Below are 228,331 nucleotides of genomic sequence, written 5' to 3'. Positions count from 1 at the left end.
CCGGCGCTGGCCTCCTGCACCCGTGCCTCCGAGCGCCTGGACGCCGAGTCCAACGCCGTGCCCGAGGTCGACCTCTCCGACATCGCCGAGGTGCCCGAGATCGCCGCGCTGGTCCCGGCCGCGATCCGCGAGCGCGGCGAGCTCGTCAACGGCGCGGCGCTGAACTATGCCCCGGGCGAGTTCGTGGGCTCCTCGGGCGAGGCGATCGGCTACGACATGGACATCCTCGCCGGGATCGGCAAGGTGCTGGGGCTCGGGACCCGTACCGAAGCCGCGGTGTTCGCGCAGATCATCCCCGCCGTCGGCTCCACCTATGACGTCGGGATCTCGAGCTTCACCGTCAACGAGGAGCGGCTCGAGGCGGTCAGCATGGTCTCCTACTTCCAGGCGGGCATCTCCTACGCCGTCAAGGCCGGGAACCCCTTTGGCATCGACCCGGACGACCTCTGCGGCAAGCGCGTCGCCCTCCAGGTGGGCACCTACCAGGAGGAGCTGTCCATCGAACGCTCCCAGGAGTGCCGGGACGAAGGCGCGGCGGCGTATGACCTGCTCGCCTACGCCTCCAACTCCGATGCGGCGACGAACGTCGCCGGCGGCAAGGGCGACATCCTGATGGCCGACTCCCCGGTGACCGCCTACGCCATCGCCCGCTCCCGCGGGACCCTCGAGGAGATCGGCGAGATCGAGGAATCGGCGCTGAACGGCATCGTCGTCGCCAAGGACCAGCCCGAGCTGGCCGAGGCCCTGCGCGCCGCCGTGCAGCACCTCATCGACTCCGGCCACATGGAGCGCATCCTCGCTGCATGGGGCAATGAAGCAGGCCTGATCCCGACCGCGGAAGTGAACCCCCAGCCGTGACCATCACCCCGAACCCCGCCCCGTCCCCGTCGGCCCCGCCGCCCGCCACGGAGCGCTTCACACCGATCCGCGCCAAGGCCGCCCCGCGCCCCGGCACCTGGGTCTCCGCCGTCATCGCGGCGCTGCTGGTCCTGGGCCTGATCTGGTTCCTGGTGACCAATCCGGTGCTCGAGTGGGGCACCGTGGCCACCTATCTACTGGACGTCAAGGTGATCCAGGGCGTCGGCTGGACGCTGCTGCTGACGGTGCTGTCGATGGTGCTGGGCACCGTCGTGGCGCTGACCGCGGCGATCATGCGTCGCAGCGACAACCCGGTGCTGCGCGGCGTGAGCTGGGCGTACATCTTCATCTTCCGCGGCATCCCGGTGTACACCCAGCTGGTGTTCTGGGGCCTGTTCACGGTGATCGTGCCCAAGATCGTGATCGGTGTGCCGTTCGGGCCCGAGCTGCTGAGCTTCTCCACCCGCGACCTGCTCACCGCCTTCTGGGCGGCTGTGATCGGTCTGGGCCTGAACGAGGGGGCCTATCTCGCCGAGATCATCCGCTCCGGACTGAACTCCGTGGACAAGGGTCAGACGGAGGCGTCCAAGGCGCTCGGCATGAGCAACGGGAAGATCCTGCGCCGCATCATCGTCCCGCAGGCGATGCGCGTGATCGTGCCGCCGCTCGGGAACGAGACGATCGGCATGCTCAAGACCACCTCGCTGGTGCTCGCCGTGCCCTTCACGCTCGACCTCACCTTCGCCACCAACGGCATCGCCAACAAGCTGTTCACCCCGATCCCGCTGCTGATCGTCGCGGCCCTGTGGTACCTCGCGATCACCAGCGTGCTGATGGTGGGCCAGCACTTCCTCGAGAAGCACTTCGGTCGCGGCTTCGACGACCGCACCCCGGCCACCGGCCGCGGCAGGCGCTCCCGCCAGGCGGCGGTCAACAGCGCCGGCACCACCCCGCAGAACCCGCTCCCGGAGGTGGAGCTGTGATGAGCCAGAACCCCCAGAACCCCGCGCCTGGCCGCGCTCGCGCGGCCCGCACCGTGATCCAGCTCGATGGCGTCCACAAATCCTTCGGTGACCTGCACGTGCTGAAGGACTGCGAGCTCACGGTGCGCTCCGGCGAGGTGGCCGTGCTGGTGGGCCCTTCCGGTTCCGGCAAGTCCACCCTGCTGCGCTGCATCAACCAGCTCGAGGAGCCCAGCGCCGGGCGCGTCCTGATCGACGACGTCGTGCAGGGCTATGCCCCCGATCCCCTGCCCGACGGCCGCTGGCAGAAGCTCACCTCCGCCCAGATCGCTGCGCAGCGCTCCCGCATCGGCATGGTCTTCCAGCGCTTCCACCTGTTCCCGCACCTCACGGCGCTCGGCAACGTGATGGAAGCGCCGGTGCAGGTGCGCGGTCTGCCCAAGGCCGCGGCGGAGAAGAAGGCTCGGGCGCTGCTGGACCGGGTGGGCCTCGCCGATCGCGCGGACCACTACCCCTCCGAGCTCTCCGGCGGGCAGCAGCAGCGCGTCGCGATCGCCCGGGCGCTCGCCATGGATCCCGAGCTGATGCTCTTCGACGAGCCCACCAGCGCCCTGGACCCGGAGCTGGTCTCCGAGGTGCTCACCGTCCTCAAGGATCTCGCGGCCGACGGGATGACCATGGTCGTGGTGACCCACGAGATGGGCTTCGCCCGCGAGGTCGCCGACCAGGTGGTGTTCATGGACGAGGGTCGCATCCTCGAGCGCGGCACCCCCGAGCAGGTCATCGACCACCCCGAGTCCGAACGGCTGCAGGGCTTCCTGGCCTCGGTGCTCTGAGCGCCCGCCTGGCCAGCCGGCCCAGCCCCGCCCCGCCTGCCCTGCCCCGCCTGTCCTGCCCCGTCGGCCCAGCCCGCCGCTCCCCGTGGGCCACCGCTTCTCTGTCTCGGGCGAGGTCGTGAACGCGCCACAGCCGTTCAACCCTCACCACAGACTGAGTTCCGGTGGCAGGCCCGCCACCGACGCAACGCAGGGTGCCCCCTGCGTAGGGGACACCCTGCACGGGCAATGGCCAGCGTCCGGCCGCTGGAGACGGTCGCTGCTGATCAGGGTGCCGGGATCTCGAACTCGCCGCGGAACTCGGGGACGGTGGCGTCCTCACCGAGGATCTTCATCTCCGGTCGGAGGTAGGCACCCTTGAGGGTGTCCCCGGTGGTCTCGACGTAGATCGGGATGTAACCGGTGCCCTCGCCATCGCTGCGGGGGGTGCCGTCGAAGTACTCGAATCCGGCCGCGATCAGCTCGTCGTCGGCGGTGCTGGCGTAGTTGACCTCTTCACCGCCGTCGTCGAGGAAGAAGTCCTGCTGGCTGATGACCCCGCCGAACTGGTCTCCTGCTGTCACCTTCACCTCGAGGTAGATCATCTCTCCGTCAGGATTGTCGCTGGCCAAGTAGTACTCGGTGTCGTTGCCGCGCACCGCGGAGGCGATGGTGATCACGTCGCCGGTCTCCTCGTCAGTGAACTCGGTGCCGATCTCCACCACGGTGCCTGCGGCGACGCCTGCTGCCTCATCCCCCTCGGAGGAGTCGTCCCCCGCGGCGGCCGCGTCGTCACCGCCGTCCTCGGTGCTCTCAGCGGTGTCCTCGGCATCGGCGTCATCCGCAGCTTCCTCCGTGGCGTCGTCTTCCTCCACGTCGGTCTCCGCGTCCTGATCTGCCTCCTGCTCGGTGACCTCGGCGGGCTGCTGCTCGGCGGGAGCCTCGTCCGTGCCGCCGCAGGCGGTGAGTGCCAGCATGGTGGCGGCGGCCAGAGCGGCGCCGCGGGCAATGATCGTGCGGGACATGGAGTCCTCCTCCGGTGGGCAGGGTGCGGCGGAGGCCGTCCTCTGCGGTGAAGGAGCTGCACGGTCGCGCGGCTCCTGGATCTCGGCGCGGGAACGGTGTTCTGTTCCTCGGCCTGTGATGATGCGTCGAGCCTAGGAACGAAGTGCGGCTCGCGCCATGGGGAGGAGTACCCGTGCAGAGCTACCCCATCAGAGGTCCCCATCGTCGAGCGGTGCCCGCCGCGTGCCCCTCGCTCCGCCGACCGGTGCCACCACTGATCTGTCTTAGGCGAGGGCTTGAGCTCTCTACCGCCGCTCGTATCTCACCAGAGACAGAGTTCTGGTGGCGCTCGACCTGCGAGAGGCGCTGGAGTTGTGGGAGGCGCTCGACCTGCGGGTGCCGCTCGACCTGCGGGAGGCGCTCGACGTGCTGCTGGCGAGCTCAGCGAAGTGCCAGCCGCTCGACTTTGCGTCGGCCGAAGACGCCGACCTCATCGATGGCTCGGAGAATGTCCTGCTGGGTCCTGTCCCAGTCGTGCCACACCTGCGCGTAGCTCAGTCGAAGGACCTGCAGCCCGTGCCGGATCGCCCGCAGATCGCGGCGCCGGTCCCGGCGGAAAGCGTCCTCGCCGTCGTGGAACTCCCGACCATCGATCTCCAGGAAGAGGCCGCCGACGTAAGCATCCAGCAGGCCCACCCCGTCCACGAACACCTGCTGTTCGACATGGAACCGCCGCCGCCGCAACCAGCGCACCACCCTCGTCTCGGACCCCGAGTCACTGGCCGTGGACAGAGTCCCGATCCGGGAGCGGATAGCGTCAGGGGAGCGGTCGAGCAGCTGCTGCACCGCCGCAGGGGACAGGAGACGACGCTCCATCGCCGACTCGAGCAGGATCGCGGCGGTCTCCCCGCTGCAACAGCGGAGAGCATGCTCGAGGGCGAGCGGCACGGAGGCGACAGCATCCGGTTCCGGCCAGGATCTGACACGGGGGAGATGGGCGATCATCCCGTCGGGGACGGCACGCCCATCGCCATAACGGTAGACGTGCAGCAGCTCTGCTTCGGGGGAGGCGTCATGCGGCGTCCACAGACCTTGCATCCTGGCAGCATCCACGCAGGTGACGCGGTAGCCGGCGACGAGCGCGCGGACCACTGCGGGGGAGGCGGAGGGCAGAGTGATCCACCCCCGCGCCACGCGCTGCAGCTCACCTCGTTCGAGTGCGGCACGCATCGTCCATGGCGTATGGCCGAAGGCTGCGAGTTCGCTGCGCCGGGCGACGCCGAGCTGTCTCGCGCCGAGGTGAAGCGTGCCCCGGCGCCGACGGTTCGGGCGGAAGGGGATCCCTGCGCTCGCCGGCAGGATCAGTCGACTCGGTCCGTACATGTCCTGAGTCTCGGAGAAGACGGGACGCAGCAAGGGGCGACCGTCGTCGCTGTGGACGACGTGGAGGTGGGGAGGAACGGTCGCGGAACTCAGAGCCCGCCAGGTGGGGCACGGCCCGTCAGGAGCGGTGAGGGCCCGCTGGACGACGGCAGGTGCCACCAGAAATCTGTCTGTGGTGAGGAGTGAACGGTGGAGAGCCGTTCAACGCTCACCACAGGCGAAGTTGTGGTGGACCGGAGCCGAGCCGCCTTGCCGGCTCACCACTCCAGGATCTGCCAGCGCTTCTTCTTCGCCACGGCGTACAGGCCCAGGTCCGGGGCGACCGCGGCGGGGGTGCCCACCAGCTCGAGCCAGGCGGCGTCGGCGTGGGAGTCGCCGTAGCCGTAGGAGGTGGAGAGGTCTGCGCCGTGCAGGTCGGCGTACTTGCGCAGCCAGTTCGCGCGCGCCTCGTCGACCAGCGGGGGAGTGGCCAGGTAGCCGGTCATCACGCCGGAGGCGTCCTCGTCCATGTGGGTGGCGATGACCTCGTCGAACAGGTCCGCGAGCGGCTCGACCAGCACGTCCAGCGCACCGGAGACCAGCAGCGTGCGGTGTCCGGCGGCGCGGTGACGCTCGATGGTCTCGAGCGCCTCGGGGAGGATCGAGGCCCGGATCCGGCGTCCGGCCTCGCCCTGCATCAGGGTGCGCAGATCCTCGCTGCGGTAGCCCTTGTAGCGGCGGTTGACCAGGCGGATCAGCTCCGAGCGGTCGCGCTTGTCGGCACGCAGGTAGCCGGGGATGGCCGTCAGCAGTCCGCCGATCTCCGCGGGCCAGGTGCGGCGCGGCTTGGTCGCCCGGACCACCGCGAAGTACTGCTGGACGATGTTCGTGGAGAGCACGGTGCCGTCGAGGTCGAACACGGCCAGCGTGTTCTCCGTGCGCTTCAGCTCGGGGACGGGCCGGGAGGCGCGCTTCTTCTGCGCGGACTTCGCGCGGGAGTAGGCCTTGGTGAGATCCGTGACCGCGGGGAGATGCTGCTGCTGGAAGTAGTCCTTCCAGACGAGCCCCGTGATGTCGAAGTCATGGGTGGCCAGGAACTCCGGTGAGAGCTCTTCGCGCAGCGCCCGCGTGTTGGCATCGTCGAAGACCATCTCGGTCTTCGTGTAGTGCCGGTACAGCTCGATGTACTTGCGCAGCATGGTCAGCCCGGAGGTGGCCTTGTGCAGGCTGGCGGTCCATTCCCGGGTGCGCTTGGTCGCCGGGAGATAGGCCACCGCGGCGGAGCCGAGCTTCGCCGAGAGCTCCTTGGCGCGGAACCGCTGCTCGACCATCTCGACGGCAGGGAAGGACCATTCGGGCACCGGGATCGGGCGGCCCTTGTCATCCTCGAGCGGGTACTTCAGGAAGTACTCGCGCACCGCGGTGACCATCTCGTGGAAGGGCAACGGGTTCGAGGCACCGGAGACCACCTGGAAGTAGGCGTCGTCGCCGCGCCGGGAGACGTCCTGCGTGGCGAGCGCGACGATCACGTTGACGACGTGGTCCACGGGGATGACGTCGAGGATCGAGTCGGCCAGGCCCGGGAACTCCGGCAGCACGCCGCGCCCGTAGGCCATGATCAGCGGGTCGGCGACCTTGTAGCCGTCGATCCAGCCCGGGTAGGGCTTCTTCATCGCGGACTCGATGATGGAGGGGCGCACGAAGGAGACGCGGTGGCCGTTCCCGGCCCAGAGCTCCTCGGCGACCTGCTCGGCCATCGCCTTGGTGAAGGTGTAGATGTCGGTCCAGCCGACGGACTGGGCGCGGGTGCGGCCGAAGTCGATCAGGCGCTCGTTGACCCACTCGCGGCGCGACTCCTCGGAGGCGGCGGCGACTGCGGTGGGGCCCATCCGGCCGTGACGACCCTTCGCCGCGCTGATCTGGGAGCGCAGCGTCTCGGGGCGGCGGGATTCCGCATCGACCCGGGCGCGGGCCTGCATCGCGGCCTCGTACTCGGCGCGCCAGTCGACGTCGGCCTTGAGCGAGCCCTCCTGGCGCAGACCCTTCGCGATGCCGCCGACGTAGGCGGTGGAGACATGGATGACGTGCGGGTCCTGGCCCGAGGCCAGCAGTGCCTCGTACAGGTTCCGGGCGCCGCCGACGTTGGTGCGGAAGGCGTCGTCGATCGGCGGGTCGAAGGAGACCGACGAGGCCGAGTGGATCACGGTGTCGAAGGGCTCGGTGAGCGCGGGCATGTCGGTGAGGTCACCCTCGAGCACGCCGACGCGCGCGTCGAAGATCTCCTTCAGCCGGGCCCTGCCGTCGACCGGCGCCTCCGCGGTGCCTTCGGCGGTGAGCAGCTCGGCCCAGGAGGAGAAGACGGGCTTGCGCAGCAGCTGTTCGAGCCGCTTGCGACCGGTGACGGAGCCCTTGGGGCGCACGACCGCGGTGATGTGCGTATCCGGCGTGGTCTCCAGCAGTGAGCGGAGCACAGCCTGACCCAGGAAGCCGGTGACCCCGGTCAGCAGGATCCGACGCCCTCCGCTGGTGGTGCCGCCGGGAGCGGTCTGAGCGACGGGGGCGGTGGTGTGCGTCATGGGATCCTCTGTGGACGGGTACGGCGGGGCGCGGGACACGGGTTCCGAGGCCACTCGGGTCGCGCGCGGGGGCCCTGCAGTGCTCCCACCAGGGAGCTTCTCCGCGCTGGTCAGGGCCTCGCTAGTGTATCGTAGCCGCCATGCATAGGGCCCTGATCACTGGCGGCACTGCAGGCATCGGGGCCGCGTTCGCCACAGCGTTCGCGGGTCGGGGGACAGCTCTCGTGCTGGTCGCGCGAGACCCCGATCGCCTCGCCGAGACCGCCGCGCAGCTGCGTCGCGAGTACGGCGTCGAGGTCGAGACGATGGTCGCCGACCTCTCCGACCGCGACGCCCAGCAGCGCGTCGCCGACCGCCTCGAGGCGACCACCGACCCGGTCGACGTGCTCATCAACAATGCGGGCTTCTCCGTGAAGGCCGGCCTGCTCGAGGACGACCTCTCCCAGCATGACCTCGGCTTCGAGGTGATGATCCGCGCGGTGCTCAAGCTGGGTGGCGCTGCGGGGCGGGCGATGAGCGCCCGCGGCCGGGGCTGGATCATCAACGTCGGCTCCGTCTCCGCGCTGGTCACCCAGAACAACTACTCCGCCATCAAGGCGTGGGTGGGCAATTACTCGGAATCTCTCGGCGTGCAGCTCAGCGGCGCCGGCGTGCAGGTCACGGCGCTGATGCCGGGCTGGGTGCGCACGGAGTTCCATACTCGGGCCGGGATCAAGGGCTCCTCGATCCCCGGGGTGCTCTGGCTCGACGCCGACCGCCTGGTCGAGGAGTGCCTGCGTGATGTCGCCCGCGGGAAGCCGGTCTCGATCCCCTCGAAGCGCTGGAAGGTGATCGCGGCGGTGCTGCGCGTGACTCCGCGTGGACTGGTGGCCCGGCTGAGCGCCCTGCTCAGCCACCGTCGTACCCGGGAGAAGTGATCGCGTGACCTCCGAGGACACCCCGCAGCCCGCCGATCCCGCCGACGGCACCGATCCTGCCGACGGCAGAGCCCCTGCTGAGGACGCGACCTCCGCCGATGTGACGGGCCCCGGGGAGGGTTCGCTGCCCGCCGACGAGACCAGCCCCGCCGCGGCGGAGCCGACCCCTGCGCCCTCGCCGGCCCGCGCGAAGCGGACGCGGAAGTCCCTCTCCGCCCGCTCCCGCGGGGAGGGCTGGGAGAAGCCGCAGGGAGAGCTGGCCAAGTACCGCTCGCAGGCGCGGGCCGCACTGCGCTTCGTGGCGCAGCGCGGGTTCTTCGGCGCGGTGGTCGGCTCGAACCTCACCACCTCGAAGGTGGTCCACCGCCGGGTGAAGACCGTGCGCGGGCCGTTCGTGCTGGTCGCCAACCATTCCAGCCATATCGACGCCCCGATGCTGGCGCGCGGCCTGCCGTGGGCGCAGGCACGCTTCCTGTCCACCGGCGTCGCCGCGGACTACTTCTTCACCGTCTGGTACCGCCGGCTCTTCGTCCGGATCATCTTCAACGCCTTCCCGGTGGACCGCGGCGGCTCCCGCAAGCACGCCGGCACCTCGCGCAAGCTGCTGCGCGCCGGCGTGCCGATCCTGGTGTTCCCCGAGGGGACCCGCCAGCTGGACGGGAAGATGGCCGATTTCAAGCCCGGCGCCGCGGCGCTCGCGATCGGGGTCGGCGTGCCCGTCGTGCCGGCTGCGATCATCGGCGCCCACGAGGCGATGCCCAAGGGGCGCAGCTGGCCGAAGCCGGGCCGGCCCCCGGTGGCCGTGGTCTTCGGCGAGCCGATGATCTCCCACGAGGACGAATCCGCGGTGGACTTCTCCGCGCGGATCCGGGCCCGGGTGAAGGACCTGTACGACGAGCATCACGACGAGGTCCTGGGCAGTGCTGTCCGGGACGAGGAGGACACCGCATGAGTGACCGGCTGAGCGCACGTGAGGTCAAGCGGCACAAGTGGTGGGGGTGGGGTCTGGACGACGTCACCTTCCGTTACGACAACAAGCCTGCCTTCGCCCCGCTGGCGAAGAACAAGGTCGGTGTCGACCTGGCGGCCAAGAGCACGCCCGTCGACCCCGTCCTGTCGGACTTCGAGGTGCCCGCGAGCCGGCTGCCCGCGCCCGTGCGCTCGCTGCTGACCGGCGTGGTCGGCGAGGAGAGCGTGCTGGAGGACGACGAGCACCGCGTCGTGCACTCCTTCGGCCGCTCCCTGCCGGACCTCTTCCGCGTGCGCCAGGGCGACTTCGCCCGCCTGGTCGACGCCGTGGTCTACCCCGCCTCCGAGGAGGAGGTCGCTGCAGTGCTGCGGATAGTGCTCGAGCAGGACCTGGTGCTGATCCCCTACGGCGGCGGCTCCAGCATCTCCGGCTCCGTCACCCCCGACATCGCCGAGCAGCGCCCGGTGATCTCCCTGAACCTCGGCCGCATGCGTGAGGTGCTCGAGATCGACGACACCGCGGGCCTGGCCCGGGTCGAGGCCGGCGTCTACGGCCCGGACCTCGAGGAGCAGCTGAACGCCGAGGGCTGGACCGTCGGCCATTTCCCGGACTCCTTCACCTACTCGACCCTCGGCGGCTGGGCCGCGACCCGCTCCTCAGGCATGCAGTCGGACAAGTACGGCGACATCGAGGACATCGTGCGCGGACTGCGCATGGTCCACCCCGACGGCATCGCGGTCACCAAGGCGATACCGGGCCGGGACTCCGGTCCCAGCGTGCACGAGATGATCCTGGGCAGCGAGGGCCGGCTCGGCGTGATCACCGAAGCCACCGTCCAGGTCCATCGCCTGGCCCCGGTGCGCCAGGTCATCGCCTATATGTATCCCGACTGGGAGCACGGCATCCGCGGCATGCACGCGATCGCCCGGTCCACCGACGTGACGCCCACGTTCACCCGACTCTCCGACGGCCCCGAGACCGAGTTCAGCCTCTCCATGGTCAAGGAGCCCAGCTCCACCAAGGGGAAGGTCGCCGCGAAGGTGCAGGACGGGCTGTTCGCCTACCTCCGCTCCCAGGGCTGGGACACCAGGAACGAGATGTCGATCTCCTACGTCTGCTTCGAGGGCTCCAAGACGGCCGTCGAGCAGCAGAAGTCGATCGTCAAGAAGATCGTGAAGAGCAACGGGGGCATCACCCTCGGCGCAGGTCCCGGCGCGATCTACGACCAGAAGAAGTTCGACACCCCCTACCTGCGCGACTTCCTGATGAACTACCAGGTCTTCGGGGACGTCTGCGACACCGGGGCGACCTGGTCGAACCTCAACGAGGTCCATGCGAAGGCCTACGAGGCGTTCTACGCGGTGCAGGAGGAGCAGGGCCTGCCGGGCTTCATGTTCTGCCACATGTCGCACAGCTACCACGCGGGGGCCTGCCTCTACTTCACCTTCGCCTTCCCCTACTCCTCCGACGAGGAGGCGCTCGGGCAGTACTACGCCGCCAAGAGCGCCGTGCAGCAGACCTTCGTGGATCTCGGATCGACGGTCAGCCACCACCACGCGGTGGGCACCGAGCACCAGCCGTGGATCACCGAGGACATCGGCGAGGTCGGCGCGCGCATGGTCAAAGGCTTGTTCGCCGATAACGATCCCGGCCGGAACCTGAACCCCGGCAAGGTCACCACCCCCTGACAGGAGCGTCGATGAACCGGCTGTGGGTGCTCCGGCACGGGGAGTCCACTGCGAACGTGGAGGGGCTGATCGTGTCGGCCCCTGGGCCGCGCGCGCTCTCCGAGGTGGGTCTGACGCCGCGCGGTCGTACCCAGGCCCGCGAGGCCGCCCGAGCCGGCGCCGCGCAGGGCCTGGGTCCGGAGACGGTGGTGCTCACGAGCGACTTCGCGCGCGCCCTCCAGACCGCCGAGGAGTTCGCCGCCGGGCTCGGCGCCGCCGCACCCCGGATCGATCAGCGCCTGCGCGAGCGCAGCTTCGGCCAGCACGACGAGGGCCCGGCCAGCGCCTATGAGCGGGTGTGGGGCATCGACCGCGAGCGCGGCACCCATCAGGACGAGGTCGAGCAGGTCGACGCGGTCGCAGCGCGGGTGCTCGAGGCGCTGCGCGAGGCCGACGAGCTCGCCCGCAGCGCGCCCGTGGTGCTGGTCGCCCACGGCGACGTGCTGCAGATCGCGCTCACGCTCGCAGCCGGGGCAGATCCCCATGACCACCGCGAACAGCCGCACCTCGGCAATGCCGAGCTGCGACTGCTCGGGCCCGTCAGAGACGTGCCCTCCACAGACGCACCCACCGAAGAGAGAGTCCGATCATGACCCTGCAGTTCCCCGGTGGAGTGGCCCTCACGGTGCGCGGTGACCTGCGCTCGGTGTGGACTGCTCTGGAGCAGTTCTTCCTCCGCCGCGGCTGGAGCGTCCACGAGCGCGGCCCGGGCCGGATCGACGTCGAGCGGGGCAGCCGACGCCGAAGCGTCTTCCTCGGCGCCTTCGCCGGTGCGAAGTTCCATCTCTCCGCGCCGATCGAGCTGCGGGAGGGGCCCGGCGTCACCGAGATCCGCTACCTCTGGGGCGAGTCGGCGGGCCGTGCACTCGGCGGGGCCTCAGGGAGGGCGCGTGCCGCCCGAGTGCACCTGGAGACGGCCGGAGCTCTCGAGCAGCAGTTCGGGTCCGATGGGAGGCTCGTGGAGGCGCGGAGGCTCTGACCCTGGGAGCTCTGACCGGCCCGTCGGTGCCGGCCGTCGGTGCCGGGCCGTTGGTGCTGAGTCCCGAAGGAGGCATCGGTCCGGCCTGTCCGGGGGCACAGAGCCCCTGTGACGGCCTCGGGGCCGATCGCGACCGCCCCGAGAAGTGCAGGCCCCTTCGCCATTGAAGGAGCCTGTATTCGACCATAGCCGTCCGGAGTGAGGAACAGATCACATCCCGGTCACGGTTCCTGGGGGTCGGCTGGGGACCGGGGCTCCGGAGCCATCGGGCCGTGATTCCTCGCCGCGAGTCCCCCGTCGTGGCTCACGGAAGGTGCCGAGACGCCTCTACGATGGTTCCAGCGTCTTTCGAGACGGCCCGCGAATCCCCAGCGACAGGACGAAGAATCCCATGGCACTGCGCATCGCCGTCTTCGGCGAGAACCGGCACGAGAAGGTCGACCACACGGTGCAGGCGATCTACCCCGACGGAATGCACACCGTGATCGCGGAGGGTCTGCGCACCCTGCTCGCGGCCGACGGCATCGAGGCCGAGGTGCGGATCGCGCTGCTCGACGACATCGAGGAGTCCCTCTCCGAGGAGGCGCTCGCCGAGACCGACGTCCTCACCTGGTGGGGCCATATGGCGCACGAGGATGTGCCCGATGAGATCTCGGAGCGGGTGGTGCGCCGCGTCCACGAGGGCATGGGCCTGATCCCGCTGCACTCCGCTCACTACTCCAAGCCGTTCAAGGCGCTGATGGGGACCACCTGCAACCTGCTGTGGCGCAATGAGGGGGAGGAGGAGCGGGTGTGGACCGTCAACGGCTCCCACCCGATCGCCCGCGGGGTGCCCCATCCGATCGTCATCCCCGCGCAGGAGATGTACGGCGAGATGTTCGACATCCCGGCTCCTGACGAGCTGGTCTTCGTCTCCTCCTTCGCCGGGGGAGAGGTGTTCCGCTCCGGTGCCGCCTTCCGCCGCGGCAAGGGGAAGGTCTTCTTCTTCAGCCCCGGCGACCAGGAGTACCCGGTCTACCACCAGGCCGAGATCCAGCGCGTGCTGGCCAACGCCGTGGTCTGGGCCCGACCCGAGGAGCGCGAGTCCGCGCCGGTGAAGATCGCCAATGCCCCGCGCGACTGGTTCCGCGGCGGCGAGGTCTCGCGTGCCATTTGAGCACTCTGTGGGCGCCCAGCCCGCTCTCCACTCAGCCCGCACGCTGACCGACACCTCCGCGGCCCCGGTGCCGTCCGTCGAGCGCACCGGCTTCCCGCCCCTGCCCGCGGACCGTCCCGCCCGCGTGGTGGTCGTCGGCGCCGGCGGGATGGGCAGCTGGTGGGCGCGGGAGATCGTCGCCAGCGGGGTGGCTGAGCTGGTGGGCGTCGCCGATCTGGTCGAGGGCGCGCCGCAGCGGGTGATCGAGCAGTCCGGGGTCGCTGACCCCGCGAGCGTCGCCGCCGGGACCGACGGGGTCGACCTCGCCCTCGAGGTGGGCGCCGACCTGCTGGTGAATCCGACCGTGCCGCTCGCGCACCATCCGGTGACCGTGAAGGCGCTGCACGCGGGGATCCCGGTGCTCGGCGAGAAGCCGGTCACCGAGACCCTTTCGGAGGCGCTGAGCCTGGTCGCGCACACCGAGCTGACCGGGGTGCCGTTCATGGTCTCCCAGTCGAGGCGGTTCTTCCGCCAGGTGCGGCAGCTGCGCAGCTTCGTCGCCGCCCAGGGGCCGACGGTGATGACCAGCGCGTTCTTCTCGCTGTTCGTCGAGCACGACGGGTTCCGCCGTACCCAGGACCATCCGTTGCTGCGCGATATGGGCATCCACGCCTTCGACACCGCCCGGTACCTCACCGGCGCCGACCCGGTGGCGGTCACCGCCCGCGGGGCCCGGCCGGACTGGAGCGTCTACTCGCACGACGCGAGCGTGAGCGCGACCTTCGAGATGTCCGACGGGTCGCTGTTCGCGTATCACGGCACCTGGAATGCTCGCGGCCTGCCGACCTGGTGGAACAGCGAATGGCGGATCGCCGCCCAGCACGGCTCCGCCACCTGGGACGGCACCTCGGCCCCGGTGCTCGGCACCGAGGACGAGCAGACCACCGCCCGCCTGCAGGCGGAGGTCGCCGCAGAGGACGCCCCGGAGCCCGATCAGATCGCGGCGTCGCTGGTGGAGTTCGTCAGCGCCCTGCGCGAGGGCCGCACCCCGATGTGCGAGGTGCACGAGAACCTGCTGAGCTTCGCGATGGTCGAGGCGGCAGTGGCCTCCGTGGAGAGCGGGCAGCGGATCGAGATCGACACTCTGCTCGAACAGGCCCGGGTGGAGGCGATCGCCGCGGAGACCGATCCCGCAGCCCGCGAGCTGATGAAGTCCTGGACCTCGGTGCGCGAGGTGCTCACCGCGTGAGCATCACCGTCACGAGGCTGGACCCGAACGGTGCCGATCACGAGGCCCTCGTCGACTTCATGACGCGGAACGAGTTCCCGTTCCATGTGCGTTCGCACCCGCGTGCCGAGGACATCGAGGCCCTGATCAGCAAAGGCGCCTACCGGGACGAGGACAACGACTCGTTCTGGATCGATCACGGCGAGCTGGGCCGCATCGGTTTCCTGCGCCTGGAGGATCTGAGCGATGAGGACCCGCTGTTCGACCTCCGCCTGGATGCACCGTTCCGCGGCCGCGGCCTCGGTGTCCAGGTCCTCCGAGCCGTGGCGGACCACGTCTTCGCCTCCATGCCGAACGTGAACCGCTTCGAGGGGCAGACCCGTGAGGACAACATCGCGATGCGCAGGACCTTCCTGCGCTGCGGCTGGGTCAAGGAGGCGCACTACCGGGAGGGCTGGCCGGTGGACGGCGGCGCACCGCTCGCCACGGTCGCCTACAGCATCCTGCGCCGGGACTGGGAGAGTGGGGAGACGACCACGTTCGTCTGGGACGATCTCGCCCTCTAGACGCCTGCGGTGACCCGCACGCCGGCGCGGTCCAGGTGAGGCAGGGCCTGGTGCAGCCGCTCCTCGATCTGGTCCGCAAGCAGGCGGGAGCGGCCGACGCTGAGGCCCGGGTCGACGTCCACAGTGACCTCCGCCTCGAGGCGATGCCCGATCCAGCGGGCTCTGGCATCGTGCACGGCGAGCACACCGGGCACTGCGGCAGCTGCCTCGATCGTGTCCAGGGTGCCGGGCTCGACACCGTCCATCAGGCGGTGGATCACCGTGCGCATCGAGCTGATCAGCACGAGCACCACCATCACGGTGATGACCAGGCCGATGATCGGGTCGATCCAGGCCAGGCCCAGCCAGGCTCCGATCACGCCGATCACCACGGCGAGCGAGGTGAGCGCATCGGTGCGCGCGTGCTGTCCCTCGGCGATCAGCGCGGCTGAGCCGATCTTCCGGCCCGCGCGGATCCGATACCTCGCGACCAGCTCGTTCCCGGCCGCACCGATGACGGCGGCGGCGAGCACCCAGCCCAGATGGGTCATATCCCGAGCAGAGGTGAGCGCCCGCAGGGACTCCCAGACGATCAGCGCTGCTGACAGAGCGATCACCGCCCCGATCAGAAGCCCCACCAGGTCCTCAGCACGCCGGAAGCCATGGCTGTAGCGGCGGGTGGGGGCGCGCAGGCCCAGACGGAAGGCGATGATCAGCGGGATCGTGGTGGCCAGATGGCCGAGGTTGTGAACGGTATCGGCGAGCAGCGCGACCGAGCCGCTGAGTGCGACGATGGCGATCTGCAGCAGCGCGGTCGCTCCCATGCCGGCGAGGCTCACCCAGGCCGCTCGGATCCCGATCGCGCTGGACTCCTCGGCGGTGCGGATCGCGTCGCCGTGATCGTGGCTGTGAGGGGTCAGGGCATGGCGCAGGCGTGCCCAGAGGCTGGTGCCAGCGTGGTCGTGGTCGTGGTCGTGGTCGTGGTGGTCGTGGTGGTCGTGGTCGGCGTGGTGGTGGTGGTCGTGATCGGGGGCGTGCTGCGGCGTTGGGTGCGCGCCGTGCGAGTGATCGGAGGCGGGGGGCGGAGACACGCTGTCAATCTATCTGCGTAGACATGCGGATAGCAACATCTGCGTACGATGGAGACATGCATCCCGCGCCCGTCCATCCGGTCCCCGACGACGAGCATGCTCAGATCGCCGCCCAGACCTTCCGGATGCTCGCCGACCCCACCCGGGTCAAGATCCTCTGGGCACTCTTCCAGCAGGAGTCCAGCGTCAATGCGCTCGCCGAGGCGATCGGGGCGACACCCGCCGCGGTGAGCCAGCATCTGTCCAAGCTGCGACTGGCCGGTCTCGTGCAGAGCCGCAAGGAGGGCACCTTCGCCTTCTATCGCGCCTCGGACGCCCATGTGCGCCGACTCCTCACGGAGACGCTCTCGCACGCCGAGCACGTCACCGGAGCGGCGGCGGGGGATGACCCTCACGGCTACTGAGCGGTGAGTGTCGGTGGGAGGCCGGATGCCGTGGGGACATCGCACCGGGCGTCCCTAAGCGTGCACCCGGCGCCTGCGCCGGTATCGCACACGGCAGGGACGAAGAAGCCCCCCGCCGCACCTTTCGGTGCCGCGAGGGGCTGACTTCTGCAGTGCGCCCGGAGGGATTCGAACCCCCAACCTTCTGATCCGTAGTCAGATGCTCTATCCGTTAAGCTACGGGCGCCCGTTGGCTGGACCAACCTGAACTACTTTAGCGGGCCGCGCAGATCGACGCCAATCCGGGAGCCATGACCCTGCTCACACGGCTCCCGGACGGCTCACCGAGGTGAGGTCACCAGCTCGGATTCTGCGGAGGCTGCTGCCCCTGGTCGGGATGGTCCCAGGGCTGACCGCCCTGGTTCGGCTGGTTCTGCCCGGGCTGGCCCTGCCCGGACTGGCTCCACTGCTGCTGCTGCGGGGCCGGGGGAGGGGACGCCTGACCCCAGGGCTGGTCACCCTGCGGGCCGCCGGGCTGCGTCGGGGCCGGGGACGCCTGTCCCCACGGCTGTCCACCCTGCTGACCGCTCTGCGGCGCCACCGGGGGCATCGCGCCGGCCGCGGCGCCCGGGGCTGCTGCCCCATAGCCGGCAGGCATGCCGGAGCCACCAGCGCCGCCGCCCTTGTTCCTGCGCGCCCGGAGCACGAAGAAGATGACCGCCGCCAGCAGCAGCAGGAGGAGGAACCCGAGCACGAGCGCGACGATGACGACGATCACCCAGGGGAACCCGCCGGCGTCGGCCCGGATGTCGATTCCCGCCGCCAGCTCGTTCAGATCGGTGAAGGTGACGGAGTTGCCGTCGACCTGGCCGCCCTGGGACGCGAGAACCTCGCCCGGGAAGGTGAAGGTCATCCGGAAGTCGATCTCGAGGCCCTCCATCTCGGGAGAGTTCAGGTCCTGTCCCACGCTCTCGCTGCCATCGATCACCAGATGGTATTCACCGTCGGCCTCGGTGAGGGAGAAGCCATCCTCGAAGTTGTCACTGGTCATGACGCCCGTGATGAGGCATCCGAGCTGACCGTTCTCCTCATAGGGCTCGACGCTCGGGGCCATCTCCCCTACTGCGGTCATCTCTTCCTCGAAAGCGGTGCACATCTCCTTGGCGGAGCTGTAGAGCCCTTCGGCGAACTCCTCGTCCATCGCGAAGTCATAGGAGACGTTGATCGTGTCGGCGTCCTGGATGTCGAAGTCCGCGTGGAACTTCCCGCACCCGGCGAGCACCATGAGGAACGGCAGGAGGAGGACGGCGACGATCCTGCGCCGTATCGAGATGCTGCTGGTCATGGTGCCCCCATCGGGTGGTTCGCTGGATTCGAGCACGGCGTCGGCGGCAGTGGTCGTTGCGATCAGGGTACCTGGGCAGGGGCATCTGCGCGGTGGGGAGAACTCCCCATCGCGCCGCTCATCCGGTGACTACTTCCAGAACATCAGCATGCCGCCGCCCACCATCAGCACGCCGAAGCCCGCCGCGAGGTTCCAGTCGCCGATCGGCAGCGGGAGCAGACCCGACGAGATGTAGTAGGTGACCAGGTAGAGCAGGCCCAGGACCAGGAGCACCACGGCGGTGGGAGCGAGCCAGCTGGGGTTCTGCGTCGCCGCAGCGACCCTGCGGCCGGTGCTGCGGGAGCTCTCCGCGGCGGCTGCCTTCTTCACCGAGGTGGAACGGGTGGAGTCCTTGGCCTTCTGGCTGACCTCGCCGCCCTTGACCGTGGACGGATCCTTGCCGGCGGAGCCCTTCGATCCCTTGGCGGCCTTCGAGACCGGATCCTTCGCGGAGCGTCGTGAGGGTGCCGCATCCTTCGCCGTGGTGACCTTGGCAGCAGAGTCCTTCGCGCTCGTCTCCGTCGTCTCGTCGGCGGAGGCGGTGAGATCCTCCGCGGCGGCCGCGGGGGACGTCGACGCGGCCTCGGCCTTCGAGTTCGACGCCGTCTGAGCGGACGACTTCTTCCTGCTCCTGGCCATGTGACAGTGCTCCCTCGGGGCGGCGATGTTCGCGGGCGTGCCGCGCAGGTCCACAGGTGTGAACCTTGGCCTAGGGTAATGCTCGTCGGGCGAGGGTGCGAGGTGAGGAGGGGCGATGGACGCAGACGGTGTGGACCCTGTCTCCGAGCGACCCTCGGAGCGCCTGTCAGAGCGCCCGTCGGAGCGCCCGTCACAGGGGCGCTCCAGGCGCCCCTTGGGCGGTTCCCGCGGCCGCATCGGCGTGGCCGTGGTCATGGTGCTGTGCGGGGTCCTGTTCGCCACCACCGCCCGGCTCTCCAGCGGCGGGTCCATCCGTGACGAGAGCAGTGACGTGGTCGGGGTGCTCCAGGAGCGCGGCCGCGATATCGAGCAGATCACGCAGGAGAACGCCGAGAAGCGGGCCGAGATCGAACAGCTGCGTGGCCGCAGCGCCGGTGCGGAGACCGTCGAGCGCACCGCGCAGATAGCTGACGCCGTCGGCCTCAGCGAGGTCAGCGGCCCCGGCCTCCAGATCACCCTCACGGACGCGCCGAGCAGCGCGCTGGGCTCGATCCCGGGCACCGAACCCAACGACCTCGTGGTCCATCAGCAGGACCTCGAGTCCTACATCAACGCCCTCTGGGCAGGCGGGGCAGAGGCGATGATGCTGCAGGACCAGCGGGTGATCAACGGCAGCGCCTTCCGCTGCGCGGGCAACACCCTCCTGCTCGAGGGCAGGGTGTACTCCCCACCCTTCGTGATCACCGTGATCGGCCCGGTGGACGAGATGGCCGCCGCGCTCGAGCAGGCCCCGGGCGTCCAGGTGTACCGCGAATGGGTGGAGCACGTGGGCCTGGGCGAGAAGGTCGAGGACCTCGAGACCACCACCCTGCCCGCCTTCCAGGGCTCTTTGACCGTCGATGCGACGGTGATCCGATGACCCCCTCCCCTCGGCGTCGTCGCGGCGGAGGCCTCGTCGGCGTCCTCGGCGAGCTGCTGCTCACGCTCGGCGTGCTGCTGCTGCTGTTCCTGGTCTGGCAGCTGTGGTGGACGGATGTGGTCGCCGATCGCGAGCAGGCCGGCATCATCGACGGCCTCGAGCAGGAGTGGGGCGAGGTCGACGCCGAGCAGATCGCGCCCCGTCAGGACGGGCCTCCGCCGGCGGTCCAGACCCCCGCGGACACCATGGTGTGGGGCAAGATGCACGTTCCCGACTTCGACCGCCCGGCGTTCCCGCTCGCTGAGGGCGTGAGCCTCGAGGAGGTGCTGAACGTCAAGGGTGCCGGGCACTATCCGGAGACCGCCCTGCCGGGCGAGGTGGGCAACTTCTCGGTGGCCGGGCATCGCAACACCTACGGCCGGGTCTTCGAGGACATCGCCCGGCTCGAACCCGGCAACGCGATCGTGGTCGAGACCGGTGACGCCTTCTACGTGTACGAGGTGACCGAGTCGCTGATCGTGCAGCCGCAGGACATCGAGGTGATCGCGCCGGCCCCCGGACAGCCCGGCGTCGAGCCCACCCAGCAGATGCTCACGCTGACCGCCTGCCATCCGATGTACTCCGCGCGGGAGCGGTACATCGTCCATGCGGAGTTCGCGTACTGGACCGACCGGGCCGACGGGATCCCCGAGGCCCTCGCGACCGCGGCGGGGGGAGCCGACGATGGGGCGTCCGACGGTCGGGCGTCCGACGGTGGGGCAGCGCCCGGCGGCGTGCCCGCGACGTCTGAGGAGGAGAGCTGATGTACGGCTGGCTGTTCCGTCACCTGCCCGGGCCGCTGTGGGCGAGGATCCTGCTCACCGTGGTGCTGCTGGCGGCGCTCATCGTGGCGCTGTTCGGCTGGGTGTTCCCGGCGATCGCGCCCTCTCTGCCCTTCAACGACGGGCTGGTCGGCGCGCTGCAGCTCGGAGAGCGCGCGGCCTCGCCCGCGTCCTGAGCCGTGCTTTGGGCACGGGCACGGGAGCTGTGGGCTGGCGCTCTGGGCTGGGACGAGAGCGGCTCAGCCCGCGGTCATCAGGGGCTCGAGGCCCGCGGAGCGCTCGACGGCGTCGATCCCGTCGCAGAGCTCGAGGAAACGGCCGAGCATCAGGTGCCCGTTCTCGGTGAGCACCGACTCCGGATGGAACTGCACCCCGTGCAGGGGCAGCTCCCGGTGGGCCAGACCCATCACCATGCCGTCGGCCGTGCGGGCCGTGACCTCGAGCGTGGAGGGGATCGTCTCCGGCACCACGGTGAGGGAGTGATAGCGGGTCGCTGTCATCGGCGAGGGGACCCCGGCGAAGACGCTGGTGCCCTGATGGGTGAGCTCGCTGGTGCGTCCGTGCATGAGCTGCGGGGAGTGATCCACCGTGGCACCGAAGAACTGCCCGAGAGCCTGATGGCCCAGGCACACCCCGAGCATCGGCACCGTCTGTGCGGCGCAGGCGCCGATCACCTCGAGCGAGCGCCCGGCGGTGGTGGGGGTGCCGGGACCGGGGGAGACGAGCACCCCGTCGAACCCGCCCAGGTCCACTGAGCTGTCGGCGGTCTGCGGCACCTCGTCATTGCGCGTCACGACCGTCTCGGCGCCCATCTGCTCGAGGTAGCCCACGATGGTGTAGACGAAGCTGTCGTAGTTGTCGACCACCAGGATCCGGGCGGTGCGGGGCATGGCGCCGGTGGGAGAGGCGGTGCTCGTATCCGCTGCGTTCTGCTCAGCCGTTCCCATTGCTGTTCCCCTTGCCGTTCCCATTGCCGTTGCCACCGCCGTTGCCCTGTCCGTTGCCGTTGTTGCCCTGGGCGCTGTCGTCGCCGGGATCCTCGGTGGGCTCCTCCGTGGGCGTCGTGCTCGGGGCCTCCGAGGGGGCCTCGGTGGGCTCCTCCGTGGGCTCCTCCGTGGGCGGCGTGGTCGGGTCCGGGGTCGGCTCGGGACCGGAGGAGACCACGACCTTGATCTGCGCCCCGCGAGCGGCCTGTTCGTTCGCGCCGGGCTCGGTGCGGATCACCTGGCCCTCCGGCACGGTCGCGGAGAACTCGGTGGCCGGCTCGGTGCCGAAGCCGGCTTCGGCAAGCGTCGCCTGCGCCTCCGCGAGTGTGCGTCCGGCGACGTTCGGGACGGTCACCGGCCCGGGCGCCGCAGCGATCACGAGGTCCACGCTCGAGCCGTAGGGCACCAGGCCGCTGCCCGCGGCGGGGGTCTGCGAGAGCACGGTACCGGGATCCGCCTCCGCATCCTCTCGCTCCGAGGGCTCGGGCACCACGAAGCCGCGTGCCTCGAGAGTTTCCTTGGCCCGGTCGAACTGCGTGCCCTCGACGTCGGGCATCTCGACGTTGCCGGAGGCGAGCCGCACCTCCACCGCGGAGCCCCTCTCGACGGTGGCGCCGCTCAGAGGGCGGGTGCTGGAGACCGTGCCCTGCTCCTGCGGGACGTCCTCCGTCTCTCCCTCGGTCATCGTCAGGCCCACGGCCTCGAGCGCCTCCCGTGCAGCGTCACGGGTCATTCCCTCGAGCCCGTCGGGCACCTGCACCGGCTCGGGCCCGGCAGAGACCGTCACCGCGACCGTGGCACCGGCCTCGACCTCCTCGCCCTCGGCCGGTGTGGTCTCGATGACCAGCCCGGCCTCGACGTCCTGCGACTCCACCTGGGTGAACTCGGGCTCGAGCCCGACCTCGCGCAGGATGGTGCTCGCGTCCTCCTCGGTCTGGCCGACCACCCCGGGGACCGCGACCAGCTCCGGGCCGCGTTCGCCGAAGGGGTCGAAGATCGCGATCGCGGCACCTACCAGCGCCAGCACGGCCACGATCACCAGGATGATCAGCCACCAGGGCTTCTTATGGTCCTCCTGCTCCTCGACCTCGTCGGCCGTGCGGAGCGCGAGCGGGGCGGTGGCGGGGCTCGGCGCGGAGCCACTGCTCCAGTTCTGGGCCTGCATCGTGGCGGTGGCGCCGACTCCGGCGGCACCCGCCCCGGCGGCACCCAGTCCGGCGGCGCCCAGTCGGGCGGCACCGATCGCGGGCAGCGCCTCGGTGGCGTCATCGAGGGGGCTCAGCACGGTGGTGACCTCGCCGTCGCCACCGCGCGGCACCGCGCCGCCGACCAGGGCCGGGGTACGGCCCGCGACCACGGTGGCGATATCACGGGAGAAGGCGACCGCGCTGGGGTAGCGCTCCTCACGGTCCTTGGCCAGACCCGTGAGGATCACCGCGTCCAGCGCGGGCGTGATCACCGGGTTGTAGGCAGACGGGGCCAGCGGCTCCTCGCGCACGTGCTGGTAGGCGATCGAGACCGGGGTGTCGCCGGTGAAGGGCGGGCGGCCGGTCATCATCTCGAACATCACGCAGGCGGCGGAGTAGATGTCGGAGCGGGCATCGACCAGCTGGCCTCGCGCCTGCTCGGGGGAGAGGTACTGGGCGGTGCCCATCACGGCCTGGGTCGCGGTCATCGCGCTGGTCGCATCCGCGATCGCTCGCGCGATCCCGAAGTCCATGACCTTCACCGCTCCGGCCTCGTTGATCATGATGTTGCCGGGCTTGATGTCCCGGTGCACGATCCCGGCGCGGTGCGAGTACTCCAGCGCGCTCAGCAGAGCGGCCATGATCTCGCCGGCCTGATGGGCATCCATCGGCTGCTCGGGCTTGATGTGCTCGCGCAGGGTGTCGCCGTGCACGTACTCCATCACGATGTAGGGGATGGTGACCTCGGCCCCGGTGATGGTGGTCTGCTGCTCCTCGCCGGTGTCGTAGACGGCGACGATGGAGGGGTGGTTCAGCGAGGCGGCGCTGTGGGCCTCCCGGCGGAACCGTTCCTGGAAGTTCGCGTCACGGGCCAGGTCGGAGCGCAGCACCTTGACGGCCACCGTGCGGTGCAGGCGGGTGTCCTCCGCGAGGAACACCTCGGCCATGCCCCCGGTTCCCAGGATCTTGCCCAGGCGGTATCTGCCGCCCAGGACCACGTTCACTTCGCTCACTCCACACCCGTCCTCGTGCCGTGGTCGACACCGACCGATTCGACCATGGTAGTAGCTGACGTGGTCTCACCAGCCACGAGGTGAGGCATATCCACTCCGGCCCAGACCTCGAGGCTGACCCCGGTCCCGCTCCCGATGCTGGTGCCGCTGTCGGCGGAGATGAAGGGGAGCATGCCCAGTCCGCCCAGGACGGCGGCGATGATCGCGACGATCACGAGGAGCAGCAGCACCAGTCCGGGCAGCGACATGCCGACCACCTTGCGCCCGGTGGTGGAGGTGCCATGGACCGTCCGTGAGGAAGCCGCGGTGTCCACGTCGTCGAAGGCACCGGCCCCGAAGGCCCGGTCCGGGCCGTTCCCTCCCGTGCCGTGCGTGCTGTTCATGCCGTCGGACCCGGTGCCGTGCGGTCCCGGACCGTTCGATCCCCGGCCGTTCGATCCCGGACTGTTCGATCTCTGGCCCGCGCCGGCTGCGGACTGCGGGGACCGCTCGGTCGCTGCCGGCTTCCGCGAGGAGCGGGGAGCGGGCGCCGGTGACGCGGCCGAGCGGGCGGAGATGGCGGATCGCCGCGGGGCGGAGCCGGCCGACGCGGCGGACAGCGCGGAAGGTCCGGAGGCGGCGGAGCGGTGACGGATCCCGCGGCCGCGACCGGAGAGCGGCAACGGCATCGCCGCGGTGCGGGTCCCGGTGGGAGAGGTCCCGTGGCGGGGGCTGTCGGCAGCCGGCGAGCTCGTGGCCGGCGAGCCGTTGGGCGGTGAACCCGCAGACGCGCTGTCGCGGTCGGCGCCACCACCGGTGGTGCCGCTGCCTCCGCGTCGGACCCGGTTCTCCCCGGTCCAGTCGTGGTCCTCGACCCGGGTCACCGGGATCGCGCCGGTGGTGAAGCGCGGCTCGACCCCGCGCTGGATCGCCTCGAGGATGCGCGCGACCGCCGCCGCCGAGCGGGGGCGGTTCGCGGGAGCCTTGGCCAGCATCATCAGCACCAGGCGCCGCAGATCGGCGGCGATCATCTCGGGCAGCTCCGGCGGCTGCTGCTTGACCTGCGCCATCGCGATCTCAACCTGGCTGGACCCGGTGAAGGGGCGGCGGCCCACCAGCATCTCGTAGCCCACGATGCCCAGCGCGTAGATGTCGGAGAGCGACGTGGCCTGCTTGCCCATCGCCTGCTCGGGGGAGAGGTACTGGGCGGTGCCCATCACCAGCCCGGTCTTCGTCAGCCGCCCCTGTTCCTTGCTGCGGGCGATGCCGAAGTCGGTGATCTTCATGGACCAGTCGTTCTTCTCGTCCACCAGGATGTTCTCGGGCTTCACATCCCGATGCACGACGCCCTTGGAGTGGGCGGCGTCCAGTGCGCGGGCGAGCTCGATGAGCAGCGTGAGGACGCGCTTCTCCGGCAGCCCGCCGGGGTTCTCCTCGATGAGGTCCGACAGCGGCCTGCCGGGGCAGAGCTCCATCACGATATAGGCGCGGCCGTCGAGCTCGCCGTAGTCGTAGAGCGCGGCGATGCCGTCATGCGAGAGCGCGGCGGTGTGGCGGGCCTCGGCGCGGAAGCGCTTGAGGAAGCCCTCGTCCCCCGCATACTCCTCGCGCAGGACCTTGATCGCGACCTCGCGGTCGAGCTCCTGGTCGCGCCCCTTCCAGACCTGTCCCATCCCGCCGGTGGCGATCAGCGAGATCAGTTCGTAGCGTCCTTCGAGCACGAGCCCTGGTGTGGTCCTCATGGCTGGATCACCGCCTCCATCACGTCCTTGGCGATCGGCGCCGCAGTGCGCGAGCCGTATCCGCCCTCCTCGACCAGGACCGCCACGGCGATCTTCTGGTCTCCCTGCTGTCCATATCCCACGTACCAGGAGTGGGGGGCACGATCCTCGCCCCACTCCGCGGTGCCGGTCTTGCCGCCGACCTCGACGCCGTCGATCGCGGCGGCCGAGCCGGTGCCGTCCTCGACCACCCCCACCATCATCTGCCGCATCTGCGCGGCATTCGCGGCAGTGAGGGGCTGGCCGAGCTCCTTGGGGCTGAGCTCGGCGACGGTGGAGAGGTCGCTCGTGCGCACCGACTGCACCAGCTGCGGTTCCATCACCACGCCGTCGTTCGCGAAGGCCCCCGCGACCATCGCCATCTGCAGCGGTGTCACCCGGGTCTCGTACTGCCCGATCGAGGTGGTGGCCAGCTGTGCCGCATCCAGCTCGTCCCCGATCGTCGACGGGGTGACCGACAGCGGGATCTCGAGCCGCTGCCCGAAGCCGAAGTCCGCGGCGGTCGCGCGCAGCTGCTCCTCGCCGACCTCCTGCCCGAGCATCGCGAACGAGGTGTTGCAGGACTGGCGCAGCGCGTCGGCCAGGGTGGAGACGTCGTCCGGGCCGCAGGGCTCGGTGCCCCCGGAGGCACGGTTGTTCATCACTGCCGAGGAGTTCGGCAGCTGATAGGTGCCGGGGCCGGGGATCTCGGTCTCGGCCGTGTACTGGCCGGACTCGAGCGCCGCGGCGGCCACCACCAGCTTGAACGCGGAGCCCGGCGGGTAGAGGTCACCCCCGATGGCGCGGTTGGTCAGCGGCCGCTCGGGATCCTCGTTCAGCTCGGTCCAGGCGCGGCTCACCGCAGCGGTGTCGTGCGAGGCGAGCAGGTTGGGATCGAAGGTCGGGGCGGAGACCATCGCGAGCACCGCACCGGTCTCCGGGTCCAGCGCCACCACCGCGCCGCGACGTCCGTCCAGGGCGTCCCAGGCGGCCTCCTGGGCCGCGGCGTCGACGGTGAGCTCGACGCTCGCCCCCTGGCCCTGCCGGCCCGAGAGGATCGCGGAGATGCGGTGGTAGAACAGTGCGTCGGCCTCTCCCGAGAGGGTGTCGTTCAGCGAGCGTTCGATGCCGGTGAAGCCGTAGACCACCGAGTAGTAGCCGGTCACCGGGGCATAGATCTGGCCAGGGTCGTAGCCGCGGAGGTAGCCGTAGGTGTCCCCGGATTCGCGGGAGCTCGCGATCGCGGTGCCGTCGACCACGATCGGACCGCGATGCTGCCCGTACTCGTTGTACAGGGTGCGGTCGTTCTGGCCGTGGGCGTTCAGGCGCCCCTGGGCGACCACCTGGAAATAGGTGGTGGAGGTGAACAGCAGGATGAACAGCACCCCGGTCACCAGCCAGACATGGCGCAGCGGCTTGTTCATGCGCTCACCTCCTGACCTGCGCGCGGCGATGTGGGCGCGGTGGCGCCCGCGATCTGCCGGGCGGCGGGCCGACGGGCGGCGTCGGACAGCCGCACCAGGATCCCGGCGATGATCCAGTTGCACACCAGCGAGCTGCCGCCGGCGGCGAGGAACGGCAGGGTCAGGCCGGTCAGCGGGATCACCCGGGTCACACCGCCGACGACCACGAACACCTGCAGGGCCATCACGAAGCCGAGCCCGCCGGCCAGCAGGGTGCCGAAGCCGTCGGAGATGCCGACGGCGGCGCGGATCGCGCGCTGCACCAGCAGCAGGTAGAGCAGCAGCAGGGCGAAGGCCCCGACCATGCCGAGCTCCTCCGCGAAGGAGGCGAAGATGAAGTCGGACTCCGCATGGGGCACCACATCCGGGCGGCCCTCCCCGAGCCCGGCACCGGTGATCCCGCCGTTGGCGAGACCGAAAAGTCCCTGGCTGATCTGCTCGCAGGAGGAGTAGTTCGCGCTCGAGAGGGGGTCCAGCCAGCAGGTGATGCGGGTGCGCACATGCCCCATCTGGGTGGCGGCGAAGATCGCCGGGGGCAGGAACATCACCGCCCCGATCACCAGCCAGCTGAGCCGGTCCGTGGCGACATACAGCATGACCACGAACAGCCCGAAGAACATCAGCGAGGTGCCCAGGTCCGTCTGGAACACCAGCACCGCCATCGCGAAGCCCCAGGCGACCAGGATCGGACCGAAGTCGGACCAGCGGGGGAGCTGGATGCCCAGCACCTTCGGTCCCGCGAGTGCGAGGGTGTCGCGGCGGGAGACGAGGTATCCGGCGAAGAAGATCGCGAAGGCGATCTTCGCGAGCTCCGCGGGCTGAAAGCTGTAGCCCGCGATCGAGATCCAGATCTTCGAGCCGTTGCGGGCCGAGCCGATCACCGGGGCCAGCGGCAGCAGCAGCAGCACGCCGCCGACCACGGCACTGATCCAGGTATAGCGGCGCAGACGACGGTGATCCCGCAGCAGCACCAGCAGGGTGATGCACAGCGCCGCGCCGAGCACCGCCCACAGCATCTGCCGGTCCGCGCTGCCCGAGCTGCGGATCCCATAGATCTGGTTCGCCGCGTGGATGCTCTCGATCATCGCGATGCCCAGCAGGTTCAGCAGCACCACGATCGGCAGGATCACGGGGTCGGCGTAGGGCGCCCGCCACATCACGGCGATCTGCAGGGCGAGCGCGAGCACGGCGGCGCCGATCCCGAACGGGACGAGGTTCTCGGGCAGCGCGTCATAGCGGCCGAGGCCCACCAGCGCGTAGGCACCCACTCCGATGACCACCGCGGAGAGCAGCAGCAGACTCTGGGTGAGGCGCCGCGGACGTGCGGTGTACGAGACGATCGTGGCCACTACGTCTCCTCGCCCTCATCGGGCGGCGGGATCGTGCGGTCGGAACGGGAGGGCAGGGGCTCCATGTCCTCGGCGGCGTCCTCCTCGAGGCCACCAGCATCCGAGGCGCCACCGGCATCCGAGGGAGCAGGGGAGATGGCGGGAGGGGGCTGGTTCGCGGTGGCGGCCTGCTCGAGGCGATCGATGATCTGGTCCGCGGAGGGGCGGTCGGAGGCGTTGATCGTGAGCTGGACCTGCTGCCGGGTCACCTCGGGCAGGTCCTCGAGCTCGATGTCGGTGACCTCGACGGGATCGGACAGCGAGATCGGCCCCAGGTCCTGCGAGATCCCCTGGTAGAGAACCACGTGGGTACCATCGGTGCCGACATAGAACTGCCGCTGCGACCAGGCGTAGCCCGCCCAGAGCAGCCCGCCCAGCAGGGCGATCAGCAGCATCAGGGCCACCAGCGCCGGCCAGGGGCTGCGGCGCGGCGGCTCCTCCGTGGAGAAGTCCTCGTCCTCGTAGGGGACCTCGGGCTCCTCCCGGGTCAGGGCCGCGGCCTTCGCGGCGGGCCCGGAGGCCGCCGTCGGGGCGTGGCGGTTGCGGGCTGCGGAGCCCACGATCTGCGGGCTGGTGGAGGGGGCCTCGACGCCGCGGGGGAGGGCGTCCAGATCCACCACGTCGGCGATGATGCAGGTGATGTTGTCAGGGCCGCCGCCCTTCAGCGCCAGCTGGATCAGCTCCTCGGCGCACTCCCCGGGATCCTCGATCTCCTTGAGGGTCGCGTCGATCGTGCCCAGCGAGACCAATCCGGACAGACCGTCGGAGCAGAGCATCCAGCGGTCGCCCGGATGGGCGGGACGCAGCGAGAGGTCGAGCTCGGGGTCGGCATCCACATCGCCGAGGACCCGCATCAGCACCGACCGCTGCGGATGGCGCTCGGCCTCGTCCTCGGTCAGGCGGCCCTCGTCGAGCAGCCGCTGCACGAAGGTGTGGTCCTTGGTGATCTGGGTGGTCTCGTCCCCGCGCAGCAGGTAGGCGCGGGAATCGCCGATGTGGGCGAGGGCGAACTTGCCCTCCGCGCGGAGCAGGGCGGTGATCGTGGTGCCCAGACCCCGCAGCTGGGGCTCGTCGCGGGCGCGCCGCAGGATCTCCTGGTTGGCCGCGAGCACGCTCTCCTCGAGGGTGGCCACGATGTCGGAGGCAGGGGTCTCGGAGTCCAGCTGGGCGAGCCGGCCGATCGCGACGGACGAGGCGACGTCGCCGCCGGCGTGGCCGCCCATCCCGTCGGCCACCACCAGCAGGTGGCTGCCCGCATAGCCGGAGTCCTGGTTGTTGGACCGCACGAGGCCTACGTCGGAGCGGGCGGCGTACCGCAGGGCGATGCTCATCGCGGACCTCGTCTCAGTTCGATCTCGGTGCGGCCGATCCGCACCTGGGCCCCGGGCCGGAAGGGCACGGCGCCCTCGATCCGGCGACCGGACACCAGGGTGCCGTTGGTGGAGCCCAGATCCTCCACCATCCACTCGCCCTCGCGCTGGAACACGCGGGCGTGGCGGTTGGAGGCGTAGTCGTCATCCACCACCAGGGTGCATTCAGGAGCGCGGCCGATGAGGATCGGGGTGGATCCCAACGTCAGCGAGGTGCCGCGCAGCGGGCCGGCGGTGACGACCATCGCGGCCTGGGTGACCTCGGGGTCCGTGCGCAGCTGGGGAGGACTGCCGGCCTCGGCGGCCGCTCCGCCGATCGGCCCGGAGGCGGGGCGCTGCTCGCGGCGCGGATCCCGGCTCGAGCGGGTGACCACGGTGGTGCCGAAGAGGTCGTTGCGCAGCACCAGCACCACCACGATCACGAAGATCCACAGCGCGAGCACGAAGCCCAGACGCAGGGCGACCAGTGTCAGTTCACTCATAGGGCGTTCACCAGCTGACCGGGCCAGCGGCGGGGAGCAGCACGGTCAGGCGGGTGCGGCCGATCTTCAGCAGCGAGCGGTCATGGAGCGCGACGGGCGTGCGGATCCGCTCGCCGTCGACGAAGGTGCCGTTGGTGGAGCCGAGGTCGGTGGCGATCAGGGTGGAATCCGCCTCCGCACGCAGCTCGAGGTGATGGCGGGAGACCCCGGTGTCCTCGAGGATGATGTCCGCGTCGCCGCCGCGACCGATCACCGTGACCGGGCCGGTCAGCAGGTACTGCTGCCCATCGATCTCGATGATCGGGCTGCCGCCGGCCCCCGCCTGCGCGGCGCCGGTGGCCGGGGCCACGCTGCCGCGCTCGGTGCGGGACTCGGTCTCGAACCGGCCGGTGCGCACCTCGTCGTCGCGGGCGAGCTCGATCGAGACCGCGCCGACGAACATATAGCGCTGCTTGTCGGCATGTTCGGTGAGCACCCGCTGCAGCTCGTCCAGCAGGGTGTCCTGCCAGGAGTCGAAGCGGTCGTAGTCCTGGGAGTGCAGGTAGATCGTGTAGACGTTGGGAGCGAGGGTCCGGGTGCGGTCGAGCACCTGGATCTGGTCATCGCACTCGCGCTTGAGCCCCTGCGCCAGGTCGAGCGGCTTGAGCTGACCGCGGCCGGGCGAGAAGACGCTCGTCACGCCGCGGTCGAGGCCGCGCTCGATCCGATCCAAGATCCCCACGATGGTCCTTCGCTGTCGCTGTGTCCGCTGATGCGCGAGCGCCGATCGACGAGGTCGGTCGATGAGGCTGCTCGCCACCAGATCGTATCGCGAGAGCAGGTCCCTGCCGGGACCGCCGGGCGCGGGAGCGGCGAGGAAATCGTGCAGGGCTCGTGAAGAGGCAGGGCCCGGGAGGGGAGGGGGCAGCGATGCCGTCCCCTCCCCAGCCGCTCCGGCGGTCGTGTCCGGCAACCCTGCTGGCCGGCCCGGCTCAGTACACGAGCACGCGACGGCCCTTGGCGAACCAGGAGCTTCTCCAGAGCATGTCCGACGCCCCGACGGAGATCCGGCAGCAGCCGTGGGAGGCCGGGTAGGTGGGGATCGAGGTCGATCCGTGGATCGCCCAGCCGCGGTCGTAGTAGCCGGGACGGTAGAGGTTCCCCAGCGGGCCGTTCTGCCAACCCCTGCTGTACAGGCTGTACATCGAGAAGCTCCCGCGCGGGGTGGTCGCCGTCTTCCATCGACCTCCCGAGTAGTAGCGCTCGCCGCTGCCGGTGGAGGTGTTCAGGATGTAGGCCAGGGCGCCGCCGGTGGTGGCGATGATGATCTGCTTCCTCAGATCGACCTCGAATCCGATGCCGCTGGTGATCCGGCGTGAAGGCTGCGTGCCGGCGTCGAGCGCCCGGTACGTCTTCGGGCCCACGACCCCGTCCCGACCCAAGCCCGCCGCCTTCTGGAGCGCGAACACCGCCTGCTGGGTCAGGTGGCCGAAGCTGCCATCGGCCGTTCCGCACCAGTACTTCAGAGCAGTCAGCCTCCGCTGCAGCGAGCTGACAGCCGACCCCCGGCTGCCTCTGCGGAGCGTGGGCGGGGCTGCGGTCGCGGCGCCGGAGCCCAGTGCCAGACCAGCGCCCAGCGTGCCCACCCCGAGCAGCAGGGCGCGGCGTGACGGTGCAACGATGGGCAGAAGTGCTCGATCGGTGCGATCGGTGCGATCGGTGCGATCGGTGTGATCAGGTCTCCGGGTGATCTCCAGATACGTCATTCGTCCCCCTCGTGCAGGTGCCGGTATTCAGGTGCCGGCGGTTCAGGGAGCCGTGGGTCCGGGACGCTCGTCGGCAAGCGGTCAAACCCATGATGCGCCGGTCAAGGGGAGGTAAACAAGGGTTAAAACGTGCAGTTCCAGCAGTTCCCGTCGAGTAGTCGACGGTACTCCTGGTCATGTAGGCAAAACGGACATATCACGATATGGCATCGGTGACTGCGAGACCTTCCGGACAGTCGTCGGGCGGTGGTCCCGGGGCGGTGGCGCCCGGTCGGCTCGGGTCGGATGTGCCATATTTGAGCGCGTGGAGACCGAGACCCCGCCCGAGATCCCCGTCGACATCGACTTCGCGCATGCGCTGGGGGTGTCCGACGCCGCGCACACCCTGCAGCTCCAGGGCGATGACACACAGGTCTGGGACCTCGCGAGCGTCTCCAAGCCGCTCGCCGCGCTGGGGGCCCTGATCGCTGTGGATCGCGGCCTCGTCGACCTCGACGAGCCCGCCGGTCCGGAGGGCGCGACCGTGCGTCATCTGCTCGCCCACACCGCTGGCTACGCCTTCGACGGCGAGGAGACCGTCGGCGCGGTCGGTGCCCGCCGCATCTACTCCAACACGGGCTTCGAGGTGCTCGCCGCGCACCTCGAGGAGGCCACCGGCTACGACTACGCCGACTGGATGGAGCAGACCGTCATCGCAGGACTCGACCTCACCGACCTCGAGGTCACCGGTTCGCCGGCCGCCGGCTACCGCGGGTCGATCCGCGATCTGCTGGCCGTGGGCCGGGAGCAGCTGGCCCCCACCCTGATCCCCGAGGACCTCTGGCGTGAGGCGACGACTGTCCAGTTCCCGGGGCTCGCGGGGATCCTCCCCGGCTACGGGCGGCAGAAGCCCAACGACTGGGGACTGGGCGTCGAGATCCGCGGCGGGAAGAATCCGCACTGGACCGGCACGCGCTCCTCCCCGGAGACCTTCGGGCACTTCGGCCAGTCCGGCTCCTTCCTCTGGGTGGACCCGGCCGCGGGCCTCACCGCCGCCTTCCTCGGCGAGCAGCGGTTCGGGCCCGAGCACGTGCGGGTCTGGCCGGGCCTCACCGACCAGATCCTCGAGCGCTGGGGCGACGGGGGCGGGACGGCGCGATGAGCGCTCTGGACCTGCTCGACGACTTCGGCTTCGAGGCCGCGGCGATCGTGCTCGGTCGGGAAGGGGAGCGGGAGCGGCGCGGCGATGTCCAGCTGCTGCGCCCCTGGCGCTCGGTCACCAAGACGCTCACCGGCTGCGGTGCTGCCCTGGCACTGCAGGAGGGGTATGTGGATCTCGAGGACCCGGCAGGCCCACCCGGCGCGACGCTGCGCCATCTGCTCGCTCACGCCTCGGGCTACTTCTACGAGTCCGAGAGCACGCTGCAAGCCCCCGGCCTGCGCCGTCACTACTCCAACTTCGGCATCGACGAGGCCGCCCGGCACGTCGAGCGGGCGCTCGGCCGGGACTACGGCGGCTGGATCCAGGAGCGCATCGTCGAGCCGCTCGGCATGGACTCCCTGCAATGGAGCGGCTCGGCGTCCGTCGGCGCCCAGGGCTCCCTCGCCGACCTCGCGCTCTTCGCGGGTGAGCTGCTCCAGCCCACTCTGCTCGAGCCGCGCTGGTTCGCCGAGTTCACCGGCGTGCAGTTCCCCGAGCTGGTGGGCATCATGCCCGGCTTCGGGAAGCAGAGCCCGAACCCCTTCGGACTCGGACTCGAGGTGCGCGGCACGAAGTCTCCCCACTGGACCGGCACCCGCAACAGCGAGAGCACCGTGGGCCATTTCGGCATGCGCGGCACCGCCTTCTGGGTGGATCCAGTGGCGGAGCTCGCGCTGGTGGTCGGCACCTCCCACGACTTCTGCGACGCGCACCGCGAGGTGATGCCGAAGCTGGCCGATGCGGTGCTCGAGGAGTTCGCCGGCTGAGCAGTCCTGCGTGGCACGGTCCTGGTCGGCCCGGCCCGAGCCGGGCCGGGCCGGCCGAACTCGGGCGCGCGCGGGCCGGCCGAACGCGGGCCGCGCCGCGCCGGGCGGGCTGCGTGCACTTCTGCTCTCGAGAGGACCGGTGTGCCGCAGGGCATCGGTCCTCACGGCAGCAAAACGGTGCGGGTGCGGGTGCGGGTGCGGATGCCGGTGCAGGTACGGGCCGGCGTGCGCTCAGGTGTTGTGGACCAGCGGCCCGGCCGGATCGCGCCAGCCCGCGAGCACCTCGAGCATCCGCACCAGACGCGCCGTGGCCTGCACATCGTGGACCCGCAGGATGCGTGCCCCGTGGCCGACGGTCCACGCCGCGGCCGCGAGCGAGCCCTCCAGACGGTCCTCCTTGGGCAGGCCGAGCGACTCGCCCACGAAGTCCTTGCGGGACAGCGCCGCCAGCAGCGGCAGCCCGAGTGAGGAGTACTGCTCGAAGGCTCGCAGCATCTCGAGGGTCTGCAGGGTGTTCTTGTTCAGGTCCGGTCCGGGGTCCAGCACGATCCGCTCCCGCGGGATCCCCGCCTCGAGAGCCCGCTGCAGGCGAGAGGTGAGGAAGTCCCGCACCTCGGAGACCACGTCGTCGTACTGCGGCTGGGGGAGGGGCTGGCGGGGCCGCGCTGTCGAATGGGTGATCACCAGCGATGCCCCGGTCTCGGCGACCGTGCTCGCCATCAGCGGATCCGAGAGTCCGGTGGTGTCGTTGATGAGGTCGGCCCCGGCCTCGATCGCGGCTCTGGCCACTGCGGCGTGGAAGGTGTCCACCGAGAGCAGCACGTGCGCGGGCAGCGCGCTGCGCAGTGCGTCGATCACCGGAACGACCCGCTCGATCTCCTCCTGGACCGGCACCGGCTCCCCGGGAGCGAACTTCACCCCGCCCACGTCGATCAGATCCGCTCCGGCGCGGGCGGCCTCGAGCCCGGCGGCCACCGCAGCCTCCAGCGCCCAGGTGCGGCCCTCGTCGAAGAAGGAATCGCGGGTGCGGTTCACGATGCCCATCACCAGCACTCGCCGGGCCGTGTCCGGCAGCGGCCGGGGTGCCGGGGGTCGAGCTGTCGCGGGACGGGAAGTCGGGGGACGGTATGTCGGCGGCCGGGGTGTCGGCGGCCGGGGCGTCGGGTGCCGGGGCGCCGCGGGGAGCCGTGCATGGGCGGTCGGCGGAGCATCCAGCAGTACTTCGGGGGCGGGCGATACAGTGGAATCAACCATGGGAGCGCGGCGTGTCGCGCTCTCGTCCGATGTGTTGTTCATGGTCCGTTCCTCCGCAGTTCAGGCCAGGTCCCCGCGTCTTTGAGCGGTGCCCGGCCTGCACTACGTTATGGGTGGACACGGAAGTGCACAATCCGGCTGCGTCGTCCTTCGCATGCCGGGACTTTGACCTGATGGAGGACTCACGAGATGAAGATCGTCGTCGCCGGTGGAGATGGATTCTGCGGTTGGCCCACTGCCCTGTACCTCTCGCAGAAGGGCCACGACGTCACCATCGTGGACAACCTGGTGCGCCGCGAGATCGACGAGGAGCTGGGCTCCAACTCGGTCACCCCGATCCTCGAGCTCGAGGAGCGGGTGGCGGTCTGGAAGGAGGTCTCCGGCAAGGACATCGCCGTGAGGATCGCCGACCTCACCGACTACGACGCGGTGGCGTCGATCTTCCAGGAGATCCAGCCGGAGTCCTTCGTGCACTTCGCCGAGCACCGCAGCGCGCCGTACTCGATGATCGACCGCGAGCACGCCATCGAGAACCATCGCAACAACGTCGAGGGCACCCTGAACGTGCTCTGGGCGATCAAGGACTTCGCCCCCGACTGCCATCTCGTCAAGCTCGGCACCATGGGCGAGTACGGCCAGCCGAACATCGACATCGAAGAGGGATGGATCGAGATCGAGCACAAGGGCCGCAAGGACCGCCTGCCGTTCCCCAAGGCCCCCGGCTCCTTCTACCACCTCACCAAGGTGCACGACAGCGACAACATCATGTTCGCCTGCCGCATCTGGGGCATCCGCGCCACCGACCTCAACCAGGGCGTCGTCTACGGCCTGGAGACCGATGAGACCCGTCTGGATCCGCGCCTGGTCAACCGCTTCGACTACGACGCCGTGTTCGGCACTGCGCTGAACCGCTTCATCGTCCAGGCGGCGATCGGCCACGACCTCACCGTCTACGGCAACGGCTCCCAGACCCGTGGCTACCTGGACATCCAGGACACCGTGCGCTGCATCGAGATCGCCTGCGAGAACCCCGCGGACGTCGGCGAGTTCCGCGTCTACAACCAGTTCACCGAGCAGTTCTCCGTCAAGGAGCTGGCCGAGAAGGTGCAGAAGGTCGCGGCCGCCCTCGGCAACGAGGTCGAGCTCGCGACCACCGAGAACCCGCGTGTGGAGAAGTACGACCACTACTACAACGCGGTCAACACCAACCTGCTCTCGCTGGGTCTGGAGCCGCATCTGCTGACCGACGAGCACCTCACCGAGGTCCTCAAGGTCGCGATGAACAACACGGACCGGGTCAAGCGCGAGCTGGTCATGCCCACCGTGACCTGGAAGTGACCGCCACCCCGTGAAGATCGCGATCGTCACGGAGACCTTCCTGCCGTCGGTCGACGGCGTGGTGACCAGGCTCCGCCACGCCGTCGAACGGATGACCGAGCTCGGCCACGAGGTCATGGTCGTCGCGCCGGATCTCGGGGTCACCGAGTACCGCGGAGCGCGGGTGGTGGGGGTCAAGCCCGTGACCCTGCCGTTCTACAAGCACCGCCGGTTCACGCTGCCGAATCCCACCGTGGACGGCATCATCCGGGGATTCCACCCGGACGTGGTCCACGCCGCCCAGCCGTTGCTGCTGGCCTCCTCGGGGGCCTTCGCCGCTCACCGGCAGCGGATTCCCCTGGTCGCGAGCTATCACACGCATATCCCGCGCTACCTCGACCTCTACCGGGCCTACCGCTGGGGGAAGCGTCCCGTGTGGTGGCAGATCCGGCGCAACCACGCGCTCGCGGACATCAACATCGCCACCTCGGAGACGATGCGCGCCGAGCTCGAGACCCAGGGGATCGCGAACCTGCACGTGGTGCGCCGCGGGGTGGACACGCAGGCCTTCCATCCCCGTTTCGCTTCGGCGGAGATGCGGGAGCGTCTCACCCAGGGGCATCCGGAGAAGAAGCTCCTGGTGTTCGTGGGTCGGCTCGCCGCGGAGAAGGAGATCCACACGCTGCGGCCGATGATGGAGCGGCGCGAGGACGTGGCGCTCGCGATCGTCGGGGACGGCCCGTACCGGCGCGAGCTCGAGCAGCTCTTCGCCGGCACCTCGACGCTGTTCCCCGGGTTCATGGAGGGGGAGGAGCTCGCGAGCGCCTTCGCGAGCGCCGACGGGTTCGTCTTCCCCTCCGTGACCGAGACCCTGGGCCTGGTGATCCTCGAGGGGATGGCCTCCGGGCTCCCGGTGGTCGCCGCGCGTTCGGGGCCGACGATGGAGCAGGTCACCGACGGGCTGGACGGACTGCTGTTCGACTCCGGGGACGAGGCGAGCCTGGATGCGGCGCTGACCCGCCTCGGAGACGGCGAGCTGCGCGGACGCATCCGTGGGGCCGCCCGTGCCGAGGCGGAGAAGTACTCGTGGGAGAACGCCTCGGACGACCTGCTGCGCTATTACGAGATGGCGATCGAGAAGCACGGCACGGGGATCACTCCCTGACCACCGGCGCCCGGGGGATCGCCTCGATCAGCTGACGCGTGTAGGCGGAGGTGGGCGAGGCGAAGACCTCCGCGGCCGGGCCCTGGTCCACGACCCGGCCACGCTGCAGGACCGTCATCGAATCGGAGATCTGCCGCACCAGGCTCAGGTCGTGGGAGATGAACACCATCGTCAGCGCCGGATCCTCAGCGCGCAGCGCGAAGAGCAGATCGATGATCCGCGCCTGCACGGTGACGTCGAGCGCGGAGGTCGGCTCATCCAGCACCAGCGTGGACGGGGAGAGGATCAGCGCGCGGGCGATGGCGACGCGCTGGCGCTGCCCGCCGGAGAGCCGGCTGATGTACCTCGCCGCGGCCTCCTCGGAGATCCCGACCTGCCGCAGCAGCGCCTGGGCGCGGGAGCGCGCCTCCGCCCTCGCGGTCCCGCCGATGCGCAGCGGTTCCGCGACCAGGTCGACCACGCGGCGGCGCGGATCGAGCGCGGCCAGCGGATTCTGGTAGACGAGCTGGAGCGCGGACGGGTCGGGGTTGACGACGGCGGGAGTGCGCGGCCGCGGCGTTCCCGAGACCTCGACGGTGCCGGCGCCGAAAGCCGTCAGCCCGGCGATGATCCGGGCGAGGGTGGTCTTCCCGGACCCCGATTCTCCGACCAGCGCATGGATCTCACCGCGCCGCACCGTGACATCGACGTCCTCGAGCACCCGGTGGGCGCCGTCGAACGACTTCGACAGCGCGGTGACCTGCACTGCGGTCCCGGTCCCGGCGGTCTCCCGCCGGGTCTGCAGCGCGGCCTGCGTCGCCGCGTACTTCTGCGGGGTCATCGCCGGGACATCGCGGAACAGCTGCAGCGTGTACGGGGCGGCGGGGCGCGCGACCACGTCCGTGGAGGCGCCCTGCTCGACGACGCGGCCATGCTGCAGCACGACGACCCGGTCGCTGCGTTCTGCGGCAAGGGAGAGATCATGGGTGATCAGCAGGACCGACAGGGACAGGCCCTCTCGCAGCTCCTCGAGGAGGTCCAGCACCCGCTTCTGCACCGTGACGTCGAGTGCGGAGGTGGGCTCATCGGCGATCAGCACGCTCGGATTCCCCGCGAGGGCGCCGGCGATCAGGACGCGCTGGAGCTGTCCGCCGGAGAGCTCATGCGGATACGCCGCGAGCTTCCGCTCCGCATCGGCGATGTGCACGGTCTCCAGCAGCTCCCGGGCGATCCGTCGTGCCTCCCGCTCAGGGACGTTGCGGGCCTGACGCACCGACTCGGCGACATGCCCTCCGACCGTCTGCAGCGGATCCAGCGAGCCCAGCGGATCCTGCGGCACGTAGCCCAGGATGCTGCCCCGCACCGCCTGCCAGCCGCGCTCGCCGAGGCGGGAGACGTCCTGGCCGAGCAGGTGGACGCCGCCGGTCAGCCAGCGAGCGTTGTCCGCGAGCAGGCCGCTGATCGCGGAGGCGATCGTGGTCTTGCCCGATCCGGATTCACCGACCAGCGCGGTGGTGCTGCCGGTGGGGACCTCGAAGGATGCCTCGATGACCGTGGGGACGATCCGTCCGCCGCTCGAGTAGCCGATGCTGAGGGCATCCACCGCGATCGCGGGCGGCGCCGTGGTCGTGGTGGGCACGCCGGGGGTGGCCCCAGCAACGGTGGCTCCAGCTGCGGTGGCCCCAGCAGTGTCGGCCCCAGCAGTGTCGGCCCCAGGGGTGGTGGGGAGGGTGAGGGTGAGATCGTCGGTGGTCATGCGGTGGTCCTCCGGAGTCTTCCCAGGACACCCTGCAGATGGGATGCCGCGAGCACGGTGATGACGATGACCGCTCCGGGAGCGAGGAGCAGCCAGGGGGCGGAGAGCAGGTACTGACGGCCCTCGGCGACCAGGAGTCCCCACTCGGGGTGCGGAGGCACCGCGCCGAAGCCCAGGAAGCTCAGCGAGGAGATCCAGACGATCGAGCCGCCGAACTGCAGCGGTATCAGCGAGGCGACCGGGCCGACCGCGTTGGGGAGGATGTGGTGGATCAGGGTGCGCGGGCGCGAGGAGCCCTGATGCTGCGCCGCCTCGACATAGGAGGAGGTCCGCACGGTGAGCACCTCGGCGCGAGTCACCCGGGCGAAGCTCGCGATCGAGGAGATGCCCACGGCGATCGCGGCGTTGATCGCCCCGAAGCCCAGGGCCACGATGATCACCATCGACAGCAGCAGGCCCGGCACGGACAGCAGCACATCGATCAGGCGGCTGACCACCGCATCGACCCAGCCGCCCAGGTAGCCCGAGACGATGCCGAGGGCGAGACCGCCCGCAAGACCCACCGCGACGGCGACGGCGGAGGCGCTGAGCGAGGTCCGCGCCCCGTGGACGATCCGGGTGTAGACGTCGCGGCCGAGGTAGTCCGTGCCCAGCCAGTGGGTGAGCGAGGGGCCCTCCAGCGCCTGCGCGGTCGCGGTGCCGAGCGGGTCGCCGGGGGCGAGCAGAGCGGGCGCGAGGACCGCGATGACCAGCAGCGCCAGCAGCAGCATCGCGGCGATGTCCACGATGCCGAGGGAGGCCGAGCCGTGCGAGGCCAGGCCCCTGGGGGCGCGGGGCGGTGTACGACGGCTCGCGGGTGTCGCCGGGGAGAGGATGCTCGTCACGGGGTCACGCTCCTTCGGTCAGGGCGGGCTGGGCGGAGCGAGAGGCCGGGGCGCCGGCTCCCAGACGTGACTCGGTGATGCTGATCCGGGGATCGATCACCGGATACAGCAGGTCCGTGGCGAGGTTGACCAGCGAGTACAGCGAGGAGACCAGCAGCACCACGGCGAGCACGATCGGTCCGTCCTGCGAGCGGACCGCCTGTTCGGTGACATAGCCGAGCCCTGCGCGGTGGAAGACCGACTCCACGATCACGGAGCCGGCGAGGAGATCCGCGATCGTCAGGGCCAGCAGGGTCAGCGCGGGGATCGACCCGTTGCGGACGACATGGCGGGCGGCGATCGCACGATGGGACAGGCCCCGTGAGCGGAGCACCCGGACGAAGGGCCTCCCGTTCGCCTCGGTCAGACCCTGGATGAGCACCTGGGTGATCGAGGGGCTGGCGGCGATGCCGAGGGTCAGCGCGGGCAGGAGCAGGCTGGTCAGGCTCTCCGTGTCCAGGGAGGAGACCCAGCCGAGCTGGTAGGAGAAGATCTGCAGCAGCAGCAGGCCGATCAGGAAGCTGGGCGTGGCCAGGGACAGCGTCGGCACCAGACGGGCGAGGCTGCGCACCGGCCCCCAGGGCGCGAAGACCGCGAGCAGCCCCACCCCGGTGGCGATCACCGCGGCGACGACCAGCGCCGCGAGCGCGAGCAGCAGGGTCGAACCGAGACCCTGCAGCAGCATGTCGCTCACGGCGCGCCCGGTCCCCAGCGAGTAGCCGAGATCGCCCTGGAGCAGCCGCCCGACCGTGATGAGGAACTGCAGCAGCGCGGGCTGATCGAGGTTGTAGTACTCGAGGATCGCCTTCGCCTGGCCGGGCGGGACCGGGTTCTGCGGGTTGTCGAGGCGATTGGCGACCGGATCGCCCGGCAGGGCGAACAGCACCCAGTAGGTGAGCAGGTAGGTGATGGCCACGACCAGCACGGCCTGGAGGATCCGGGTGACGAGATAACGGGAGCGCATGGTGGGGGTTCTCCTCACGGGGTCACGGGCGGTCGAGCCACGTGGTGTAGAACAGCGGTCTCGCCTCGGCGCTCCAGGAGAAGTCCTGCACATCGCTCTGCGCGGCGAAGATCTGGGAGTCCTTGAGCAGGGGGAGGACGTAGGCGTTCTCGATGACATGGTGCTGCAGCTCCGCCAGCAGCGCGGACCGCTCGGCGGGATCCGTCGCGACGGCCTGCGCGGCGAGCAGCTCATCGAGGATCGGATCGGCGCCGTCGAGGGAGAAGGTGTCGGTGCCCTCAGACCCCCACTGGGTGCGCAGCGTCGCCCAGGTCGCCGGGTAGGGCCAGCCGGAGCGGACCGTGGCGACGTCGGGGGCGGCGTATGCCTCCGAGACCTGGGAGTAGTCCGCATCACGCAGCGTCAGCTCGATGCCGAGCTCCTTGAGCTGGGACTGGACCAGCTGGTACAGCGGCTTGGCGGTCGAGTCGTAGACATCGATGACGGTGATCAGCGACAGGCGCTCGCCATCCCGGCTGCGATAGCCCTCGCTGTCGACGTCCGCATAGCCGGCGTCATCGAGCAGGGCGGCAGCTCCGGCGGGGTCGTGGGCGAGCTGGGTGCTGAGGTCGACGAAGCCGAAGGCGTCCTCGGTGACCACGCTCCGGGCGACCGCCCAGTTCTCGGTGTAGAGGTCGCTGACCAGGGAGGCGCGATCGATGCCGATCTGGAGCGCCTGGCGCACGCGCACGTCCTGCAGCGCGGGGATCGAGACCCGCAGCTGCCAATGGTTGGTCGCGCCGATGCCCTGCGCAGAGAGGACCTGGAAGGACGGGTCCTCGGCGAGCTGGAGCTCGTCGGCGGGCTGGATGTAGCGGATCAGATCGGCCTGTCCTGAGCGGAGGGTGCCCAGCCGGGTGGTGTCGTCGGTGACGGCGTGGACCTCGATGCGCTCCAGGCGCGCCTCGCCCTGATGCGCGAGGCTCGGCGGGGCCCAGTCGTAGCCCTGCCGCCGCACGAACACGATCTTCTCGCCGTACTTCTCGCTCTCGACGACGAACGGGCCGCTGCCGATGATCCCGGTGATCTGCTGCTGGCTCTCCAGCGGTGCATCGATCGTGGCATCTGCGACGAGCACGGCGGCCCATCCCGAGAGCACGTCGAGGAACTCGGCGTAGGGCTCGAGCAGGGTCACGGCGACGGTGCTGCCCGCGGTGCTGATCGCGTCGAGCCGCGGCCACTGGATCGAGGGCTGGATGCCCTTGGCCTCATCGCCGTCGGCCTGCCACTGGAGGTTCCGGGCCACGCTCGCGACATCCAGCGACGTGCCGTCGGAATAGGTCACGCCCTCACGGATGGTGAAGGTGTAGGTGAGTCCGTCCGAGGAGATCTCCCAGCTCTCGGCGATGTAGGGCTGCAGCTCGCCGGTGGCCGGGTCCTTCCAGATCAGGCGGTCGGCGATGTTCTCGAGGTAGGCGGAGTCCTGCCAGGTGCCGGCGCCCTGCGGCTGGGTGGAGCGGCTCGCCTCGGCGTCGAGGTACACGAGGGTCCCACCGCTCACCGGGCTGCCGGGGGCGTCGCCGGCGGCGGAGCCGCCGGCGGTGCCGCCCGAGGCGGAAGTGTCGGCCCCGCCACGGCTGGCCAGGCCCCAGGCGGAGGCCGCACCGACCACGGCGACCGCGGCGATCCCGCCGCCGATCATGCGCCGTCGACGGATCCTGCCGTCCTCGGAGCTGGCCCGGGCGAGGGCCTCCTCGAGCCGCTGGGAGGCGGGGTCCTGCGCGGCGGGGTGGTTCTTGTCGCTCATCGGTGGGCTCCTGGTGCGGTGAGGTCACGGGGCGTGGCAGAGGGAGCGGGAGTCGTCGGTGCGACGTCCCCGAACTGCTCGGCGCTCTCTTCGACTCCGAGCTCATAGGCGCCGATCAGTCGGCGTCGCTGCTTCATCGGGTTGTGGGAGGCGACGGTGCGGGCATGTCGCCAGAAGCGGTCGAAGCCGTGCCGCGTGGACACCTGCGAGGCACCGCCGACCTCGAAGAGGTCGGTGGTCAGCGCGAGCACCCGGTCGACGATCTCGCCCTGGATCCGGTAGACGTCGCGCTTGCCCTCACGGAAGTCCGCCTCCGTGGCGAGGCCTTCCTGATGCAGGCCGATGATCTGATCCCAGCGCTCGGCGACGGCCAGGACCAGGGTGCGGGCGGCGAAGGCCCCTGAGGAGGCGGAGCCGATGGTGTCCTGGACGAGGGGGTCCTCGCGGACCTCGGTGGCTCCCAGGCGACCGAACAGCCGGCGCCGCCCCTGGACATAGGTCACGGACTCGCTCACGGCGGCCTGACCGATCCCAGCGATCACCGCGAGCAGGACCAGCTGGAACAGCCCCTGCCGCAGCTGGCCCTCGACAGTGGATCGGTCGGTGCCGCGCACGTGTGCAGGGTTGACCAGGGCGCTGGTGAAATGCGTGGTGCCGGTGCCGGTGAGCTGCTGGCCGAATCCGTCCCAGTCGTCCTCGGAGACGACTCCCGGCTGGTCGGTGGAGACCGTCGCCAGCACGAGGTCACCGTCCTCATTGGTGGCGAGCAGATCGATCCAGTCCGCGTAGATGCTCCCGGTCGTGTAGTACTTGGTGCCGCTGAGCACCAGCCGGTCACCCTCGCGGGTGAGAGTGGTGGCGATGTCGAGCGTCTCGGACTTCTCCGACTGGGCGTTGCCGATGAAGTCCCCGGCGACGGCGCGGGCGAACCAGAGCTCGCGCTCCCCGGGCTCCGCGAACAGCGCCACCTCCTCCAGCAGCACGAAGTGCCCGCGGAAGAGGTGGGCCAGGTGGGAGTCCGCGGCGGCGAGGTCGGTGAGGTGCTCGAAGGTCTCGCGCAGCGACCACCCGAACCCGCCGTGCGCCACCGGCACCCGGACCCGGCCGAAACCGAGCTGGAGCAGCTGAGCGAGCAGCGCGCGGGGCAGGACGTGCTCGGCCTCGCGCTGCCGCACCTGCTGAGAGGCCTCCGCGAGCAGCACGTCCCAGGCTGCGGCGTCCCAGGCCGTCGCGTCCCGGTCCGTCGCGTCGCTGGACGCGGAGCTGCCGGCTGCGGCGTGGGAGACCGAGGCGCCGCCGGACACCGAGGCGCCGCCGGACACCGAGGCATCTCCGGACACCGAGGCATCGAAGGACTCCTCGATCGGTCGCGCAGCGGGGGCTGCCTCGTGAAGGGTCTCAGTCATCGGTGGGGCACCTTTCAGGCGGGGGTCGGCGACCTGGTCCGGCGCGAGCCGCGGGTGAGCGCAGCACACGCGGTGAGGGGCGGGGGCGGTGTGCGGGTGCCCTCCGAGGAGGACGCCGCCGAGCATAAGTAGCGCTTGGCTCGCACCAAAGATTTATGACGCGGCACGACGCAGATCGCGAAGATGACGTCGCGAGAACGAGATCGCGAGCATGACGCCGCGAGAACGGAACTGCGAGATCCCGCCTGCCAGCACGGCGTCGCGAGACCGATGTCGGCATGCGGGAAGGATCGACACTGCTGCCGCGTCCCGCGCATGATCGGGGGATGACGAGCACCGCCCCCATGCCCCAGCCCCTTCCCGTGCCGCTCGAGAACCAGCGGGTTCGGCTCGAGCCGCTCGGCGAGCAGCACGTCGACGGGCTGCGCGAGGTGGTGACCGACGGGGAGATCTGGAGGATCCCCTACGCGCCCCACGTCCCCTCACCGGAACGGGTCGCGGAGGCCGTCGCCGCGCAGTGCGCCTCCGATGCGGCCGGGACGACGGCCTCCTGGGCGGTGATCGACCGGGCGAGCGAGCGGGTGGTCGGCCACACCACCTTCTTGAACATCTCCCTGCGGGACCGGCGCCTGGAGATCGGCACCACCTACCTGGCGGGCTCGACCCACGGCACCGGGATCAACGCCGCAGTGAAGCTGGCCCTGCTCACGCACGCCTTCGAGGAGCTCGGCTGCCTGGGCGTCGAGTTCCGGGTCCATCACCTCAACACCACCTCGCGCCGCGCTGTCGAGCGGCTCGGCGCCCAGCAGGACGGGATCCTGCGCGCCCACCGGATCATGCCCGATGGCACCCTGCGCCATACGGTCGTCTACTCGATCCTGGCCTGGGAGTGGAGCGGCGTGAAGGCCTCCCTGGAGCACCGCCTGCGCGGCTGAGCGCTCCGGCCCCCCCTCACGGGGCATGGGCGAGGCCCGGCCCCGCGTGCGGCGGAACCGGGCCTCGGTGAGTCGGCGTGCGAGCCGACGGTGGGATCAGCGGTAGGTGACGAACCCGGTGGGGTTGCCCCACAGGCCGCGCTCGACGACCTGCTGCTTCGAGCCGGAGGCGTCGATGATCTGGCCGTCGCCGGCGTAGATCGCGACGTGGCCGGGCCACACGACGAGGTCGCCGGGCTGCGCCTCCGACTGGGAGATGCTGCGGCCCTGGGCGGCGATCTGGCTGCTGGTGCGCGGCACGTCGATGCCGGCGGCCTCGTAGGCGTGGTTCACCAGGCCCGAGCAGTCCATGCCGCTGAGCGAGCTGCCACCCCAGGAGTAGGGGGTGCCGACGGCGGAGCGGGCGGCGTCGACGATCGCGCTGCCGGTCCCGGAGGTGACGGAGGCCGGGACCGCGGTCGCGCCGGCGGACGGAGCGCCCCCGGAGGAGGCCTCGAAGGAGGGGGCACCGCCGAGTGCGCCGTGGGTCTCGGGGCCCACCACGCCGTCGACCTGGAGGCCGTTGGCGGCCTGGAAGTCCTGGACCGCGGCGTCGGTCATGGAGCCGAAGAAGCCGGTCTCGGGCAGCTCTGCGCCCTGAGCGTTCAGCGCGGACTGCAGCTCCTCGACGGCCTCGCCGGAATCGCCCTGGCGCAGCTTCTGGGACGCGCTGCCGGAGTGCGAGTCGGAGTCGGAGGCGACGGGAGCGGAATGGGTGGTGCTGGGGCCCTCGTCGGCGCCGGCGAGAGCGGTGTCGTTCGCCATCGCGGAAGTGCCGCCGGCGAAGGCGGTGCCGACCAGGATGGTGCCGAGCACGGCGCTGCCGCAGAGAGTGCGCGCCGCACGGTGGGTGCCGGTGAGCGGGGTGACAGCGCGGCCGGCTGCGCGGTGCGTGTTCAGGTGAGTCATGGGGTGCTGATCCTTCTCGCGTACTGCTGGTGGTCTGGTGCATTCCTCGACGCGGCTCTCGGGAGGAGCGGTGAGGTCCTGTGGGAGCGGGCCCACAGCCGGGGCGTCCGAGGAATGCGAGATCAACGCTAGGAGCGGCTCCCGCGCACGTGAAGAGACTTGAACCAGCCGAAGAGAAGCATTTGTCGGCCCATGGTCTGCGGGACGGCCCAGATGGCCTCGACCTGGTGTGGCTTGACTCTGCGGGTGACCTGCGGCGCACGTGCGGAGCATGTGCGAAGGAAGCGATATTCGCAGCAGGAGCGGGCGCCGATGTGGTGGGATGCCCCGATGAGCCCCGCCCAGAACAGTCCTGCCCAGCACAGCCCTGCCCAGAACAGCCCGGTGCAGATCAGCCCTGTCGACCCCGCCGACCGCGAGGCGCTGCTCGCCTGGAACGCCGTGCTGGGGGAGGGATTCAACGCCGGCCGTGAGGCGGCGTGGTGGGCGAGCGAGGAGACGATCCTCGCGCGCTTCTCTGACCCGAAGCCCCAGCGGCTCTCCGTGCTCCTGGTGGCGCGACGCGACGGGGAGCTGGTCGGAGCGGCGGGCGCCGACGTCGACCCCGCGGATCCCGCCGAGGTCGAGATCTCTGTGCTCCCGGCGCATCGCCGCCAGGGCATCGGCACAGCGCTCGCCGCCGCCGTGCGCGGCGCGCTGACCGGCCACGCCGCGGTGATCCAGGCAGAGACCTACAGCGAGGAGGGCGTCGCCTTCGCCCGCGCGCAGGGGCTGCGTGTCGCGAACCAGGAGCACCGCCTGCTGCTCGATCTGCCGCTGGACCGTGCGCTGCTGCAGGCCGAGGCGCGCCCTGCGCCCGGGATCGAGGTGCGCACCTGGCAGGGGGCCTGCCCCGAGGAGTGCCTCGAGGACTGGGCGCGTCTCACCACACAGATGGAGGCCGACGTGCCGATGGGCGACCTCACCCGCCCGGCCTCCCGCGCCGATGTCAGCGAGATCCGCCGCAACGAGCAGCGCATGCACGCTCAGGGCTGGACGCTCGTGCGCGGTCTCGCCCACGACGGTGGAGTCGCCGTCGGATACACCGAGATCTTCGTGAACCGTCACGACCCCGAGATCCTCACCCAGGACGACACCCTGGTGGACCGGGCGCATCGCGGCCGGGGCATCGGGCGCGCCCTGAAGCTCGCGAACCTCGAGAACCTCGCTGCCGTGCCCGAGGCGAAGTCCTCACGCTGGATCCAGACCTATACGGCGCTCGACAACGCCCCGATGCTCGCGCTGAACCGGGCGCTCGGCTTCCGGGAGGCGGACGTGCTGAGCATCCTGGAGGGCGAGCTCGGCTGACGGCCGCCGCGCGCCCCTGCGCCTGCTGCATGCGACTGCTCGGTGTGACCGATCCCGCAGAGAATCTTCTGCTCGCGCGCCTTGGACCGCGACTATGACGGCTTATGACGAGATTCTGGCGTCGGTACCGCGTCGGCGTTCATGATCGGCGACATGACCAGTACCGCCACCACCCCTGATCTGCGCCCGGGCCACGGGCCCGACGCCGACGCGCCTCCTGCGCGGGGACGGCCGCACGGCGTGCGCCTGGACGCCATCGCCCGCACCTTCGACTCCCCGCAAGGGCGTCATGAGGTGCTGCGCGAGATCGACGTGGAGCTCGGCTCCGGCGAGATCGTCGCGGTCGTCGGCCCCTCGGGCTGCGGGAAGTCCACCCTGCTGCGCCTGATCGCGGGCCTGGACCGGCCCAGCACCGGCGTGATCCGGATCGGGGGCACGGCGCTGACCGGCACCGATCCGCGCACCGCGGTCGCCTTCCAGGAGCCGCGCCTGCTGCCGTGGCGCACCCTCGAGAAGAACGTGGCCCTGGGCCTGCCCCGCGGCACCGGGAAGCGCGAGGGCCGTGAGCGGGTGCGCGAGCTGCTGGCCCTGGTGGGCCTCGAGCACGCCGCCGGCCAGCGGCCCCGCGAGGTCTCCGGCGGCATGGCCCAGCGCGCCTCGCTCGCCCGGGCCCTGGCCCGCAGCCCCGCGGTGCTCCTGCTGGATGAGCCTTTCGGTGCGCTCGACGCCCTGACCCGCCTGCGCATGCAGGACCTGCTGCTGGACATCCACGCCGCCGAGCCCACCACGATCTTCGTGGTCACCCACGACGTCGAGGAGGCGCTGTACCTCGCCGACCGGGTGCTGCTGCTGCGCTCCCTGCGTGAGGACCCCACCTCCGGCTCGATCGCCCGCGTCGTCAAGGTGCCCGGGGCGCGGCCCCGCGACCGCGCCGACCACGCGCTCGCCGAGCTCCGCGTGGAGCTGCTCGAGGGCCTCGGCGTCCACGCCCACCCCCGAACCCCCACCCCCGTGCCCGCCACAGCACCCGCCCCTGCTCGACCCACGACCATCACGGAGAACCTCTCATGACCCACCGCATCAGCCGCCGCACCGCCACCGCCCTCGGACTCTCGGCCGTGGCCGGGATGGGCCTGGCCGCCTGCGTACCCGGGGAGGGCTCCGAGAACGCCGCAGCCGGCGCCGCCGGCTCCGGCGGCGAGGGCGGTGCGGGGGAGTGGAGCACCGACGCCCTCACGATCGACTGGGCGACCTACAACCCCCTCAGCCTCGTGATCCGCGACCAGCAGCTGATCGAGACCGCGCTCGGCGACTCCGTGGCCGTGGAGTGGGTGCAGTCGGCCGGCTCCAACAAGGCCAACGAGTTCCTGCGCTCGGGCTCCGCGGATGTTGCGTCCACCGCCGGCTCGGCCGCGCTGCTGGCGCGCGCCAACAACTCCCCGATCAAGGTCATCGGCATCTACTCCCAGCCCGAGTGGGCCGCGCTCGTGGTCGGCAAGGACAGCGACATCACCGCCCCGGCCGATCTCGCCGGCCGCGCCGTCGCCGCGACCCCCGGCACCGATCCCTACTTCTTCCTCGTGCAGACCCTCGCCGAGGCCGGGCTGAGCATCGACGACGTGGAGCTCCAGCCGCTCCAGCACGCCGATGGCCGCTCCGCCCTCGAGGGCGGCAGCGTCGAGGCCTGGTCGGGCCTGGATCCGATCATGGCCGCCGCCGAGGTGGAGTCCGGTGCCCAGCTGGTCTACCGCAATGTCGACTTCAACACCTACGGCTTCCTCAACGCCACCGAGGACTTCATCGACAACCATGCCGACGTCGCCCAGGTGGTCGTCGACGCCTACGAGCAGGCCCGCACCTGGGCACTGGCCAACCTCGAAGCCACCGCACAGCTGCTGGCCGACGCCGCCGGCATCGACCTCGCGGTCGCCACCACCGTGATCACCGAGCGCTCGAACCTCGACGTCTCCGGCGTGCCCGGTGAGGACCAGCTCGCCGTCCTCGAAGCGATCTCCCCGATGCTCTCCGACTCCGGGGACGTCCAGGGCGGGGCCGACGCGGTCGAGAAGGCTCGCGGCTCGATCCTCCACGCCGACTTCGCGACCGCCGCGGTGGAGAAGCAGACGGCGGAGAAGCAGTGAGCATCCCGACCCACATCCCCCTGCCCACCTCGACGGGACCGGCGACCCCGGCCCCCGCTGCGGTCGGCGAACGCGCTGCGGCCGGCGCCCCTGCGGAGGGCCGCACCGCCTTCTGGGACCGCCCCGGCGTGCGCCTCGCCGCCGGCGCCGTGCTGCCGCTGCTGATCCTCGCCGCCTGGCAGCTCACCACCGCCGCCGGGCTGGTGCCCGCCTACCGCCTGCCCGGCCCGCTGACCGTGCTGCAGGCCGGGGTCGAGCTGATCGAGCGCGGCGAGCTGGGCCTGCACATCGCGATCTCGGTGCAGCGCGTGCTGCTGGGCTTCGCGATCGGCTCCCTGGTGGGCCTCGCCGTCGCCGCGATCGTGGGCCTGTCCCGCGCGGGCGATGCCCTGCTGAACCCGACCCTCGCGGCACTGCGCGCCGTGCCCTCGCTGGCCTGGGTGCCGCTGCTGATCCTGTGGCTGCAGATCGGTGAGGAATCCAAGGTCACGCTGATCGCGATCGGTGCCTTCTTCCCGGTGTTCACCACCGTCGCCGCGGCGCTGCGCCACATCGACCCGCATCTGGTGGAGGCCGGGCGCTGCTTCGGCCTGCGCGGCTGGTCCCTGTTCCGCACCGTCCAGCTGCCGGCCGTGGTGCCCTCGGTGGTCTCCGGGCTGCGCCTCGCGCTGGCCCAGGCCTGGCTGTTCCTGGTCGCCGCCGAGCTGATCGCCTCCTCGATGGGCCTGGGATTCATCCTCAACGACTCCCAGCAGACGGGCCGCGTGGACCGGATCCTGCTGGCGATCGTGCTGCTGGCCCTGCTGGGCAGCCTCACCAACGCCCTGCTGGGCCTCGCCGAGAAGAAGCTGCTGAAGAGGTGGACATGAGCATCACAGAGACCGCCGCTGATCCCCTCGCAGGGACCACCGCCGGCTCTCCCGCCGAGACCCGGCTGGTGGAGACCCGCAGCTTCCCGCCGAACCCCGCGCTCGAGGGGACGTGGAACGTCGATGCGAGCATCTACGCGACGGCGTCGGCCGATCCGACCACCTTCTGGGAGGCCGCCGCGCATCGACTCGACTGGGCAGAACCCTGGCACACCGCTCTGGAGTGGGAGCCGCCGACGGCCGCCCCGGCCGCAGACTCCGGCACCGAGGAGCTCAGCGTCCCCGCGGCCCGCTGGTTCGTGGGCGGCCGGCTCAACGTCGCCGAGAACTGCGTGGACCGCCACGTCCGCGCCGGCAACGGCACCAAGGTCGCCCTGCACTTCGAGGGCGAGCCCGGCGACCGCGAGACCGTCACCTACGAGAACCTCCAACGCCGCGTCTCCCAGGCCGCGAACGCCCTGACGGACCTGGGCATCGCGCCCGGGGACCGCGTGGTCGTCTATCTCCCGGTGCTCGTGGAGACCGTCGTGATCGCGCTGGCCTGCGCCCGGATCGGCGCCGTGCACTCGCTCGTCTTCGGCGGGTTCAGCGCCGAGGCGGTGCGCTTCCGCCTGCAGGACACGGGGGCGAAGCTCCTGGTCACCTCCGACGGACAGTTCCGGCGTGGCAGCGCGGTCGAGGTGAAGTCCCAGGCCGACGCCGCCGCCCGCGACCTGCCCGAGCTCGAGCACATGCTGGTCGTGCGCCGCACCGGCCAGGACATCGCATGGACCACGGGCCGCGACGTCTGGTGGCACGAGAGCGTCGGCACTGCGAGCGAGGTGCACGAGGCGCAGAGCTTCGATGCCGAGCATCCGCTGTTCATCATCTACACCTCCGGCACCACCGGGAAGCCCAAGGGCCTGGTCCACACGGCGGGCGGCTATCTCGCCCACACCTCCTGGGCGCACTGGGCGCACTTCGACGCGAAGCCGGACGACGTCCACTGGTGCACCGCCGACCTCGCCTGGGTCACCGCCCACACCTACGAGATCTACGGCCCGCTCTCCAACGGCCTCACCCAGGTGATCTACGAGGGCACTCCCGGCGAACCCCACCGGGAGCGGCACCTGGAAATCATCGAGCGCTACGGCGTCACCGTCTACTACACCGCCCCCACCCTGATCCGCACCTTCATGAGCTGGTTCGGAGAGGAGCTGCCGGCCGGGCACGACCTCTCCTCGCTGCGCCTGCTGGGCACCGTCGGCGAGGCAATCAACCCCGAGGCCTGGGTGTGGTTCCAACGCACCTTCGGCCGCGGCGAGCTGCCGATCATCGACACCTGGTGGCAGTCCGAGACGGGCGCCGCGATGCTCGTGCCGCTGCCCGGGGTGACCACGCTGAAGCCCGGCTCCGCGACCGTGCCGCTGCCCGGCATCGACATGGCCGTCGTCGACGCGGAGGGCGATGAGCAGCCCGCGGGAGTGGCCGGCACGCTGGTGGCCCGTCGGCCCTGGCCCGGAATGGCCCGCACCGTGTGGGGCGACCCCGAACGGTACCGCGACTCCTACTGGGCCGACTACGCGGGCCGCGGCGAGCACGGCGGCTATTACGTCGCCGGGGACTCCGCCACGGTCGATGCCGACGGATGCTTCTGGATCCTCGGCCGCCTCGACGACGTCGTGAACATCTCCGGGCACCGCCTCTCGACCATCGAGATCGAATCCGCGCTGGTCGCGGACCGCACCGTGCAGGAGGTCGGCGCCACCGGGGTCCAGGATCCGCTCACCGGGCAGGCCGTCGCGGTGTTCGTGATCCCGGCGGGGGGCGCAGCGCTCGACGTGGCGGCCCTGGACGTGCCCGCCCTGCGGGCCCGCGTCGCCGCCGAGATCGGCCCGATCGCCAAACCCCGCTTCGTGATCGAGGTGCCCGACCTGCCCCGCACCCGCTCCGGCAAGATCATGCGCCGCCTGCTCGCCCAGCTCGTCCACGCCGAGCGGGACCGCCGCGCGGGCCGCCCGCCGGCGCCGCTGGGGGACATCACCTCGCTGCAGAACCCGGAGGCCGTCGACGCGGTCGCCGAAGTGCTCGCCGCACTGCCGGCGGATGATCCCACCGTCGCCCCGCTCTCCTGACCTGACCTCGACAGACTCCACCTGCTCCGACCCTGGAGGAACTCATGACCACCACCGTCCCCGCCTCGACCTTCGAAACGCCGCTGAAGTTCGCGTACTGGGTGCCGAACGTGTCCGGCGGCCTCGTCGTCTCCACCATCGAGCAGCGCACCGACTGGCAGCTGCCCTACAACACGCGCCTCGCCCAGATCGCCGAGAACTCCGGCTTCGAGTACGCGCTGACCCAGACCCGCTACGCCGCCAGCTACGGCGCGGACAAGCAGCACGAGGCCTCCGCCTTCTCCATGGCACTGCTCGGTGCGACCGAACGGCTGAAGGTCATCGCCGCCTTCCACCCCGGCATGTGGCACCCCGGTGTGCTCGCCAAGTGGCTGATCACGGCGGATCACCTCTCCGGTGGCCGCGCCGCGGTGAACATCGTCTCCGGCTGGCTCAAGGACGAGTTCACGAAGTTCGGCCTGCCCTGGCTCGAGCACGACGAGCGCTATGTGCGCACCGAGGAGTTCATCTCCGCTCTGCGCGGGTTGCTCACCGAGAACGGGTACTCCCAGAACGGGAAGTACTACTCGATCGACGACTTCACCCTGAACCCGGGACCCGTCGACGTGCCCGGCCGCCCGCACCCCGAGATCTTCTTCGGCGGCAATTCCACCGCCGCCCAGGCCACCGCAGGTCGCGTCGCCGACTGGTACTTCTCCAACGGCCGCACCCTCGAGGGCTACGAGGAGAACGTCGCCGGGGTCCTCGCCTCCGCGCAGCAGGCCGGCCGGGCCCCGAAGTTCGGGCTGAACGGCTTCGTCATCTCCCGCGAGTCCCGGAAGGAGGCGGAGGAGACCCTGCGTGAGATCGTCGCCAAGGCCCACCGCCCCGCCGTCGAGGGCTTCCGCCAGTCCGTCCAGGAGGCCGGCGCCTCCACCAAGGACGGCAAGGGCATGTGGGCCGACTCCTCCTTCGAAGATCTCGTCCAGTACAACGACGGCTTCAAGACCCGCCTCATCGGCACCCCCGAGGAGATCGCGGACCGCATCATCGAGTTCAAGAAGGTGGGCGTGAACCTCCTGCTCACCTGCTACCTCCACTTCACCGAGGAGGTCGCGGCCTTCGGCCGGGACGTGCTGCCGATCGTGCGCGAGAAGGAGAAGGACCTCGCCCGCGCCCGCGGCACCGAGCTGAACACCGACCTGCTGCCCGTCGTCCCCGGCGTCTCCGCCGAGGACGCCGCGACGGCCGCGTTCGACACCCTCCCGGCCGACCACCCGGCCAAGGCCGGAGTCGCCGCATGAGCACCCGAACTGAGACCACCCAGGCTGAGAGCGCCCAGGGTGAGAGCACCCAGTCTGAGACCACCCAGGCTGAGAAGAACGCGCAGTCCACGTCGGCCGCGGCGGCGCCGAGCCCCGAGCGCGCATTCGGGTTCCGCACCCGCGCCCTCCATGCGGGCGGCACCCCCGATGCCCAGCACGGCGCGCGCGCCGTCCCGATCTACCAGACCACGTCGTTCGTCTTCGACGATGCGGCCGACGCCTCGAACCTGTTCGCGCTGCAGAAGTACGGCAACATCTACTCCCGCATCGGCAATCCCACCGTCGCCGCCTTCGAGGAGCGCATCGCCTCGCTCGAGGGCGGGATCGGCGCGGTCGCGACCGCGTCGGGGATGAGCGCGGAGTTCATCACCTTCGCCGCGCTGGTGGGCGTCGGCGACCACGTCGTCGCCTCCGCGCAGCTCTACGGCGGCACCGTCACCCAGCTCGATGTGACCCTGCGCCGCTTCGGCGTGGAGACCACCTTCGTGCCCTCCTCCGACCCGGAGGACTACCGCGCCGCGTTCCGGCCGGAGACGAAGGTGCTCTACGTCGAGATCATCGGCAACCCCTCCGGCGAGATCGCCGACCTCGAGGGTCTTGCCGCCCTCGCCCACGAGCACGGCGTGCCCCTGGTGGTCGACGCGACCCTCGCCACCCCCTACCTGGTGCGCCCGCTCGAGCACGGCGCGGACATCGTCATCCACTCGGCCACCAAGTTCCTCGGCGGGCACGGCACCACCCTCGGCGGCGTGGTCGTCGAATCCGGCCGCTTCGACTGGGGCAACGGGAACTTCCCGCAGATGACCGAGCCCGTCGAGTCCTACGGAGGGATCCGCTGGTGGGACAACTTCGGCGAGTACGGCTTCCTCACCAAGCTCCGCTCCGAGCAGCTGCGCGACATCGGCCCGTCCCTGCCCGCGCAGTCCGCCTTCCAGCTCCTGCAGGGCGTCGAGACGCTCCCGCAGCGCATCGACGCCCACCTCGCCGGGGCCGGCGCCGTCGCGCGCTGGCTCGAGGAGGATCCCCGGATCTCGTACGTGACCTGGGCGGGGCTCGAATCCCATCCCCATCACGCCCGGGCGAAGAAGTATCTGCCCCTGGGCCCCGGATCCGTCTTCGCCTTCGGCGTGCGGCCGACAGGGGAGTTCTCCACCGACGAGGAGGAGGCCGCGGCAGGCCGTGCGACCGGCGAGCAGGTCATCGCGAACCTGCAGCTCGCCTCGCACCTGGCGAACATCGGCGACGCGCGCACGCTCGTCATCCACCCCGCCTCGACCACCCACCGCCAGCTCTCCCCGGAGCAGCTCGCCGCAGGCGGCGTCAAGGCAGACCTGATCCGGATCTCGGTGGGCCTCGAGGACATCGAGGACATCCTGTGGGACCTCGATCAGGCGATCACCACGGCGACAGGAGTGCAGCGATGACCGGCACCACAGTGCAGACCCCCTCCGCACGCACCTGGCAGGGGCCATCGGCCCCGGACCGGCTCGCGATCCTGCGCCGTGCGCGGAGCATCGCGATCGTCGGCGCCTCGGCGAATGCGGCGCGGGCCAGCTACTTCGTGGCGACCTACCTGCTCTCGAGCTCGCCGTATCAGGTGTACTTCGTGAACCCCCGGGCCACCACGATCCTCGGCCAGCCGGCCTACGCCTCGCTCGCGGACCTCCCGGTGGTGCCGGACCTCGTGGACGTCTTCCGCAAGGATGCCGACCTGCCGGGCGTCGCGCAGGAGGCGGTCGAGGTCGGCGCGAAGGCGCTGTGGTTGCAGCTCGGCTCCTGGAACGAGGAGGCCGCCGCGATCGCGGAGGCCGGCGGACTGGACGTGGTGATGGACCGCTGCGTGAAGATCGAGCACGCCCGCTTCCACGGCGGCCTGCATCTGGCCGGTTTCAACACCGGCGAGATCAGTTCTCGCAAGCAGCGTCTCAGCGGGCGCGGCTGAACGTAGGATCACCCTTCAGGCGCGGGTCGGAGCTATCTCCGGCCCGCGTTCTGCTGCCCGGAGACTGCTCCGGGCTCGGTGCTCAGCCCTCGAGGCTCTGCCCTTGAACTTCAGCCCTCGACGCGGATCCCCAGATGGCTCGCGAAGACCGGCGCGAGGGTCGTGACCTGCTGTGCATCGAGGGTGGCGCCGGCCATCCCCTCGAGGTTGCCGATCGCTCCGATCTCGAGTCCGCGCAGGTCGACATCTTTCAGCGTGGCGTGGGCGAGTGCGAGGCTGCCGACGCGGCTGTTCACGAAGGCCACGCGGGTGGCCTTCGCGCCGGAGAGATCCAGCTCCTCGATCGTGCAGTCCTCGAAGAGCACATCCTCGAGGACGCTCGAGCGCAGGTTGATCCAGTCGAACTTGCTGCCGGAGATCCGGGTGGAGCGGATCCCTGCGTCATAGATGTCGAGCGCCCCGATCCGGGAACCGCTCAGCTCGACGTCCCGCCAGGTGGAGCGGGTCGCGTCCAGGACCGGGGCGTTCAGCCGCTCGATCCTTGTCTCGATGAGGCGGGCGTTCTGCAGGATCGTGGTGTGGGCGGTGACGCCGACGAGCTCGCATTCGGAGAATGTCGCCCCGGAGAGATCGCAGCCGGTGAGATCGGCGTTCTCGAGAGAGAGGCCCTCGTGGTGCTCATGCGCGGCGAGGTCCCCGGCAGCGGCCCGCTCGAGGCCCGGCAGGAGCAGACGGCTCAGCACAGGTTTCTTGGTGGCGGTCGACCGGCGCACGGGGCTCCTCGGGAAGTCTCTGGTGGGGCTGGACGAGCCTACGGGGTCCGGCGGACGGTCGACGGAGTCCGACGGACGGCGGCGGTGCGCGAGGGACGGCGGCGGTGCGCGAGACGGGTGGAGACTCGTCGGCAGGGGACGCTCCGGCAGGATTCGAACCTGCGACCGACTCCTTATGGGGGAGCTGCTCTACCGGGCTGAGCTACGGAGCGGGATGCCGACGGGGCCGACGAGTCCCAGCCTGGGGGAGGCCGGAGCGGATGTCGAGCCTGCTGTCATGTGCCGACGCAGATCGTCGCGCGGCGTCGTCGGAGGCCATAGGGCTGGGTGTATGGGACCGGGGATGGAGTCGCGGAGCTGTGAAACGTCGCGCTGCGCAGTGCGGGCCGAGCAGTGTCGAGCGCTGCGGTGTCGAACCCTGTGGTGTCGAGCCGAAGGCTCCTCCACAGATGGGGCTTATGCACATTCTTCAAAGGGGTGTTGCAGATATTTCCATGCTGTGCTTTCGGGGTTTCTTCGAGAAACTGCGAGAACGACACCTGCCCATGTCCCGAGCCGTCACTGCCTGCTCTTTCGCTTGATTAGGGCGCGACGGTACCTCCACACGGCGAGTTATCCACATTTTTAATCGAGCCCTTTCTTTGTCGTGTCCATTCCGGAATGATGGGGGTATGTCTTCTATCGTGCAGGGAATCGGCGAAGGACCTGGTGATCCTCACCAGGCACTCGTCGACGCCGTGCACGCCGGGGGTTCGTCGGAGCTTGCCTCCGTCCTCGGAGATCAGGCCTTCGTGCTGCGGGAAGTGACGTTGATGCCGCGGAAGCTGTTCACGCCAGGCGATGCAGAAAGCGTCGCTTTCACGGAGGTCGTCGGCCGGATCCACGAGTTGCGCAGCGCCCTGGACGCGCTCGAGGCACGGGCCGTGGTCGCCCTGGCCGACTCCCTCACCCTGCAGAAGCAGGCAGAGGTGCGTGCTCGCGCAGCCCAGGAGTCGAACCAGGCCCCTCCGACGAAGAAGCTCCTGCGGGAGGCCGCACGCGAGGCGGCACGGGAAGTGTCGATGAAGATCGGCAAGTCCCCTGCCTCCGCCGCGCACTCCCTGGCATCCCAGCGCCGCCTGGTCGCAGACATGCCCGAGATGCTCACCGCGCTGGCTGGCGCCCAGGTCACCAGCACTGTCGCTCACGGAACGGCACGCTCCTTCGCGCCGCTGTCCCGCACTCAGCGCGCGGAGGCGGACCACCTGCTCGGCCAGCGCCTGCCCGACCTCGAGGGAGCCGGCTCCGAGGCCTGGGATGACGCCGCAGCGGCCGCGATCGCTCAGGCAGACCCCCACGGCCAGAAGCGCCGCCACCAGCGCGCGATGCAGGAGCGTCACGTCACTGTCCGCCGCGCCGAGCACGGGATGGCCACGGTCTCCGCCCGCGTCTCCGGCCTTGACGGCGCGAAGATCCGCAAACGCCTCTCCCTCGAGGCGGAGCGACTGCGGGCCACCGGTGACCGGCGCGGCCACCAGGCGATCCAGGCGGACTCCTTCGTGGACACACTGCTCGGCCGGGAGGAGGGCATGGAGCCCGTCACCCTCGACATCGGCATCATGATCACCGAGCGAGCGCTCATCCACCCCGCCGCCGGGGACCTCGCACAGATCGAGGGATACGGCACCGCCCCGGCCGAGGCGCTGCGTGAGGAGCTGCGCGGCCCTTTGGGGCTCGCCCTCACCAAAGAGACGGAAGAGGCGATGGGCCCCGACGGTCCTGCGCTGCGCGCCGTGATGAGACGCCTGTACACCCACCCCCGCACCGGAGAGCTGGTCGCCGTCGAGTCCCGTGCCCGAGCATTCCCGGCGGCGCTGGCGAAGTTCATCCGCTGGCGGGACCGGATCTGCCGCGGGCCCTACTGCAATGCCGCGATCCGGCAGAGCGATCACGTCTGTCCCCATGCCTCAGGCGGGGCGACCAGCCTGGACAACGGGCAGGGCCTCTGCGCGCTCTGCAACGACAAGGAACAGCAGACCCGCAGCGTTCATCGAACAGGGGACACGGCGGTGGACGGCCACGCCGTGGAATGGGTCAGCCGCACCGGGACCCGCCGCGTGAGTCGCCCGCCGGCCCTCACCACGCCCGAGCCGCGGCCGGAACGGGAAGAATCCCCGCGTGCGGTGACGCAGCCCGCCCGGACAACGCAGCCCGCCCTGCCCGCCCGCACAGCTCGAACCGCCCAGCGCACCCGGACCGCCCAGCGCACCTGGACCGCCCAGCGCACCCGCCCTGCCCGAGCCGTACGGCTCGCCCGGTCTTCTCAGCCCACAGGTGCGGCACGAGCCACCCGGTCGATCGCCCGGGCAGCGCTGTCAGGGAACCGGAGGCGACCCACCGTGAGGAGCCGAGGGAGGAAGGGACGGCCGCCCGCACCGCATTCGCCCGGTAACTCCCCGTAACCGACACAGAATCGCCATGAACAGTAAAAACATCGATGCCAGACTCTCGGCATGGCCTCGTCCTCTCCCCTTCCCGCACGTCTCATCAGCCTGTTCGGTGGTGCAGCAGTGCTGGCGTACGCGATCTTCGCCGCCCTCCAGATCCAGGTGCTGAACCCGCTCGCCACGGTGCCCGGCAGCACTCTGCAGGAGATCCATGCCGCCGTCGGACAGACCGCCGACACCATGGGCTGGGGGCTGATGATCGTGATCCTGCTGATCGGCCCGCTGCTCGCCGTGGTCGTGGCAATCTTCACGGTGCGGGGTCGGCTCAGCGCTGGGACTGCCCTGATGATCATGCTCGCGCTGCTCGCCCTCGGTACGCCCGCCTACTTCATGGCGTCATTCCCGGCCGGGATGACCCTCGCCGACACCTTCGGGGTCGGCGGCGCGGACCATGCCCCCTGGGCAGAGATCCTGCACGCCATCAGCCTGCTCGCGGTGGTGGCGTTCGCTCTCGTGGGGATCCCGCGGGCTGTACGGGCTGCATGGACGCCTGCGACCTGAGCCGCCGGATGCCGCGGCACGTGCCGCGCAGCCAGAACGGGCGCAGGACCGCTCACGGAAGGCCGAACTGCCTCCGCGGCGTCCCGTCCCCGCCCGTCGCGCCCTTCCCAGAGCTCAGGCCTGTGCCGCAGCCGCGGCCGCGCTGGGCAGCACCGCCGCGATCCGGTCCAGGATCTCGGGGGTGTGGGCGGTGGAGAGGAACCAGGCCTCGAAGGCCGAGGGCGGCAGGTAGATCCCGCCCTCCAGCATCGCGTGGAAGAAACGGGTGAACGCCGCAGTGTCCTGCGCCTTCGCGTCCTCGTAGGTGCGCACGGGCTCCTCCCGGAAGAACACCGAGAACAGCGTGCCCGCGCTCTGGATCACGTGCGGGACCCCGGCCGTGGTGAAGGCGTCGGCCACCATCTGCTGCAGGGCGCGTGAGGCGCTGCCGAGCGTCTCGTAGGCCGCGTCGTCCAGGCCGGCGAGGGTCGCCAGGCCCGCGGCGGTCGCGAGCGGGTTCCCGGACAGGGTGCCCGCCTGGTAGACGGGCCCCGCCGGGGCGAGCAGCCCCATCAGGTCCCTGCGGCCGCCGAAGGCGCCCACCGGCAGGCCGCCGCCGATCACCTTGCCGAAGGTCATCAGGTCCGGCGCCCACGCATCCTCCGCGCCGCTGGGACCGTCGACGCCGTAGTAGCCCTGGGCGCTCGCGCGGAATCCGGTGAGCACCTCGTCGCTGATCAGCAGCGCACCCGAGGCATGCGCAGTCTCGGACAGGAAGCGGTTGAAGCCGATCCCGTTCTCCTCGCGCGGCGGGACCACGCCCATGTTCGCGGGCGCCGCCTCGGTGATCACCGCAGCGATCTCGGTGCCGCGCTCGGCGAACAGCGCGGAGACGGCGTCACGGTCTCCGAAGGGCAGCACGACGGTGTCCCGGGCGGTCGCTGCCGTGACTCCGGCGGAGCCCGGCATGGCGAAGGTCGCGACGCCGCTGCCGGCCTCGGCGAGCAGTGCATCCACGTGCCCGTGATAGCAGCCGGCGAACTTCACGATCACGTCCCGGCCGGTCGCGGCGCGGGCCACCCGCAGCGCGCTCATCGTCGCCTCGGTGCCGGAGTTGACCAGGCGCAGCTGCTCGACGGGTCCGATCCGGCGCACGACCTCCTCGGCGAGGGAGACCTCGCCGGGCTGCGGGGCACCGAAGGACAGGCCGCGGCCGGCCGCCTCGCGCACCGCCTCGACCACCTGCTCATTCGCATGCCCGAGGATCATCGGTCCCCAGGAGCCGACCAGGTCCACGTATTCGTTCCCGTCGGCATCGTGCAGCAGCGCGCCCTTGGCCTCGGTGAGGAATGGGGGCGTGCCGCCCACGGAGCCGAAGGCCCGCACCGGCGAGTTCACTCCCGAGGGGATCACCTGCTGGGCGCGGGAGAAGAGGTCGGTGGAGCGGGTCTGGTCGTTCGCGGAGGTCATCGGGGTCTCCTGGAGATCGTCGGTGCGGGCTGGTGCTGAGGCTGAGGCTGAGGCTGAGGCTGAGGCTGAGGTGCGCGGTGCGGCGGGGGCGCAGCGCGGGGGACGTACCGGGTCAGAGGAATTCGCGCAGATGAGCGGGCAGGCCGTCGCGGTACCAGCCGGCGACCTCGCTCGCGTAGTAGGTCAGCACGGTGCTGGCGCCGGCGCGGCGGAAGGCCAGCAGCGACTCGAGGATCATGCGGTCGCGGTCGATCCAGCCGTTCGCAGAGGCCGCCTCGATCATCGCGTACTCACCGGAGACCTGATAGGCGCCCACGGGCACCGGTGAGGCGGCGGCGACGTCCCGGAGCACGTCGAGGTAGGGCAGGCCGGGCTTGACCATGACCAGGTCCGCGCCCTCGGCGACATCGAGCGCGAGCTCGCGCAGGGCCTCGCGGCCGTTCGCCGGATCCTGCTGGTAGCTGCGGCGGTCGCCCTGCAGGGAGGAGTCCACCGCCTCCCGGAAGGGCCCATAGAACGCAGACGCATATTTCGCGGTGTAGGCGTAGACCGCGGTGTCGAGGTGGCCGGCGCCGTCCAGCGCGTCGCGGATCGCGGCGATCTGGCCGTCCATCATCCCGGAGGGCCCCAGGAGGTGCGCGCCGGCCTCGGACTGGGTGAGGGCCATCTCGCGGTAGCGCATAAGGGTGGCGTCGTTGTCGACCCGTCCCGCGGCATCCAGCACGCCGCAATGGCCGTGATCGGTGAACTCGTCCAGGCACAGGTCGGCCATGATCACGGTGGAGTCGCCGAGCTCAGAGCGCAGGCGGGCCAGCGCCAGGTTGAGGATCCCCTCGGGATCGGTCGCGCCGGACCCGATGGCGTCCTTGTGCTCGGGCACGCCGAACAGCATCACGCCGCCCACCCCGCGCTCGGCCGCCTCGTGCGCGGCGCGGACCAGGGAGTCCATCGTGTGCTGGACGACGCCGGGCATCGAGCTCACCGGGCGGTTCTCGGCCGCGCCCTCGCGCACGAACATCGGCAGCACCAGATCGGCGGGCCGCAGGGTGTGCTCACGCACCAGGGAGCGCATCGCGCTGCTCGTGCGCAGGCGGCGGGGCCGGTCGAGCGGGGCAGGGAAGCTGGTGCCGGACAGGGAGGGGAGAGTCATCGGGGCTCCTTCGGAAGTGGGGGAGAGGACTCGGAGGGAGTGGGGCCAGCAGCCGATGGTCCGGCGGCCGACGGGTCGGCGGCCGACGGGCCGGCAGCCGACGGGCCAGCGGCCGACGGGTCGGCAGCCGACAGACCGCCGGCGAGCACCTGCTGCACCGCGGCGGCGAGGGCCTCGTCCGTCGGCTCCTCCGCCTGCTGCGCGAGCGGCAGCCCTGCGGCGCGCATCGCAGCGGAGGTGGGATCGCCGATCGAGACGATCGGGGTCGAAGGATGCACGCCCAGCGCCGCGGCGTGGCGGGCGATCATCGGGCTGGTCAGCACTATCGCACCGTAGCGCCCGGTCGCCAGCCCCACCGCGACCTCGACGGGAGGCTCGAGCCGCTGCGGACGGTAGGCAGTCACCTGATGCACCCGGTAGCCCTTCGCCCGCAGCCCCTCGGGGACGGTGGGGGAGGCGGCGGCGGAGGCGGGGAAGAGCACCGTGGACGCCGCCGCGGCGGGAGGCATCTGTGCGACCAGCGCCGCGCCAGAACCGCCCGCGACCAGGGTGGTCGTGATCCCGAGGGAATCCAGCGCCGCTGCGGTGCCGGTGCCGACGGCGATCACCTCGGTGCCCGGCGGCACCACCACCGCGCCGAGCGCCTCGGCCGCGGTGCGGGAGGTGATCACCAGATGGGAGTAGGCGCCGCGGGCGAGCCACTCCCGCACCCCGATGAGCTCCGCTGCCGTGGCGTGCTCGAGGCGGAGCAGCGGCTGATGCTCAGCGGGGATCCCGCGCTCCCGCAGCCGGGCGAGCAGCGTCGCTCCGCGCCCGGCCGGTCGGGCGACCAGCACGGGACGGGGAGCGTCGCGCGGGGACATCAGGCCTTGGCCTCCGCGAGGATCGCCCCGGCACCGCGCTCGAGGAGGTCGGCTGCGAGCTCGGCCCCGAGCTCCGCCGGCACCGAGTCGGCGCCGGAGAGCTGATCCTGGTCGAGGTCCAGCACGACCCGAGCCTCGCCCTCGACCACGTGGCTGCCGTCGGGACGGATCGCGAGCCCGCGCAGCCGCAGCACGTGGCTCCGGGCCGGACCGTCGCCGTCCTCGCCGCTGTCGGCGAGCTCGAGCTCCGCATAGGCGGCGACCGGCGCGGAGCAGCCTGCCTCGAGCGTGCGCAGCAGCGCCCGCTCGGCGGTGACCGCGGCGCGGGTGGCCGGGTCGTCGACCGCGTCCAGCCGTCCGGCGAACCAGGGACCGGCCGAGAGCGCGGCGGTGGTCGCCTCGACGGCGAGTGCGCCCTGCGCGGGGGCAGGCAGCATCACGGAGGGGTCCAGCAGCTCGCTGATCGCCGCCTCGCGTCCTACTCGTCGCAGACCAGAGGCCGCGAGCACCACCGCATCGAGGTCCGCGTCCTCGCCGAGCGCCCTGGCCAGGCGGGTCTCGACGTTGCCGCGGATCCCGAGCACCTCGAGGTCCGGCCGGGCCCGCAGCAGCTGGGCGGCGCGGCGCGGGGAGCCCGTGCCGACCTTCGCCCCTGCCGGCAGCTCGGCGAGGGTGAGCCCGTCACGGGCGCAGAGTGCGTCTCGCGGGTCCTCCCGGGCCGGGTAGCAGGCCAGGGTGATCTCCTCGAGCGGTGCGGTGGGGAGGTCCTTGCAGGAGTGGACCACCACGTCGACCGTCTCGTCCAGCAGCGCCTGGCGGACGGCGGTGACGAACACGCCGGTGCCACCGATCTGTGCGAGCGGGCTGATGCGGTCACGATCTCCGCGGGTGCTCACGTGCACCAGCTCGACGGCGTGCTCGGTGCCCGCCACCAGCGCCTCGCCCACCTGCCCCGACTGGGTCAGGGCGAGATCGGAGGCACGGGTGCCGATCCTCAGGGAGGGGCCTGCCGAGGCTCCGGCAGTCCCGAGGGCGTCGAGGGCTCCGGCTGTTCCGCTGCTGGGCGTCACGATGCTGCTCCTGCCGATGCCGCCTCCGCGCGTGCCCGCTCCACGTCCTGCGCAGAGTCGATGGCGCTGGTCGTCGGGCGGCACAGACGGCCGACGCAGCAGTTCGCCCCGCAGACGTCCGGCGTGCCACCGAAATCGGTGACGATCCGGCGCGGGAACTGCGCATCCAGACGCTCCTGGACCAGATCGGCCAGCGCGGCGATGAACCGGGGGTCCTCGCCCGAGGTCGCGACGCGGCGGAAGTCGAGCCCCTTCTCCGCGGCGGTCTCCTTCGCCTCGGTGTCCAGGTCCCAGACCACCTCGACATGATCGGTGACGAAGCCGATCGGGACCACGATCACGGCATCGGCCGCCTCCTCGGCGGCGAGCTGCTCGATCACGTCGTTGACGTCGGGCTCGAGCCACGGGATATGGGGCGCTCCGGAGCGGGACTGGTACACCAGCTGCCACTGCGGGAGCTCAGGGACGTCGTCGTGCAGCTGCTCCATCACCCAGCGGCAGGCGGCGAGATGCTGCTCGACGTACCAGCCGCCGGAGCCCTCGACCCGAGTCTCCTCAGGACCGGAGGCCTCGGCCATCGAGTTCGGCACGGAGTGGGTGGAGAACAGCACTGCGATCCGATCGGCGTCGTGGCCCGCCGCGGTGAGGCTCGCCAGAGCGCTCCCCACCCCGTCGACCACGGGCTCGAGGAAGCCCGGATGGTTGAAGTAGACGCGCACCTTGTCGATGCTGACCTCTCCGACCAGACCGGTCTCCTCGAGCACCATCCCGAAGTCCTCCCGGTACTGCCGGCAGGAGGAGTAGGACGAGTAGGCGCTGGTCACCAGGCCGAGGGCATGGCGGTGGCCGTCCGCATGCAGGGCCCGCACGGCCTCCGCGTTGTAGGGGGCCCAGTTGCGGTTGCCGAAGTAGATCGGCAGGTCGATCCCGCGGCCCGCGAGCTCCTGCTCCAGAGCGACGATCATCGCCTCGTTCTGCGCGGTGATGGGGCTCCGGCCGCCGAGCGCGCGGTAGTGGCCGGCGACCTCCTCGAGACGCTCGTCGGGGATCCCGCGTCCTCGGGTGACATTGCGCAGAAACGGGATCACGTCGTCCTGGCCGTCAGGGCCGCCGAACGAGGAGAACAGGATCGCGTCGAAGGGCTTCTGCTCGGCGCGCCGGGCATGGGTGGCGGAGTCGAGCGCGGCGGGACGCGGGCTGGGCATCGACGGGGTGGACATCGACGGGGTGGGCATCGACATAGCGGAGTCGGTCATGGAGAGTCCTCGGTGGTGGAGTGGTGTCAGGCGAGCAGCGCGGCGAGGTCCTCGAGGGAATCGAGGCGTCGGCCGGCGTGGAAGGGCAGCTCGTCGCGCACGTGCAGGCGCGCATCGGAGTAGCGCAGGTGGCGCATCATGTCGACGAGATCGTGCAGGTCATCAGCCTCGAAGGACAGCAACCACTCGTAGTCGCCGAGGGCGAAGGCGGCGACGGTGTTGGCGTTGACCTGCGGGTAGTCGCGGCCCAGCAGCCCGTGCTCGCGCAGCATGCGGTTGCGCTCGTCGTCCGCCAGCAGATACCAGTCGTAGCTGCGCACGAAGGGGTAGACCGTGATCCACTGCTTGCGCTCGAAACCGGGGACCATGAACGAGGGTGCATGCCCCTTGGCGAACTCGGCCATGCGGTGCACGCCCACGCCTGCCCATTCGCGGTGCAGCCAGGTGCCGGCCAGGGAGCGCTCGAACTCGCGCAGCGCCGTCTGCAGATCGGCGGGGTCGTCGGCGGCCAGCCACAGCATCAGATCCGCCTCGGCGCGGAAGCCGGAGACGTCGTAGAAGCCGAGGATCTCCACGCCGCTCTCGGAGGTGGACTCGATGAGCTGGGTGACCTCCGCGAGGGACGCCTGGATCTGCGCGGTGGTCAGCTCGCCGTCCTCGGTCAGACCCGAGAGCCGACGGAACACGGTGTAGCTGGTGTAGCGGGTGGTCTGCGCGATGTCCTCGACGGACTGCGCTTCCTGAGCGGGGGAATCGGTCATGAGGGGGTTCCTTCCGAGAGAGCGGTGTCTTCTGCGAGCGACTGTTCGGCGCGGACGATCGCGTCGATGCCGGTGCCGGCTCTCCAGGAGCCGAGCAGTTCGAGGGAGGGCTGCTCGGCGAGCAGCTCGGTGAGGGTATCGAGGGCGGCGCGGTGGCCGGGCTGCGGCTGCCTCATGGCACGGTCCCAGTCGATCACCTCTGAGGCCAGCAGCTGCGCCGGGGACAGCGGGACGCCCAGGATGCGGGAGGCGTCGGCCAGGGCGAGGTCGACGATCTCGTCCCGAGCGGGCAGCTGCTCTCCCGGGCGGCCATAGGACAGGCGCAGCAGATGCGGGCTCCGCGCTGTCGGGAGGGCCTCGCGCAGCGCCTGCTGCACGTGCTCCCATTTGGCGCTCCCGTGAGTCAGGGCTTTTCCGCGGATCCCGGCGGTGCCCGGGGCGACCAGCGCGCCGGTGCCCGAGGGGAAGGCGTCGAGCGCCGGAGCGTCCAGCACCAGCGCCACCAGGCGCAGAGCAGCCGACGGGGCCTGCGGGATCGCCTGAGCGATCTCGGGCACCGCCTCCTGCAGCAGTTCCCGGGCAGTATCCGGAGGGCAGGCGAGGACCAGACGGTCCGCGGTGAGCTCCTCCTGGCGAGAGGTGCGGACCGTCCAGCCGGCCCTGTCCCGGCCTGGAGCCCCGTCCCGGTCCACCGCGACGACCTCGACCCCGGTGCGGAGGATGCCACCCGCGGCGAGGAACTGCGCCTGCAGCGTCTGCGGCAGGAGCGCCATGGTGGGGGACAGGGCGTGCACGCGGGTGCCGGCACTCTGAGCGCTCCCGGCGCTGCGTCCCCGGATCCGTCGCACCGCGACGAGAAGAGATCCGTGCTCGGCCAGGCCCCGGCTCAGCGCGGGGGAGGCGGCGGCGAACTCGAGGGTCGCGGGATCCGCGGAATGCACCCCTCCCACCACCGGCGCGACCAGGCGCTCGAGCACCTTCCGACCGAGCCGCCTGCCCACCACCTCGGCGACGGTGGCCCCGGGACGGGTGCCGACGCGTGCGGGCAGGAACCGCTCGAGGCTCGCCCGCAGCGCCCCGGCGGTGCCGAGCACCGCGCGGGCATCGGCCGCGAGGGGGCGGCCGGGGATCCCCAGCAGGCTGCCGCCGGGGGCGCGGTGTACGCCCGCGGAGGAGACCACCCGGCTGCCCAGGCCTTCGCGCGGGGCGACGACCTGTTCTTCCAGGCCGAGCTCGGTGACCAGCGCATCGACCGCTCCGGCACCGATCGAGTAGGCCTCGGCGCCGATGTTCACCGACAGCCCCCCGGCACCCGGCAACGAGGCCTGAGCGATCGCGCCGCCGACGCTCCCGGTCGCCTCGAGCAGCACCACCCGGTGCCCCGCGCGCAGATGGCGCCGAGCGGCGAGCAGCCCGGACAGGCCGCCGCCGATGACGAGGGTGCGAGTGCTCATGCCGCGGGGGCATCCAGCACGAGGGAGTCCTGCTCGTGGAGGAAGCGCACCAGATCGGTGAGGACCTGGGGGTCAGCATCCGGTGGGACGCCGTGGCCGAGGTTCACCACGTGGCCGGCCGCACCGGCCGCGGCCGCGAGCACCCCGCGGGCCTCCTCGAAACGTGCCTGCTCGGAGGTGAACAGCACGGCCGGGTCGATGTTGCCCTGGAGCGGGGTGCCCTCCGGCAGCATCTCGAGAGCCTGATCCAGCCGCAGCCGGTGGTCCACGCCCATCACGGTCGCCCCGGCCGCATGCATCTGGGGCAGCAGGTGCGAGGCACCGACCCCGAAGTGGATGCGCGGCACCGGCAGGTCGGTGACGTGGGCGAGAGCTGCCGCAGAGTGCTGCTGCACGTGGGTGAGGTACTGCTCGGAGCTCAGCGCGCCGACCCAGGAGTCGAACAGCTGCACCGCGGAGGCGCCGGCCAGCACCTGGGCGCGCAGGAAGCGGCCCGAGAGCTCCGCGACCCAGGCCGCCAGGCGTGCCCATACCTCGGGCTGGGAGCGCATCAGCGCCCGGGTGCGCAGATGGTCACGGCTGGGACCGCCCTCGACCATGTAGCTGGCCACCGTGAAGGGGGCGCCTGCGAAGCCGATCAGGGGAGTGGTGCCGAGCTCCGCGACAGTCAGCCGCACGGCCTCGCGGATCGGCTCGAGCGCTGCATCGTAGTCATCGCCGAGCTCGGGCAGCGCGTCGACGTCGGCCTCGGTGCGGATCGGGTGATCGAAGACAGGGCCCACGCCGGGCCTGATCTCGACGCCGAGCCCCGCCTGACGGGCGGGCACCACGATGTCGGAGAAGAAGATCCCGGCATCCACCTGGTGGCGGCGCACGGGCTGCACGGTGATCTCCGCCGCCATCTCCGGGAGCACGCACGAGTCGAGCATCGTGGTGCCTTCGCGCAGGGAGCGGTACTCCGGCAGCGAACGGCCGGCCTGTCGCATGAACCACACGCTCGGGGTGGCGCTCCTCACGCCTCGCAGCTCGCCGAGCAGTGAGGCGTCGGCCACCCCGCCCTCCGCAGCGGAGCGCTGCAGGGGGTGCTCCGCGGGCAGGACGGAAAGTTCTCCGGGAGGGGTCGTGGAGGCGATCGCGGGGGTGGTGGCGAGGCCGGGGCCTGGGGCGATCCCGGTATCTGACAGGTGTCGCGATCGATCTGACGCACTGTCGCCAAAAAGCTGCTCTGACGTGGGGTTCTTGTTCATGGCGACACCATTGTGCACAGGTTCCATGACGGAGTTCCCAGGGATCGGAACACCGCTTCCGGAGATGCCTAGACTGGCGATCATGCTCGCAGCCCTCCGCGCTTCCCACGAGCACCTCGACCTCGGGGTGCTCGACGCTCTGACCCGTGGCGCGGACACCCTCCCGGCCGTGATCCAGGAGCTCCAGCGCGAGCGCGCCGCCATCACCGGCGAGGCCCCGGTGGTCGCCGGGGAAGTGGTGGTCAGCACCTGCAACCGGCTCGAGGTCTATCTCGACACCGAGCGCTTCCACGAGGGCGTGGACCTCGTCCTGGACGCGGTGGTCCGCACCAGCGGGATGGACCGCGAAGTGGTCTCCCTCTGCTTCGACGCGGCGATGGACGCCCCCGTGCCCGAGCACCTCTACGAGGTCACCTCCGGGCTGCGCTCCCTGGTGCTCGGTGAGGCGGAGATCGGCGGGCAGGTGCGGCAGTCCTACGAAGCCGCCCGCCGCGCGGGCCGCACCACCTCGATGCTCCACGACCTCTTCCAGCACGGCTTCCGCTGCGCGAAGGCCGTGGCCACCCAGGCGCCGGTGGGCGCCGCGGGCCGCAGCGGAGCAGCCGTCGCCGTGGACCGGGCCGAGATCGAGCTGGGCGGCTTCGCCGGCCGCAGCGTCCTGATCGTCGGCACCGGCGCCTATGCCCGGCTGGGGCTCGCCGAGCTGGTGCGCCGCGGGGTGCAGGACGTGCGGGTGTTCTCCCCCTCGGGACGGGCCTCCGGCTTCGCCGAACGGCACGGCGTCGAGACCGTGGACGAGACGCAGCTCGAAGGCGCGATCCGGGAGGCCGATCTGGTGCTGGCCTGCTCCGGCCGCGGCACCTCCCTGTTCCCCGAGCTGTTCCTCAGCGCCGAGCGCACCGTGGTGCTCGACCTCGCCCTGCACTCCGATCTGCACCCCCTGGTGAGGCACCTCAAAGGGGTGACGGTGCTCGGGCTCGCCGACCTCCGGCTCGACACCGAGGCCCAGACCGACCCCGCACTGCTCATCGCCCGCACCATCGTCGCCGAGAACGTCGAGGCCTTCCGCGCCCAGCAGGAGGTGCGCCGGATCGATCCCGCGATGGCCGCGCTGCGACGCGAGGTGTTCGACGCGGCCGACGGGGAGATCGACCGGCTGCGCCGGGACGTCTCCGGCGAGACCGCGGACCAGCTCGAGAGGTCCGTGCACCGGATCCTCTCCAAGGTCATGCACCAGCCCGCCGAACGTGCCCGCCATCTGGCGGAGACCGGCTTCGCGGATGCCTATGTCGAGGCGTTCCACACCATCTTCGGGATCGACATCTCCGCGGGCGGGAGCTCGACCGGGGGCGCGGGCCTCGACGCGTCGGGGGCCGACGGCGGTGGCTCCGAGCTGGAGCCCGTGCCGGCCGGCTGGATGCGGGTGGACCGCACTCTGCCGCCGTTCTCGACGGCGCCGACGGGAAGCGGGGAGGGATCCGGCGCCGAGGTCCCGACCGAGCTCTCCTCGGCGACGATCGCGCGCGTCGCGCTGCGCGACGGGGAGTGCCCGGTGGGCTTCGGGCCGGCGGCGACCGGCCGGATCAGCTCCGAGGACTGATCAGTCCGGGGTCGGGGCTGCTCCTGGGCGCGTCGCCGGGGCCATCTCCTGCGAGGCGAGGGCACGGAGACGGCGATGGTCGAGGATCTCCGTCCAACGGCGCCCCGAGTCGATGACGCCGTCCTTGCGCAGCCCGCTCATCACCCGTGAGACCGAGGCGGTGGTGGATCCGGTGATGCTGGCGAGATCGGCGCGGGAGAGCGGGATCTCGATGAGGGTGCCCGTCGCCCCGGGTTCCCCGAACTTCTCGGCCAGCCACAGGAGCACCGCCGCGACCCGCTCCGCGACCGTCGCCGTGGACTGCTTCGTCACCGACGACCTGGCCAGCGCCAGCTGGATCGAGACGGCATGGAGCACGCGCAGGGCGACCCGTGGCTGCTGCGTCAGGATCTCGCGGAACTCCCTGGTCCCGATCTGCAGCGCGCAGACGTTCGTCAGCGCCTGGACCGTCTCGGTGTGCTGTGACCGCCCCAGGATCTCCAGGTCGCCGAACAGGTCGCCGGGCGCGAGGAAATCGACGACCACGTCCTGCCCGTCTGCCGTGGAGCGGAACGCCTTCGCCCGACCCGACGCGAGGATGTACAGGTGATCTGCGCGGTCCCCCGCCCGATAGAGGGGGGCGTCCTCGTCCCAGGTGTGCGCGATCATCTCCGCGTTGACAGCGGTGAGCTGATCCGCGGTGAGGTCGCGGAACAGGTCGACGCCCTGCAGCACCTGCAGCCGCACGTCCTTCGAGCAGGCATGGGGGCGAGCGGCGAGCGAAAGCAGCGGGATGCGGCGACGTCCCGTCGGGGCGTCGGGCGGGGACGGTCGAGTGCCGAGCTCTGGTGCCGTGTTCACGGTGGGGCCTCCACACCGCATGAGACCAGAGACGGCCGGAAGAATACAGTGCGGCCCACCGGAGCCCCGCACCCTCGTGCTGTGCGATCACCGAGGGCGGTGCGGGAAATTGCTCCAGGACATGGACGGAATGCAGATTCTCTGTGCCGAAACTGCGCTATCCGAACAACCTTGACACTTCCTGGGAATAGTGGGTACTTTTCCTCACACCCGGTGACCTGCACCAGAGCAGGTTGCGTCCACAAAGATCGGTGGGCCAGGCGTGAGCGTGAAGAATCATCGTCCGCAGGACCAGGCATCCACGTCGGAGATCGCGATTTCCAAGGGATGGGTGCAGGGCATCGCGCTGGTGCTCATCTTCGGATTCTTCGTGATGGGCGTTCTCGCGTACCGGACCTATACCCACTCGATGCCGCTGCCCCAGCAGGTGGTCAGCGAGGACGGGGACGTGGTCTATACGCACGAGGAGATCACCCGCGGCCAGAACGTGTTCCTGACCAGGGGCATCCAGCAGTACGGCTCGATCCTCGGCCATGGGGCCTACCTCGGACCCGACTACACGGCCGAGTACCTTCGCCTGAGCAGTGAGCACATCCATCAGCAGCTCGAGCAGCAGGGCGTGCAGGAGCCCGCGGCCGCCACTGCGGAGATGCAGCGCACCAACCGGTACGACGAGGAGTCGGGCGTCCTGGTGCTGACGGACGAGCAGATCAGCGCCTTCGAGGAGCTCAAGGCGTACTACGGGGATTTCTTCGGCGAACCGTCCACCGCCCACGGGCTGATCCCGAACGCGATCACCGATCCGCAGGACATCCATGACCTCACCGCCTTCTACGCCTGGACGGCGTGGGCGAGCGCCGCGGAGCGACCCGGTCTGGACTACTCGTACACCAACAACTGGCCGGCCGAGCCCCGCGTCAACAACCATCCCACGGCGGACATCCTGGTGTGGTCGGCGATCTCCCTGGTCGCGCTGCTGGCAGGCCTCGGCATCCTGTTCGCCGTCTACGGCCGCTGGAGCAGCAACCTGGGCTGGAAGGGCAACGACACCGCGCGCCTGAAGTTCCTCCAGCCCGGTGAAGTGGGGATCACGAAGGCTCAGCGTTCCACTGCCTGGTTCTTCCTCGTGGTCGCCCTGCTGTTCCTCATCCAGGCCACCGTGGGCGCGTCCGTCGAGCACTATCGGGTCGAGATCCAGGGCTTCTTCGGCTTCGACCTCGCGCAGATCTTCCCGTTCAACCTCGCCCGGACGTGGCACGTGCAGCTCTCTCTGCTGTGGACGGCCGCCACCTTCCTGGCCGCCGCGATCTTCCTCGCCCCGATCATCGCGGGCAGGGAGCCGCGTGGTCAGCACCTGCTGTCCTACGGCCTGCTGGGCGCCCTCGCGCTCGTCGTGGTCGGCATGTTCGGCGGCACCGCCATCAGCATCTACGGCCCGGACTGGGCAGCGGATTCGGCGTTCTTCTCCCAGCAGTGGGAGTACTTGGATCTGCCCCGCGCCTTCCAGGTGCTCCTGGTGATCGGGCTGTTCCTGTGGTTCCTGATCATCATCCGCGCGATCCGTTCGCGGCTGCGGACCGAGTCGAAGTTCAACATGCCGTGGCTGTTCGCCTACGCGGCGCTCGCGATCCCCGCCTTCTACGCGGTGGGCCTCCTGGCGACGAACGAGACGCACCTGACGGTGGCCGAGTTCTGGCGGTTCTGGGTGGTGCACCTGTGGGTCGAGGACTTCCTCGAGCTGTTCACCACGGTGATGGTGGCCTACCTCTTCGTGATGCTGGGCGTGGTGCGCCGCAAGATCGCCATCCAGATCATCCTGCTCGACGTCATCCTCTACTCCTCGGGCGGGGTCATCGGCACCATGCACCACCTGTACTTCTCCGGGACCCCGGTCGAGCACATGGCGCTCGGCGCGGTCTTCTCCGCCCTGGAGGTGATCCCGCTGACGTTCCTGACGGTCGAGGCCTGGACGTTCCTGCAGCTCGGATCGCGCCAGGAGTCCCGCTCCAGCGCGCCCTTCCCGCACCGGTGGGCGGTCATGTTCCTGGTCGCCGTCGGCTTCTGGAACTTCCTCGGCGCGGGCGTCTTCGGCTTCCTGGTGAACCTGCCCGTGGTGTCCTACTACCAGATCGGCACCTCCCTGACCGCGAACCATGCGCACGGCTCCATGATGGGCGTGTACGGGATGCTGGCCGTCGGCCTGGCGCTGTTCGCGCTGCGCTACATCATCCCGCCGGAGAAGTGGCCCGATCGCCTGGCCAAGCTCTCCTTCTGGTCGCTCAACATCGGGCTCGCGTGGATGATGTTCGCGACCCTGCTGCCGCTGGGCGTGCTGCAGCTGTGGGCCTCCGTCAACGAGGGGTACTTCGAGGCCCGTACGCTGGGCTACCTCACCCAGCCGGGCAACGTGGCCCTGGAGTGGATGCGCATGCCCGGCGATGTGCTGTTCCTGGTCGGAGGTGTCCTCCCCTTCGTGTACATCACCTGGCTCGGGGTGCGCTACGGCGTGAAGGCGACGGTCACGCGGATGGAGCCGGAGACACTGTTCGTCGAGGAGCACCCGGAAGCTCGCGAGGACCGCACGGGCCGCGCCGAGGCACCGGCCACGGCCGCCGTGACCGCCACGGACGCCCTGCCGCCCAGCAGGTACGCCTCCGACCGCCGCCGACCGAACGAGGAGGGGCCCGCATCATGAGCGCCATCGAGCCCGCCGCGTGGCTCTCCGCCGGCTATGCCGTGGCCCTGCTGCTGATCGCCTACGGCATCGACCTGCTGGCCAAGCGCGCCCATGTCGCGAATGACGATCAGCAGACCCGCGGCTTCGTGTATCACGACGATCACGATGCCTGGCTGTGTCCCGAGGACCAGTGGCTGTGGCCCCAGTCGTTCGATCCCGAGAACCGCGTGATGCGCTATCGCGGCAGCCCTGCGGTCTGCAACTCCTGCCCGGTCAAGGACAGCTGCACCTCGTCGGACGATGGTCGTGAGCTGGGGCAGACGGTCGATGCGTGGCCGTCCTCGGAATCCGCCCGATTCCATCGCGGGATCGCGTGCGCCGTGACCGTGCTCGCCGTGTCGTGGCCGGTGGTCGCCTCCTTCACGGTCGAGCACTGGGCCGGTCAAGTGATGCTGCTGGCCACCGCCCTCGTGATCGCGATCGCCGGGCTGCCGCTGTGGTCGCATCTGCGCCGCACCCCCGTGGACCCCGACGGCGTGCTGTTCAAGTCGCTGGACGAGAACCTGGACGATCGGGCCCTGGCGTTCGAGAACCTCGAGCGCCGCCGCACCAGCTACGCCTCTGATCGACGGACCGCCATGGACTCTCCGGTGCCGCTGCTCCTCGGGCGGACCCGCTACGCCTCCGACCGAAGGGACGCCGACGAGAATGCCTAGCCAGATGCTCATCGCGATCGTGGTGATCGCCCTCCTGCTCGTGCTGGTCATCGTCTCGCTGAAGGTGGTGCGCGAGTACGAGCGGCTGGTCGTCTTCCGCCTCGGCCGTCTGCGCGGCCCGCTCGGCCCGGGCCTCGTGCTCATGCTGCCGTTCCTGGACCGCTCGGTGCGGGTGGATCAGCGCGTGGTCACGTTGACCATCCCGCCGCAGGAGGTCATCACGCGCGACAACGTCACCGCCCGTGTGAACGCCGTGGTGATGTTCAGGGTGGCCGACCCGGTGCGCTCGGTGATGGAGGTGGAGAACCACGCGGTCGCCACCTCCCAGTTCGCCCAGACCACCCTCCGCTCCGTGGTGGGTCGCGCGGACCTGGACACGCTCCTGGCCCACCGCGCGGACCTCAACGAGGACCTCCAGCAATCCATCGCCCGCCAGGCCGTGCCATGGGGCGTGGACGTCTCGGTGGTGGAGATCAAGGATGTGGAGATCCCGGAGATGATGCAGCGGGCGATGGCCCGCCAGGCGGAGGCCGAGCGTGAGCGACGGGCCAAGGTGATCAGCGCCCATGGCGAGCTCGAGGCGTCGGAGGAGCTGCGCGACGCGGCGAAGACCCTCAGCGAGGCCCCCGCCGCGCTGCAGCTGCGCTACCTGCAGACCCTGCTCGAGCTGGGGGCTGACCAGAACTCCACCGTGGTCTTCCCGCTGCCGATGGACATCGTCGGGCCCCTGATGGGTGCGCTGGACAACTTCTCCTCTCGCGACGATGCTCGTCGTGAGCCGACAGCGACCCCGGCCCCGGCCGAACAGCACGGACTGGCCGTTGTCGACGACCGCGCAGAAGGGCGATCAGGATGAACGACATCGAACCCGACGGTGGACCGAGCGCTGAAACCGCCACCGCAGCTGGAACCGGAGCCGTCTCCGCCACCGGCCCCGAGGCCGTCCATGACGATGCTGCTGCACCCCCCGGCCGTCGCGTGCGCCTCGTGCCCACCCCGCCAGGCTTCTGGTGGGTGCTGCTGGGAGCCATCGTGACGCTGCTCGGCCCGTTCTTCGGCATCCTCATCGGCAGCACCATCGGCAGCCACGACACCGCCGGCCGGATGGATCCGCTGTACTGGGGATTCTTCCTCGGTGGCCTCGTCGGAGTTCTGGGCCTGCTGGCGGGTGCCTTCGGCGTCATGAGGCTGATGCGCCGCTCACGGTCGAGCACCAGGCAGGAGGGCCCGTGAGCATGTCCCGCACGCAGCCGGCGGCCGTCGCCGAGCCCTGCGCCGCCGAACCCTGTCCGGCCGCCGCCGAATCCTGTCCGGCCGTCGCCGAACCCAGGCCGGATGGTCCCGCACCGGCTCCCGGCAGCAGCGGTTTCCGATCGGACCGGGCCGCAGACCGAGTGATGCGCCGTGCCCTCCGGATCCCGGACATCGACCTGAGGTCCGGCGGGGCCGCACACCAGGCCTTCCGGATCTCCGTCATCATCTCGGCCCTGCGCTGTGTCATCACCTACGTGCTGATCCCGGTGCTGGTACCGATCTTGAGCCTTGCCGGCTGGGTCGCCGCTCCGGTCGGGATCGTGCTGTGCGCGATCGCCGCGGTGAACGGCGTGATCAGCGTGCGCCGTTTCTGGCGCGCCGATCACCCGCACCGATGGACCTACACCGCCTTCATCGGGGTCGTGTTCACGATCCTGACCATCTCCGTGATCACAGAACTGAGCCGATGGGGAGTCCTGCCGTGAGCACCGCACACAACTCGAGAACCGTTCCCTCCAGAACCGACGCAGCCCATGACGAGACCCTGCGCAGCACTCCACCGACCACCGAGGGGTGGACCCCCGAGGACAGAGCGCCGAGCGCGGCCGAGAACAACTTCATGAGCTTCGCCCTGTTCAGCGTCCTCATCCTCTTCGGGATCGGCTGCTTCGTCCTCCTCTGAGAGCACGCACCCGTCGTGGTGAACAGAGCCTGGACGCGCGACGATCGACGGTCGCGTCGACGCCGGGGTGACCCGTCCGATCGGGGCCGAGGACCGATCAGCCCCGGCGTCTGAACAGCCCGCGCCAGCCGCGGCGCGCGGAGGCGTCCGCACGGCGGCGCTCCTGGTCGGGCCCGTGCTCGTCCTCGGGCCCGGAGTGGTCCTCGGGCTCCGCGTCCTGCGTCGACGCCGGCTCGTGCGCGTCCTCGGGCTCGAGCCTCAAGCCGTCCTCGTCGACCCAGACATCGGTCCAGCCGATGTCGGACTCATCGCGAGGGCTGTACTCGCGACGCGGGCCCAGCACCTCTCGGACGTCCTCGAGGTCGATCTCGGCAGGGGCCCGGACCTCTTCGCCGCGATGCGGCACCGGGCAGGTCCAGAAGTACGGACATCCGGGACAGCCGGCGGTCTCCTCGTCGGGAGCCGCCTCGCGCTGCATCTGGACGCCGTCCATCTGCTGCAGCATGCGCAGGCGCGACTCGAACGGATTGATCTCCATGGCCTGCTCAGCGTACTGCGCCGAGCGGCAGCGGCGCCGCACGGCCAGGCCGGCCCGGCGTAGGATCGAGGGTGAGGCGCCGCCCACCGCGTCACCTCACCGCGCCGTTCCCAGGAGACCCCGATGAGCACCCCGCAGCAGCGCGTCCACGACGCCACCCGCCGTCTGCTCGATCTGCTCGAGCACGGGGAATCCCTCACCCCGGAAGCGATCGAGCTGCGCGCCGAGCTCGCGGAGGCCACCGCTGAAGCCGGCCATCTGGACGATGCGTACTACCAGGTCGAGGAGCTGCTCAAGGACGCCCAGCGCCACCACGGTCCCGACCACGAGGCCGTCACCCGGTCACGGGCAGCGGTCGAGGCGGTCCGGGAGATCGGGATGCGCGCAGTCGGCATGGGCGACTCCGCCGCCCAGGGCTGACCGGCCCTCCGCCTCACCAGCTGAAGCCCGCCTCGCGGAGCCGCACGTCGACCTCGTCCTGCATCGACGCGGCATAGGTGCTGGTGATGTGGTCGGCATCCAGGGACACCATCACGTTCCCGATCACCGGCGTGCATTCATCCTCAGGACACACCAGGTCGTTGACCTCGAGGGGGAAGACCCTTTCGCCCTGTTGGGTGAGCACGGGGGCATCGGGCCGCCCGGCGGTCAGGGCCTCGGGGATCGGGGGTGCGCAGGCGGGGGAATCCTCTCCCCGCTCGCGGACGCAGTCGGCCTGGTTCAGCGGCAGTCTGGGCAGGTCCCGCACCGCGATCACGTCCGTCCCGGCGGCGGTGAGCTCCGGGAGCGTGACCTCCAGGCCGGGCGCGACCACCTCTGTGCGCTCCGGGGTCAGGAAGGTGGAGTTCAGGACGACCGCATCAGGAGCGACCCGGTCGATGTAGGTATGCGCCTTGGCGCTCCAGGCGTCGCACTCGGGGGAGACCTGCGCGTCCGGGGCGTAGAGGCAGCCGCCCTTCCACAGCGTGATCAGGGTCCAGCCGTTCTCCTTGGCGAGCGGGATGAGGGAGCCGGTGAACTGCTCCATCCGTGAGTTGCCGACGCTGATCAGCACCTTGCCGTCCGGAGCGCCGGGGACGACGCCGCAGTCCTTGGGCAGCGGCTCGATGTCCGCCTGGGGAGCCAGTTCGCCGGTGCAGCCCTCTTCGCCCTTGGCCCAGTCCTTCGGGAGCAGGGCCTCAGAGGGCAGCGGTGCGGCATCGGGGTCGGCATCGGGGTGCACGGTGAAGTCGGGGTTCAGCACCCGGGCCCCGGGATTGTCGGCCACGGCGCGGGCCTGTGCGTCGCGCTGGTCGGCCAGCAGGTGCTGCTGGGCGGCGATCACGGGCGTGAGCGCCAGGGCCAGGCAGGTCAGCGCCACGGCGCCGGCACGCCAGGGCTTGGCGCTCGCCCATGGCCAGCGTCGCACGGGGGTGTCGACCAGCCGGGTCAGCAGCCAGGCCAGGAGAAGGGAGAGCAGGATCAGCACCAGGCCGTCGAGCAGCCCGGCCCGTTCCTTGCCCGTCGTCGCGAGGTAGAGGATCAGCAGCGGCCAGTGGACGAGGTAGAGCCCGTAGGAGATGTCCCCGAGCACCACCGCGGGACGGATCGAGAGCACACGGTCCACGCTCAGCGGATGCCCGGTGGTGCCGGCGGCGAGCACCAGCGCGGCCGCGGCGAGCGGCCAGGCGGCGATCCAGCCCGGGAAGGCACCCTGGACGTCGATGAGCAGGCCGCAGGAGACCAGGCCGATGATCCCCGTCCAGGCCATGATCACGCGCACCGGCAGGGGGAGCGAGGAGGGGGAGCGGGCGCCCGCGCGGGTCGCGCGACGGCGTCCACGGCGCGGCACGCGTCGGGAGCGCTGCTCGGCCCGCTGCTCCCACCAGGGCAGGGCGAGGCCCAGCAGGGAGCCGGCCGCGAACTCCCACAGCCGGGTGAAGGTGTCGAAGTAGGCGATCTCCTGCTGGGTCGAGGTCGAGATCACCGACCAGGCGAAGGAGGCCACCAGCACCGCCCCGAAGAGGACCGCGAGCACGCCGCGGACGCGCAGGCGCAGCAGGCGGGCCAGGAGCACGGCGGCGGCGATCAGCAGCGGCCAGGCGAGGAACACCTGCCCCTGGATCGAGAGGGACCAGAAGTGCTGGAAAGCCGAGGGCCCGGCTTCCTCCGCGGCGTAGTAGTCCACGCCCCGGGCGATGAACACCCAGTTCACGACGTGCAGGAGGGAGCCGATCGCGTCGGTGAACGCGGTCATCCAGCGATCCGGCGGCAGCACCAGGCGCACCCCGGCGAGGGTCGCGAGGACCACCACGGCCGTGGGCGGCAGGAGCCGCTTGAAGGTGCGCCCCCAGTACGCGAGCGGCGCCGTCGGACGACCAGCGTCCACGCGCCGCAGGAAGGTCCCCACCAGCAGAAAGGAGGAGAGGAAGAGGAAGACGTCGACGCCGCCGGAGACCCGGTCGAACCAGACGTGGTAGAGGACCACGAGGCCGATCGCGAGCCCACGCAGGCCGTGGAGCTCGGGGCGGAAGCGACCCGCGCCGGTGGTGGCGGGGCTCGGGGACGCGGAGGCGGCGGCGGGCGCGTCGACGGAGGAGGGTGCGGAGGTCACGGGTCGGGGCGCTCCGTCAGCCGCGCAGGAACGCGGCGCACGCCTGCTGCAGCAGCAGCGGGTCGGCGGTCGCGCACATCTCTCGCGCGGAGTGCATCGAGAGCAGCGTGATGCCCACGTCGATCGTGGTCATCCCCAGCCGGGTCGCGGTGATCGGGCCGATCGTCGAGCCGCACGGCATCGCGTTGTTCGAGACGAAGTGCTGGTAGGGCACCCCGGCGCGCGCGCAGGCCGCGGCGAAGGCGGCGATCCCGACCGCGTCGGTCGCGTAGCGCTGCTGGGCGTTGATCTTGAGCATCGGCCCCCCGCCCAGCTGCGGGCGGGTCACGGGATCGTGGCGCTCGGGATAGTTCGGGTGGGCGGCGTGGCCGGCGTCGGCCGAGAGCACCATCGAGGACGCCAGCACCTGGCGGCGGCTCGACTCGTCCCCGCCGAGCGCCGCGTGCATCCGCACCAGCACATCCTCGAGGAACGGACCGGCGGCACCGGAGCGGGAGGCCGAGCCGACCTCCTCGTGGTCGTTGGCGACCATCAGCGCGATCGGTGCGGGCTCTGCGGCTGCGGGGCGGGCGTCCCTGCCGCCATGGACCGTGATCAGCGCCTGGAGCTCGGCGTGGACGGAGCTGAGGTTGTCCAGCCGTGCGGAGGCCAGGAACTCCTCGTGTGCGCCGAACAGCGCGGGCGCCTGGGCATCCACGGTGAGCACGTCGAAGCCGACGATGTCCTCGGCGAGGAGCGGGTGCGTCGGCTCCCCGTCGGCGACCAGGTGTCCGGTGTCGTCGAGTGGTTCGGCGTGCGCGGCGAGCAGCACCCGCACGTCCACGTCGCCGATCCCCAGGATCGGCTGCATGTGCCGCTGGGGATCGAGCTGGAGACCGTCCTTGTTCACGGCCCTGTCCAGGTGCACCGCAAGCTGCGGCACCCGCAGCACCGGCGGGGTGGAGACCAGGGCGCGGCGACCATCGCGCAGCGTGAGCAGCCCGGCCAGGCGCAGCTCCCGGTCCAGCCAGGAGTTCAGCAGCGGGCCGCCGTAGACCTCGACCCCCACCTGGGTGAGGTTCTCGCGGCCCAGCTCGGGATTCGGCTTGAGCTTCAGGGCGGGGGAGTCGGTGTGGGAGCCGACGATCCGCCACGGCGTGGTCTCATCAGCCTGCTCCGGGGTGACCCAGGCGATCAGCGAGCCGTCGCGGATCACGTAGCGCGACTCGGCGACGTCCGCAGCCGACCAGTGCTCGGATTCCTGCAGCGGGGAGAAGCCCGCCGCGCGCAGCCGACGGGCGGCCTCCTGCACGGTGTGGAAGGAGGTGGGGGAGGCGGAGACGAACTCGCCCAGGTCGAGCGTCGTGGCCCGGGCGCGGGAGGAGGGTGCGGCGGCGGAGTAACGAGTCACGGGTTCATTGAACCATCGGTGCCCCGGCAGGGGAGCATGCGCAGCAGCTTCGCCTCGCCCACCTGCAGCACGACCTCTGCGGAGCCCGTCTCGGAGATCTCGTTGAGTCCGGTGTAGGTGGCGGTGCGGCCGTGGATCTCCTGCGGGCCGAAGTCCAGGGCGTACTCGACGTTCAGCTCTTCGGCGGCATCGCAGACCTCGGGGTCGGTGCCGGCCTCGTCGAGTTCGGCGTTCAGCAGATGCACGTCGGGCTCCGCCTGGAAGCTCATGTACGTGTTGAGCACCTGCCGATCGGAGATGGCGTAGGCCAGGGAGCTGCCGTTCCAGGCGTTGGTCGCGATCACCGCGTCCTCGGGGACGACCTCGGGGAGCCGCTCGAGCAGCTCGCGCTCGTCGTCGCTGAGCAGCGCGCCGGACTGCCAGTCCGGCACGAAGTAGCTGCGGTTGACCTGCGAGGCGGGGGAGAGCACGCCCAGTGCCAGGACGAGCACCGCGGCGAGCGCGGCGACCAGGTGCCCGGGCGTCCCGGCGAACCGCGGGAAGCGGCGCCCGGCGAGGCGCTGGAGGCTCTCGATGCCGAGGGCGAGCACAGGGATCGCGGCGACGGCGATGATCGCGGTGACCCGGTTGTTGTCCGTGTACCAGTTCCCGAGCAGGAGGTAGCGGAGATCGCCGACGGGGGTGCTGCGCGTGAGCACGGAGAACACCGCGGCCACGAGCCAGGGCGCCAGCAGCCAGCGAGATCGCGACAGCAGCAGCACGGAGGCGGCGCAGGCCAGCATCACCAGGCCCAGCGGGAGGAAGGTGGGGGTGGCGTTGGGAGAGATGCTGATCGCCTGACCGATCGCCTCCTTCAGCGAGGAGTTCGGCTTCCACACCGCCGAGGACTCGACGGGCCGGAAGCGGATCCACACTGCGGCGGAGCCGACCAGTGCCACGACGGTGAGCAGCGTGAGCGGCCACAGCCGAGGACGGTCGAGCGCCGGCGACTTCCGCGAGACGAAGCGGTCGCCTGCCCGGGCCAAGGTCCCCCAGACCAGGATCGGCAGGCCCAGCACCATGCCCACGAAGACGCCCTGGGGGTGGGCGAGCGCGACGGTGCCGCAGACCACCGGCAGCAGCACGGCCAGCTGCGGGACGGTCAGCTGCTGCGGCGAGCGGGGGACCAACCCGGCGAGGTGGCTGATCAGGACCACGACCATCGGCATGAAGGCCATCGCGAGGAAGTAGGGCAGCACGATGCCCCAGTGCATCAGGGTCAGCGGGAAGGCGCCGGTGACGCCCGCGAGGATGCCCGCGGCCATCCAGCCGACAGGACCCGCGGTGGTGCAGGTGCGCATCAGGGTCATGAGCCCCACCGGCCACAGCACGACAGCGACCAGCAGCATCACCACATTGGAGGCGAGGATGATGTCCTGGCCGGAGACCTGGGTGACGAGGCTGACCGCCTGGTGCCAGATTGCCGGGTAGTAGACCTCGGTGCCCGGCATCGCGGTCATCCCCCCGACGACCCAGGCGGAGCCGTCTCCGGCGCGCAGAATATGACGGACGGCATTGAGGTGGTAGATGTTGTCGTAGGTCTGGCTGAGGGCGTGGATCCCGCCCATCATCGGCAGCACGCGCGCCAGCAGGACGCCGCCGCCGATGGTCAGGCCGATGAGGCTCGCCGCGGCGCGGCCACGGCGGGTCTCCAGGAATCGTGGTGCGGGCAGCCCGGAGCCCCGGGGATCGTGCCCGGAGGAGGAGTCGATCCTGGTCGCTGCGGCGAGCGCCTGACGGCGTCTGATCGGCCACAGGGCACCGCCCAGCAGCAGCCCGAGCACGAGCGGCGAGGCGACCGTCCAGGGAATGCCGAGCAGATGGCCGACCTCCGCGGCGATCGTGATCATCAGCAGCGAGGCCGGCGCGACGGCGGCGACCGCGGTCAGCGGCCGCAGCCGCAGCGCGAGCACCGTCGGCAGGCCGGGAGCACCGAGGATCAGCAGCGCCGCTCCCAGAGTGGCGATGATCCTCAGGACGTCCACGTGGGGTGCACCTGCTTCCTACTCGAGCGGGCACGAACGCCCCGGGGTCGGGCACATGCTAGTCGGCGCACCTGCCGCCGACCCCCGGGCCGGCCGACGCGCGGCCGGTGCAGGTTCCGCCCCCGGCTCAGATCATCGCGGCCGCGAGCTCCCGAGTCGCCGCGGGTGCCAGCGACTCCTCCACGAAGAGCCTGGTCAGGTGATTGTCGTCCATGTAGACGTAGGTGTCTCCGAGCACTGGCGAGCAGCGCCCGTCGGGGCAGATCTGCGGTGTGAGATCGAGCAGCGTCACCGACGCCTCCGGGGTGCTGAGCACGGCCAGCGGAGCGGCGGGGTTCTCGGGAGCGAGCTTGTCCTCGACGTCGGCGCCGCAGGCGGCGTCGGCGTCGGCCGGGGTGCCGCCGCGATCGATCACGGCCTCGGCGCACTGGTACTGGTCCTGTCCCCAGCGCGGGGTGTCGCGGACGGCGATCACGTCGATGCCGCGGTCCAGGAGCGTCTGCAGCGCGCCGGCGGTGCCCTCGGGGAGGATCTCCTCGGTGCCGTCGTCGAAGGTCTGGGTCACGGTGGTGAGCACCACCTCGGGCTCGACGGCGTCGAGGTACTCCAGCACGTACTCGTCATAGCCCGCGCAGTAGGGCCAGCGCTCGGTGCCCGCGAGGAAGCCGCAGCCGTCCATGGAGAGGTTCACGACCTGCGCGTCCCGCCCGGTGGCGGTGGGCAGCACGGCGGGGATGAACTGGCGGGAGTGCGAGCTGCCGACCACCACGATGGTCTCGCTCGCGGTCGCGTCGCCCGGCAGCAGCTGCTGACAGCGCACATGGGGGAAAGTGCGCTCAGGCTCCCAGCGGCCGCTGCAGCTCTCGGGGAGCGTGGGCCACTGCTGCCCGAGCTGCCAGCCGTAGGGCTGCACATCCGGCGGGGTCACGGTGGCGACCTCGTCGGTCGCGAGGCTCGGCCCCTCGGCCACCGGCGGCTGCGGCTGCTCGCGGTGCAGGACCATCCACCATCCCCCGGCTGCACCCGCGACCAGCGCGAAGCTCAGGGCGATCGCGGTCAGCGCGCGCCAGGGCTTCGCCTCGAGCCAGCGGGAGCGACGCACCGGCGCATCCACCGCCCGGGTCACCAGCCAGGCCAGCAGCAGGGAGCCGACCAGCACCACCAGGCCGTCCAGGAGCCCGGCGCGCTCCTGCCCGCTGTGGTGCAGCCAGATCACCAGGATCGGCCAGTGCACGAGGTACAGCGCGTAGGAGATGTCGCCGATGAAGGCCGCCGGGCGGGTGGACAGCACTGCATCCACACCCCAGCGGCGACCCGAGTATCCGGCGACCACCACGGCACCCGCGGCGGCCAGCGGCCAGATCGCGATCCAGCCCGGGAACATCGAGGAGACGTCCAGCAGGATCCCGCAGGCCAGCAGCCCGGCAATGCCCGCCCAACCGGTCAGCGCACGCAGGGTCCGATGGCGAGGTGCCTGCCCATCCTCCGGCCGACGGGCCCCGGTGAGCCGATCCAGCACCGGCAGGGCGAGGGCCAGCAGGGACCCGGCGGCGAACTCCCACATCCTGGCCGCGGTGTCGAAGTAGGCGATCTCCTGCTGACTCCGGGTCGAGATGATCGACCAGGTCAGGGATGCGGCGCCGATCAGCGCGATGATCGCGATCAGCGGTCTGCGGACCGGCTTCCCGGCCCGAGCCCGCCGCGCCACCAGCAGGAACAGCAGAGGCCAGACCACGAAGGCCTGCCCCTGCACGCTGAGGGACCAGAAATGCTGCAGGGGTGAGGCGGCGCCGGCGTCGCGGGCGTGGTAGTCCACCTGCAGCAGCACCAGCAGCAGGTTCTGCAGATACGCCGCGGAGGCCACCGCCTCCTGCATGATCGTCTGCCACATCGAGGCGGGGAGGAACGCCGCGGTCGCCACGAGGACCAGCAGGATCGTCACCGCCGAGGGGGGCAGCAGCCGCTTGAAGGTGTGCAGCCAGTAGCGGGGCACGCCCAGCGGGCGGCCGTTCTCCAGCCGGCGTATGAAGGTGCCGGTGAGGAAGAAGGCCGAGAGGAACAGGAAGACGTCCACCCCGCCGGAGACCCGGCCGAGCCAGATGTGGTAGATCGCGACCAGTCCCAGCGCGACTGCGCGCAGGCCGTGCAGCTCGCGCCGGAAGGCGGGCCGGGAGTCGGGGAGAGCAGTGGGTGCACCGGGAAACGTGGGCGTGGACTCCGCGTCCTCGGCGGGGCCGACGGGGGAGTGCTGCGAGCTGCGGGAGCGGCCCGCCTCGCCGCGTGGCCGCCAGGTCCCGGAGACCGAGTCGCTCGTGGACCAGGCGTCCTCAGCCTCCCGCTCGGCCTGCAGCTCGGCCGGGCCCTGCAGCCAGTCCCCGAGGGAGGAGGTCACCGAGGGCAGCGGGCCCGCGGTCCAGGCCGAGAGATCCGAACGGGGCGGCGACGCGGCAGCATGTGCGGGTGCGGGTGCGGGTGCGGGTGCGGGTGCGGGTGCGGGTGCGGGTGCGGGCGCGCGGTCCGGCTCGACGGCCGGATCCTGGGTCCAGACGTCAAGGGGTGCCGCCCCCGGTGCCTCCTCGTCGTGCGCGGGCTGCTCCCAGGCGCTGGCTCCGGAACTCTGCGGTGCCTGCTCCTCCTCGTCGTGCGCGGGGGTGGGCGACCCCTCGTGGGGAGGGTGCCGCGGATCGTTGGGCGAGCTGATCGCGATCCCCTTCCGCACGGCCGATGGCCACGACTGCCGCGGACGGGCGGCTTCCCGATCCCGGCGCTGCGGTGGATCCTAGTGGATCCGGCCGGAAGCGATCGCGGTTCATTTCGATCGCGACATAGCTCTCTGCGCCTCAGCTCCGCACGGGTCAGCTCTTGGAATCGGCGCGCGGTACCAGCCGCACGATCACCACCACCGCGGTCGCCGCCAGCATCAGAGCGCCGATGACATCGGCCGTCCAGGCGACGGGGGTCAGCCATCCCCCGTCGGTCGCCGCCCCGCTCAGCATCTGGAACACGAAGATGCGTACCAGCACGGCTGCGAGCACCCGCGTGACCCAGTAGGCGATGAACCCTGCCCAGAGGACCCTCCGCGTCCGTCCGGCGGTGAGGGCGAGCAGCAGACCCATGGCGAGGACGAGCAGAGCGGCCAGCAGCCCCTTGGTCACGGTGAGCAGTGAGAACAGAATCTGCAGGGCCTCCCAGTCGAGAGCTATCCAGCTGGAGATCACGTTCTGGATCGGCACTGACGCAGCCAGGAGCAGCGCAGTGATCAACAGCGCCACGGCGACCGGCACCGGGCCCACCGGGATCCGGAGCGTGCGCTCGGCCCGCGGTGGGCGCTTGAGCAGCAGCAGCGCGAGCACGCCGATGATGACGGTGAGCAGGATCGTGCCGCCGCTGGTGAGCCCGGCACCGATCGACGTGCGCAGGCCGTATCCGACAGCGCTCTCATCGCCCACCCCGATCAGCCGCAGCAGCAGGGCCAGCAGCTGGCCCGCCGGTGCCAGCAACGCCGACAGCGCCAGCAGACCCAGCATGAGCAGCGGCAGGCGGGAGACGCGCCGTGCGTCGACGCGGGTGATGCCGGAGGCGGCGAGCAGCCAGAGCACCGAGGCACCGAAAGCCAGAGAGACCGGGACCAGGACCAGGTAAGAACCCTGGACCACGTATTGCATCCACTCGAGCTGGCTCTGCAGGAGCTGGAGCAGCAGCTCGATCATGCCGGTGAGGACCACTGTTCCAGCGAGCACGGTGACGGCGAGCGCAGGCCTGCGCAGGGGCGCCTCGGCGCGGGCCCCGACGGGCTGGGCCGACGGCGTGGGAGTGGACGGAGCTGGAGTCGGCGGGGTCATCGCAGATGTCCTGGAGGGGAGGTGGGAAGGCAGGGTACGGCTGATCCTAGGGCGGTGGCGATGCGGGGAGCGGCACATTGCGGAGGTTCTGCCAGAGCCGGGAGCCGCAGATGGTCGTGGGATCATGAGGCGGTGACCGCTCCCAGCACCGACCCGACCGCCGCACCGATTCCCGCCGCGTCGACCCCTGCCGCGTCGACCCCCGCCACGCCGACTCTCGCCGCACCAGCGCCCGACGACTGCGGATTCGAGATCACGGCTCGTCACGGGGAGAAGGCGCGCGCCGGGGTGCTCACCACCCCGCATGGACAGATCCGGACCCCGGCCTTCATCCCCGTGGGCACCAAGGCCACGGTCAAAGCGGTGCTGCCGGAGTCGATGAGCGACCTCGGTGCGCAGGCGCTGCTCGCCAACGCCTATCACCTCTACCTCCAGCCCGGCCACGATCTGGTCGACGAGGCCGGTGGCCTGGGCGCGTTCATGAACTGGCCCGGCCCCAGCTACACCGATTCCGGCGGCTTCCAGGTGATGAGCCTCGGCGCCGGGTTCAAGAAGGTGCTCTCGAGCGAGTTCTCCGGCGGCGAGAAGGCGCGCACCTCCTCGGGCGAGGATGACGACGTCGCCGAGGGCAAGGACCGCCTGGCTCACGTCGATGACGACGGTGTCACGTTCCGCTCCTTCATCAACGGCGACGAGCACCGCTTCACCCCCGAGATCTCGATGCAGATCCAGCACGGGCTGGGCGCGGACATCATGTTCGCCTTCGACGAGCTGACCACCCTGATGAACTCCCGGGGCTACCAGGAGCGGGCGCTCGAGCGCACCCGGCTGTGGGCGATCCGCTGCCTCGCCGAGCACGCCCGCCTCACCGCCGAGCGCACCCACCGCCCCTACCAGCAGCTGTGGGGCGTGATCCAGGGCGCCCAGTACGAGGACCTGCGCCGCCAGGCCTCCCGCGACCTCGGGGCGATGGACGTGGAAGGCTGGTCCTTCGACGGCTTCGGCATCGGCGGGGCGCTCGAGAAGGAGAACCTGGGCACGATCGTCGGCTGGGTCACCGACGAGCTGCCCGAGGCGAAGCCGCGCCACCTGCTGGGCATCAGCGAGGTCGACGACCTCTTCGTCGCGATCGCCGCCGGCGCCGACACCTTCGACTGCGTCTCCCCGTCGCGGGTGGCACGCAACAGCGCGGTCTACACCGCCACCGGCCGGGTGAACCTCACCGGTGCGAAGTACCGCCGCCGGTTCGCCCCGATCGATGAGGGCTGCGACTGCTACACCTGCACCCACTACACCGCGGCCTATGTCCATCACCTGTTCCGGGCCAAGGAGATGCTCTCCTCGACTCTGTGCACGATCCACAACGAACGCTTCGTGGTGCGCCTGGTGGACCGGATCCGAGACTCCCTCCGCTCCGGTGACTTCGATGCCCTGCGGGAGGAGACGACCGGCGCGTACTACGGCTCTCCGCGGTGAGCGGGCCGACGGTGAGCGGGCGATGAGCGCGCAGTCGCCCTGGGCTCCGCAGCCCGACGCCGAGGGTCCGGCGGAGCAGGGCCCGACCGCGGACAGCGTGGCAGGGGAGTCCGGCCCGCTGCTGGCTGACGGCACAGGGACGGGCGCAGGGGCAGGTGCAGGGACCGACGAGGACGCGGGTGTCGACACCACGACAGCCCTCGGGGTCGCGGTGGTGCTGCTCGCCGTGGCGGGGATCTGCGCGCTGCTCGGGGAGCACTTCCTGCTCGGCGCGCTGCGCCTGGCAGCGGGCATCCTCGCCGGACTGGGAGCCGGAGCGGCCCTGCTCGCCCTGGTCGGGACCCACCTCCGTTCCCGCCCGCGGGCCTTGCTCGCCAGCGGCACGGCTCTGGGCCTGGCGCTCGCACTCACTGTGCCGGCTGTGCTCGCCACCCGCCTGGAGCCGCTCTCGGAGCAGTCCCTCGTCACGGTGACCCTCGACGCCCTCGACGACGGCGACACCGTGCACTCCCTGCCGGAGCCCGGCACGCCCGTGCTCGTGCGCCGAGCGGACGGCGGCGCCCAGCTGCTGGACGAGAACCGAGCCCGCAGCGTCGAGGCGCTCCCGGACGACGTGCTCTCCCTCTCCGCCGACGGCACCCGGCTGATCCGCGCCACCGGGACGGCCACCGAGGTGCTCCTGCTCGACCCCACCGCTTCCGCCCCGGACGGAGACTTCCCCGCACAGACCTTCGAGGGCACCCCGCTCGCCCTGACCGGCGACCTCCTCGTGCTGCGCCACTGCACGGACGGGCTCTGCCGGCTCAGCGGCTACGACCTCAGCGACCCCGAGGCTGCCCTGTGGACCCTCCTCGATGCCGAACAGACCCGTGGTGCCGATCCGTTCGGCGTGGAGATGCCCGCCCAGGCAGACGCCCACCCCGGCCTGCTGGACGCCGCGCGCGCCACGGGGGTGCTCCCGGCGGTGCCGCTGCGCTTCGATCCCGCTCAGGGCTGGGTCCAGCTCGACCCCGCCACCGGCTTCCCCGTCGGCCGCATCCTGGCGGGCCCCGAGGACGACTGCCGCATCGCTGCGACCGGGCCGTCACCGCATCCGCAGGACCCGCTGCGGGAGGTCCCGCTGGTGCTCACCGTCTGCTCCGGCGAGGAGGGCGCGCTCACCGCGACCGCCCACCAGGACGGCGCGGTGCTGTGGGAGTCGGCGGCGTCCCCCGCCGGCGACTGGTCGGTGCGGATCGACCAGGGCAGGGTGCTGGCCACCGGCATCGAGGCGGGGGCCGAGACCGTCGGCGAGATCGTCGCCTCCGAGCAGCGGGCGCCATGGACCGCACCCGGTGCCGACGGCGTGGCACAGGCCGAAGCGTTCACCGCCCGGATCGGGATCGACGGCCGGGCGATGGTCGTCGCGAACGCGTCGGGGCAGCTGGTGGCCTATGAGACCGCGACCGGGGCGAACACCTGGACCCTGCCGCTCTCGTCCCCGGATGCCGCGGTGCGCGGGCGCCTCGTCGCAGGCACCGCTGTGGTGCTGGACCCGGTGGTACGGAGATCACCGCTGGACCCGCGCGGAGCGCAGCGGCTGCGGGTGATCGATGCGACGAGCGGCGAGATCACCGTCGAGGCGACTGTGGCGGAGGAGGTGAGCAGCGTGCATCCCGTCGGCGGCGGGAGGGCGCTGGTCACCGTGGACGGGAAGAGCCTGCTGCTCGAGCCCTCCGCATGACTGCCCTCAGGCGGAGAGCTTCTTCGTCGCGGTGCGGTGGACGGAGAACTGTGGACGGAGAACTGTCGACGAAGAAGGAGCCGTCTGAGGACGCGAGACGCCCCGGACCTCAGAGGTCCGGGGCGTCGGTCAGTCGCGGGTCGGGCGTGGTCAGGCGTTCTGCGTCGCCCAGCGGCGGGACATCAGAGCGCCGACGATCAGGACGGCGAAGACGATCAGCACGCGGATGATCTCGGCGATCAGGTACACGATGGACATCAGGCCGATCGTGGAGAGGTCGGTCGCGCTGGCGAGGATCGCGAGGAGGATCCCGTACAGGATCCAGTAGGTGATCACGGAGACGACCACGGTGGCGATGATGATGATCGCGCCGGTCCTCCCGCGGCCGGAGGCCTGGACGATCACCATCACGGCCAGGACCAGCAGAGCCAGGGTGGCCAGGCCGTTCACCAGCATGACCAGGATGCCGAGGAGGCCACCCGCCCCGACGAGCCCTTCCGAGCCGGCGGCTCCGCCGGCGAACTGGACGGCGAAGACGATCACATTGCCGATCAGGCGCACCGCGATCACGGCAAGGGTCGCGTAGAACATCCACTGGACCAGCTTCGCGACCTTCGACGCCGGACCGGTGGAGCCAGCAGGACCGGAGGCTCCCGCCGCTCCGGGGTAGCCGGCACCCTGGTAGGCGCCCGGTGCGGCGGCGGGGGAGGGCTGTCCCCACTGCGGCTGCGAGGGAGAGCCCGCCGGTGAGCCGAACTGCGGTGCGCTCTGCGGGGAGGGCTGTCCCCATTGCGGCTGGGCGGGGGGAGCCTGCTCGGGCGCCCCCCACTGCGGCTGCTGCGGCGGCTGCGGTGCGGGCGGCGGGTTCTGCTCGCCCTGCCCCCACTGGGGCTGCTGCCCCTGCTGTCCGTGGTCCGGTCCGTACCCCTGAGTCATGCGTCTCCCTCGATGGTGCATCGTCGCGACGTCACGGCGACGCCCCTCCCAGGCTATCGGTCGCCGCAGCGAGGGAGGAGGCGAAGAGGTGACAGGGAGGTCGCAGAGTGGTTGCGATCTCAGGCAGGCACGGGCGCGAGGCGGAACCGGAAGCTCTCCTGGCGAGCGGAGAGCACGTACCGGGGCAGCGGCTCCGGACCGCAGGCCGCCGAGCCGACCCCGTGCAGCGCCGCCGAGAGCGTCACCCAGGTGCGGCCGTCGGGACGCAGCGCCCCGTCGTGCGCCCGAGCGTCGAGCTCGGCCGTGGACCAGGGACGCACCGCGAGCCCGAGCCCCTCCGGGGCGTGCAGCTCGAGCCCCTGCGGGCCGCCGCTCAGGGTCGCGCGGACCACTCCGGCCCGGTTCCCGTTCTCCTGCGGGAACACATAGGGCACCTGCAGCTCTGCGACAGAGGAGGACCAGTGGCCGAAGGTGGTGCCGCCGCCCGTGTCCGGATAGGACTCGTGCGGGCCGAAGCCCTCGTACTCCACCTGGTCGGGAGCCGACGGCAGGGCGAAGGTCCAGCCGATCCGCGGCAGCGGCAGATCCTCCGGCCAGAAGGCCGACGGGGTGACGGTCACGTCCACGTCGAGGCCGTCCGCATCGCCGCGCCAGCGCTCGGTGACGTCGGCTCCGAGGGCCGAGCCGTCCAGTCCGATCCGGCTGCGCACCACCAGGGTGACGCCATCGCTCGGATCCGGTGCGATGTGGACCAGGCGGCGTCGGGCGACATCGAGGCCGATCCGCTTCCATCGGGCCTCGAGCGGGGCGCGGGTGCGGGCACGCTCGTTGTCCACCGGGGCGCGATACAGATCCGCCCCCGCCTGCTCGATCCCCAGCTCGCCGAGCCCGACCAGGCGGCCCAGGTCATCGAAGCGGGCCGGGCCGAGGGTCCAGGAGCCGTCCTCGCCCTGCTGCGGGGCCAGTGGCGTCCGCGCCGACGGTGCGTGTGCGGCCTGGAGACGCTCGGCGTCCACGTGATCCGCGGCGACGATCAGGTGTCCGGCCGGCACCGGACCCTGCGCCTCACGCGTGGTGAGTCGCACCGTGGTGCTCGCTCCGGCGTGCGCCGGCAGGGGCACCTCGGTGCTCTCACCCGGGGCGATCTGCGGCAGCTCGAGCTCCTGCCAGGTCGCCTGGGCATCCAGGGACACCTCGGCGCGCAGGCCGGAGAGGTCCGAGAAGGCATGGCGGTTGGTGATCCGCACGACGCCGGGGCTCACGGCGAGGCCGACGGGGGAGTAGTGGTGCTTGGCATCGAGCAGGGCCGGGGAGGGAGTGCGATCGGGAAGCACCAGCCCGTCGGCCACGAAGTTGCCGTCGTGCAGGCGCTCACCGAAGTCGCCGCCGTAGCCGAAGATCTCGTTGCCCTCGGCGTCCGTGGTCTTCAGGCCGTGGTCGATCCACTCCCAGATGAATCCGCCGTGCAGCGCCGGATAGCGCTCGGTGAGCTCCATGTATTCCTTGAGGGAGCCCGCGCCGTTGCCCATCGCATGGGCGTACTCGATCCACAGGAACGGCTTCGACAGCGCCGGCGGCTCCGCGAAATGACCGTCCGGAACGTCCAGCGCGAAGCCGCGCAGCATCGAGGTGAGCTTGTCCTGGTACTCGGCGGACAGCTCCCGCTTCCCGATCTGCTCGGACTCCTCGACTGTGGAGTACATCAGCGAGAACACGTCCACGTACTCCGCGGCGTAGTCCTGCTCGTAGATCACCGGACGGGTGGCATCGGTCTCCCGCACGGCGGCGACCATCGCCTCGGTCACCGGACCGCTGGCGGCCTCGTTGCCGATCGACCACATGATGATCGAGGCGTGGTTGCGGTCGCGCCGCACGAACCGCTCCGAACGCTCCACGAGGGACTCCTCGAACAGCGGATTCTGCGCCGGGCCCTCGGCCGCTCCGGTGCCGTCCTCGCCCCAGGTGGAATCGGCGTGGAAGCCGTGGGTCTCGAAATCGCCCTCGCAGATGACATACAGCCCTGCCTCATCGCACACCTCGAGGAAGCGCTGGTGGGGCGGGTAATGGGAGGTGCGCACGGCGTTGAGGTTGTGCTGCTTCATCAGCGCGACGTCGAGATCCTGGTTCTCCAGCTGCTGGGCGCGGCCGACGATCGGATCCGCCTCGTGGCGGTTCACGCCGCGGAACACGATCCGCTCGCCGTTGATCCGGAAGATCTCCCCGTCCACCTCGACGCGGCGGAAGCCCAGGCGCAGTGAGACCGTCTCGGTCGGAGTGTGCACGGTGACGTCGTACAGATGCGGGTCCTCGGCGGACCACGGCCGCACCTCGCCCACGGTGAGGGGGTCCACGCCGGTGGCGGCGCAGTGACGGAGCGCGGGGACCTCGAGGGTCGCCACCACCTCGGCGCCCTCCGCATCGAAGGCGGTCGCGCTCAGGGTGCCCCGGCCCGTCTCCGGGTCGAAGTCCGCGACGGTGACCAGATCATGGATCCCGCCGACGGGGCGCAGCAGCAGGTCCACGCTGCGGAAGATGCCGGAGGCCCACCACATGTCCTGGTCCTCGACATAGGTGTTCACCGACCACTGCACCACCCGCACCTCGAGGAGATGCTCGTGGTGCTCGCCCTGCTCAGCGGGGGAGGCGAGGGCGTCGGTGACGTCGAACTCCTGGGTGAGGCGGGAGCCGGCGGTCACGCCGATCTCGACCCCGTCGATCCAGACCTTCGCCGCGGAGTCCACACCCTGGAAGCGCAGGAGCACACGCGCACCGGCGGCCAGCTGCTCGGCCCAGTCGGCGGGGATCGTGAGAGTGCGGGAGTAGTGCCCGGTGGGGTTCTCGTCGGGCACATACGGGAGGTCCCGCGGGATCGGGTAGATGACGTTGGTGTACTGCGGGGCGCCGTGACCCTGCAGCTGCCACAGACCCGGCACCTCGATCTCGGTGGGCTCTCCGAGGTCGGAGCCGTCCGCCCGGGAGCCGTAGCGGAACTCCCAGGTCCCGTCGAGGCTCAGCTCCGGGGCATCGGTGTGCAGATGGGCGCGGCCGCGCAGCCGGTTCCGGCCGGCGGGCAGATCCTCCCACCAGCGGTCGGCGCGGGCGGGGCTGTCGGCGCGGGCTGAGTGGGCTGAGTGGGCGGTGGAAGGCAGCGGGGTGCTCATCGGTGAGGCGTCTCCTGGACTCGAGGCCGGTCAGAGGGACTGCAGACCGGGTTCGTGAACGTTCACGGCACAGTGTATCCGGATCTCTCGCGACGTGCGGGACGGGCGTCCTTCTTCCCGCCGGCCCAGAGCGTCGCGACCGGAAGGCTCGACGGCTGCGGTCACCGGTCCGACTTCGTTGTCAATCCGTGAGCCGTGCGCCCCGAAGCCGGTGCTCGGCTGGAGTACTGTCCGATTCAGCGACGCTCTCGCCGGGGCATGGAGTGCCTGGCGCAGAGCCCGCCGTCATCGTTCGTTCAAAGGAGAACTCATGCGACGCAGGAACTTCCTCTACCTCACGAGCGGCACGCTCGCCGCCGTCGGCCTCGTCGCCTGCGGTGGATCCGACGGTTCTGGCGGCGGTGACGGCGGCGGCGACTCCGTGGAGGTGTTCACCTGGTGGGCAGCGGGCTCGGAGAAGGCCGGGCTCGACGCGCTCGTGGAGGTGTTCGTCGAGCAGCATCCCGACATCGAGTTCGTCAACGGTGCGGTCGCCGGCGGCGCGGGCTCCGCGGCCAAGGACATGCTGCAGTCCCGCCTGCAGGCCGGGGATCCGCCGGACACCTTCCAGGCCCATGCGGGCGCGGAGCTCAACGACTACATCGACGCCGGCCAGATCGTCGACGTCTCGGACATCTACGACGAGCTGGGCCTGCGCGAAGCCTTCCCGGAGTCCCTCCTCGAACGCCTCACCGCCGACGGCGCGATCTACTCGGTGCCCTCGAACATCCACCGCTCGAACGTGGTGTGGGGCTCCGCTGCCGTGCTCACCGACGCCGGGATCGACCCCGCCACCCCGCCGGCCTCGGTGGACGAGTTCCTCGAGCAGCTGGACACCCTCGCCGCCGCCGGGGTGACGCCGCTGTCGGTGGGCGCCGCCTGGACCCAGGTGAACCTGCTCGAGGCGATCCTCATGGCCGATCTGGGCGCCGCCGGCTACAACGGGCTGTTCGACGGCTCCACCGGCTGGGACTCGGCGGAGGTCACCACCGCCCTGACGCACTTCGAGACCATGATCGGGCACACCAACACCGACCGTGACGGCCTGGACTGGCCCGACGCCACCCAGCAGCTGATCGACGGCACCGCCGCCTACAACGTGATGGGCGACTGGGCGGTCGCCGCCTTCGACGAGGCGGGCCTCGCCCCGCAGGAGGGCTACGTCTACTTCGAGCTGCCGGGAGCCGACAAGATCTTCGGCTTCCTCGCCGACTCCTTCACCCTGCCCGAGGGGGCGCCCAACCCCGAGGGCACCAAGGCCTGGCTGGACACCATCTCCTCGCCCGACGGGCAGCTGGCCTTCAACCTCGCGAAGGGCTCGATCCCGGCCCGCACCGACGTCGACACCGCCGAGTTCCCGGAGTACCAGCAGACCGCGGTCACCTCCTTCGCGGAGGACGAGATCTGCTCGTCGATCGCCCATGGCGCGGCGACCTCCGTCGGTTGGCTGAACGCGATCTCGGATGCGACCAGCCAGTTCACTGCCGGGGCCACCGATCTGGCCGCGTACCAGCAGGCCCTGACGGATATCGCCGCCGAGAACCAGGCCTGATCTCCGCCGCACCGCCGGCGCCGCGCTCCTCCGCGGTGCCGGCGGTGCTCCCCGTCTCCTCCTCTGCAGAGGTCTTCGTGTCTGGAAAGCTGCGCCGATTCGGCCCGCCCCTCCTTCTCATCTCCCCGTCGCTGATCCTCGTCGGTGTGTTCATCTACGGCCTGATGGGCCAGAACCTGTGGATGTCCATGACGGACAACCACTCCGCCGCACAGGCCAATGGTCGTGAGCCGATCAGCGTCGTGGGTCTGGAGAACTACATCGGTCTGTTCGCCACCGAGGCGTTCCGCCACTCCATGGCGAACCTGCTGCTGTTCACCGCCGCCTTCCTGATCGGCGCGATGGTGATGGGCTTCCTCTGGGCCTGGCTGCTGGAGCGGCCGCTGCCCGGGGGACGCTTCTTCCAGACCGTCTACCTGTTCCCGATGGCGATCTCCTTCGTCGCCTCCGGTGTGGTGTGGCGCTGGCTGCTGAACTCGAACCAGGGGGACAGCGCTTCGGGCCTGAACCGTCTGTTCCAGATGGTGGGCCTGGACTTCCTGCAGAACCCCTGGTGGAACAACATCACCTTCGGCATCCTCGCGATCGCCCTGCCCGCCGTCTGGCAGCTCTCCGGCTATGTGATGGCACTTTTCCTGGCCGGCTTCCGCGGCGTGCCCGATGAGCTCCGGGAGGCCGCGCGGATGGATGGGGCGACCGAGCTCCAGATGTACCGGCTCGTGATCTTCCCGCAGCTGACCCCGGTCGTGATGAGCGCCCTGGTGATCATCGCGCACATGTCGCTGAAGTCCTTCGACCTGATCATGTCCATCTCGAAGCCGGCGAACTACCAGACCAAGGTGCCGGCCGTGGACATGTTCCTGTTCAAGTCCAGCTACGACTACGCCAACTCCGCCGCGGTGGGCACGATCCTGCTCGCCGTGGTGGCCGTGCTGATCGTGCCCTACCTGATCCACCAGTACCGGGAGTCCCGCCGATGACCGCCGCCGCGCACCTCTCCGCCCCCTCCGGGACTCCCGGCCCCGGTGCGGGGGACGACGCCGCCCCCACCGGGGGCGGACCGCGCCGGCCCTCGAAATACACCGTCGCCCGCACCCTGCGCTACCTGCTGCTGCTGATCGGGCTCCTGTTCGTGATGATCCCGGTGTATGTCCTGTTCATCACCAGCTTCAAGGGCGTGGGCGATGCGACCCCGGCCCGCGCCTGGCTGCTGCCCGCCGGCTGGACCCTGGACAACTGGAAGGCGGCCTGGGACCAGCTCGCCCCGTCGATCGGGCGCTCGGTGGCGATGGTGGTCCCCTCCACGATCATCTCCGCGGGCCTGGGCTGCCTGAACGGCTTCGTGCTCTCGCGCTGGCGGTTCCCCGGGGCGGACATCGTCTTCACCCTGATCCTGTTCGGGATGTTCCTGCCCTACCAGGCGGTGATGATCCCGCTGCTCGAGCTGATGCTCGCCGTCCAGGTCCCCTACGGGATCCCCTCGCTGATCGTGCTCCACGTGGTGTTCGGCATCCCCATCTGCACCCTGATCTTCCGCAACTACTTCGAGACCGTGCCCGAGGAGCTCATGGAGGCCTCGAAGGTCGACGGTGCGGGCATGCTGCGCACCTTCTGGTCGGTGGCGCTGCCGATCGCGGTGCCCGGCTTCGCCGTGGTGCTGATCTGGCAGTTCACCAACGCCTGGAACGACTTCCTGTTCGCGGTGTTCTTCTCGAGCGCGGCCAACGGACCCGTCACCCTGGCGCTGAACAACCTCGCCAACGGTGCGCTGCTGACCAACTACGGCGTCTCGATGGCCGGCGCGCTGCTGGCCTCCCTGCCCACCCTGCTCGTCTACATCCTGCTCTCGCGCTATTTCCTCGCCGGGCTCATGTCCGGCTCCGTGAAGGGGTGAGCGTTGTCGGTGCGGCGGGGACCCACGGGACGCCCGCGCGGGCGACGCTAGACTCTCCCCTCGTGACCACGACTGAGCCGAACCGGTGGACCGACCGCCACAGCGACGCCGTGTCCGCGCGCAAAGAGGCCTACGAGCAGCTGCGCCGGGCCAGCACCTGGCGGCTGCTCGCGGCCACCAAGGCGCCTGCCGTCCTGGCGATCCTGCAGTCCACCTTCCCTGCTGGGGACCGTCGGCTCCCGCGCAGCGAGCTGATCGCCCGCGTCGGCGCGCACCTCGCCCTGCTCCACGACGAGCCTGACGACGAGAGCCCGGAGACGGCGGAGCTGGAGGACCTCGCGGTCGAGAGCCGCGGCGGTCGCACCGCTGCGGAGTACGTGGACGGCTGGGTGCGCGAGGGCTATCTGACCCGCCGCGATGATCCGCAGCGCACCGAGACCACCTTCGAGCCGTCCCCGGCGACGATCGATGCGATCCAGTTCATCGCCTCTCTCGAGGAGCACCGGCCCACGACCACCGAGTCGCGCCTGCAGCTGGTGGTCCAGCAGTTCGAGCGCCTCGCGCAGGAGACCGAGACCGACCGGGACGTGCGCCTCGCGGATCTCCAGCGCCGCCGTGAGCGGATCGAGGCCGAGATCCGGGACCTCGCCGAGGGCGAGCTGATGCTGCCGAGCCCCGAGGCTTCGGGGGACCGGCTGCGCGACATCCTGCAGATCGCTGCGGAGCTCTCCGGCGACTTCCTCCAGTACCGGGAGGATCTGCGCGCCGTCGATCTGCGGCTGCGGGAGCAGATCCTCTCCCCGGAGGGCTCGCGCGGCGAGATCCTCGAGCAGCTCCTGGCGGGCGACGACCTGCTCGGCCAGTCCTCCGTGGGACGCACCTTCACCGCCTTCTTCCGGATGCTCAACGATCCGGTCCAGACCCGCACCGCCCAGGAGCTGGTGGATCGGCTGCTCGAGCGCGACTTCTCCCGCTCGCTGGCGCGCGACGAGCGCGAGCGGCTCGCCAACGTGTTCAGCGACCTCTACGACCCCGCGCAGGAGGTGCTGGACGTCAAGACGGAGCTGTACCGCTCCCTCGCCCGATTCGTGCGCTCGCAGGACTTCCGTCAGCACCGGGTGATGCTCGAGGCGCTCCAGGAGGCGCAGGGGATCGCACTCGCGCAGAAGGACGAGGTGCCCACCCGCGCCCCCTTCCTGCTCGAGCTGGACCTCTCGCGGGTGCTGATGACCTCCGTGTCCCAGCACCGGCTCAAGGACCCCACCGACCCCGGCGCTCCCGCCGAGGCCGAGGTGCACGACGCCACCTCCCTCAGCGTCGAGGTGCTCGCCGACCTCGTGCGCACCCACGACATCGACATCGTGGGTCTCACCGGCGACATCAACGAGGTGCGCGGCGTCAGCGGCCAGGCATCGATCGGCGACATCCTGCGTGCCAAGCCCGCCGATCAGGGGCTCGCCAGCGTGATCGGCCTGATGTTCCTGGCCACCCAGCATGCGCAGGAGCGAGAGGGCTCCACCGAGATCGTCAGCTGGCGCGAGCTGGACGGTAACGACTACGCAGCGAAGGTGCCCGCGTTCTACTTCCTGGGTGACGTCCCGGTCGAGTGACCCGGGCGGGCGTCCCGGCGAGCGGTGATCAGGTCTCGTCGAGCTCCGTGAGGCGGGTGCGGGACCGTTCCCGCAGCTCTTCCAGGTCCGTGCCGAACTCCGCCATCCGGCAGCCGCGTCCATGCGGTGCCACCGCGATGCCCTCGGACGTCCAATAGGGGAGGGCCCGGGCCAGCAGAGGATGGTCACCGGAGGCGCTGGTGACCCGCCACCAGGGCACCCCGGAGCCCCACGTGCGCATGATGCGACCCACCAGGCGGGGGCCGACGCCGACGATCGCGCCGACCTCGCCGTAGGCCGCGACCTGCCCGACCGGGATCGACTCGACCACGCGCAGCACCCGCTCGACGGTGATGTCATCCATGCGGGTGCGCGGGGGACCGGTGGACATGGACGTCAGTCTGGCACGGGCGCCACGATCGACAGCGGCCCGGGACCTCGAGAAGAGGTGCCCGGGCCGCTGTCGGTGGGCTGAGGCTGCACGCGGCAGGCTCAGTGCTCGCGGTGCTCAGCCGCGGTGCGTGCCATCCTCCGCAGGGCCATCCTGCAGCGGGCCGTCGATCGGGTCGCCGTGCTCCGGTGCCTTCGGCGGCAGCTCACCGTTCTGCTCCTGCAGCCCCTGCTGCTGCTGGAAGAACGGGTCCTGCTCGTCCCCGTGCTGCTGCGGGGCAGCCCCCTGCTCCTGGTGCTCCGTGCGAGACATCTCGGAGTGCTGGGCGACGCGGTCGTCGGTGGAGGGGCGGCCGAAACCGCCATCGGAAGCCGGCTGGCGGCCATCATGGCCGACTGTGTGGGCTCCGGAGGAAGTGCCGGCACCTGCCGCAGTGCCCGCCGCGGCAGCTGTGCCTGCCCCTGCAGCGGCACCGGTGCCGGGTCCGGACTGGGTCCGGTGATCGGCGTCGGTCCGGTTCTCGCGCACCGCGGCATCGTCCGTGGTCGATGCCGCACCCGGCGTGCGATCCGGCGCATCGCCGGTCAGCGGCTCCTCATGAGCGGGCCGAGCAGCACGGCGACCATGGCCCTTATCGCGGGTGTCGGTGTCCTCGCCCGCAGCGCTGTCCTCGCGGCCAGCGGCTCCCGCACCGGCAGCACCGGCCCCGACGACGCCTGCTCCCGCAGCGCCCTCTGCTGCGTCTCCGGAACCGTGGCGGTCATGGCGGTCATGACTGTCGTGACTGTCGTGACTGTCGTGACTGTCGTGACTGTCGTGACTTTCGTGGCCGTCTCGCCCGGTGCGAGACTCGCGGGGCGCGTCGTCGGCGGTGTCGGGATCAAGACGGTCCGCTTCGGCGCGGCGCTCCTGCACGGTGCTGCGCTGCTGATCGACCTCGGCGCGCTCGCGCTCCACCTCCGCACGGCGGCGTTCGGCGGCCAGCTGCTCCTGCTCGGCCTCCTTGGACTTGCGCTCGGCCTCCAGCCGTGCGCGGTCGGCCTCGAGCTCGGTCTCGCGCACCTCCAGGTCGCGCTCCTGGACCGCCTGCTCCTGCGTCGAGGCCTCTTCCCGCAGCTGCGCGGCGCGTCGGCGGTCCTCCTCCTGCTGCTTCGCCTTGCGCCGCTTCGAGGCCATCACTCCCACCGCGATCAGCACGATCACGAGAATGATCGCCAGCACGACGATCCCGATGATGACGGGCGTGGACAGTTCCATGGTCGGCTCCTTGCGGTCGATTCCTCCGCACGGATGCACGGAGGTCTTCCAGCGTGTACCCCGATTGCACCAGATATGGGCCCGCAGTGGGTGCATTTCCCGCCGACTGCCCGCGGCGGGAGGTGCGGAGTCGACGAATCCCGCCCCGGTAAGGTAGGTGGTCGTGAGCAGCTCCGTACCCCGCCCCGATGCCGACGACCTCTCCCAGGCCGACGGTGGCAGCCCTTCCGCACCCGGCACCGCCCTGGTGGATGACTCCCGACGGGTCCTCGTGCACCTGCTGCAGGGGCCCTTCCTGGACGGTCGGCGGGATCCCGCCCGCTATGCCCAGCTGCTGCGGGACCGCGCCGCGATCGAGGCGCGGCTGGCGGACCTCTTCCTCGAGCTGATCGTGGACGACGACGCCCAGGTCGCCTTCGTGCGTCAGAGCGAGGAGGATCCCGACGCACCCAAGCTGCTGCGCCGCCTGACCGGCATGAATCGCCTGGACTCGGTGCTTCTGCTGGTGCTGCGCCAGATGCTGCTGACCCAGTCCTCGCGGGGGCAGCGCACCGTCGTCTCCGAGGCGGAGCTGCAGCAGGCGCTGGCCGCCTACCGCCGCACCACCTCCACCGACGAGGCGGGCTTCGCGAAGGAGGTCCGGGCTTCGATCGCGAAGGTTCAGCGCACGGGTCTGCTGGACGAGCAGGGGGACGACTACGAGGTCTCCCCGGTGCTGCGCCTGATGATCGGTCCCGACACCGCGCGGGAGTTCATCGCCCTGTACCGCGAGGCAGGGGTGAGCGGCCTCGAGGATCCTCAGGACGTCGCCGAGGACGAGGCCGCCGACGACGGGGCCTGACCCTTCGGTCGGTGGGCCTGTCGGGCGAGTCGCGGCGAGGGCCCGTGCAGCCCGCGCCGCGGAGCCGTCCGGCCCGGCGGCGGAGGGGAGCCCTTCGGGGGGCGCTCGGAACGGTGAGCGTGACCTGCGTCCCATAGGGAGGGCTGCTCACGCCTGAGCGGAGGGCAGGGCGGCGCCCGAGAATTGCGCACCGCCGATCTTGCGCAATATGGTGAGGCTTCCCTAACCATCGATATCCGGTGGTCCCACCTCGAGAGGCCCCTTCTGTGAAGCTCTCACGCCGTGCACTCGTCGCACTGTCCCTGCTGGCCGTCCCGACCCTCGCCTCCTGCTCCGGGGAGACGGGTGGCGCGCTCTCGAACGCCTCCGACGGCGGCGGTTCCACCGACGCGGCCGACGGCGCCTTCCCCGTGACGATCTCGCACCTCTACGGCGAGACGGAGATCTCGGCCGTCCCGCAGCGCATCGTGACCGTCTCCTGGGTCAACGCCGACAGCCTGCTCGCCCTGGACATCGTGCCTGTCGGCATGCCGCTGGTGGAGTGGGGCGGGAACGACAGCTCCTCCACCGACTGGATCGATGCGAAGCTCGAGGAGCTCGGGGCCGGCTGGGACAGCGGGAGCGCCCCCACCATGTACTCCGAGGCGGACGGCGTGAACCTCGACGAGATGGCCGCCCTCACCCCCGACCTGATCGTCGCCGCCTACTCCGGGCTCACCCAGGAGGACTACGACCAGCTCACGAAGATCGCGCCCACCATCGGCCCCCTCGCCGCGAACTACACCGCCGCCTGGGAGGACGTGCTGACCGCAGTCGGCCAGGCCACCGGGCGCAGCGCGGACGCCGAGTCGGTCATCTCCCGGCTCCAGGGAGAGCTCGCGGCGGTCGGCGAGGAGAATCCTGCCGTCGCGGAGTCCACCTTCATCGCCGGCACGCTCGGCCTGGCGGACAACACGATCAGCCTGTACACCGGTGGGGACACCCGCCCGCGGTTCTTCACCGCGCTGGGCATGACCCAGGCAGAGGTGATCACCGAGAACACCGAGGACGAGAACGAGTTCTTCATGGAGTGGTCCGCGGAACGCGCCGACGAGCTCGTCTCCGACATCTTCTACACCTGGGCCTCCGCCGGGGACACCGTCCAGTCCTTCCAGGACAACGACCTGTTCGCACAGATCCCTGCAGTCTCCGGCGGCGGGCTGGTGCTCAGCGCGGACGACCACCTGACCCTCTCGGTCTCCGCCGCGAGCGCGCTCAGCCTGCCCTGGGCGATCGAGAACTTCGTGCCCTCGGTGATCGAGGCCGCCGAGGCGTCGACGAACTGATCAGGACGAGAACAGCAGCGGAGCCGGTCCCCGTGGACACTGCGCCGAGGGCCCTGAGGGTGCGCAGCATGCACCGGGCGGGACCGCACCGTGCCACCGTGCTCGCGCTGGGGGGCGGGCTCCTGGCCCTGCTGCTCGCGGTCGCGCTCTCCCTCGCGGTCGGTGCCCGCACGGTGGCCCCCGCCGTCGTCTGGCAGTCGCTGACGGCCTACGACGGCAGCCTGGCGGACCACGTCGTGGTCCATTCCCGCCTGCAGCGCACCGTCGCCGGGATCGCGGTCGGGGCGGCGCTCGCCGTGGCGGGTGCCGCGATGCAGGGCATGACCCGCAACCCGCTCGCGGATCCCGGCATCCTGGGCCTGAACGCCGGGGCCTCCGCGGCCGTGGTGCTCGGGATCTACATCGCCTCGATCTCCCAGGTCACCGAGTTCATGGTGCTCGCCTTCGTCGGTGCCGGGGTGGGCACGGTGCTGGTGTACTCGATCGCCTCGATCGGCCGGGACGGGGCGACCCCGGTCAAGCTCGCCCTCGCCGGTGCCGCGCTCACCGCCGGCCTGGCCTCCCTGGTCAACGCGCTCGTGCTGCTGGACCAGGCGTCCCTGGACCGGATGCGCTTCTGGCAGGTCGGGACCCTGGGGGCGCGCAGCCTCGGCGACGTCGCGACCGTCGGCGGCTTCATGCTGCTCGGCGCCGTCATCGTGGTGCTCGCGACGAGCACCCTGAACGCGCTCGCCCTGGGAGACGAGGCCGCGATCGGACTGGGCGTCCCCGTGCGCCGAGCCCGCCTCGCCCTCGGCGTCGCGATCATCCTGCTGTGCGGAGGCGCCGTGGCGCTCGCCGGGCCGATCGGATTCCTCGGCCTCGTGGTCCCGCACGCCGCCCGTCTCGCCGTCGGCGGTGACTACCGACGGATCGTCCCGCTGTGCCTGCTCGCCGGACCTGTCCTGATCCTGGTGGCCGACGTCGTGGGCCGGGTGATCGCCCCGCCCGCCGAAGTGCAGGTCGGGGTCATGACCGCCCTGATCGGCGTGCCCGTGTTCGTGGTCCTCATCCGCACCCGTCGGCAGGTGGGGTTGTGAACGCGCCCCGCGGCCGGCGCCGCCTGCTCGGACCCCTGGCGATCGCCGTGGTGCTGGCCGGCCTCGTGGTGGTCCGCGTGCTGGTGGGGACCCCCTTCATCTTCGCCGACCAGGCGCTGCGGGTGATCCTGGGGGAGGAGATCCCCGGGATCTCCTTCATCGTGCGGGAGAACCGCCTGCCCACGGCTGTGGTCGCACTGCTCGCGGGCGTCGCCTTCGGTCTCTCCGGCACCGTCTTCCAGACCATGCTGCGCAATCCGCTGGCCAGCCCCGACGTGATCGGGGTGACGCTCGGCGCCTCGGCCGGAGCGGTGATCGCCCTGTCCTTCTTCCAGGCCCAGGGCACCGCCCTGTTCTGGTTCGCGCTGCTGGGCGGGCTCGCGACCTCGGTGCTGATCCTGCTGGTCTCCGGAGCGGCTCGTCCCGGCGGCTCGGGTGCTGTCGACAACCGCTTCGTGCTGGTGGGCATCGGGGTCGCCGCGGCGCTCAGCGCCCTGATCTCCTACCTGATGACCCGCATCTCCTCCCAGACCGCGGGAGACGTCATGCACTGGATGGTCGGCTCGCTCTCCACCTCCACCTGGGACCGGGTCGTGGTGCTCGCCCTCGCGCTGGCGGTGCTGATCCCCGCCCTGGTGCTGCTGGTCTCCCGGCTGCAGATCCTGCAGCTGGGCGACGAGACCGCCACCGGGCTGGGCCTCGCCGTCCCCCGCACCCGGATCGCACTGATCATGGTCGCGGTGACCCTCTGCGCCCTGACCGTCGCGGTCACCGGGCCGCTGTCCTTCGTCGCCTTCCTCGCCGGGCCTCTGGCGCGGATGATCACGGGCCGCCCGAGCTTCCCGATGGCCGCCGCGGTGGGCGCGACGATCGTGCTGCTCGCAGACATCATCGGTCAGAACGCCTTCGGCAGCGTCGAGCTCCCGGCCGGCGTGATCTCGGGAGCACTCGGCGCCCCGTTCCTGCTGTGGCTGCTGACCCGAACCCCGAACACCGGACACGGAAGGTGATCGCGTCGTGATGGCCCAGATCCACGCACAGAACCTGACCCTCGCCTATCACCGTCGTGACATCGTGCACGATCTCAGCCTCGCTCTGCCCGAAGGGAGGGTGACGATCATCGTCGGCGCCAACGGGTGCGGGAAGTCCACGCTGCTGCGCGGCATGTCCCGCCTGCTGCCCCCGCGGGCGGGCAGTGTGATGCTCGACGGCAAGGATCTCCATGCCCTGCGCGGCAAGGAGCTCGCCCGCCGGCTCGGCCTGCTGCCCCAGAGCCCCATCGCGCCCGACGGTGTGACCGTGCGCGAGCTGGTCTCCCGGGGCCGCTATCCCCATCAGGGCCTGTTCCCCCAGTGGAGCGAGGCCGACGAGGACGCGGTGCGCAGCGCCCTGGCCGTCACCCGCACCGACGAACTCCAGGACAGGCTCCTCGAGGAGCTCTCGGGCGGGCAGCGCCAGCGGGCGTGGATCGCGATGGCGCTCGCCCAGCAGACGGAGGTGCTGCTGTTGGACGAGCCCACCACCTTCCTGGACGTGACCCACCAGCTCGAGGTGCTCGACGTGGTCCGCGACCTCAACCACGACCGCGGCACCACCGTCGGCATCGTGCTGCACGATCTGCATCTCGCCGCCCGCTACGCCGACCACCTGGTGGCCGTGAGGAACGGGGAGATCTACGCGGAGGGCACCCCGGGGGAGGTCATCACCGAGCGGATGGTGCGGGAGGTGTTCGCCCTCGAGGCCCGCATCATCCCCGACCCCGTCACCGGCACCCCCATGGTGCTGCCGCTGGGCCGCGGCAAGGACGCCCCCGGCGTGACCGGCGAGGTCGCCGCGGCGGGCGCGACCGCAGCAGACCCGAATCACCAGAGCACCCAGAACCACCAGAGCACCTCGCCCCAGGGCGACGGCGCAGACCACGACGAGCAGGAGAATCCGATGCAGACCATCACCGAGGACCGTCTGGTGCTCGCCGCCGAGCACAGCAGCATGCTCGCCTTCGAGCTGACCGTCGCCGCCCGCCGCGAACTGGGCCCCAGCCTGGTGCGCCTCACCTTCACCGGGGTGGATCTCGCCCACTTCGGAACCAACTCGCACCCGCTGGACCTGCGGATCAAGCTGATCATCCCCGGTCCCGCCGCGAGCGCGGATCATTTCGCCTCGGTGCGCCCCGGTGCCCTGCTGGACCCCGAGACCCACGCCGACTGGTATCGCCGCTGGTTGCAGATCGACGCGGAGGATCGTGGCTGGATGCGCACCTACACCGTGCGGGACCAGCGCGCCGCCGGCCATCCCGGGAACCTCTCCGGACTGCCGGAGATCGACGTCGACTTCGTCCTCCACCTCGAGCCCGAGCCGATCCCCGGCAGCGGAGTGGCCGCCCGCTGGGCGAAGGACGCCGCCGTGGGCGACACCATCTCCCTGCTCGGCCCGAACCGGGCTCTGGTGGGTCCGGACTACGGCGGCATCGAGTTCCGGCCCGGCACCGCACGCACCATCTTGCTGGTGGGGGACGAGACCGCAGTGCCCGCGATCGGTTCGATCCTCGAGGCGCTGCCCGCTTCGATCAGCGGCCACGCGCTGCTCGAGGTCCCCGACCACCGCGACCAGCAGCAGCTGCTGACCCGCTCCGGGGTGCAGGTCACCTGGCTGGCGCGCGGGGACCGACCGCACGGTGAACTGCTGGACGCCGCGGTGCGGGACCTGATGAGCGAGAACGCCCAGGCTTTCCGTGATGCCGAGGCCTACGGACCCGCGGCGGTGCAGGACGGGGGCTCGGAGCGGGAGGAGCCTGCGGAGCTCGAGGACGTCGACATCGACGACACCATCCTGTGGGAGACCACCACCGGCCACGGCGCGTTCTACGCGTGGCTGGCCGGTGAGGCGGGCGTCATCAAGACCCTCCGCCGCCATCTCGTCTCCGAGCTCGGACTGAACCGCAAGCAGGTCTCCTTCATGGGCTACTGGCGCCAGGGCCGTCCTGAGAACTGAGGCGGGCGGGGGAAGGCCCCGACCCCGTCCCCTGGGCCCGACCCCGTCCCACTGGGAGCGTCCCTGAGCGCCGCCCGCCGACGCCCTGGAGCGGGAGCATGTGGAAGGCGCCCGGACTCGGTACCCTGACCGGGTGCCTTCGACGACTGAGACCGTGACCCCGCAGCAGCAGGACGGACTGGACCTGCCCGGCGTCCCGACCGAGCCCGCGCCCGGCGGGACGGCCACCGATCCCGACCATCCCCATCCGGGGCAGTGGCGGCTGGTGGCTGTGCAGGTCTCCAACTGGGGGACCTTCCACGGCACCCATGATCTGAAGATCTCCCCCAAGGGCTACTTCCTCACCGGCGGTCCCGGCACCGGGAAGTCGACCCTGCTGGATGCGATCAGCGCGCTGCTCACCCCGCCCCGCACCCTGCAGTTCAACGCCGCGGCCTCGGACGCCGGGCCGCAGCGCTCGAAGTACCGCCGCACCGTGGCCAGCTATGTGCGCGGCGCCTGGGCGATGCACTACGACCAGGCCACCGGGGAGTTCAGCCAGGAAGTGCTGCGGGAGAAGACCACCCTGTCGGTGCTCACGCTGCGCTACAGCGACGGCCAGGGCGGCACCGTCCAGCTCTCACGCCTGCTCCTGCTGCACGCCGGGCACTCCGCGGACTCCGACGTCAAGAGCCTCTACATCATCGCGCGGACCCCGCTGGACGTCACCGACCTGCGCCAGTTCGTCTCCACCCAGATCGAGGGCAAGGCCCTTGAGGCCGCGCACCCGGGTACCCAGACCTTCCGCCAGTTCCGCGAGTACCGCGCGGCGTTCAGCCAGCTGCTGGGGATCCCGGACGAGAAGGCGCTGGGGCTGCTGCACAAGATCCAGTCCGCCAAGGAGCTCGGAGACGTCAACGGGCTGCTGCGCGACTACATGCTCGATGCGCCGCGCACCTTCGACCTCGCGGATCAGGCGCTCGCGAACTTCCACAACCTCTCCGAGGTGTACGAGGCGCTGGTGACCGCCCGCGAGCAGCGGGATCTGCTGCGCGGCCTGCGCGGGAACCACGAGGACTGGACCGCGATGCGCTCCCGGGGCGGAGAGCTGGTGGATCGCCGCGCCGATATCGACGTCTTCGCGGCCCAGCATCTGGTGCGCCTGCTCGGGGACGAGACCGACCGGCTCCAGCTCGAGCGCGACCGGCTCGCCGCGCAGCAGCGCCGCCTCGGCCAGGACGTGACCGAGGCCCGCTCCGATCTCGCCCAGCTCAAGGAGCAGCGCAAGCGCGCCGGCGGCGGGGAGATCGACGACTGGAAGCAGCAGATCGCGGGCCTCGAGGTCGAACGCGAGCGGCGGCGCGAGCGGGGCACCGAGTTCGCCTCCCAGCTGGCGACCGTCGAGCTGCGCACCCCGGCGGGCGAGGACATGTTCCTGGCCCTGCAGCGTGAGGTCCTGGCGCTGCGGGAGAGTCTCGAGACGGAGGAGAAGGGCGCCGACGCGGCCCGCTGGGAGGCCGAGGCGGCCGTCCGCGAGCTCGGTCAGACCCTCGCCCGCACCCGAGAGGAGCTCACCTCCCTGACCTCCCGCGCCTCGAACCTCCACTCCGAGGATGTGGCCCTGCGCGACCACATCGCCGCCGAGGTGGGCATCTCGCCCGCGGAGCTGCCCTTCGCCGCCGAGCTGCTGCAGGTGCGCACCGGAGAGGAGGAGTGGACCGCCGCGGCCGAGCAGGCGCTGCGCGGACTGGCCCGCTCCATCCTGGTCCCGGACCGGGTGTACCGAGAGGTCGCCGCGGTCATCGACCGCACGAGGCTGCGCCGTCGGATCTCCTACAACCGGGTCAACACCGACCTGCGCCGCCCGGCGAAGACCATCGACGAGCGCTCCCTCGCCGCGAAGCTCGACGTCAAGGACGGCGAGTTCCATGTGTGGCTGTCCCAGGAGATCGCCTCCCGCATGGACTACACCTGCGCGGAGAACCTCGAGGAGTTCACCCGCCTGAACCGGGCGGTGCTGCGCTCGGGACAGATCAAGCATTCCTCCACCCGGCACGAGAAGAACGCCGACCGGCAGATCAACGACCGCTCCCAGTGGGTGCTCGGCTTCGACAACCGGGCCAAGCGGGCGGTGTTCGAGTCCGAGCGCACCCGGGCCGAGCAGGCGCTCTTCGAGGCCCAGGCCCGGCGCAAGGATGTCGAGGGTGAGCGGGAGCGGCGCCAGGAGCGCCTCTACGCGCTCCAGCTGATCAGCGCCGTCACCTGGGACGACATCGATGCGGCGTCGGTGGCCCGCCGGGTGGCGAACCTGCGTGACATGGTGCGTGCCGCGGAGGACGGCTCCTCCGCGCTCACTGAGCTGGCCCAGCAGATCGACGAGGTCGAGCGGTCCATCGCGGACAGCGATGAGGAGCTGCTGGAGGTCGTGCGCAGCGCCGGCAAGCTCGCCGAGCAGGCGGAACGGGCCGATGAGCGCCTTGCCGAGGCGCGCGAGCGGGTCGCCGGGTCCGCGCTCGACCCCGAGGTTGAGCAGGAGCTGGCCGAGCGCTTCGCCGCGATCGCCCCCACCCTGGTGCTGTCCACGATCGACCAGGTCACCAAGGACGCCTCCGCGACCCTGGATGCGGAGCTGATGGACCTCACCCGTCGCACCTCCCGCGCCGAGGAGGACATGCGCACCGCCATGCGCGAGTTCTCCCGCCGCTGGCCCGCCCGGGCCGGCGACACGGCGCCCACGCTCGAGGGGGCCGACGACTACCTCGAGATCCTGCAGCGGATCGAGGAGGAGAAGCTGCCCGAGGTCGAGGACCGCTTCTTCGAGTTCTTCACCGGCAACACGCTCGGTGACGTGCAGGCCCTGGCCACGGCGATCGCCAGGGAACCGGCGGAGATCCGCAAACGCCTGCAGCGGATCAACGCCCTGCTCGCGCAGGTGGAGTTCCACTCCGGCCGCTACCTGCAGCTGTCGATGCGCCCCGTGCACCTGGCGGCGCTGGACGAGTTCAAGCGTGCGCTCGAGGAGGCGGTGGCCGGCTCCGCGCTGCACGACATCTCCCGTGATCGCGAGCTGGCCGAGGAGCGCTTCCTCTCGCTGCGGCACCTGATGGACATGATCGGCTCGGCCCGCACTCGCGACGATCAGGTCTCCCGGGTGATCCTCGATGTGCGCCGCCACGTGCACTTCCACGCCGAGGAGGTCGACGCCGAGGGCACGGTGGTCCACGCCCACGAATCCGGCGGCCCGCTCTCGGGTGGCCAGAACGAGCGCCTGGCGACCTTCTGCCTGGCCGCGGCTCTGCGCTACCAGCTGGCAGGGACCGGACAGGAGGCGCCGCGCTACGCCCCGATCATCATCGACGAGGCCTTCTCCAAGGGCGCCGGCAAGTTCATCACCGCGGCGATGGAGTCCTTCCGTCACTTCGGATTCCAGGTGATCCTCGCGAACCCGGGCAAGAACCCGCAGGCTTTGGCCCCGTTCATCGGCGGTGTGGGCGTGGTGTCGATCCGGCAGGACCGCTACTCCTCCGTGGCTCCGGTGGATTTCGTGCCCGTCGCGGAGTGAGGGAAGGGGCGGCGAGCGCGGGAGGAGACGGAAGAGCCGAAGGAGCCGGATGAGCCGGATGAGCCGGATCAGGTCTCTTTACCATCCAGCCGTCCTCAGGGTGCATGGGGAGTTCTCCCCATCGGCAGCGGCGCCCGGGATCGGTACCCTGATCGCCAACCGTTCCAGTCCAGCGGTGCAGCGGCATGTCGTCGCCGAGGCGGTACGACAGGGAAGGGGGCGTTGATGTCAGCACTCCCGGCGCACCCCTCCGACTCGATTCCCGGCCAGGATGAGACCCACGGACGGATCCGCGAGCTGCTCAGCGTGATCACCACGGCAGTGCTCGAGCAGCAGCCGGGCCTGATCGCCTTCGGGGATCACCGCCCCCAGCGCGACCGCTCCTCCGGGGACTCCTGGCATGGGCTGCAGACCCTCTGCCACGTCAGCGCTCTGCTGGCCAGCTCGGGCCTGCCGGAGGACTCCCTCGATGCCACCACCGTGCTGCTGGACGCCGCCGACGCGATCGCCGTATCCCGCGGCATGATCCGCCGCTCCGAGCAGCAGGGCTCCGGGATCACCGGACGCACCTGGATCGGCGCGACCGGGGACGTGCTCGAGGTGATCGTCGGGGTGCGGGTCGCCGTGCGGGCGATCAGCGCACCCTTCCTGCCCGGCTCCCTGTCTCCGATGGCCACCACCAGCCCGGCCTCGGCACTCAGCCCGCTGACCCCGCCTCCGCGCCTGGTGCGCTGATCCGCTCGAGCGCCGCCAGTGGGATCGGCAGCCAGTCGGGTCGGTTCCGGGCCTCGTACAGCGCCTCGTAGACGGCTTTGTCCGCTTCGAAAGCTGCCAGCAGCACCCCCGAGGCGGGATCCGCGTCGGCCCAGCCCGCGGCCTGCGCATAGCCCTCGAGATAGGCGGTGCGGGCGGCGGCCGCCCATGCTGAGGCATCCGTCCCGGACTCGGCACGCACCGCGCCCGTCACGTAGTCGAAGCTGCGCAGCATTCCTGCCACATCCCGCAGCGGGGAATCGGGAAGGCTGCGCTGGGCCAGCGGACGCAGCGGTTCGCCCTCGAAATCCACCAGCACCCAGCCGCGGTCGGGCACGAGCAGCACCTGGCCCAGGTGGAGGTCTCCGTGGATGCGCTGCAGCGCGGGCCACGGCACCTCGGCGGCGGCGGCCAGCAGGTTCTCGATCCGTTCCTGGTGGACGGCCACCTGGGGGACCTCGGCGGCGATAGAGGACAGCCGCGTCCGCATCTGCTCGATGGTCTGCTGGACCCGGCCCGCGTCGGCGGCAGCGGTGCCGAGCGAGTCGGCGAGATCGCGGTGCACCTCTGCCACGGTGGCGCCCAGCTGGCGGGCGGCCTCCCGGAAGTCCTCTCCCGCGGCCGCCAGGCGCAGCGCCACCCGCCAGGCATCCTCCACCCCGGGCAGGAACTCCTGGGCGAACAGGGAGTGGGTGCGGATCCCCGCCACCGCCACCGTCGCGGAGCCCACCATCGCCGGCACCCGTCGGCTGCCCGCAGCGGTCAGCGCGCCCTGCAGCACCACGTCGGGGTTCTGCCCGTCCTGGAGGACCCTGAACAGCTTGAGGATCAGTGGCGAGGCGCCCTCCGTCTCGACGATCAGCGAGGTGTTGGACTGCTCGCCGGAGAGCACCCGGCTGCGCATCGCGCGGCCCAGAGGGAGCGGTGCGTCGGGGGCGGTGCGATGGGAGGCGAGGCTCAGCGAGGGCCCGAGCGCACCCTCGCCGGAGACCAGGGTCGCAATGATCGCCGCGCGACCGTCGGCATCCCGGGCGGCGTCATCCACCCGCAGCGGCCCGCCGGGCACCGCGAGCACCCCCACCTCGGATCCCTCCTCCTGTGCCCCGGTCGGCGCCCCGGGCCGGCGCAGCACCAGCGGGACCTGATAGAGGGCCTCGGCGTCGCGGGGCAGGGAGACCGCGACCGCGGTCAGCACCACCACATGGTCCGGCGCCACGCGCAGCGGCGCCCAGCCACGGATCGTGACCTGGGGGACACCGGCACCCTTGTGCGCGTACCAGCGCTGGGAGGGCATCCATGCCGCCAGCTGCTCGGTGAGCTGCTCGAGCACCTCCTCCAGCGGAGGCAGCGCGGAGACGTCGAGCGGGGGCGACGCGTCGAGCAGGGGCGACGCATCCAGCGGTGGAGAGGCGTCGGGCAGGGGGGAGTCGGCAGTCTGCGCGCCGGCTCCCGAGCCGACCGGGGATGCCTCGGCATCCGATGCAGGGGAGGCTGTGGGGTGCGTCTCATCCATGCGCTCACTCTACGGTCGCGGGCCCGCGGCCGCGCGGGATCTGCGCGGGATCGCCGGGTTCCCGGCGGGCGTTGTTACCCTGGGCCGGTGCCTGAGCCGTCGTCGCGTCGCCCCTCCCGCGCGCATCCGGGAATCCTGGTCGCGCGCGTCTCCGCGCTGTGCGCCGCCGGGATGCTCGCACTGTCGACGGCGCTGCCGGCAGCAGCGCTGGGGGAGGACGGTCCGTTCCCCTTCCCGGCGGAGACCACCACGCTGGACATGGTCCCCGGTGCGGCGACTCGGATCCCGTTGGTCGCGCTGATCGAGGATGGTCTCGAGTCCGAGGTCTCCCTCGGTTCGGCGCGCCTGGCCGTGCATCAGGAGGCCGATGAGGGGATGCGCGCCCAGATGTCCCTGGGGGAGGACTCCCGGAGCATCGTGATCGCGGGGGAGGGGACCTGGTCCCTGCTCGGTGAGGACCTGGTGTTCCAACCGCAGACCGGGGTCGACGCCCCGACCACCCCGATCGCGCTGACCATCGGCGGCCTCCACGGCAGCCGCTCGCTCCCGGTGGTGCTCACCCCGGAGGCGCTCGCGCTCGAGGAGGTCGAGGCGCACGGCTCGGCGGGGGTGCCGATCCGGATCGATATCGAAGGGTCCGTCCCGGCCGACGGATCGGTGCGGCTCGAGCTGGCCGAACTCCCTGCCGGATCCACGGTGCTGTCCGACGGCAGCCGGGCCACCGTGCCCGACCAGGGCGTCTGGCAGCTCTCGGCCGACGGCGACGCGCTGACCCATACCCCCGCCGGGATCGGCCTCGGCCGTCAGCTCGATCCCATCAGGTTCGTCGTCGAAGATGAGGAAGGGGCGGCGGACCGGGCGGGGCAGGTGACGCTCACCGTGCCGATCATCTCCGACCTGGACTGGTCCGCCCCCTACGGCGAGGACATCCTGTTCGTGGTGGGCGAGGGGCAGCAGTTCGTGGACCCGGAGACCCTGCGCCTGCAACCGCTCGGGGACCCCACATCGTACGGAGCCTCGGCGGATGGTACGCAGGTGGTGGTGCCGGGGGAGGGCACCTGGGTGCTGGACCGCAACGCCGCCACGGTGCGCTTCTCACCGGAGAGCGCGGAGGTGCGCGCGACCGCGCCGATGGGGATCACCGGCGGTGACGGCGAAGGCGCCACCGCCGCGACCGCCCTGCTCAGCACCGCCTATCCGATCCTGATGTCGCGCTCCGAGGCCGGGGTGCCGGGAGAGCCGATCAGGTTCGATCTCGGCAGCGGGATCCGGGACGTCCGCTCCGACTCCCTCCGGTTCGACCCCGCGCTGGCCCCCGAGCAGGCCCAGCTCTCGGCAGACGGCACCACCCTCACCCTCCCCGGTCAGGGGACCTGGCAGATCGACCTCGCCGCGGGCACCGTGCTGATGACTCCCGAGGAGGGTTTCACCGGGGCGGCGACTCCGGTGGATGTCACCGCCCGCGGCGTCTACGCCGACAACCCCGTCGGCGCCACCCTCGCCGCGGTCTTCTCCCCGGTCATCGCGACTCTGCGAGATGACGAGGCGCGCACCGCTCCGCAGGCTCCGATCACCGTCGATGTGCTGGGCAACGACACCGCGGGCAGCAGCGCGCAGCCCCTGGTGCCGGAGTCGGTCCGGATCAGCTCGCTGGCCGCCACGAACCTCTCTCAGCTCGAGGACGGGCGCGGCACGCGCCTGCTGGTCCCGGGCGAGGGCGAGTACACCGTCGCGGGCAATGGTGCGGTGACCTTCGCGCCCGAGGAGGGGTTCACCGGCCGCACCACGGTGATCACCTACCACGTGGTCGACAGCGCCGGGATCCCGGTGCGGGCGAATCTGGTGGTCGACGTGGATCCGGATCTCACCGCGGCGGCGGCGGCAGGGTCGGAGGTCAGCGGAATCAACAGTCTGCTGATCGGCCTGATGCCGTCCTCCCCGAGCACTGCGGCCGTGTTCGGCACCGTCGTGATGCTGCTGATCTTCGGGGGTGGGGTCAGCCTGTGGATCGGTCTGCGCATGGAGGCCGACCGCCGCGCCTGGGAGGACTGAATCCCTGGGAGGGCTGAGCCACTAGGAGGGCTGAGCCACTGGGCGGGCTGAGCCCCGGGCGGGCGGCGTGCGAGCTCGCCGCTCAGCAGCCCTCGGGCATCTCCACCGGCTGCTCGAGCGCTGTCGCGGCCACGGACTCGTCCTCGAGACCGGTGAAGCCGTCTCCGATCAGCAGATCCACCGCGGTGCCTTCACGGGCGTCGTCCAGACGCAGCTGGGATCCCTGGACCTGGACCCGCAGTGACTGCGCCGCGAGGTATCCCTCCGGGCCGTGGACGATCGTGGCGGGGCCGCTCGCCTTGCGCGTGTTGCCGGCCTCCTCGAGCGTGAAGCCGCGCGCGGCGAGATCTTCCGAGACCTCTCCGGCCAGCCCACCGCGGGTGGTCCCGTTCAGCACGGTCACGGTGACCTCGGCCGGCGGCAGCGGAACGGCTCCGGGCTCGGGACAGGTGAGGGCGATGGGATCCGGACCGAAGGACTTCGGAGCGATCACCCCCGGCTCCGCGACCGGTTCCCGCAGCTCGCCGACGGCATAGACCCCGATCCCGATCAGCACCACGGCGAGGATCGAGAAGATCGTCAGCTGGGTCGCGCGGATCCTCCGGGTGCGGCGGAGGCGCTGGTCCCGGCGACGGACGTCATCGGCGGACCGTCCGTACGGGTGGGCGTCGTGGTGGGAGGAACTCATCTCAGTCCAGAGGGCGGTAGCGGATGCCGAAGGCGTCCAGACGGGGCAGATGCGCACGCAGCCGGTCCTCGAACTCCTCCCAGCTCTGCTCCGGGGAGCCCCAGGCGCGCTCGGCGAGGGCGCACAGGCGCGGGAAGGCCATGTACTGGAAGCTCTCGGCATCGGGCAGGTACTCGGACCAGAGCTGGGCCTGGATGCCGAGCAGCAGCGCGCGCTTCTCGTCCGGGAGCTTGGCCGGCTCGAGCTGCGCGGTGTAGACGTCCTTGAGCGTGTTCGGGCGGCCCTGCGCCACGGGCTCGTCCTTCGGATCAGCCTGGTAGTAGTTCAGGTAGGTCTGATCGTGGGTGGCGATGATGGTCTGGAATCCGCGGTCCACCGAGGTCCTGACTCCGGCACCGTCGCGCCAGTTCATGATGATGGTGTCGTCGGGCAGGTGGGTCTCGAGCACCTCATCCCAGGCGATCACCCGCTTGCCCTGCTCGCGCAGCACCTCGGAGGCGAACTGGGTGAAGCGGCCCTGGATCTCGGAGAACCGGGTCAGGCCCCATTCGTTGAGCCGGGCGCGGGCGGCCGGGGAGCGCTCCCACTCCACTCGCGGGCACTCATCGCCGCCGATGTGCACGTAGGGGGCGGGGAAGAGCGCGGCGACCTGGGTCAGCACATCCCGCAGGAAGTCGAAGACGGTGTCGGAGACCCCGAGCACGTGATCGGAGATGCCCCACACCTCGCGCACCCCGACCTGCTGCTCGGGGAAGTTCCCGAGCTCGGGATAGGCGGCGATCGCGGCCTGCATGTGCCCCGGCAGATCCACCTCGGGGACGATCATGATGCCGCGACGTCGTGCGTAGTCGACCAGGCCCGTCAGCTCGTCCTGGGTGTAATGGCCGCCGTGACGGGTGCCGTCGAAGGTCCAGGTCTCCTCGGGGGTCTCCATCGATCCGATCAGGGTCTGCTCCCGCCAGCTCCCGACCTCGGTGAGGCGAGGGTAGCCCTTGATCTCGACGCGCCATCCCTGGTCGTCGGTGAGGTGGAGGTGCAGCACGTTCAGGCGGTGCAGCGCCATCGCGTCGATGAACGTCTCGATCTCCTCCACCGGGAGGAAATGGCGGGCCACGTCGAGGTGGAGGCCCCGCCAGGCGAACCTCGGGCGATCGGAGATCGTCACGCAGGGGATCTCTCCGCCCGCGCCCGTCACGATCTGCGCGAAGGTGTTGCGGCCGTCGGCCAGCGCGGCTTCGCTGCCGGCGCTGAGCGAGGCGCCGGCCGGGGAGATCGACAGCGCGTACTCCGTGGGCGGCAGGGAGTCGTTCAGGCCGACGGACAGCCCCTCCCAGGGATCGTTCGTCGTCCACACGCCCTCGGACCACACGACGGACTGGGGCAGGGGGACGAGGGCGATGGGGTCGGGCATGGGTTCTCCTGGAACGACGACGGCGATCGTGATCTGCACCAGTTTGCCACGGAGACCTGGCTCACGGAGCCACCCCGCAGATGCGCAGGGGCCCGGTCGGCGATGCCGACCGGGCCCCTCACGTCGCCCTGCTCCTTCCCGTGGACGCTCTCGCGTCGAGCAGGCCGGCGTGGCCTTATATCCGTCTGCTGCCGACCGAGCGGACGCTCAGCGGTAGGTGACGAACACGTGCGGTGCGTTCCAGATGGAGCGCTCGACGACCTGCTGGCGTGAGCCGGAGGCGTCGATGATCTTCCCGTTGCCCACATAGATGCCCATGTGGCCGTAGTCATTGCCGGTGAAGGCGACGAGGTCGCCGGGCTTCGCCTGGGACTGGGAGATGATCCGGCCGCCGAAGGTGTAGCCCTTCGCGGTCTTGCGCGGCAGGTTCACCCCGGCCTGGTTGTAGGCGTGGTACACCAGCCCTGAGCAGTCGAAGCCGCTGGCCGGCGAGGAGCCGCCCCACGTGTACCGGGTCCCGATCTGGGCCCGGGCCGCATTGATCACGGCCTGGCCGTTGATCGAGGTGCCGCTCGCGGGACCGCGGTCCTCGTCGCGGCTGCCGGCGTTGTCGGAGATGCGGACATTGCTGTCCAGCGCGCCCCAGGTCTTCGGCCCGACCACGCCGTCCACGCCGATCCCGGCGGCGGACTGCAGCGAGCGCACCGCCGAGCTGGTGGCGGATCCGAAGACCCCGTCGGCCTTGATGGACGCGCCGGCGGAGCGGAGCTGGTTCTGCAGGGTGGTCACGGACGCGCCGCGGTCACCGGAGCGGAGCTTGGGCTGCGAGCTGCCGGTGGCCGGCGTCGACGGCGCGGCGGCCGCAGCACCGGTCAAGGAGCTCCAGGTCAAAGAGCCGACGACCCCGTCCACACCGATCCCGGCACCGGACTGCTGGCTCTTGACGGCACGCAGGGTGGCGGCGCCGAAGACACCGTCGACCGTGATCGAGGCACCGTGGGAGTTCAGCTGTTGCTGGAGGTAGCTCACCGCCGACCCGCGGGCACCGAGGCGCAGCTTCACCGAGGTGTACTGGGACTGGGAGGCGGGGGCGATGCTCGGGACGGCACCGCGCAGGGTCCCGAAAGCAGGAGCGGCAGGTGCCTGGGCGGTGGCCGAGGCTCCACCGGCGAGTGCGGCGGTGGCGGAGACGGCGCCGATCATGGCAGCACCTCCGACGCCCCGACCCACCGGGGCTGCGAGGCCTCGGTAGTCGATCACGGCACGGCCGGCGGCCCGGTGCGTGCCTCGTGGAACTGTGCGGAACATCGCAGGCGATCACTTTCTCCGTCGCCCTGCAGAGGGTCTGTGCGGCGACGTGGACGGCGCGCGCGCGAGGCCTGCACCCGTCACCCAGGGAAGTGGAGGAAGCGACCGGGCCGGTGACGGGAAGGCGGCAGCCCGGTGAGCGCCACCCGACCAGGGCGGCACCGCCCGCCACTGTATGTGCAGGTCATGCCTGCCCCACGGGGGAGTTTGCCTGCCATCATCAACGTTTTTGCCAAGATTTTGCTAAAAACCATAAAATTGCCCCGTGTTCCCGCCGGGAATGGATGTTTCCCTGTGGTAGTTACACGACTGTTATTCATCGAAGGGGGCGCGCCGACTCATGATTTCGGGAGCGATCCGGGTGTGAGACGGCTGGTCAGCGCCACATTGGTTTGTCAGGAATGTCCGTTTAGGAATGCAAGTGCGTGAAGGGGAGACCATCGCGGGAATGCTCGAGATGACAATGCTCGAGATGACAGATGGCAATGCTCGAGATGACCCCGGGCGGTGACGACGAGAAGGGCCGGGAGATCTTCCGATCTCACGGCCCTTCTCTCCGGTCGGGGTGACAGGATTTGAACCTGCGACCTCCTCGTCCCGAACGAGGCGCGCTACCAAGCTGCGCCACACCCCGGAGGTGCTGCACCGAAGTGGAGCACCGAGGAGAAACTTTAGCAGGCCCCGAGCGTGCTCACTTCCCCGAAGCGGGCTTCGGGGCACGCAACGTGAGCAAGGTCGCCTCCGGGGGCGTCAGGAACCGGTAGTCCGAATAGGGGCTCGCGCCCATGCCGGCGCTCACGTGCAGCGGTACGCCCTGCCACGTGGACAGGCCGCGCGCCTGCTGACGCGGAAGATCGCAGTTGGTCACGAGCGCCCCGATGCCCGGCAGCCGCAGCTGCCCGCCGTGGGTGTGCCCGGCCAGGATCAGGTCGGCACCGTCGGCCACGAAGGAGTCCAGCACCCTGCGGTAGGGAGCGTGCGCGACGCCCAGGCGGAGCACGTTGCCGTGCGCGGGCGGGGGCACAGCGGCCGGAGCTGGCATCTCATCGCGCTCGAGGTGCGGGTCATCGACCCCCACCAGACGGATCTCGAGCCCACCGAGCTCGATGCTCGCACGGCTGTTGGTGAGGTCCTTCCACCCGTGCTCGGAGAGCCTCCGCGCCAGCTCCCCGGTGGGCAGCGTCAGCTCCTTGGGCGCGGTCATGCCCTCGGGGCGCGGATCCGGCAGCAGGTACCGCGCGGGATTCTTCGGGCTGGGCTCGAACATGTCGTTGGAGCCCATCACGAAGGCCCCGGGCCGTCGCAGCAGCGGCTCGAGCGCCTCGGCCAGCGCGGGCACCGCGGCCGCGGAGGCGATGTTGTCCCCGGTGTCGATCACCAGGTGCGGCCGCAGCATCCCCAGGTGCTCGAGGAATTCCAGCTTGTGCTTCTGCTCGGGCAGCAGGTGGATGTCGCTGATGTGCAGCACCCTGATGGTGCGGGTGCCAGGGGGGAGGATCCGCAGCTCGATCTCGCGCAGCGTGTACCGGTGGATCTCGATGTGACGAGCCCAGATATGCGCCGCTGCGCCGGCGCCCAGGCCCAGCGCCCCGAGCGCTCCGACGGTCCAGCCGGCGGCGGGAGGCAGCCGCATCTCAGCCCTCACCGGAGGACTGGCGGATGACGACGGTCTCGTTCTCCGGCAGCTTCGTGCCGGCGGCGGGATCGCTCCCGATCACATACCACTGGCCGACGTCGGAGCTGGGTTCGTTGCGCACCTCGACCGTGTAGCCCGCGGACTCCATCGTGGCCTGCGCCTGGCTGAGCACCATGCCCGAGACATCGGGCACCACGCCCTCCTGGACCACGTCGGCAGTGGGCGCGGCGGGGGGCTTCGGTGCGGCCGGGAACGGCTCGCTGGGCAGCCCCTGGTGCACCCGGTCCATGTACTCCTGCCAGGTGGGCAGGGAGACGGTGTTGCCCCAGACGCTGCCGCTGCGGAGCATCTGGCCGTCAACGTCGAAGCCGCCGGGACGGATGTTCGCCTGAGGATGGCCGAACCAGACCGCCGTGGACATCTGGCGGGTGAAGCCGACGTACCAGGTGTGGAACTGGTCGCCCGAGGTGCCGGTCTTGCCGCCGGCGGGATGTCCCTCGATGATCTTGCCCTTGCCGGTGGCCTTCGGGTCCTCGAGGTCCTGCTGGAGGGTCCATGCCATCGCGTCGGCGACCTCCTTCTCGACCGCCTGGTGGCATTCGGCGCCGGAGATCTCCATCGGATCGCCGTTGCGGTCGGTGACCTCGGTGATCGACTGCGGCCTGCAGTAGGTGCCGCCCGAGGCGTAGGTCGCGTAGGCGCTGGCCATGTCCAGGGCGGAGATCCGCAGCTCGCCGAGGACCAGCACCGCCGGGGCCAGCTCGGTGCCGTACATGTCCTCGATCGGCATCTCCCAGGTGGTGGCGTCATACGGGTTGAAGGTCGCCGGGACCGCCCCGATGTTGCGTGCGGTGTTCGCGATGTTGCACAGATCCAGCTGGCCGGCCATGTCCGTGTAGCTGGTGTTGATCGAGAACTTGGTCGAGTTCAGGACCGTCTCCATCGGCGCGATCCTCACCGAGACCGCGTTATCGGGGTTCCAGCCCTTGCTCTCGCGCCAGGCCCCCCCATTGAGGCATTTCGCGGGGGCGTAGGTGATCGGCTCACGGACGGTGCTGACCTTGTCGTAGATCGACCGGTCGCTCTCGAGCCACTCCTGCAGCACGAAGGGCTTGAAGGTCGAGCCGACGGGGAAGCCGCTGCCGCCGCCGAGCGCCTGCGGGACGTTGTAGTTGATCGCGGTCTCTCCCGGCCCCACTTCCTGATAGGGGTTGAAGGAGCGGTTCTCCGCCATCGTGAGGATCTTCCCGGTGCCCGGCTCGACGGTCACGATCGAGTGGCCGAAGCCGTGCTGGGCGTCGGCGGGGACCTTGCGCTGCAGGATCTCGGTGGCCGCCGCCTGGGTGCTCGGATCCAGAGTGGTGCGGATCGTGAGCCCGCCGCCGTAGAGCAGCTTGCGCCGCTCCTCGTAGGTGGGGGCGAAGGTCGGGTCGTTCAGCAGCGACCGGGTCACGTAGTCGCAGAAGAAGCCGCTGGTGCCCGCGTCGGCGCAGCCTGCCCGCACGTTCTGGATCTTCAGCATCTCGGCGACCGGCTGGGCGGTGTACTGCTCGTACTCCGCCTCGGTGATGTACCCCTCGCGGCGCATGTCGCCCAGCACCTCGTTGCGACGCTTCTCGCCGGCTTCGGGGTGGGCGACAGGGTCGTACTGGTTGGGACCGTTGGTGATGCCTGCCAGCAGGGCGGCCTCGCCCGGGTTGAGGTCCTTCGCATTCTTCGAGAAGTAGTGCCGGGAGCCGGTCTCGACCCCGTACTGGGAGGGCCCGAACTGCGCCACGTTCAGGTACGCGTTGAGGATCTGCTCCTTGGACCACTCCTTCTCGAGCGACAGCGCGAGCTTCGCCTCACGAAGCTTGCGGCCGTAGGTCGTGGCAGTGGCGGATTCGATGTCCTCCTGGTCACCCCGCTGGACCGCGTCCATCAGCAGCGCGTTCTTCACGTACTGCTGGGTGAGGGTCGAGCCGCCCTGGGTGGCGCCGCCGGCCGCGTTCGAGGCGAAGGCGCGGAACATGCCCTTGGGATCCACGCCGCCGTGCTCGAAGAAGCGGCGGTCCTCGACGGCGACCACCGCATGCTGCATGTGCGGCGAGATCTCCTCAAGCGGCACCATGATGCGGTTCTCGGTGTAGAAGGTGGCCAGCAGCGACCCGTCGGCCGCTTCGATGCGGCTGGCCTCGTTCAGCGGTGCGACCTCGAGCTCGGCCGGGTAAGACTCGAACAGATCCACCCCGTCCTTGGCGACGGCCGAACCGGCGGAGACCGCCGGCAGGAAGAAGGCGGCCAGCAGCACGCCGGCCAGCGCGGAGACGGCGAGCATCCCCAGCAGCAGGTAGACGGTCTGCAGCAGAGCAACGGGAAGTGAGCGTCCGGACGCGGACGCAGGCGTGGTGCGGGGCATGGTCACACAGTACGGGGCGGCCCGGGTCGGGGGCCATGAGGCATGCCACGCCTGCGGGATCTTCACGAACCTGATGCACTCCCGAGATCTTGCAGGAGGGCGGCGGGACAGCCGTGGGGGTGGTGAGCTCCATGCGGCGGGAGCGGCCTCAGCTCCTATATCACGACCTGGATCTGGAGGTGCGGAGCAGTCCAGGTTTTGCCATGTGGCGGCGGTCTCCATACAGTTGGGCACATGTACGGATCAACGTCGATTCGGGACCTGGGAAGGGGACGAGGATGACTATTGCGGCAACGCCGATCACGGAAGACTCAAGTTGGGCGACGCGAGGTGCCTGCGTGAGCATGGATCCGGACGGGTTCTTCGTGCAGGGTGCCGAGCAGCATGCGGTCAAGACCGCCTGTGGCGCGTGCCCGGTGCGCACCGAGTGTCTGGCCGACGCTCTGGACAATCGTGTCGACTTCGGGGTGTGGGGCGGGATGACGGAACGGGAGCGTCGGCGCATGCTGCGCCGCCATCCCGATGTGCGCGACTGGTCGGAGGCGCTGCGCCGGGCCGAACGGCAGGCCGTCGGCAGCTGAGGGAGCTGCGGTGGCTGCGGGAGCGGCGGGAGCTGCGGCAGCGTCACCGGGCGCTGCCGATCTCCGGGTGCTGCCGGCCGCCAGGTGCTGCCGCGTCCCCCGGACCCCCTGCGGGACCGAGGACTCTCCTCGCCACGGCGCCGTCACCGGTAGGCTCGCGCCATGAGCACTTACACCCGCTGGGAGTACCTGACCGTCCCGCTGCTGATCCACGCGACCAAGCAGATCCTCGACAACTACGGCGAGGAGGGGTGGGAGCTGGTCCAGGTCGTGCCCGGTCCGAACCCGGAGAACCTGGTCGCCTACCTCAAGCGTCCGCTGGGCGAGGGCTGAACCGGTGATGGTCGCCTCGGGCCGCAGCGCCCGCATCCGCGCCCGGCTCGATGAGCTCGGGCTCTCGCTGCCATCGGTCGCCGCACCGGTCGCCGCCTATGTGCCGGCCGTGGCGAGCGGTCACCACGTGCACACCTCCGGGCAGCTGCCCTTCGTCGACGGAGCCCTGCCGCTGACCGGCAAGGTCGGCGCCGAGGTCACTGTGGAGCAGGCCTCCGAGCTCGCCGCCACCTGCTGCCTCAACGCCCTGGCGGCGATCGAGGCGCTCGTGGAGGACCTGGACCGGGTGGTGCGCGTGGTCAAGCTGACCGGCTATGTCGCCTCGGACCCGTCCTTCACCGCCCAGCCCGCTGTGATCAACGGGGCGAGCACCCTGCTCGGCGAGGTCTTCGGAGAGGCCGGCCAGCATGCCCGCGCCGCCGTCGGCGTCGCGGTGCTCCCGATGGACGCACCGGTCGAGCTCGACCTGCTGGTGGAGCTCGACGGTCCGGCTCGTCCGGGCGCGTGAGCACCGCGCCATGAGCGAGCACGACCCGCAGCGGGACCCCTCGGCCCCCGCGGTCGAGCTGATCACCATCCGGGCCGACAACCCGGGGCCGATGACTCTCACCGGCACCAACAGCCACCTGGTGCGCGACGGGGATCAGGTCTGGATCGTCGATCCCGGGCCCAAGGATCCCGAGCACCTCGCCGAGCTCCTGCTGAGCTGCGGGGGCGCGCGCCCCCAGGGCGTGCTGGTGACCCATCGGCATCAGGACCACACCGCCGGCGCCGCCACCCTGGCCCGGCAGCTGGCCGCGCGCAGCGGACGCGAGGTGCCGCTGTGGGCCGCCGATCAGTCCGCGGTGCCCGGCTCGCGCCCGCTGCCCTCCACCCTCGAGAGCGATCAGGGGACCGTGGGGCACGTGATCCACCTGCCCGGCCACACCTCCGACTCCGTCGGCGTGCTGGTCGATGGCGGTCGGCTGCTCAGCGGCGACACCCTGCTGGGCGGCTCCTCGACGGTGATCATCCCGGAGGACGGAGGGTCGCTCACCGACTATCTCCAGTCGCTCGCGATCCTGCGCGCGATGACGATGGACGGGCGGATCGGCTCGATCCACCCCGGTCATGGCCCCTCCTACGACTCGCCGCTGGACGTGCTCGAGGCGCTGGAGCAGGCGATCGCCCACCGTCGTGAGCGCATCGAACAGGTGCGCCGGGCTCGGACCGCGGGCGTGCTGACCATGGACCGGCTGCTGCGGGTGGTCTACGGCGCGGAGCTTCCCACGCAGCTGCAGGACGCGGCCCGCTGGAACCTCCGCGCCGCGCTCGACCACCTCGCCGAAGGGCACTGAGCACCCCGACACGCGGGCCGCGCCCCGACCCGCGGGCCGCGCCGTGCCTCGCGGGCTGCGCCCCGACCCGAGGGCCGCGCCCTGCCACGTGGGCCGCGCCGTGACACACGGGCCCGGAACGCCGAGACCACCGATCCCTTCCATATCGGGAAGGAATCGGTGGTCTCGATGCGCGTGTCGCGCCTCAGCGCGGGACGCTCAGCAGGCGGGCCTCAGCGGGCGCGGCGGCGCAGTCGCTCGACGTCGGCGATCAGGACCGCGCGGGCCTCGAGGCGGATCCAGCCGCGAGAGGCGAAGTCCGCAAGGGCCTTGTTGACCGTCTCGCGGGAGGCGCCGACCAGCTGGGCGAGCTCCTCCTGGGTGAGGCCGTGGGCGACCATCACGCCGTCGTCCGTCTGGCGACCGAAGCGCTGGGCGAGGTCGAGGACGTTCTTGGCGACGCGGCCGGGGACGTCTGCGAAGACCAGGTCGGCGAGCGACTCGTTGGTCTTGCGCAGGCGACGTGCCAGCGAGGCGAGCAGGTGGCGGGCGACGTCCGGACGCTGGGCGAGGACCCGGTAGAGGTCCTGCTGCGAGAGCGAGAAGAGGGTCGACTCGGCGACCACGGTGGCAGTCGCGTTGCGCGGCGCCGGGTCGAAGAGGGACAGCTCGCCGAGCGTCTCGCCCGGGCCGAGCACGGCGAGCAGGTTCTCGCGGCCATCGCCCGAGGCGTGGCCGACCTTCACCTTGCCCGAGCCGATGATGAACAGACGGTCGCCCGGATCTCCCTCACGGAAGATGATGGCGCTGCGGTGGTAGTCCTCCTGCTTCATCGACGCCAGCACGGCCTGCTTGCCGTCCTCGTCGAGCGCAGCGAACAACGGTGATGACCGTACGATGTTCTCGTCCACGGAACCTCCTGAGTGTGGGGCCCCGATTTCCGGGACCGTGCTGTGAGACGCCTGTGGCGGACGCCACGAAGACCGGTGGCGACTGTCACATGATGGTCAAACACTATCGTGCTCGCGGCGCAGAGGCCCGCCACCCGCCCGAGGAGGTGCTGTTCAGATGTCGAGGCCGGTTCTTCACACGGACGACGGAGAAGGTGCCGCAGCCGCTGCTGCCGTGGCTGACGGGGCGCGGGTCGCGGCCGCCCTCGAGGAGCTCTATCCCGAGGCCCGCACCGAGCTCGACCACCGGAACGCACTGGAACTGCTGGTCGCGACGGTGCTCTCGGCACAGACCACCGACGTCCGCGTCAACGAGGTGACCCCGGAGCTGTTCACACGCTGGCCCGATGCGAAGGCGCTCGCCGGAGCTGACGAGGCCGCGCTCACCGAGGTGGTGCGTCCGCTCGGAATGGGTGCGACACGGGCGCGTCGCCTGATCGGCCTGGGCCGGGGGCTTCTTGAGCGGCATGACGGCGAGGTCCCCGACGGCCAGGCCGCGCTCGAGCAGCTGCCCGGAGTGGGTCGCAAGACCGCCCACGTGGTACGAGGTGCCTGGTTCGGCCACTCGCTCCTGGCCGTCGACACTCATGTGGGCCGGCTCGCCCGGCGCCTGGGATGGTCGACGCACAACGACCCGCGCGGGGTCGAGAAGGACCTCGTGGCCCACCTCGAGGCCGATGGCGTCGGCGAGCATGACGACGCCGGCAACCTGACCCGTCTCGGACTTCGCCTGATCCTCCACGGCCGCCGGGTCTGCACCGCACGGGCACCCCGCTGCGGGGACTGCGCCCTCCTCGAGCTCTGTCCCCGGGTGGGGGTCGCATGAGCGCCACGCCCCGGCCCACCCTCCGCCTTCCGGGCGATGCCGAGTTCCTCGCTCCGCTCGCGGCGCGTGCCGCGGCGGGCGACGTGCTGGTCACCCGCGACCCGGACCCGCGGGACCCGGACGTCCGCGGGCGGGCCGTGCGCCGCAGCGCCGTGCTGATCCACATCGCCGGCACCGGGCTCGACGATGCTCGAGTGGTGCTCGAGGAGCGCGGGCATGCACTGCGCTCGCAGCCCGGACAGTTCTCCCTCCCCGGCGGCGGACGTGATCCGGGGGACCGCGATGACGTCCACACCGCGCTGCGGGAGGCACAGGAGGAGACCGGGCTGGATCCCGTCGACGCGCACGTGCTCGGCGCCTTCGCCCCGATCCCGATGCCCTGGCGGATCCAGCGCGTCACCCCGGTGCTGAGCTGGTCGCGGTCGGTGCCGACGCTGGGCGTGCAGGATCCGATCGAGGTCGAGCGACTGGTCTGGGCGCCGCTGACCGGCCCGGGGTCGCTGACCGATCCGGCGCACCGGCTCCGCGGACTGCTGGGCGGGCAGAGGGTGGGGCCGGCCTTCGATCTCCCCGGCGATGCTTTCGTCTGGGGGTTCACCGCGATGATCCTGGAGAAGGTGCTCACCGGGCTCGGACTCGACCCGGTGCCCGCGACCGCTCCGACCCGAGAGATCCCCCCGGAGAGGCGGCGCTGACCCCCGGTTCGGTGGCCGTCGTCACCTCGCGAGAATCCGCTCGCCAACCGCGGGTCCGGGCGCGATAGACTCGAGTGTTGCCGGACGGTCTCCGGCAACCCCTCGGGGTGCAGCAGGAGCGGCCGGCACGGACGCTCCGCACGCCCCGGACACCAGTACCGGCAGACCGATGAGCAGCAGACAAGGAATGGGATCCACGTGCCACGCGGCAAGGTGAAGTTCTACGACGCCGAGAAGGGGTTCGGCTTCATCCTCGATGACGAGGATGGTCAGAGCGTGTACGTGCACGCCTCGAACCTGCCCGAAGGGGTCAGCGCCCTCCGGCCCGGTGCCCGGGTCGACTTCGACATGGTCGATGGTCGGCGAGGTCCGCAGGTGCTCTCCCTGCAGCTGCTCGAACCGGCTCCGTCGGTCAGCCGAGCCCGGCGCCAGAAGCCCGAGGACATGGCGGGGATGGTCGAGGACCTGATCCGGTTGCTCGACGACGCCTCCAACGGGCTGCGTCAGGGCCGCTACCCCGATCGGGGGCACTCCCAGAAGATCGCCACCGTCCTCCGTGCCGTTGCCGACAACTTCGAGGCTTGAGACATGACGTCACCGACCACCGCCCCCCGCCGCGCCCGCACCGCGCGGCCGAAGCTGGACACGATCGCGTCCGCTGCCATCGAGCTCGCCAGGGAGGCGCTGCTCGAGGTCACCGAGCCGGGCCAGGTCGGTGAGCACCTGCGGGTCGAGGCGAGCGGGGAGCGGCTGGTCACGCACGTCTTCGAGTGCACCATGCCTGGTTACCGCGGCTGGTCCTGGGTGGCCGTGCTGACCCGAGCCTCCCGCGCCAAGGTCGCGACCGTCGCTGAGACCGCGCTCCTGCCCGGGGAGGATTCGATCCTGGCACCGGACTGGGAGCCCTGGTCCGAGCGGCTGAAGCCCTCCGATGTGGGTGCGGACGACCTGCTTCCGTACCGCGATGACGACGAGCGGCTCGAACAGGGCTATGAGGCCACCGGGGACGAGGACGCCGATCGCGTCGCGCAGTGGGAGCTCGGCCTGGGCCGTGCCCGGGTGCTCTCCGCGGAGGGTCGCAGCGACGCCGCCGAGCGCTGGCTCGAAGGAGACTTCGGCCCGCGCGAGACCTCCGGTCGTGGCCGGCGCGGCACCGTCTCGGCCAACTGCACCAGCTGCGGCTTCCTCTCGAAGCTCTCCGGCTCGCTCCGCGGCGAGTTCGGCGTCTGCACCAACGAGTGGTCCCCGGCAGATGGCCGGGTCGTGCACCTCAACTTCGGCTGCGGCGCGCATTCCGAGACCGGCCAGCAGGAAGAGGACCGGGAGATCCCCCGCAGCAGCGGGGTGATCGTCGACGAGCTCGACGTCGACTTCCAGCGCGACGCACCGGCTGATCGGGCCGCTGCGGCAGACGTCGCGACGGAGGGTCGTCCCGTGGCGACCACTCCGGCCCGCGACGACGTCGCACTCGAGGCTCGCGATGACGTCACACTCGTCACTGCCGCCACGGCCGGTGAGGTGCCTGAGGCCACTGAGGCCGACGAGTCCGCCGGGGTCGGCGAGATGCCGGAGACCGACGAGGCGGGTTCTTCCGAGGACCCGGCCCCCACCGGCGAGCCGAGGCTCGCAGAGCAGCCCTCGTCCGCGGGGGAGCTGCCGGGGACCGGTGAGGAACCCGCTGACGACGCCTCCGCGACCGGGCAGCTCGCGTTCGAGTCGCTGAATGACGAGATCCCCGAGGCGGACTCGCCCGAAGACTGACCAGGGCCCCGGCTCTTCCTCGCCAGTCATGAGCGCTTCTGTTCCTTTCGTGGAACGGGAGCGCTCTTGCCTGTTCGGCCACCGGAGAATGTGGGCGGCCACCGGATTGCGGGCGGTCACCGAGAGATGTGGGCGGTGGCCGGGGGGACACGGGCGGATCGGGCGGGGCCCGGGTGGTCGCCGGGTCAGCCGGGACGGTCAGCGCAGAACGGTCAGCGCAGGGAGACGGCGATCCGGGCCAGGAGGGCCTCGATCGCGAGCAGCGGCGGTACGTTCCCGCTGATGCGTTCGCGCGCCCCCTGCACCGCCTCGAGCAGGCCCAGCGTGATCTGCCCGGAGACCTGAGCGGCAGTCCGCTCGATCTCGGGAGCCACATCGATGTTGACCAGCTCGGAGCCTGTGCCCAGCTGACGGCTCAGCACATCGCGGAGCACGGAGTGGGCATCGAGCAGATATCGATCGAGCACGTCGCGGACCAGACGGGTCTGTCGACGCTTGGCATCCTCCTCGAGCTGCCGGACCTGCGAGCGCAGCGACGGCGGCACCTTGCCGTCCTCGATTCCGGCCGAGCGCAGGAAGCGCTGCTTCTCTTCGACGGCGACGAGGTCCGCATGCTCCTTCGCCTCGGCGGTGGCGCGGTCCACCAGCGCCTGGGCGGCGAGCACCGCCTGCCCGGCCCCGCGCAGGGAGAGCAGGGTGCGCGCGGATTCCTCGCGGGCGGCCAGCGCGCCCTGCTGCGTGGCATAGCGCAGCGCCAGCCCGATGTGCCCCTGGGCGGCGCGCGCGGCACGCACCGCGAGGTCCTCATCGACGCCGTCGCGGCGTTGCAGCAGCTCGGCGACCACGGCCGAGGACGGCACCGAGAGCGTCACCAGGCGGCAGCGGGAACGGATGGTGGGGGCGAGATCCTCGGCGGAGGGCGCGCACAGCATCCACACGGTCGACGGCGGGGGTTCCTCGATGGACTTCAGCAGCACGTTGAAGGTGCCGGCGGTCATGCGATCGGCATCCTCCACGATCACCACCCTGTGGCGACCGGTGGCCGGGGAGCGCTGGGCGGTCATCACCAGCGCGCGCACCTCCTCCTTCGCGATCGAGAGCTTGTCGGTCGCGACCACGGTGACGTCCGGATGGGTGCCGGCGAGGGTGGTGCGGCAGGCGCGGCATCGGCCGCAGCCGCTGGCCTGCTCGCACTGCAGGGTGGCGGCGAAGGCCCGCGCGGCGGTGGAACGACCCGAGCCCGGAGGTCCGGTCACCAGCCAGGCCTGCGCGAGGGACCCCTCGGGGGAGGCGGCGCGGCGGAACTGGGAGACGGCGGCCTCCTGCCCCACCACATCGGCCCACACCCCATCGGCCGGGACGGAAGAGCTCCTGCCGCCGACGGCACCGGTGCCCCCAGAATCGGCGCCCGCTGCACCAGGACCATCCGCCCCGGGGGTGCCGAGCCGGGTCGCGGTCACTGCTCGTCCCGGTGCCGGGTGGGTGGGGCCGGCTCGAAGGTGGGATCGAACAGGCTCAGCACCTCGGCGACGGCCGTGAGCACGCGCGCATGGACCTCGTCGCGGGGGAGGTTCCCGTCGATCACCGCGTACCGGTCCGGATCCGCAGCGGCGAGATCGAGGAACTCCCGACGCACCGATTCATGGAAGGCCAGACCCGCCACCTCGAGCCGGTCCAGGGTGGTCGAGTCACGGCGCTCGTCAAGGGTCTGGGTCGGCACATCCAGCAGGATCGTGCGGTGGGGGAGGAGGCCGTCCACCGCCCAGAGCGAGAGCGAGGTGATCTCCTCGGCATCCAGATCCCGCCCGGCACCCTGATAGGCGACCGAGGAGTCGAGATAGCGGTCGCTGAGCACCAGCCCACCGCGCGCCAGATGCGGGCGCACCACGGTGGAGATGTGGTGGGCGCGGTCCGCGGCGTAGAGCAGCGCTTCCGCCCGGGGCTCGACGTGCTCGCCGTGCAGCAGCAGCTCACGGATGCTCTCGCCGAGCGGGGTGCCGCCCGGCTCCCGGGTGGTGAGGATGAGGTCTTCGGCGACCGAGCGCTCGGTGACCAGGTGGTCCCGCAGCATCTGCATCTGGGTGGACTTCCCGGCGCCGTCACCGCCTTCGAAGGAGATGAACACCCCGCGCCGCGGCGGGTGCGGTGAGGGGATGCGCAGTCCGCGCGCCGATTCCAGGATGCTCATGCGGTCACCTCGCCGGGGTAGACCACGCCGAGCTCCGCCCTCATCGCGTCCATCGTGGACATCACGCTGAGGGTGTCCCCCCAGCTCATCAGCGGGGACTCGAGCTCGCCGGCGGTGATGCGGCGGGCCGCCTCGGCGATCTCGTACGCCATGCCGTCTCCGCGCGCGCCGGGATGCTCGAAGGTCGCGGTGCGCCCGTCGTGGAGGGACACGGTCAGGGTGCCGGGGGCGAAGAACGGGCCGGACAACCGGGCCGACCCCGCGGTGCCGCTGACCACAGCCTCGGTCGGGGTGCGGGACAGCAGCGTCGCGGACAGGCGGGCGCGGCCGCTGCGCCGGCCCTGGGCGAGGAGCGCGACATAGGCGTCGACCGCGGTCTCCTCGGAGAGGTGTCCGCGCACGGCGAGGTCGGAGAGGTCGCCGAGCACCATCTGCGCGATGGAGACCGGGTACACGCCGAGATCCAGCAGCGCTCCGCCACCGAGCTCAGGGGCGAACATGCGATGCGCGGGATCGGCGGGGAAGGACTGGCCGTGATCCGCGGTGACCTCGACGATCTCCCCCAGCAGGCCGGAAGCGATCACCTGGCGGAGCACGTCATACTGCGGCAGGAAGCGCGCCCACATCGCCTCCATCGCGAACACGCCGCGCTCGCGGGCGAGGTCCAGCAGATCGTGGGCCTGGCCCACGTTCAGGGTGAAGGCCTTCTCGACCAGCACCGGGATCCCGGCGTCGAGCACCGGCCGGGTCAGCGCATGGTGCTGGGCATGGGGGGAGGCGATGTAGACCGCATCCAGGCCGCCCGCGGCGAGCATCTCCTCCACGGAGTCGAAGGCCCGCTCGATGCCGTGCTCCTGCGCGAACTCCTCGGCGCGCTGCGCGGAGCGGGAGACGACGGAGACCACCCGGGAGGCGGTGGCACGGTGCGCGGTGGCCGTGAACTGGCCGGCGATATGCCCCGGAGAGATCACACCCCAGCGCAGACCCGGCGCGGTGGCCGGGTCGAGGACGGTGGTGGGCGGCAGCGTCAGCGAGGGGGCTGCCGCAGGCTCGTCGGGTGCGTCGGTCTCGGTCATGGGTCCAATCTATCGGTCGGGCTGACACCCGGTCCGCTATCGGCGAATCCACAGGTGATGGGATATGTGGAGGGAACGCCGTCGGTGCTCGATCGGTACCTGAACCCCTCCCGGATGCTCCTACACTGGTGACATAGAGCACAAAGGGTGCTCCCGTCCGAACGAAGGGGTTTCGACATGTTCAACAGCACTTCCCGTCCTCTCGCCTCCCGGCGCACGGTCCTCGCCGCCGGCGGCGTGACGACGGCGGCCGCGGCACTGGCCGCCTGCTCCGGCGGGTCCTCCGATGGTGGTGGCGGCGGTGGCGATGCGCCCGCCGCGGATTTCGAGGAGCGGGGCCCGATCACGCTTGCGAAGGGCAAGGACACCACGGGCAAGCTCGCCGAGTTCCTGGAGACCTGGAACTCCGAGCACCCCGATGAAGAGGTGACGCTCATCGAGCTGCCCGAGTCCTCCGACGAGCAGCGTCGCCAGATGATCAACAACGCGCAGGCGAAGTCCGATGCGTACACCGTGCTCGGACTGGACGTGGTCTGGACCGCCGAGTTCGCGGCGAACCAGTGGGTTGTCGAGCTGCCGCAGGACAAGTTCCCTCTCGATGACCTGATCCCCGCCACGGTGACGACCGCCACCTACTTCGACAAGCTCTACGGGGTCCCCTTCATCACGAACGCGGAGCTGCTGTTCTCCCGCACCGACCTGCTCGAGCAGGCGGGGCTCGACGGCCCTCCCGAGACCTTCGAGGAGATGTACGCGGCGATCGAGACGCTCCAGAAGGAGGATCCGGATCTGCTCGGCTTCGGCTCGCAGTACTCCAAGTACGAGGGGCTGACCGTCCAGGCGGCCGGACTCGTGGCGTCGGCGGGTGGCGAGCTCTTCGACGCCGAGGGCAAGCCCCACGCCGATTCGGCGGAGGCGCTCACCGGGATCCAGACCGTCCGTGACGGTTTCGACAAGGGCTTCATCCCCCAGGAGGCACTGACCTACAAGGAGGAGGAGTCCCGCGCGGCCTACCAGGACGGCCGCCTCGCCTTCCTGCAGAACTGGCCGTACGTCTGGGCGCTGGGCCAGGCAGAGGACGGCTCCTCGTCGGTCAACGGGAAGATGGTGGCCAGCCTGGTGCCCGGGTTCGACGGGCCCGGCAGCTCGACGCTCGGCGGGCTGAACCTCGGGGTGAGCGCCTTCGCGAAGAACAAGGGCACCGCCGTCGACTTCATCTCCTTCATGGTCGATGCCGTCCAGCAGAAGGAATGGGGTCTCGCGACCGCGCAGGCTCCGGCGAACGTCGGCGTCTACGAGGATGCGGACATGCTCGAGGCGTTCCCGTTCCTGCCGCAGCTGAAGGAGGCGATCGACAACGGGGCCAGCCGTCCCGCCGTCGTCCAGTACGGCGAGGTGACCCAGGCGATCCAGGAGGCGGTCTACGCCTGCTTCTCCGGTGAGACGGATGCCGAGCCGGCGATGAAGGATCTGCAGACCAAGCTGACCGAGCTCACGGCGCAATGACTTCCACCGCCGCTCGCTCCGCGACGATCGGCGGCAGGCGTGGGAAGAGAATCGGCGGCGACCACGGCAGGATGGCGTACCTCCTCCTGCTCCCCACGCTGGTCCTGCTCGCGCTCGTCGTCGGCTTCCCGCTGGTGCTGTCTGCCTGGCAGTCCCTGATGCAGTCGGGCCAGGGGATCGACCCGGCCACCGGACTGATCATCAAGGGCGACACGTTCGTCGGACTGGACAACTACATCGACGCGGTCACCGGCACGGGCGCCGGGGCAGGGTTCTGGAACGCGTTCTGGAACACCACCCTGTTCACCGTCGTCGGTGTGAGCATCGAGACCGTGCTCGGCGTCGCGATGGCGCTGATCATGGCCAAGGCGATGCGCGCGACCGGGCTGGTGCGCGCCTCGATCCTGATCCCGTGGGCGATCCCCACGGTGGTCTCGGCCCTGATGTGGCAGCTGATCTTCGATGCGAACGGCATCGCGAACCGGCTGCTCGACTACCAGGTGCTGTGGACCACCGAGGGCTGGCAGGCCAAGGCCGCGGTGCTCATCGCCGACATCTGGAAGACGGCCCCGTACATCGGTCTGCTCACCCTTGCCGGGCTGCAGACCATCGACAAGCAGGTCTACGAGGCGGCGACCGTCGACGGCGCGAATCGCTGGCAGACCTTCTGGAGGATCACCCTCCCGCTGGTGCGCCCGGTGCTCGTGGTGGCGGTGCTGTTCCGGCTCCTCGACGCGATGCGCATGTTCGACCTGCCGTACGTGCTGCTGGGGACCCTGGACTCTGGCCAGACCCTCTCCATGCTCGCCACCGACGCCGCCGCCAAGACGAACTTCGGTGCCGCCTCCGCGTACTCGATGGTGCTGTTCGCCTACATCTGCCTGGTGGCGTTCCTGTTCATCAAACTGCTCGGGGCCGACGTCATCGGTGATCAGAACCGTCCGCCGAGGAAGAGGCGAGTCCCGCGCCGCCTGCGCACGACCTCCGAAGGGAGCATGCCATGAGCACCGCCACCACCACCGAGGTCGTCTCCCGCACGGGCGAGGTGCTGAAGCCCAAGAAACACAAGGGCCGGATCCTCGGCTCCGTCGTCATCGCGCTGGGCATCGCGTTCATCCTGGTGTACTGCCTCGCGCCGTTCTACTGGATGATCGTCTCCGCGCTGCGCCGGCCCAGCGAGGGCCGCTCGACGGAGCTGATCCCGAGCCCGATCAGCGTCGAGAACTTCATCGCGGTCTTCGACCCGTCGAACCACTTCGCCCGCGCTCTGCTGAACTCGCTGATCGTCGCCGGCAGCACCACACTGCTGGTCCTCGTGCTGGGCGTGTTCGGCGCCTACGCGCTGGCCCGGCTCGATTTCCGCGGCAAGGTGCTGGTCATGTTCCTCATCGTGGCGACCTCGATGTTCCCGGTCGTCACGCTCGTGGTCCCGCTGTTGAAGCTGTTCAGCGGCGGTTTCGTGTGGTTCCCTTTCAACTGGATCAACACCTACCAGGCGATGATCCTGCCGACGATCTCGTTCGCGCTGCCACTGGCGGTGTGGAACCTCAACGCGTTCTTCCGGCAGCTGCCGGTCGAGCTCGAGCAGGCGGCGATGATCGATGGGACCACCCGCTTCGGGGCGTTCCGCAGGGTCATCCTGCCGCTGGCCGCGCCCGGGGTGTTCACCACGGCGATCATCACCTTCATCGCGGCGTGGAACGAGTTCCTCATCGCGCTGACGATGGTGAACGCGCCGCTGATGCAGACCGCGAACGTCGCGATCTCGAAGTTCACCGGCATCTCGCAATTCGACACCCCGTACGGCACGAAGATGGCCGCCGGCGTGATCGTGACGGTGCCGCTGATCATCATGGTGCTGATCTTCCAGCGCCGCATCATCGGCGGTCTCGCCGCCGGATCGGTCAAGTGACCGGGAGTCGCCGAGAGGCACGGGGATCCGTGGTGATCCGCTGAGCAGCGGACGACGACAGACGGGGCGGGGCGACATCGGTCGCCCCGCCCCGTCCGTGGTTCTGCGGGCTACCCCTTCACGGAGCCTGCTGTCATGCCGCGCACCAGGAAGCGCTGGAGGCCGAAGAAGACCAGCATCGGGATCACCATCGAGACGAAGGCGCCGGCGGTCAGGAGCTCGGTGCCCTGACCCTGGGTGCCCAGCATCTGCTGCAGGCTCACGATGACCGTCTTGTTCTCCCCGCCGCCCAGGAACAGCTTGGCGATGAGCAGGTCGTTCCACACCCACAGGAACTGCAGGGTGGCGAAGGCGGCGATCGCCGGTGAGGACATCGGTGCGACCAGGCGCCAGAACGTCTGGAAGTGCGAGGCCCCGTCGATCTTGGCGCTCTCCACCACGGAGTGGGGGAGAGTCGCCATGTAGTTGCGCAGGATGTACACCGCCAGCGGCATGCCGAAGCCGGTGTGCAGCATCCACACCGCCACGAACTGGCCGTTGATCCCCAGCCCTCGCGGGCCCAGCAGGTCCAGCATCGGCTGGAAGGCCACCTGGATCGGGACCACCATCAGGGCGACGATCACGATGAACAGGACATCCTTGGCGGGGAACTTGATGAACGTGAACGCGTACGCCGCGAAGGCCGCGAACATGATCGGCAGCACCGTGGCGGGAACAGCGACCACGATGGAGTTGATCAGCGAGCCGGAGATGGACGGGTCGCCGAGCACCTGGGCGTAGTTGTCCAGTGTCCAGCCGCCCTCCCACAGGCTCGTCCACCATCCGGTGGAGGCCGCAGCTTCTCGCGAGCGGAAGCTCGTCACGAGCAACCCGATCGTGGGGACGGTCCACAGGATGGCCAGGAGCGGCATCGCAATGGTGGCAAAGATGGAGCGTCTGCGCCCGTCTTTCATCGTCATGCTCATCGGTTCGCCTCCTGGTCCCTGAAGCTCTTGACCTGGTAGATCAGGATCGGTATCACCAGGATGAGCAGCACGACCACGATGGCCGAGGCCTGCCCGGCCTGCTGGTCGGTGAACAGCTTCCGGAAGAAGAGGTTCGCGATCACGTCGGAGTTGTACAGGCCGTTGGTGGTGACGTAGATCAGATCGAAGACCTTCAGCACCAGGATCAGCACCGTGATCAGCACGGCGAGGAGCGTGGCCCGTACCTGCGGGAACACGATCTGCCAGAAGATCCGCACTTCGGTGGCGCCGTCCATGCGCCCGGCCTCGATGGTGTCCTCAGGGACACCCTTGATGGCCGAGCTGATCAGCACCATCGCGAAGCCCGTCTGCAGCCAGATCAGGATCACCATCAGCGCGAGCGAGTTCAGCCGTGCGGCGTCGATCTGGTACCAGGGCTGGGGGTCGCCGCCGAGCGTGGTGACGATCGCGTTGAGCAGGCCGGTCTGGGTCTCACCCGGGGAGTTGTAGGCGTACACCAATCCCCAGATCGTCGCCGCACCCACGAAGCTGATCGCCATCGGGAGGAAGATCATCGACTTCGCCGCGTTCTCCCCGGCGGGGGAGAGCTTGTCGGCGAGCACCGCGACCGCGAGGCCGAAGGCCACGCTGAGGACGGGGACGATGAGGATCCACAGGAGGTTGTTCAGCAGGGTGGACCAGAAGTGTCCGGTGCTGAAGATCGCCGTGTAGTTGTCCAGCCCCACCCAGGCGGTCGAGTTGTCGTTCGCGAACGAATAGACGATGGTCTGGACCGTGGGATAGAGCAGGAAGAGTGCGATCAGGCTGAACCCCGGCAGCAGAAAGGCGTAGGGGATGAGCCCTTCGGCGAATCTGGTCGGGAAGCCCTCGATGCACAGGTTCAGGAAGTAGAAGAACAGCACCGAGCCGCCGATGCCGACCACGAGGCCGAGGATCCCGATGAGGATCCCGGAGTTCGCGAACATGCCCGGGTAGTACGCGAACGCGAGGAACGCGTTGCACACGAACCAGGCCGTCACCGCCATGCCGACCGCGCCGACGATCACCCGCACGGGGCGAGCCGGGGAGCCCTTGTGCTTGTTGAGCTCCAGCGGGGCTGCACCGTCGGACCCCTGCCGGGTGGGGGTCGTCGTCGTCACTTCGGCCACCCGGCCTCGATCTCGTCGCAGACCTCCTGGGAGGTCTTCGCGCCCTGCAGCCACTCGACCATGCCCTTCCAGAAGGAACCGGCGCCCACGGCGGTCGGCATCAGGTCGGAGCCGTCGTACCGGAACACCGCCGCTCCCGCGGCGATCTCGGCGACCTGCCGGGTGATCGAATCGGAGTACTGCTCCGGGTCGAAGGTGCGGTGAGGACTGAGCCAGCCACCGGCCTCGGCCCACTCGGCGCCGAAGGCGTCCGAGGTGAGGAACTCCATCACCTTCACGGTGTCGTCGTTCAGGGTGAACAGGGTGGCGAGGTCGCCGCCGCCGAGGATCGGCTGGCCGTCGAACCCGCCCTCCCAGGTGGGCATCGCGTAGACGCCGACCTCCTCGTCCATGTTCGCCACGACATCCTCGGGGAAGAAGCCGGTGACGAAGTTGCCCTGGCGCACGAGCATCGCCTGCGGCGGCTCACCGAACAGCGGCAGGGGTGCTTCGGAGAACGGCGTGTTGATGATTGCGTTCGTACCGCCCAGCACATTGCCCTCGCCCTTGAGCAGCTCGCCGACGATGTCGAAGACCTCCACCACTTCGGGCGCGTTGAACGGAAGACGGTGCTTGGTCCAGTCGTCATAGACGACGGGGCCGTGGACGCGGAGCATGAACTCCTCGATCCAGTCGGTCCCGACCCAGCCGGTCGCCTGGTCGGAGCCCCAGCCATCGGACCACGGCGCGATGCCGTCGGCCTTCATCTGGTCCGTGATCTCGTAGAGCTCCTGCATCGTGGCAGGTTCGGTGGCGTAGCCGCCCTCCTCGTACGCCTTCTTCGGGTACCAGATGAGGGACTTGCATGCCATCCGCATCGGTGCTCCGTAGACGCGGCCCTGCAACCGGGCGGAATCGAGGAAGCCGGGGATCAGTGTCGAGTTCAGCTGGTCGTAGTCCAGGAAGACATCGATCGGGGTGAGCATCCCCTTGCCGGCGAGATCGAACATGCCGCCGGGCTGCGGGAACAGAGCGATGTCCGGGGCATCTCCGGCGCCGGCGCGCTGCTGGATGGTGTTGGTGAAATCCGAATCGGGCGTGTACTGGATGGTGATGCCGGAATCCGCCTCGAAGGCTTCGAGGGAGGCGAGGAACGCTTCCTGCTCCTGACCACCGAACGCACCGAGGATGCTCACCGAGCCGGGGCCGGGGGTATCGCCGGGCGTGTACTTCTCGCCGCCGCCACCCCCGCTGCCACCGCTCTGGTCCGGATTCTGCAGGCATCCGGTCATGCCCAGCGCCGCGGTGGCCGCGGCTCCAGCCATGATCGTGCGCCGGCTGTGACGTCGAGTCATGATCACTCCTTTGTGAGTCGACAATGTAGTGCTGGTCACACTCTAGGCGTGTTCTGCCCAGCGACCTGCATCGACGGGCGCTCACGCCGGTGGGGATGCCGTGTTGTGAGCAGAAAAGCGATTCCCCGTCCAGCGGGGCCCGGAGCTGTTCCGCCCGTCCAGCCCCGGACGAAGGAGAGGGCACGGACCACGTGGTCCGTGCCCTCTGATCGCGCGGCCCGTCAGGAGCCGAGCATCGTCACTTGTCCGCGGTGGTGCTCTTCGTCGCGGTCGCGGCCTTGGTCGTCTTCGCCGCCGCAGTCTTCGCGGGAGCCTTCTTCTTCGCGGGGGCGCGCTTGGCGGCCGGCTTCTTGGCCGGCCCCTTGGCACGCTTCTCCGCGAGCTTCTCGATCGCGATCGTCTCCGTGATCTCCTCGACCTTCTCGGTCGCACGGAGGGAGACGTTCGTGGTGCCGTCGGTGATGTACGGACCGAAGCGCCCGTCCTTGATCACGATCGGCTTCTCGCTGGTGGGATCGACCCCGAGCTCCTTCATCGGGGGCTTCGCAGCGGCCCGGCCCCGAGTCTTGGGCTGGGCGTAGATCTTCTCCGCCTCCTCCAGGGTGATCGAGAAGATCTGATCCTCGGTCTCCAGGGAGCGGGAGTCAATGCCCTTCTTCAGATACGGGCCGTAACGGCCGTTCTGGGAGGTGATCTCGGTGCCGTCCTCGGTGGTCCCGACCACGCGCGGCAGGCTCAGCAGCTTCAGCGCCTCCTCGAGGGAGACCGTGGAGAGGTCCATCGACTGCAGCAGCGAGCCGGTGCGGGGCTTGGGCTGCTTCGACTTCGGGACCTTCTTGCCGCCGGTCTCCTCGGGATCGGGCAGGATCTCGGTGACATAGGGGCCGTAGCGGCCGTCCTTGGCGACGATCTCGTTCCCGGTCGCGGGGTCGGTGCCGAGCACGCGACCGTCGTCCTTCGCGCGCTCGAGCATCTCCTTGGCGACCTCGACGGTCAGCTCGTCCGGGGCGACCTCGTCGGAGACGTTCGCACGGCGCGGATCCGCACCGTCGATCAGCTCGCCGGCCTCGTCCCGGGCGGCCTGCTCGACGTAGGCGCCGTAGCGCCCCACGCGCAGGGTGATGCCCTCACCGATCTCGATGCTGTTGATCGCGCGGGCGTCGATCTCGCCGAGGTTGTCGACCATGGACTTCAGCCCGAGCGGTCCGGCCGACCCGTCGGAGAGATAGAAGTTCTTCAGGTACTCCGAGCGTCCGAGCTCACCCTGGGCCATGCGGTCCAGCTGCTGCTCCATCTGGGCGGTGAAGTCGTAGTCGATGAACGGCCCGAAGTGCTCCTCGAGCAGCCGCACCACGGCGAAGGCGGTCCAGCTGGGGACCAGAGCGGTGCCGCGCCGCAGCACATAGCCGCGGTCCTGGACGGTCGCGACGGTCGAGGCGTAGGTCGAGGGACGGCCGATGCCGCGCTCCTCGAGCGCCCTCACCAGCGACGCCTCCGTGTAGCGCGGCGGAGGGGTCGTGGAGTGGCCGTCGGGAGTGAGCGCGTGGGTGTCGAGCTGCTGCCCCTCCTCCATCTGCGGCAGGCGCTTGTCAGAGCCCTTGTCGGAGTCCTCGTCCTTGTAGCGGCTGGCGTCGCGACCCTCCTCATAGGCGGCGAGGAAGCCGCGGAAGGTGATCACGGTGCCGGCGGCACGGAAGGTCGCAGTGCGGCCGCCCTGCTCGAGCAGCAGCTCGACGGTGGAGGTGGTGCCCTTGGCGTCGGCCATCTGGGAGGCGATCGTGCGCTTCCAGATCAGCTCGTAGAGGCGGAACTCATCACCCGCGAGCTGCCCGGCCACCTCGGCGGGGGTGCGGAAGTGATCGCCCGCGGGACGGATCGCCTCATGCGCCTCCTGCGCGGCCTGAGACTTGTTCTGGTAGAGACGCGGCTTGTCCGGCACGTACTGGGAGCCGTAGAGCTCGGCCGCCTGAGCCCGGGAGGCGCGGATCGCCTCACCCGAGAGCGTGACCGAGTCCGTACGCATGTAGGTGATGTAGCCGTTCTCGTACAGCGATTGGGCGACCCGCATCGCCTGACGAGCGCCGAGGCGGAGCTTGCGCGAGGCCTCCTGCTGCAGCGACGAGGTGGTGAACGGAGCGGCCGGGCGGCGCGTGTACGGCTTGGACTCGAGCGCCGCGACGGTGGCGGGGGCGCCGCCCAGCACCTCGACGAGAGCCTGGGTGGACTCCTCGGTCAGGATGGTGGCGCTCTTCGCCCGCGGCTTCAGGGTGCCGTCGTCGGCGAAGTCGGCGCCGGTGGCGATGCGTGCCCCGTCGACCGTCTGGATCTTCGCGGTGAACTGCGTGGACTCGGCGCCGAAGGTGCCGGTCACATCCCAGTAGTCGGCGGCGACGAAGGCCATCCGCTCGCGCTCTCGCTCGACCACCAGACGAGTCGCGACGGACTGCACACGACCCGCGGACAGCGACGGCTTGATCTTCCGCCACAGCACCGGCGAGAGCTCGAAGCCCACCAGCCGGTCCAGGATGCGACGGGTCTCCTGCGCGTCGACGAGGTCCGTGTCGAGCTCGCGGGTGTTGTCCAGGGCCGCCCGGATCGCGTCCTTGGTGATCTCGTGGAACACCATCCGCTTCACCGGCAGGGACTTCTTGGGCTTGAGGGTCTCCAGCAGGTGCCAGGCGATCGCCTCGCCCTCGCGGTCCTCATCCGTGGCGAGGTAGAGGGTGTCGGCGTCCTTGAGGGCCTTCTTCAGCTCCGCGACGGTCTTCTTCTTGTCGGGGCTGACGATGTAGTAGGGGTCGAAGCCGTTCTCCACATCGACGCCGAACTTCCCGTAGGGACCCTTCTTCATCTCGGCGGGCAGATCGCGCGGCACCGGGATGTCGCGAATATGCCCCACCGAAGCCTGGACGATGTAGTCGTCCCCGAGATAGCGCGCGATGGTGCGAGCCTTCGCGGGGGACTCCACGATCACCAGATGTCGTCCGCCAGTCACGTTGATATGTCCTTCCTCGCCGCGTCACGTCGCGGCCCGTCCGCCGTGGCTGAATGCCGTGGTCCGGGATCAACCGGACGCATCCACTGCGCTCGGCGATTGCTCACGGTACACGCTCGCTCATGCGTCCCCGGTGTGAGATCGGCGTGCGCAGCACCAGCACCAGGGCCATCCAGGCGCCGGTGCCGCCACCGATCAGCGCGGCGGTCGCACGGAAGGCGGCCAGCTGCTGGGGGACGTCATGGAGCTCCAGCGGGCGGGGGAGGGACAGCAGGCCGGCCGCTCCCATCCCGAGGCCGACGAGACCTCCCAGACCGAGCAGCGCCGCGATCGTCACGGTCCCCGCGCCGTGACGAGGGAGCCGTGAGAGACCGGTCAGGTCGGTGTCGCGCCGACGTCGGCCCCGGCCGGGACGGGCAGCGGCTCGGGCACGGCGGTGGCGGGTGTGGAGCCCATCGGCCGCGAGGATCAGGAACGTCCAGGCGGCTGCGATCGTGATCGCCCCGATCACGTCGCTGGGGCGGTGCCAGCCCACGACCAGGGTGCCGAGGCCGGCGGCGAGGGTCCACAGGGCGCCGAGGGGGGCGAGCGCCACCCGCGCCCGCCCGCCGGCCAGCACCAGCGCGATCATCGCGGTGGCCGCGAGGGTGGTGTGACCCGAGGGGAAGGAATTGGGGGTGATGTCGATGCCCGGGCCGAGCGCCTGGCGGGTGACCAGGACGTGCTTGATCACCTGGGTGGTGAGGTTCGCGCCGAGCACCAGGACGGTGAGCGGGATCAGCAGCCTCAGCTGCCGACGCACCACCACCAGCACCGCCGCCAGCGCGAGCAGCACCGCGACCACCGGCACGCTCACCGACTGGACCGCGAGCTCGGCGTACTGCGAGAGCGGACCCTCATGCGCCTTCGCGCCGGAGAGGATCAGCTGATCCAGGCGCTGCCCGCTCGCGGTGCCCACCGCGCCGCGGGCGAGGCCCACGATCGCGGCTGTGCAGAGTGCGGCGGCCAGCAGCGAGAGCAGCGGGCGGGTGAGGCCGCCGACCCGGACGGTGCCCCGGGAGCCGCTCACAGGGTCACCATCTGGGTGATCAGCAGCTCACGGACCGCGGGGAGCACCCGGGCCCGGGCCTCGTCCTCGTCGGCATCGGTGAGCGCGCAGACCGCGCCCAGCACCTGCCCGAGGGTCAGGGTCCCGTCCAGTGCGCCGACGGTCGCGGCGAGCAGCTGATCGGCCCGCACCATCCGCGCGAAACCCGCTCCCTGGACCAGCTCGATCAGCATCGGGTCCCACTCCCCGGGGATCAGATGGCGGCGCTCGATCAGATCGTCGGCCCGCACCGGACGGGAGCCGGACAGCGCCTCGTCGTCGAGCTCCTCGAGGACCGCGAGGCTGCGCAGCGAGGCGGAGAGGTGGGAGGCCAGGGAACCGCTGCCGGTGCCCGGTGCCAGCTCCGTGCGCAGCACCCCGGGTCGCGCCATTGCGCTCTCCGGGCGCCGCAGCAGCAGATAGCCGAAGCCGATCGCCTCCACGTCCCGGGAGGCGAAGTCGTCCAGCCAGGCCTCGGTCAGGGCCGGCCAGCGCTCGTCACGGCTGGTGACGCCGCCGTCGCGCACCCAGGTCTCCGCGTACTGAGCAGGATCCTCCTGCTCGCGCTGCAGCACCCAGGCGTCCACGCCGTCGGCGGTGGCAGGCTGCATCCACGCCCGCGGATGGGTGTCCCAGTCCTCACCGCCCCGGATCTCCCAGTTGCCGAGCATCACGGCGCTGCCGCCCGGAGCGAGATGGGCGGGCAGCTCCCACAGCAACTCGGCGAGCAGCGTGTCCCCGGCGCGGCCGCCGTCGCGGTAGGTCCAGGTGGTGTCACCGGCAGCCGCGGCGCGCGGGGTGATGACGAAGGGGGGATTGGACAGGATCAGATCGAAGGTCTCGCCGTGCACGGGTTCCAGCAGGGAGCCCTGTCGCAGCTCGAGCTCGATGCCGTTCAGCGCGGCGTTGAAGGCGGCGAAGCCCAGCGCCCGCTCGGACAGGTCCGTGGCGATCACGTGCTCGGCGTGGCGCGAGGCGTGCAGCGCCTGGATCCCGCCGCCGCAGCCGAGATCCAGCACCCGGCGGGCGGGTTCGCGCGGGGTGATCCTCGCCAGCGTCAGGGAGGCTCCGCCGACCCCGAGCACATGCTCCGGGCCGAGCGGGGCACCGGTGGCGAGCTCCGAGCGGTCCGAGGCGATCCACCAGTCGATCTCCCCGACGTCATCGCTCGCCGAGTACGGGGCGAGGTCCACCAGAGCGTGCAGCGCAGCGCCGGGGCCGTCGCCGGTGGGGCGTGCTGCACCCCCCGGACCGTCGGGTCCGGCCGCACCGAGCAGGCCCAGTCGCAGCGCCCCGTCCACGCCGAGCGAGGGCAGGACGGCCTGCACCTGCGCGCGGGGCAGCACTGCGCCGAGGGTGAACAGGCGCAGCAGCACGGCCGCCGGATCCGTCAAGGGCTCGAGCATCCGGCGGGCCGGGACGGCGTTCTCGCGGCGCAGCGCGGCAGAAGCGACCGGCCCCAGCAGCTCGTCGAGGCGAGCGCTCGAGTAGCCGGCGACGACGAGGTCCGCGCGCAGGGCCGCGATCTCCGCGGTCAGCAGACGCGGGGGCAGGGTCGGCGAGTCGGTGGGCATGGCTACGATTGTGCATCAGCCACCTGGGGTCCGATCGGAGAGCAGGTGTGGGAGATGCGCACACTCTGTGCGCGTCCGCGAGGGAGAGACGGGGAGGGCCGGGCGGATGCGAGCAGGGGCAGCCGACGACCTCCTCGCCGACCTCACCGCGCCGCTGATCCGTCGCAGCTGCCTCACCCACATCGAGCGCCGGCCTGCGCGGGCCGGTCGCCGCGGCAGCTTCCCGGAGTGGATCGATCCGCGCCTTGTCCAGCACCTCTCCTCGCGAGGCATCACCGCCCCCTGGATCCATCAGGAGCAGGCCGCGCAGCTCGCCCACGACGGCCAGGACGTGGTGCTCGCCACGGCCACCGCCTCGGGCAAGTCGCTCGCCTACCTGCTGCCCGTGCTCACCGCGATCGGGGCCCGCGAGCACGACTATGCCGCTCCCCGCGCCACCACCCTGTACCTCTCTCCCACCAAGGCGCTGGCCGCGGATCAGCTCACCAACATCACCGCGATGGCCGACGGTGCCGGGATCCGCGACGCCCGGGTCGCGGTCTACGACGGCGACACCCCCTCCGAACAGCGCCGATGGGTGCGCCGCCACGGCACCGTGGTGCTCACCAACCCCGACATGCTGCACTTCGGGATACTGCCCGGGCATGAGCAGTGGGCGCACTTCTTCCGGGCGCTGCGCTATGTGGTGATCGACGAGTGCCACAGCTATCGCGGAGTCTTCGGCAGCCATGTCGCGATGGTGATCAGACGGCTGCGTCGGATCGCCGCCCACTACCGCGCCGATCCCACCTTCATCCTCGCCTCCGCCACCACCGCGAACCCCGAGCTCTCCGCCACGAGGCTGATCGGACGGGACGTGGAGGCGGTCACCGAGGACGGCTCCCCCCGCGCCGGCCTGACGATCGGGCTGTGGGAGCCGGGCATGCGGACCCGGGTCGACGGCCGCGGGGACGTGGCACGGTGGCAGGACGGCGAGGGCGCGCAGGTCGACGCACACCGGGCCGACGAGGCCGACGACGTCGACGGGGGCGCCGAGGGCGCTGCGGGCATCTCGGGCGCTGCGGCCGACGAGGCCGACGAGGGCGCTGCGGGGAAGCGGCGGGAGGACCCGCTGCGCCGCTCGGCGACCAGCGAGGCCGGCGCGATCCTCGCCGACCTCGTCGAACGGGATGTGCAGACCCTCGTCTTCGCTCGCTCGCGGCGCGGCGCAGAACTCGTCTCCAGCGGCGCCCAGCGCCTGCTCACGCAGAAGGCCGAGCACACCGCCGCACCCGGTCTCGCGGACCGCGCCTCACGGATCGCCGCCTACCGGGGCGGGTATCTGGCGCGCGAGCGACGTCAGCTCGAGGATTCCCTGCGATCGGGGGAGCTGAAGGCGCTGGCCTCGACCAATGCGCTCGAGCTGGGGATCGACATCGCGGGCCTGGACGCGGTGGTGGTCGCCGGCTGGCCCGGGACCCGGGCCTCCCTGTGGCAGCAGTTCGGGCGCGCAGGGCGGCGCCACGACGCCGACGGCGGTGCGCTGGCGCTGTTCGTCGCGCGGGAGGATCCGCTGGACACCTATGTGGTCCACCATCCCGAGACGATCTTCGGGGCGGAGGTCGAAGCGTCCGTGTTCGATCCGGCGAACCCCTATGTGATGACCCCGCATCTGTGCGCCGCCGCCTCCGAGCTCGCGATCCGTGACGGCGAGGAGGAGATCTTCGGGCCGACGGCGCGGGACCTGCTGATGACCCTCGCCGCCCGGGGAGTGCTGCGTTCGCGGGCCACCGGCTGGTACTGGACGCTGAGCGAGTCCGCGCACCAGCTCACCGACCTGCGCGGCAGCGGCGGCGAGCCGGTGCGGATCGTCGAGCAGGCCAGCGGCGTGCTGCTGGGCACCGTGGATGCGGCGAGCGCGCACACCCAGGTCCATGACGGCGCGGTGTATCTCCACCAGGGCCGCAGCTATGTGGTGGACCGCCTGGACGTGGAGCAGGCCGCGGCCTTCGTGCACCGGGAGGATCCGCTGCACACCACCCACCCGCAGTCCGCCTCGAGCCTGCGGATCCGCCAGATCGATCGTGAGGTCGACTGGGCGGACGGGGTGCGGCTGTGCTTCGGCACCGTGGATGTCACCGACCAGGTCACCGGCTATCAGGTGCGGGATGTGTTCACCCAGGCTGTGCTCGCGCAGCGCCCGCTGGACCTCCCGCCGCGCACCCTGACCACGAAAGCGGTGTGGTGGGTGATCCCGCAGGCGTTGACCGACGCCGCTGAGATTCCCGGGGAGGAGCTGCCGGGCGCCCTGCATGCTGCCGAGCATGCCGCGATCTCGATGCTGCCGCTCCTGGCCACCTGCGATCGCTGGGATATCGGCGGGCTGTCCACGGCGCTGCACGAGGACACCGAGGCTCCCACGATCTTCGTCTACGACGGCGCCCCCGGCGGGGCCGGCTTCGCCGAGCGTGGGGCCGACGACGCCGCCGCCTGGGTGCGCGCCACCGCAGACATGATCGGTGAATGCGGCTGCGAGGCGGGCTGCCCCGCCTGCGTGGTCTCCCCGAAATGCGGCAACGGCAACGAGCCGCTGTCCAAACCCCAGGCCGTACGGCTGCTGGAACTGCTGCGGGAGCTGGACGGCGACGCCGGATCCGGGTCGTGACGACGCACTGTCCGCACCGTGACCGAACCGTGATGCGACGCTGCGGTGCGATTCCCCGGCGCGGCCCCAGAATCAGCATGTTCTCCGGCGCTCGGAGAGGGGAGCGGCCTCAGGTCGCCAGGGGTGAGGGAGCCAAGGATGAGCAGTGCGCTCGCGGATCGACCGGTCGTGGGAAGGCCGCAGGGGAGTGCCGGCCCGCAGCAGCGGCTGCGTGCCCTGATCTCGCCTCCCCGGATCTCTGCGCTGGATGTGGCACGGGGTCTCGCGATCCTCGGGATGATCGGCGCGCATGTGGGGAACATCCCGGAGTTCTCTCCGGGCGATCCGCTGAGCTACCTCTCTGTGGTGCACGGGAATTCGGCCCTGCTGTTCGCGGTGCTGGCGGGAGTCTCGATCGCGCTGATGACGGGCCGGACCCGGCTGCCCGCACCGGAGGAGCTGCCGCGGCTGCGTCTTGCGCTCCTCGGCCGCGGGGCGGTGATCTTCGTGATCGGGCTGGTGCTGGAGATGCTCGGTACAGGAGTCGCGGTGATACTCACCTTCTACGGGGTCATGTACATCGCAGCGATGCCTGTGCTGCGGCTGCGTGCGAGCAGGCTGCTGCTGCTCGCGCTCCCGATCGCGCTGGTGGGGCCGGTCCTGGTCACCGCCGTCGAGGTGCTTTCGCTCGGGGGATATGGGAGCGGGGCGATGCTGGTGCTGACCGGCATCTATCGGTTCACGGCCTGGGCGCCCCTGATGCTGGTGGGCATGGCGCTGGGACGGCTGTCGCTGGAGCGCCGCCGGGTCGGGGCCATCGTGGCGGGGATCGGGGCGGCGCTCGCCGTCCTCGGCACCGGCGCAGGGCTGCTGTTCGCGATGCTGCTCGGCGCCCTGGCTCCGGGCGCCACGGGGAGCGGCTCCTCCTGGGAGGAGGGGGCGGCCTCCGGCAGCTCGGGGGAGGACTCGTCGTGGGCGGCAGCGGACGAGGAGTCCTGGGACGGCGACGTGGCCACGGTCCCGGGGGAGGAGATCGATCTGACCGGTCTGGTCTGCTACCCGCCCTACCCCGGTGATCCGACCGTCTACTGCGAGCCGCCCGATTACGCGGACACCTGGCTGGAGGAGGAGTCCTCGTGGTCCGAGGATCCCGGCGGTGAGGGATGGAGCTCCTATCCCCAGTACCTGATCGACATGGATCCCGGGGTGATGCTGCTCGAGTCGGTGTTCTCGCTCTCTCCCCATTCCGGCTCCACCGTGGAGATCTTCCGCTCCGGTGGGATCGCGCTGTGCCTGATCGGGACCCTGCTGCTGCTCGCACGGCCGCTGCGATGGGTGCTGCTGCCGCTGTCCGCCCTGGGGGCGATGCCGCTGACCGCCTATTCGGTCCATGTGCTCGCTCTCTTCGCGATGGTCGGGCCCGGCGGATGGGTGTCCAGCAACCCGGTGTGGGCGCTGATGAGCCTGGCCCTGATCCTGGCGTGCCTGGCGTGGGCTGCCTTCTGCGGTCGCGGTCCGCTGGAACGGGTGACGGCCCGGGCCGCACGCCGCGCCGCTCCACCGCTGAGGGACCAGGCGGCCTGAGCAGAAGCGAGCGGTGAGGGGTGAGCAGCTGATCAGCGGCACCCTCGCCGCTTCTCATCGCACCGTCACGGCAGGTCCGCCGGCCCGGGCCCGGCTCGGGCGCGGGAGATCGCCACCGGCAGCGGCGAGGCTTCCACCTGTACCGCGACCAGCACGTCCCAGTCACGCTGCTCGCAGGCGACCAGCAGTGCCCCGTTCCGATCGGCGGCCTCCGCGGCCACCTCGCAGGGCTGGCCGTGGGCGGCGGCGACGGCATCGGCGCCGGCGAGGGCGGCGAGATCCGCGGCGGTCTCGGCACGGGACTGGGCGATCACCCCGCTGCCCAGCAACGAGAGGCCCCCGACCACCGCGGTGGCGGCACCGGTCCAGGCCAGCACCGACGCCGCACCGGTGCTCATGGTGCTCTCCCCGACAGCAGGTGGGGTTCGAGCCGGGCCTCGGCATCGGCGCTCAGCTCCCAGCTCGCCCCGGACAGGGCTCCGGCGGGGGCGTGCAGGGTGCGCCTGACCTCCACTCGCACCCACTCGCCGCCACCAGCGATCTCGACCGTCGTGCCGTCGCCGCCGATCCGCTGGGCGACGGCGGTGGCTGCGGCCGGATCCTCGCCGCGGGCCATCTCCCGGGCAGCACCGCGTGCCGCGCTCTCGAGCCGCACCTGGGTGCCCAGCCCGGCTCCGGTCAGCAGCACGACGAGCACCATGACGACGACCACAGGGAGCACGATCGCGGTCTCCGCGGTGGCGGACCCCCGGTCGTCCCGCAGACGGGACGACCGGGCGGACCGCGGCATCATGACCCCTTGGACAGAGCTGAGGTGATGATCCCCATCAGCAGTTCGCGCACCTCCCCGGACGCCAGCAGGGCGACCAGGACGGCGGCGAAGCCGCAGGCGGCGAGCACCGTGATCGCGTATTCCGCGGTCGAGGCGCCGGACTCGTCCCGCATCACGCGGTCGAGGGTGCGGCGCAGCCGCTCCTTGGTGAGGGACATGTGGTTCTCCTTCGGTTCGGGGACGGTGTTCGCCGCCCCGGGGTCGGCAGCCGCAGCTGCCGGTCACCGGCTCCGGGAGGGGCCGGTGCACCGGGAGGATCCCGGTGGTCATGTCCTCACGCTCCACCGAGGGTGAGGGAGAAGGCGCCGCCGAGCAGGGACACCACGGTGGGGATGATGCCGAGCGCCACGAAGGCGGGAAGCAGGGTCAGGCCGGTGGGCAGCACGAGGCGGACTGCGAGTTGAGCGGCGAGCACCTCGGCATCACGGGCTCGACCACGCCGGGCATCGCGGGCCGCGGAGCGGAGCACTCGAGCGAGGTCCGCTCCGGCGCCTTCGGAGAGGGCGGCGGACTGCTCGAGCGCGCTCCATGTCGGTGGCAGGCCCCGGGTCGCGTGGGAGGCGGGGACACCGGCGGTGAGGGCGGTGGCGAGCTTGGTCAGAGCGGTCGCGTCGGGGTCCTCCCCGAGGGAGTCTCCGACAGCGGCGACGGCGAGAGCCAGCGGCAGTCCGGACTCGAGCGCTCCGGCGATCAGCTCGAGCCCGACGGAGGGGTCCACTCGGTGCCCCCGGGGAGGGTCTGCTCTCCGGATCAGCTGGTGCATCCACCACCAGCCTAGAGCGGTGAGCAACAGCCCGGTCAGGCCCAGCAGGTTTCCCGCCGGGGAGGCCAGCAGCAGTCGCAGCGGTTCCCCGCCCAGCAGCATTCCGAGCCCGAGCCCGGCCAAGGGGAGCACCAGCAGGATCCGGGCGGTGGACCGCGGGCCGGCGAAGGCGCTGCGGCGAGCCTGTGCGGCGTCATGAAGGTCCCGCAGCGCGTCCGCGAGGCTCTGCAGCATCCCGGCCGTGGGCGCACCGGTCCGTGCACAAACTGCGAGGGCTGCCCCGAGGGCATTGACCATGTCGGACCGCCGCAGGCGCGCCCCGGCGGCGCGGCGCGGGTCCGCACCGGAGGCGGCGGCGCGGGAGAGGTCCTGCAGGTCTCCCTCGGGCAAGGTGCGGGCCAGGGCCGACCAGGCCTGGCGGACGCCTGAGCCGGAGCTGATGATCGTGGCCAGCTGCTCCACCAGACGCGCCATCTCGAGCGGTCCCGCAGCGGTCTGGCGCGGTCCTCGCAGCGGCGGGACGGTGGTGATGGTGAGCGCTGGCGGGGAGAGCACCCAGCACAGTGCGAGGGCGAGGGCGAGGGCGAGCGTCGCGATGATCATGCCGACCTCCTGTGAGGGGTCCGCGATCTCCGCGAAGCAGGTCTCGCCACGTCTGCCGAACGAGCGGCGGGTATGCGCCCGGCGGTGCGGACCCGTTCGGCGAGAGCCTCCGCAGCCGGTCCCTCCTCGAGGCGTCCGGCACGGGCCCGCAGCGCGGTCGAGGTGCGCAGCATCCCGTCCTCGCCGCGATACAGGAGAGCGATCTCCTCGAGCACCCGCACTCCGTCTCGGCGCGCAAGCTGGACCACCACCTCCAGGGCGCTGGCGACCTGCGCGGCCAGTGCTCCACGGTCGAGTCCGCCGAGCGCGCCCAATGCCTCGAGTCGAGCGGGGACATCTGCAGCGGTGTTGGCGTGAACGGTGCCGCAGCCGCCCTCATGCCCGGTGTTCAATGCCTGCAGGAGCTCGCGGATCTCGCCGCCACGGCACTCTCCGAGGACCACCCGATCCGGTCGCATCCGCAGGCTCTGTCGGACCAGGGCGGTGAGGTCCACTGCGCCGGCCCCTTCGCTGTTCGCATGCCGGGACTGCAGGTGCACCACATGGGGATGGTCCACGGCGAGTTCGAGCACGTCTTCGACGATCACGATCCGCTCTTCTGACGACACCTCGCGCAGCATCGCAGCCAGCAGCGTCGACTTCCCGGTCCCGGTCCCGCCGGTGATCAGGAACGGCACTCGCGCTGCGATGATCGCCTGCAGCACCTCACGGGAGGCGGGACCGATCGCACCGAACCGCTCCAGATCCTCGAGGTCGAGGCGGGCGGACGAGGGCAGGCGCAGCGACAGGATTGCCCCTCCCGGAGACAGCGGCGGCAGCACTGCATGGAAGCGGATGCCGGAAGGCAGATGCGCATCGGCCCACGGCACCGCGTCATCGAGGCGTCGTCCGCCCGCGGTGGCGAGCCGTACCGCGAGGTCACGGGCTTGTCCCGGACCCAGGTGCACCGAGGCCAGGTGCAGCCCCTCGGCATCATCGACCCAGACTGTCCCGTCGTCGTTGACCAGCAGGTCTGTCACCCCGGGAGCGACCAGGGCCTGGAGCGGGCCGAGACCGTCCACGTGGTCACGGAGCCGCGAGGTGAGCTCAAGGGTTGCTGCCGCACCGAGCACCCGCCCTTGACGGCGGAGCACACGGACGATGCGCGGCACATCCACCACGCCGGGGGATCGCACCAGGTCCTCCCGCACCAGCTCCAGCAGCGGTGAGATGTCCTCGTCGAGAGCAGGGGAAGCGGGGGCGCTCATGAGTGGACCTCGGCGCTCAGCGCGGCGGCCAGATTCCGCGCGGCGCGGTCAGCACCCCGCCGGCGCACGTCCAGCAGCGGCACGGTGCCACGGGAGCTGTCATGGAAGGTCGCGGCGAGAGGGAGGGCGAGATCCTCGCAGACCTCCCGACCGTGGAGAGCGCCGCTGCGGCGCACCACCACCTGGGCGAGACCCTCAGGCAGCTGCCAAGCGCGCAGACGCCGTGCCGCTGAGCGCACTGCATGGTCGGTGGCGGGAACGATCACCAGCAGGCGATCGAGATGCTCCGCGGCCGTCGGGACCATCTCCGAGCTCAGATCCACCACCACGGTCCCACCCAGCGGTGACAGGGCGGACAGCACCCGGGAGACCGCGGATCGGTCCGGTCCCAGCCCTTCCTGGGCGACCAGCAGGTGCACCTCGTCCACCGCGGGCAGGCCTTCGCGCAGCGCCTCCCCGTCGTCCGGGCCCAGACCGGTGGTCTCCGCCCAGCTGATCCCTGCGGTCGCCGGGGCCTCGACCAGCAGATCCAGCCCGCCGCCCAGCGGATCGGCATCGATCAGAGTCACCGGTCCGTGGGATCGGAACGCAGCGGCGAGCCGCGCCGCGAAGCTCGAGGCACCGGCCCCGCCGCTGCCACCGACCACCCCGAGCAGCAGCGACGCGGTGCGGGGGCGGGCAAGTTCGGCCAGACAGGAGAGCAGCTCCTCGGAGCTGCCCGGCAGCGCGATCACGGCACGTGCGCCGGCCTCGAGCGCGAGCGGCCACACCGCAGCCGGGACCTCGCTCTCGGCGGTCACCACCAGCAGCGGCGACCGAGCCCTGCCGATCACGTCGGCACCCTTCCCGAGAGCGTCGGCGTCGGCCACCACGCAGGCGATCGCCCCACCGTCGATCACCTCCGACAGCTCGGCCCCGATCGCCATCGCGTGGTCCCGCACCAGCTCGCGCAGCGGCCCTTCCGAGCCCATCCAGCACACCCGCGGACGGGTGCCTGGACCAGGAGCTGCGGCAGCGCTCGGGGGCCCCGGGAACCGTGCGCTCCGGCGCCGCGGCGACGTGTCGGAAGGACTGTCCGGCTCCGTCGGGATCGCCGCGCCCGGCAGGCCCGGGATCGGGGCATCGAGTGCGGCGGTGAGGGACGCTGTGCTGGTCATGCGGCCATGCTGGCCGTAATCGGGAACACCGGACAGACCGAGCCGGGGATGGTGGACAACCCCGTTATGTGGAGGAACGGTCCGCGGGACCCGAGTCCTTGCGCACCCGTCGACAGGCGCGTAGTGTGATCTTCACAACGACGAATACCGGCATCGGAACCCACGTACGACTGGTCCCCGCAACGGACCGGCTGTGAGGCGTCGAAAGCGCCACCGCAGCTAGATCACGTGTACGCCTGATCCCGATGCAAACGGCTCGTCCGGAGCGGCGCCGCGAGAGATCGCGGCGCCGCTCCATTCTTTTCTTCAGCCTTTTCTGCGCAGCGCCCGCTGCTGCGTGCCGCGTCCGCAGAATGCGAGCACCTGGATTCCGCGAGCTGCGTGCACGCCGGCCCCGAGCTCCGCGCTCTCAGACTGTGCGACCGCGCATGACGCGATGCCCACACCCAGAACGCCACCACCACGCCCGGGCGACACGACGCCCGGGCGTCGGCTCAGAAGTTCAGATCCACCACCACGGGCGCGTGATCCGAGGCGCCCTTGCCCTTGCGCTCCTCGCGGTCGATGAAGGAGCCGGTCACCGCGGACTGCACGGCCGGGGAGCCGAGCACGAAGTCGATGCGCATGCCCTCCTTCTTCGGGAAGCGCAGCGCCTGGTAGTCCCAGTAGGTGTAGACGCCGGGGCCCGGATGGTCTGCGCGCATCACATCGGCGTAGCCGGCGTCGACCACGGCCTGGAACGCGGCGCGCTCGGGCTCGGTCACGTGGGTCTTGCCCTCGAAGAAGTCCATGTCCCAGACATCCTCATCGAGCGGGGCGACGTTGAAATCGCCCACCAGCACGGCTCGGGCCGAAGGGTTCTCGGTGAGCTCCCGGGCACCCTCGGCACGCAGCGCGTCGAACCAGCGCAGCTTGTAGGCGTAGTGGGGGTGGCCGAGCTCGCGGCCGTTGGGCACGTACAGCGACCAGATCCTGAGCCCGTCACCCACCACACCGCTCAGCGCACGAGCCTCGACCACTCCGGTCTCGTCCTCCGGGAAGCTGGGCACGAGAGGCAGTTCGGTGCGCACATCGGTCAGGCCGACGCGGGAGATCAGCGCCACCCCGTTCCACTGGTTCAAGCCGTGTGCGGCGACCTCATAGCCCGCCTCCTCCAGGGCGGTCAGGTCCAGCTGCTCAGGCTTGGCCTTGATCTCCTGCAGGGCGAGCACGTCGACGTCGTGCCGCTCGAGGAAGGCGAGCACCCGATCCATCCGGGCCCGCAGCGAATTGATGTTCCAGGTGGCGATGCGCATGGCAGCGATCCTACGGGGGACCGGAGCTGTCCGCAGTCCCGCCCGGACAGTCGTAAACTCACCTCATGGCGCGCGCACTCGTCACCGGATCCACCTCCGGATTAGGACTCGAATTCGCCTGGCAGCTGGCCGGGACCGGGCATGATCTCGTGCTGGTCTCCCGCGACCGGGACCGGCTCGGCGCCGTCGCCGAGCAGATTCGGGACGTCCACAAGGTCCCCGTCGAGGTGCTCGCCGCAGACCTCTCGGACCGTGAGCAGCTCGAGCGCGTCGCACTCCGTCTCACCGATCCCGTCGAACGGGTGGACCTGCTGGTCAACAACGCCGGATACGGGCTGCGCGGAGGTTTCCTCGAAGTCGGCGTCGATGACCATGAGAAGCAGATGGACACCCTGATGAGGGCCGTGCTGGTGCTCTCCCACGCCGCGGCCCGCACGATGGTGCAGCGCCGCAAGGGCGCGATCCTCAACGTCAGCTCGCTGGCCGGCTACACCACCGCCGGCCCCTATGCCGCCTCCAAGAGCTGGGTCACCGTGTTCACCGAATCGCTCGCGATGGAGCTCAAGGGCACCGGCGTGACGGCGACCGCGCTGCTGCCCGGATTCGTGCAGACCGAGTTCCATGAACGTGCCTCGATGAGCATGGACGGGCTGCCACGGATCACCTGGCTGAAGGCTCCCTATGTGGTCGAGCAGGCGCTCAAGGACACGGTCAAGGGCAACGTGCTGTCGATCCCGTCGGTGAAGTACCGCACCGCCAGCGAGTTCTCCCGGATCGCACCGCGCCCGCTGATCCGTGCCCTCACCTCCCCGGACTGGTACCGCCGGATGCAGTCCCGCTCCGTGCAGCGCTCCCGCCGGAAGGCCTCTCGACGAAACCTCCACGCCCCCTGGCAGCGCGAGGACGAGGAATAGCCCGTCGCAGTCCGCAGGCCCGTCGTCCCTCGCCGGCCCCTGGGACCGGCCGACGCCTTCGTGGGCCGCCGGACGCCGTCGCCGCTCGGTCGATTACCCTGGCCGCATGTCCGGCACCAGCACCGATTCCGCCCAGTCCCTCCCGATCGAGCAGGCCCGCGAGCGCCTGCGCGTCCTCATCCGCGACCTCGCCGTGGTGCGCGGTCACGTGATCCTCTCCTCGGGCGCCGAGGCGGATCACTACGTCGACCTGCGCCGCATCACGCTCCACCACGAGGCCTCCCCGCTGGTGGGACGGGTGATGCTGGACCTGCTGCGTCGCGAGGGCCTGGTGCCCGGGATCGACGCTGTGGGTGGGCTGACTCTGGGCGCCGATCCGGTGGCGACCTCGATCCTGCACGCCTCCGCAGCCGACGAGAGCCTGGACCCGCTGGACGCCTTCGTGGTGCGCAAGGCCAACAAGGCGCACGGTCTGCAGCGTCGCATCGAAGGTCCTGACGTCACCGGCCGGCGCGTGGTCGCGGTCGAGGACACCTCCACCACCGGCGGCAGCGTGCTGACGGCCTGCGAGGCACTCACCGACGCCGGCGCAGAGATCGCAGCCGTCGCCGTGATCGTCCACCGCTCGGACGACTCCCGCAAGGCAGTCGAAGCCGCCGGATACCGCTACCTCGCGGCGTACGACATCTCCGAGCTGGAGATCTGAGAAGACCCAGACACGCTGGACGCCACGCGGAGCAGTCAGACGGTGCCGCGATGTCTGTTCTCCTGCCGCTCGTTCCTCGCAGCACGTCGATCAGACGGAATCCACCGCGAAGGTGTCGCAGGACTGCACCGTTCCCTGCTCATAGCCCGTCGTGAACCAGGCCTGGCGCTGCTCGGAGGAGCCGTGGGTCCAGGACTCCGGTCGCACCTGACCGCCCGCGACCTCGCCCTGGATGTGGTCATCGCCCACGGCGCTGGCTGCCGAGAGCGCCGACGAGATGTCCTCGCCGGTGAGCGGGGACAGCATCGCGTTCCCGTTGTCATCCACGGTGTTCGCGGCATGGTGCGCCCACACCCCGGCGTAGCAGTCGGCCTGCAGCTCGAGCCGGACGGCATCGGACTGCGGCCCGGTCTGCGAGCGGTCTGCGCCCTGCATCGAGCCCGAGAGGTACTGGATGTGGTGGCCGTACTCATGCGCGACCACGTACATCTTCGCGAGCTGCCCGCCGTCGGCCCCGTACTGGCTCGACAGGGAGTCGAAGAACGTGGTGTCGACATAGATCGTGGCGTCGGCCGGGCAGTAGAAGGGGCCGACATCCGCTGTGGCGCCGCCGCAGCCCGTCTGGACCGAATCGGTGAACACCAGGCCCTGGGGCTCGGAGAACCGGATGCCCGCCTCGGGCCCCAGCTGTGACCACAGCGAGTCGCCGGACTCGATCGTTGCCTGCACCAGGCAGTCGTCCTGCTCATTCGCATCGGCGCCGGTCAGGCAGTGATCCAGGGAGCCGCCCTCGGCGACCGGGCCCTGTCCCTGCGAGGAGGTGGAGCCACCCAGCAGGTCGAGCGGGTTGCCGCCCACCAGCGCGTAGATGATCACGACAACCAGCAGCAGACAGCCGCCTCCGCCGCCGAGCTTGAGCCCCCGGCCCCCGCGCCCACCGCCTCCGCGGGGCCGGAAGCCGCCTCCGCCACCAGCGGCGGAGACATTATCGGAACGGATCTCCGCATTCGGGTTGAAGGTCATGGGCACAGAGTAGACCTGAACGTGTCGTGTGATCAGGTGGAACAGTGACAGTGAAGGTCCTGGGGACGTGACCGGCTGGTCGCTCTGGCAGCATCCGCCACCGCATAGCATGGAACACGGACCGCACCGCGCCCCGAACATCGCCGGGCACGTCCACCCATCAGCACCCGCGTCGCGAGGAGACCCGCATGAACATCGTCGACTGGGCGGTCGAGACCATGAACAGCCTCGGCGCCTTCGGTGTCTTCCTGCTGATCTTCGCCGAGAACCTGTTTCCCCCGATCCCCTCCGAGGTGATCCTCCCGTTGGCCGGCGTCGCCGCAGCAGGGCCGGAGAACTCCTACTGGGTGATGCTGCTGGCCTCCATCGCCGGTTCCGTGGTCGGTGCCTGGCTGCTCTACGGCATCGGGCGTGCGCTGGGCCCCGAGCGCCTGCGGAAGATTGTCATCTGGCTGCCTCTGGTGCACGTCGAGGACTACGACAAGTCCGTCCAGTTCATGGACAAGCACGGACACAAGGCGATCTTCTTCGGCCGCTTCGTTCCCGGGGTGCGCTCCCTGATCTCCATCCCGGCGGGCCTGTACGCGATGCCGATCGGGATCTTCACCCTGCTCACCGCCGCGGGCAGCGCGATCTGGAACACGATCTTCCTGACCATCGGCTTCTTCATGGGCAGCAACTGGACCGTGATCGAGCCGTACACGGACATCTTCTCCAACGTGGTCTACGCACTCATCGCGCTGGTCATCCTCTGGTTCGTGGTCAAGCTGATCCTGCGGGAGAAGAAGCGTCGCGAGCTGGGGCTGCCGGATCCCGATGAGAAGTACCAGGACGCCGGTGTGCGGGAGCCGTCCCCGGAGAACTCGCAGGCGGGCGCGCGGGAGGACCGGCGCGAGCGGACCGAGGGCCGGTGACAGGCACCGACGGGATTCACGGCGCCGACGGGAGGGACGGAGTCGGCGCGGCTGACGACGCCGACGTGGCTGTCGGCACCGGACCAGCTGGAGCACGAGAGGTCGGCGTCGGGCCGCATTCCCGCCCCTGGCCCGAGGGCGCGCACCTCGATCCCGAGCTGCTCGAGCACGGGGACCGTCGCAACGTCGAGGACCGCTTCCGCTACTGGCGCCGCGAGGCGATCATCGCCGAGCTCGACTCTCTCCGCCACGAGCTGCACGTCGCGATCGAGAACCTCGAGCACGACGCGAACATCGGTTCCGTGGTCCGCACCGCCAACGCCTTCGCCGTCGGCGCCTTCCACATCGTCGGCAGGCGCCGCTGGAACCGTCGTGGCGCAATGGTCACCGACCGCTACCAGCACGAGATCCACCATCCCGACGCGCAGCACCTCATCGCCTGGGCCCGCGCCGAAGGACGCCCGCTCGTCGCGATCGACCTGGTCGAGGGCGCGCTGCCGATCGAGCTCACCCCGCTGCCACGCAATGCAGTGCTGGTGGTCGGTCAGGAAGGGCCCGGCGTGAGCGCCGAAATCCTCGAGGCGGCCCAGCTCGTGGTGGGCATCAGCCAGTTCGGTTCGACCCGTTCCATCAACGTCGCCGCGGCCGCGGCGATCGCGATGCACAGCTGGATCCTGCAGCACGCCGAGATCCCCGCAGGGCCCCTGCGCTGATCCCGACCGGGCCGTGCGCCCCGGCCAGCGGTACTCCGGGCCGAGACCTCCGCACACCGCGCGGCTCGCCGCCCCCGAGTCCATGAGCGGGACCTCCACCCTCATCTCCAGGCCCCTCGTCCCGCCGTCGAGCCGCCGTCGAGGTCCTCGTACCGCCGTCCAGGTTCTCGGCCAGGCGTGCCAGCCGTCGCCGTCGAACTCCCGCGTGCTGTGGTCGCCCAACTGCTCGACGCTCTCGATCCTGGCGAGCATCGCTCACACCGATCCGCAGCTCCTGGCCGAGCACGTGCACCGGTGCGGATCAGCGCGCCGTGATCCTCCTCGAGATCCGCCCGGTCCGACGGTGCACGGCAGCACCGGCCCGGTGAACTGTCCACGGGGACCTGCGGACAGGAAGCGTCCCGGCCGCTGTGGAACAATGAGGGCGATAGAACGGCCCTGTGCGGGCTCGCCCCGCCGGTCGTCTCCCACCCCGTCAGCGAAGGAGAGTGCCCCATGGCAGTCGCAACCCCGGATCAGTACGCAGAGATGATCGATCGCGCGAAGGCAGGCAAGTTCGCCTACCCCGCCGTCAACGTCTCGAGCTCGCAGACCGCGATCGCAGCCCTGCAGGGCTTCACCGAGGCGAACACCGATGGCATCATCCAGGTGTCCTTCGGCGGCGCGGAGTACCTCTCCGGCTCCACCGTCAAGGACCGCGTCGCCGGCTCGATCGCGCTCGCCGAGTTCGTGCACGCGGTCGCCAAGAACTACCCGATCAACGTCGCGCTGCACACCGACCACTGCGCCAAGGAGGTTCTGCCCACCTGGGTCGAGCCCCTGATCGAGTGGGACCTCGAGAACCGCGTGAAGAAGGGTCTGAACCCGCTCTTCCAGTCGCACATGTGGGACGGCTCGGCCGTGCCGGTCGACGAGAACCTCGAGATCGCCGAGCGTCTGCTCGAGAAGTCCGTCGAGGCCAAGAAGATCCTCGAGATCGAGGTCGGCGTCGTCGGCGGCGAGGAGGACGGCGTGGTCGCCGATGTCTCCAACGACAAGCTCTTCTCCACCCCCGAGGACGGCCTGAAGACCGCTGCCAAGCTCGGCCTGGGCGAGCGTGGCCGCTACCTGACCGCGCTCACCTTCGGCAACGTGCACGGCGTGTACAAGCCGGGCAACGTCAAGCTGACCCCGTCGATCCTGCTGGACATCCAGAAAGCCGTCGGCGCGGAGTACGGCAAGGACATGCCGTTCGACCTCGTCATGCACGGCGGCTCGGGCTCCTCCCTCGAGGAGATCCGCACCGCGGTCGACAACGGCGTCATCAAGATGAACATCGACACCGACACCCAGTACGCCTTCACCCGCCCCGTGGTCTCGCACATGTTCGAGAACTACGACGGCGTCCTGAAGATCGACGGCGAGGTCGGCAGCAAGAAGGCCTACGACCCCCGCGCCTGGGGCAAGAAGGCCGAAGCCGGACTGGCCGCACGCCTGGTCGAGGCGGCGGAAAACCTCCGCTCCGCGGGCACGCACCAGGCCTGATCGGCGTACTGCGAGGGACGAGCGGCAGACGATCAGGCGGTTGAAAAGGCCTGATCGACAGATTGAGCTGAGCTGATCTGCTCAGAACTCAGCGGGACCCCGGAGCTTCGGCTCCGGGGTCCCGTTCTGCATCTGCATCTGCATCTGCCAGCGCTGGCGTGCCCGGGTCATGTCGGGTACGGGCTCTGGGTGATGTGCACTGGTCATATAGCCAGTGCGTGCTCTCTGGCGCCAGTACTCGGCGTGATGCGTGATGCGTGATGCGTGATGCGATGCGGGGCGTGGCGTGGGCTGGGTGCTTGAGCTGGGGTGCGGCTCCCGGACCCCGCGCGCAAGGGGCAGAGTGGGGCGCACGCCGCGGGAATCAGCCCCAGGTCACCAGCGGTTGCCCTGGGCGCGGCCCATGACCCGCTTCAGCGCGGGCAGGACGTCGGCCAGGAAGATGCCCGCGATGATCACACCGGCGAGCATGAACAGCATCGAGCTGCCTCCGCCGACCGGGTAGGGGAGCGAGAGGAAGCCCAGCAGCACGGCGACGCCGGTCAGCACGCACCAGAACACCTTGGTGCGCTTGCTCGCGGCGACATAGGCGTCGGGGCGGAAGCGCAGGGCGTTGACGAAGGCCCAGAGCTCGATCGCCAGCAGGGCGATGGCGAGCACGAGGAAAATCCACATCTGGATGAGGGCGATCATCCTGCCAGGATACGGGCGGCGGCTGGACACTTCCCGGACCCTGCCGCGTACACGCCATGACTGTGCTTGCCGACTCTCTCAGCAGAGGGAGTGGCGCAGGCCCGGCCCGGTCCGGCCAGGCGCAGGCTCGGCCCGGCCCGGCCCGGTCCAGCCCGGTGCGTCGCTCAGCGGCGGCGGTCGGGATCTGAGCGGTCGGTGATCAGCAGCTCGAGCGCCTCGGTGGTGGCCGGCGGCTCGAGGGCGCGCATCTCCATCGTCATCGGGCGGGGCCCGATCGCATCGCCATCCGCAGCGACCACCAGGCTCGGCAGGAACTGCTTGGCCTCCGCGGCGCTGAGCCCGGTGGCCTGCAGCAGGTCGATCGCGAGGGAGCGCAGCTGGATCGTCAGGGTCACGCCCTCGAAGTGTCCGGCACGGCCCGGACGCATGCCCTCGTCGTTGCGCAGCAGCATCTCGGGGGAGAGGTAGGAGCAGAAAAGCCGCAGTTTGCGCCGGGCCTCGGTGAAGTCGACATCCTCGTGCGAGACAGCCCTGCTGAGCTCGAGCACCGCGTCGCGGGCGGCCAGCAGCGCATCGGCCAGCCGGGAGTGGGCGTCTCCGCGCACTGCTTCGAGGAACTCCACCTCCCGGCGGGCGATCACGCGCATGTTCCGCATCGCGCGGTCGGAGCCGACCAGCAGGTGCTGCAGCCGGTTCACGTCGTCGGCGTGTCGCAATCCTGACGGGGAGAAGGTCGCCATCTCGTTGGCGACGTCATTGGCGAGGGACCATTCGTCGGTGTACTTCTGGGAGACGGCTCGGATGTTCTTCAGCGCCGCCTGCGCGACGCCGCGGTCGCCGCTGCGCGCGGAGAGCGCCAAGCTCACCAGGGTGTCCTCCAGCTCCCGGTAGAAGGAGGAGGCCGCCCGGGACTGGAGCCGGCGGGGATCTCCGGAGAGCAGGAGGTGGATGATGATCGCGACGACGACGCCGGTCACGGCGTCCAGCGCCCTCCCACCCGGGGTCATGCCGGGGGTGATGGGCATGATCATCACCAGCAGCGACTGGATGGCGACCTGGAATCCGAAGAGGTTGCTGGAGTCGATGAAACGGGCCAGCATCCCGGCGCCGAAGACCACCACCAGGATCTGCCAGGTCCCGGAGCCGATCACCGCCCGGGCGAGCTCACCCAGCAGCACTCCGAGCATCACCCCGCACGACATCTCGACGATCTTTCGCATCTTCTTCTCGATGCCGAAACCGATGATGATGAAGGCGACGATCGAGGAGAAGAACGGGTGCTCGTGATTCCAGATGAACCCGCTGACCAGGTACGCCAGGGCGGCGGCGATCGCGGCACGACCCACGGTGAGCGCATCGGAGCGTCCCCGGGAGATCCCCTGGAAGAACCATCCGCGCACGGTCTCACGTGCTCGGTCGAGCATCGGCACCGCCGGCAACGGGCCGGTGGCGGTCGGGGAGCCGGTGGGCCGGCTGCCGGGGGCGCCGCTGCGGGCGGGCTGGGGGCTCATGCCGGCACCGGGTCCTGCAGCCGCATCTCCAGCAGCTCCTCGAGGCGGAACGAGTCTCCGTCGCGCCCGCCGCGGCCGACGATCAGTGGGGCATAGCTCGGTGCTGGTGCCGCGCCGCGCAGCCGGGACCGCAGGCCGCCGTCGACCCGCATCACGTAATAGTGGCCGTCGGCGTCGACTGCGAGGCTGCGATCCTTCTTGAGGTACCAGCCCACGAGGCCGGTGCGGAGGGTGCCGCCACCCTGGAACGGGCGGGCGCGCAGGGCGACCGGGGAGATGCCGGCGGCCTGGAAGCGGTCGACGGCCTCGCGGATCATCGCGGTGGCCTGCTCGTGCTCCTGCCACCGGGCGGCCCGGATCGCCTGCTCCTTGACCTCGAACGCCTCACGGCGGTGCCGGCTCCAGTCCTGCTCGTCACCCTCAGCTCTCATGCTGCCTATTGTTCCAGCTGGGCGGGATGTGCACTGGGCCGCAGCGTAGGAGAGCGGTAGGGGAACCGTGAGGGCGTCGTGGAGGGGGGCTGTTTCAGAGCCTGGCGGTGGCGGGGCGGCCACCGTGTTCGCGGGGCAGCACGATCGGCTCCTGGGAGGCATCGATCCACACCGACGAGGTCTCGCCGTCGGCCTCACCCATGGGGACCTGGACCGACAGGCCCGCATCCAGCGGGACGGCGCGGCGCACCACCGCCAGGGCGATCGGACCCAGGTCGGCATGCAGGGCGGTGGAGGTGACGGTCCCGACGACCTTGCCCTCGGAGCCGCCGAGCCGGATCTCGCCGCCCGGTGCGGCGGGGAGATCCTGGGAACCGTCGAGGTGGAGCATGACCAGCCGTCGTGGCGGCTGGCCGAGGTTCAGCACCTTCGCGACCGTCTCCTGGCCGCGATAGCAGCCCTTGGTGGTGTGCACGGTGGTGCGGAGCAGGTCGAGCTCGTGGGGGATGGAGCGCTCGTCCACCTCACGGGCGGAGCGGGCGCGGTGATCAGCGATCCGCAGCGCCTCCCAGGAGCTCATCCCGGCCAGATCCGCGCTCTGCCAGGGCAGCTGCTCGATCGCGGCAGCCTCGAAGATGGTGAGGACGGCGCCCACCGGGTCCTCCGGGTCCGGACCGTAGGCCACACCGCCGGGGGCGACCTGCGGCCAGGGCTCGGACCAGACGGCGAGAGGCGCGGGCAGACCCAGCTGAGGCAGCACCTCAGGGGCGGGGGAGAGGGCGCCGAGAACTCGCAGATCGTCGCGGTCGGTCAGCTCGACGCGGGCGGCGAAGCGCATCATCTCCAGGTAGTGCCGGAGCCCTGCCCGGGCGCCGGGGTCGAGCACCAGCAGCACGGCGTCCTCGTCGAGCACCACGGCGGAGGCCATGTGCTCGACGCGGCCCTGCGGGGACAGCACCGCGAGCGAGGAGGAGGAGCCGACGGGAGTGCCGGTGAGGACCTGGGTGGTGATCGTGGTCATCCAGCTGCGGGCGTCCGCGCCCCGGACCTCGAGCAGCTCGAAATGGCCGAGGTCGACCACGGCGGTGCCGTCCAGCAGGTGCCGCTGTTCGCGCAGTGGGGCGCCGTAGTGGGCGGGCACTCCCGCATCGGGGCCCTCCCCGAGCACCGCGCGAGTGCTCAGCAGGGGACGGACGGCACGGACAGGATCAGACACGGTGCAGCTCCAAGGACAGGTAGGGGGTCATCGAGGTGTCGCCGGGGGCGCCGTCCGGCCTCGGGAGGCGACGTTCCCACAGCCACATCAGGCGGCCGCGCACATACCCGAACATGCGGGTCTCGGTGATCTCGTCGCCGGTGCCGCGGAGTGCCAGCTGGACCCGGGGCCCGCGGACCTCCCCGGCCCACTGCTCCGGGCTCTCGCCGCGGCGGGTGAGCTGGGCGTCGAGCCGGTAGGACAGGAAGCTCTCAGGGGTGCCGGGCCTTGCAGCCTCGGAGAGGGCGAGGTCCTGGCCGGGCAGCAGCTCGCCGACGGTCCAGCGCCCCTCCTCACGGTGCAGGAGGGTGCGCTCCCCGGACCCCTGCCTCGCGGGCGCGGGGTCGTCCTCCGCCTCGTCGCGGGCGAAGACGCTGGTGGGCGGCAGGGGAGCGGGCAGGTCGACGCGATGGACCAGCGAACGCCACTGCAGGGTGCCGTCCTCGGCAGCCGTGCACTCCAGCTGCTGCTCGATGCGGGCGTCGGAGACGTCCTGGCCAGGCAGCTGGATTGCGCCGCTGCCCTCCCATCTGCCGATCAGCCAGGCCAGAGGGTAGAGCGACTCGGGAAGTGAGGTGTCGAGCGTGATGGGCATCGGTGCCGCAGGTCGCTCAGCGGTTGAAGAGTCGCGTGAGCACCAGGACGGCGAAGGCGAGCGTGCCGATACCCACCAGGACGACGAGGGCGATGAAGAACAGTGAGAGCGCGGACATGCGGCACAGTCTATCGCCCTGGAGGCTCGCGAGGAGGCCTCTGCGCACGGCGTCACGACCGGGGCACGAGCCGGCACTGCGACGTGGTGCGATCCGGCCTCATGACCGGGCGAGGGGTTCAGACGAGCAGCAGCACTATCAGGTGCGCGACGACTCCGACGGTCGCCACCGGCACCGCCGCGACCGCGAGCGAGGGGATCGGCTCCTTCGCGACCAAGGAGGAGCCCACCAGCAGGTGGGCGGAGCTCGCCCCGATCGCGGTGACCAGCCCTGCACCGACCGCGAGCAGCGGTGACACCCCGGCCAGGGTCACCGCGAGCACCGCGGAGACCGCGGTTCCCACGAGCGTGGAGAGGAGGAACCGCAGGGTCGTGGGCAGCGGGGTCGAGTTCAGCAGCAGGGTTCCGGCGAGGCCGGCGGAGATCGCCGTCACCAGCATGCCCGAGCTTGCGGCGGTCGCTCCGGTCTGGGCGATCACCCAGCAGGCGGCGATCCCCACCACGAACACCCCGGCGACGGTTCCGGTGAGCGATTCGGTGAGCTCGCGCCGCTCGGCCCTCAGCATCTGATGCACGAAGGAGGCGAACACCCCTGCCGCGCACACCATCACGACCCCGGAGATCGGCGTGAACCGTTCCGGAGCGAGCACGGTGATCAGTGCGCCGAGGATCCCGGTGCCGGCGACCACGAGGCGGGTGCCGCCGGGGGAAGGCAGCTCGAGCAGCGACGGCCAGGCCAGCCCGATCAGCAGCGAGAGCAGCGCCACGGTAGCGGCCATCAGCACGGGGGAGATCGTCCCGGAGAGCGAGACCACGCTCAGCAGCAGTGCGAGGGCAGCACCGAGGGGAGCGCGCTCGGGAGCGGTCACAGGTCCTCCCAGGCGGTCGATTCCGGTCTCAGGTCACACCGACGAGGGGTCCGCGTCGGGCGCTACAGTGGCAGTCTACGAGTGCCCGCAGGTGGCGGCATACTCGTGCACCTCTTCCGTCCATCGGAAGGAGGTGAACAGCTCTGCCGCAGAGTCCCTGGAAGGACCCCATGATCATCACGGCCGCCCTGTCGGTGACCCAGCGGGATGCCGTCCGCGAGCTGCTCGGGACGGTCACACAGCACGACGGCGTCGCCCCCCTCGACGAGGCGGCGCTGCTCGCGCTCGACGCTGACGAGGCGCAGCATCTGCTGCTCGAGGGGCCGGCTGAGGTCGGGACCCGCGCCGTGCTGCTCGCCTATGCGAGCGTGCTGGCCGACGGCACGGTCCAGGGCATGGTGCATCCCGCGCACCGGCGTCATGGCCATGGCACCAGGGTGCTGCGCGAGGCGCTCGATCTGCATGCCGACGCAGGGGTCTGGGCGCATGGTGCGCTCGAGGGATCCCTCGCCTTCCTCGCCGCCGCGGGTCTGCAGGAGACTCGCCGTCTGCTGACGCTGCACCGAGGCCTGGAGGCGGCGCAGCCGCTGCCCGCGCCCCCCGTCTCGACCCTCGAGGGACTGCGCCTGGCGAGCTTCGACGCCGAGCGTGATGCCGAGCGCTGGGTCGCAGTGAACTCCCGTGCCTTCGCCGACCATCCCGAGCAGGGTGCGCTCACCCTTGCGGACCTCGACCAGCGACTCGCCCAGCCCTGGTTCGACGCCGAGGACATGCTGGTCGCGCTGCGCGAGGACGAGCTGGTCGGGTTCGTGTGGGTCAAGCGCGAGCGTCCCGGGGATCGCGCGGGGGATGCCGAGATCTATGTGGTCGCGACCGACCCGTCGGTCCAGGGCCACAAGGTGGCCGGACTGCTCATGGCCACCACCCTCGCGCGCCTGCAGGAGGAGGGGGTCCCGGGCGTGGAGCTCTACGTCGAGGCCGACAACACCGCTGCGCTGCGGCTCTATGAGAACTGGGGCTTCACCGTCTCGGGCCGCGACGTGCAGATGCGCGCGGCAGAGAAGGCCTGAACGATGTTCGTCGCTCCCGGGAAGCCGGCACCCGTGCTCGCCGCCGGCGCTCTCGCCTGGCGGGAGAAGGGTGAGGGCGTGCAGGTCCTGCTGGTCCACCGTCCCCGCTATGACGACTGGTCGATCCCCAAGGGGAAGCTGGACAAGGGGGAGACCTTCCCCGCCGCGGCGGTGCGTGAGGTCGCCGAGGAGACGGGGTACCGCGTGCGCCTGCATCGTCCGCTCCCGGCCTCGGTGTATCTGCTGCCGGACGGGCGCACCAAGATCGTCCAGTACTGGACGGCCACTGTGCGGGCGAAGGTCGCGCCCGGCCCCCAGAGCCGGGGAGAGGTCGACGAGGTGCGCTGGGTTCCGCTCGATGAGGCGGAGAGGCTGGTCACCAGGCAGGGCGATCAGGTGCCGCTGGTGACGTTGCGCCGGTTCCTGGATGCCGACGAGCTGAAGACGGTGCCGATCATCATCCAGCGCCATGGCGCCGCCGTCTCCCGGGCGAAATGGCGCAAGGGAGAGGAATCCCGGCCGCTGAACAGCAAGGGGAAGAAGCAGGCCCAGGCACTACCTGCGCTGCTGGACGCCTTCGACCCGGCCAGCGTGGTGAGCAGCCCCTGGCAGCGCTGCCTGGCCACCGTCGAGCCGCTGGCGAAGGTCGAAGGGCTCAAGGTGCGGACCAAGGACCAGCTCACCGAGGCGGCGCACACCGCACACCCCTCGCGGACCGCAGCGGTGATCGACCGGGTGCTGCGAGAGGCCCGTCCCACGGTGGTGTGCACCCACCGCCCGGTGCTGCCCACGGTGATCGACTCGGTGCGGGCGGTCGCCCAGCAGGGGGCGGCGCTGGAGCTGCCGCGGGAGGATCCGTTCCTCGCCGCCGGGGAGGCGCTGATGCTGCACACCACGTCCGAAGGCACGGTGGTCGCGATCGAGCGGCACCTGCCGAACATCGGATGACGAACATGACGACCGCGGAGTGCATGACCTCCGAAACGGCCACGACGGACAAGACCGCCAGAACAGACAAGACAGCCATCACAGTCACGACAGCCGGGGACCAGGGGCCAGGGGAAGGGCACGAGCAGAGATGAGCGCAGGGTACGGAAGCGGGCTGCCGGACTACAACGGGGGGCCCGGGGGCGGCCCCACCGGTGACGGTCGTGGGGGAGAGCCGTCGTACGGCAGCGACCCTTATGCGACCAACGCCCCCGCGACGGACCCGTATGGGCAGGATCAGAACGTGCAGGATCCTTATGCGCAGGACCCGTACGCGCAGGACCCGTATGCGGCAGACCCGTTGGCCGCCGACGGGTTCGGCCCGGTCTTCGGCTCCTCCGCCCAGGCGCAGCCCGGCGGGTACGCCGTCGCCACCTACGATCCGGCGCAGCAGTATGGTGCGCACCCGTCGGGGCCTCCCGGGTATGGGTACTACCCGCCGCCGCTGCCGAGCTCCGGAGCGGGCATCACGGGCTTCGTGCTGGGTCTGTTGGCGCTGACCATGTGCGCCGGGCTGACCGCGCCCATCGGCATCATCTTCGCCGCGATGGGCATGAAGGAGACGGGGCCCACCGCGACGAACCGCAAGGGCGGCCGCGGCATCGCGATCGCCGGACTGGTGACGTCCCTGGTCGGCCTGATCCCGTTCCTGTTCCTCGTGCTCTACGTCGTCTTCTTCATCGTCGCGATCGGCGCCGGGGCCGCGTCCTCCTGAGTCGACCCGCTGTGACCTGGGAGGCCGTCCGCGGTGGGGCGGATCACTGCGCACCGCTGTGCCGGTACGCACTGTGACCTGTTCGTATCCTGGAGCTGACCTGCGGGTTCATGCTGCCTGGCGGGGTGTTCACCTGCTGTTCATGCGAGAGCGGGCGGCCCGTCACCTGCCCTCCTTAGCGTCCCCGCTGTCAGAACTTCCAGCAGGACAGCATCCGCGGGCCTCCGGCCCCGAAAGGACTCGTAGTGAAGGTTCGCAAGAACAAGCTCGTCTCGCTCGCCGCACTCGGACTCGTCGGCGGCCTCGCGCTGACCGCTTGCGGCGGCGGCGCCGAAGAGGGCAACGGTGGCTCGGCCGGCTCCGACAATGGTGGCGCGGAGGCCGGCGGCTACGCCGAGCTGACCGGCAACCTGGCCGGCTCCGGTGCTTCCTCCATGCAGAACGCCCAGACCGCCTGGACCGAGTCCTTCATGGGCCTCGTCGGCGCAGAGGGCGGCGACCTCCAGGTCACCTACGACCCCACCGGCTCCGGCACCGGCCGCGAGCAGTTCCTCTCGGGCCAGGTGAAGTTCGCTGGCACCGATGCCGCGCTCGACGAGGAGGAGCTCGCAGCCTCCACCGAGCAGTGCAACGGTGAGCAGGCCTTCAACCTCCCCGTCTACATCTCCCCGATCGCGGTCGTCTTCAACCTGGAGGGCGTCGAGGCTCTGAACCTCTCGCCCGAGGTCATCGGTGGGATCTTCGCCGAGACCATCACCAACTGGAACGACCCGGCGATCGCCGAGCTCAACCCCGATGCCACCCTGCCCGACCTGCCGATCGTGCCGGTCCACCGCTCCGACGACTCGGGCACCACCGAGAACTTCACCGAGTACCTCTCGGAGAACGCTCCCGACGCATGGCCCCACGGCCCGATCGAGACCTGGCCCATCGATGGCGGCCAGTCCGGTGACGGCACCTCCGGCCTGATCTCCGCGGTCGAGGGCGGCAACGGCACCATCGGCTACGCCGACGCCTCGCAGGCCGGCAACCTCGGCACCGCCGCCATCCAGGTCGGCGAGGAGTTCGTCCCGTTCAGCTCCGCCGCTGCGGCGAAGTCCGTGGACGTCTCCCCGCGTGAGGAAGGCCGCGCCGAGAACGACATCGTCGTGTCCCTCGACCGCACCACCACCGAGGAGGGCGTCTACCCGATCGTCCTGATCTCCTACCTGGCGCTGTGCGGTTCCTACGCCGACTCGGCCGAGGGTGAGGCCGTCAAGGCCTACGCTTCGTACATCATCTCCGAGGACGGCCAGGCCGTCGGTGAGCAGAACGCCGGCTCCGCCCCGATCTCGGACGAGCTGCGCACCGAGGCTCAGGCAGCGATCGACGGCATCACCGTCGGCTGATCAGCCGCGCACAATGATGTGCCGCCGGGAACCTCGTGGCCCGGCGGCACATCCGCGACTCGGCACTGTGTGCCCACAGCACCACAGCACCACAGCACCACCCGCATTGCCCCACCGCCCGTGAGCTCTGAGGAAGGCCCCTATGAGCAGCACTGATGTCGAATCGGAACCATCGACCGCGCCACCTGCGTCCATGAAGACCAGTGGCCGGCGCATCGGCGACTCGGTCTTCTCCTACCTGAGCGTCGGCTCGGGCGTCCTCATCTTCCTCACCCTCGCCGCAGTGGCGATCTTCCTCACCAGTGAGTCGATGCCGGCGATCATTGCGAGCCAGGAGTTCGCGGGCACCGCGGAGTTCTCCCTCATCCAGACCGCGCTGCCGCTGATCTTCGGCACCGTGCTCGCCTCGGCGATCGCCCTGATCATCGCGATCCCGATCTCCATCGGCATCGCCCTGTTCATCTCCCACTTCGCGCCGCGGCGCATGGCAGCCGGGCTCGGCTACATGATCGACCTGCTGGCAGCGGTGCCCTCGGTCGTCTACGGACTCTGGGGCGGGCTCTGGCTGGTTCCCAGGATGGAGCCCCTGTACGTCTTCCTCAACACCTACTTCGGGTGGATCCCGCTGTTCGGCGGCGATCCCACCGCACCGATGCGAAACCTCGCCTCCGCCTCGATCGTGCTCGCGGTGATGGTCCTGCCGATCATCACCGCCGTCTCCCGCGAGGTGTTCCTGCAGACCCCGCGCCTGCAGGAAGAGGCAGCGCTCGCCCTCGGCGCGACCCGCTGGGAGACCATCAAGACCGTCGTCCTCCCCTTCGGGCGCAGCGGTGTCGTCGCCGCCTCGATGCTCGGGCTCGGCCGTGCGCTCGGCGAGACCATGGCCGTGCTCATGATCCTGGCCCCGGGCGCGACCTTCTCGCTCCACATCCTGGAGGTGGGTCGCCACAACTCGATCGCCGCCAACATCGCGTCCAAGCAGGCGGAGGCCTCCGGGGTGGACATGTCCCTGCTCATCTTCACCGGCCTGGTGCTGTTCGTGCTGACGTTCATCATCAACGCGCTCGCCCGGTGGATCGTCGCCCGCAGCGGCCCCAAGAGCTGAGAGGTCACCATGAGCTCCTCCACTTCCGTGCAGACCCCCCTCTCGGTCAGGTCGACCGACGAACGCCGGCTGCCCTGGTACCACCTGATCTTCACCGGACTCGCCGGACTGCTGGTGGCGGTCGCCGCGCTCTCCATCGCCGGTGCCCTCTCCGTCGCCAGCGCGATCCTGCTCGGCTTCGTCCTCCACCTGCTGTTCGGCTGGACCTACTCGCTGGTGCGCGAAGGTCCGCGCTGGGCCATGGACCGCCTGGTGACGCTGCTGGTCATCGGCGCCTTCGCGGTCTCGATGTTCCCTCTGCTCTCGCTGCTCTGGTCGGTCATCAGCAGGGGCATGACCCGGGTCCTCGCGGCCAAGCCCGACGTCCTCTCCTTCTGGACGAGCGACATGTCCGGAATCATCGGCGGCGCCGACGCGGGCGGCGTCTTCCACGCCACCGTCGGCACCCTGCTGATCACCCTGTGGGCCTCGATCATCTCGATCCCCGTCGGCCTGTTCACCGCGATCTTCCTGGTCGAGTACGCAGACCAGGGATGGAAGCGGACCCTCGGCAAGGGCGTCACCTTCCTGGTCGACGTCATGACCGGCATCCCCTCGATCGTCGCAGGCCTGTTCGGTCTGGCGGTGTTCATCGCCTTCATGCCCGACCAGAGCGTGCGGATGGGCATCATGGGTGCGGTCGCACTGTCCCTGCTGATGATCCCCACCGTGGTGCGCAACAGCGAGGAGATGCTGCGCCTGGTCCCGATGGACCTGCGCGAGGCCGCCTACGCCCTCGGCGTGCCGAAGTGGCTCACCATCGTCAAGGTCGTGCTGCGCACCGCGATCGCGGGCCTGACCACCGGCGTCACCCTCGCGATCGCGCGCGTGATCGGCGAGACCGCCCCGCTGCTGCTCACCGTCGGCATGGTCACCTCGGTCAACTGGGACATGTTCGACGGACGCATGGCGACCCTGCCCACCTTCATCAACCAGCAGTACCGCAACGGCAACGCGAACTGCATGAGCGAGACGGTGACCAACCCGGTCAACCAGGAGATCTACGCCTGCTCGATCTCCACGAACATCGATCGGGCCTGGGCCGCAGCCTTCACCCTGATCGTCATCGTGATGGTGCTCAACATCGCCGCCCGAATGATCAGCCACTACTTCTCCCCGAAGCTCAGTCGCTGAGCTCTCGCCCTACGCGAAAGGACATCTGATGGCAGCCCCTCAGCCCATCAACGTCGAGGACCTCAACATCTACTACAGCGACTTCCTCGCTGTGGAGGGCGTCAACGTCCAGATCCGGCCCCGTTCGGTGACTGCCCTGATCGGCCCGTCAGGCTGTGGCAAGTCCACCTTCCTGCGCACCCTGAACCGGATGCACGAGGTGATCCCGGGTGCCTATGCCGAGGGCAAGGTCGAGATCAACGGCGAGGACATCTACGACTCCAGGGTCGACCCGGTCAACGTGCGCCGCCGCGTGGGCATGGTGTTCCAGAAGGCGAACCCCTTCCCGACCATGTCGATCCGCGACAACGTGCTGGCCGGGGTGAAGCTCAACAACCGCCGGATCTCCCGCACGGCCGCTGATGAGCTCGCCGAGCGGGCGCTCAAGGGCGCGAACCTCTGGAACGAGGTCAAGGACCGCCTCGACAAGCCCGGCATGGGCCTCTCCGGCGGTCAGCAGCAGCGACTGTGCATCGCTCGCACCATCGCGGTGCAGCCCGAGGTGGTGCTGATGGACGAGCCCTGCTCGGCCCTGGACCCGATCTCGACCCTCGCGATCGAGGACCTGATCCATGAGCTGAAGCAGGAGTACACGATCGTGATCGTGACCCACAACATGCAGCAGGCCTCCCGCGTCTCCGACCGCACCGGCTTCTTCAACATCGCCGGCACCGGTAAGCCCGGGCATCTCATCGAGATCGACGAGACCGACACGATCTTCACCAACCCCACGAACAAGCAGACCGAGGACTACATCTCCGGCCGCTTCGGCTGAGCCGAGCCTGTCGGGGCACGCCGAGCCCGCTGAGCCCGCCGGCGGCAGCTGATGTCGAGACACACCAGCGGCAGCCCCTCGAGAACACCGATATCTTTCGATTGCGGCAGGTATCGGTGTTCTCGTTCGGTGTGCCGCGTGATGCGGCGGGCGCGGCCCGACCCGGCCTGCCCTGGCTGACTTGGCGCGGCCCCGCGCCGTGACACTGGTATTCCCTGCGGGTCAGACCAGGGTCTGATCCGTGACCGGCGGAACAGCACCCGGGGCGGATGCGGCGAGAGCGGTGCGCGCGGGAATCTTGGGGTATGAACACCAGCCCGTCCGCAGACACGGCTCCTTTCTCACCGCAGTCCGCCCCGCTCCCGGTCCCGCAGCCCGTACCGTCGTCCGTCCCGCAGACGCACGGCGCGCACCAGGTCGCGCAGACCGGGATCATGCGTCCCTCGCCGGTGCTCTCCGCCCGTGGCCTGCTCCAGAGCTATGGCACCGGAGGCACCACCACCCGGGCGCTGGACGGCGTGGATCTCGACATCGCCCGCGCCGACTCGCTCGCGGTGATGGGCCCGTCCGGCTGCGGCAAGACGACCCTGCTGCACATCCTCGCCGGCATCCTCACCCCCACCTCCGGGACCGTCCTGCATGAAGGCACGGACCTCGCGTCCCTCGGGGACCGCCGCCGCACCCGTCTGCGCCGCAGCGACTTCGGCTTCGTCTTCCAGGACGGCCAGCTGCTGCCCGAGCTCACCGCGCTCGAGAACGTGATCCTGCCGCGCATGCTCGGCGGCACCTCCCGCCGCGCCGCGACCGCCGAGGCCGCCTCCTGGCTGGACCGCCTGGGACTGTCAGGCATGCATGACCGCCGCCCCACCCAGCTCTCGGGCGGGCAGGCCCAACGGGTCGCGATCGCCAGGGCGCTCGCCGGCCGGCCCTCGGTGGTCTTCGCCGACGAGCCCACCGGCGCGCTGGACCAGGCCACCGGCCAGTCCGTGCTGCAGATCCTGGCGGACTCCTGCCGCGACAACGGTGCGGCCCTGGTGATGGTCACGCACGACGCGCAGGTCGCCGCCGCCTGCCGCCGCACCGTCACCATGCAGGACGGCCGCATCGCCCAGGAGTTCGTGCGGCCCGCGGCGACGGCCGGGACCACCGGATCCCACCGGACCGACGGGGCGACCCGATGAGCGCGCTGCTCGCCTCCGCCCCGCTGCTGCTGCGCCGACGCGGCGCCCTCGCCGACATTCTGCCCGTGATCGCCTTCGCCGCCGCCACCGCGATCACCGCGACGGTGCTCGGCGGTGCCGCCGCCTTCGTCGGCCGGATCCCTCCGGACGACGTGGCGATGACCGGCGAGGCATCGGTCATGCCGTTCCTCGCGATCTGCGCGCTGATCGCCTCCGTGCTGCTGGTGCCCAGCGCCGTCGGCCTCGGCGGCTCTGCCGCGCGGCTGTCCCTCGCCCGCCGGGAGCAGGACCTCGCCGCCATGCGCCTGGTCGGCGGGACCAGCGGCCAGGTCGGCTCGGTCGCGGTGCTCGACGTCGCCGCCCAGTCGCTGCTCGGCGCTGTCGTCGGTCTCTGCGCCCATGCGGCGGTCACCCCGGCGTTGACCCGGCTCGACTTCGGGATCGCGCCGTTCACCGTCGGCGATCTGCTGCTGCCGGTGTGGGCCTATCCCGTCCTGGTGGTCGCGCTGGTGCTGATCGCCGCCGGCTCTGCGGCCGTGTCCCTCGCCGGGGTCGTGCTCAGCCCGCTGGGCGTGGCCCGCGACTCGCGGGTGGTGCGCCTGTCGGTGCTGCGCGTGGTGCTCTGGGCAGTGCTGATCGTGGGGTTCGTGGCCTTCATGAACGTCGGCGGGATGCTGCTGGGCTCAGCGGGCACCGGGGTCATGATCGCGATCATGGTCCTGTTCATCGCCGCGATCGTCGCGGGGATCAACGTGGTGGGCCCGTTCATCGTGTGGATCACCGCGCTGGCACTGGCGAAGACCGCGCCCATGCCCTCCTTGCTGGTCGGGGCGCGACGCCTCGCCGGCGACCCGCGGGCCGGCTGGAGAGCCGTCTCCGGCATCACCTTCGCACTGGTCATCGCCGGCTTCCTGACGATGATGGCCACCCTCGGCGAAGCGACCAATCCCGAGGAGGCGATGATGTTCACCGCCATGACCACCGGCGGCCTGCTCACCCTGGGGATCGCCGCAGTGCTCGCGGCCGTCAGCACCGGGGTCTCCCAGACCGCCCGGGTGATCGACCAGGCCCCGCGCCTGCGCTCCCAGCACATCGCCGGCGCCGAGGTGGGTCAGCTGCACCGGGCCCGCCTCGCCGAGATCGCGGTGCCGGTGGCGCTGAGCTCCCTCATCGCGACCGGCACTGCGCTGCTGGTGCTGACCACCTTCCTCGGGGGCGCCCCGAGCGATCCGATGATGGCTGTGCAATATCTGGCCAGCGTGCTCGGTGCCTACGCCCTGGTGATCGCTGCGGTGCTGGTGGGCTCACCGCTGGTGACGCGGTACGCGACGCGCGCCGCCTGAGCCGGGCCGTCGGAGCGGTCTCCCATGGCGACGCCCGACAGACCGCCGACGGGTGACCGCCCCTTCCCGGGCCGGTCGCCCGCCGGCTCGCACCGGTTGCCGGCCGGCTCGCACCGGGCTCCCGACGGCCGCTAGGCTGGCTTCATGAACTTCGAGAACGTCGCCCCGAATGCGGTCCCCGAGGGCGTGCATCTCATCGATGTGCGTGAGCAGAACGAATGGGACGCGGGCCATGCCGCGACCGCTCAGCATCTCCCGGCCAGCACGCTGATGGAGCACCTCGACGAGCTGCCGGAGACCGATGACCCGCTGTACATCGTGTGCCGCAGCGGCGGCCGCAGCTTCCAGGTCGCCCAGTGGCTGAACGCCAACGGCTTCGAGGCGATCAACGTCGCCGGCGGGATGGATATGTGGTTCGAATCCGGGCTGCCGATCGTCTCCGACGGCGAGGGCGAGGCGTACGTCCTCTGACACGGATGGTCGCTGAGGCCCGTCTCGGGGCGCGGCCGCCCAGCGCCGCAGGCCAGTGCTGCAGTCCGGCGGCACTCAGGTGGAGATGACGTCCCGCAGCAGGGCGTAGCCCACGAAGGCGAACACATCCAGCAGGGTGTGCACGATGACCAGCGGCATCGTGCGGCGGGTGCGGCGGTACCATTCGCCGAACACCAGTCCCATCGCCAGGTTTGCGAGCCCTGGGCCCACGCCTTGATAGGTGTGATACGCCCCGCGCAGCACGGCGGAGACGATGATGATCCTCCGCGCGGACCAGCCGAGCTTCTCGAGCCGCTGGAACAGATAGCCGACCATGATCACCTCCTCCAGCACCGCGTTCTTCACCGCGTGCAGGACCAGCACCGGCAGCGTCCACCAGTGGGTGTCCAGCGCCGCGGGGATCACCTCGACCGTCGCCCCCAGCAGTCGACCCAGGTAGTAGATCGCGAGGCCGGGCACGCCGATCACCGCAGTGAGCAGCACGCCGTGCAGCAGATCCCTCAGCGGGCGACCGAGGTCCATCCCCAGATCATGGAGCGCCTGCCGCAGCGAGCCGGCGGTGAGCGTCAGCAGCAGCACCACCAGCGCGACCGGGGCGAGGGTGAAGGTGATCGAGAGCAGCTGGTACAGCAGATCCAGCCAGGCGTTCTCCCGCAGCGAGCTGTTCAAGGCGGTGGTCTGCCCGGACAGCGGCCCGGCGGCCAGGGCCTGGGCGAGTGCGAGCAGCGAGTACACAGCGCTGCGGCCCAGCGACAGCGCGAGCACGATCAGCACCTCAGCGCGCAGCCAGGCCCGGGACGGGATCATGGATTCCACCCGATCATGGTCTCACTGCGGGCACTCGCACCGCGGGGCGATCGCGCCGCAGAGCGCTCGCACTGCAGGACAGCAGGCCGCGGAGCCGCGGTACGCGTGGTGCGTGGTGCGTGGTGCGTGGTGCGTGTCAGACTCGTGGCATGACCTCGCCAGCTGTTCTGATCACCGGAGCGACCCGCGGCATCGGCCGCGCCGTCGCCGACGAGCTCGCCGCCGACCACCACCTGCTCCTCGGCGGACGCGACCTGGCCGCGCTCGAGCAGCTCGCCGCGCAGTACCCCTCAGCTCAGCCTTTCGCCGCCGAGCTCACCGACGCCCCCGCGCTGCAGCGGGCAGTGGCGGCGCTCGAGCTGCCGGAGGGCCTTGCCGGCGTGGTGCACTCGGCGGGGATCCTGGTCAGCGGCAGCATCGAACAGCTCAGCGCCGAGGAGTGGACGCAGTCCTTCGCGGTCAACGTGGTCGCGGTCGCCGAGCTGACCCGCCTGCTGCTGCCCGCGCTGCGCACCGCCCGCGGCACCGTGGTCACGATCAACTCCGGCTCGGGCTTCACCGCCGGAGCCGGCGGCGGCGCCTACAGCGCCTCGAAGTTCGCGCTGCGGGCGCTGAGCGACTCGCTGCGCGCCGAGGAGCGCGAGCACGGGGTGCGCGTCAGCTCTATCCATCCCGGTCGGGTCGCCACCGACATGCAGCGCCAGCTGCGCGCCTTCGAGGGCGGCGAGTTCCGCGCCGAGGACTACATGGATCCGGCCACGGTCGCCGCGACCGTGGGCCTCGCCCTGCGCCTGCCGGCGGAGGCGAGCGTGGACTCCCTCTCGGTCCGTCCTCGCTGAGGCGTTGCCGTGATGGGCCGACGTCGGTGCCGCCGGGCGCCGCCTCGGCCTGACCCCATCGACCGTTGCGTCCTTGGCGCTCTGCGAGCTCAGAACGCCCTCAACGCAACGGTCGGCCTGGCGGTGGCCCTTCTTCGTCACGGTCGGCCTGGCGGTGGCCCTTCTGTGCAGCGGTCGGGCTGACAGTGGCCCTTCAGGCCTGCGTGTCGTCCAGGTGTTCGACGAGCTGCGCGGCGTAGCCGACGTAGGTGTGCGGGCTGAGCGCCAGCAGTCGCTCCTGCTCCGCGGCGGGCAGGCCGAGCGACTCGATGAACTCGCGCATGCCCGCCCCGTCCACGCGGTGGCCACGGGTGAGGTCCTTCAGCCGCTCATAGGGGTTGTCCAGTCCCGGCACGCCCTGCACGCCCAGGGTGCGCATCACGGACTGCACCGCCTCGCCGAGCACCTCCCAGTTCCCGTCGAGGTCTGCGGCCATCGCGTCCGCATCGACGTCCAGGCCCGCGAGGCCCTTGCGCAGGTTCGCGATCGCCAGCAGCGAGTGGCCGAGCGCCGGCCCGATGTTGCGCTGGGTGGTGGAGTCGGTGAGGTCACGCTGCAGGCGGGTGGTGACCAGCGTCTGCGAGAGCGAGTCGAGCAGCGCGCCGGAGATCTCGAGGTTCGCCTCGGCGTTCTCGAAGCGGATCGGGTTCACCTTGTGGGGCATGGTCGAGGAGCCGGTGCCGCCCTGGGCCGAGAGCCGCTGACGGAAGTAGCCCATCGAGATGTAGGTCCACACGTCGGTGGCGAGGTTGTGCAGGATCCGCCCGGCGCGCGCCACGTCGGCGTAGATCTCGGCCTGCCAGTCGTGGGACTCGATCTGGGTGGTCAGCGGGTTCCAGGTCAGCCCCAGGTGCTCCACGAAGCTGCGGGAGACCTGCTCCCAGTCCGCCGAGGGCACGGAGACGGCGTGCGCGGCGTAGGTGCCGGTCGCGCCGTTGATCTTGCCGAGGACCTCGTCGGTGCTGATTCGGCGCTCCTGGCGTCCCAGCCGGTAGGCGAAGACCGCGATCTCCTTGCCGAGGGTGGTGGGGGTCGCGGGCTGGCCGTGGGTGCGCGAGAGCATCGGCACCTCGGCGGCGTCATGGGCGAGCGCGGTGAGATCCGCGATCACCTCGCGCAGCGCCGGCAACCACACCTGCTGCACCGCACCCTGGACCATCAGGGCGTAGGAGAGGTTGTTGACGTCCTCGCTGGTGCAGTAGATGTGCACCACCTCGGCGAGCGGCTCGAGCGAGGTGCCGGCCAGACGGCGCTTGATGTAGTACTCGACCGCCTTGACGTCGTGGACCGTCTCCCGCTCGATCTCGGCGTGCTCGGCGATGCCCTCGGCACCGAAGTCCTCCGGGATGGCGCGCAGCAGGGCCCGCTCGTCGTCGGTGAGGGTGCGCAGGCCCGGGATCACCTGCTGATCGAGCAGGTGGATCATCCACTCGGTCTCCACCACCAGGCGGGAGCGGTTCAGCGCCGCCTCGGAGAGGTGATCGACCAGCGGCGCGACCTGTGCGCGGTAGCGGCCGTCGAGCGGGGTCAGGGCGATCTGCGGGGTGATGTCCGCGAAGGAGTGAGCCATGGGGAGCATTCTCCCAGATGCGACAGCTCGACCGACGGTCGCGCCGCCGGGCGGACTGCTCAGGTGCTTCGCGTCAGGGTCGGGCCAGCGGGATCCTCACTCGCCGGCCGAACGGCTGAGGTCACCGCGCTCGTTGCGGATCCCGGTGACCCCTTCGACGATCGCGGAGAGGATCCCGATGATCACGCCCGCTCCGAGCGCCCACCAGAAGGAGTCGAACTGCAGGGTCAGGCCCACCAGGCCCGAGACCCAGCTCGCCAGCAGCAGCATCAGCGTGTTGATGACCAGCTGGAACAGGCCGAGTGTCAGGCAGGTGATGGGGAAGGTGAGGAAGGACAGGATGGGGCGGATGATCGTGTTGATCAGCGCCAGGATCAGCGCGATCGCCCCGATGGTGAGAACCTGGGTGAGGACGGTCGCGCTGTCGTCGCCCAGATGCATGCCGGGCAGGATCAGCGCGGTGACCCACAGCGCGAGACCGGTGACGATGATGTGGCCGAGGAATCTCATGGGTCCATTGTCCGCTCCGAGCCTGGGCGGCGCATCAGGGTTATCCCCCTGATACGGCCCGGACAGCGCGCCCCTGTGTGGCTCATCAGGCATACCCTGGCGGTATGTCCGACCAGCCCCTGGAGAACGTCCGCCTGCGCCCGACGCTCGAGAACCTGCCCGCCTACGTCCCCGGCAAACCCGGGGCCGACGACGGCCTCATGCGCTTCAAGGTCTCCTCGAACGAATCACCCTTCCCGCCGGTCGATGCCGTGCGCGAGGCCGTGGTCGCCTCCCTCGCCGGGGCGCACCGGTACCCGGATGCGGCAGCGATCGCGCTGCGGGAGAAGCTCGGGGTGAAGCACGGCGTCGATCCCTCCCAGATCTCCCTGTCCACCGGATCGGTCGCCGTCTCCGGCGACCTGGTGCGGGCCGTGGTGGGGGAGGGAGACGAGGTCGTCTACGCCTGGCGCTCCTTCGAGGCCTATCCGATCCTCGTCGGCTCCCACGGCGGGGTCTCCGTCCCGGTCCCGGTCACCGTGGCCGGGGAGCACGACCTCGAGGCGATGGGCGCGGCGATCACCGACCGCACCCGCCTGGTGCTCCTGTGCACCCCGAACAACCCCACCGGTCCGTCGCTCTCGACCGAGCAGGTCGAGGAGTTCCTGGCCCGGGTCCCGGACCATGTCGTGGTCGCGATCGACGAGGCCTACCGCGAGTTCCACGACCCCGCCACGGTGCTCGGCACCGCCGGGATCTTCCGTCGCCACGGCAACGTGGTGCTGCTGCGCACCTTCTCCAAGCTGCAGGGCCTGGCCGGTCTGCGGATCGGCTACGCCGTCGCCCATCCGCGCCTGGCCCGGGCGCTGGGCCAGGTCACCGTGCCGTTCGGTGCGAGCGTCCCTGCGCAGGCGGCGGCGCTCGCGAGCCTCCATCCCGAGGCACAGGAGGAGCTCGCACGGCGCGCGGAATGGATCCGCTCCGAGCGCTCCCGGGTGCTCGCCGCGCTCGCCGCCCAGGGCTGGGTGCTGCCCGTCAGCCAGGGCAACTTCGTGTACTTCCCGCTCGGGGAGGACTCGGCGGCCTTCGCCGAGTTCGCCGACGCGCGCGGTCTCGTGCTGAGGGCCTACGGCACCGACGGGGTGCGCGCCACCATCGCCGAGCAGGCGGCGAACGATCTGCTCATCGAGATCGCCGGCGCCTGGCGCGAGCGCTGAGCAGGACGCCCACCCGCTCAGCACCGGCGCGGGCTCGACGCCGGCGCGAGGTGCGGCATCGCACCCCGCGCGCGGCACTTCCCGCGCCCGGCACTCCCCGCACCAGGCGGTGAGCGCTCAGCGCACGACCTCGTCGGCCTCCCCGCGCATCCCGATCCGCTCCGCCACGAAGTCGATGTCCTTGTCACCCCGGCCGGAGAGGTTCACCAGCAGGTGCGAGTCGGCGGGCAGCGAGGGGGCGATGCGGATCGCGTGGGCCAGCGCATGGGCGGATTCGAGCGCCGGGATGATGCCCTCGGTGCGGCTGAGCTGCTGGAACGCCTCCAGCACCGCATCGTCACCCTCCCTGACGTACTCGACCCGACCCAGCCGGTGGAAGTGCACGTGCTGCGGGCCCACGCCCGGGTAGTCCAGACCGGAGGCGATCGACTGGACCTCTGCGGCCTCCCCGTCGGCGCCCTGCAGCACCAGGGTGTCCATGCCGTGCAGCATCCCGGGAGTTCCGAAGGTCATGGTCGCCGCATGCTGGCCGGGCTCGTCGCCCTGGCCGCCGGGCTCGACCCCGATCAGGCGCACCTCCCGATCCTCGAGGAAGCCGGTGAAGGCGCCCATCGCATTCGAGCCGCCGCCCACCGAGGCGATCACCGCCTCCGGCAACCGCCCGTGGGCGGCGAGGAACTGGGCCCGCGCCTCGCGCCCCACCACGGACTGGAAATCGCGCACCATATCGGGGAAGGGCGCAGGCCCCACGACCGAGCCGATCGCGAAGAGGTATCGCTCGGGGTCCGCCGCGTAGACGGCGAAGGCGGAGTCCACGGCCTCCTTGAGGGTCCGCTGGCCGACCTCGACGGAGACCACCTTCGCACCCAGCAGGCGCATCCGCACCACATTCGGTCGCTGCTTGGCGACGTCCACCGCGCCCATATGGATCTCGCATTCGAGCCCCACCAGGGCTGCGGCGGTCGCGAGCGCGACCCCGTGCTGGCCGGCGCCGGTCTCGGCGATCAGGGTGCGCTTGCCCATCCGCTTCGCCAGCAGCGCCTCGCCGATGGTGTGATTGATCTTGTGCGCGCCGGTGTGGTTCAGGTCCTCGCGCTTGAGGTGGAGGCGGGCGCCGCCGAGGGCATCGGAGAGACGATCCGCGCTCGAGATCGGGGAGGGGCGGCCCACGACGTCGCGCAGCAGGCGCGAGTACTCGGCGTAGAACTCCGGATCATGGCGCGCTTCCTCATAGGCCGCGGCGACCTCCGCCATCGGACCGACCAGCGGCGGCGGCAGGACCGCGCCGCCGAACTCGCCGAAGCGGCCGCCGGTGTTCCCGGTGAACTCGGGGGAGTGGGTGAGGGTCGTGGCCTCGGCGAGGGTCCGAGGTGCGGTCGCCGACGGGGCGGGAACACTCGCGGAGGAAAGGTCCGACGATGCCGTGGACGGGGCGGTGCTGGTCATGAGGGTTCTCCGATGTACGGGCCCGTCGCGGGCTGCTCCCTTGCAGAAAGAAGCCGCCCGGCAACGGGCGGCTTCTGTGTCAGCGCATGCGAAAGGGGACCGCCCTCAGGCGGTCCACCAGCTGATCATCGCGATGTGCATGGCACGGAGGATAACCCGCGTCAGGACGGCCACGATCCACGGTCCGGCCTGTGGAGCGCCGGCCCCTGGACCGAGAGCATCGCCGGTGGAGATCCTGAGCGCCGCCGATGGCACGAGGCGACCATCACTACCGCTTCGACGCCTGACCCGGATAGCCTCGGAGACGGTCGGGACCCAGCCGCTGCGGGAAGGGCGCCCGAGGCGCCCGGTCCGACTGTCCCGACGCCCACCCCGACCACTGTGAAGGACCCTTCATGAGCACGCCCACCGCGCCTGCCCCCGTTCTCGGAGGGCCCCGCGCGTACCTGGTGTGGGTCGCTGCCGTGACGGCCTACTCGATCGCGGTGCTGCAGCGCACCACCATGGGTGTCGCCGGGCTCGAGGCCACCGAGCGCTTCGGCGCCTCCGCGACGATCGTCTCCACCTTCGTCGTCCTCCAGCTCGCCGTCTACGCGCTCTGCCAGATCCCTGCCGGGGTGCTGTTGGACCGCTACGGCTCCCGCGTCACCCTGGTCGCCGGTGCCCTCCTGATGGGCGGCGGGCAGCTGCTGATGGCACAGACCGAGACCGTGGGCACCGCGATGATCGCCCGCATCATCCTCGGCGCCGGTGACGCGCTGACCTTCTCGAGCGCGATCCGTCTGGTCCCGGCCTGGTTCCCACCGGGCCGAGTGCCGCTGCTCACCCAGCTCACAGGCATTCTGGGCCAGGTCGGGCAGATCGCCTCGGCGGTGCCCTTCGTGGCATTGCTGAGCCTGGCCGGCTGGGGCACCGCCTTCGCGTCGGCCGCCTCCCTCAGTGCGGTGGCGGCACTGCTGGTGCTGTTCGTGGTGCGCGCGACCCCGGCGGGGGTGCCCCGCCCCCGGGTGAAGCAGGATCTGCGCAGGATCCCGCAGGTGCTGGTGCGGATCATCCGCCACCCCTCCACCCAGCTGGGGTTCTTCACGCACTTCACCGCCGGCTTCACGGGCATCGCGTTCTCCATGATGTGGGGCTACCCGTATCTCACCGCGGGGGAGGGGCTCAGCCGACCCGCCGCCTCGGCGGTGATGACGGTGCTGGTGGTGGTCGCGATCATCGCCGGGCCCGTGATCGGATCGCTCACGCAGCGTCACCCGCTGCGCCGCTCGACCCTGGTGCTGCTGATCGTGGTGAGCATCGTGGTGCCGCTGCTCGCGCTGGTGCTGTGGCCCGGTCCGGCACCGATCTGGCTGCTGATCCTGCTGGTCACCGGCTTCTCCATCGGCGGGCCGGCCAGCAGCGTCGGCTTCGACTTCCCGCGCACGGATCTGGCCCGGCACCGGCTCGGCACTGCCACCGGCGTGGTGATCATGGGCGGCTTCATCGGCGGCCTGATCTCGATCCTGCTCATCGGCGTGGTGCTGGACCTGCTGCGGCCCGACGGGCACTACGACCTCCAGGCCTTCCGCCTCGCCTTCGCGGTGCAGCTGCCGATGCTCGTGATCGGGGTGACCGGGATGCTGATCACCCGTCGGAACCTGCGGCGCAGGATGTCAGCGCGCGGCCAGGAGGTGCCGCTGTGGCGCGATGTCTGGCGCTCGGGACGCTGGCGTCGGCTCTGACTTCGCACGGCATGGACTTCGCACGGCATGCGCTGAGGGCTTGCCGCACTCCCGCGATCTGACGTAGCGTTCCTCCCGTCGCTTACTTTCAAGGAGGAACTATGTCGTTCACGCTGGGCATCGTCGGAATCGGTCAGTTCGGCTCGCACTTCGCGGAGCTCTTCGCCGCCCATCCCGAGATCGATGCGCTCTACGCCGTCGATGCCGTGCCCGAGCGGATCGACGCCCTCGAAGCGCGAGGCGTGGCGTTCGCCAAGCGATTCGACACCCTCGAGGACCTGCTCGCCTCCGACGTCGACGCGGTCGCGATCTTCACCCAGCGCTGGACCCACGGCGAGCACGCCCTGGCCGCTCTGCGCGCCGGGAAGCACGTCTACTCCGCCGTGCCGATGGCGATCGAAGAGGACGAGATCCGCCAGATCACCGAGGAGGTCCAGCGCACGGGGCTCGTCTACATGATGGGCGAGACCAGCCAGTACAACGCCGCCGTGGTGTTGGCCCGCCGGATCCACCGCACCGGCGCCTTCGGTGAGGTGTTCTACGCCGAGGGGGACTACGTCCACGACATGGACCTCGGCTTCTACGACGCCTATAAGTTCTCCGGCGGCGAGAACTGGAAGGCCACCGCGTCCTACCCGCCGCTGCTGTACCCCACCCACTCCATCGGCGGGATCCTCGGCGTGATCGGTGAGCGTCATGCCGTGTCCGTCTCGGCGCTGGGCCGCCCCGACACCCGCGGCGACGGCGTGTTCGACAAGGACGTCTCGATGTTCGGCAATGACGTCTCCAACGCCTTCGCCCTGTTCGGGATGGACAACGGCGGTGCCTTCCGCACCAACGAGCTGCGCCGGGTGGGCTACCCCAGCCACAAGCGCGAGTCCCGTTTCCGCTTCTTCGGCGAGGAGTCGAGCTTCGAGGAGACCATCGACGTCACCTACTGGCACGACAAGCGCCGCGTGCTGGACGTGACCGAGCTGATCGCGACCGGCGCGACCATGAGCCTGGACGACCCGCGCCTGGCGGACGTCTCCCCGGCCCTGCGCGATGCCTTCGTCGCGGGTGCCGCTCCCGCCCACCACCAGGAGCGCCTGCCGAAGGAGTTCCAGGGGCTGCCCAACGGGCATGAGGGCGCCCACCACTTCCTGGTCGACGACTTCGCCCGCGCCGTGGTCGACGGCATGCAGCCGATGGTCAACGCCTGGCAGGCCGCCCGCTACACCCTTCCCGGCGTCATCGCCCACCAGTCGATGAACCAGGCCGGCGAGCGGCTCGAGATCCGCGACCTCGGCGACTGCCCGCTCCCGGTCCAGGACCTCGACGCGGACCAGGAGCCGATCGACCTCGAGGCGCTGTACACCGCGCAGGAGGCGGCGAAGGGCACCGTCGCCGAGTGATCCACGCCGCAACCAGCGGCGAGCTCCGGCGGTGCGCCACGGTGGCGGGCGGCGAGCTCAGGCGGTGCGCAGCAGGGGAGCTGGTCGGCGCGCTTACAGTGCACTGGTGATGCAACGCCGCCCCGTGGAGCTGCTGCTCGGCATTCTCCGCCCTGCCCGCTCCGCGATCTCCGAGTCCGTCGGCCCCCGTGCCGCCCTGGCCCATCAGCTCGCCCTGTCCGCCTGCATGGTGCTGGGCGTGGCGGTGGTCGACGACCAGGTGCTCGGGATCCCCTGGCTGTACTGGACGGGCCAGGCGGCGGTGCACGCCCTGACGCTCGGCCTCGTGCTCGGGATGCTGCTGAGCCGGGCCGGCGTGGAGCGTCCTGTCTGGGCGGAGCGCCTGCTCGTCCTGCTGCCCGTGCTGGACCTGCTGGTCCTCGCCGTGTGCCGCTGGTCCGTGGTGAACACGGCGGGCTTCCAGGGTTACCTCATGGCGGTGCCGATGGTGTGGCTGGCGGCGCGCTATCGGTACCCCGGCGCGGCGCTGGGCATCGCGTTCACCCTCGGCTCGATGCTCCTGGGCCTGCTGGTCTCACCGGAGCACGGGCTGCTCGGGCTGGTCTCCCGCGGACTGTCCACCGCGGTGCTGACCGGAGTCCTCGCCGAGCGCGGGGTCCTCTCGTCCTCGGCGAGTGCGAAGCGGATGACCAGGGGCCGGGCCCGGAGGTCCAGCTGCTCGCGACGGCGCCTGCTGCTTGCTCGCACCGCATGGACCAGGAACAGAGCGCTCATGGTGAGGAGGATGAGGGACCAGAGCGCGACGAGCGCGGCGAGCAGCAGGCGGGGATCGAGCTCGATCATCGGCGCGCGAGCATGGAGGTGACCCGCACGGCGAGCTCCCGGCGAGAGAACGGCTTGGTCATGTAGTCGTCCACCCCCGCGGTGAAGCCGTTCTCGAGGTCCCGCTCCTGGCTCCGTGCGGTGAGCATCAGGACCCGCAGGGTGGAGCCCGCAGCACGGAGGCCGCGGACCAGGTCCACACCGGTCATGCCCGGCATCATGTGGTCCACCACCGCCAGATCGAAGTCGTTGCGCGCGGCGAGCGCGTCGAGCGCGGCCTCGCCGGAGCCCACGGCGGTCACCGAGTGCCCCGAGGAGCGCAGCTTCAGTGAGACCAGCTCCACGATATCGGTGTCATCGTCCACGACCAGGATGTTCGCCGTGCAGACATCGTAGTCAGCAGGGGCGCCGGCTGCGTCCGGATCGGCACGTGCTGTCGTCTCGGCGGGACCGCGGGACGCGGCGTCGGCGGACATCAGGCCGGCACGGCCGCGTGCCGAAGGTGTGCGGTGACGATGCCGGCGGGGCTGATGACGGTCCCCGCCGCAGCCTCGCCCAGGGCATGACGGCCGGCGCCGTGAAAGGCTGAGGCATGGAACCTCCCTCATGGGATCCCGACGCTGCGGATCCCGACGCTGCATATCCCGACACCGCGGATGTCGACGCCTGGGACCCCGACGCGCTCGGCGTGCTGATGGCACCCTTCACCGGCACCGAGCTGCCGGACTGGATGGGGGAGGCGCTCGACGCGGGCCTCGCCTCGGTGATCCTCGTCGGCCACAACACCCCCGACGCCGCCACCGCCCGACGCCTCGCCCGCGCGGTGCACGCACGCTCCGAGGAGTGCGCGGTCGCGATCGATGAGGAGGGCGGGGACGTCACCCGCCTCCAGGCGGTCACCGGCTCCTCCCTGCCCACCGCCTGGGCGCTGGGGGTGGTGGACGACATCGAGCTGACCCGCGAGGTCGGCAAGGCGCTCGGGGACCTGCTCGCCGCCTGCGACCTGGACCTCGATCTCGCCCCGGTCCTCGATGTCTCCACCGACCCGGCGAACCCGGTGATCGGCACCCGCGCCTTCGGTGATGACCCCGACCGGGTCGCCGCCCACGCCAAGGCCTTCGCGACCGGACTGATCGAGGCGGGGCTCGGCACCTGCGCCAAGCACTTCCCCGGCCACGGCGCCTCCGCCACCGACTCCCACACCGCCCTGCGGCTGATCGACCTCGATGCCCGCCAGTTCGAGCGCGAGCACCTCGCACCGTGGCGGATCGCGCCCTGGCTCGACAGCATCATGACCGCGCATGTGCTGGTCCCCGCCTATGGCGCCGGCCCCGCCTCGATCTCGCCCTGGTCGCGCCCGCTGCTGGACCGGGCCGTGGGCGGCACCTACCAGGGCCTCGTGATCACCGACGCGCTGGACATGGCGGCCGTCGCGGCGGACCTCGGATACGGCGAGTCCGTGGTGCGGGCGATCGAGGCCGGTGCGGACCTGCTGTGCCTGGGCACCTCCCTGCGCCTCGACGATGAGCAGATGCTCCGCGAGGCCCACGACGCCCTGCTCGGAGCGATCGACAGCGGACGGCTCCCGCGGGAGACGCTGCGTGCCCGGGCCGAGCGCACCCGCTCCCGCCTGCACTCCCTGCGCATCCGGCGCCGGTTCGTGCCCGCCCCAGAGCTCGAGGACGCGCTGCGCCGGGTCGAGCGGCTCGGCGCCGAAGCGGCAGCCCGCGCAGTCCGGGCCCGGCACGCCTCCCTCACGCTGGATCCTGCGGTGGTGCTCGACCTGCGCGTGCGCGCCCAGCACGCCTCCGGGGCCCGCACTCAGCAGCTCGTCGAAGCACTCCGCGAGCGCGGGGTGCAGGCTGTGGAGCCCGACTATCCCGACCAGCTCGATCTGCCTGGCTCTCCCGGCCGGCTCCCTCCGCAGAGCACCGCCGCCCAGCTGCTCGCGATCACCCGGCTGCCGCGCAGCGACCCCGAGGAAGGCCGGCGCCTCGCCGCACTGGCCGCCCGGCACCCGGAAGTGATCGTCGTCCACACCGGGGTGCCCGACGCGGCACCCGACCATCGCCGCCTGGTGCTCGCCCACGGCGGCGGCCGCACCATGATGCGTGCCGCGGTGGACCTGATGCTCGGGAGGCAACGCTGACGGGGACGCGCTCGAGATCGCCGAGGGCATCGGCGCCCGCACGGTGGCGGTCACCGGCTCCCCGGCCAGCCCGCTCGCCCGGCGCAGCGGCTTCGTGCTCCTCGCCGCCTCGCGGGAGCCCTCCTTCCGGGCCGTACCCGGGCCGCGCTCGAGGACCGTCGCCGCTGAGGCGCGCCGTCCGGATCATCCTTGACCTTACGGTGCCGTAAGTTACGCTACCCGGGTGAGTGTCTTCCGTTCCACGATCCCTGATGTCGCGGCTGAGGAGCCGATGGTCCAGCTCCTCGCGGCCGACGGCACCCGCACGCCGCACGCCGAGTTCGATGCGGTGCTCGACGGCCCTGACGGCGCGGGCGGCCTGGCAACCCCCGAGCGCCTGCGCGGCTACTACCGCGACATGGTGATGATCCGCGCGGCCGACGTCGAGGCCACCAGCCTGCAGCGCCAGGGACAGCTCGGGCTCTGGGCCAGCGCACTCGGCCAGGAGGCGGCCCAGATCGGGGCCGGCCACGCCTCCCGCGAGCAGGACTATCTGGTGCCCACCTACCGTGAGCACGGCATCGCCTGGGCACGCGGTATCGAGCCCTGGCGCCTGCTGGAGTCCTTCCGCGGGGTCAGTCACGGAGGCTGGGACCCCAATGAGCTGCGCACCCACCCCTACATGATCGTGCTCGGATCCCAGGCCCCGCACGCCGTCGGCTATGCGATGGGGCTGCAGCGCGACGGCGTGGTGGGCACCGGCCAGCCGGAGACCGACACCGCAGTCCTCGCCCTCTTCGGCGACGGCGCCTCGAGCGAGGGAGAGGTCTCGGAGGCCTTCACCTTCGCCGCCTCCTTCCAGGCACCGGTCGTGTTCTACACCCAGAACAACCAGTGGGCGATCTCCGTGCCCACCTCGGTGCAGTCCCGGGTCCCGCTCGCCCAGCGCTCCCGCGGCTGGGGGATCCCCTCGGTCAGGGTGGACGGCAACGACGTGCTCGCCGTGCTCGGCGCCGTCCGCATCGCCCTGGATTCCGCGCGGGCGGGCAAGGGACCCGTGTTCGTCGAAGCCCTCACCTACCGCATGGCCGCACACACCACCAGCGACGACGCCTCCCGCTACCGTCCCTCCTCCGAAGAGGAGGAATGGGCCCAGAAGGATCCGATCCTGCGCCTGCGCCGCCACCTCGAGCAGCTCGGCGAGATCGACGAGGCGTACATCGCCCGCTGCGACGAGGAGGCGCACGACCTCGCGATGCAGCTGCATCACCACATCCACGGGATGGAGGACCCGGACCCGGTGGGCATGTTCACCCACGCCTACGCCGAGCCCCATCCGATCGTCGAGGTCGAGCGGGAGCAGTACCTCGAGTACATGGCCCAGTTCGAGAACGACGACGACATCGACAAGAGCGCCGAGCAGAAGGGGGAGCGCGCATGAGCAGCACCAACCTCCCGATCGCGAAGGCGATCACCGCCGGGCTGCGCGACGCGATGGCCGCGGATGACAAGGTCCTGCTGATGGGCGAGGACATCGGCGTGCTCGGCGGCGTCTTCCGGGTCACCGACGGCCTGCATGCCGAGTTCGGCTCCCAGCGCGTGGTCGACACCCCGCTCGCCGAGGCCGGCATCGTGGGCACCTCCGTGGGCCTGGCCGTGCGCGGCTACCGGCCCGTGGTCGAGATCCAGTTCGACGGCTTCGTGTTCCCGGCCTTCAACCAGATCACCACCCAGGTCGCGAAGATGCACAACCGCACCGCCGGTGCGGTGCACATGCCGATCGTGATCCGGATCCCGCACGGCGGCGGGATCGGTGCGATCGAGCATCACTCCGAGAGCCCGGAGGCGCTGTTCGCGCACACCGCGGGCCTGCGGATCCTGGCTCCCGCGACCGCGCAGGACGCCTACTGGATGACCCGACAGGCCATCGAGTGCGAGGACCCGGTCATCATCTTCGAGCCCAAGAAGCGCTACTGGGTCAAGGGCGACGTGGACCCAGATCACCGCCCCGAGCTGTCCCCCTGGGAGGCGACGGTGGTGCGACAGGGCACCGACGCCACGCTGCTGGCCTGGGGGCCGAGCATGCCGCTCGCGCTCGAGAGCGCGGAGGCCGCCGCCGAGGACGGCATCGACCTGGAGGTCATCGACGCCCGCTCGCTGGCGCCCATCGACTACCCCACCATCATCGCCTCGGTGAAGCGCACCGGCCGCCTGCTGATCACCCATGAGGCCCCGGTGGTCGGCGGCCTCGGCGGGGAGATCGCGGCCCGGATCTCCGAGGAGTGCTTCTACCACCTCGAGGCCCCGGTGCTCCGCGTCGGCGGCTACCACCTGCCCTACCCGCCCTCGCGGATGGAGCACGCCTACCTTCCCGACCTCGACCGGGTGCTCGACGGCGTGGACCGCCTGCTCGAGCACTGACGGAAGCGCCCCGCGCGTGAAAGGATCACGACCATGAATGCCGCCACCCCCGCAGGCTCCGCCGGATCACCCGGCGCGAGCTCGATCGTGACGATCCCGCTCAACGACCCCGGAGAAGGCCTCACCGAGGCCGAGATCCTGGAGATCAAGGTCGCCGTGGGCGATCGTGTCGAGATCAACGCCGCGGTGGTCGAGGTCGAGACCGCCAAGAGCGCCGTCGAGCTGTCCACCCATGTCGCCGGCACCGTCGTCGCGATCCTCGTGGCGGTCGGCGATGAGGTGCCGGTGGGCACCGGGCTGATCCAGGTCGACACCGCCGGCGGCCCGGTGCCTTCGCCTGCGCCGCAGCCCGCTGCCGGACACCGATCTGCCGATGTGCAGCCGAGCTCCCCGCAGCAGATCTCTGCGCAGCCCGAGGCGGACCCGTCGGCCGAGGAGCTCGCCGCGCAGGCCACCGCAGCCACCGCAGTCAGCGCAGAGGCTGCTCCGGAGGAGCCGAAGAACCTGGTCGGCTATGGCACTCAGGCCGCACCGCAGCGCCGTCGGCGACGTCTCGCCGAACCGGCCCAGTCCGATGACGGCCAGCAGGTGCCGATCGGCCGCATCCTCGCCAAGCCGCCCGTGCGCAAGCTCGCCCGCGATCTCGGCGTCGCACTGCACGATGTGCTGGCCACCGGGCCCGAGGGGACCGTCACCCGTCAGGACGTGCTGAACGCGCAGCAGCGCGCCTACGGCGGTGAGGTCGACGGCGACTACTTCCCCGAGGAGTCTCCGCAGGCCCCGGAGGGTCTCGGCGGTGCCATGAAGTCCACTCGTGACCAGCCCTTCTCGGGTGTCACCAGCGATGACCGCACCACGCGGGTGCCGATCCGCTCGGTGCGCAAACGCACCGCGGAGGCCATGGTGGCCTCGGCCTTCACCGCACCGCACGTGACGGTCTTCAACGAGATCGACATGACGGGCGCGGTGCAGATCGTCAGCCAGCTGCGCGCCTCGCGCGAGTGGACCGACGTCAAGATCAGCCCCCTCGCCGTGATCGCGAAGGCGCTGCTGGTCGCGATCCGTCGCAATCCCGAGGTCAATGCCTCCTGGGATGAGGCGAACCAGGAGATCGTCTACAAGCACTACGTGAACCTCGGCATCGCCGCGGCCACGCCTCGCGGGCTGATCGTGCCGAACCTGAAGGATGCGCATCTGATGACGCTGCGGGAGCTCGCCGAGGGGATCAGCGAGCTCGCCCGCACCGCTCGCGCCGGCCGCACCTCGCTGCGCGACACCCGTGACGGCACCATCACGGTCACCAACTACGGCGTGTTCGACATCGACTCCGGCACCCCGATCCTGAACCCGGGGGAGTCCGCGATCCTCGGGGTCGGCGCGATCAAGGAGAAGCCCTGGGTGGTCGACGGGCAGATCGTGCCGCGCCAGGTCGCCACGCTCTCCCTCAGCTTCGACCACCGCCTGATCGACGGCGCGCTCGGCGCGGAGCTGCTCCGGGACGTCTCCGCCGTGCTGGAGGACCCCTCCCTCGGGCTCGTGTGGGGTTGAGCGACGAACTGCGCAGCTGCAGTCGCCGGGGAGCGTGCGAGTCGGCGGCGAAGGCGGAGCGGGAGGAGCTGGACCTGAAGGTGTGGGGTTGAGCGCCCCGGCGCCGCGAGCGGGCAGCGGCGGAGCAGTCGTCGGTACGCTGTGTCGGTGACCTCGAGCCCCTCTCCCGCGCCCCGCGCCCCACGTCGCGATGACCCGCGGATGCACACGGTCGAGATGGCCGCCGTGCACCTCGAGGACGTCATCGATTCCGAGACGCTCGGCTCCGGGCCAGCCCGCGCGCGCCTGACCTGGTGGCAGACCGCGCTGCTGGTGGCGGCCGGCGGTGCGCTCGGCGGGTTCCTCCGATTCACGCTCTCCGTGCTCTCCCCGACCGTCACCACCCCCACGCTGGTCGAGCTGCCCTGGGCGACGTTCGGGGTGAACCTGCTGGGCTGCCTGGCGCTCGGCGGGCTCAACGGCGCGCTCGAGGTGCGCGCCGGGAGATCCTGGATGCAGCCGCTGCTGGGCACCGGGCTCTGCGGCGGCTTCACCACATTCTCCGCCGTGGTGCTCGAGGGCTCGGCGATGATCGGCGCCGACTTCCCGCTGCTGGCCCTCTCCTACGGGGCGGCGACGGTGGTGCTGTGCCTCGGCGGCCTGATCCTGGGGCTGGTCCTCGGCCGGCGCCTCGCCGAGCCCCGAGGCACGGACCCCCGAGGCACCGACGTCCGCGATGCCGAGCCCCGCGACGCTGACGGGGAGGGACGGGCATGAGCGCCGGCGCATATCTGCTCGCCGCGCTGCTGGTGGGGATCGGCAGCGGGCTCGGGACCATCGCCCGCTGGGGCCTGCGTGAGCTCGCCAGCGCCGCGGCGGCATCACGCGCCGCAGGCGACGGTGACCGGGTGCGCCCCTGGTCCACCTTCGGCGCCAATCTCCTCGCCTGCTTCCTCATCGGGATCGTGGTGGCGATGTTCGGCTCCGCGACAGGGGCCGGTGAGTTCGTCTACCTGTTGCTGGCGGTCGGCTTCTGCGGCGGCCTGTCCACCCTCGCCACCGCGGCGTTCGACATCGTCGAGCTGGTGCGCCGCACCACCTTCTCCCTGGCCCTGGCGTACCTGATGCTGAGCATCGGCGGCGGCATGGCGGCGCTGTGGCTGGGGCTGGTGATCGCCTCATGAGCGCCCCTGCCGCCCTTCGCTCGCGCACGAAGCTGATCGTGGTCCTGGGAGTCGTGCTCGCCGTCTTCGCCGGGCTCTCGGTGCTCGCCGCCGCCGCTGCGGGCGGTGACAACCTGGTGCTGATGGATGCCGGACCGATCGCGCGCCATGGTGCCCCGATCGCGTCGATGCTCGCCGACCTCGCCGCCGCACTCACCCTCGGAGGGGCGATGGTCGCCGGCTGGCTGCTCCGCGAAGACGCAGACCGTGCCCGGGTGATGATCGCGGTGGGGGTCGCCGCCGCGATCACCACCCTCGCCCGCGGCACGTCGCTCGCCTTCTCGTATGCGGTGGCGACCGGGCAGCCCGTCGGCTCCCCGCGATTCGGCTCCGATCTCGGCGTCTTCGTCGCCACCGATCTGGGGATCTGGCTGCTGATCGCGCTGGTGGTCGCAGCGGCCACCACCACCGTCGCGGTGCTCGGCAGCTCCGTGCGCATCGCCCGCACGGTCGCGGCGCTGGCCGGTCTGATCGCCTTCAGCGCGGCGATGACAGGTCACGCCGCCGGCGACGAGACCCATGAGGTCGGTACCTCGACCATGCTCATCCACCTGCTCGCGGTGGGGATCTGGGTGGGAGGGCTGGCCGTGCTGCAGCTGCTCCCGGACCGCGGGCGTGATGACGGAGCCGTGGTGCGCGGATTCTCGCACCTGGCGCTCATCTGCTGGGTGGCGCTCGCCCTGAGCGGGGTGTGGGCGCTCGCGGTGCGGATGAACCATCCCGGAGAGATCCTCACCAGCCCCTATGTGCAGCTGGGGGTCGCCAAGGCTGTGCTGCTGATCCTGCTGGGCGGCCTCGGCATCCTGCAGCGACGCCAGATCGCGGAAGGCTTCGAAGACACCCACGGACCTGCTCGGACCGCCGCCCGGGCGGACGGCGGGACGCACGCCCGAGCCACCTATCGGCGCCTGGCCCTGCTCGAGCTCGCACTGATGGGACTCGCGGTGGCGCTCGCCGCCGCCATGAGCTCCTCCCCGCCGCCGGCCGATGCGAGCGCCCCGCCCGAGGACCCCGCCGGGGTGCTCACCGGCTATCCGCTGCCGGCGATGCCGGAGCTATCCACCGTCCTCACCGCCTGGCGGCCGGATCCCTTCGGGATCGCGCTGGCCTGCGTGGTGGTGCTGGTCTGGTGGCGGGCCCGGGCGCCGCATCGCTCGCGCGCGCAGAATCTTCGCCTGCTGACGGGCGCAGCAGTGCTCGTGCTCGTGACCAGCGGTCCGTTGAACGTCTACGGCAAGGTGCTGGTCTCCGCCCACGTGCTCCAGCATGTGCTGCTGATGGTCCCGGCCGGAGTGCTGCTGGGCAGCGTCGGGGCCGTGCCGCAGCGGCTGCGGGCCCTGTGCGACGGCCGCTGGTGGGCGGCCGTGCTGCTGGCTCTGGCCGGTCCGTCGCTGCTGATCATCGGCTATGTCAGCCCCTTCCTCCGGCTCGCGCTGGACGGGCATGCCGCGCACCTCGCGCTGCAGCTTCTCGCCCTGGCCGGGGGAGTGCTCACCGCGCTCACGATCCGCGCCGTGCCGTCCACGGCACCGCGCTGGCAGCGCCTGCTGCTGCGCGGATCTCCGCTGCTGCTGGGACTCGGCGCCGGGGTCACGCTGCTGCTGACCGACTCACTGCTGGCGGCGAGCTGGTTCGGGGCGACCGGCCGCAGCTGGTGGGCTGATGCGCTCGCGGATCAGCAGCGCGCCGGCATCGCCGTGCTGGTCGTGGTGGCCCTCGCTGCGGTGATCATGCTGGTGTCGCGTCGACGACGCACGGCACCTGCTCCTCCTGCCTGAGCCGGCGAACCCACCTGGCAGGCACACCCGCCTGGCGGGCGCAGCGGAGGTCGTGGACCGCCCCGCGCCCGTCGGCCCATCGGCTCGGTGAACCGGCGGGCCGACGGGGTGAACCGGCGGGCCGACGGGCGCTGCGGAGATCAGGCGAACAGGCCCCGCACCGACCGCAGCCGGGCCAGCAGGGTGTCACGGTCAGCGGTCGGGACCAGCTTCTCGCCGGTCTCGTGCGTCGTGGCCGCGCTGCGCACCGTGACCCGATTCGCGCCGAGCACGCGGCCCAGCCGGCCCACCAGCCCGCCCTCGGCGGCCGGGTGCGTGACGGGGACCGCGGACTCGGAGCCCGCGCGCAGCCGACGGAAGCGCGCGACGGCGGAGGAGGAGGCGGAGGAGCCGTCCCGGGTCGCGGCCAGCATGTAGGCGGCGATATCGGCCTGCTCGACCAGGATCGGCAGCACCCCTCCCGCCACCCGCTGCTGGCCCAGGATCACCAGGTCGTCGCGGCCGCGGGCGAAGGCGCCCAGGAACAGGTCGAGGTCGCCACCGGCGGTGCGGGGCAGCACGTCCTGGGGAAGGTGGTCGGCGCCGGACTCATAGCCGGTGGCGAGTACGATCAGATCGGGGGCGAAGCTCAGATGCCCGGCGTGGGAGCCGGTGCCCAGATGGGTGATGATGCCCTCGGCATCGACCCCGGTGACCTCCCCGGCAGGGGTGATCCGGCCCTCGCGCACCCGGTCCAGCACATCGTCGGAGACGATCACGGCATCCTCGAGCAGCGGCGCCGCCGGCGCGGGCAGGCCCACGGAGGCCGGGTCACCGGCGGTGCGACGGATCAGCGTCTCGGCGATCTTCGCGTTCAGCCCGCCGAGCGCAGCGGGTTCGCGGGAGGCGGCCACGTCGCCGGGGACCCCGGCGATGCGGCGCGGCACCACCCAGTGGCCGGTGCGCATCGACCAGCGCACCTCGAGGGCGCGCCGGGCGGCGTCGACCGCGATGTCGGCGGCGGACTGGCCCGAGCCGACGATCAGCACCCGCTGGCCCTCGAGCCCGTCGGCGCCGTTCCACTCCTTGGAGTGGATCACCCGCACCGAGGCCGGGACGTCCTCGGCCCAGTCGGGCCGGTGGGGCCGCTCGGAGATGCCGTGCGCGGAGATCACCGCGCGGTAGATCCCGATCTCGCCGGTGGACAGCTCGACCTGCCACACCCCCTCCTCGAACGGACGGGCGGAGCGCACCGTCGTGCGGGGACGGAAATGCTCGGTGAGGTCATGCCGGGCCGCGTAGGCGCGCAGGTACTTCGCCATCTGGGTGGGCGAGAGGAACTCCGGGAAGGAGACCGGCTGCAGCAGGTCCTCGTACTGGGTGTGCTCGCGCGAGGAGATCATCTCCAGCGTGGGCCACACTGGGGAGTCCTCGCGCTCCGGATCCCAGATCCCACCGACGTGCTTGGCACGGTCCACCAGGTCGAAGGGCACCTCGAGCGCCTTCAGCGCAGCGGCGGCGGCGAGACCGGCAGGGCCGGCGCCGATGATCAGCACCTTCTCGCGGGTGGGGATCTGGTCGTGGAGATCGGGCATCGAGAGAAGCCTTCTTCCGAGTCGGGCGGCGCGCGGTGCCCGGAGCGTTCCCGGACACCCGGCTCAGCAGCGGGCGGACGCTGGCCATCCTAATCGCCGAGGCTGGTGGGGGACGCCGCTTCGGCGCGAGCGTGATCGACGGGACGTCGAGCCGACTTCTGAATCCTCCGGCAGGTCGGCGGCAGGGGCGTCGATCAGGGCAGCAGATCGCCTGCCAGCTCCCTGGCCAGGAGCAGCGCCCCGGGCAGCCCGGTCGGAGCGGTCCGGAAGGCGCGCCCCTCGGCCCGCAGCCCGGCCTCGACCGCCTCGCGGATCGGCCCTGGACCGGCCAGCACCGACCCGGCGAGCACCACCGGCAGCTCACCGGGCGGGTCCAGCGCCTGCACGGTCTCGAGCACATGGCCGATCGCGACCTCGAGGATCTCCCGGGCCACCGGATCCCCTGCCACCCGCCCGGGCAGGCGGGCGAAGCGTCCGAGCGCCGCCGGCGCGCCCGCGGGGAGCTGCTCGTCCAGGGCACGGATCAGGTCCTGGCGGGGATCACCGGTGGCCGACGGGGGCAGCAGCCCCTCGCGCAGATCCAGAGCCAGGAGCTCGCCGACCTCCTCGGTGAGCAGGGTGCGCGGACCGCGTCCGTCGATGTCCGCAGCGACCGCCTCGAGGGTGCGGCGTCCCAGCCAGACCGCCGAGCCGATGTCGCCCAGCAGCCAGCCCATCCCGTCGCGGCGGGCCACCGCCTCCCGGTCATGGAAGCGGACCGCCACCGCACCGGTCCCGGCCAGCACCAGCAGACCGTCGTCTCCCACACCGCCGGCGAGAAAGGCGGTGTGCAGGTCATCCGTGATCAGGATCCGAGCAGGGTCGATGCCGAGCCGGGCCAGGCGCTCGCCGACCGCTCTGCGCACCTCTCCAGCCCGTGCGGGCCCGGCCCCTGAGATGCCGAGCGCCACCGCCGCGACCTCAGCGTCCGGTCCCAGGCCATCTGGTCCCAGGCTGTCCTGGCCCGGGCTGTCTCGGCCCGGGCTGTCCTGCCTCAGTGCGCGGCGGCCTCGGAACAGGACCTCACGCACCGTCTCGACCAGGTTGTCCAGGGCGTCGGCTCCCGAGGAGCGCAGGTTCGCTCCCGGCCCCTCCGCCTCCGCGATCACGGCGCCGTCCCATGGAGCGAGGATCAGGCGGGAGCTGGTCCCGCCGATGTCCCCGGCGATCACCAGGGAGGGGGGAGAGGTGCCCGCCGGCGGCATGGCGTCCGGCATGGCGTCGTGGCCGGTCCGCGATGCGGCGTCGTCCCCTGTCGGCGGCCGGCCAACCGGCCCGGTGGACGGCTCAGCAGCCGGCCCCGTGGATAGCTCAGCAGCCGGCTCGGCGGATGGCTCGACGTCGGATGCATTCATCGGATCCCCCTCGTCTGGACCTCACATGCTAGGCGGACTGGGCGGGAGAGCACCGAGATCTCGCTACCCTGGTCCGCAGCAGGGTGAGCGCCGCCCGGAGGACCGATGAGGGTCCGGTGGCATCGCGCCCTGACTGCCAGCCCAGGCATCCCACCCCGTATCCCAGGAGACCGACGTGAGCACCTCCCAGCCGGACCCGAGCGCCCTCGACGTCCGCCTCGTCGATCTCGCCTCTCCGACCGAGGAGCGCAATCCCGCCAGCTCAGAGCTCGATGTGCTCAATGCCCGCGGCATGGTCGACGTGATCCTCGCCGAGGAGGCCACGGTCGCCGCGGCGGTCCAGGCGCAGTCTGCGCAGATCGCCGCCCTGGTCGAGACCTGCGTCGCGGCGATCTCCGCCGGCGGCACCGTCCACTACCTCGGAGCGGGCACCTCCGGGCGGCTCGCCGTCCTGGACGCCGTCGAGCTCGCCCCCACCTTCAACGCCGATCCGTCGATGATCACCGCCCATCTGGCCGGCGGCGACGGCGCCTTCCTCACCGCGGTCGAAGGCGCGGAGGACTCGGCGGAGGCCGGGGCGGAGCTCGTGCTCACCGAGTGCCGCGACGGAGATGTGGTGATCGGTCTGGCCGCGAGCGGCCGCACCCCGTTCGTCGGCGGCGCCCTGGAGGCGGCGCGTGCCGCCGGGATGCCCACCGCGCTGATCTCGGCGAACCCCCAGGCCTCGCTCGCCCCGCTCGCCGATCATCCGATCCTCCTGGACGTGGGCCCCGAGGTGGTCACCGGCTCCACCCGGATGAAAGCGGGCACCGCCCAGAAGCTCACCCTGAACGCCCTGTCCACCGCGACGATGGTGCGGCTCGGCACCACCTTCGGGAACCTGATGATCGACGTCCGCCCCACCAACGCGAAGCTCGTGGCGCGTACGGTGCGGATGCTGGTGCAGGCCAGCGGCGCCACCCCGCAGCATGCGGCTGAGGTGCTCGAGGCAGCCGCGGGCAGCGTGCGGGTGGCCCTGGTGGCGCTGCTGGCCGGCGCAGAACCGGCCGCCGCGCAGGAGGCGCTCGAGCGCTTCCCGCGCGATGCCCGCCGCGCGGGGGATCCGGCCGGGATCCGCTCCGCGGTGGCCGCGCTCGATCAGCAGGGCTGAACTGCACTCGGGCAGCAGGACTCTCCAGGCTCGACTCGGAGCTCCTGGCGTGACGGGGGTGCCCCGCAGAGAAATCCGTGGACCGCCGTGCTCGGGACGACTACAGTGCTCCCATGCGCCTGTGATCAGCCTCTGCCGTCCACCGACCCTCCGCGTCGAGGAGCTGCTCCATGCCCGCGCATCCCACCCTGCCCTTCCCGTCCGCCCCGGTGATCGCGACCACCACCGGCGATCCAGCCCTCCATCTGCGGGCCGACGGGATCTCCTTCTCCTTCCCGGGCCGCCGCGTCCTCACTGATGTGAGCCTGGTGGTGCCCGCCGGGCGACCCACCGGTCTGCTCGGCGAGAACGGCAGCGGGAAATCCACCCTGCTGCGGATCCTCGCCGGAGACCTCGACCCCGATGCGGGCACGAGCTCCGCCCCGGGGCCCGTCGGGGTGCTCCATCAGGAGCTCCCTTTCGGCCCTGCGGCGACCGTCACCGAGGTGGTCGCCGATGCCCTGGAGCGCTCCCGCCGCCTCGAACAGGAGCTCGCCGCCGCTGGAGAGGCGCTCGCCGCCGACGAGGGAGAGCCCTCCGCGCAGGCAGTGCACCGCTACGACACCCTGCTCGCGGAGGCGACGCTCGCGGACGTCTGGAACGCCGATCGTCGTGCCGAGGAGGTGCTGAGCGGTCTGGGCCTGGACCCGATCGCCCTCGGCACAGCGATCGGCCGGATCAGCGGCGGCCAGCGGGAACGCCTGGCGCTGGCCCATCTCCTCATCGCCCGCCCCACCACCTGGCTGCTCGACGAACCCACCAACCACCTCGACGATGGCGGCGCCGCCTTCCTCGCCGGTGCGATCGCCGCCCACCCCGGACCGGTGCTGATCGCGAGCCACGACCGCGCCTTCCTCGACGACTCCACCACTGCCCAGCTGGACCTCGACCCCGTCGAGTCCCCGCTCGCGACCGAGCCCCGCGGGCTCACCGCCTACACCGGTGGTTTCAGCGACTATCTGCTGGCCCGCTTCGAGATGCGGAACCGCTGGGAGCACCGCTTCCGCGCCGAGCAGGACGAGCTGAAGGCGCTGCGTCAGGCGGTGAAGGACTCCGCGAGCGTCGGCCACGTCGGTGCTGCGCCGCGCACCGAGGCGAGGGCGGCGAAGAAGTTCTACGCGGACCGAAACGCCACCGTCGTCTCCCGCCGGCTCCGGGAGTCGCGGGCGCGCCTCTCCCAGCTCGAGAAGATCCAGGTGCGCAAGCCCCCAGCGGAGCTGCACCTCACCCATCTCCCCGAGGCCGCCGGCCGCGGGCAGAGCGGGAGGGTGCAGCTCGCAGTCAGCGAGGTCGAGGTCACCGGGCGCCTGGCCCCCACCTCCTTCAGCCTCACTGTGGGGAAGCGGCTGCTGATCACCGGTGCGAACGGGAGTGGGAAGTCCACGCTGCTCGACGTCATCGCCGGCCGACTCACCCCCACCGCCGGCACCATGGACCGACCGCGGGGCCTGCGGATCGGGCACCTGGGCCAGGACGATGAGGTCGTTCCGGGCCGGAGCGTCCGGCAGCATCTGCGCGCGGCCACCGGGCTGGAGGCGACGGCCGACGGCACCATCCCTGAGCTGTTCGGGCTGGTCCATCCGCGTGACCTCGACCGGCCGCTCGAGCTCCTCTCGCGGGGCCAGCTGCGACGGGTGATGCTCGGCGCCGTGCTGCTGGACCCGCCCGAGCTGCTGGTGCTCGACGAGCCCACCAACCACCTCGCGCTGATCACCGCGACCCGGCTCGAGGCGGCGCTCGAGGACTGGGACGGCACCCTGCTGATCGCCTCCCACGACCGATGGCTGCGCAGCCGCTGGCACGGTGAGGTGCTCGAGCTCGGAGGGTGAGCGTCCGCCTCACGTCTGCCCCCGAGTCCGTCCCGACCAGTCGGGTGCTGTCACAGACGTTCACACTCCTCGGCGCAGAATCATCTGCCGGGCCAGGCTGGGCCCGACACCCGTCCCAGGAGGAGCCCCGCCATGACCGAGCAGACGCACAAGTTCGAGACCCTGACCATCCACGCCGGCCAGACCCCGGACTCGGATGCCGGCTCACGGGCCCTGCCGATCCACCAGACCACGAGCTTCGTGTTCCCCTCGGCGGAGTCCGCGGCAGACCGCTTCGCACTCGCCGAGGCCGGCCACATCTACTCGCGGATCAACAACCCCACCCAGGGCGCGGTCGAGGACCGCATCGCCGCGCTCGAGGGCGGTGCGGCCGGGCTGCTGCTCGCCTCCGGGCAGAGCGCGATCACCCTGTCGATCCTGAACCTCGCCGGCACCGGAGACTCCATCGCCGTCTCCCCGAGCCTGTACGGCGGCTCCTTCAACCTCTTCAAGCACACCCTGAACCGCCTGGGCATCACCGCGCAGTGGGTGGCCGACCCGACCGACCCGGAGTCCTGGCGCGCCGCAGCCGACGCGACGACCCGCGCGTTCTTCGTCGAGTCGATCCCCAATCCCAAGCAGGACATCCCGGACCTGCGCGCGATCGCCGACGTCGCCCACGAGGTCGGGGTGCCGCTGATCGTCGACAACACGGTCGCCACCCCCTTCCTGCTGCGTCCGCTCGAGCACGGCGCGGACGTCGTCGTGCACTCGGCGACCAAGTTCCTCGGCGGCCACGGCACCTCGATCGCCGGCGTGATCGTGGACGGCGACAGCTTCGACTTCGCCGCCCATGCGGAGAAGTACCCCCAGTTCAACGAGCCCGACGAGTCCTACAACGGCCTCGTCTTCGCGGGACTGCCCGCCGCCTTCGCGACCCGCGCCCGCACCAACCTGCTGCGCGACCTGGGCCCGGCCGTCTCGCCGTTCAACGCCTTCCTCATCGGGCAGGGTCTGGAGACGCTGCACCTGCGCATGGAGCGTCACCTCGAGAACACCCACAAGGTCGCCGCCTTCCTCGAGGGCGATGACCGCGTGGGCCCCGTGACCTGGGCGTCCCTGGAGTCGTCCCCCTACAAGGCGACGGCTGACACGTACCTGCCGCGCGGGGCCGGCAGCGTGCTCGGCTTCGTGCTGCCCGGTGGGCTCGAGGCCGGCAAGCGCTTCGTCGACGCTCTCACCCTCCACTCGCATGTGGCGAACATCGGTGACGTGCGCTCCCTGGTGATCCACCCCGCCTCGACCACCCACTCGCAGCTCAGCGAGGAGGAGCAGCGTGCGGCGGGCATCGAGCCCGGCTTCGTGCGGCTGAGCGTGGGCATCGAGCACATCGACGACATCCTCGCCGACATCGAACAGGGCCTCGTCGCCGCCTGACCCTCGCAGCAGCCTGACGGGGTGAGCGGTTCACCCGCGGTGCAGGGAGGGTGGATACCCTGGTCGCCATGACCTCCGAGCCTGTTGCACTTCTCGCCTCCCCGCTGGACCAGTGGCCACCGAGCTGGTCGCCGAGCGGAGTGATCTTCGACTGCGACGGGCTGCTGGTGGATACCGAGAGCCAGTGGGTCGCACTGCAGGACGAGTACCTCGCCCGCCACGGCGCGAGCCTGGACCCGATGACCCGCCGCGCGATCACCGGCCGGGCCGCCGAGCAGGTCGTGCTCACCATCGCGGGGGTCGTCGGCAAGGACCCGCACCTGGTCGGCGAGGAGCTGGTGGCCGCGCACAGGGAGCACATCGGGGAGCGGCTGAGCCCGCTGCCCGGCGCGCTCGAGGCGCTTCGTGCGATGGCTGCGGTGCGTCCGGTCGCGGTCGCCTCGAACTCCCCGCGCGACCTGCTCGATGCCAAGCTCGACGGCCTCGGGATCGCAGGCGTCGTGGACGCCTCGATCGCGATCGAGGATGTCCGGGAGCCCAAGCCCGCCGCGGATATGTACCTCGCCGCCGCCCGCGCGCTCGACGCCGACCCGGCCGACTGCCTCGGCTTCGAGGACTCTGAGACCGGCGCGGAGGCGGCGCTCGCGGCGGGCCTGCAGCTGATCGCGGTGCCGTCGATCCCCGGGCAGCGGCCGCGCTCGCCGCGCCGCCTGGAGTCCATGGCCGATCCGGTGCTCAGCAGCTGGATCGCCGGCTGGGAGCTGCGGCGATGAGCGGGGTGGAGGTCCCGGCCCGCGTCGCGGAGGTTCCCGCCCGCTTCGCGGAGGCATTCGGGGACTGGACCCCGCGTGCCGTCGTCTTCGACTGCGACGGTCTGCTGCTGGATACCGAATCCATCTGGCAGCGCACCGAGGACCTGGTCGTCGCGGCCCACGATGCCCAGCTCCAGGTCGGCGACGGGGACGTGCTGCACGGCTCCACCATCGAGGTCGCCGCCGAGCTGATCGCCCTCCGCTCCGGTCACGACGAGCAGGAGGTCCTCGCCGATCTCCACCGCGTGTTCGACCGCGAGCTCTCCGCCGGGATCCGCCCCATGGCGGGTGCCGAGGAGATCCTGCGTCTGACGGGGGAGCGGGTGCCGCTGGGCTGCGCCTCGAACTCATGGCTGGCCGCGCTGGAGGGCAAACTGACCCTCGGCGGGATGCGCGAGCAGTTCGCGGTGCTCGAGGCCTCGGACACCGTCGAGAATCCCAAGCCCGCCCCGGACATGTACGCCGCCGCGGCGCGCGCCCTCGACGCCGCCCCGTCCGACGTGCTCGCCTTCGAGGATTCGGGGACCGGGGCCCGGGCCGCACGGGACGCGGGCCTGCGCCTGATCGCGGTCCCCACGCCCGGCTTCGCCGCCCCGCCCGCGGATCTGGCGCTGACCTCGCTGACCGACCCCGACCTCGCGAGCTGGATCCGCAGCTGGTGAGCGGAGAGCCGCGACACCCCCTCTCAGGGCCGGGGGAGCACGCGCTCGTCAGCGGGGGCGGGCAGGCGCGAGAGCGGCGTCGATGTCCGCGCATGTCACCCAAGTTCGACCTGCGGCGCCGATCCGGTGTTGACTGGTCCCCATGAGCACAGCGTCCGATCCCTCTGCGCCCCTGACCGCCCGCGCCCACGGCTCCGCCCTGCGCGGCCGCGGCTGGCTGAACACGGGAGGTGCGGAGCTCGACCTCGAGTCGCTGCAGGGGAAGATCGTCCTGCTGGACTTCTGGACCTTCTGCTGCGTGAACTGCCTCCATGTCCTCGACGAGCTGCGTCCCCTCGAGGAGAAGTGGGAGGAGGAGCTCGTGGTCATCGGAGTGCACTCGCCGAAGTTCGAGTTCGAGAAGGACCCCGACGCGCTGGCCGCCAACATCGAGCGCTACGAGGTCACCCACCCGGTCATCGACGACCCGGAGCTGGAGACCTGGAGCGCGTACGGGGCCCGCGCCTGGCCCACCCTGATGGTGCTGGACACCCATGGACGCATCGCCGGCAACCTCTCCGGTGAGGGACATGCTGCGAACCTCGACCAGCTCGTCGAGCAGCTCGTCGCCGAGGGCGAGGCCGACGGCTCGCTGCGTCGCGGCTCGGCTCCCACCGTGCTCACCGAGCGCACCCCTCAGACCCTCCGCTTCCCTTCGAAGCTCTCCATCCTGCCCGACGGGCGACTGGTGGTCTCCGATGCCGGTCAGCACCGGCTGGTGGTCTTCCAGAACGACGGGGTGACGGTCGATGCGATCATCGGCACCGGGGCGCGTGGGCACGCCGACGGGGACGCCGAGACCGCACAGTTCGCCGAGCCCAACGGCGTCCTCGCCCTCCCCGAGGAGATCGCCGCCGAGGTCGGCTACGACCTGCTGGTCGCCGATACCGTGAACCACCGCCTGCGCGGGGTCAAGGTCGGCCAGGACCGCCTGCTGCGCTCCCGCACGGCGACCGAGGTGAGCACCGTCGCCGGCTCCGGCGCGCAGTGGATGCAGGGCGAGCCGCTGCCCCGGGGCGAGGGTGACGCGCGCACCTATTCTCTGTCCACTCCCTGGGACCTGACCTGGTCGCATGTGCTGAACCGGGCGGTCATCGCGATGGCCGGCATCCACCAGCTGTGGACCTTCGACCCGGTCACCGGGGCGCTCATGGTGCTCGCCGGCACCACCCAGGAGGGCCTGGTCGACGGCCCGGCCGTGACCTCCTGGTGGGCGCAGCCCTCCGGGCTCGACGAGCTTCCCGACGGTCGCATCGTGATCGCGGACTCCGAGACCTCCGCCGTGCGCGTCCTGGATCCGCGGACGATGACGGTGAGCACCCTCGTGGGGCACGGCCTCTTCGACTTCGGGCATGTGGACGGTCCCGCGGAGTCCGCACGATTCCAGCACCCGCTCGGGGTGACGGCGCTGCCGGACGGCCGCATCGCGGTCAGCGACACCTACAACGGTGCGATCCGGATCATCGAAGAGCCGTCGGCCGACGGTGAAGGCACCACCACGGGCGGCATCACCGCCCTCAGCGGCATGGTCGGGATCGCGGACCTGCCCGGAGCTTCGGGCAACGGCCCGGCGACGGGCGCGGCGGCGGCCGGGGGCCACGACGGGAAGGGCAGCGGGAGCGCGCACGTGGTCACGGTCGCCACGGACCTCAAGGAACCGTCGGACGCGATCGTCGGTCCGCCGGTGGACGGCATCGGTCAGCTGATCGTCGTCGAGTCCGGCACCCACCGCATCACCTGGGTGCCGGTGGCGAAGGCCGCCGAACGGGTGATCGACCAGGGCGCTCAGCGCTCCGAACGTCCGGTCACCGAGGTGGGCCCGGGCCGGCTCACGGTACGGGTGCTGTTCACGCCGCCGCCCGGCCACAAGCTCGATGACTCCCTGGGCCCCTCGACCCAGGTGACCATCTCGACCACCCCGTCCTCGATGCTCACCGTCGGCGCCGGGGTGGACACCGCTCTCGAGCGCACGCTCGAGCTGGATCCCGCCTACACCGAGGGGGTCCTGCATGTGAGTGCCCGGGCCGCCTCCTGCGATGCGGATCCGGCGGTCGAGTTCCCCGCCTGCCATATGCACCAGCAGGACTGGGGGGTCCCGATCCGGGTCGTCGACGGCGGGCCGGATCATCTCGATCTCTCGCTGCTGGACTGAGTCGGTGCCGCCCCCGGCCACCGCCCTCCGCTATTCTCGTCCGTCGGAGCCCCGCTCCGGTGCGTTGACCTGCTCGGACTGTCGAGCCCCGTCGTCGGAAGTTCTCCCGTGGATCTGATCACGCAATTCCCGCTGGGCGACGATCTCGCCTGGACCCTCCTGGCGCTCGGCGTGCTCGCCCTCGCCGCCCTCGTCGCGGGGGCCGTCATCCCCGGTCGGCTGCGTCGAGATGAGGACAGCGACCAGGTCGATGACGGCCTCGGCCAGCGCCTCGGTGCGCAGCTGCTCTCCGCCGGCTCGCTGATGCTGTGGATCGGACTTCCGGTCGCGGTGCTGCTGTACCTGGCCCCGGGCACCACCGATGACCGGATCCTGCGCTCCGCGCTGCTACTGGTGGGTGTGGCTCTCGGTCCGCTCGCCGCCTGGCGCGGCATCGCCATCCAGCTGGCCGCCCTCGGTATCGCCACCGAGCGCCGGGCGGCGATGATCTCCCGGCTGGGGGCGCTCGCGGTGACCGGCGCGCTGGCCGTCGCGATCGTCCCGATCGTCCTCATCGTGTGGTTCCTGCAGACCACCGCCGGGCCCGCCCTGATGGCGCTGGCCGCAGGCGCTGCGATCTCCGCGCTGGCGCTCCGGGTCTGCGCCGTGCCCTTCGATGCGGCCGCCTCCGCCGCCGGACACCTCGTGGGAACCGACGAGCACGAGCTGGATGCGGAGGACCCGCAGAACCTGGGCGGTCCTCACCTGCGCAGCGCTCGCATGTTCCGTCGCGGTGGCGCGCTCAGCGCCGATCTGGTCGCCGTGGCCACCGCGGTCGCCGCGGTCGGGGTGCTGCTGGGAGTCCCCGTCCTCGCGGCGGAGGGCTTCATCGTGGTGCTGCTGGGGCTCGGGGTGGCCCTGCTGGCCGCCGCGGTCTCCGCAGTGGTGCCCCACGTCGGCAGCGTCGGCCACGAGCGCGGTGCGCTCCGGCTGGGAGGACTGATCCCGTCGGTGCTCGGCGCTGCGGGAGCAGTCGCCGCCGCGGCGCTGTGGATCCCGTCCCTCTACAAGGACCTCCGCTTCGAGGACGTCGGCCTGACGAACTTCACCGACCCCGCGATCACCGGCGGCACGCCGACTCCGCGTGAGCAGCTCGAGCCGCAGATCGAGGATGCGCTGACCGACATGGGCCAGTGGCTCACCAGCACCGATGAGTCGCAGTACGCGAGCGCCTTCCTGGACATGCTCGGCCTCTACTCGATCACCCCCAACGTGGTGGTCGCGATCGCCCTCGGCCTCGGCGCCCTCGCCGCGCTCGGTGCGGTGGTGCTGCTGGGCGGCACCGGCCACCGCCTGGGCGGGACCGTGCTGCGGGCCGCGCGCACCAGCCGCACCGGCGGAGCGCTCGGCCTCGCCGCAGGTCTCGGCTCGACCGCGCTCACCGCGGCCGGCGCCGTGGCCCTGCTGGTGCTGATCGCCACGGTCATCTCCGTGCTCTCCGCCGGGGTGCCGGCCCTCGCGCTCGCGCTGCTGGCCCACTCCGGGATCGGTGCCCTGATCGTGGTGGCGGCCCATGCGGGATCACTCCTGGCCTCGACGCTCACGGAGGCGCCGGAGACCGAACCGGGGCTGGCGAACGCCGGTGCCGGTGCCGCGACCGGTCCGCGCGCGGCGCTGCTCCTGGCCGGGGCTCTCACCGCTCTGCCGGTGCTGGGCCCGCTGGGCAGCGCTCTGCAGCTCGCCCCCCGCGCTGCGACGGTCTGGGAGGACCGCGCGCTGCACGCCGTCGGACCCACCTCCCTGACCGTGCTCGGCGGGGTGGGCCTCGGCGTGATCACCGTGCTGCTGGTGACCTCGTCGCTGCTCGACGGCGCCCGCCGGCTCGGCGCGAACGCCGTGGTCGAGACCCGGGCCTCGATGCTCGAGGGCCGCACCCGGGCCGAGCTGGTCGAGCTCTCGGAGATGGTGCGCCGCGCCGCCGTGCCCTCCGTGGTGCTGGCCGTGCTGATGCCGGTCGTGGCCGGGTTCGGGCTGGGCCCGGGCGCCCTGCCCGGGCTGGTGATCGGGGTGGTGCTCACGGCGACGGGCCTCGGACTGTGGCTCCTCGGTTCCGCCTCGACCCTGGAGAACGCCGCGGCGGTGATCGGCGGAGGACGCTATGGCGGGCGGGGCTCCTGGGGGCACTCCGGTGCCCTCGGCGGCACGGTGCTGACCGGCATCCTGCGTGCTGCCGTCGGCTCCGTCGCTCTCCCGCTGCTGCTGACCACCTCGCTGCTGGCGGCGCTGTCCGTCAGCGCCGTGGTGGGGATGACCACCGACGGCACCAGCGCCTTCCTGCGCTGGGGCATCGCCGTGCTGGCCCTGGTCGTCGTGCTGGTCTGCTGGGTGGTGGCCGCGACCGCTCCCGAGGTGGACCTCGAGGACGGCGAGGGAGAGATCTCCCGGCCGCTGTTCGCCCGCGCCGACGAGAGCGGGGACGAGGGCCTGGACGCGATGGACTGGGGTGTCAACGACGGGAACGTCGAGCAGGTCCCGGCGGCCGTCCAGAAGCCGACCCGCAGCCAGCGCAGGAAGCGCCGCGCCGAGGCGAAGGCTGCGGAGGAGACCACCGCGGAGGATCAGGACTGAGCCCCCCGCACCCGCACAGGGAAGCGCCCCGGTCATTCCGCAGCTGCGGACCGACCGGGGCGCTTCCTTCTGTCTGAACTGCCGGGTTGGGGGCGCCGCGCAGGCGTCAGCCACCCACGCCCCTGCTGACGCCCAGACCTCGCAGGACGAAGTCCTCGAGTGCCGTGCGGGAGTATCGCTTGGCGGATGACCCCACCAGCAGGCCGTTGATGATGCGCACCGTCGCATCCACATCGAGATCCGCCGCGAAGTCACCGCCGGCCACGCCGTCGGTGACGATCGTGCGCAGCACGTCCTCGATCAGCACCACATGGTCGCGCATGCGGGCCGCCGTCTCCGGGGTCAGGCTCGCCCCGCCGGAGGTCTGCGGGACATGGAAGGAGATGTTGAGGTCCAGCTGGGTGTGGATGTAGGCGATCGCGGCATCGCGGGGGGTGGCGGAATCGCTCACCCCGGCGCGCAGCTGATGGATGTAGTCCGTCGTCTCGTGGATCGCGTACTCGACCAGGAGGGTCTCGCGGTCGGGGAAGTGGTTGTACATCGCCGTGCGCCCCACGCCGGCAGCGGCGGCGATGCGGGAGAAGGTGACCGACTCGAACGACTGGGTCTCGAGCAGCTCGGCGAGTGCGGCGAAGATCTTCTCCCGCGTGCGCTCGCGATGCTCCTCGAGGGATCCTCCGATGATCTTGGGCATGCCGCATTCTTACACTTGCGCGAAGATCGACATAACCACGGAGATGCAGAACGCCGACCCGTAGGGCCGGCGTCCGGGACATGCGGTGACACGTGGAGCGGGTGACGGGAATCGAACCCGCGCTATCAGCTTGGGAAGCTGAAGTTCTACCATTGAACTACACCCGCAAAAGGCCGCCCGACCTGGCCTGCTGTCCCGGAGGACCACGACCGCTCGAGCGAACGCGAGTCAGCATACCCCTTTCCGGCGGTGCTCCGCCAACCGCTGTCGCCGAGCGGCGCCCCGCGCCCCGTTTCGGCAGGGGGCAGGCGCTTCTGCCGCACCGGCGACTGATGTTCCGCCGGCGGATGCCCCTCGGTCGGTGGCGATGCTGGGACGCGCTGCGCTCGTCGGCGTGGGGAGACTAGTCTGGGCGCCGTGCTGCTGAGCGATCGTGAAATTCGGGCCCAGATCGAGGCCGGGCGGGTGCGCCTGGATCCCTTCGATGACGAGATGATCCAACCCGCCTCGGTGGATGTGCGGATCGACCGCTTCTTCCGCCTCTTCGACAACCACAAGCACGCGATGATCGATCCTGCGCTCGAGCAGGCCGATCTCACGCGTGAGGTGGCGGTCGCTCCCGAGGAGGCGTACATGCTCCATCCGGGGGAGTTCGTGCTCGCCTCGACCTATGAGCAGATCACCCTGCCGGATGACGTCGCCGCGCGCCTCGAGGGGAAGAGCTCGCTGGGACGGCTGGGTCTGCTCACCCATTCCACGGCGGGCTTCATCGACCCCGGCTTCCAGGGCCACATCACCCTCGAGCTGTCGAACATGGCGACCCTGCCGGTGGCGCTCTGGCCGGGGATGAAGATCGGGCAGCTGTGCTTCTTCCAGCTCTCGAGCGCCTCCGAGCGCCCGTACGGCAGCGCCGGGAATCTCAACCGCTATCTGGGCCAGCGCGGCCCGACCCCGTCGCGCTCCGCGCAGAACTTCCATCGCACCCTGATCCCGGTCGAGGAGGAGAAGTGACCGCTCCGGTCCCCCCGGCGAGCACGTCGGTCCACCCGTCGAGCACCGAGCAGAGCCGCACCCGGCACCGTCTGCAGCTTTCCCGCGACACCGCCCCCGGGGACGTGCTCACCATGGTCCGCAACGTGCTCCCTGACGCCGGAGAGGATCAGGAGGGTGCGATCGAGCTCGAGGACCAGGTGCGCCTGGTGCCGGACCGCTCACCGCGCGGCGCGGGACGATGGGACCTGGAGACCCCGCGGGAGCGGGAGGAGCCGCTGCCCGAGGGCATGGGGGACTCCCACGGCTACGGCCGGGCCTTCCCGGACGGGATGCCCTTCGGGAGCGAGCGGCGGGCGCTGGACCTCGCCTGGTCGCTGGCGCGCCGGCTCTACGGTGCGGTGGTCGCCGACAGCGGAGTGCGGCTCGAACCGCATCCCTTCCAGATCCGTGACCTGAGCGTGGTGAGCGCGCATGCGCTCGCACCGGAGTCCCTGGTGGAGCTGCTCGCACCGCTCGAGCCGGAGACCGCGCTCGACGAGGTCCCCGAGCAGGTCGCCCGCTCCGGGTACAGCGCCTCGATCCCGCTGCCTGCGGGGGAGGAGATCTCGGTGCGGGTGGGGCTCAGCTCCCGTCCTGCGGCCCTGGCCGCGCTGGAGTGGCTCGACAGCGCCGTGGAGTATCAGCTGGTGCACGTCACCGCAGACCCGGAAGAGGACGCGGTCGAGGTCCCGTCGGCCGAGATCGCCGAGCGGTGGCAGCACGCCTACCGGCGGATCGGGCTGATCGCCGGGCTGCTCATCGAGAGCGTCGGCGGCTACGTCGTGGACCTCGAGGGTTTCCTGGTCGATCCCGCCGATCTCGGCTGAGGGCGATCCGAGGCCGCAGGGCCCGACCGGATCCCTGGTGGCCTCTGGCCGCCCTCGGGACGAGGCGCCGATTCTCAGGAGCGGACCGGAGCCCGCCCCGCGGCGCCGAGCCGGATCGGTACGAAGGCGATCAGGCCCAGCGCCATCACCAGCACGATCCCGAGGATCCCGGTGCGGGTGTCGCCCGAGATCGCGACCGTCGCGGCGAAGGCGGCGGTGCCCAGGAAGCCCAGCGCGCGGCCGGTGGTCGCGTAGAGACCGAAGTTCTCCGTCTCCCGACCAGGCTGGGAGAGCCGGGTGAGCAGGTTCCTCGAGGCGGACTGCACAGGGCCGACGAACAGGCAGATCGCCAGGCCGGCGACCCAGAACACGAGGCTCGAGCTGAAGAACAGCACCACCAGTCCCAGCACGATGACTCCGAGGGAGCCGACGATGATCACGGGGCGGGGGCCCACGCGGTCATCGACGCGGCCGCCGAGGAACACCCCGACACCGGCCACCAGGTTCGCGGCGATGCCGAAGATGATGATCTCCGTGAACGAGAAGCCATAGGCATTCGCGGCCAGCACGCCGGCGATCGAGAACACGGCTCCGAGGCCGTCGCGGTAGATGGCCGAGGCGACCAGGTACTGGAGCATGATCGGCTCATCCTTGAAGGCGCGGATCACGCGACGCACGATGTGCGCATAGCCCTGCCAGGGGTTCCACCGCTCGCCCGGGGCGGAGGCGGGGTGCTTCGGGGCACGCAGCATCAGCGGCATCGTGCCCACCAGGATCCATAGGGCGACGAACAGCGGGATCGCCCGGTAGTTCCAGCCGTTCTCGCCGGTGATCCCGAGCAGTCCGGTCCCCGGCATCACGAAGAGCACCAGCACGATGCCCAGGCACACGATCGAGCCCCAATAGCCCACCGCCCAGGCCGTGCCGGAGATGCGACCACGGTCGGCGGGGGTGGAGATCTCCGGCAGCACGGAGTTCACGAACACCCCGGCCAGTTCGCTGAACACCACGGCCAGTGCGATCAGGGCCGCGCCGAGCATCAGGTGGTCGGAGTCCAGAGCGACGAGAGGCATCAGGGCGACCACCACGACGGTGGCGAGGGTGGTGATGCGCAGCAGGGTGTTGCGGGCGCCGCCGCGGTCGGCGAGGTTCCCCAGCAGCGGGGCGAGCAGCGCGACCGCCACCGCCCCGAGGGACTGCCAGGTGGTCAGCACCTGTGAGCCGTGGGCCTGGGCGGCCTGGATGGCCTCATCGCCCACGGCGCCCTCGGCGGCGACGGCGCTCGCGACATAGGTCGCGAACACGAACGTGAGGATCACCGAGCTGAAGGCCGACATCCCTCCGTCCCACAGGGCGAAGGGGACGACGGGCGGGCGCGCGGGGCGGGAGGCGGACACGCGCGCCCCCGGGTCCGAGATGGTGGCCATGCGCTCACTCTACGGAGCGACAGCGGAGTCGGCGGCACAGTCCGTGATCTGTGCAGTGAGAAGTCTCCGGCGCAGGCAAGGAGGTTCAGGAATGGAGACGCCGCCTCCCGTAAGATGTCACCGGCCCCTTTCCCCCTCCACCGGTTGGAGACCTCTGTGTTCACGATGCTGCTCGCCCACTTGGTGGCGGCGCTCGTGGGACCCCTCTTGGTGCGATGGCTCGGCCGCAACGCCTTCTACCCGTTGGCCATGGTGCCGGGGGCCTCGGCGCTCTGGCTCGCGACGATCGATCCGCGGACTCTCGCGGACCTCCCGCGGGAGGAATCGATCGCCTGGATCCCCGCCTTCGGCATCGACCTGGCCTTCCGACTCGATCCGCTGAGCTGGGTGCTGGCGCTGATCGCCACCGGCATCGGCGCGATCGTGCTGCTGTACTGCGCTCGGTACTTCCACGACACCGAACCCGGGCTGGGCCGCTTCGCCGGCGTGCTGACCGCCTTCGCAGGGGCGATGGTGGGCCTGGTGCTCGCGGACGACGTGATGGTGCTCTACACCTTCTGGGAGCTGACCACCGTCTTCTCCTACCTCCTGATCGGGCACTATCAGGACAAGCAGGCCTCACGGCGTGCTGCTCTGAACGCCCTGATCTCGACCACCGCCGGTGGCCTGGCGATGCTGGTGGGCCTGCTGATGGTCGCCTCGCAGGCCGGGTCGATGCGCCTCTCGGTGATCGTCGGCGATCCGATGTGGGAGCAGGCCGGTCCGTCTCTCGTCACCGCGATGGTGCTGATCCTGGCCGGGGCCACCAGCAAGTCGGCGCTGCTGCCCACGCATTTCTGGCTCCCCGGCGCGATGGCCGCCCCCACACCGGTCTCGGCGTACCTCCATGCTGCGGCGATGGTGAAGGCCGGGATCTACCTGATCCTGAGAATGGCCCCGGCGCTGACCCACCTCGAGGTGGTCACGATGATCCTGGCCGCGGTCGGCGCGGCGACCATGCTGGTGGGCGGCTGGCGCGCGCTGAGGCAGACGGACATCAAGCTGCTGCTCGCCTATGGCACCGTCTCCCAGCTAGGCTTCCTGGCCGCGGTGACCGGCCTGGCCACGCACGATGCCGTGCTCGCGGGCCTTGCGATGCTGATCGCGCATGCGGTGTTCAAGGCCCCTCTGTTCATGGTCGTCGGCATCATCGACAAGAAATTCGGCACCCGTGACCTGCGCGTCCTGTCCGGAGTGGGCAGGGTCGCGCCGGTGGTGGCCGTGATCGGCACCGTCTCCGCCGCCTCGATGGCCGCGGTGCCGCCGCTGTTCGGGTTCGTGGCCAAGGAGTCGATCTACTCCGCGCTCTGGTACGCGGGCGGATGGCAGCGGCTGCTGCTGCTCTCCCTGGTCGCCGGGTCGATCCTCACGGTCGCCTACTCCTGGCGGTTCGTCTGGGGCGCCTTCGGACCGGCCCCGGGCGCTCCGCGGGTCTCGACGCCGCAGATCCCGGTGCTCTACTGTCTGCCGCCGGCACTGGTGGCGGTGTTCTCCGTGGCCCTCGCCGTCGCCGCCGGCCCCCTGGAGGAGGTGCTGCGCACCTACTCCTCGCTGCTGCCGGAGACCGGCCCGGGCGTGCACCTGGTGGTGATCCCCCATCTCGGGGTGCCGCTGCTGGCCTCCGTCCTCACCCTCGGCCTCGGCATCGGGCTCGCCCTGCTCGCCAAGCCGTTCGCGAAGCTCCAGAAGCGGATCTCCCCGCAGCGCTGGGCCGACGGTGGTCTCCTCGAGGCCTTCGATGCCGAGCGCGGTTTCCGCCGGATCCTGCGCGGCACCGATGCGCTGTCGATCGCGGCCACCGCACTGTTCCAGCGAGGTTCCCTGCCCTACACCCTGGGCACCATGCTGGTGGTGCTGATCGCACTGGTCGGACCGATTGCGGTGACCCAGGCTCCGCTGCCGGACAACCTGGTGCTGTTCCAGCATCCGCTCGAGCTGATCCTGCTGCCGGTGGCGGCGCTCGCGGCCATCGGCGCCGCCCGCTCCCGACGGCGCCTGCGCGCCGTCTTCCTGATCACGGTCACGGGCTACAGCGTCGCCCTGCTGTTCCTGGTCGCGGGCGCGCCGGACGTCGCCATCACCCAGGTGCTGGTCGAGACCGCGATGACCGTGGTGCTGGTGCTGGTGCTGCGCCGCCTGCCGATCCACTTCTCCCGTCGGCCCCTGCGGATCGGCGCCTGGGGGCGCTGGGGGATCGCGATCGCGACCGCGGTGGTGCTGTGCGGAGCCACCCTGTACGCCGCCGACGCCCGCTATCGCGAGGCGCTGGGACCGGGCCTGATCGAGCCGGCGTACACCATCGGCGGCGGCCACAACGTGGTCAACGTGACCCTGGTCGATGCTCGCGTGTGGGACACGATGGGCGAGATCTCGGTGCTGCTGGTGGTCGCGACCGGGGTGGCCTCGCTGATCTTCGTCACCCGTCGTGAGCGCCCCATCTCCCGGGTGCGCGACCTGGAGTCCAAGGCCTCGATCTGGCCGCGACGGATGGACTCCGAGCTGCCGCAGAACGCCCTGGACTTCGACGCCCGCCCGGATGACGTCTCCGGCGGCAACCGCTGGCGGACCTGGCTCTCCGCGGGACTGACCCTCGCTCCCGAACGACGCATGGTGATGCTCGAGGTCATCACGCGCCTCGCCTTCCCGATGATGATGATGTTCTCGGTGTATCTGCTGATGGCCGGGCACAACCTGCCCGGCGGCGGTTTCGCGGGCGGGCTAGTGGCGGGCCTCGCCCTGGCGCTGCGCTATATCGCCGGCGGCCGGTACGAGCTGAGCGAGGCCGCACCCGTGCAGGCGGGCCTCATCCTCGGTGCGGGGATGGCGATCGCGGTGCTGGCGGGAGTGCTGCCGGTGCTCTTCGGAGGCACCGTCTTCGCCAGCGCGACCCCGGTGGTGGACGTGCCTCTGTTGGGCGAGCTGGAATTCCCCAGCGCCCTCATCTTCGACATCGGCGTCTACCTCGTGGTGGTCGGCGTGATGCTCGACTTCCTGCGGTCCCTGGGATCGCAGATCGACCAGCAGCAGGAGGCGGAACTCGATGCCCGTTAGCCTCTCGCTGCTCCTGATCGCCGGGGTGTTCATCACCTGCGGCGTCTACCTCATGCTCGAGCGCACCCTGTCGCGAATAATCCTGGGCTTCGTGCTGCTGGGCAATGGGGTGAACGTGCTGTTCATCATCGCCGCCGGGAAGCCCGGACTGCCGCCCTTCGAGGGCAGCGGCGACCCTGCGGAGATGACGGATCCGCTGCCCTTCGCGATGGTGCTCACCGCGATCGTGATCTCGCTGGGCATCACCGCCTTCGGGATGGCCCTGGCCTACCGGGCCTGGCAGCTCTTCGGCCACGACGAGGTCCCCGACGACGTCGAGGACCGGAGGGTGCTGCGCAGGCGCCGGCGCCGCACCACCGAGGAGACCGAGCACCTGCCCTGGTCCCAGGCACTCACCGAGGAATCCCGGCGCGGCGCGCTGGCACAGTCCCAGGGGCTGCTCGCCCACGAGGACGACGACCCGCTGGGCTCGGACCTCACCAGCGCCGAGGACGTCCCGCAGGATGCCACCGAGGCCGACGAAGGAGGCGCCCCGCCGCCCCCGCGGGCCGGCCGTCGCCGCCCCGACAAGGGCGGCACACGGCCGGGCGACCCGCCGCCCGGAGGGCGTGGCGCGGCTCCGCAGACCGCCCAGGCTCCGCAGAGTGCCCAGGACATGGGCAGCATCCCCGGCGCGGGCCCCGCCACCGACACCGACCGCGAGCACACCGATGGACGGAGTGAGGCATGAGCATCGAACTCCTGCTCGCCCTGCCGGTGATGCTCCCCTTGGCCGGCGCCGCATTCACCCTGCTGCTGCGCCACTACAGCCGGATCCAGCTCTGGGTCGCGATCCTCACCCTGACCGCGATCTTCACGGTCTCGATGGTGCTGGGCTATTACGTCTCGCAGGAGGGTGTGCTGGTCCTGCAGATCGGCAACTGGACCCCGCAGCTGGGGATCGTGCTCGTCGCGGACCGTCTCACCGCGCTGATGCTGCTGGTCTCCAGCTTCGTCACCCTCGCGGTGCTGGTGTACTCGAGCGCACAGACGGTCAGCGAGAACACCGAGCGGACCCCGGTGGCGATCTACCATCCCACCTATCTCGCCCTGGTGGCCGGGGTGTCGATGGCCTTCCTCGCCGGTGACCTGTTCAACCTCTACGTCGGCTTCGAGGTGCTGCTGGCGGCGAGCTACGTGCTGCTCACGCTCGGCGGCTCCGCCAGCCGGGTGCGCGCAGCGACCACCTATGTGATCGTCTCCCTGCTGAGCTCGATCATCTTCCTGGCCGCGATCGCCGCCGTGTACTCCGCGACCGGCACCGTCAACCTGGCCGAGCTCGCGCTGCGGCTGGACGGCCTGGACCCCGGCATCCGGATGGTCCTGGAGCTGATGCTCCTGGTGGCCTTCGGGATCAAGGCCGCGATCTTCCCGCTCAGCGCCTGGCTGCCGGACTCCTACCCGACCGCTCCCGCGCCGGTCACGGCCGTGTTCGCGGGACTGCTGACAAAGGTCGGCATCTACGCGATCCTGCGCCTGGAGACCCTGCTCTTCCCCGCGTCCCAGATCTCCAACCTGCTGCTGGCCGCAGCGGCGCTGAGCCTGCTCATCGGCATCTTCGGCGCGGTCGCGCAGACGGATCTCAAGCGAGTGCTGTCCTTCACGCTGGTCTCGCACATGGGCTACATGCTGTTCGGCATCGGCATGGTCACCCAGATGGGCATGGCCGCGACGATCTACTACGTCGCCCACCACATCACCGTGCAGTCCACGCTGTTCCTCGCGGCGGGCCTGATCGAGCACCGCGGCGGGACGACCAATCTGATCAAGCTCGGCGGGCTGCAGAAGCTCGCCCCCGTGATCGCGGTGCTCTTCTTCCTCCCCGCCATGAACCTCGCGGGCATCCCGCCCTTCTCCGGCTTCATCGGCAAGGTGGGACTGATCGAGGCGGGCATCCAGTACGACCGCACCTCGGGGTGGTTCCTCATCGCCATCAGCGTTCTGACCAGCCTGCTCACGTTGTATGCGATCGCGAAGATCTGGAACCGCGCCTTCTGGCAGGAGCCCAGTGCGGAGATCGTCGCCCGCGATGTCCCGCTGCCCAAGGTGATGGTCGGGGCGACCGCAGCGATGATCACCTTCTCTCTGGTGCTCACGGTGCTGGCCGGTCCGATCATGACCTACGCCGACAACGCCGCGAGCTCCATCCTCGAGCGCACCCCGTATGTGAGCGCTGTCCTCGGCGACGAGGCCGCCGGCGAGCTGCAGTACCGGATCGATGACGCCGGGCAGCGGCTCGACGGCGACGGGCAGGAGGTGGACGAGTGATCTCCCGACGACTGAAGGACCTGCGGCACTCATGGATCTGGGCACTGATCATGGTGGCGCTGTGGTGCCTGCTGTGGGGCGGTCTGGATCTCAAGAACGTGCTGGGCGGCGTCGCGGTCGCGGTCCTCATCTTCGTGCTGTTCCCGATGCCGCCGACGGGTCACGAGCTGACCCTGCGCCCGGTGCGCTTCCTGCTGTTCGCGGCGCGCTTCCTGTACGACGTGATCGTCTCCGCCGTCCAGGTCGGGTACTACTCGCTGCGTCCGGGTCCCCAGCCGCCGAGCTCGGTGATCGCCGTGCGGATGGCATCGCGCTCGGACTTCTTCCTGACCTTCACCGGCGTGCTGTGCACCCTCATCCCCGGCTCCGTCGTGGTCGAGGCGCAGCGCGCCACCGGGATGCTGTTCCTGCACACCTTCAACGCCGGCACCCCCGAGGAGGTCGAGAAGGCGCGGGCGCAGGTCCGTGCCCAGGAGGAGCGCCTGCTGTGGGCCGTCGGCCGCCGTGAGGTCCTCGAGGAGGCGGGTCTGCGATGAGCACCTTCGAGATCCTGCTGGTCATCTATGCCGCCATCCTCGCCGCCGCCGCGCTGGGTGTGGTCTACCGGATGGTGGTGGGCCCGACGATCCTGGATCGCGCGCTCTCCGGCGACGCCCTGGTCACGCTCGTGGTGATGGGCATGGCCCTCTACGCCGCCCACTCCCGGGCGACCTGGGCGGGGCCGGCGCTGCTGGGACTCACCGGCCTCGCCTTCATCGGCACCGTCACCTTCGCCCGCTTCGTGGCCCGCGAGGACCCGATGCAGGGACGCCGCGCCCGCCACCCCCGCGAACCGCACACGGACACGGGCCCCCACGAGGCGGTCCACCTCGACCCCTTCAGCTCCGAGGCCTGGGACGAGAGCCGGGGTGAGTCGCCGGATCCGGGGAACACCCTCCCCGCGGACGAGTTCCAGGACCCGCTGACGGATGAGGACCCGCTCGAGGACTCGCTGCAGCCGGGAGAGCCGCTGGATGACCTGGGCCCGCCGGGGGAGCCGCACGAGGAGACGGGCCGTTCGGAGCCGTTCGAGGACGAGGACGAGCGCGGGTTCGGTGCACAGCCGGGCTCACGCGGTTTCGAGCGCAGCGTCGAGCACAACGTCGAGGACGAGCACCGCCGCGCACCTCGCCGCCCCACGACGGAGGAGCCACGATGACGCCCATCGAGATCATCGCCGCCGTCCTGATCGCCGGCGGAGTCCTGCTGGGCGTGGTCTCCACGATCGGGCTCAACCGCTTCGACGGCGTGCTGATGCGCATCCACGCAGCCTCCAAGCCGCAGGTGCTGGGTCTCATCCTGGTGTTCAGCGGGGCGGCGCTGTACTCGGGCTCCTGGTCCCTGGCCGCCTTCCTGCTGGTGGTGCTGCTCGCCCAGATGCTGACCGTGCCGGTCTCGAGCGTGATGGTGGGCCGTGCGGCCTTCCGCCGCGGATTCGTGCGCGGCGGCGACTACGCGATCGACGAGCTCAGCCCGCGCCTGGCGGATTCCGACGATGACGACGATGACGAGGACGGCTTCATCGACGAGGACGGCGATGACCACCGGGGGATGGCCGACGGCGACCTGGATCGCTTCCCCGAGAACGTGGTCACCGAGACCGTCGAACCGCTCACGGATATCAACTGGGGGGACCCGGAGGGACGCGCGGACGACGTCGAGGACGAGGACATCATCGATATCGACCTCGAGGACGAGACCGAGCTCGAGGCCGAGGAGGTCGCCGAACGCGACCGCCGGTGAGTCGCCGAACGCGATCGCCGGCGACGGGCCGACCCTTCCCGGCCGGCCCGCGCCGCGGACTCAGAAGAGCCCGATCGACTCCCCGGTCTCGGTGACGCCCATGCGCAGCGCCGCGGGCTCCTTGGGCAGGCCGGGCATCGTCATGATCGCGCCGGTCATCGCGACCACGAACCCGGCCCCGATCTTCGGCACCAGATCCCGCACATGCAGCACATGCCCGGTGGGGGCGCCGAGCGCCTTCGGGTCGTCGGAGAAGGAGTACTGGGTCTTCGCGACGCAGACGGGCAGGGTGTCCCAGCCGTTCCGCTTCAGCATCCGCAGCTGCGCCGGGGCGCGGTCCTCGAAGACCACGTCGTCGGCCCCGTAGATCTCGCGGGCCAGGGTGCGCAGGGACTCCTCGATCCCGGCGGCCGGGTCGTAGAGGTGGCGGAAGTCGGGGGCATCCTCCTCGATCGCTGCGAGCACCTGCTCCGCGACCTCGAGCCCGCCCTCGCCGCCCTTCGCCCAGACCTCCGAGAGTGCGGCCCGGAAGCCCTGCTCCTTCGCCCAGCCGAGCACTGCGTCGAGCTCGGCCTCGGTGTCGGTGGGGAAGCGGTTCAGCGCGATGACCGGCTCGATGCCGAACTTGCGCATGTTCTGCACGTGACGGGCGAGGTTCGCGGTGCCGGCGAGCGCGGCGTCGATGTCCTCGGCCGGGAGATCGTCCTTGGCGACCCCGCCGTGCATCTTCAGCGCCCGCACGGTCGCGACCACGACGCCTGCATCGGGGGAGAGGCCGCCGAGGCGAGCCTTGATGTCCAGGAACTTCTCCGCGCCGAGGTCGGAGCCGAAGCCGGCCTCGGTGACCGTGATGTCCGCCAGCGACAGCGCCAGCTGGGTCGCGGCCAGCGAGTTGCAGCCGTGGGCGATGTTCGCGAAGGGGCCGCCGTGCACGAGCGCCGGGGTGCCGCCGAGGGTCTGGACGAGATTCGGCAGCAGGGCATCCTTGAGCAGCATGGTCACCGCGCCGCCGACCCCGAGATCTGCGACGCTCACGGGCTCGCGGTCATAGGTGAAGCCCAGCACGATGCGGTTGATGCGGGCCTCGAGGTCCTGCAGGTCGGTGGCCAGGCACAGCACAGCCATGATCTCGGAGGCGACGACGATGTCGAAGCCGTCCTCGCGGGGGACGCCCTGGGTCGGACCGCCGAGGCCGATCGTGATCTTCCGCAGAGCGCGGTCGTTGACGTCCACCACGCGCTTCCACTGGATCCGACGGGGATCGATGTTCAGCGCATTGCCCTGATGGAGGTGGTTGTCGACCAGTGCCGCGAGGGTGTTGTTCGCGATCTGGATGGCATGGAAGTCGCCGGTGAAGTGGAGGTTGATGTCCTCCATCGGGACCACCTGCGCGTGGCCGCCGCCGGTGGCGCCGCCCTTGATCCCCATGATCGGGCCGAGCGCAGGCTCTCGCAGCGCGACCATGGTCCGGTGCCCCTGCAGGGAGAAGGCGTCGGCCAGGCCCACCGTGGTGGTGGATTTGCCCTCGCCGGCCGGGGTGGGAGACATGGCCGAGACCAGGACGAGTCGCCCGGTCCTGCCCGTCGGGGTCATCTTCCGCACGTCGACCTTGGCCTTGTAGGAGCCGTAGGGCACCAGCGCCTCGGCGGGCACCCCGGCCTTCTCGGCGATCTCGGTGATGGGATGCAGGGTCGCCGCCTGGGCGATCGCAAGGTCCGGGTTCTCGGCAGACATCGTCGTCCTCCACTGGGTCTAGAGCGCCCGGGCACGGGGCCGGGCAGGTCCGAGGACCAGACTACGGCGACAGGAGCGGGAAGGCGCGGGATCCTCGGACCCGGCCCCTGATCGGCATCACGCGCGGGCGCGGGACCCCCGAGATCCCGTGAGATGGAGCGGTGTGAGAGATCGCTGAGGTGGAAACAGCTGGCAAGGGACGTCCGACCCGCCCTCAGGGCGGCGAGGTGTGGCAGGCTCGGCGGAACGACTGAGCACACGGTCCCTCGGTGGCACGCCACTCCCCGGCCTCCGCGCATGGCTGCGCGTCCGCTCCACGGGGCGCGGCAAGCAACCGCCGGGACGAGGGACCTGAGGGAAGGACCCCGCATGGCGAGCGCATCCGCTGTCGCACCGAGCACCACGGATATCCTGCCGCGCAGACGCGTCGTCGGCTATGCGATGGGCGATGTCGCCAACAACGTCGCCTTCCAGATGACCTCCCTGTTCCTCATGGTCTACATGACGGACATCGCCGGGGTCTCCGCGGGGATCGCCGGTGCCATCTACGGCGTCACCAAGATCTGGGCCGGCGTCACCGATCTCGTCGCCGGCAATACCGTCGGCCGCAAGCAGACCCGGCACGGGCGGCTGCGGCCCTGGCTGATCTGGGTCAGCCCCTTCCTCGCCATCTCGCTGGTCGCCCTGTTCAGCACCCCGGCGGCGCTCGGCCCGATGGCGACCGTCGCCTGGATCCTGCTCTTCGACGCGGCGTTCCAGCTCTGCTACTCCTTCGTGAACATCCCCTACGGCTCGCTGTCCGCGGCGATGACGGAGAACGCCACCGACCGCTCCCGCCTGGCGGGCGCTCGCTCGATCGGTGGTGCGGTCACCGGCGTGGTGCTGTCGCTGATCCTCTCGCCCCAGTTCGAGGACACCACGGCCGACGGGATCCGGCTGAAGTTCACGATCGCCACCCTCGCCCTGGCCGCCGCCGCGCTGGCCCTGTACTGGGTCTGCTTCAAGAACACCAAGGAGGTCGTCCCGGCCGGCACGGGCACGGTCACTCTGCGCACCACGATGGCGATGGTGCGCCGGAACAAGCCCCTGGTCATCCTCTGCGTGGGCGCGATGTTCCTGCTCGGCGGCTCCTTCACCATGAACGCTGTGATGATGTACTACGCCCGCGACGTGGTGGGCGGTGCCGGGTACTTCACGCTGCTCTTCGTGCTGCAGACGGTGGGCACCATCCTCATCGCCTCGGTGATCTCGAAGGTCTCCGAGCGCTTCGGCAAACGCAGCGCCTACGTGGGTCTGGCCCTCACCGCGGTGCTCGGCCTGGTGATCGTGGGCCTCGCTCCCACCGGGAACCTGCCGATGGCGCTGATCGCCTTCTTCATCTACGGAGTCGGCTTCGGCGGCACCAATGCGCTGATGTTCTCGATGCAGGCCGATACCGTCGACTACGGCGAGTGGAGGACGGGGACCCGCGCCGAGGGCGGCGCCTACTCGGTCCTCTCCTTCGTGCGCAAGGTGGGTCAGGGCATCGGCGGCTTCCTCGGCGGCGGCATCATCGCCGCCTTCGGCTACGTCTCCGGCGCTCCGGACCAGTCCGACCAGGCGGTGCAGGGCATCAAGGTCGCGGCCGGCTGGGCGCCGGCGGTGCTGTGCCTGATCGCGGTGCTGGTGATGCTCCTGTACCCGCTCACCGCGAAGGAGCACACAGGGATCATCAAGGAGCTCCACCAGCGGCGCGCACGGAGCGCCCTGGGGGATGCCGTACCCGGCGCGGGCGTCGTGCTCGCCTCGCGCGGCGACCAGCTCATCGCCCGCCGACCGGTGGTCACCATCAACGAGGACTATGGCGCCGGCGCCGCCTATGTGGCCCCGCGCGTCGCCGAGAAGCTCGGCGTGCCCTATGCGGGCCTCGCCTTCAGCTCGGAGGACCTCGAACGAGCCTCCTCGTCGAACCCGAAGGTGCTCGCCGACGACACCACCGGCAGGTCCCTGCGGTGGCTGCATTCCTTCTCCTGGCCGGGGATGGACGTCAACGTCGCCACCGCCTCCGGAGACGCGCAGGTGGGCACCAACCTGGTCAGCAAGAACATCGATGAGGTGATGGGCCTGGTCAAGGGCTTCGGCGGCGTGGTGCTCGGACGGGACGCGACGGCGATCCTGGACAACATGCGCGGAGCCGTCCACATCCGGATGATCGGCGATGTCCAGGACCGCGTGGACCGCGCCGCCGCGGACCACGGAATCACCCCCGAGGTCGCCGCGCAGCGACAGGTCCGTGAGGACCGCATGCGCCCGCGGATGTCGCGCCGGCTCATGCACTGGGAGCCGACGGACGAGGGCCGCTACCACCTGATCATCGACTCCAGCCAGATGTCGCTCGACGAAGCCGTGGAGGAGATCGTCGCGGCCGTCGAAGCCGAGCGGGAGATGGTCGATCTGGACCTGCCGGAGGAGCCGACGGACGACTGAGCCGGCACCGGCGGGGCGGTGGACGCGGCTGCTCCGCCGTCAGGACCGGGGCAGCCGCGCCCGGAGCACCTCGGCGCCCTCGCCCTCCAGCTCGTCGAGCACCACGGCTCTCCCCGCCATCGCCATGACGAGGTTCAGCATGCTGCCGCGCACCGGTGGACCGTCCCCGAGAACCAGCTCATCGTCGGTCGCCTCCAGTCGCAGGCCGCGGGCCATTGTGCTGCTGTTGACCGCGAAGTCCTTGCGGGCGAAGAACTCGGCCACGCCACGTACTGCTTCGCGCGAGGGCGCCAGCGGCAGGCCGAGCGGGCGCGCGATGTCCTGGCCGTGCACGATGACTTCGCCGAGCGCGCCCTCCCACTCTCCGAACGGCGCGGCCGACGATGTCGCCGCCGTGCGGAAGTCGGCGAGCGTCGTGACAGGATCCGCTGCGCGGAACCGGTGCAGCAGGCGCTGGTTGTGCCGATCCGTGTCGAACCGAGAGGCCGCCATGTTCGCGAGCCAGGGGAGTGTCGAGGTGAGAGCGGCGGCGGTGAGATGAGTGAGGACGTCCTGCACTGTCCACCCTGCGCAGAGCGAGGGACGCTCCCAGTCCACGGCCGGAGGGTCCTGCAGGGCGTCGGCGAGGGCCAGGCGCTCGGCGCCGAGGAGTGGGAGGACGTCGCCGCGGTTCACCAGGCCGACGATAGGGCGGTGGAGGGTCCGGGACAAGAGCAGGCCCGGGACGGTTGCTGGTGGCCGCCTCGGCCCCACCGGCCCACCGGTCTCACCGGCCCACGACAGGCGCCGGGCGGCGGACCGTGCCTGCGGAGCCTGGAGCAATGACGAAGCCCCCTGGTGGACCAGGGGGCTTCGAGGTGGTGGCTCCGACCGGCGTCGATCCGGTGACCTTTCGATTTTCAGTCGAACGCTCTACCAACTGAGCTACAGAGCCGCGGCCGCCGAAGCGACCAGGGAACAGACTACCAGCTGGGGAAGGCTGTTCACCAACCGGACCGGCACGGTGTAAGGCATGCCACGTGGCCGACGGGTGCGGCCCCGTCGGCCGGGACGGTCAGGGTGTCGAGACGTTCAGGGCGCTGCGGTGATCAGGAGACCTGGACGATCGCCTTGCCGAAGTTCCGGCCTCGCAGCATGCCCACGAACGCCTCCGGGGCGCGGTCCAGTCCCTCGGTGATGTCCTCGGTGTGCTGCACCTGCCCGGAGGCGAGCCAGCCGGTCATGTCCCGCAGGAAGTCCTCGAACATCGTCGGGACGAATTCGTTCTGGATGAAGCCGTGCAGGGTGAGGCTCTTCGACAGCACCGCCTGCATCAGCTGGGGGCTGCGGTCGGGCCCCTCCGGCAGCGAGGTCGCGTTGTAGTGCGCGGCCAGCCCGCACACCGGCACCCGCGCGAACTTGTTGAGCTGCGGCAGCACCGCGTCCCAGACAGCGCCGCCGACGTTCTCGAAGTACACGTCGATGCCGTCGGGCGCCGCCTCGGCGAGCCTTCCGGCCAGGTCCGGGGCCCGGTGGTCGAGCGCCGCGTCGACGCCGAGCTCGCGCAGCCGGGAGACCTTCTGCTCACCGCCGGCGATCCCGATCGTGCGGGCGCCGTGCAGCTTCGCGATCTGGGCGACGGCGGAGCCGACCGGCCCGGTGGCTGCCGCGACCGCGACAGTCTCTCCGGGCTGGGGCTTCCCGATCGCGAGCAGACCTGCATAGGCGGTGAACCCGGGCATGCCGAGCACGCCCAGGGCGGTGGTCACCGGTGCGGCGGCGGGGTCCAGGCGGCGCAGCTGCGCGGCAGGCTCGAGGCTGTACTCCTGCCAACCGCCGTAGGAGAGGACCGTGTCGCCCGGTGCGAAGCCCTCGGCCGCGGACTCGACCACCTCGGAGACGGTGCCGCCGACGATCACGTCGCCGACCTCCATCGGCGCGGCGTAGGACTTCGCATCGCTCATCCGGCCGCGCACATACGGGTCCAGGGACAGGTACCGGGTGCGCAGCAGCACCTGGCCGGCCTCGGGGGAGCGGACCTCGGCCACGTCGTGCGTGAAGTCGGCGGCGACAGGCTCGCCGTGCGGGCGTGCGGCAAGGCGGATGCGGTGATTCTGAAGGGAGGTGCTCATCCCTCGAGCGTAGGGGAGAAGGTGCGGCCGGTGGTGCGGCGGGCTCGGGAATGGAGAAGGCCCCGGAACGATATTCCGGGGCCTTCTCTCGCAAGCGACCCTGACCGGGCTTGAACCGGCGACCTCCGCCGTGACAGGGCGGCACTCTAACCAACTGAGCTACAGGGCCATACGTGTCTGTGCGCTTCGCGTACTCGCTTCGACTCGAATAACTCTACCGGAAGTTCACATGGCTCTCGACCAAACTGGCTGTGAGCCGTCTCGCACTTCCGTTGCGCCTGGTGCGGGCGTTTCCGTCGCACTTTGAGCGAAGTACCCCCAACGGGATTCGAACCCGTGTCGCCGGCGTGAAAGGCCGGTGTCCTAGGCCACTGGACGATGGGGGCCCGAACAGCAGAACTGTTCGACGGAGAGCATACCCATCTCCCGCGATCCGTGCCTCCGAGTTCGCGATGGATGCGTCGTATCCGACACGATTCGGTGCCGCGAAGGGCTGTCAGGTCACTTCCTGCGCTCAGCCCGCCGTGCGCGGGCCGGGCGTGGTTCGATGGCAGCATGATCCAGATCAGTCGCGAGGAGTTCGAGGAAGCGGTCGACGACGCCCTGGACTCGCTGCCCGAGGAGATCGCGCGAGCCATCGCCGAGGCGAACGTGGTGATCCTGGTGGAGGAGGAGGCGTCTCCCGAGCAGGCCGGAGGCCACGAGCTGCTGGGCCTGTACGAGGGGATCCCGCTGGACCAGCGCTCGGTCTTCGACGGCTACGCCCAGCCGGACCGGATCTTCATCTTCCGCGGTCCGCTGCAGCGACATGCTGTCTCCCGCGAGCACTTGGTGCGGGAGATCGCGGTGACCGTGCTGCACGAGCTCGGCCACCTGTTCGGGATCAGCGACGCCCGCCTCCACGAGCTCGGCTGGGGCTGAGTGCAGCCCGACTGACCACCGCCTCGACTGGCCCCTGCCCGGCTGACCCCTGCCCGGCTGACCACGCCCGGCTGACCACGCCCGGCTGACCCCCGCCCGGCACGGTCAGGCGGCAAAAGGTGCCAGCAGGCTGGAACCTTTCTGATCGTGGCGGGGCGCGAGGCGGCTGCGCGCGGCGGCGGAGTAGGCCACGGTGGAAAAGGTGCCGGCGGGCTGGAACTTTTCTGATCGTGGCGGGACGCGTGGCGGGGCGCGTGGCGGGGCGCGTGGCGGCTGCGCGCGGCGGCTGTGGCGCGGCCGAGGGTTCGGCCACGGTGCCTGCCGCCGCGCAGTGCTCAGACCTGGTCGGCGTCGAGGTCGGTGAGCCCGGCCTCGTGGGCGATGATCGCGATCTGCACGCGGTTGGTGCA

The 228,331-nt window shown here is 70.8% G+C and carries 194 protein-coding genes and 7 tRNA genes (2 of these 201 cut by a window edge); 109 read left to right on the top strand and 92 right to left on the bottom strand.

Translation table 11 applies throughout. The annotated features are described in order from the left end of the window. From Q0937_RS02865 to Q0937_RS02855, 3 genes are all read left to right on the top strand, one after another. On the top strand, positions 1 to 858 hold the 3' portion of the coding sequence (locus Q0937_RS02865) for an ABC transporter substrate-binding protein (RefSeq protein WP_299299511.1). 87 nt of this gene lie to the left of the window's left edge; only the last 858 of its 945 coding nucleotides appear in the window; its start codon lies off the left edge, out of view; the stop codon is at positions 856 to 858. 65 nt (positions 859 to 923) lie between these two features. Further along, positions 924 to 1,841, top strand: coding sequence for an amino acid ABC transporter permease (locus tag Q0937_RS02860; protein WP_299299656.1), 918 nt, complete (start codon positions 924 to 926; stop codon positions 1,839 to 1,841). Next, positions 1,841 to 2,656, top strand: a complete 816-nt coding sequence (locus tag Q0937_RS02855) for an amino acid ABC transporter ATP-binding protein (protein ID WP_299299509.1) — start codon at positions 1,841 to 1,843, stop codon at positions 2,654 to 2,656. Before Q0937_RS02860 ends, Q0937_RS02855 begins: the two co-directional genes overlap by 1 nt. 266 nt (positions 2,657 to 2,922) lie before the next feature. On the opposite strand, the gene Q0937_RS02850 is transcribed toward Q0937_RS02855, so the two are convergent. The 3 genes from Q0937_RS02850 to Q0937_RS02840 form a co-directional block, all read right to left on the bottom strand. Then, on the bottom strand, positions 2,923 to 3,660 hold the full coding sequence (locus Q0937_RS02850) for a hypothetical protein (RefSeq protein ID WP_299299507.1): 738 nt from the start codon (positions 3,658 to 3,660) through the stop codon (positions 2,923 to 2,925). 421 nt (positions 3,661 to 4,081) lie between these two features. After that, positions 4,082 to 5,023 (bottom strand): hypothetical protein, encoded by a 942-nt coding sequence (locus Q0937_RS02845; protein ID WP_299299505.1) that lies wholly within the window; start codon positions 5,021 to 5,023, stop codon positions 4,082 to 4,084. Positions 5,024 to 5,280: 257 nt separating this feature from the next. Further along, positions 5,281 to 7,578, bottom strand: coding sequence for an HAD-IB family hydrolase (locus Q0937_RS02840; RefSeq protein ID WP_299299503.1), 2,298 nt, complete (start codon positions 7,576 to 7,578; stop codon positions 5,281 to 5,283). A 140-nt stretch (positions 7,579 to 7,718) separates the two neighbouring features. Here Q0937_RS02840 and Q0937_RS02835 point away from each other — a divergent pair, with 140 nt between their 5' ends. The 8 genes from Q0937_RS02835 to Q0937_RS02800 all read left to right on the top strand — a co-directional run bounded on the left by Q0937_RS02835 (position 7,719) and on the right by Q0937_RS02800 (position 15,100). Beyond that, complete coding sequence (locus tag Q0937_RS02835; RefSeq protein WP_299299501.1) at positions 7,719 to 8,495, top strand: SDR family oxidoreductase; 777 nt, start codon at positions 7,719 to 7,721, stop codon at positions 8,493 to 8,495. Positions 8,496 to 8,499: 4 nt separating this feature from the next. Continuing rightward, positions 8,500 to 9,447: a lysophospholipid acyltransferase family protein gene (locus Q0937_RS02830; protein ID WP_299299499.1), complete on the top strand. Its 948-nt coding sequence runs from the start codon at positions 8,500 to 8,502 to the stop codon at positions 9,445 to 9,447. Then, positions 9,444 to 11,153 (top strand): FAD-binding oxidoreductase, encoded by a 1,710-nt coding sequence (locus Q0937_RS02825; RefSeq protein WP_299299497.1) that lies wholly within the window; start codon positions 9,444 to 9,446, stop codon positions 11,151 to 11,153. Before Q0937_RS02830 ends, Q0937_RS02825 begins: the two co-directional genes overlap by 4 nt. 11 nt (positions 11,154 to 11,164) lie before the next feature. Further along, positions 11,165 to 11,785: a histidine phosphatase family protein gene (locus Q0937_RS02820; RefSeq protein WP_299299495.1), complete on the top strand. Its 621-nt coding sequence runs from the start codon at positions 11,165 to 11,167 to the stop codon at positions 11,783 to 11,785. Continuing rightward, positions 11,782 to 12,171, top strand: a complete 390-nt coding sequence (locus tag Q0937_RS02815; protein WP_299299493.1) for a hypothetical protein — start codon at positions 11,782 to 11,784, stop codon at positions 12,169 to 12,171. The genes Q0937_RS02820 and Q0937_RS02815 overlap by 4 nt, the downstream gene beginning before the upstream one ends. Before the next feature lie 391 nt (positions 12,172 to 12,562). Further along, positions 12,563 to 13,327, top strand: coding sequence for a ThuA domain-containing protein (locus tag Q0937_RS02810; protein ID WP_299299491.1), 765 nt, complete (start codon positions 12,563 to 12,565; stop codon positions 13,325 to 13,327). Then, entirely contained in the window at positions 13,317 to 14,555 is a 1,239-nt protein-coding gene (locus Q0937_RS02805; protein WP_299299489.1) for a Gfo/Idh/MocA family protein, read from the top strand. The genes Q0937_RS02810 and Q0937_RS02805 overlap by 11 nt, the downstream gene beginning before the upstream one ends. Beyond that, on the top strand, positions 14,552 to 15,100 hold the full coding sequence (locus tag Q0937_RS02800; protein WP_299299487.1) for a GNAT family N-acetyltransferase: 549 nt from the start codon (positions 14,552 to 14,554) through the stop codon (positions 15,098 to 15,100). The genes Q0937_RS02805 and Q0937_RS02800 overlap by 4 nt, the downstream gene beginning before the upstream one ends. Here Q0937_RS02800 and Q0937_RS02795 read toward each other — a convergent pair. Further along, the gene (locus tag Q0937_RS02795) at positions 15,097 to 16,170 is read right to left on the bottom strand and encodes a cation diffusion facilitator family transporter (protein WP_299299485.1); all 1,074 of its coding nucleotides are present in this window, start codon (positions 16,168 to 16,170) and stop codon (positions 15,097 to 15,099) included. The two genes, Q0937_RS02800 and Q0937_RS02795, sit on opposite strands and share 4 nt — an antisense overlap. Positions 16,171 to 16,226: 56 nt before the next feature. Between Q0937_RS02795 and Q0937_RS02790 the strand changes: the two genes are divergently transcribed. Continuing rightward, positions 16,227 to 16,574, top strand: coding sequence for a metalloregulator ArsR/SmtB family transcription factor (locus tag Q0937_RS02790; protein ID WP_299299483.1), 348 nt, complete (start codon positions 16,227 to 16,229; stop codon positions 16,572 to 16,574). Positions 16,575 to 16,727: 153 nt separating this feature from the next. Here Q0937_RS02790 and Q0937_RS02785 read toward each other — a convergent pair. The 3 genes from Q0937_RS02785 to Q0937_RS02775 form a co-directional block, all read right to left on the bottom strand. Further along, positions 16,728 to 16,800, bottom strand: a tRNA-Arg gene (locus tag Q0937_RS02785). Positions 16,801 to 16,908: 108 nt separating this feature from the next. Further along, positions 16,909 to 17,898, bottom strand: coding sequence for an LppM family (lipo)protein (locus Q0937_RS02780; protein WP_299299481.1), 990 nt, complete (start codon positions 17,896 to 17,898; stop codon positions 16,909 to 16,911). A 129-nt stretch (positions 17,899 to 18,027) separates the two neighbouring features. Beyond that, positions 18,028 to 18,576 carry a cell division protein CrgA gene (locus Q0937_RS02775; RefSeq protein WP_299299479.1) on the bottom strand — a complete coding sequence of 183 codons (549 nt, stop codon included), beginning with the start codon at positions 18,574 to 18,576 and terminating at the stop codon, positions 18,028 to 18,030. A 115-nt stretch (positions 18,577 to 18,691) separates the two neighbouring features. On the opposite strand from Q0937_RS02775, the gene Q0937_RS02770 reads away from it, so the two are divergent. The 3 genes from Q0937_RS02770 to Q0937_RS02760 are packed head-to-tail and all read left to right on the top strand — an operon-like array spanning position 18,692 to position 20,492. Continuing rightward, positions 18,692 to 19,495, top strand: a complete 804-nt coding sequence (locus tag Q0937_RS02770; RefSeq protein ID WP_299299477.1) for a DUF881 domain-containing protein — start codon at positions 18,692 to 18,694, stop codon at positions 19,493 to 19,495. Next, complete coding sequence (locus tag Q0937_RS02765; RefSeq protein WP_299299475.1) at positions 19,492 to 20,298, top strand: class E sortase; 807 nt, start codon at positions 19,492 to 19,494, stop codon at positions 20,296 to 20,298. Before Q0937_RS02770 ends, Q0937_RS02765 begins: the two co-directional genes overlap by 4 nt. Then, positions 20,298 to 20,492, top strand: coding sequence for a hypothetical protein (locus Q0937_RS02760; protein WP_299299473.1), 195 nt, complete (start codon positions 20,298 to 20,300; stop codon positions 20,490 to 20,492). Before Q0937_RS02765 ends, Q0937_RS02760 begins: the two co-directional genes overlap by 1 nt. A 63-nt stretch (positions 20,493 to 20,555) precedes the next feature. Here Q0937_RS02760 and Q0937_RS02755 read toward each other — a convergent pair whose 3' ends face one another. The 9 genes from Q0937_RS02755 to Q0937_RS02715 all read right to left on the bottom strand — a co-directional run bounded on the left by Q0937_RS02755 (position 20,556) and on the right by Q0937_RS02715 (position 31,689). Next, positions 20,556 to 21,206 (bottom strand): aminodeoxychorismate/anthranilate synthase component II, encoded by a 651-nt coding sequence (locus Q0937_RS02755; protein WP_299299654.1) that lies wholly within the window; start codon positions 21,204 to 21,206, stop codon positions 20,556 to 20,558. A 43-nt stretch (positions 21,207 to 21,249) separates the two neighbouring features. Beyond that, the gene (gene pknB / locus Q0937_RS02750) at positions 21,250 to 23,502 is read right to left on the bottom strand and encodes a Stk1 family PASTA domain-containing Ser/Thr kinase (protein WP_299299471.1); all 2,253 of its coding nucleotides are present in this window, start codon (positions 23,500 to 23,502) and stop codon (positions 21,250 to 21,252) included. After that, positions 23,499 to 25,223 (bottom strand): serine/threonine-protein kinase, encoded by a 1,725-nt coding sequence (locus tag Q0937_RS02745; RefSeq protein ID WP_299299469.1) that lies wholly within the window; start codon positions 25,221 to 25,223, stop codon positions 23,499 to 23,501. The genes pknB and Q0937_RS02745 overlap by 4 nt, the downstream gene beginning before the upstream one ends. Continuing rightward, the gene (locus Q0937_RS02740) at positions 25,220 to 26,665 is read right to left on the bottom strand and encodes a penicillin-binding protein 2 (RefSeq protein ID WP_299299467.1); all 1,446 of its coding nucleotides are present in this window, start codon (positions 26,663 to 26,665) and stop codon (positions 25,220 to 25,222) included. The genes Q0937_RS02745 and Q0937_RS02740 overlap by 4 nt, the downstream gene beginning before the upstream one ends. Further along, positions 26,662 to 28,053 (bottom strand): FtsW/RodA/SpoVE family cell cycle protein, encoded by a 1,392-nt coding sequence (locus Q0937_RS02735; RefSeq protein ID WP_299299465.1) that lies wholly within the window; start codon positions 28,051 to 28,053, stop codon positions 26,662 to 26,664. Before Q0937_RS02735 ends, Q0937_RS02740 begins: the two co-directional genes overlap by 4 nt. Beyond that, positions 28,053 to 29,423, bottom strand: a complete 1,371-nt coding sequence (locus Q0937_RS02730; RefSeq protein ID WP_299299463.1) for a PP2C family serine/threonine-protein phosphatase — start codon at positions 29,421 to 29,423, stop codon at positions 28,053 to 28,055. The genes Q0937_RS02735 and Q0937_RS02730 overlap by 1 nt, the downstream gene beginning before the upstream one ends. Further along, the gene (locus Q0937_RS02725) at positions 29,420 to 29,944 is read right to left on the bottom strand and encodes an FHA domain-containing protein (RefSeq protein WP_299299461.1); all 525 of its coding nucleotides are present in this window, start codon (positions 29,942 to 29,944) and stop codon (positions 29,420 to 29,422) included. The genes Q0937_RS02730 and Q0937_RS02725 overlap by 4 nt, the downstream gene beginning before the upstream one ends. A 7-nt stretch (positions 29,945 to 29,951) precedes the next feature. Beyond that, on the bottom strand, positions 29,952 to 30,665 hold the full coding sequence (locus tag Q0937_RS02720; protein ID WP_299299458.1) for a DUF3662 and FHA domain-containing protein: 714 nt from the start codon (positions 30,663 to 30,665) through the stop codon (positions 29,952 to 29,954). A 250-nt stretch (positions 30,666 to 30,915) separates the two neighbouring features. Next, positions 30,916 to 31,689, bottom strand: a complete 774-nt coding sequence (locus Q0937_RS02715) for a L,D-transpeptidase family protein (RefSeq protein WP_299299456.1) — start codon at positions 31,687 to 31,689, stop codon at positions 30,916 to 30,918. Between the two features lie 304 nt (positions 31,690 to 31,993). Here Q0937_RS02715 and Q0937_RS02710 point away from each other — a divergent pair, with 304 nt between their 5' ends. Both Q0937_RS02710 and Q0937_RS02705 read left to right on the top strand, forming a co-directional pair. Then, positions 31,994 to 32,830: a serine hydrolase gene (locus tag Q0937_RS02710; RefSeq protein WP_299299455.1), complete on the top strand. Its 837-nt coding sequence runs from the start codon at positions 31,994 to 31,996 to the stop codon at positions 32,828 to 32,830. Further along, positions 32,827 to 33,636: a serine hydrolase gene (locus Q0937_RS02705; RefSeq protein WP_299299453.1), complete on the top strand. Its 810-nt coding sequence runs from the start codon at positions 32,827 to 32,829 to the stop codon at positions 33,634 to 33,636. The genes Q0937_RS02710 and Q0937_RS02705 overlap by 4 nt, the downstream gene beginning before the upstream one ends. A 231-nt stretch (positions 33,637 to 33,867) precedes the next feature. Here the strand turns inward: Q0937_RS02705 and folP are convergent, their stop codons facing one another. After that, on the bottom strand, positions 33,868 to 34,680 hold the full coding sequence (gene folP, locus Q0937_RS02700; protein WP_299299451.1) for a dihydropteroate synthase: 813 nt from the start codon (positions 34,678 to 34,680) through the stop codon (positions 33,868 to 33,870). A gap of 399 nt (positions 34,681 to 35,079) precedes the next feature. On the opposite strand from folP, the gene Q0937_RS02695 reads away from it, so the two are divergent. Together Q0937_RS02695 and Q0937_RS02690 are read left to right on the top strand one after the other, a co-directional pair. After that, a complete protein-coding gene (locus Q0937_RS02695; protein WP_299299449.1) occupies positions 35,080 to 36,228 on the top strand; it encodes an NAD-dependent epimerase/dehydratase family protein in 1,149 nt (382 codons plus the stop codon). Between the two features lie 10 nt (positions 36,229 to 36,238). Beyond that, complete coding sequence (locus tag Q0937_RS02690; protein WP_299299447.1) at positions 36,239 to 37,372, top strand: glycosyltransferase; 1,134 nt, start codon at positions 36,239 to 36,241, stop codon at positions 37,370 to 37,372. Here Q0937_RS02690 and Q0937_RS02685 read toward each other — a convergent pair. From Q0937_RS02685 to Q0937_RS02665, 5 genes are read right to left on the bottom strand one after another with little or no spacing between them, the layout of a single operon-like run. Beyond that, positions 37,362 to 39,107 carry an ABC transporter ATP-binding protein gene (locus Q0937_RS02685; RefSeq protein ID WP_299299445.1) on the bottom strand — a complete coding sequence of 582 codons (1,746 nt, stop codon included), beginning with the start codon at positions 39,105 to 39,107 and terminating at the stop codon, positions 37,362 to 37,364. The two genes, Q0937_RS02690 and Q0937_RS02685, sit on opposite strands and share 11 nt — an antisense overlap. Beyond that, positions 39,104 to 39,991 (bottom strand): ABC transporter permease, encoded by an 888-nt coding sequence (locus Q0937_RS02680; protein WP_299299443.1) that lies wholly within the window; start codon positions 39,989 to 39,991, stop codon positions 39,104 to 39,106. Before Q0937_RS02680 ends, Q0937_RS02685 begins: the two co-directional genes overlap by 4 nt. Positions 39,992 to 39,995: 4 nt before the next feature. Further along, positions 39,996 to 40,994, bottom strand: coding sequence for an ABC transporter permease (locus tag Q0937_RS02675; RefSeq protein ID WP_299299440.1), 999 nt, complete (start codon positions 40,992 to 40,994; stop codon positions 39,996 to 39,998). A gap of 22 nt (positions 40,995 to 41,016) precedes the next feature. Further along, positions 41,017 to 42,780: an ABC transporter substrate-binding protein gene (locus tag Q0937_RS02670; protein WP_299299438.1), complete on the bottom strand. Its 1,764-nt coding sequence runs from the start codon at positions 42,778 to 42,780 to the stop codon at positions 41,017 to 41,019. After that, on the bottom strand, positions 42,777 to 44,186 hold the full coding sequence (locus Q0937_RS02665) for an acyl-CoA dehydrogenase family protein (protein ID WP_299299436.1): 1,410 nt from the start codon (positions 44,184 to 44,186) through the stop codon (positions 42,777 to 42,779). Before Q0937_RS02665 ends, Q0937_RS02670 begins: the two co-directional genes overlap by 4 nt. A gap of 326 nt (positions 44,187 to 44,512) precedes the next feature. On the opposite strand from Q0937_RS02665, the gene Q0937_RS02660 reads away from it, so the two are divergent. Beyond that, positions 44,513 to 45,121 carry a GNAT family N-acetyltransferase gene (locus Q0937_RS02660; protein ID WP_299299434.1) on the top strand — a complete coding sequence of 203 codons (609 nt, stop codon included), beginning with the start codon at positions 44,513 to 44,515 and terminating at the stop codon, positions 45,119 to 45,121. Between the two features lie 96 nt (positions 45,122 to 45,217). Here the strand turns inward: Q0937_RS02660 and Q0937_RS02655 are convergent, their stop codons facing one another. Continuing rightward, on the bottom strand, positions 45,218 to 46,069 hold the full coding sequence (locus Q0937_RS02655; RefSeq protein ID WP_299299432.1) for a C40 family peptidase: 852 nt from the start codon (positions 46,067 to 46,069) through the stop codon (positions 45,218 to 45,220). A 330-nt stretch (positions 46,070 to 46,399) separates the two neighbouring features. Here Q0937_RS02655 and Q0937_RS02650 point away from each other — a divergent pair, with 330 nt between their 5' ends. The 8 genes from Q0937_RS02650 (at position 46,400) to Q0937_RS02615 (ending at position 55,786) form a co-directional block, all read left to right on the top strand. After that, positions 46,400 to 47,416 carry a GNAT family N-acetyltransferase gene (locus Q0937_RS02650; RefSeq protein ID WP_299299430.1) on the top strand — a complete coding sequence of 339 codons (1,017 nt, stop codon included), beginning with the start codon at positions 46,400 to 46,402 and terminating at the stop codon, positions 47,414 to 47,416. 153 nt (positions 47,417 to 47,569) lie between these two features. After that, positions 47,570 to 48,487, top strand: a complete 918-nt coding sequence (locus tag Q0937_RS02645) for an ABC transporter ATP-binding protein (RefSeq protein ID WP_299299428.1) — start codon at positions 47,570 to 47,572, stop codon at positions 48,485 to 48,487. Then, entirely contained in the window at positions 48,484 to 49,557 is a 1,074-nt protein-coding gene (locus Q0937_RS02640) for an aliphatic sulfonate ABC transporter substrate-binding protein (protein WP_299299426.1), read from the top strand. The genes Q0937_RS02645 and Q0937_RS02640 overlap by 4 nt, the downstream gene beginning before the upstream one ends. Beyond that, positions 49,554 to 50,426, top strand: a complete 873-nt coding sequence (locus Q0937_RS02635; RefSeq protein WP_299299424.1) for an ABC transporter permease — start codon at positions 49,554 to 49,556, stop codon at positions 50,424 to 50,426. The genes Q0937_RS02640 and Q0937_RS02635 overlap by 4 nt, the downstream gene beginning before the upstream one ends. Beyond that, positions 50,423 to 52,540, top strand: a complete 2,118-nt coding sequence (gene acs / locus Q0937_RS02630) for an acetate--CoA ligase (protein ID WP_299299422.1) — start codon at positions 50,423 to 50,425, stop codon at positions 52,538 to 52,540. Before Q0937_RS02635 ends, acs begins: the two co-directional genes overlap by 4 nt. Positions 52,541 to 52,584: 44 nt before the next feature. After that, positions 52,585 to 53,823 (top strand): dimethylsulfone monooxygenase SfnG, encoded by a 1,239-nt coding sequence (gene sfnG / locus Q0937_RS02625; RefSeq protein ID WP_299299420.1) that lies wholly within the window; start codon positions 52,585 to 52,587, stop codon positions 53,821 to 53,823. Beyond that, positions 53,820 to 55,268 carry an O-acetylhomoserine aminocarboxypropyltransferase/cysteine synthase family protein gene (locus Q0937_RS02620; protein WP_299299418.1) on the top strand — a complete coding sequence of 483 codons (1,449 nt, stop codon included), beginning with the start codon at positions 53,820 to 53,822 and terminating at the stop codon, positions 55,266 to 55,268. Before sfnG ends, Q0937_RS02620 begins: the two co-directional genes overlap by 4 nt. Beyond that, complete coding sequence (locus Q0937_RS02615; protein ID WP_299299416.1) at positions 55,265 to 55,786, top strand: CoA-binding protein; 522 nt, start codon at positions 55,265 to 55,267, stop codon at positions 55,784 to 55,786. Before Q0937_RS02620 ends, Q0937_RS02615 begins: the two co-directional genes overlap by 4 nt. A 110-nt stretch (positions 55,787 to 55,896) precedes the next feature. Here Q0937_RS02615 and Q0937_RS02610 read toward each other — a convergent pair whose 3' ends face one another. Then, positions 55,897 to 56,559, bottom strand: a complete 663-nt coding sequence (locus Q0937_RS02610) for a pentapeptide repeat-containing protein (protein ID WP_299299414.1) — start codon at positions 56,557 to 56,559, stop codon at positions 55,897 to 55,899. Positions 56,560 to 56,697: 138 nt separating this feature from the next. Beyond that, positions 56,698 to 56,771: transfer RNA gene (locus Q0937_RS02605), tRNA-Met, on the bottom strand. A gap of 459 nt (positions 56,772 to 57,230) precedes the next feature. On the opposite strand from Q0937_RS02605, the gene Q0937_RS02600 reads away from it, so the two are divergent. Both Q0937_RS02600 and Q0937_RS02595 read left to right on the top strand, forming a co-directional pair. After that, positions 57,231 to 59,000, top strand: a complete 1,770-nt coding sequence (locus Q0937_RS02600; RefSeq protein WP_299299412.1) for an HNH endonuclease — start codon at positions 57,231 to 57,233, stop codon at positions 58,998 to 59,000. Positions 59,001 to 59,051: 51 nt separating this feature from the next. Further along, positions 59,052 to 59,546, top strand: a complete 495-nt coding sequence (locus Q0937_RS02595; RefSeq protein ID WP_299299410.1) for a hypothetical protein — start codon at positions 59,052 to 59,054, stop codon at positions 59,544 to 59,546. Positions 59,547 to 59,660: 114 nt separating this feature from the next. On the opposite strand, the gene hemL is transcribed toward Q0937_RS02595, so the two are convergent. From hemL to hemE, 8 genes are all read right to left on the bottom strand, one after another. Beyond that, entirely contained in the window at positions 59,661 to 60,995 is a 1,335-nt protein-coding gene (hemL, locus tag Q0937_RS02590) for a glutamate-1-semialdehyde 2,1-aminomutase (RefSeq protein WP_299299408.1), read from the bottom strand. A gap of 112 nt (positions 60,996 to 61,107) precedes the next feature. Next, positions 61,108 to 62,145 (bottom strand): porphobilinogen synthase, encoded by a 1,038-nt coding sequence (gene hemB / locus Q0937_RS02585; RefSeq protein WP_299299406.1) that lies wholly within the window; start codon positions 62,143 to 62,145, stop codon positions 61,108 to 61,110. After that, positions 62,142 to 63,008: a uroporphyrinogen-III synthase gene (locus Q0937_RS02580; RefSeq protein WP_299299404.1), complete on the bottom strand. Its 867-nt coding sequence runs from the start codon at positions 63,006 to 63,008 to the stop codon at positions 62,142 to 62,144. The genes hemB and Q0937_RS02580 overlap by 4 nt, the downstream gene beginning before the upstream one ends. Then, complete coding sequence (gene hemC / locus Q0937_RS02575) at positions 63,008 to 64,006, bottom strand: hydroxymethylbilane synthase (RefSeq protein WP_299299652.1); 999 nt, start codon at positions 64,004 to 64,006, stop codon at positions 63,008 to 63,010. The genes Q0937_RS02580 and hemC overlap by 1 nt, the downstream gene beginning before the upstream one ends. Positions 64,007 to 64,074: 68 nt before the next feature. Further along, the gene (locus Q0937_RS02570; RefSeq protein WP_299299650.1) at positions 64,075 to 65,283 is read right to left on the bottom strand and encodes a ferrochelatase; all 1,209 of its coding nucleotides are present in this window, start codon (positions 65,281 to 65,283) and stop codon (positions 64,075 to 64,077) included. A gap of 77 nt (positions 65,284 to 65,360) precedes the next feature. After that, on the bottom strand, positions 65,361 to 66,095 hold the full coding sequence (gene hemQ / locus Q0937_RS02565; RefSeq protein ID WP_299299402.1) for a hydrogen peroxide-dependent heme synthase: 735 nt from the start codon (positions 66,093 to 66,095) through the stop codon (positions 65,361 to 65,363). Next, on the bottom strand, positions 66,092 to 67,549 hold the full coding sequence (locus tag Q0937_RS02560; RefSeq protein WP_299299400.1) for an NAD(P)/FAD-dependent oxidoreductase: 1,458 nt from the start codon (positions 67,547 to 67,549) through the stop codon (positions 66,092 to 66,094). Before Q0937_RS02560 ends, hemQ begins: the two co-directional genes overlap by 4 nt. Continuing rightward, on the bottom strand, positions 67,546 to 68,796 hold the full coding sequence (gene hemE, locus Q0937_RS02555) for a uroporphyrinogen decarboxylase (protein ID WP_299299398.1): 1,251 nt from the start codon (positions 68,794 to 68,796) through the stop codon (positions 67,546 to 67,548). The genes Q0937_RS02560 and hemE overlap by 4 nt, the downstream gene beginning before the upstream one ends. A gap of 82 nt (positions 68,797 to 68,878) precedes the next feature. On the opposite strand from hemE, the gene Q0937_RS02550 reads away from it, so the two are divergent. Beyond that, the gene (locus Q0937_RS02550; protein WP_299299396.1) at positions 68,879 to 70,396 is read left to right on the top strand and encodes a glutamyl-tRNA reductase; all 1,518 of its coding nucleotides are present in this window, start codon (positions 68,879 to 68,881) and stop codon (positions 70,394 to 70,396) included. Here the strand turns inward: Q0937_RS02550 and Q0937_RS02545 are convergent, their stop codons facing one another. Then, positions 70,397 to 71,236 carry a Crp/Fnr family transcriptional regulator gene (locus tag Q0937_RS02545; RefSeq protein WP_299299394.1) on the bottom strand — a complete coding sequence of 280 codons (840 nt, stop codon included), beginning with the start codon at positions 71,234 to 71,236 and terminating at the stop codon, positions 70,397 to 70,399. A gap of 262 nt (positions 71,237 to 71,498) precedes the next feature. Here Q0937_RS02545 and Q0937_RS02540 point away from each other — a divergent pair, with 262 nt between their 5' ends. The 6 genes from Q0937_RS02540 (at position 71,499) to Q0937_RS02515 (ending at position 76,565) form a co-directional block, all read left to right on the top strand. Then, positions 71,499 to 73,931: a nitric-oxide reductase large subunit gene (locus tag Q0937_RS02540; RefSeq protein WP_299299392.1), complete on the top strand. Its 2,433-nt coding sequence runs from the start codon at positions 71,499 to 71,501 to the stop codon at positions 73,929 to 73,931. After that, positions 73,928 to 74,629, top strand: coding sequence for a hypothetical protein (locus Q0937_RS02535; RefSeq protein WP_299299390.1), 702 nt, complete (start codon positions 73,928 to 73,930; stop codon positions 74,627 to 74,629). The genes Q0937_RS02540 and Q0937_RS02535 overlap by 4 nt, the downstream gene beginning before the upstream one ends. Then, positions 74,622 to 75,485: a slipin family protein gene (locus Q0937_RS02530; RefSeq protein ID WP_299299388.1), complete on the top strand. Its 864-nt coding sequence runs from the start codon at positions 74,622 to 74,624 to the stop codon at positions 75,483 to 75,485. Before Q0937_RS02535 ends, Q0937_RS02530 begins: the two co-directional genes overlap by 8 nt. Beyond that, positions 75,482 to 75,862 carry a hypothetical protein gene (locus Q0937_RS02525; protein WP_299299386.1) on the top strand — a complete coding sequence of 127 codons (381 nt, stop codon included), beginning with the start codon at positions 75,482 to 75,484 and terminating at the stop codon, positions 75,860 to 75,862. The genes Q0937_RS02530 and Q0937_RS02525 overlap by 4 nt, the downstream gene beginning before the upstream one ends. A 164-nt stretch (positions 75,863 to 76,026) precedes the next feature. Further along, positions 76,027 to 76,368 carry a hypothetical protein gene (locus tag Q0937_RS02520; RefSeq protein WP_299299384.1) on the top strand — a complete coding sequence of 114 codons (342 nt, stop codon included), beginning with the start codon at positions 76,027 to 76,029 and terminating at the stop codon, positions 76,366 to 76,368. Further along, positions 76,365 to 76,565, top strand: coding sequence for a hypothetical protein (locus tag Q0937_RS02515; RefSeq protein ID WP_299299382.1), 201 nt, complete (start codon positions 76,365 to 76,367; stop codon positions 76,563 to 76,565). The genes Q0937_RS02520 and Q0937_RS02515 overlap by 4 nt, the downstream gene beginning before the upstream one ends. A 97-nt stretch (positions 76,566 to 76,662) precedes the next feature. Here Q0937_RS02515 and Q0937_RS02510 read toward each other — a convergent pair whose 3' ends face one another. Next, the gene (locus Q0937_RS02510) at positions 76,663 to 77,103 is read right to left on the bottom strand and encodes a hypothetical protein (RefSeq protein WP_299299380.1); all 441 of its coding nucleotides are present in this window, start codon (positions 77,101 to 77,103) and stop codon (positions 76,663 to 76,665) included. 123 nt (positions 77,104 to 77,226) lie between these two features. Here Q0937_RS02510 and Q0937_RS02505 point away from each other — a divergent pair, with 123 nt between their 5' ends. Further along, on the top strand, positions 77,227 to 77,523 hold the full coding sequence (locus tag Q0937_RS02505) for a hypothetical protein (RefSeq protein ID WP_299299378.1): 297 nt from the start codon (positions 77,227 to 77,229) through the stop codon (positions 77,521 to 77,523). Between the two features lie 13 nt (positions 77,524 to 77,536). On the opposite strand, the gene Q0937_RS02500 is transcribed toward Q0937_RS02505, so the two are convergent. The 5 genes from Q0937_RS02500 to Q0937_RS02480 all read right to left on the bottom strand — a co-directional run bounded on the left by Q0937_RS02500 (position 77,537) and on the right by Q0937_RS02480 (position 86,952). Then, complete coding sequence (locus tag Q0937_RS02500) at positions 77,537 to 79,696, bottom strand: acyltransferase family protein (protein WP_299299376.1); 2,160 nt, start codon at positions 79,694 to 79,696, stop codon at positions 77,537 to 77,539. 16 nt (positions 79,697 to 79,712) lie between these two features. Further along, positions 79,713 to 81,086, bottom strand: a complete 1,374-nt coding sequence (locus Q0937_RS02495; protein ID WP_299299374.1) for a M18 family aminopeptidase — start codon at positions 81,084 to 81,086, stop codon at positions 79,713 to 79,715. Next, positions 81,083 to 83,110, bottom strand: coding sequence for a DUF6541 family protein (locus Q0937_RS02490; RefSeq protein WP_299299372.1), 2,028 nt, complete (start codon positions 83,108 to 83,110; stop codon positions 81,083 to 81,085). The genes Q0937_RS02495 and Q0937_RS02490 overlap by 4 nt, the downstream gene beginning before the upstream one ends. A 127-nt stretch (positions 83,111 to 83,237) precedes the next feature. Further along, a complete protein-coding gene (locus Q0937_RS02485; RefSeq protein ID WP_299299370.1) occupies positions 83,238 to 85,502 on the bottom strand; it encodes an acyltransferase family protein in 2,265 nt (754 codons plus the stop codon). A 463-nt stretch (positions 85,503 to 85,965) separates the two neighbouring features. Next, positions 85,966 to 86,952: a hypothetical protein gene (locus Q0937_RS02480; RefSeq protein WP_299299368.1), complete on the bottom strand. Its 987-nt coding sequence runs from the start codon at positions 86,950 to 86,952 to the stop codon at positions 85,966 to 85,968. A 252-nt stretch (positions 86,953 to 87,204) separates the two neighbouring features. Between Q0937_RS02480 and tgt the strand changes: the two genes are divergently transcribed. Further along, positions 87,205 to 88,428: a tRNA guanosine(34) transglycosylase Tgt gene (gene tgt, locus Q0937_RS02475; protein WP_299299648.1), complete on the top strand. Its 1,224-nt coding sequence runs from the start codon at positions 87,205 to 87,207 to the stop codon at positions 88,426 to 88,428. A 22-nt stretch (positions 88,429 to 88,450) separates the two neighbouring features. Beyond that, positions 88,451 to 90,151 carry a PQQ-binding-like beta-propeller repeat protein gene (locus Q0937_RS02470; protein WP_299299366.1) on the top strand — a complete coding sequence of 567 codons (1,701 nt, stop codon included), beginning with the start codon at positions 88,451 to 88,453 and terminating at the stop codon, positions 90,149 to 90,151. Positions 90,152 to 90,301: 150 nt separating this feature from the next. Here Q0937_RS02470 and Q0937_RS02465 read toward each other — a convergent pair whose 3' ends face one another. Next, on the bottom strand, positions 90,302 to 91,087 hold the full coding sequence (locus Q0937_RS02465) for a hypothetical protein (protein WP_299299364.1): 786 nt from the start codon (positions 91,085 to 91,087) through the stop codon (positions 90,302 to 90,304). Positions 91,088 to 91,206: 119 nt separating this feature from the next. After that, positions 91,207 to 94,248 (bottom strand): glycoside hydrolase family 2 TIM barrel-domain containing protein, encoded by a 3,042-nt coding sequence (locus tag Q0937_RS02460; protein WP_299299362.1) that lies wholly within the window; start codon positions 94,246 to 94,248, stop codon positions 91,207 to 91,209. Positions 94,249 to 94,558: 310 nt separating this feature from the next. On the opposite strand from Q0937_RS02460, the gene Q0937_RS02455 reads away from it, so the two are divergent. The 4 genes from Q0937_RS02455 (at position 94,559) to Q0937_RS02440 (ending at position 99,343) form a co-directional block, all read left to right on the top strand. Continuing rightward, positions 94,559 to 95,839 carry an ABC transporter substrate-binding protein gene (locus tag Q0937_RS02455; protein ID WP_299299360.1) on the top strand — a complete coding sequence of 427 codons (1,281 nt, stop codon included), beginning with the start codon at positions 94,559 to 94,561 and terminating at the stop codon, positions 95,837 to 95,839. 77 nt (positions 95,840 to 95,916) lie between these two features. Next, on the top strand, positions 95,917 to 96,819 hold the full coding sequence (locus tag Q0937_RS02450) for a carbohydrate ABC transporter permease (protein ID WP_299299646.1): 903 nt from the start codon (positions 95,917 to 95,919) through the stop codon (positions 96,817 to 96,819). Then, a complete protein-coding gene (locus Q0937_RS02445; protein WP_299299358.1) occupies positions 96,816 to 97,733 on the top strand; it encodes a carbohydrate ABC transporter permease in 918 nt (305 codons plus the stop codon). The genes Q0937_RS02450 and Q0937_RS02445 overlap by 4 nt, the downstream gene beginning before the upstream one ends. A gap of 62 nt (positions 97,734 to 97,795) precedes the next feature. Then, positions 97,796 to 99,343 carry a DUF3375 domain-containing protein gene (locus tag Q0937_RS02440; RefSeq protein ID WP_299299355.1) on the top strand — a complete coding sequence of 516 codons (1,548 nt, stop codon included), beginning with the start codon at positions 97,796 to 97,798 and terminating at the stop codon, positions 99,341 to 99,343. A 28-nt stretch (positions 99,344 to 99,371) separates the two neighbouring features. On the opposite strand, the gene Q0937_RS02435 is transcribed toward Q0937_RS02440, so the two are convergent. Together Q0937_RS02435 and Q0937_RS02430 are read right to left on the bottom strand one after the other, a co-directional pair. After that, the gene (locus Q0937_RS02435; RefSeq protein ID WP_299299353.1) at positions 99,372 to 99,734 is read right to left on the bottom strand and encodes an MGMT family protein; all 363 of its coding nucleotides are present in this window, start codon (positions 99,732 to 99,734) and stop codon (positions 99,372 to 99,374) included. Between the two features lie 117 nt (positions 99,735 to 99,851). Further along, the gene (locus tag Q0937_RS02430; RefSeq protein ID WP_299299351.1) at positions 99,852 to 100,991 is read right to left on the bottom strand and encodes a hypothetical protein; all 1,140 of its coding nucleotides are present in this window, start codon (positions 100,989 to 100,991) and stop codon (positions 99,852 to 99,854) included. A gap of 163 nt (positions 100,992 to 101,154) precedes the next feature. On the opposite strand from Q0937_RS02430, the gene Q0937_RS02425 reads away from it, so the two are divergent. The 7 genes from Q0937_RS02425 to Q0937_RS02395 all read left to right on the top strand — a co-directional run bounded on the left by Q0937_RS02425 (position 101,155) and on the right by Q0937_RS02395 (position 111,503). After that, a complete protein-coding gene (locus Q0937_RS02425; protein ID WP_299299349.1) occupies positions 101,155 to 101,832 on the top strand; it encodes a DUF4194 domain-containing protein in 678 nt (225 codons plus the stop codon). Between the two features lie 266 nt (positions 101,833 to 102,098). Then, the gene (locus Q0937_RS02420; RefSeq protein WP_299299347.1) at positions 102,099 to 103,157 is read left to right on the top strand and encodes an ABC transporter substrate-binding protein; all 1,059 of its coding nucleotides are present in this window, start codon (positions 102,099 to 102,101) and stop codon (positions 103,155 to 103,157) included. A gap of 68 nt (positions 103,158 to 103,225) precedes the next feature. After that, the gene (locus tag Q0937_RS02415) at positions 103,226 to 104,236 is read left to right on the top strand and encodes an iron ABC transporter permease (RefSeq protein ID WP_299299345.1); all 1,011 of its coding nucleotides are present in this window, start codon (positions 103,226 to 103,228) and stop codon (positions 104,234 to 104,236) included. Next, positions 104,233 to 105,246: an iron chelate uptake ABC transporter family permease subunit gene (locus tag Q0937_RS02410; RefSeq protein WP_299299343.1), complete on the top strand. Its 1,014-nt coding sequence runs from the start codon at positions 104,233 to 104,235 to the stop codon at positions 105,244 to 105,246. Before Q0937_RS02415 ends, Q0937_RS02410 begins: the two co-directional genes overlap by 4 nt. A 10-nt stretch (positions 105,247 to 105,256) precedes the next feature. Then, a complete protein-coding gene (locus Q0937_RS02405; RefSeq protein ID WP_299299341.1) occupies positions 105,257 to 107,227 on the top strand; it encodes an SIP domain-containing protein in 1,971 nt (656 codons plus the stop codon). 133 nt (positions 107,228 to 107,360) lie between these two features. Further along, positions 107,361 to 110,768, top strand: coding sequence for an ATP-binding protein (locus Q0937_RS02400; protein WP_299299339.1), 3,408 nt, complete (start codon positions 107,361 to 107,363; stop codon positions 110,766 to 110,768). 225 nt (positions 110,769 to 110,993) lie between these two features. Then, positions 110,994 to 111,503 (top strand): hypothetical protein, encoded by a 510-nt coding sequence (locus Q0937_RS02395; protein WP_299299337.1) that lies wholly within the window; start codon positions 110,994 to 110,996, stop codon positions 111,501 to 111,503. Here Q0937_RS02395 and Q0937_RS02390 read toward each other — a convergent pair. Further along, complete coding sequence (locus Q0937_RS02390) at positions 111,466 to 113,034, bottom strand: maltokinase N-terminal cap-like domain-containing protein (RefSeq protein WP_299299335.1); 1,569 nt, start codon at positions 113,032 to 113,034, stop codon at positions 111,466 to 111,468. The two genes, Q0937_RS02395 and Q0937_RS02390, sit on opposite strands and share 38 nt — an antisense overlap. Before the next feature lie 87 nt (positions 113,035 to 113,121). On the opposite strand from Q0937_RS02390, the gene Q0937_RS02385 reads away from it, so the two are divergent. Next, entirely contained in the window at positions 113,122 to 115,086 is a 1,965-nt protein-coding gene (locus tag Q0937_RS02385; protein ID WP_299299333.1) for an Ig-like domain-containing protein, read from the top strand. An 82-nt stretch (positions 115,087 to 115,168) separates the two neighbouring features. Here Q0937_RS02385 and Q0937_RS02380 read toward each other — a convergent pair whose 3' ends face one another. From Q0937_RS02380 to Q0937_RS02355, 6 genes are all read right to left on the bottom strand, one after another. Further along, positions 115,169 to 115,774, bottom strand: a complete 606-nt coding sequence (locus Q0937_RS02380) for a LytR C-terminal domain-containing protein (protein ID WP_299299331.1) — start codon at positions 115,772 to 115,774, stop codon at positions 115,169 to 115,171. 1 nt (position 115,775) lies between these two features. After that, on the bottom strand, positions 115,776 to 117,185 hold the full coding sequence (locus Q0937_RS02375; protein ID WP_299299329.1) for a beta-N-acetylhexosaminidase: 1,410 nt from the start codon (positions 117,183 to 117,185) through the stop codon (positions 115,776 to 115,778). Between the two features lie 207 nt (positions 117,186 to 117,392). Continuing rightward, on the bottom strand, positions 117,393 to 118,388 hold the full coding sequence (locus tag Q0937_RS02370) for a peptidoglycan-binding protein (protein WP_299299327.1): 996 nt from the start codon (positions 118,386 to 118,388) through the stop codon (positions 117,393 to 117,395). A 665-nt stretch (positions 118,389 to 119,053) separates the two neighbouring features. Beyond that, positions 119,054 to 119,127, bottom strand: a tRNA-Pro gene (locus Q0937_RS02365). 57 nt (positions 119,128 to 119,184) lie between these two features. Continuing rightward, positions 119,185 to 120,126: a metallophosphoesterase gene (locus Q0937_RS02360; RefSeq protein WP_299299325.1), complete on the bottom strand. Its 942-nt coding sequence runs from the start codon at positions 120,124 to 120,126 to the stop codon at positions 119,185 to 119,187. Between the two features lies 1 nt (position 120,127). Continuing rightward, positions 120,128 to 122,527 (bottom strand): penicillin-binding protein, encoded by a 2,400-nt coding sequence (locus Q0937_RS02355; RefSeq protein WP_299299323.1) that lies wholly within the window; start codon positions 122,525 to 122,527, stop codon positions 120,128 to 120,130. Positions 122,528 to 122,805: 278 nt separating this feature from the next. On the opposite strand from Q0937_RS02355, the gene Q0937_RS02350 reads away from it, so the two are divergent. From Q0937_RS02350 to Q0937_RS02335, 4 genes are all read left to right on the top strand, one after another. After that, positions 122,806 to 123,108: a WhiB family transcriptional regulator gene (locus tag Q0937_RS02350; protein WP_299299321.1), complete on the top strand. Its 303-nt coding sequence runs from the start codon at positions 122,806 to 122,808 to the stop codon at positions 123,106 to 123,108. 162 nt (positions 123,109 to 123,270) lie between these two features. Then, complete coding sequence (locus Q0937_RS02345) at positions 123,271 to 123,441, top strand: DUF4177 domain-containing protein (protein ID WP_262424549.1); 171 nt, start codon at positions 123,271 to 123,273, stop codon at positions 123,439 to 123,441. A 7-nt stretch (positions 123,442 to 123,448) separates the two neighbouring features. Continuing rightward, positions 123,449 to 123,949, top strand: a complete 501-nt coding sequence (locus tag Q0937_RS02340; protein WP_299299644.1) for a RidA family protein — start codon at positions 123,449 to 123,451, stop codon at positions 123,947 to 123,949. A gap of 10 nt (positions 123,950 to 123,959) precedes the next feature. Beyond that, entirely contained in the window at positions 123,960 to 124,778 is an 819-nt protein-coding gene (locus Q0937_RS02335) for an MBL fold metallo-hydrolase (protein WP_299299317.1), read from the top strand. Positions 124,779 to 124,990: 212 nt separating this feature from the next. Here Q0937_RS02335 and Q0937_RS02330 read toward each other — a convergent pair whose 3' ends face one another. After that, positions 124,991 to 125,668, bottom strand: a complete 678-nt coding sequence (locus Q0937_RS02330; protein WP_299299315.1) for a Crp/Fnr family transcriptional regulator — start codon at positions 125,666 to 125,668, stop codon at positions 124,991 to 124,993. Positions 125,669 to 125,825: 157 nt separating this feature from the next. Between Q0937_RS02330 and nth the strand changes: the two genes are divergently transcribed. From nth to Q0937_RS02310, 4 genes are all read left to right on the top strand, one after another. Then, positions 125,826 to 126,533 carry an endonuclease III gene (gene nth / locus Q0937_RS02325; RefSeq protein WP_299299313.1) on the top strand — a complete coding sequence of 236 codons (708 nt, stop codon included), beginning with the start codon at positions 125,826 to 125,828 and terminating at the stop codon, positions 126,531 to 126,533. After that, positions 126,530 to 127,228, top strand: a complete 699-nt coding sequence (locus Q0937_RS02320) for a CoA pyrophosphatase (protein WP_299299311.1) — start codon at positions 126,530 to 126,532, stop codon at positions 127,226 to 127,228. The genes nth and Q0937_RS02320 overlap by 4 nt, the downstream gene beginning before the upstream one ends. Before the next feature lie 198 nt (positions 127,229 to 127,426). Beyond that, positions 127,427 to 127,813, top strand: coding sequence for a cold-shock protein (locus Q0937_RS02315; RefSeq protein ID WP_299299309.1), 387 nt, complete (start codon positions 127,427 to 127,429; stop codon positions 127,811 to 127,813). Positions 127,814 to 127,816: 3 nt separating this feature from the next. Then, positions 127,817 to 128,989, top strand: a complete 1,173-nt coding sequence (locus Q0937_RS02310; RefSeq protein ID WP_299299307.1) for a DUF3027 domain-containing protein — start codon at positions 127,817 to 127,819, stop codon at positions 128,987 to 128,989. Positions 128,990 to 129,201: 212 nt separating this feature from the next. On the opposite strand, the gene Q0937_RS02305 is transcribed toward Q0937_RS02310, so the two are convergent. The 3 genes from Q0937_RS02305 to Q0937_RS02295 form a co-directional block, all read right to left on the bottom strand. After that, positions 129,202 to 130,335, bottom strand: coding sequence for a DNA polymerase III subunit delta' (locus tag Q0937_RS02305; protein ID WP_299299642.1), 1,134 nt, complete (start codon positions 130,333 to 130,335; stop codon positions 129,202 to 129,204). A gap of 110 nt (positions 130,336 to 130,445) precedes the next feature. Next, positions 130,446 to 131,177: a dTMP kinase gene (gene tmk / locus Q0937_RS02300; protein WP_299299305.1), complete on the bottom strand. Its 732-nt coding sequence runs from the start codon at positions 131,175 to 131,177 to the stop codon at positions 130,446 to 130,448. Then, a complete protein-coding gene (locus Q0937_RS02295) occupies positions 131,174 to 132,253 on the bottom strand; it encodes a Gfo/Idh/MocA family protein (RefSeq protein WP_299299303.1) in 1,080 nt (359 codons plus the stop codon). Before Q0937_RS02295 ends, tmk begins: the two co-directional genes overlap by 4 nt. Positions 132,254 to 132,430: 177 nt before the next feature. On the opposite strand from Q0937_RS02295, the gene Q0937_RS02290 reads away from it, so the two are divergent. The 3 genes from Q0937_RS02290 (at position 132,431) to Q0937_RS02280 (ending at position 135,671) form a co-directional block, all read left to right on the top strand. Next, positions 132,431 to 133,759: an ABC transporter substrate-binding protein gene (locus Q0937_RS02290; RefSeq protein ID WP_299299301.1), complete on the top strand. Its 1,329-nt coding sequence runs from the start codon at positions 132,431 to 132,433 to the stop codon at positions 133,757 to 133,759. A gap of 71 nt (positions 133,760 to 133,830) precedes the next feature. Continuing rightward, positions 133,831 to 134,763, top strand: coding sequence for a carbohydrate ABC transporter permease (locus Q0937_RS02285; RefSeq protein ID WP_299299300.1), 933 nt, complete (start codon positions 133,831 to 133,833; stop codon positions 134,761 to 134,763). Continuing rightward, complete coding sequence (locus Q0937_RS02280) at positions 134,760 to 135,671, top strand: carbohydrate ABC transporter permease (RefSeq protein ID WP_299299298.1); 912 nt, start codon at positions 134,760 to 134,762, stop codon at positions 135,669 to 135,671. The genes Q0937_RS02285 and Q0937_RS02280 overlap by 4 nt, the downstream gene beginning before the upstream one ends. Before the next feature lie 110 nt (positions 135,672 to 135,781). Here the strand turns inward: Q0937_RS02280 and Q0937_RS02275 are convergent, their stop codons facing one another. The 6 genes from Q0937_RS02275 to Q0937_RS02250 all read right to left on the bottom strand — a co-directional run bounded on the left by Q0937_RS02275 (position 135,782) and on the right by Q0937_RS02250 (position 144,795). Next, positions 135,782 to 136,636: a carbohydrate ABC transporter permease gene (locus Q0937_RS02275; RefSeq protein ID WP_299299296.1), complete on the bottom strand. Its 855-nt coding sequence runs from the start codon at positions 136,634 to 136,636 to the stop codon at positions 135,782 to 135,784. Beyond that, complete coding sequence (locus Q0937_RS02270) at positions 136,633 to 137,796, bottom strand: sugar ABC transporter permease (RefSeq protein ID WP_363323184.1); 1,164 nt, start codon at positions 137,794 to 137,796, stop codon at positions 136,633 to 136,635. Before Q0937_RS02270 ends, Q0937_RS02275 begins: the two co-directional genes overlap by 4 nt. Further along, on the bottom strand, positions 137,793 to 139,139 hold the full coding sequence (locus tag Q0937_RS02265; RefSeq protein WP_299299294.1) for an ABC transporter substrate-binding protein: 1,347 nt from the start codon (positions 139,137 to 139,139) through the stop codon (positions 137,793 to 137,795). The genes Q0937_RS02270 and Q0937_RS02265 overlap by 4 nt, the downstream gene beginning before the upstream one ends. A 238-nt stretch (positions 139,140 to 139,377) precedes the next feature. Then, positions 139,378 to 142,134 carry a type I DNA topoisomerase gene (gene topA / locus Q0937_RS02260; RefSeq protein ID WP_299299292.1) on the bottom strand — a complete coding sequence of 919 codons (2,757 nt, stop codon included), beginning with the start codon at positions 142,132 to 142,134 and terminating at the stop codon, positions 139,378 to 139,380. Positions 142,135 to 142,237: 103 nt separating this feature from the next. Continuing rightward, the gene (locus Q0937_RS02255; protein ID WP_299299290.1) at positions 142,238 to 143,203 is read right to left on the bottom strand and encodes a phosphatase PAP2 family protein; all 966 of its coding nucleotides are present in this window, start codon (positions 143,201 to 143,203) and stop codon (positions 142,238 to 142,240) included. Beyond that, complete coding sequence (locus Q0937_RS02250; RefSeq protein WP_299299288.1) at positions 143,200 to 144,795, bottom strand: methyltransferase; 1,596 nt, start codon at positions 144,793 to 144,795, stop codon at positions 143,200 to 143,202. Before Q0937_RS02250 ends, Q0937_RS02255 begins: the two co-directional genes overlap by 4 nt. 106 nt (positions 144,796 to 144,901) lie before the next feature. Between Q0937_RS02250 and Q0937_RS02245 the strand changes: the two genes are divergently transcribed. Both Q0937_RS02245 and Q0937_RS02240 read left to right on the top strand, forming a co-directional pair. Then, positions 144,902 to 147,439 (top strand): DEAD/DEAH box helicase, encoded by a 2,538-nt coding sequence (locus tag Q0937_RS02245; protein ID WP_299299286.1) that lies wholly within the window; start codon positions 144,902 to 144,904, stop codon positions 147,437 to 147,439. A 138-nt stretch (positions 147,440 to 147,577) separates the two neighbouring features. Beyond that, a complete protein-coding gene (locus Q0937_RS02240) occupies positions 147,578 to 149,002 on the top strand; it encodes a heparan-alpha-glucosaminide N-acetyltransferase domain-containing protein (RefSeq protein ID WP_299299284.1) in 1,425 nt (474 codons plus the stop codon). Positions 149,003 to 149,067: 65 nt separating this feature from the next. Here Q0937_RS02240 and Q0937_RS02235 read toward each other — a convergent pair whose 3' ends face one another. The 7 genes from Q0937_RS02235 to Q0937_RS02205 form a co-directional block, all read right to left on the bottom strand. Continuing rightward, on the bottom strand, positions 149,068 to 149,400 hold the full coding sequence (locus Q0937_RS02235) for an Rv3654c family TadE-like protein (protein WP_299299282.1): 333 nt from the start codon (positions 149,398 to 149,400) through the stop codon (positions 149,068 to 149,070). Continuing rightward, positions 149,397 to 149,795 carry a TadE family type IV pilus minor pilin gene (locus Q0937_RS02230; protein WP_299299280.1) on the bottom strand — a complete coding sequence of 133 codons (399 nt, stop codon included), beginning with the start codon at positions 149,793 to 149,795 and terminating at the stop codon, positions 149,397 to 149,399. The genes Q0937_RS02235 and Q0937_RS02230 overlap by 4 nt, the downstream gene beginning before the upstream one ends. Next, positions 149,792 to 149,992 carry a DUF4244 domain-containing protein gene (locus Q0937_RS02225; RefSeq protein WP_299299278.1) on the bottom strand — a complete coding sequence of 67 codons (201 nt, stop codon included), beginning with the start codon at positions 149,990 to 149,992 and terminating at the stop codon, positions 149,792 to 149,794. The genes Q0937_RS02230 and Q0937_RS02225 overlap by 4 nt, the downstream gene beginning before the upstream one ends. A gap of 116 nt (positions 149,993 to 150,108) precedes the next feature. Beyond that, positions 150,109 to 151,200 (bottom strand): type II secretion system F family protein, encoded by a 1,092-nt coding sequence (locus Q0937_RS02220; RefSeq protein WP_299299276.1) that lies wholly within the window; start codon positions 151,198 to 151,200, stop codon positions 150,109 to 150,111. After that, entirely contained in the window at positions 151,197 to 152,447 is a 1,251-nt protein-coding gene (locus Q0937_RS02215) for a TadA family conjugal transfer-associated ATPase (protein ID WP_299299274.1), read from the bottom strand. Before Q0937_RS02215 ends, Q0937_RS02220 begins: the two co-directional genes overlap by 4 nt. After that, positions 152,444 to 153,604 carry a hypothetical protein gene (locus Q0937_RS02210; RefSeq protein WP_299299272.1) on the bottom strand — a complete coding sequence of 387 codons (1,161 nt, stop codon included), beginning with the start codon at positions 153,602 to 153,604 and terminating at the stop codon, positions 152,444 to 152,446. The genes Q0937_RS02215 and Q0937_RS02210 overlap by 4 nt, the downstream gene beginning before the upstream one ends. A gap of 494 nt (positions 153,605 to 154,098) precedes the next feature. Further along, positions 154,099 to 154,899 (bottom strand): exodeoxyribonuclease III, encoded by an 801-nt coding sequence (locus Q0937_RS02205; RefSeq protein WP_299299270.1) that lies wholly within the window; start codon positions 154,897 to 154,899, stop codon positions 154,099 to 154,101. A gap of 65 nt (positions 154,900 to 154,964) precedes the next feature. Between Q0937_RS02205 and Q0937_RS02200 the strand changes: the two genes are divergently transcribed. Continuing rightward, complete coding sequence (locus Q0937_RS02200; RefSeq protein WP_299299269.1) at positions 154,965 to 155,813, top strand: SDR family oxidoreductase; 849 nt, start codon at positions 154,965 to 154,967, stop codon at positions 155,811 to 155,813. Positions 155,814 to 155,919: 106 nt separating this feature from the next. Further along, positions 155,920 to 156,519: an orotate phosphoribosyltransferase gene (locus Q0937_RS02195; RefSeq protein ID WP_299299267.1), complete on the top strand. Its 600-nt coding sequence runs from the start codon at positions 155,920 to 155,922 to the stop codon at positions 156,517 to 156,519. A gap of 90 nt (positions 156,520 to 156,609) precedes the next feature. Here Q0937_RS02195 and Q0937_RS02190 read toward each other — a convergent pair whose 3' ends face one another. After that, entirely contained in the window at positions 156,610 to 157,542 is a 933-nt protein-coding gene (locus Q0937_RS02190; RefSeq protein WP_299299265.1) for a neutral zinc metallopeptidase, read from the bottom strand. A 188-nt stretch (positions 157,543 to 157,730) separates the two neighbouring features. Here Q0937_RS02190 and Q0937_RS02185 point away from each other — a divergent pair, with 188 nt between their 5' ends. The 3 genes from Q0937_RS02185 (at position 157,731) to fbaA (ending at position 160,693) form a co-directional block, all read left to right on the top strand. After that, positions 157,731 to 158,456, top strand: a complete 726-nt coding sequence (locus Q0937_RS02185; RefSeq protein WP_299299263.1) for a DedA family protein — start codon at positions 157,731 to 157,733, stop codon at positions 158,454 to 158,456. A gap of 65 nt (positions 158,457 to 158,521) precedes the next feature. Then, on the top strand, positions 158,522 to 159,169 hold the full coding sequence (locus tag Q0937_RS02180; RefSeq protein ID WP_299299638.1) for a TrmH family RNA methyltransferase: 648 nt from the start codon (positions 158,522 to 158,524) through the stop codon (positions 159,167 to 159,169). Between the two features lie 495 nt (positions 159,170 to 159,664). Further along, positions 159,665 to 160,693: a class II fructose-bisphosphate aldolase gene (gene fbaA, locus Q0937_RS02175; protein WP_299299261.1), complete on the top strand. Its 1,029-nt coding sequence runs from the start codon at positions 159,665 to 159,667 to the stop codon at positions 160,691 to 160,693. 375 nt (positions 160,694 to 161,068) lie between these two features. Here fbaA and Q0937_RS02170 read toward each other — a convergent pair whose 3' ends face one another. The 6 genes from Q0937_RS02170 to Q0937_RS02145 form a co-directional block, all read right to left on the bottom strand. Beyond that, positions 161,069 to 161,386, bottom strand: a complete 318-nt coding sequence (locus Q0937_RS02170) for a DUF2516 family protein (protein WP_299299259.1) — start codon at positions 161,384 to 161,386, stop codon at positions 161,069 to 161,071. Positions 161,387 to 161,550: 164 nt separating this feature from the next. Next, positions 161,551 to 162,897 (bottom strand): aromatic acid exporter family protein, encoded by a 1,347-nt coding sequence (locus tag Q0937_RS02165; RefSeq protein ID WP_299299257.1) that lies wholly within the window; start codon positions 162,895 to 162,897, stop codon positions 161,551 to 161,553. Then, positions 162,894 to 163,328 carry a hypothetical protein gene (locus tag Q0937_RS02160; RefSeq protein ID WP_299299255.1) on the bottom strand — a complete coding sequence of 145 codons (435 nt, stop codon included), beginning with the start codon at positions 163,326 to 163,328 and terminating at the stop codon, positions 162,894 to 162,896. The genes Q0937_RS02165 and Q0937_RS02160 overlap by 4 nt, the downstream gene beginning before the upstream one ends. 94 nt (positions 163,329 to 163,422) lie before the next feature. Beyond that, positions 163,423 to 164,544 carry a folate-binding protein YgfZ gene (locus tag Q0937_RS02155; RefSeq protein WP_299299253.1) on the bottom strand — a complete coding sequence of 374 codons (1,122 nt, stop codon included), beginning with the start codon at positions 164,542 to 164,544 and terminating at the stop codon, positions 163,423 to 163,425. Further along, positions 164,537 to 165,178 carry a heme-binding beta-barrel domain-containing protein gene (locus Q0937_RS02150; protein ID WP_299299251.1) on the bottom strand — a complete coding sequence of 214 codons (642 nt, stop codon included), beginning with the start codon at positions 165,176 to 165,178 and terminating at the stop codon, positions 164,537 to 164,539. Before Q0937_RS02150 ends, Q0937_RS02155 begins: the two co-directional genes overlap by 8 nt. A gap of 236 nt (positions 165,179 to 165,414) precedes the next feature. Further along, on the bottom strand, positions 165,415 to 166,164 hold the full coding sequence (locus Q0937_RS02145) for a hypothetical protein (RefSeq protein WP_299299249.1): 750 nt from the start codon (positions 166,162 to 166,164) through the stop codon (positions 165,415 to 165,417). Positions 166,165 to 166,334: 170 nt separating this feature from the next. On the opposite strand from Q0937_RS02145, the gene mshD reads away from it, so the two are divergent. From mshD to Q0937_RS02095, 10 genes are all read left to right on the top strand, one after another. Further along, positions 166,335 to 167,234: a mycothiol synthase gene (mshD, locus tag Q0937_RS02140; RefSeq protein ID WP_299299247.1), complete on the top strand. Its 900-nt coding sequence runs from the start codon at positions 166,335 to 166,337 to the stop codon at positions 167,232 to 167,234. A gap of 3 nt (positions 167,235 to 167,237) precedes the next feature. Further along, positions 167,238 to 168,182: an NUDIX hydrolase gene (locus Q0937_RS02135; protein WP_299299245.1), complete on the top strand. Its 945-nt coding sequence runs from the start codon at positions 167,238 to 167,240 to the stop codon at positions 168,180 to 168,182. Between the two features lie 130 nt (positions 168,183 to 168,312). Continuing rightward, positions 168,313 to 168,936, top strand: a complete 624-nt coding sequence (locus tag Q0937_RS02130) for a DUF4190 domain-containing protein (RefSeq protein WP_299299243.1) — start codon at positions 168,313 to 168,315, stop codon at positions 168,934 to 168,936. 245 nt (positions 168,937 to 169,181) lie between these two features. Next, positions 169,182 to 170,324, top strand: coding sequence for a phosphate ABC transporter substrate-binding protein PstS (locus Q0937_RS02125; protein WP_299299241.1), 1,143 nt, complete (start codon positions 169,182 to 169,184; stop codon positions 170,322 to 170,324). Between the two features lie 142 nt (positions 170,325 to 170,466). Continuing rightward, positions 170,467 to 171,429, top strand: coding sequence for a phosphate ABC transporter permease subunit PstC (gene pstC / locus Q0937_RS02120; RefSeq protein WP_299299239.1), 963 nt, complete (start codon positions 170,467 to 170,469; stop codon positions 171,427 to 171,429). A 9-nt stretch (positions 171,430 to 171,438) separates the two neighbouring features. Continuing rightward, the gene (pstA, locus tag Q0937_RS02115) at positions 171,439 to 172,602 is read left to right on the top strand and encodes a phosphate ABC transporter permease PstA (protein WP_299299237.1); all 1,164 of its coding nucleotides are present in this window, start codon (positions 171,439 to 171,441) and stop codon (positions 172,600 to 172,602) included. Between the two features lie 28 nt (positions 172,603 to 172,630). Further along, complete coding sequence (gene pstB, locus Q0937_RS02110; protein ID WP_299299235.1) at positions 172,631 to 173,416, top strand: phosphate ABC transporter ATP-binding protein PstB; 786 nt, start codon at positions 172,631 to 172,633, stop codon at positions 173,414 to 173,416. 434 nt (positions 173,417 to 173,850) lie between these two features. After that, a complete protein-coding gene (locus tag Q0937_RS02105) occupies positions 173,851 to 174,597 on the top strand; it encodes an ABC transporter ATP-binding protein (protein WP_299299636.1) in 747 nt (248 codons plus the stop codon). Then, entirely contained in the window at positions 174,594 to 175,940 is a 1,347-nt protein-coding gene (locus tag Q0937_RS02100) for an FtsX-like permease family protein (protein ID WP_299299233.1), read from the top strand. Before Q0937_RS02105 ends, Q0937_RS02100 begins: the two co-directional genes overlap by 4 nt. Positions 175,941 to 176,084: 144 nt before the next feature. After that, positions 176,085 to 176,411: a rhodanese-like domain-containing protein gene (locus Q0937_RS02095; RefSeq protein WP_299299231.1), complete on the top strand. Its 327-nt coding sequence runs from the start codon at positions 176,085 to 176,087 to the stop codon at positions 176,409 to 176,411. A gap of 75 nt (positions 176,412 to 176,486) precedes the next feature. Here Q0937_RS02095 and Q0937_RS02090 read toward each other — a convergent pair whose 3' ends face one another. Then, a complete protein-coding gene (locus Q0937_RS02090; protein WP_299299634.1) occupies positions 176,487 to 177,239 on the bottom strand; it encodes a CPBP family intramembrane glutamic endopeptidase in 753 nt (250 codons plus the stop codon). Between the two features lie 149 nt (positions 177,240 to 177,388). On the opposite strand from Q0937_RS02090, the gene Q0937_RS02085 reads away from it, so the two are divergent. Further along, the gene (locus Q0937_RS02085; protein WP_299299229.1) at positions 177,389 to 178,078 is read left to right on the top strand and encodes an SDR family oxidoreductase; all 690 of its coding nucleotides are present in this window, start codon (positions 177,389 to 177,391) and stop codon (positions 178,076 to 178,078) included. A gap of 193 nt (positions 178,079 to 178,271) precedes the next feature. Here the strand turns inward: Q0937_RS02085 and purB are convergent, their stop codons facing one another. Next, positions 178,272 to 179,687: an adenylosuccinate lyase gene (purB, locus tag Q0937_RS02080; protein ID WP_299299227.1), complete on the bottom strand. Its 1,416-nt coding sequence runs from the start codon at positions 179,685 to 179,687 to the stop codon at positions 178,272 to 178,274. 96 nt (positions 179,688 to 179,783) lie between these two features. Further along, positions 179,784 to 180,197: a phage holin family protein gene (locus tag Q0937_RS02075; protein WP_299299225.1), complete on the bottom strand. Its 414-nt coding sequence runs from the start codon at positions 180,195 to 180,197 to the stop codon at positions 179,784 to 179,786. A 104-nt stretch (positions 180,198 to 180,301) separates the two neighbouring features. Between Q0937_RS02075 and Q0937_RS02070 the strand changes: the two genes are divergently transcribed. Continuing rightward, entirely contained in the window at positions 180,302 to 181,393 is a 1,092-nt protein-coding gene (locus Q0937_RS02070; RefSeq protein ID WP_299299223.1) for a histidinol-phosphate transaminase, read from the top strand. 117 nt (positions 181,394 to 181,510) lie between these two features. On the opposite strand, the gene trpB is transcribed toward Q0937_RS02070, so the two are convergent. Next, entirely contained in the window at positions 181,511 to 182,839 is a 1,329-nt protein-coding gene (trpB, locus tag Q0937_RS02065; RefSeq protein ID WP_299299221.1) for a tryptophan synthase subunit beta, read from the bottom strand. A 395-nt stretch (positions 182,840 to 183,234) separates the two neighbouring features. Between trpB and Q0937_RS02060 the strand changes: the two genes are divergently transcribed. The 3 genes from Q0937_RS02060 (at position 183,235) to Q0937_RS02050 (ending at position 186,822) form a co-directional block, all read left to right on the top strand. Next, complete coding sequence (locus tag Q0937_RS02060) at positions 183,235 to 184,563, top strand: nitrate/nitrite transporter (RefSeq protein ID WP_299299219.1); 1,329 nt, start codon at positions 183,235 to 183,237, stop codon at positions 184,561 to 184,563. A gap of 101 nt (positions 184,564 to 184,664) precedes the next feature. Next, the gene (locus tag Q0937_RS02055; protein WP_299299217.1) at positions 184,665 to 185,957 is read left to right on the top strand and encodes a Gfo/Idh/MocA family protein; all 1,293 of its coding nucleotides are present in this window, start codon (positions 184,665 to 184,667) and stop codon (positions 185,955 to 185,957) included. 106 nt (positions 185,958 to 186,063) lie between these two features. Beyond that, positions 186,064 to 186,822, top strand: a complete 759-nt coding sequence (locus tag Q0937_RS02050) for a hypothetical protein (RefSeq protein ID WP_299299216.1) — start codon at positions 186,064 to 186,066, stop codon at positions 186,820 to 186,822. Here Q0937_RS02050 and Q0937_RS02045 read toward each other — a convergent pair. Continuing rightward, positions 186,797 to 187,255, bottom strand: coding sequence for a response regulator transcription factor (locus Q0937_RS02045; RefSeq protein ID WP_299299214.1), 459 nt, complete (start codon positions 187,253 to 187,255; stop codon positions 186,797 to 186,799). The two genes, Q0937_RS02050 and Q0937_RS02045, sit on opposite strands and share 26 nt — an antisense overlap. 116 nt (positions 187,256 to 187,371) lie before the next feature. On the opposite strand from Q0937_RS02045, the gene Q0937_RS02040 reads away from it, so the two are divergent. From Q0937_RS02040 to Q0937_RS02010, 7 genes are all read left to right on the top strand, one after another. Next, entirely contained in the window at positions 187,372 to 188,928 is a 1,557-nt protein-coding gene (locus tag Q0937_RS02040) for a glycoside hydrolase family 3 N-terminal domain-containing protein (RefSeq protein WP_299299212.1), read from the top strand. Between the two features lie 271 nt (positions 188,929 to 189,199). Continuing rightward, positions 189,200 to 190,348: a thiamine pyrophosphate-dependent dehydrogenase E1 component subunit alpha gene (locus tag Q0937_RS02035; RefSeq protein ID WP_299299632.1), complete on the top strand. Its 1,149-nt coding sequence runs from the start codon at positions 189,200 to 189,202 to the stop codon at positions 190,346 to 190,348. Beyond that, a complete protein-coding gene (locus tag Q0937_RS02030; protein ID WP_299299210.1) occupies positions 190,345 to 191,328 on the top strand; it encodes an alpha-ketoacid dehydrogenase subunit beta in 984 nt (327 codons plus the stop codon). Before Q0937_RS02035 ends, Q0937_RS02030 begins: the two co-directional genes overlap by 4 nt. A gap of 33 nt (positions 191,329 to 191,361) precedes the next feature. After that, entirely contained in the window at positions 191,362 to 192,876 is a 1,515-nt protein-coding gene (locus Q0937_RS02025) for a dihydrolipoamide acetyltransferase family protein (protein ID WP_299299208.1), read from the top strand. A gap of 147 nt (positions 192,877 to 193,023) precedes the next feature. Then, positions 193,024 to 193,632, top strand: coding sequence for a CrcB family protein (locus Q0937_RS02020; RefSeq protein WP_299299206.1), 609 nt, complete (start codon positions 193,024 to 193,026; stop codon positions 193,630 to 193,632). After that, entirely contained in the window at positions 193,629 to 194,039 is a 411-nt protein-coding gene (locus Q0937_RS02015) for a CrcB family protein (RefSeq protein ID WP_299299204.1), read from the top strand. Before Q0937_RS02020 ends, Q0937_RS02015 begins: the two co-directional genes overlap by 4 nt. Next, complete coding sequence (locus Q0937_RS02010) at positions 194,036 to 195,856, top strand: CopD family protein (protein ID WP_299299202.1); 1,821 nt, start codon at positions 194,036 to 194,038, stop codon at positions 195,854 to 195,856. The genes Q0937_RS02015 and Q0937_RS02010 overlap by 4 nt, the downstream gene beginning before the upstream one ends. Before the next feature lie 140 nt (positions 195,857 to 195,996). On the opposite strand, the gene Q0937_RS02005 is transcribed toward Q0937_RS02010, so the two are convergent. Both Q0937_RS02005 and Q0937_RS02000 read right to left on the bottom strand, forming a co-directional pair. Beyond that, on the bottom strand, positions 195,997 to 197,430 hold the full coding sequence (locus Q0937_RS02005) for an NAD(P)/FAD-dependent oxidoreductase (protein ID WP_299299200.1): 1,434 nt from the start codon (positions 197,428 to 197,430) through the stop codon (positions 195,997 to 195,999). A 194-nt stretch (positions 197,431 to 197,624) separates the two neighbouring features. Continuing rightward, positions 197,625 to 198,686, bottom strand: coding sequence for an N-acetylglucosamine kinase (locus tag Q0937_RS02000; protein WP_299299198.1), 1,062 nt, complete (start codon positions 198,684 to 198,686; stop codon positions 197,625 to 197,627). Between the two features lie 313 nt (positions 198,687 to 198,999). Here Q0937_RS02000 and Q0937_RS01995 point away from each other — a divergent pair, with 313 nt between their 5' ends. The 7 genes from Q0937_RS01995 (at position 199,000) to Q0937_RS01965 (ending at position 209,530) form a co-directional block, all read left to right on the top strand. Then, entirely contained in the window at positions 199,000 to 199,974 is a 975-nt protein-coding gene (locus tag Q0937_RS01995) for an N-acetylmuramic acid 6-phosphate etherase (protein ID WP_299299196.1), read from the top strand. Positions 199,975 to 200,144: 170 nt separating this feature from the next. Beyond that, complete coding sequence (locus Q0937_RS01990) at positions 200,145 to 201,842, top strand: ABC-F family ATP-binding cassette domain-containing protein (protein WP_299299194.1); 1,698 nt, start codon at positions 200,145 to 200,147, stop codon at positions 201,840 to 201,842. A gap of 132 nt (positions 201,843 to 201,974) precedes the next feature. Then, positions 201,975 to 203,258, top strand: coding sequence for an O-acetylhomoserine aminocarboxypropyltransferase/cysteine synthase family protein (locus tag Q0937_RS01985; protein WP_299299192.1), 1,284 nt, complete (start codon positions 201,975 to 201,977; stop codon positions 203,256 to 203,258). A 68-nt stretch (positions 203,259 to 203,326) separates the two neighbouring features. Beyond that, the gene (locus Q0937_RS01980; RefSeq protein WP_299299190.1) at positions 203,327 to 204,031 is read left to right on the top strand and encodes an HAD family phosphatase; all 705 of its coding nucleotides are present in this window, start codon (positions 203,327 to 203,329) and stop codon (positions 204,029 to 204,031) included. Next, positions 204,028 to 204,732 (top strand): HAD family phosphatase, encoded by a 705-nt coding sequence (locus Q0937_RS01975; protein WP_299299188.1) that lies wholly within the window; start codon positions 204,028 to 204,030, stop codon positions 204,730 to 204,732. The genes Q0937_RS01980 and Q0937_RS01975 overlap by 4 nt, the downstream gene beginning before the upstream one ends. Before the next feature lie 142 nt (positions 204,733 to 204,874). Next, the gene (locus Q0937_RS01970) at positions 204,875 to 206,923 is read left to right on the top strand and encodes a thioredoxin-like domain-containing protein (RefSeq protein WP_299299186.1); all 2,049 of its coding nucleotides are present in this window, start codon (positions 204,875 to 204,877) and stop codon (positions 206,921 to 206,923) included. A 108-nt stretch (positions 206,924 to 207,031) separates the two neighbouring features. Further along, positions 207,032 to 209,530, top strand: coding sequence for a pyrophosphatase (locus Q0937_RS01965; RefSeq protein WP_299299184.1), 2,499 nt, complete (start codon positions 207,032 to 207,034; stop codon positions 209,528 to 209,530). 106 nt (positions 209,531 to 209,636) lie between these two features. Here Q0937_RS01965 and Q0937_RS01960 read toward each other — a convergent pair whose 3' ends face one another. Continuing rightward, positions 209,637 to 210,224: a TetR/AcrR family transcriptional regulator gene (locus Q0937_RS01960; RefSeq protein WP_299299182.1), complete on the bottom strand. Its 588-nt coding sequence runs from the start codon at positions 210,222 to 210,224 to the stop codon at positions 209,637 to 209,639. A gap of 93 nt (positions 210,225 to 210,317) precedes the next feature. Beyond that, positions 210,318 to 210,391 (bottom strand) — tRNA-Gly (locus Q0937_RS01955). Between the two features lie 250 nt (positions 210,392 to 210,641). On the opposite strand from Q0937_RS01955, the gene dcd reads away from it, so the two are divergent. Together dcd and Q0937_RS01945 are read left to right on the top strand one after the other, a co-directional pair. Continuing rightward, positions 210,642 to 211,235 (top strand): dCTP deaminase, encoded by a 594-nt coding sequence (gene dcd / locus Q0937_RS01950; protein WP_299299180.1) that lies wholly within the window; start codon positions 210,642 to 210,644, stop codon positions 211,233 to 211,235. Further along, a complete protein-coding gene (locus Q0937_RS01945) occupies positions 211,232 to 212,083 on the top strand; it encodes a hypothetical protein (protein WP_299299178.1) in 852 nt (283 codons plus the stop codon). Before dcd ends, Q0937_RS01945 begins: the two co-directional genes overlap by 4 nt. A 74-nt stretch (positions 212,084 to 212,157) precedes the next feature. On the opposite strand, the gene Q0937_RS01940 is transcribed toward Q0937_RS01945, so the two are convergent. After that, the gene (locus tag Q0937_RS01940; protein WP_299299176.1) at positions 212,158 to 213,510 is read right to left on the bottom strand and encodes an MFS transporter; all 1,353 of its coding nucleotides are present in this window, start codon (positions 213,508 to 213,510) and stop codon (positions 212,158 to 212,160) included. Between the two features lie 165 nt (positions 213,511 to 213,675). Here Q0937_RS01940 and Q0937_RS01935 point away from each other — a divergent pair, with 165 nt between their 5' ends. The 6 genes from Q0937_RS01935 to Q0937_RS01910 are packed head-to-tail and all read left to right on the top strand — an operon-like array spanning position 213,676 to position 220,689. After that, positions 213,676 to 216,600 (top strand): Na+/H+ antiporter subunit A, encoded by a 2,925-nt coding sequence (locus Q0937_RS01935; protein ID WP_299299630.1) that lies wholly within the window; start codon positions 213,676 to 213,678, stop codon positions 216,598 to 216,600. Then, positions 216,590 to 217,330, top strand: coding sequence for a Na(+)/H(+) antiporter subunit C (locus Q0937_RS01930; protein ID WP_299299173.1), 741 nt, complete (start codon positions 216,590 to 216,592; stop codon positions 217,328 to 217,330). Before Q0937_RS01935 ends, Q0937_RS01930 begins: the two co-directional genes overlap by 11 nt. After that, positions 217,327 to 218,907 (top strand): Na+/H+ antiporter subunit D, encoded by a 1,581-nt coding sequence (locus Q0937_RS01925; RefSeq protein WP_299299171.1) that lies wholly within the window; start codon positions 217,327 to 217,329, stop codon positions 218,905 to 218,907. Before Q0937_RS01930 ends, Q0937_RS01925 begins: the two co-directional genes overlap by 4 nt. Beyond that, on the top strand, positions 218,904 to 219,443 hold the full coding sequence (locus Q0937_RS01920; RefSeq protein ID WP_299299169.1) for a Na+/H+ antiporter subunit E: 540 nt from the start codon (positions 218,904 to 218,906) through the stop codon (positions 219,441 to 219,443). The genes Q0937_RS01925 and Q0937_RS01920 overlap by 4 nt, the downstream gene beginning before the upstream one ends. Beyond that, positions 219,440 to 220,105, top strand: a complete 666-nt coding sequence (locus Q0937_RS01915) for a monovalent cation/H+ antiporter complex subunit F (protein WP_299299167.1) — start codon at positions 219,440 to 219,442, stop codon at positions 220,103 to 220,105. Before Q0937_RS01920 ends, Q0937_RS01915 begins: the two co-directional genes overlap by 4 nt. Beyond that, on the top strand, positions 220,102 to 220,689 hold the full coding sequence (locus Q0937_RS01910) for a monovalent cation/H(+) antiporter subunit G (RefSeq protein WP_299299165.1): 588 nt from the start codon (positions 220,102 to 220,104) through the stop codon (positions 220,687 to 220,689). The genes Q0937_RS01915 and Q0937_RS01910 overlap by 4 nt, the downstream gene beginning before the upstream one ends. A 60-nt stretch (positions 220,690 to 220,749) precedes the next feature. Here Q0937_RS01910 and Q0937_RS01905 read toward each other — a convergent pair whose 3' ends face one another. Next, complete coding sequence (locus Q0937_RS01905) at positions 220,750 to 222,423, bottom strand: formate--tetrahydrofolate ligase (RefSeq protein ID WP_299299163.1); 1,674 nt, start codon at positions 222,421 to 222,423, stop codon at positions 220,750 to 220,752. Positions 222,424 to 222,792: 369 nt separating this feature from the next. Here Q0937_RS01905 and Q0937_RS01900 point away from each other — a divergent pair, with 369 nt between their 5' ends. After that, positions 222,793 to 224,889 carry a cytidylate kinase family protein gene (locus Q0937_RS01900; protein ID WP_299299161.1) on the top strand — a complete coding sequence of 699 codons (2,097 nt, stop codon included), beginning with the start codon at positions 222,793 to 222,795 and terminating at the stop codon, positions 224,887 to 224,889. Positions 224,890 to 224,928: 39 nt separating this feature from the next. On the opposite strand, the gene Q0937_RS01895 is transcribed toward Q0937_RS01900, so the two are convergent. The 5 genes from Q0937_RS01895 to Q0937_RS01875 form a co-directional block, all read right to left on the bottom strand. Continuing rightward, positions 224,929 to 225,564, bottom strand: a complete 636-nt coding sequence (locus tag Q0937_RS01895; protein ID WP_299299159.1) for a maleylpyruvate isomerase family mycothiol-dependent enzyme — start codon at positions 225,562 to 225,564, stop codon at positions 224,929 to 224,931. A 183-nt stretch (positions 225,565 to 225,747) separates the two neighbouring features. Beyond that, a tRNA-Phe gene (locus Q0937_RS01890) sits at positions 225,748 to 225,823 on the bottom strand. 154 nt (positions 225,824 to 225,977) lie between these two features. Beyond that, positions 225,978 to 227,000 (bottom strand): NADP-dependent oxidoreductase, encoded by a 1,023-nt coding sequence (locus Q0937_RS01885; protein ID WP_299299157.1) that lies wholly within the window; start codon positions 226,998 to 227,000, stop codon positions 225,978 to 225,980. Positions 227,001 to 227,095: 95 nt separating this feature from the next. Next, positions 227,096 to 227,169 (bottom strand) — tRNA-Asp (locus Q0937_RS01880). Positions 227,170 to 227,313: 144 nt separating this feature from the next. Beyond that, positions 227,314 to 227,386, bottom strand: a tRNA-Glu gene (locus Q0937_RS01875). Between the two features lie 169 nt (positions 227,387 to 227,555). On the opposite strand from Q0937_RS01875, the gene Q0937_RS01870 reads away from it, so the two are divergent. Then, positions 227,556 to 227,921 carry a metallopeptidase family protein gene (locus Q0937_RS01870; protein ID WP_299299155.1) on the top strand — a complete coding sequence of 122 codons (366 nt, stop codon included), beginning with the start codon at positions 227,556 to 227,558 and terminating at the stop codon, positions 227,919 to 227,921. A gap of 335 nt (positions 227,922 to 228,256) precedes the next feature. On the opposite strand, the gene Q0937_RS01865 is transcribed toward Q0937_RS01870, so the two are convergent. Continuing rightward, a protein-coding gene (locus Q0937_RS01865; RefSeq protein ID WP_299299153.1) for a response regulator transcription factor crosses the window boundary here: on the bottom strand, positions 228,257 to 228,331 show its 3' end. 609 nt of this gene lie beyond the right edge of the window; only the last 75 of its 684 coding nucleotides appear in the window; the start codon falls outside the window, past its right edge; it ends in the stop codon at positions 228,257 to 228,259.

It is taken from the genome of uncultured Brachybacterium sp., from assembly GCF_947500705.1.
GTDB lineage: Bacteria > Actinomycetota > Actinomycetes > Actinomycetales > Dermabacteraceae > Brachybacterium.
This window is presented reverse-complemented; position numbering and strand designations above follow the sequence as displayed.

Excerpts from the sequence above, each read along its gene's own strand:
- Q0937_RS01930 (WP_299299173.1), top strand. The coding sequence starts at position 216,590 with ATGCCCGTTAGCCTCTCGCTGCTCCTGATCGCCGGGGTGTTCATCACC.
- Q0937_RS02580 (WP_299299404.1), bottom strand. The coding sequence starts at position 63,008 with ATGTCCCCGCGCGACGCTCCCCGTCCCGTGCTGGTCGCCCGACCGGCC.
- Q0937_RS02085 (WP_299299229.1), top strand. The coding sequence starts at position 177,389 with ATGACCTCGCCAGCTGTTCTGATCACCGGAGCGACCCGCGGCATCGGC.
- Q0937_RS02600 (WP_299299412.1), top strand. The coding sequence starts at position 57,231 with ATGTCTTCTATCGTGCAGGGAATCGGCGAAGGACCTGGTGATCCTCAC.
- Q0937_RS02675 (WP_299299440.1), bottom strand. The coding sequence starts at position 40,994 with ATGCGCTCCCGTTATCTCGTCACCCGGATCCTCCAGGCCGTGCTGGTC.
- Q0937_RS02755 (WP_299299654.1), bottom strand. The coding sequence starts at position 21,206 with ATGCCCCGCACCGCCCGGATCCTGGTGGTCGACAACTACGACAGCTTC.
- Q0937_RS02370 (WP_299299327.1), bottom strand. The coding sequence starts at position 118,388 with ATGATCGGCGCCGTCTCCGCCACCGCCGCACTCGCCGGTGGAGCCTCG.
- Q0937_RS02010 (WP_299299202.1), top strand. The coding sequence starts at position 194,036 with ATGAGCGCCCCTGCCGCCCTTCGCTCGCGCACGAAGCTGATCGTGGTC.
- Q0937_RS02190 (WP_299299265.1), bottom strand. The coding sequence starts at position 157,542 with ATGACCTTCAACCCGAATGCGGAGATCCGTTCCGATAATGTCTCCGCC.
- Q0937_RS02060 (WP_299299219.1), top strand. The coding sequence starts at position 183,235 with ATGAGCACGCCCACCGCGCCTGCCCCCGTTCTCGGAGGGCCCCGCGCG.
- Q0937_RS02340 (WP_299299644.1), top strand. The coding sequence starts at position 123,449 with ATGGTCGCCTCGGGCCGCAGCGCCCGCATCCGCGCCCGGCTCGATGAG.
- Q0937_RS02725 (WP_299299461.1), bottom strand. The coding sequence starts at position 29,944 with ATGAGTGAACTGACACTGGTCGCCCTGCGTCTGGGCTTCGTGCTCGCG.
- Q0937_RS02165 (WP_299299257.1), bottom strand. The coding sequence starts at position 162,897 with ATGAGCCCCCAGCCCGCCCGCAGCGGCGCCCCCGGCAGCCGGCCCACC.
- Q0937_RS02055 (WP_299299217.1), top strand. The coding sequence starts at position 184,665 with ATGTCGTTCACGCTGGGCATCGTCGGAATCGGTCAGTTCGGCTCGCAC.
- Q0937_RS02095 (WP_299299231.1), top strand. The coding sequence starts at position 176,085 with ATGAACTTCGAGAACGTCGCCCCGAATGCGGTCCCCGAGGGCGTGCAT.
- purB (WP_299299227.1), bottom strand. The coding sequence starts at position 179,687 with ATGGCTCACTCCTTCGCGGACATCACCCCGCAGATCGCCCTGACCCCG.
- Q0937_RS02730 (WP_299299463.1), bottom strand. The coding sequence starts at position 29,423 with ATGAGCATCGCCCTGCGGTACGCCGCCCGCTCCGACGTAGGCCTCGTG.
- Q0937_RS02525 (WP_299299386.1), top strand. The coding sequence starts at position 75,482 with ATGAACGACATCGAACCCGACGGTGGACCGAGCGCTGAAACCGCCACC.
- Q0937_RS02740 (WP_299299467.1), bottom strand. The coding sequence starts at position 26,665 with ATGAACAAGCCGCTGCGCCATGTCTGGCTGGTGACCGGGGTGCTGTTC.
- Q0937_RS02390 (WP_299299335.1), bottom strand. The coding sequence starts at position 113,034 with ATGGATGAGACGCACCCCACAGCCTCCCCTGCATCGGATGCCGAGGCA.
- Q0937_RS02035 (WP_299299632.1), top strand. The coding sequence starts at position 189,200 with ATGGTCCAGCTCCTCGCGGCCGACGGCACCCGCACGCCGCACGCCGAG.
- Q0937_RS02560 (WP_299299400.1), bottom strand. The coding sequence starts at position 67,549 with ATGAGCACTCGCACCCTCGTCATCGGCGGCGGCCTGTCCGGGCTGCTC.
- Q0937_RS02240 (WP_299299284.1), top strand. The coding sequence starts at position 147,578 with ATGAGCAGTGCGCTCGCGGATCGACCGGTCGTGGGAAGGCCGCAGGGG.
- Q0937_RS02405 (WP_299299341.1), top strand. The coding sequence starts at position 105,257 with ATGGCCCAGATCCACGCACAGAACCTGACCCTCGCCTATCACCGTCGT.
- Q0937_RS02100 (WP_299299233.1), top strand. The coding sequence starts at position 174,594 with ATGAGCGCGCTGCTCGCCTCCGCCCCGCTGCTGCTGCGCCGACGCGGC.
- Q0937_RS01940 (WP_299299176.1), bottom strand. The coding sequence starts at position 213,510 with ATGGCCACCATCTCGGACCCGGGGGCGCGCGTGTCCGCCTCCCGCCCC.
- hemE (WP_299299398.1), bottom strand. The coding sequence starts at position 68,796 with ATGAACAAGAACCCCACGTCAGAGCAGCTTTTTGGCGACAGTGCGTCA.
- Q0937_RS01960 (WP_299299182.1), bottom strand. The coding sequence starts at position 210,224 with ATGCCCAAGATCATCGGAGGATCCCTCGAGGAGCATCGCGAGCGCACG.
- Q0937_RS01970 (WP_299299186.1), top strand. The coding sequence starts at position 204,875 with ATGAGCACAGCGTCCGATCCCTCTGCGCCCCTGACCGCCCGCGCCCAC.
- Q0937_RS02000 (WP_299299198.1), bottom strand. The coding sequence starts at position 198,686 with ATGCCGGACGCCATGCCGCCGGCGGGCACCTCTCCCCCCTCCCTGGTG.
- Q0937_RS02775 (WP_299299479.1), bottom strand. The coding sequence starts at position 18,576 with ATGGCCAGGAGCAGGAAGAAGTCGTCCGCTCAGACGGCGTCGAACTCG.
- Q0937_RS02685 (WP_299299445.1), bottom strand. The coding sequence starts at position 39,107 with ATGACCACCGACGATCTCACCCTCACCCTCCCCACCACCCCTGGGGCC.
- Q0937_RS02045 (WP_299299214.1), bottom strand. The coding sequence starts at position 187,255 with ATGTCCGCCGACGCCGCGTCCCGCGGTCCCGCCGAGACGACAGCACGT.
- Q0937_RS02445 (WP_299299358.1), top strand. The coding sequence starts at position 96,816 with ATGACCGCCGCCGCGCACCTCTCCGCCCCCTCCGGGACTCCCGGCCCC.
- Q0937_RS02210 (WP_299299272.1), bottom strand. The coding sequence starts at position 153,604 with ATGACCAGCACAGCGTCCCTCACCGCCGCACTCGATGCCCCGATCCCG.
- Q0937_RS02335 (WP_299299317.1), top strand. The coding sequence starts at position 123,960 with ATGAGCGAGCACGACCCGCAGCGGGACCCCTCGGCCCCCGCGGTCGAG.
- Q0937_RS02670 (WP_299299438.1), bottom strand. The coding sequence starts at position 42,780 with ATGAGCGACAAGAACCACCCCGCCGCGCAGGACCCCGCCTCCCAGCGG.
- Q0937_RS02015 (WP_299299204.1), top strand. The coding sequence starts at position 193,629 with ATGAGCGCCGGCGCATATCTGCTCGCCGCGCTGCTGGTGGGGATCGGC.
- Q0937_RS02025 (WP_299299208.1), top strand. The coding sequence starts at position 191,362 with ATGAATGCCGCCACCCCCGCAGGCTCCGCCGGATCACCCGGCGCGAGC.
- Q0937_RS02030 (WP_299299210.1), top strand. The coding sequence starts at position 190,345 with ATGAGCAGCACCAACCTCCCGATCGCGAAGGCGATCACCGCCGGGCTG.
- mshD (WP_299299247.1), top strand. The coding sequence starts at position 166,335 with ATGATCATCACGGCCGCCCTGTCGGTGACCCAGCGGGATGCCGTCCGC.
- folP (WP_299299451.1), bottom strand. The coding sequence starts at position 34,680 with ATGGGCATCGTGAACCGCACCCGCGATTCCTTCTTCGACGAGGGCCGC.
- Q0937_RS02770 (WP_299299477.1), top strand. The coding sequence starts at position 18,692 with ATGGACGCAGACGGTGTGGACCCTGTCTCCGAGCGACCCTCGGAGCGC.
- Q0937_RS01990 (WP_299299194.1), top strand. The coding sequence starts at position 200,145 with ATGCCCGCGCATCCCACCCTGCCCTTCCCGTCCGCCCCGGTGATCGCG.
- Q0937_RS02215 (WP_299299274.1), bottom strand. The coding sequence starts at position 152,447 with ATGAGCGCCCCCGCTTCCCCTGCTCTCGACGAGGACATCTCACCGCTG.
- Q0937_RS02455 (WP_299299360.1), top strand. The coding sequence starts at position 94,559 with ATGCGACGCAGGAACTTCCTCTACCTCACGAGCGGCACGCTCGCCGCC.
- Q0937_RS01935 (WP_299299630.1), top strand. The coding sequence starts at position 213,676 with ATGCTGCTCGCCCACTTGGTGGCGGCGCTCGTGGGACCCCTCTTGGTG.
- Q0937_RS02225 (WP_299299278.1), bottom strand. The coding sequence starts at position 149,992 with ATGTCCCTCACCAAGGAGCGGCTGCGCCGCACCCTCGACCGCGTGATG.
- Q0937_RS02355 (WP_299299323.1), bottom strand. The coding sequence starts at position 122,527 with ATGCCCCGCACCACGCCTGCGTCCGCGTCCGGACGCTCACTTCCCGTT.
- pstA (WP_299299237.1), top strand. The coding sequence starts at position 171,439 with ATGAGCTCCTCCACTTCCGTGCAGACCCCCCTCTCGGTCAGGTCGACC.
- Q0937_RS02285 (WP_299299300.1), top strand. The coding sequence starts at position 133,831 with ATGGCGTACCTCCTCCTGCTCCCCACGCTGGTCCTGCTCGCGCTCGTC.
- Q0937_RS02695 (WP_299299449.1), top strand. The coding sequence starts at position 35,080 with ATGAAGATCGTCGTCGCCGGTGGAGATGGATTCTGCGGTTGGCCCACT.
- Q0937_RS02760 (WP_299299473.1), top strand. The coding sequence starts at position 20,298 with ATGTACGGCTGGCTGTTCCGTCACCTGCCCGGGCCGCTGTGGGCGAGG.
- Q0937_RS02530 (WP_299299388.1), top strand. The coding sequence starts at position 74,622 with ATGCCTAGCCAGATGCTCATCGCGATCGTGGTGATCGCCCTCCTGCTC.
- Q0937_RS02290 (WP_299299301.1), top strand. The coding sequence starts at position 132,431 with ATGTTCAACAGCACTTCCCGTCCTCTCGCCTCCCGGCGCACGGTCCTC.
- Q0937_RS02130 (WP_299299243.1), top strand. The coding sequence starts at position 168,313 with ATGAGCGCAGGGTACGGAAGCGGGCTGCCGGACTACAACGGGGGGCCC.
- Q0937_RS02640 (WP_299299426.1), top strand. The coding sequence starts at position 48,484 with ATGACCCACCGCATCAGCCGCCGCACCGCCACCGCCCTCGGACTCTCG.
- Q0937_RS02520 (WP_299299384.1), top strand. The coding sequence starts at position 76,027 with ATGCGCCGTGCCCTCCGGATCCCGGACATCGACCTGAGGTCCGGCGGG.
- Q0937_RS02160 (WP_299299255.1), bottom strand. The coding sequence starts at position 163,328 with ATGAGAGCTGAGGGTGACGAGCAGGACTGGAGCCGGCACCGCCGTGAG.
- Q0937_RS02245 (WP_299299286.1), top strand. The coding sequence starts at position 144,902 with ATGCGAGCAGGGGCAGCCGACGACCTCCTCGCCGACCTCACCGCGCCG.
- Q0937_RS01885 (WP_299299157.1), bottom strand. The coding sequence starts at position 227,000 with ATGAGCACCTCCCTTCAGAATCACCGCATCCGCCTTGCCGCACGCCCG.
- Q0937_RS02200 (WP_299299269.1), top strand. The coding sequence starts at position 154,965 with ATGGCGCGCGCACTCGTCACCGGATCCACCTCCGGATTAGGACTCGAA.
- Q0937_RS02645 (WP_299299428.1), top strand. The coding sequence starts at position 47,570 with ATGACCAGTACCGCCACCACCCCTGATCTGCGCCCGGGCCACGGGCCC.
- Q0937_RS02090 (WP_299299634.1), bottom strand. The coding sequence starts at position 177,239 with ATGATCCCGTCCCGGGCCTGGCTGCGCGCTGAGGTGCTGATCGTGCTC.
- Q0937_RS02835 (WP_299299501.1), top strand. The coding sequence starts at position 7,719 with ATGCATAGGGCCCTGATCACTGGCGGCACTGCAGGCATCGGGGCCGCG.
- nth (WP_299299313.1), top strand. The coding sequence starts at position 125,826 with ATGTCGAGGCCGGTTCTTCACACGGACGACGGAGAAGGTGCCGCAGCC.
- Q0937_RS01870 (WP_299299155.1), top strand. The coding sequence starts at position 227,556 with ATGATCCAGATCAGTCGCGAGGAGTTCGAGGAAGCGGTCGACGACGCC.
- Q0937_RS01905 (WP_299299163.1), bottom strand. The coding sequence starts at position 222,423 with ATGTCTGCCGAGAACCCGGACCTTGCGATCGCCCAGGCGGCGACCCTG.
- Q0937_RS02665 (WP_299299436.1), bottom strand. The coding sequence starts at position 44,186 with ATGACTGAGACCCTTCACGAGGCAGCCCCCGCTGCGCGACCGATCGAG.
- Q0937_RS02745 (WP_299299469.1), bottom strand. The coding sequence starts at position 25,223 with ATGAGGACCACACCAGGGCTCGTGCTCGAAGGACGCTACGAACTGATC.
- Q0937_RS02845 (WP_299299505.1), bottom strand. The coding sequence starts at position 5,023 with ATGTACGGACCGAGTCGACTGATCCTGCCGGCGAGCGCAGGGATCCCC.
- Q0937_RS02840 (WP_299299503.1), bottom strand. The coding sequence starts at position 7,578 with ATGACGCACACCACCGCCCCCGTCGCTCAGACCGCTCCCGGCGGCACC.
- Q0937_RS02265 (WP_299299294.1), bottom strand. The coding sequence starts at position 139,139 with ATGACTCGACGTCACAGCCGGCGCACGATCATGGCTGGAGCCGCGGCC.
- Q0937_RS02765 (WP_299299475.1), top strand. The coding sequence starts at position 19,492 with ATGACCCCCTCCCCTCGGCGTCGTCGCGGCGGAGGCCTCGTCGGCGTC.
- hemB (WP_299299406.1), bottom strand. The coding sequence starts at position 62,145 with ATGACTCTCCCCTCCCTGTCCGGCACCAGCTTCCCTGCCCCGCTCGAC.
- Q0937_RS02465 (WP_299299364.1), bottom strand. The coding sequence starts at position 91,087 with ATGACTCAGGGGTACGGACCGGACCACGGACAGCAGGGGCAGCAGCCC.
- Q0937_RS02705 (WP_299299453.1), top strand. The coding sequence starts at position 32,827 with ATGAGCGCTCTGGACCTGCTCGACGACTTCGGCTTCGAGGCCGCGGCG.
- Q0937_RS02380 (WP_299299331.1), bottom strand. The coding sequence starts at position 115,774 with ATGAGTTCCTCCCACCACGACGCCCACCCGTACGGACGGTCCGCCGAT.
- Q0937_RS02185 (WP_299299263.1), top strand. The coding sequence starts at position 157,731 with ATGAACATCGTCGACTGGGCGGTCGAGACCATGAACAGCCTCGGCGCC.
- Q0937_RS02435 (WP_299299353.1), bottom strand. The coding sequence starts at position 99,734 with ATGTCCACCGGTCCCCCGCGCACCCGCATGGATGACATCACCGTCGAG.
- Q0937_RS01980 (WP_299299190.1), top strand. The coding sequence starts at position 203,327 with ATGACCTCCGAGCCTGTTGCACTTCTCGCCTCCCCGCTGGACCAGTGG.
- Q0937_RS02350 (WP_299299321.1), top strand. The coding sequence starts at position 122,806 with ATGACTATTGCGGCAACGCCGATCACGGAAGACTCAAGTTGGGCGACG.
- sfnG (WP_299299420.1), top strand. The coding sequence starts at position 52,585 with ATGACCACCACCGTCCCCGCCTCGACCTTCGAAACGCCGCTGAAGTTC.
- Q0937_RS01910 (WP_299299165.1), top strand. The coding sequence starts at position 220,102 with ATGACGCCCATCGAGATCATCGCCGCCGTCCTGATCGCCGGCGGAGTC.
- Q0937_RS02135 (WP_299299245.1), top strand. The coding sequence starts at position 167,238 with ATGTTCGTCGCTCCCGGGAAGCCGGCACCCGTGCTCGCCGCCGGCGCT.
- Q0937_RS02005 (WP_299299200.1), bottom strand. The coding sequence starts at position 197,430 with ATGCCCGATCTCCACGACCAGATCCCCACCCGCGAGAAGGTGCTGATC.
- trpB (WP_299299221.1), bottom strand. The coding sequence starts at position 182,839 with ATGACCAGCACCGCCCCGTCCACGGCATCGTCGGACCTTTCCTCCGCG.
- Q0937_RS02855 (WP_299299509.1), top strand. The coding sequence starts at position 1,841 with ATGAGCCAGAACCCCCAGAACCCCGCGCCTGGCCGCGCTCGCGCGGCC.
- Q0937_RS01915 (WP_299299167.1), top strand. The coding sequence starts at position 219,440 with ATGAGCACCTTCGAGATCCTGCTGGTCATCTATGCCGCCATCCTCGCC.
- Q0937_RS02170 (WP_299299259.1), bottom strand. The coding sequence starts at position 161,386 with ATGATCGCCCTCATCCAGATGTGGATTTTCCTCGTGCTCGCCATCGCC.
- Q0937_RS01900 (WP_299299161.1), top strand. The coding sequence starts at position 222,793 with ATGGCGAGCGCATCCGCTGTCGCACCGAGCACCACGGATATCCTGCCG.
- acs (WP_299299422.1), top strand. The coding sequence starts at position 50,423 with ATGAGCATCACAGAGACCGCCGCTGATCCCCTCGCAGGGACCACCGCC.
- Q0937_RS02220 (WP_299299276.1), bottom strand. The coding sequence starts at position 151,200 with ATGATCATCGCGACGCTCGCCCTCGCCCTCGCCCTCGCACTGTGCTGG.
- Q0937_RS02235 (WP_299299282.1), bottom strand. The coding sequence starts at position 149,400 with ATGAGCACCGGTGCGGCGTCGGTGCTGGCCTGGACCGGTGCCGCCACC.
- Q0937_RS02655 (WP_299299432.1), bottom strand. The coding sequence starts at position 46,069 with ATGACTCACCTGAACACGCACCGCGCAGCCGGCCGCGCTGTCACCCCG.
- Q0937_RS02430 (WP_299299351.1), bottom strand. The coding sequence starts at position 100,991 with ATGGAACTGTCCACGCCCGTCATCATCGGGATCGTCGTGCTGGCGATC.
- Q0937_RS02345 (WP_262424549.1), top strand. The coding sequence starts at position 123,271 with ATGAGCACTTACACCCGCTGGGAGTACCTGACCGTCCCGCTGCTGATC.
- Q0937_RS02595 (WP_299299410.1), top strand. The coding sequence starts at position 59,052 with ATGGCCTCGTCCTCTCCCCTTCCCGCACGTCTCATCAGCCTGTTCGGT.
- Q0937_RS02620 (WP_299299418.1), top strand. The coding sequence starts at position 53,820 with ATGAGCACCCGAACTGAGACCACCCAGGCTGAGAGCGCCCAGGGTGAG.
- Q0937_RS02195 (WP_299299267.1), top strand. The coding sequence starts at position 155,920 with ATGTCCGGCACCAGCACCGATTCCGCCCAGTCCCTCCCGATCGAGCAG.
- Q0937_RS02415 (WP_299299345.1), top strand. The coding sequence starts at position 103,226 with ATGCACCGGGCGGGACCGCACCGTGCCACCGTGCTCGCGCTGGGGGGC.
- Q0937_RS02295 (WP_299299303.1), bottom strand. The coding sequence starts at position 132,253 with ATGACCGAGACCGACGCACCCGACGAGCCTGCGGCAGCCCCCTCGCTG.
- Q0937_RS01975 (WP_299299188.1), top strand. The coding sequence starts at position 204,028 with ATGAGCGGGGTGGAGGTCCCGGCCCGCGTCGCGGAGGTTCCCGCCCGC.
- Q0937_RS02105 (WP_299299636.1), top strand. The coding sequence starts at position 173,851 with ATGCGTCCCTCGCCGGTGCTCTCCGCCCGTGGCCTGCTCCAGAGCTAT.
- Q0937_RS02650 (WP_299299430.1), top strand. The coding sequence starts at position 46,400 with ATGAGCCCCGCCCAGAACAGTCCTGCCCAGCACAGCCCTGCCCAGAAC.
- Q0937_RS02820 (WP_299299495.1), top strand. The coding sequence starts at position 11,165 with ATGAACCGGCTGTGGGTGCTCCGGCACGGGGAGTCCACTGCGAACGTG.
- Q0937_RS02375 (WP_299299329.1), bottom strand. The coding sequence starts at position 117,185 with ATGCCCGACCCCATCGCCCTCGTCCCCCTGCCCCAGTCCGTCGTGTGG.
- Q0937_RS01985 (WP_299299192.1), top strand. The coding sequence starts at position 201,975 with ATGACCGAGCAGACGCACAAGTTCGAGACCCTGACCATCCACGCCGGC.
- Q0937_RS02205 (WP_299299270.1), bottom strand. The coding sequence starts at position 154,899 with ATGCGCATCGCCACCTGGAACATCAATTCGCTGCGGGCCCGGATGGAT.
- Q0937_RS02460 (WP_299299362.1), bottom strand. The coding sequence starts at position 94,248 with ATGAGCACCCCGCTGCCTTCCACCGCCCACTCAGCCCACTCAGCCCGC.
- Q0937_RS02280 (WP_299299298.1), top strand. The coding sequence starts at position 134,760 with ATGAGCACCGCCACCACCACCGAGGTCGTCTCCCGCACGGGCGAGGTG.
- Q0937_RS02360 (WP_299299325.1), bottom strand. The coding sequence starts at position 120,126 with ATGCGGCTGCCTCCCGCCGCCGGCTGGACCGTCGGAGCGCTCGGGGCG.
- Q0937_RS02780 (WP_299299481.1), bottom strand. The coding sequence starts at position 17,898 with ATGACCAGCAGCATCTCGATACGGCGCAGGATCGTCGCCGTCCTCCTC.
- Q0937_RS02310 (WP_299299307.1), top strand. The coding sequence starts at position 127,817 with ATGACGTCACCGACCACCGCCCCCCGCCGCGCCCGCACCGCGCGGCCG.
- Q0937_RS02480 (WP_299299368.1), bottom strand. The coding sequence starts at position 86,952 with ATGACCCCGCCGACTCCAGCTCCGTCCACTCCCACGCCGTCGGCCCAG.
- Q0937_RS02320 (WP_299299311.1), top strand. The coding sequence starts at position 126,530 with ATGAGCGCCACGCCCCGGCCCACCCTCCGCCTTCCGGGCGATGCCGAG.
- tmk (WP_299299305.1), bottom strand. The coding sequence starts at position 131,177 with ATGAGCATCCTGGAATCGGCGCGCGGACTGCGCATCCCCTCACCGCAC.
- Q0937_RS02040 (WP_299299212.1), top strand. The coding sequence starts at position 187,372 with ATGGAACCTCCCTCATGGGATCCCGACGCTGCGGATCCCGACGCTGCA.
- Q0937_RS02510 (WP_299299380.1), bottom strand. The coding sequence starts at position 77,103 with ATGGAGATCAATCCGTTCGAGTCGCGCCTGCGCATGCTGCAGCAGATG.
- Q0937_RS02660 (WP_299299434.1), top strand. The coding sequence starts at position 44,513 with ATGACGAGCACCGCCCCCATGCCCCAGCCCCTTCCCGTGCCGCTCGAG.
- Q0937_RS01925 (WP_299299171.1), top strand. The coding sequence starts at position 217,327 with ATGAGCATCGAACTCCTGCTCGCCCTGCCGGTGATGCTCCCCTTGGCC.
- Q0937_RS02275 (WP_299299296.1), bottom strand. The coding sequence starts at position 136,636 with ATGAGCATGACGATGAAAGACGGGCGCAGACGCTCCATCTTTGCCACC.
- Q0937_RS02550 (WP_299299396.1), top strand. The coding sequence starts at position 68,879 with ATGCTCGCAGCCCTCCGCGCTTCCCACGAGCACCTCGACCTCGGGGTG.
- hemQ (WP_299299402.1), bottom strand. The coding sequence starts at position 66,095 with ATGACCGATTCCCCCGCTCAGGAAGCGCAGTCCGTCGAGGACATCGCG.
- Q0937_RS02150 (WP_299299251.1), bottom strand. The coding sequence starts at position 165,178 with ATGCCCATCACGCTCGACACCTCACTTCCCGAGTCGCTCTACCCTCTG.
- Q0937_RS02505 (WP_299299378.1), top strand. The coding sequence starts at position 77,227 with ATGAGCACCCCGCAGCAGCGCGTCCACGACGCCACCCGCCGTCTGCTC.
- Q0937_RS02470 (WP_299299366.1), top strand. The coding sequence starts at position 88,451 with ATGAGCGCGCAGTCGCCCTGGGCTCCGCAGCCCGACGCCGAGGGTCCG.
- hemL (WP_299299408.1), bottom strand. The coding sequence starts at position 60,995 with ATGACCTCCGCGAACGACCAGACCCGCTCCACCGACCTCTTCTCCCGC.
- Q0937_RS02815 (WP_299299493.1), top strand. The coding sequence starts at position 11,782 with ATGACCCTGCAGTTCCCCGGTGGAGTGGCCCTCACGGTGCGCGGTGAC.
- Q0937_RS02570 (WP_299299650.1), bottom strand. The coding sequence starts at position 65,283 with ATGCCCAGCCCGCGTCCCGCCGCGCTCGACTCCGCCACCCATGCCCGG.
- Q0937_RS02810 (WP_299299491.1), top strand. The coding sequence starts at position 12,563 with ATGGCACTGCGCATCGCCGTCTTCGGCGAGAACCGGCACGAGAAGGTC.
- fbaA (WP_299299261.1), top strand. The coding sequence starts at position 159,665 with ATGGCAGTCGCAACCCCGGATCAGTACGCAGAGATGATCGATCGCGCG.
- Q0937_RS02395 (WP_299299337.1), top strand. The coding sequence starts at position 110,994 with ATGTCAGCACTCCCGGCGCACCCCTCCGACTCGATTCCCGGCCAGGAT.
- Q0937_RS02250 (WP_299299288.1), bottom strand. The coding sequence starts at position 144,795 with ATGCCCACCGACTCGCCGACCCTGCCCCCGCGTCTGCTGACCGCGGAG.
- pstB (WP_299299235.1), top strand. The coding sequence starts at position 172,631 with ATGGCAGCCCCTCAGCCCATCAACGTCGAGGACCTCAACATCTACTAC.
- Q0937_RS02615 (WP_299299416.1), top strand. The coding sequence starts at position 55,265 with ATGACCGGCACCACAGTGCAGACCCCCTCCGCACGCACCTGGCAGGGG.
- Q0937_RS02070 (WP_299299223.1), top strand. The coding sequence starts at position 180,302 with ATGTCCGACCAGCCCCTGGAGAACGTCCGCCTGCGCCCGACGCTCGAG.
- Q0937_RS02850 (WP_299299507.1), bottom strand. The coding sequence starts at position 3,660 with ATGTCCCGCACGATCATTGCCCGCGGCGCCGCTCTGGCCGCCGCCACC.
- Q0937_RS02535 (WP_299299390.1), top strand. The coding sequence starts at position 73,928 with ATGAGCGCCATCGAGCCCGCCGCGTGGCTCTCCGCCGGCTATGCCGTG.
- Q0937_RS02790 (WP_299299483.1), top strand. The coding sequence starts at position 16,227 with ATGCATCCCGCGCCCGTCCATCCGGTCCCCGACGACGAGCATGCTCAG.
- Q0937_RS02075 (WP_299299225.1), bottom strand. The coding sequence starts at position 180,197 with ATGAGATTCCTCGGCCACATCATCGTCACCGGTCTCGCGCTGTGGGTC.
- Q0937_RS02825 (WP_299299497.1), top strand. The coding sequence starts at position 9,444 with ATGAGTGACCGGCTGAGCGCACGTGAGGTCAAGCGGCACAAGTGGTGG.
- Q0937_RS02230 (WP_299299280.1), bottom strand. The coding sequence starts at position 149,795 with ATGATGCCGCGGTCCGCCCGGTCGTCCCGTCTGCGGGACGACCGGGGG.
- pstC (WP_299299239.1), top strand. The coding sequence starts at position 170,467 with ATGAGCAGCACTGATGTCGAATCGGAACCATCGACCGCGCCACCTGCG.
- Q0937_RS02715 (WP_299299456.1), bottom strand. The coding sequence starts at position 31,689 with ATGACGTATCTGGAGATCACCCGGAGACCTGATCACACCGATCGCACC.